177 protein-coding genes, 1 tRNA gene and 1 pseudogene (2 of these 179 only partly in view) are annotated in these 230,686 nt (G+C 35.7%); 74 read left to right on the top strand and 105 right to left on the bottom strand.

Features of this window, described 5'->3' with window-relative positions:
- The 3 genes in view from CLV90_RS08560 to recF are tightly spaced (at most 2 nt apart) and all read right to left on the bottom strand, a layout consistent with a single transcriptional unit that may run on beyond the window.
- On the bottom strand, window positions 1–7 hold the 5' end (the start) of the coding sequence (locus tag CLV90_RS08560; RefSeq protein WP_133687103.1) for a DUF721 domain-containing protein. Its footprint begins 290 nt before the window's first position; the window shows 7 of its 297 coding nt (coding positions 1–7); the start codon lies at window positions 5–7; its stop codon lies off the left edge, out of view.
- Window positions 7–423, bottom strand: a complete 417-nt coding sequence (locus CLV90_RS08565) for a hypothetical protein (RefSeq protein ID WP_243835329.1) — start codon at window positions 421–423, stop codon at window positions 7–9. The genes CLV90_RS08560 and CLV90_RS08565 overlap by 1 nt, the downstream gene beginning before the upstream one ends.
- Window positions 424–425: 2 nt before the next feature.
- Window positions 426–1,505 (bottom strand): DNA replication/repair protein RecF, encoded by a 1,080-nt coding sequence (gene recF / locus CLV90_RS08570; protein WP_133687105.1) that lies wholly within the window; start codon window positions 1,503–1,505, stop codon window positions 426–428.
- Window positions 1,506–1,628: 123 nt separating this feature from the next.
- Here recF and CLV90_RS08575 point away from each other — a divergent pair, with 123 nt between their 5' ends.
- The 7 genes from CLV90_RS08575 (at window position 1,629) to CLV90_RS08605 (ending at window position 7,811) form a co-directional block, all read left to right on the top strand.
- Window positions 1,629–2,396, top strand: a complete 768-nt coding sequence (locus CLV90_RS08575; protein WP_133687106.1) for a tetratricopeptide repeat protein — start codon at window positions 1,629–1,631, stop codon at window positions 2,394–2,396.
- Window positions 2,396–2,878 carry a 6,7-dimethyl-8-ribityllumazine synthase gene (gene ribH / locus CLV90_RS08580; protein WP_133687107.1) on the top strand — a complete coding sequence of 161 codons (483 nt, stop codon included), beginning with the start codon at window positions 2,396–2,398 and terminating at the stop codon, window positions 2,876–2,878. The genes CLV90_RS08575 and ribH overlap by 1 nt, the downstream gene beginning before the upstream one ends.
- A 60-nt stretch (window positions 2,879–2,938) precedes the next feature.
- A complete protein-coding gene (locus tag CLV90_RS08585; protein WP_341777685.1) occupies window positions 2,939–3,301 on the top strand; it encodes a riboflavin synthase subunit beta in 363 nt (120 codons plus the stop codon).
- Complete coding sequence (gene mutL, locus CLV90_RS08590; protein ID WP_133687108.1) at window positions 3,301–5,154, top strand: DNA mismatch repair endonuclease MutL; 1,854 nt, start codon at window positions 3,301–3,303, stop codon at window positions 5,152–5,154. The genes CLV90_RS08585 and mutL overlap by 1 nt, the downstream gene beginning before the upstream one ends.
- The gene (locus CLV90_RS08595) at window positions 5,155–5,898 is read left to right on the top strand and encodes a rhomboid family intramembrane serine protease (RefSeq protein ID WP_133687109.1); all 744 of its coding nucleotides are present in this window, start codon (window positions 5,155–5,157) and stop codon (window positions 5,896–5,898) included.
- 3 nt (window positions 5,899–5,901) lie between these two features.
- On the top strand, window positions 5,902–6,780 hold the full coding sequence (locus CLV90_RS08600) for a rhomboid family intramembrane serine protease (protein ID WP_133687110.1): 879 nt from the start codon (window positions 5,902–5,904) through the stop codon (window positions 6,778–6,780).
- A gap of 275 nt (window positions 6,781–7,055) precedes the next feature.
- Window positions 7,056–7,811: an endonuclease/exonuclease/phosphatase family protein gene (locus CLV90_RS08605; protein WP_166638553.1), complete on the top strand. Its 756-nt coding sequence runs from the start codon at window positions 7,056–7,058 to the stop codon at window positions 7,809–7,811.
- Here the strand turns inward: CLV90_RS08605 and CLV90_RS08610 are convergent.
- The 9 genes from CLV90_RS08610 to udk all read right to left on the bottom strand — a co-directional run bounded on the left by CLV90_RS08610 (window position 7,801) and on the right by udk (window position 14,685).
- A complete protein-coding gene (locus tag CLV90_RS08610) occupies window positions 7,801–8,112 on the bottom strand; it encodes a DUF6122 family protein (protein WP_133687112.1) in 312 nt (103 codons plus the stop codon). The genes CLV90_RS08605 and CLV90_RS08610 overlap by 11 nt on opposite strands.
- The gene (locus CLV90_RS08615; RefSeq protein ID WP_279586547.1) at window positions 8,105–8,734 is read right to left on the bottom strand and encodes a WbqC family protein; all 630 of its coding nucleotides are present in this window, start codon (window positions 8,732–8,734) and stop codon (window positions 8,105–8,107) included. The genes CLV90_RS08610 and CLV90_RS08615 overlap by 8 nt, the downstream gene beginning before the upstream one ends.
- Window positions 8,731–10,431 carry a signal peptidase I gene (lepB, locus tag CLV90_RS08620; protein ID WP_133687113.1) on the bottom strand — a complete coding sequence of 567 codons (1,701 nt, stop codon included), beginning with the start codon at window positions 10,429–10,431 and terminating at the stop codon, window positions 8,731–8,733. The genes CLV90_RS08615 and lepB overlap by 4 nt, the downstream gene beginning before the upstream one ends.
- A 96-nt stretch (window positions 10,432–10,527) precedes the next feature.
- Window positions 10,528–11,229, bottom strand: coding sequence for a 4-hydroxy-tetrahydrodipicolinate reductase (gene dapB, locus CLV90_RS08625; protein ID WP_133687114.1), 702 nt, complete (start codon window positions 11,227–11,229; stop codon window positions 10,528–10,530).
- Window positions 11,230–11,231: 2 nt separating this feature from the next.
- Entirely contained in the window at window positions 11,232–11,873 is a 642-nt protein-coding gene (locus CLV90_RS08630; protein ID WP_243835330.1) for a DUF5683 domain-containing protein, read from the bottom strand.
- Window positions 11,866–12,774, bottom strand: a complete 909-nt coding sequence (locus CLV90_RS08635) for a ParB/RepB/Spo0J family partition protein (protein ID WP_133687115.1) — start codon at window positions 12,772–12,774, stop codon at window positions 11,866–11,868. The genes CLV90_RS08630 and CLV90_RS08635 overlap by 8 nt, the downstream gene beginning before the upstream one ends.
- A gap of 2 nt (window positions 12,775–12,776) precedes the next feature.
- Complete coding sequence (locus CLV90_RS08640; protein ID WP_133687116.1) at window positions 12,777–13,550, bottom strand: ParA family protein; 774 nt, start codon at window positions 13,548–13,550, stop codon at window positions 12,777–12,779.
- 188 nt (window positions 13,551–13,738) lie between these two features.
- A complete protein-coding gene (locus CLV90_RS08645; protein WP_133687117.1) occupies window positions 13,739–14,071 on the bottom strand; it encodes an FtsB family cell division protein in 333 nt (110 codons plus the stop codon).
- Window positions 14,071–14,685: a uridine kinase gene (gene udk / locus CLV90_RS08650; protein ID WP_133687118.1), complete on the bottom strand. Its 615-nt coding sequence runs from the start codon at window positions 14,683–14,685 to the stop codon at window positions 14,071–14,073. The genes CLV90_RS08645 and udk overlap by 1 nt, the downstream gene beginning before the upstream one ends.
- 107 nt (window positions 14,686–14,792) lie before the next feature.
- Between udk and CLV90_RS08655 the strand changes: the two genes are divergently transcribed.
- Both CLV90_RS08655 and CLV90_RS08660 read left to right on the top strand, forming a co-directional pair.
- Entirely contained in the window at window positions 14,793–16,016 is a 1,224-nt protein-coding gene (locus CLV90_RS08655) for a multidrug effflux MFS transporter (protein ID WP_133687950.1), read from the top strand.
- Window positions 16,017–16,176: 160 nt separating this feature from the next.
- Complete coding sequence (locus CLV90_RS08660; RefSeq protein ID WP_133687119.1) at window positions 16,177–17,895, top strand: tetratricopeptide repeat protein; 1,719 nt, start codon at window positions 16,177–16,179, stop codon at window positions 17,893–17,895.
- Window positions 17,896–17,958: 63 nt separating this feature from the next.
- On the opposite strand, the gene acs is transcribed toward CLV90_RS08660, so the two are convergent.
- The 9 genes from acs to nagB form a co-directional block, all read right to left on the bottom strand.
- Window positions 17,959–19,866 (bottom strand): acetate--CoA ligase, encoded by a 1,908-nt coding sequence (gene acs, locus CLV90_RS08665; RefSeq protein ID WP_133687120.1) that lies wholly within the window; start codon window positions 19,864–19,866, stop codon window positions 17,959–17,961.
- Window positions 19,867–19,937: 71 nt separating this feature from the next.
- Entirely contained in the window at window positions 19,938–21,632 is a 1,695-nt protein-coding gene (locus tag CLV90_RS08670) for a sodium:solute symporter family protein (RefSeq protein ID WP_133687121.1), read from the bottom strand.
- Window positions 21,633–21,665: 33 nt separating this feature from the next.
- On the bottom strand, window positions 21,666–21,926 hold the full coding sequence (locus CLV90_RS08675; protein ID WP_133687122.1) for a DUF4212 domain-containing protein: 261 nt from the start codon (window positions 21,924–21,926) through the stop codon (window positions 21,666–21,668).
- Between the two features lie 132 nt (window positions 21,927–22,058).
- Window positions 22,059–23,135 carry an anhydro-N-acetylmuramic acid kinase gene (locus CLV90_RS08680; protein ID WP_133687123.1) on the bottom strand — a complete coding sequence of 359 codons (1,077 nt, stop codon included), beginning with the start codon at window positions 23,133–23,135 and terminating at the stop codon, window positions 22,059–22,061.
- Entirely contained in the window at window positions 23,122–23,976 is an 855-nt protein-coding gene (locus CLV90_RS08685) for a CPBP family intramembrane glutamic endopeptidase (RefSeq protein WP_133687124.1), read from the bottom strand. Before CLV90_RS08685 ends, CLV90_RS08680 begins: the two co-directional genes overlap by 14 nt.
- An 8-nt stretch (window positions 23,977–23,984) precedes the next feature.
- Window positions 23,985–25,538, bottom strand: a complete 1,554-nt coding sequence (locus tag CLV90_RS08690) for a glycoside hydrolase family 3 protein (RefSeq protein WP_133687125.1) — start codon at window positions 25,536–25,538, stop codon at window positions 23,985–23,987.
- Window positions 25,531–26,805: an MFS transporter gene (locus CLV90_RS08695; RefSeq protein WP_133687126.1), complete on the bottom strand. Its 1,275-nt coding sequence runs from the start codon at window positions 26,803–26,805 to the stop codon at window positions 25,531–25,533. The genes CLV90_RS08690 and CLV90_RS08695 overlap by 8 nt, the downstream gene beginning before the upstream one ends.
- Entirely contained in the window at window positions 26,789–28,324 is a 1,536-nt protein-coding gene (locus CLV90_RS08700) for a glycoside hydrolase family 10 protein (RefSeq protein ID WP_133687127.1), read from the bottom strand. Before CLV90_RS08700 ends, CLV90_RS08695 begins: the two co-directional genes overlap by 17 nt.
- A gap of 58 nt (window positions 28,325–28,382) precedes the next feature.
- Window positions 28,383–30,311 (bottom strand): glucosamine-6-phosphate deaminase, encoded by a 1,929-nt coding sequence (gene nagB / locus CLV90_RS08705; RefSeq protein ID WP_133687128.1) that lies wholly within the window; start codon window positions 30,309–30,311, stop codon window positions 28,383–28,385.
- Between the two features lie 204 nt (window positions 30,312–30,515).
- Between nagB and CLV90_RS08710 the strand changes: the two genes are divergently transcribed.
- Window positions 30,516–31,265 carry a DeoR/GlpR family DNA-binding transcription regulator gene (locus CLV90_RS08710; RefSeq protein WP_133687129.1) on the top strand — a complete coding sequence of 250 codons (750 nt, stop codon included), beginning with the start codon at window positions 30,516–30,518 and terminating at the stop codon, window positions 31,263–31,265.
- Between the two features lie 4 nt (window positions 31,266–31,269).
- Complete coding sequence (murQ, locus tag CLV90_RS08715) at window positions 31,270–32,082, top strand: N-acetylmuramic acid 6-phosphate etherase (protein ID WP_133687130.1); 813 nt, start codon at window positions 31,270–31,272, stop codon at window positions 32,080–32,082.
- Between the two features lie 91 nt (window positions 32,083–32,173).
- Here murQ and CLV90_RS08720 read toward each other — a convergent pair whose 3' ends face one another.
- Window positions 32,174–33,295 (bottom strand): PQQ-dependent sugar dehydrogenase, encoded by a 1,122-nt coding sequence (locus CLV90_RS08720; protein ID WP_133687131.1) that lies wholly within the window; start codon window positions 33,293–33,295, stop codon window positions 32,174–32,176.
- Window positions 33,296–33,421: 126 nt separating this feature from the next.
- On the opposite strand from CLV90_RS08720, the gene CLV90_RS08725 reads away from it, so the two are divergent.
- A complete protein-coding gene (locus tag CLV90_RS08725; protein ID WP_133687132.1) occupies window positions 33,422–41,998 on the top strand; it encodes a T9SS type B sorting domain-containing protein in 8,577 nt (2,858 codons plus the stop codon).
- A gap of 189 nt (window positions 41,999–42,187) precedes the next feature.
- The gene (locus CLV90_RS08730; RefSeq protein ID WP_133687133.1) at window positions 42,188–42,901 is read left to right on the top strand and encodes a carboxylesterase family protein; all 714 of its coding nucleotides are present in this window, start codon (window positions 42,188–42,190) and stop codon (window positions 42,899–42,901) included.
- Between the two features lie 13 nt (window positions 42,902–42,914).
- Here the strand turns inward: CLV90_RS08730 and CLV90_RS08735 are convergent, their stop codons facing one another.
- From CLV90_RS08735 to tsaD, 8 genes are all read right to left on the bottom strand, one after another.
- Window positions 42,915–46,250 carry a VCBS repeat-containing protein gene (locus tag CLV90_RS08735; protein WP_133687134.1) on the bottom strand — a complete coding sequence of 1,112 codons (3,336 nt, stop codon included), beginning with the start codon at window positions 46,248–46,250 and terminating at the stop codon, window positions 42,915–42,917.
- A 356-nt stretch (window positions 46,251–46,606) separates the two neighbouring features.
- A complete protein-coding gene (locus CLV90_RS08740) occupies window positions 46,607–48,295 on the bottom strand; it encodes a RagB/SusD family nutrient uptake outer membrane protein (protein ID WP_133687135.1) in 1,689 nt (562 codons plus the stop codon).
- A gap of 5 nt (window positions 48,296–48,300) precedes the next feature.
- Complete coding sequence (locus CLV90_RS08745; protein ID WP_243835331.1) at window positions 48,301–51,468, bottom strand: SusC/RagA family TonB-linked outer membrane protein; 3,168 nt, start codon at window positions 51,466–51,468, stop codon at window positions 48,301–48,303.
- A gap of 397 nt (window positions 51,469–51,865) precedes the next feature.
- A complete protein-coding gene (locus CLV90_RS08750) occupies window positions 51,866–53,056 on the bottom strand; it encodes a THUMP-like domain-containing protein (RefSeq protein ID WP_133687136.1) in 1,191 nt (396 codons plus the stop codon).
- A gap of 6 nt (window positions 53,057–53,062) precedes the next feature.
- Window positions 53,063–54,160, bottom strand: coding sequence for an AI-2E family transporter (locus CLV90_RS08755; RefSeq protein ID WP_133687137.1), 1,098 nt, complete (start codon window positions 54,158–54,160; stop codon window positions 53,063–53,065).
- A 3-nt stretch (window positions 54,161–54,163) separates the two neighbouring features.
- Entirely contained in the window at window positions 54,164–54,814 is a 651-nt protein-coding gene (locus CLV90_RS08760; RefSeq protein WP_133687138.1) for a DUF4159 domain-containing protein, read from the bottom strand.
- A gap of 59 nt (window positions 54,815–54,873) precedes the next feature.
- The gene (locus tag CLV90_RS08765) at window positions 54,874–55,581 is read right to left on the bottom strand and encodes a 16S rRNA (uracil(1498)-N(3))-methyltransferase (RefSeq protein ID WP_133687139.1); all 708 of its coding nucleotides are present in this window, start codon (window positions 55,579–55,581) and stop codon (window positions 54,874–54,876) included.
- A gap of 16 nt (window positions 55,582–55,597) precedes the next feature.
- Window positions 55,598–56,626 carry a tRNA (adenosine(37)-N6)-threonylcarbamoyltransferase complex transferase subunit TsaD gene (gene tsaD / locus CLV90_RS08770; protein ID WP_407943377.1) on the bottom strand — a complete coding sequence of 343 codons (1,029 nt, stop codon included), beginning with the start codon at window positions 56,624–56,626 and terminating at the stop codon, window positions 55,598–55,600.
- 104 nt (window positions 56,627–56,730) lie between these two features.
- On the opposite strand from tsaD, the gene CLV90_RS08775 reads away from it, so the two are divergent.
- The 4 genes from CLV90_RS08775 (at window position 56,731) to CLV90_RS08790 (ending at window position 64,254) form a co-directional block, all read left to right on the top strand.
- Window positions 56,731–61,143, top strand: coding sequence for a translocation/assembly module TamB domain-containing protein (locus tag CLV90_RS08775; protein ID WP_243835332.1), 4,413 nt, complete (start codon window positions 56,731–56,733; stop codon window positions 61,141–61,143).
- Window positions 61,144–61,302: 159 nt separating this feature from the next.
- The gene (gene pfkA, locus CLV90_RS08780) at window positions 61,303–62,289 is read left to right on the top strand and encodes a 6-phosphofructokinase (protein ID WP_133687140.1); all 987 of its coding nucleotides are present in this window, start codon (window positions 61,303–61,305) and stop codon (window positions 62,287–62,289) included.
- A 24-nt stretch (window positions 62,290–62,313) separates the two neighbouring features.
- Window positions 62,314–63,315, top strand: coding sequence for a type I glyceraldehyde-3-phosphate dehydrogenase (gene gap, locus CLV90_RS08785; RefSeq protein WP_133687141.1), 1,002 nt, complete (start codon window positions 62,314–62,316; stop codon window positions 63,313–63,315).
- Window positions 63,316–63,402: 87 nt separating this feature from the next.
- Complete coding sequence (locus CLV90_RS08790; protein ID WP_133687142.1) at window positions 63,403–64,254, top strand: N-acetylglucosamine kinase; 852 nt, start codon at window positions 63,403–63,405, stop codon at window positions 64,252–64,254.
- 4 nt (window positions 64,255–64,258) lie between these two features.
- Here CLV90_RS08790 and CLV90_RS08795 read toward each other — a convergent pair whose 3' ends face one another.
- Window positions 64,259–64,639: a RidA family protein gene (locus CLV90_RS08795; RefSeq protein ID WP_133687143.1), complete on the bottom strand. Its 381-nt coding sequence runs from the start codon at window positions 64,637–64,639 to the stop codon at window positions 64,259–64,261.
- Window positions 64,640–64,658: 19 nt separating this feature from the next.
- Window positions 64,659–67,343, bottom strand: a complete 2,685-nt coding sequence (locus CLV90_RS08800; RefSeq protein ID WP_243835422.1) for a putative LPS assembly protein LptD — start codon at window positions 67,341–67,343, stop codon at window positions 64,659–64,661.
- 179 nt (window positions 67,344–67,522) lie between these two features.
- Between CLV90_RS08800 and CLV90_RS08805 the strand changes: the two genes are divergently transcribed.
- The 9 genes from CLV90_RS08805 to CLV90_RS08845 all read left to right on the top strand — a co-directional run bounded on the left by CLV90_RS08805 (window position 67,523) and on the right by CLV90_RS08845 (window position 78,374).
- Window positions 67,523–68,815, top strand: coding sequence for an N-acetylmuramoyl-L-alanine amidase family protein (locus CLV90_RS08805; protein ID WP_133687144.1), 1,293 nt, complete (start codon window positions 67,523–67,525; stop codon window positions 68,813–68,815).
- A gap of 47 nt (window positions 68,816–68,862) precedes the next feature.
- Window positions 68,863–69,828 (top strand): MlaD family protein, encoded by a 966-nt coding sequence (locus CLV90_RS08810; RefSeq protein ID WP_133687145.1) that lies wholly within the window; start codon window positions 68,863–68,865, stop codon window positions 69,826–69,828.
- Between the two features lie 15 nt (window positions 69,829–69,843).
- Window positions 69,844–71,169: a (Fe-S)-binding protein gene (locus CLV90_RS08815; protein ID WP_133687146.1), complete on the top strand. Its 1,326-nt coding sequence runs from the start codon at window positions 69,844–69,846 to the stop codon at window positions 71,167–71,169.
- Between the two features lie 8 nt (window positions 71,170–71,177).
- Entirely contained in the window at window positions 71,178–71,969 is a 792-nt protein-coding gene (locus CLV90_RS08820) for a (Fe-S)-binding protein (protein ID WP_133687147.1), read from the top strand.
- A gap of 18 nt (window positions 71,970–71,987) precedes the next feature.
- The gene (locus CLV90_RS08825; protein ID WP_133687148.1) at window positions 71,988–72,470 is read left to right on the top strand and encodes an ABC transporter ATPase; all 483 of its coding nucleotides are present in this window, start codon (window positions 71,988–71,990) and stop codon (window positions 72,468–72,470) included.
- A 94-nt stretch (window positions 72,471–72,564) separates the two neighbouring features.
- Window positions 72,565–75,474: a glycoside hydrolase family 3 N-terminal domain-containing protein gene (locus tag CLV90_RS08830; RefSeq protein ID WP_133687149.1), complete on the top strand. Its 2,910-nt coding sequence runs from the start codon at window positions 72,565–72,567 to the stop codon at window positions 75,472–75,474.
- A gap of 19 nt (window positions 75,475–75,493) precedes the next feature.
- Window positions 75,494–76,633 carry an N-acetyl-alpha-D-glucosaminyl L-malate synthase BshA gene (gene bshA, locus CLV90_RS08835; RefSeq protein WP_133687150.1) on the top strand — a complete coding sequence of 380 codons (1,140 nt, stop codon included), beginning with the start codon at window positions 75,494–75,496 and terminating at the stop codon, window positions 76,631–76,633.
- The gene (locus CLV90_RS08840) at window positions 76,626–77,072 is read left to right on the top strand and encodes a hypothetical protein (RefSeq protein ID WP_166638554.1); all 447 of its coding nucleotides are present in this window, start codon (window positions 76,626–76,628) and stop codon (window positions 77,070–77,072) included. The genes bshA and CLV90_RS08840 overlap by 8 nt, the downstream gene beginning before the upstream one ends.
- 120 nt (window positions 77,073–77,192) lie before the next feature.
- A complete protein-coding gene (locus tag CLV90_RS08845) occupies window positions 77,193–78,374 on the top strand; it encodes an OmpA family protein (RefSeq protein WP_133687152.1) in 1,182 nt (393 codons plus the stop codon).
- A gap of 62 nt (window positions 78,375–78,436) precedes the next feature.
- Here CLV90_RS08845 and CLV90_RS08850 read toward each other — a convergent pair whose 3' ends face one another.
- From CLV90_RS08850 to CLV90_RS19215, 4 genes are all read right to left on the bottom strand, one after another.
- Entirely contained in the window at window positions 78,437–79,114 is a 678-nt protein-coding gene (locus tag CLV90_RS08850; RefSeq protein WP_133687153.1) for a hypothetical protein, read from the bottom strand.
- Window positions 79,111–82,488 carry a PQQ-dependent sugar dehydrogenase gene (locus CLV90_RS08855; protein WP_133687154.1) on the bottom strand — a complete coding sequence of 1,126 codons (3,378 nt, stop codon included), beginning with the start codon at window positions 82,486–82,488 and terminating at the stop codon, window positions 79,111–79,113. The genes CLV90_RS08850 and CLV90_RS08855 overlap by 4 nt, the downstream gene beginning before the upstream one ends.
- A 109-nt stretch (window positions 82,489–82,597) precedes the next feature.
- Window positions 82,598–84,139, bottom strand: coding sequence for an FAD/NAD(P)-binding protein (locus CLV90_RS08860; protein ID WP_133687155.1), 1,542 nt, complete (start codon window positions 84,137–84,139; stop codon window positions 82,598–82,600).
- 166 nt (window positions 84,140–84,305) lie between these two features.
- A tRNA-OTHER gene (locus tag CLV90_RS19215) sits at window positions 84,306–84,395 on the bottom strand.
- A 215-nt stretch (window positions 84,396–84,610) separates the two neighbouring features.
- Here CLV90_RS19215 and CLV90_RS08865 point away from each other — a divergent pair.
- The 3 genes from CLV90_RS08865 (at window position 84,611) to CLV90_RS08875 (ending at window position 98,269) form a co-directional block, all read left to right on the top strand.
- Complete coding sequence (locus tag CLV90_RS08865; protein ID WP_166638555.1) at window positions 84,611–91,564, top strand: PKD domain-containing protein; 6,954 nt, start codon at window positions 84,611–84,613, stop codon at window positions 91,562–91,564.
- A gap of 623 nt (window positions 91,565–92,187) precedes the next feature.
- Entirely contained in the window at window positions 92,188–96,990 is a 4,803-nt protein-coding gene (locus tag CLV90_RS08870) for a PQQ-dependent sugar dehydrogenase (protein ID WP_133687157.1), read from the top strand.
- A gap of 175 nt (window positions 96,991–97,165) precedes the next feature.
- Complete coding sequence (locus CLV90_RS08875; protein ID WP_133687158.1) at window positions 97,166–98,269, top strand: GNAT family N-acetyltransferase; 1,104 nt, start codon at window positions 97,166–97,168, stop codon at window positions 98,267–98,269.
- 205 nt (window positions 98,270–98,474) lie between these two features.
- Here the strand turns inward: CLV90_RS08875 and CLV90_RS08880 are convergent, their stop codons facing one another.
- From CLV90_RS08880 to CLV90_RS08980, 21 genes and pseudogenes are all read right to left on the bottom strand, one after another.
- Window positions 98,475–99,125: a sugar transferase gene (locus CLV90_RS08880; protein ID WP_341777686.1), complete on the bottom strand. Its 651-nt coding sequence runs from the start codon at window positions 99,123–99,125 to the stop codon at window positions 98,475–98,477.
- 48 nt (window positions 99,126–99,173) lie between these two features.
- Window positions 99,174–100,247, bottom strand: a complete 1,074-nt coding sequence (locus tag CLV90_RS08885; protein WP_133687159.1) for a hypothetical protein — start codon at window positions 100,245–100,247, stop codon at window positions 99,174–99,176.
- Window positions 100,248–100,381: 134 nt separating this feature from the next.
- A complete protein-coding gene (locus CLV90_RS08890; protein ID WP_133687160.1) occupies window positions 100,382–101,518 on the bottom strand; it encodes a glycosyltransferase family 4 protein in 1,137 nt (378 codons plus the stop codon).
- Window positions 101,519–101,621: 103 nt separating this feature from the next.
- Entirely contained in the window at window positions 101,622–102,824 is a 1,203-nt protein-coding gene (locus CLV90_RS08895) for a glycosyltransferase family 4 protein (RefSeq protein ID WP_166638556.1), read from the bottom strand.
- 11 nt (window positions 102,825–102,835) lie between these two features.
- Window positions 102,836–103,969, bottom strand: coding sequence for a non-hydrolyzing UDP-N-acetylglucosamine 2-epimerase (gene wecB, locus CLV90_RS08900; RefSeq protein WP_133687162.1), 1,134 nt, complete (start codon window positions 103,967–103,969; stop codon window positions 102,836–102,838).
- Between the two features lie 27 nt (window positions 103,970–103,996).
- Window positions 103,997–105,133 carry a polysaccharide biosynthesis C-terminal domain-containing protein gene (locus CLV90_RS08905; RefSeq protein WP_133687163.1) on the bottom strand — a complete coding sequence of 379 codons (1,137 nt, stop codon included), beginning with the start codon at window positions 105,131–105,133 and terminating at the stop codon, window positions 103,997–103,999.
- Between the two features lie 32 nt (window positions 105,134–105,165).
- Window positions 105,166–105,597: a hypothetical protein gene (locus tag CLV90_RS08910; RefSeq protein ID WP_133687164.1), complete on the bottom strand. Its 432-nt coding sequence runs from the start codon at window positions 105,595–105,597 to the stop codon at window positions 105,166–105,168.
- Window positions 105,598–106,603: pseudogene (locus CLV90_RS08915) on the bottom strand (polysaccharide biosynthesis protein).
- Between the two features lie 3 nt (window positions 106,604–106,606).
- A complete protein-coding gene (locus CLV90_RS08920; RefSeq protein WP_133687165.1) occupies window positions 106,607–107,677 on the bottom strand; it encodes a glycosyltransferase family protein in 1,071 nt (356 codons plus the stop codon).
- A 223-nt stretch (window positions 107,678–107,900) separates the two neighbouring features.
- Window positions 107,901–109,019: a non-hydrolyzing UDP-N-acetylglucosamine 2-epimerase gene (gene wecB / locus CLV90_RS08925; RefSeq protein WP_133687956.1), complete on the bottom strand. Its 1,119-nt coding sequence runs from the start codon at window positions 109,017–109,019 to the stop codon at window positions 107,901–107,903.
- A gap of 170 nt (window positions 109,020–109,189) precedes the next feature.
- Window positions 109,190–110,062: a glycosyltransferase family 2 protein gene (locus CLV90_RS08930; RefSeq protein ID WP_133687166.1), complete on the bottom strand. Its 873-nt coding sequence runs from the start codon at window positions 110,060–110,062 to the stop codon at window positions 109,190–109,192.
- Between the two features lie 499 nt (window positions 110,063–110,561).
- On the bottom strand, window positions 110,562–111,677 hold the full coding sequence (gene gmd, locus CLV90_RS08935; RefSeq protein ID WP_133687167.1) for a GDP-mannose 4,6-dehydratase: 1,116 nt from the start codon (window positions 111,675–111,677) through the stop codon (window positions 110,562–110,564).
- Between the two features lie 237 nt (window positions 111,678–111,914).
- The gene (locus tag CLV90_RS08940) at window positions 111,915–113,183 is read right to left on the bottom strand and encodes an O-antigen ligase family protein (RefSeq protein ID WP_133687168.1); all 1,269 of its coding nucleotides are present in this window, start codon (window positions 113,181–113,183) and stop codon (window positions 111,915–111,917) included.
- Window positions 113,180–114,472 (bottom strand): glycosyltransferase family 4 protein, encoded by a 1,293-nt coding sequence (locus CLV90_RS08945; protein WP_133687169.1) that lies wholly within the window; start codon window positions 114,470–114,472, stop codon window positions 113,180–113,182. Before CLV90_RS08945 ends, CLV90_RS08940 begins: the two co-directional genes overlap by 4 nt.
- Window positions 114,473–114,480: 8 nt before the next feature.
- Window positions 114,481–115,593, bottom strand: coding sequence for a glycosyltransferase (locus CLV90_RS08950; protein WP_133687170.1), 1,113 nt, complete (start codon window positions 115,591–115,593; stop codon window positions 114,481–114,483).
- Between the two features lie 28 nt (window positions 115,594–115,621).
- The gene (locus tag CLV90_RS08955; RefSeq protein ID WP_133687171.1) at window positions 115,622–117,064 is read right to left on the bottom strand and encodes a lipopolysaccharide biosynthesis protein; all 1,443 of its coding nucleotides are present in this window, start codon (window positions 117,062–117,064) and stop codon (window positions 115,622–115,624) included.
- A gap of 424 nt (window positions 117,065–117,488) precedes the next feature.
- The gene (locus tag CLV90_RS08960; protein WP_166638557.1) at window positions 117,489–119,465 is read right to left on the bottom strand and encodes a right-handed parallel beta-helix repeat-containing protein; all 1,977 of its coding nucleotides are present in this window, start codon (window positions 119,463–119,465) and stop codon (window positions 117,489–117,491) included.
- A gap of 536 nt (window positions 119,466–120,001) precedes the next feature.
- Window positions 120,002–121,039: an acyltransferase family protein gene (locus CLV90_RS08965; RefSeq protein ID WP_166638558.1), complete on the bottom strand. Its 1,038-nt coding sequence runs from the start codon at window positions 121,037–121,039 to the stop codon at window positions 120,002–120,004.
- A gap of 317 nt (window positions 121,040–121,356) precedes the next feature.
- A complete protein-coding gene (locus CLV90_RS08970) occupies window positions 121,357–122,631 on the bottom strand; it encodes a nucleotide sugar dehydrogenase (RefSeq protein WP_133687174.1) in 1,275 nt (424 codons plus the stop codon).
- A gap of 77 nt (window positions 122,632–122,708) precedes the next feature.
- On the bottom strand, window positions 122,709–123,728 hold the full coding sequence (locus CLV90_RS08975; protein WP_133687175.1) for an NAD-dependent epimerase/dehydratase family protein: 1,020 nt from the start codon (window positions 123,726–123,728) through the stop codon (window positions 122,709–122,711).
- Window positions 123,725–125,122, bottom strand: coding sequence for a nucleotide sugar dehydrogenase (locus tag CLV90_RS08980; protein ID WP_133687176.1), 1,398 nt, complete (start codon window positions 125,120–125,122; stop codon window positions 123,725–123,727). Before CLV90_RS08980 ends, CLV90_RS08975 begins: the two co-directional genes overlap by 4 nt.
- A gap of 289 nt (window positions 125,123–125,411) precedes the next feature.
- On the opposite strand from CLV90_RS08980, the gene CLV90_RS08985 reads away from it, so the two are divergent.
- The 4 genes from CLV90_RS08985 to CLV90_RS09000 are packed head-to-tail and all read left to right on the top strand — an operon-like array spanning window position 125,412 to window position 131,652.
- Window positions 125,412–126,500 (top strand): DegT/DnrJ/EryC1/StrS family aminotransferase, encoded by a 1,089-nt coding sequence (locus CLV90_RS08985; RefSeq protein WP_133687957.1) that lies wholly within the window; start codon window positions 125,412–125,414, stop codon window positions 126,498–126,500.
- Window positions 126,497–128,431, top strand: a complete 1,935-nt coding sequence (locus CLV90_RS08990) for a polysaccharide biosynthesis protein (RefSeq protein ID WP_133687177.1) — start codon at window positions 126,497–126,499, stop codon at window positions 128,429–128,431. The genes CLV90_RS08985 and CLV90_RS08990 overlap by 4 nt, the downstream gene beginning before the upstream one ends.
- A gap of 37 nt (window positions 128,432–128,468) precedes the next feature.
- On the top strand, window positions 128,469–129,251 hold the full coding sequence (locus CLV90_RS08995; protein WP_243835333.1) for a polysaccharide biosynthesis/export family protein: 783 nt from the start codon (window positions 128,469–128,471) through the stop codon (window positions 129,249–129,251).
- Window positions 129,252–129,285: 34 nt separating this feature from the next.
- Window positions 129,286–131,652, top strand: a complete 2,367-nt coding sequence (locus CLV90_RS09000; protein WP_133687178.1) for a GumC family protein — start codon at window positions 129,286–129,288, stop codon at window positions 131,650–131,652.
- Window positions 131,653–131,658: 6 nt separating this feature from the next.
- On the opposite strand, the gene CLV90_RS09005 is transcribed toward CLV90_RS09000, so the two are convergent.
- Together CLV90_RS09005 and CLV90_RS09010 are read right to left on the bottom strand one after the other, a co-directional pair.
- Window positions 131,659–132,399: a tyrosine-protein phosphatase gene (locus tag CLV90_RS09005; protein WP_133687179.1), complete on the bottom strand. Its 741-nt coding sequence runs from the start codon at window positions 132,397–132,399 to the stop codon at window positions 131,659–131,661.
- Window positions 132,400–132,591: 192 nt separating this feature from the next.
- Window positions 132,592–133,344 carry a helical backbone metal receptor gene (locus CLV90_RS09010; protein WP_133687180.1) on the bottom strand — a complete coding sequence of 251 codons (753 nt, stop codon included), beginning with the start codon at window positions 133,342–133,344 and terminating at the stop codon, window positions 132,592–132,594.
- 321 nt (window positions 133,345–133,665) lie between these two features.
- Here CLV90_RS09010 and CLV90_RS09015 point away from each other — a divergent pair, with 321 nt between their 5' ends.
- From CLV90_RS09015 to CLV90_RS09065, 11 genes are all read left to right on the top strand, one after another.
- Window positions 133,666–137,043 carry a methylmalonyl-CoA mutase family protein gene (locus CLV90_RS09015; protein ID WP_133687181.1) on the top strand — a complete coding sequence of 1,126 codons (3,378 nt, stop codon included), beginning with the start codon at window positions 133,666–133,668 and terminating at the stop codon, window positions 137,041–137,043.
- A gap of 90 nt (window positions 137,044–137,133) precedes the next feature.
- On the top strand, window positions 137,134–137,715 hold the full coding sequence (gene miaE / locus CLV90_RS09020; protein WP_133687182.1) for a tRNA-(ms[2]io[6]A)-hydroxylase: 582 nt from the start codon (window positions 137,134–137,136) through the stop codon (window positions 137,713–137,715).
- 883 nt (window positions 137,716–138,598) lie between these two features.
- Window positions 138,599–140,875, top strand: a complete 2,277-nt coding sequence (locus tag CLV90_RS09025) for a thrombospondin type 3 repeat-containing protein (RefSeq protein ID WP_133687183.1) — start codon at window positions 138,599–138,601, stop codon at window positions 140,873–140,875.
- Window positions 140,876–141,793: 918 nt separating this feature from the next.
- Window positions 141,794–143,581, top strand: a complete 1,788-nt coding sequence (locus CLV90_RS09030) for a ParB/RepB/Spo0J family partition protein (protein WP_133687184.1) — start codon at window positions 141,794–141,796, stop codon at window positions 143,579–143,581.
- A 102-nt stretch (window positions 143,582–143,683) separates the two neighbouring features.
- Entirely contained in the window at window positions 143,684–145,423 is a 1,740-nt protein-coding gene (locus tag CLV90_RS09035; protein ID WP_133642548.1) for a hypothetical protein, read from the top strand.
- A 714-nt stretch (window positions 145,424–146,137) separates the two neighbouring features.
- Window positions 146,138–146,482 carry a single-stranded DNA-binding protein gene (locus CLV90_RS09040; RefSeq protein WP_116772141.1) on the top strand — a complete coding sequence of 115 codons (345 nt, stop codon included), beginning with the start codon at window positions 146,138–146,140 and terminating at the stop codon, window positions 146,480–146,482.
- Window positions 146,483–146,560: 78 nt separating this feature from the next.
- Window positions 146,561–146,941: a DUF6876 family protein gene (locus CLV90_RS09045; RefSeq protein ID WP_116772142.1), complete on the top strand. Its 381-nt coding sequence runs from the start codon at window positions 146,561–146,563 to the stop codon at window positions 146,939–146,941.
- Between the two features lie 12 nt (window positions 146,942–146,953).
- The gene (locus CLV90_RS09050) at window positions 146,954–147,151 is read left to right on the top strand and encodes a hypothetical protein (RefSeq protein WP_133687185.1); all 198 of its coding nucleotides are present in this window, start codon (window positions 146,954–146,956) and stop codon (window positions 147,149–147,151) included.
- Window positions 147,152–147,582: 431 nt separating this feature from the next.
- Window positions 147,583–147,963, top strand: coding sequence for a BfmA/BtgA family mobilization protein (locus tag CLV90_RS09055; RefSeq protein WP_116772144.1), 381 nt, complete (start codon window positions 147,583–147,585; stop codon window positions 147,961–147,963).
- A gap of 11 nt (window positions 147,964–147,974) precedes the next feature.
- Complete coding sequence (gene mobB, locus CLV90_RS09060) at window positions 147,975–149,006, top strand: MobB family relaxase (protein ID WP_133687186.1); 1,032 nt, start codon at window positions 147,975–147,977, stop codon at window positions 149,004–149,006.
- Between the two features lie 3 nt (window positions 149,007–149,009).
- A complete protein-coding gene (locus tag CLV90_RS09065; protein ID WP_116772146.1) occupies window positions 149,010–150,590 on the top strand; it encodes a type IV secretory system conjugative DNA transfer family protein in 1,581 nt (526 codons plus the stop codon).
- Here the strand turns inward: CLV90_RS09065 and CLV90_RS09070 are convergent.
- Both CLV90_RS09070 and CLV90_RS09075 read right to left on the bottom strand, forming a co-directional pair.
- Window positions 150,560–151,303: a hypothetical protein gene (locus tag CLV90_RS09070; protein ID WP_116772147.1), complete on the bottom strand. Its 744-nt coding sequence runs from the start codon at window positions 151,301–151,303 to the stop codon at window positions 150,560–150,562. The two genes, CLV90_RS09065 and CLV90_RS09070, sit on opposite strands and share 31 nt — an antisense overlap.
- Window positions 151,290–151,970: an RNA polymerase sigma factor gene (locus tag CLV90_RS09075; RefSeq protein ID WP_133687187.1), complete on the bottom strand. Its 681-nt coding sequence runs from the start codon at window positions 151,968–151,970 to the stop codon at window positions 151,290–151,292. Before CLV90_RS09075 ends, CLV90_RS09070 begins: the two co-directional genes overlap by 14 nt.
- 95 nt (window positions 151,971–152,065) lie before the next feature.
- Here CLV90_RS09075 and CLV90_RS19220 point away from each other — a divergent pair, with 95 nt between their 5' ends.
- From CLV90_RS19220 to CLV90_RS09095, 5 genes are all read left to right on the top strand, one after another.
- Entirely contained in the window at window positions 152,066–152,239 is a 174-nt protein-coding gene (locus CLV90_RS19220; RefSeq protein ID WP_164674257.1) for a hypothetical protein, read from the top strand.
- Between the two features lie 4 nt (window positions 152,240–152,243).
- Window positions 152,244–152,660 (top strand): hypothetical protein, encoded by a 417-nt coding sequence (locus CLV90_RS09080; RefSeq protein WP_133687188.1) that lies wholly within the window; start codon window positions 152,244–152,246, stop codon window positions 152,658–152,660.
- Window positions 152,653–153,480 carry an SMODS-associated NUDIX domain-containing protein gene (locus CLV90_RS09085; RefSeq protein WP_133687189.1) on the top strand — a complete coding sequence of 276 codons (828 nt, stop codon included), beginning with the start codon at window positions 152,653–152,655 and terminating at the stop codon, window positions 153,478–153,480. Before CLV90_RS09080 ends, CLV90_RS09085 begins: the two co-directional genes overlap by 8 nt.
- On the top strand, window positions 153,481–155,115 hold the full coding sequence (locus CLV90_RS19225; RefSeq protein WP_166638559.1) for a nucleotidyltransferase domain-containing protein: 1,635 nt from the start codon (window positions 153,481–153,483) through the stop codon (window positions 155,113–155,115).
- Between the two features lie 148 nt (window positions 155,116–155,263).
- A complete protein-coding gene (locus CLV90_RS09095) occupies window positions 155,264–156,631 on the top strand; it encodes an RNA-binding domain-containing protein (protein WP_133687190.1) in 1,368 nt (455 codons plus the stop codon).
- A gap of 10 nt (window positions 156,632–156,641) precedes the next feature.
- Here the strand turns inward: CLV90_RS09095 and CLV90_RS09100 are convergent, their stop codons facing one another.
- Genes CLV90_RS09100 through CLV90_RS09130 form a run of 7 tightly spaced genes read right to left on the bottom strand, consistent with a single transcriptional unit; the run spans window position 156,642 to window position 163,271 of the window.
- A complete protein-coding gene (locus CLV90_RS09100) occupies window positions 156,642–157,004 on the bottom strand; it encodes a hypothetical protein (protein ID WP_133687191.1) in 363 nt (120 codons plus the stop codon).
- A gap of 7 nt (window positions 157,005–157,011) precedes the next feature.
- Entirely contained in the window at window positions 157,012–157,845 is an 834-nt protein-coding gene (locus CLV90_RS09105) for a DUF4138 domain-containing protein (protein WP_133687192.1), read from the bottom strand.
- Window positions 157,842–158,771, bottom strand: a complete 930-nt coding sequence (gene traM, locus CLV90_RS09110) for a conjugative transposon protein TraM (protein ID WP_133687193.1) — start codon at window positions 158,769–158,771, stop codon at window positions 157,842–157,844. The genes CLV90_RS09105 and traM overlap by 4 nt, the downstream gene beginning before the upstream one ends.
- A 40-nt stretch (window positions 158,772–158,811) precedes the next feature.
- Complete coding sequence (locus CLV90_RS09115; protein WP_133687194.1) at window positions 158,812–159,426, bottom strand: conjugal transfer protein TraK; 615 nt, start codon at window positions 159,424–159,426, stop codon at window positions 158,812–158,814.
- Between the two features lie 11 nt (window positions 159,427–159,437).
- Window positions 159,438–160,280, bottom strand: coding sequence for a hypothetical protein (locus CLV90_RS09120; RefSeq protein ID WP_133687195.1), 843 nt, complete (start codon window positions 160,278–160,280; stop codon window positions 159,438–159,440).
- A 2-nt stretch (window positions 160,281–160,282) separates the two neighbouring features.
- Window positions 160,283–160,864: a conjugal transfer protein gene (locus tag CLV90_RS09125; protein WP_133687196.1), complete on the bottom strand. Its 582-nt coding sequence runs from the start codon at window positions 160,862–160,864 to the stop codon at window positions 160,283–160,285.
- A gap of 4 nt (window positions 160,865–160,868) precedes the next feature.
- Window positions 160,869–163,271 (bottom strand): TraG family conjugative transposon ATPase, encoded by a 2,403-nt coding sequence (locus tag CLV90_RS09130; RefSeq protein ID WP_133687197.1) that lies wholly within the window; start codon window positions 163,269–163,271, stop codon window positions 160,869–160,871.
- Between the two features lie 110 nt (window positions 163,272–163,381).
- Here CLV90_RS09130 and CLV90_RS19230 point away from each other — a divergent pair, with 110 nt between their 5' ends.
- Window positions 163,382–163,525: a hypothetical protein gene (locus CLV90_RS19230; RefSeq protein WP_166638560.1), complete on the top strand. Its 144-nt coding sequence runs from the start codon at window positions 163,382–163,384 to the stop codon at window positions 163,523–163,525.
- 17 nt (window positions 163,526–163,542) lie between these two features.
- Here the strand turns inward: CLV90_RS19230 and CLV90_RS09140 are convergent, their stop codons facing one another.
- Entirely contained in the window at window positions 163,543–163,830 is a 288-nt protein-coding gene (locus tag CLV90_RS09140; RefSeq protein ID WP_116772160.1) for a hypothetical protein, read from the bottom strand.
- 189 nt (window positions 163,831–164,019) lie between these two features.
- Here CLV90_RS09140 and CLV90_RS09145 point away from each other — a divergent pair, with 189 nt between their 5' ends.
- The 4 genes from CLV90_RS09145 to CLV90_RS19430 all read left to right on the top strand — a co-directional run bounded on the left by CLV90_RS09145 (window position 164,020) and on the right by CLV90_RS19430 (window position 166,064).
- Window positions 164,020–164,661 (top strand): N-acetylmuramoyl-L-alanine amidase family protein, encoded by a 642-nt coding sequence (locus CLV90_RS09145; protein WP_116772161.1) that lies wholly within the window; start codon window positions 164,020–164,022, stop codon window positions 164,659–164,661.
- Window positions 164,662–164,871: 210 nt separating this feature from the next.
- Complete coding sequence (locus CLV90_RS09150) at window positions 164,872–165,243, top strand: ArsR/SmtB family transcription factor (RefSeq protein ID WP_116772162.1); 372 nt, start codon at window positions 164,872–164,874, stop codon at window positions 165,241–165,243.
- A gap of 12 nt (window positions 165,244–165,255) precedes the next feature.
- Window positions 165,256–165,858: a mercuric transport protein MerTP gene (gene merTP / locus CLV90_RS09155; protein ID WP_133687198.1), complete on the top strand. Its 603-nt coding sequence runs from the start codon at window positions 165,256–165,258 to the stop codon at window positions 165,856–165,858.
- Window positions 165,858–166,064 (top strand): GDCCVxC domain-containing (seleno)protein, encoded by a 207-nt coding sequence (locus tag CLV90_RS19430; RefSeq protein WP_116772164.1) that lies wholly within the window; start codon window positions 165,858–165,860, stop codon window positions 166,062–166,064. Before merTP ends, CLV90_RS19430 begins: the two co-directional genes overlap by 1 nt.
- A gap of 17 nt (window positions 166,065–166,081) precedes the next feature.
- Here the strand turns inward: CLV90_RS19430 and CLV90_RS09165 are convergent, their stop codons facing one another.
- The 28 genes from CLV90_RS09165 to mnmE form a co-directional block, all read right to left on the bottom strand.
- Window positions 166,082–166,744, bottom strand: coding sequence for a P-loop NTPase family protein (locus tag CLV90_RS09165; RefSeq protein ID WP_116772165.1), 663 nt, complete (start codon window positions 166,742–166,744; stop codon window positions 166,082–166,084).
- Window positions 166,728–167,480: a hypothetical protein gene (locus tag CLV90_RS09170; protein WP_133687199.1), complete on the bottom strand. Its 753-nt coding sequence runs from the start codon at window positions 167,478–167,480 to the stop codon at window positions 166,728–166,730. Before CLV90_RS09170 ends, CLV90_RS09165 begins: the two co-directional genes overlap by 17 nt.
- A gap of 3 nt (window positions 167,481–167,483) precedes the next feature.
- Window positions 167,484–167,768 carry a helix-turn-helix domain-containing protein gene (locus tag CLV90_RS09175; RefSeq protein WP_047550478.1) on the bottom strand — a complete coding sequence of 95 codons (285 nt, stop codon included), beginning with the start codon at window positions 167,766–167,768 and terminating at the stop codon, window positions 167,484–167,486.
- Window positions 167,769–168,069: 301 nt separating this feature from the next.
- Window positions 168,070–168,906: an RteC domain-containing protein gene (locus CLV90_RS09180; RefSeq protein WP_133687200.1), complete on the bottom strand. Its 837-nt coding sequence runs from the start codon at window positions 168,904–168,906 to the stop codon at window positions 168,070–168,072.
- 275 nt (window positions 168,907–169,181) lie between these two features.
- Entirely contained in the window at window positions 169,182–169,586 is a 405-nt protein-coding gene (locus CLV90_RS19435) for a helix-turn-helix domain-containing protein (RefSeq protein WP_243835334.1), read from the bottom strand.
- A gap of 515 nt (window positions 169,587–170,101) precedes the next feature.
- Window positions 170,102–170,590 (bottom strand): asparaginase domain-containing protein, encoded by a 489-nt coding sequence (locus tag CLV90_RS09190; protein ID WP_133687201.1) that lies wholly within the window; start codon window positions 170,588–170,590, stop codon window positions 170,102–170,104.
- Window positions 170,591–170,670: 80 nt separating this feature from the next.
- The gene (locus CLV90_RS09195; RefSeq protein WP_133687202.1) at window positions 170,671–172,641 is read right to left on the bottom strand and encodes a heavy metal translocating P-type ATPase; all 1,971 of its coding nucleotides are present in this window, start codon (window positions 172,639–172,641) and stop codon (window positions 170,671–170,673) included.
- A 33-nt stretch (window positions 172,642–172,674) separates the two neighbouring features.
- Window positions 172,675–173,466: a cation transporter gene (locus CLV90_RS09200; RefSeq protein WP_192462282.1), complete on the bottom strand. Its 792-nt coding sequence runs from the start codon at window positions 173,464–173,466 to the stop codon at window positions 172,675–172,677.
- Window positions 173,467–173,485: 19 nt separating this feature from the next.
- Window positions 173,486–173,908, bottom strand: a complete 423-nt coding sequence (locus CLV90_RS09205) for a Fur family transcriptional regulator (RefSeq protein ID WP_116772171.1) — start codon at window positions 173,906–173,908, stop codon at window positions 173,486–173,488.
- Window positions 173,905–174,543, bottom strand: coding sequence for a cation diffusion facilitator family transporter (locus CLV90_RS09210; protein WP_116772172.1), 639 nt, complete (start codon window positions 174,541–174,543; stop codon window positions 173,905–173,907). Before CLV90_RS09210 ends, CLV90_RS09205 begins: the two co-directional genes overlap by 4 nt.
- 3 nt (window positions 174,544–174,546) lie before the next feature.
- Window positions 174,547–175,743, bottom strand: coding sequence for an efflux RND transporter periplasmic adaptor subunit (locus tag CLV90_RS09215; protein WP_133687203.1), 1,197 nt, complete (start codon window positions 175,741–175,743; stop codon window positions 174,547–174,549).
- A gap of 5 nt (window positions 175,744–175,748) precedes the next feature.
- The gene (locus CLV90_RS09220) at window positions 175,749–180,116 is read right to left on the bottom strand and encodes a CusA/CzcA family heavy metal efflux RND transporter (RefSeq protein WP_116772174.1); all 4,368 of its coding nucleotides are present in this window, start codon (window positions 180,114–180,116) and stop codon (window positions 175,749–175,751) included.
- 125 nt (window positions 180,117–180,241) lie between these two features.
- Window positions 180,242–180,550 (bottom strand): DUF6660 family protein, encoded by a 309-nt coding sequence (locus CLV90_RS19585; RefSeq protein ID WP_116772175.1) that lies wholly within the window; start codon window positions 180,548–180,550, stop codon window positions 180,242–180,244.
- A 53-nt stretch (window positions 180,551–180,603) separates the two neighbouring features.
- The gene (locus tag CLV90_RS09230; RefSeq protein ID WP_133687204.1) at window positions 180,604–182,334 is read right to left on the bottom strand and encodes an efflux RND transporter periplasmic adaptor subunit; all 1,731 of its coding nucleotides are present in this window, start codon (window positions 182,332–182,334) and stop codon (window positions 180,604–180,606) included.
- A gap of 4 nt (window positions 182,335–182,338) precedes the next feature.
- Window positions 182,339–182,830, bottom strand: a complete 492-nt coding sequence (locus tag CLV90_RS09235) for a DUF305 domain-containing protein (protein ID WP_208295117.1) — start codon at window positions 182,828–182,830, stop codon at window positions 182,339–182,341.
- 25 nt (window positions 182,831–182,855) lie between these two features.
- Window positions 182,856–183,563, bottom strand: a complete 708-nt coding sequence (locus CLV90_RS09240; RefSeq protein ID WP_133687205.1) for a PepSY domain-containing protein — start codon at window positions 183,561–183,563, stop codon at window positions 182,856–182,858.
- A 1-nt stretch (window position 183,564) separates the two neighbouring features.
- The gene (locus CLV90_RS09245) at window positions 183,565–184,149 is read right to left on the bottom strand and encodes a DUF2911 domain-containing protein (protein ID WP_133687206.1); all 585 of its coding nucleotides are present in this window, start codon (window positions 184,147–184,149) and stop codon (window positions 183,565–183,567) included.
- Window positions 184,150–184,168: 19 nt separating this feature from the next.
- Window positions 184,169–186,670 carry a heavy metal translocating P-type ATPase gene (locus CLV90_RS09250; protein ID WP_133687207.1) on the bottom strand — a complete coding sequence of 834 codons (2,502 nt, stop codon included), beginning with the start codon at window positions 186,668–186,670 and terminating at the stop codon, window positions 184,169–184,171.
- A gap of 78 nt (window positions 186,671–186,748) precedes the next feature.
- Window positions 186,749–187,204, bottom strand: coding sequence for a heme-binding domain-containing protein (locus CLV90_RS09255; RefSeq protein ID WP_133687208.1), 456 nt, complete (start codon window positions 187,202–187,204; stop codon window positions 186,749–186,751).
- The gene (locus CLV90_RS09260) at window positions 187,205–187,795 is read right to left on the bottom strand and encodes a DUF3347 domain-containing protein (protein ID WP_133687209.1); all 591 of its coding nucleotides are present in this window, start codon (window positions 187,793–187,795) and stop codon (window positions 187,205–187,207) included.
- A gap of 25 nt (window positions 187,796–187,820) precedes the next feature.
- Complete coding sequence (locus CLV90_RS09265; protein WP_133687210.1) at window positions 187,821–190,193, bottom strand: multicopper oxidase domain-containing protein; 2,373 nt, start codon at window positions 190,191–190,193, stop codon at window positions 187,821–187,823.
- A gap of 63 nt (window positions 190,194–190,256) precedes the next feature.
- Complete coding sequence (locus CLV90_RS09270) at window positions 190,257–190,823, bottom strand: helix-turn-helix domain-containing protein (protein WP_133687211.1); 567 nt, start codon at window positions 190,821–190,823, stop codon at window positions 190,257–190,259.
- A gap of 2 nt (window positions 190,824–190,825) precedes the next feature.
- Window positions 190,826–192,124 carry a TolC family protein gene (locus CLV90_RS09275; RefSeq protein ID WP_243835335.1) on the bottom strand — a complete coding sequence of 433 codons (1,299 nt, stop codon included), beginning with the start codon at window positions 192,122–192,124 and terminating at the stop codon, window positions 190,826–190,828.
- Window positions 192,121–195,873 carry an efflux RND transporter permease subunit gene (locus CLV90_RS09280; RefSeq protein ID WP_133687212.1) on the bottom strand — a complete coding sequence of 1,251 codons (3,753 nt, stop codon included), beginning with the start codon at window positions 195,871–195,873 and terminating at the stop codon, window positions 192,121–192,123. Before CLV90_RS09280 ends, CLV90_RS09275 begins: the two co-directional genes overlap by 4 nt.
- 108 nt (window positions 195,874–195,981) lie before the next feature.
- Window positions 195,982–196,401: an HYC_CC_PP family protein gene (locus CLV90_RS09285; protein WP_116772182.1), complete on the bottom strand. Its 420-nt coding sequence runs from the start codon at window positions 196,399–196,401 to the stop codon at window positions 195,982–195,984.
- Window positions 196,402–196,621: 220 nt separating this feature from the next.
- Complete coding sequence (locus tag CLV90_RS09290; protein ID WP_116772183.1) at window positions 196,622–196,903, bottom strand: helix-turn-helix transcriptional regulator; 282 nt, start codon at window positions 196,901–196,903, stop codon at window positions 196,622–196,624.
- Window positions 196,904–197,167: 264 nt separating this feature from the next.
- Window positions 197,168–198,334 carry a tyrosine-type recombinase/integrase gene (locus CLV90_RS09295; protein WP_116772184.1) on the bottom strand — a complete coding sequence of 389 codons (1,167 nt, stop codon included), beginning with the start codon at window positions 198,332–198,334 and terminating at the stop codon, window positions 197,168–197,170.
- Window positions 198,335–198,505: 171 nt separating this feature from the next.
- Window positions 198,506–199,903: a tRNA uridine-5-carboxymethylaminomethyl(34) synthesis GTPase MnmE gene (mnmE, locus tag CLV90_RS09300; protein ID WP_133687213.1), complete on the bottom strand. Its 1,398-nt coding sequence runs from the start codon at window positions 199,901–199,903 to the stop codon at window positions 198,506–198,508.
- Window positions 199,904–200,014: 111 nt separating this feature from the next.
- Between mnmE and CLV90_RS09305 the strand changes: the two genes are divergently transcribed.
- Both CLV90_RS09305 and CLV90_RS09310 read left to right on the top strand, forming a co-directional pair.
- On the top strand, window positions 200,015–200,443 hold the full coding sequence (locus CLV90_RS09305) for a hypothetical protein (RefSeq protein ID WP_133687214.1): 429 nt from the start codon (window positions 200,015–200,017) through the stop codon (window positions 200,441–200,443).
- Window positions 200,444–200,516: 73 nt separating this feature from the next.
- Entirely contained in the window at window positions 200,517–200,885 is a 369-nt protein-coding gene (locus CLV90_RS09310; RefSeq protein ID WP_133687215.1) for a DUF4870 domain-containing protein, read from the top strand.
- Between the two features lie 68 nt (window positions 200,886–200,953).
- Here CLV90_RS09310 and dnaN read toward each other — a convergent pair whose 3' ends face one another.
- Both dnaN and CLV90_RS09320 read right to left on the bottom strand, forming a co-directional pair.
- A complete protein-coding gene (dnaN, locus tag CLV90_RS09315; protein ID WP_133687216.1) occupies window positions 200,954–202,072 on the bottom strand; it encodes a DNA polymerase III subunit beta in 1,119 nt (372 codons plus the stop codon).
- A gap of 278 nt (window positions 202,073–202,350) precedes the next feature.
- Window positions 202,351–203,181 (bottom strand): SAM hydrolase/SAM-dependent halogenase family protein, encoded by an 831-nt coding sequence (locus CLV90_RS09320; protein ID WP_133687217.1) that lies wholly within the window; start codon window positions 203,179–203,181, stop codon window positions 202,351–202,353.
- A gap of 128 nt (window positions 203,182–203,309) precedes the next feature.
- Here CLV90_RS09320 and CLV90_RS09325 point away from each other — a divergent pair, with 128 nt between their 5' ends.
- Both CLV90_RS09325 and CLV90_RS09330 read left to right on the top strand, forming a co-directional pair.
- Entirely contained in the window at window positions 203,310–204,263 is a 954-nt protein-coding gene (locus tag CLV90_RS09325; RefSeq protein WP_133687218.1) for a PhoH family protein, read from the top strand.
- Between the two features lie 8 nt (window positions 204,264–204,271).
- Window positions 204,272–205,228, top strand: a complete 957-nt coding sequence (locus tag CLV90_RS09330; RefSeq protein ID WP_133687219.1) for a phosphoribosylaminoimidazolesuccinocarboxamide synthase — start codon at window positions 204,272–204,274, stop codon at window positions 205,226–205,228.
- Window positions 205,229–205,232: 4 nt separating this feature from the next.
- Here the strand turns inward: CLV90_RS09330 and CLV90_RS09335 are convergent, their stop codons facing one another.
- The 3 genes from CLV90_RS09335 to CLV90_RS09345 form a co-directional block, all read right to left on the bottom strand.
- On the bottom strand, window positions 205,233–205,889 hold the full coding sequence (locus CLV90_RS09335) for a 3'-5' exonuclease (protein WP_133687220.1): 657 nt from the start codon (window positions 205,887–205,889) through the stop codon (window positions 205,233–205,235).
- Window positions 205,889–207,808, bottom strand: a complete 1,920-nt coding sequence (locus CLV90_RS09340; RefSeq protein ID WP_133687221.1) for a DUF294 nucleotidyltransferase-like domain-containing protein — start codon at window positions 207,806–207,808, stop codon at window positions 205,889–205,891. Before CLV90_RS09340 ends, CLV90_RS09335 begins: the two co-directional genes overlap by 1 nt.
- Before the next feature lie 88 nt (window positions 207,809–207,896).
- Window positions 207,897–209,321: an L-serine ammonia-lyase gene (locus CLV90_RS09345; RefSeq protein ID WP_133687960.1), complete on the bottom strand. Its 1,425-nt coding sequence runs from the start codon at window positions 209,319–209,321 to the stop codon at window positions 207,897–207,899.
- Between the two features lie 186 nt (window positions 209,322–209,507).
- On the opposite strand from CLV90_RS09345, the gene dnaK reads away from it, so the two are divergent.
- Together dnaK and CLV90_RS09355 are read left to right on the top strand one after the other, a co-directional pair.
- Window positions 209,508–211,406, top strand: coding sequence for a molecular chaperone DnaK (dnaK, locus tag CLV90_RS09350; protein ID WP_133687222.1), 1,899 nt, complete (start codon window positions 209,508–209,510; stop codon window positions 211,404–211,406).
- Window positions 211,407–211,508: 102 nt separating this feature from the next.
- Window positions 211,509–212,438, top strand: coding sequence for a hypothetical protein (locus tag CLV90_RS09355; RefSeq protein WP_133687223.1), 930 nt, complete (start codon window positions 211,509–211,511; stop codon window positions 212,436–212,438).
- Window positions 212,439–212,440: 2 nt separating this feature from the next.
- Here CLV90_RS09355 and CLV90_RS09360 read toward each other — a convergent pair whose 3' ends face one another.
- Together CLV90_RS09360 and CLV90_RS09365 are read right to left on the bottom strand one after the other, a co-directional pair.
- The gene (locus tag CLV90_RS09360; protein WP_133687224.1) at window positions 212,441–212,998 is read right to left on the bottom strand and encodes a GNAT family N-acetyltransferase; all 558 of its coding nucleotides are present in this window, start codon (window positions 212,996–212,998) and stop codon (window positions 212,441–212,443) included.
- Window positions 212,995–213,639, bottom strand: a complete 645-nt coding sequence (locus tag CLV90_RS09365) for an alpha/beta hydrolase (RefSeq protein WP_133687225.1) — start codon at window positions 213,637–213,639, stop codon at window positions 212,995–212,997. Before CLV90_RS09365 ends, CLV90_RS09360 begins: the two co-directional genes overlap by 4 nt.
- A gap of 64 nt (window positions 213,640–213,703) precedes the next feature.
- On the opposite strand from CLV90_RS09365, the gene CLV90_RS09370 reads away from it, so the two are divergent.
- The 9 genes from CLV90_RS09370 to CLV90_RS09410 all read left to right on the top strand — a co-directional run bounded on the left by CLV90_RS09370 (window position 213,704) and on the right by CLV90_RS09410 (window position 223,204).
- Window positions 213,704–214,126 (top strand): PaaI family thioesterase, encoded by a 423-nt coding sequence (locus CLV90_RS09370; RefSeq protein WP_133687226.1) that lies wholly within the window; start codon window positions 213,704–213,706, stop codon window positions 214,124–214,126.
- 1 nt (window position 214,127) lies between these two features.
- On the top strand, window positions 214,128–215,240 hold the full coding sequence (locus tag CLV90_RS09375) for a chorismate-binding protein (RefSeq protein ID WP_133687227.1): 1,113 nt from the start codon (window positions 214,128–214,130) through the stop codon (window positions 215,238–215,240).
- Window positions 215,241–215,289: 49 nt separating this feature from the next.
- Complete coding sequence (gene menD / locus CLV90_RS09380) at window positions 215,290–217,041, top strand: 2-succinyl-5-enolpyruvyl-6-hydroxy-3-cyclohexene-1-carboxylic-acid synthase (protein WP_133687228.1); 1,752 nt, start codon at window positions 215,290–215,292, stop codon at window positions 217,039–217,041.
- A 34-nt stretch (window positions 217,042–217,075) separates the two neighbouring features.
- Window positions 217,076–217,420 carry a DUF2853 family protein gene (locus CLV90_RS09385; protein WP_133687229.1) on the top strand — a complete coding sequence of 115 codons (345 nt, stop codon included), beginning with the start codon at window positions 217,076–217,078 and terminating at the stop codon, window positions 217,418–217,420.
- Between the two features lie 95 nt (window positions 217,421–217,515).
- Entirely contained in the window at window positions 217,516–218,352 is an 837-nt protein-coding gene (locus CLV90_RS09390) for a CvfB family protein (RefSeq protein WP_133687230.1), read from the top strand.
- Between the two features lie 170 nt (window positions 218,353–218,522).
- Window positions 218,523–219,131 carry an SPOR domain-containing protein gene (locus tag CLV90_RS09395; protein ID WP_133687231.1) on the top strand — a complete coding sequence of 203 codons (609 nt, stop codon included), beginning with the start codon at window positions 218,523–218,525 and terminating at the stop codon, window positions 219,129–219,131.
- Window positions 219,131–220,039 (top strand): 1,4-dihydroxy-2-naphthoate octaprenyltransferase, encoded by a 909-nt coding sequence (menA, locus tag CLV90_RS09400; RefSeq protein ID WP_133687232.1) that lies wholly within the window; start codon window positions 219,131–219,133, stop codon window positions 220,037–220,039. The genes CLV90_RS09395 and menA overlap by 1 nt, the downstream gene beginning before the upstream one ends.
- 32 nt (window positions 220,040–220,071) lie before the next feature.
- Window positions 220,072–220,836, top strand: a complete 765-nt coding sequence (locus CLV90_RS09405; protein WP_133687233.1) for a LytR/AlgR family response regulator transcription factor — start codon at window positions 220,072–220,074, stop codon at window positions 220,834–220,836.
- A gap of 415 nt (window positions 220,837–221,251) precedes the next feature.
- Window positions 221,252–223,204, top strand: a complete 1,953-nt coding sequence (locus CLV90_RS09410; protein ID WP_243835337.1) for a histidine kinase dimerization/phosphoacceptor domain -containing protein — start codon at window positions 221,252–221,254, stop codon at window positions 223,202–223,204.
- A 1-nt stretch (window position 223,205) separates the two neighbouring features.
- On the opposite strand, the gene CLV90_RS09415 is transcribed toward CLV90_RS09410, so the two are convergent.
- Window positions 223,206–224,000 carry an SDR family oxidoreductase gene (locus tag CLV90_RS09415; RefSeq protein WP_133687235.1) on the bottom strand — a complete coding sequence of 265 codons (795 nt, stop codon included), beginning with the start codon at window positions 223,998–224,000 and terminating at the stop codon, window positions 223,206–223,208.
- 45 nt (window positions 224,001–224,045) lie between these two features.
- Between CLV90_RS09415 and CLV90_RS09420 the strand changes: the two genes are divergently transcribed.
- The 5 genes from CLV90_RS09420 to CLV90_RS09440 form a co-directional block, all read left to right on the top strand.
- Complete coding sequence (locus CLV90_RS09420) at window positions 224,046–225,098, top strand: o-succinylbenzoate synthase (RefSeq protein WP_133687236.1); 1,053 nt, start codon at window positions 224,046–224,048, stop codon at window positions 225,096–225,098.
- Entirely contained in the window at window positions 225,089–226,009 is a 921-nt protein-coding gene (locus CLV90_RS09425) for a CPBP family intramembrane glutamic endopeptidase (protein WP_133687237.1), read from the top strand. Before CLV90_RS09420 ends, CLV90_RS09425 begins: the two co-directional genes overlap by 10 nt.
- A gap of 4 nt (window positions 226,010–226,013) precedes the next feature.
- Entirely contained in the window at window positions 226,014–227,084 is a 1,071-nt protein-coding gene (locus tag CLV90_RS09430) for an AMP-binding protein (protein ID WP_133687238.1), read from the top strand.
- 93 nt (window positions 227,085–227,177) lie between these two features.
- On the top strand, window positions 227,178–229,259 hold the full coding sequence (locus tag CLV90_RS09435) for a vWA domain-containing protein (RefSeq protein WP_133687239.1): 2,082 nt from the start codon (window positions 227,178–227,180) through the stop codon (window positions 229,257–229,259).
- 97 nt (window positions 229,260–229,356) lie between these two features.
- On the top strand, window positions 229,357–230,686 hold the 5' portion of the coding sequence (locus CLV90_RS09440) for a M24 family metallopeptidase (RefSeq protein ID WP_133687240.1). The gene runs 17 nt beyond the window's last position; only the first 1,330 of its 1,347 coding nucleotides appear in the window; its start codon is at window positions 229,357–229,359; its stop codon lies off the right edge, out of view.

The following is a 230,686-nucleotide window of genomic DNA, read 5'->3' on the forward strand; positions in this document are numbered from 1 at the left end:
TCGCCATTATGGGGTTATGTTTATAGGTTCAAATCTGTTGTATTCGTAGGTAAGTCCTTCTTTGTTTTTTACAGAGAAACTTTCTTTAGTTAGTTTGGTCAAGACTTCTTCCCAAGTATTCGAATTATTGGTGTAACTCATGAAAATAGAATCATTCGATATTCTAATTTGAAAAGGCTCTGCATCATTAGAAGTTTCGAAAGTACCATTGAATTTTGGGTTTACTTTTTTTCTGAATCCTTTTAAAGAGTCTAATTGTATATAATCAACCGTACTATTAATAGAATATTCTTTTTTTGCTCCGTCATTAAAGGTAACTTCTTTTATTTCCCAGTAACCATTTAATAGAAGTAATTGACTTTTATCAACTTTGGAATTACAAGAAGCAAGAAATATGAAGCAAATGATTAGTAATTTTTTCATCATTACAATTTAAAGATTTTATACGATTGATGAATTTTTTTAACAACACTTTCGGTTCTATCCGCATGGGTGTCACTAATGAAAATCTGTCCGAAATTTTCATCATTTACCAAAGTTATAATATGAGATACACGATGCTCATCTAGCTTATCAAAAATATCATCTAAAATTAATATAGGCGTTGTGCCACTTTGCGATTTCATAAAATGAAACTGTGCGAATTTTAAAGCTATTAAGAAAGATTTCTGCTGCCCCTGACTACCAAACTTCTTTATGGGGTGGTGACTGATTTCAAAGCTAAGATCGTCTTTATGAACGCCAACGCTGGTATATTGTAGTGCGCGATCTTTGTCTAAATTTTTATTTAAAAGCGTAAGCAGATCATCATCTTTCAATTTACTATCGTAAGAAAGCGAAACATCTTCTGTATTGCCCGTGATAGATTTATATTGTTCTTGAAAAATAGGAATAAAAGCTTCTAAGAATGATGTCCTCTTTTTAAAGATTTCTGTGCCATAAGTATTCATCTGTTCATTGTAGACCGCTAAAGTATCTTTATTGAATGTCCTATTGGCTGCGAAATATTTTAATAGCGCATTTCTTTGCGAAACTACCTTATTATAGTTCATGAGGTTTTGTAAATAGCTTTTGTCTGATTGAGAGATAACACCATCAATAAATTTTCTTCGTGTATCGCTCCCTTCTATAATAAGGTCTCTATCTGCGGGTGAAATAATAACTAGCGGTAAAAGCCCAATGTGGTCGGCAAAGCGATCATAAGCTTTTCCGTTTCGTTTTATGATTTTCTTGTTGTTCTTCTTTAGGCTGCAAACTATTTTCTCTTCTCTTCCTTCTTTTTCAAAAGTACCATCAATCATAAAAAAATCTGATCCATGACGTATATTTTGAGAAGAAACGGGGTTGAAATAACTCTTGCCAAATGATAAGTGGTAGATGGAGTCAAGAATGTTTGTTTTACCGATTCCGTTATCACCTACAAAACAATTTATTTTAGCATCGAACGTCAGTTCTTTTGATTCAAAATTTTTGTAATTGATCAATGATAATTGTCTCAGCAGCATTAATAAAATCGGATTTAAAAATTGGAAGAATGTAAACTTGCTTAAAATATCCAAAAATAACGAATAAATACACTTTGCGATTTCAATAAAACCATTATTTTTGCGCGACCAATAAATTTATAGATGGCAACATATAAGAAGAGAGGATATAAACCTGAAACGAAAGCTGAGCAACAGGAATTTGACGAACAGGAAAGCACAACAGCTGAGGTTTTTAGTTCTTTAGATGAAGGAGCTTCTAGATCAGAAGAGTGGGTTTCTAAGAATCAAAATATTATTTTAGGTGTCATTGGTGTTATTGCAATCAGTGTTTTAGGCTATTTGGCGTATAACCAATTTGTAGAGAAACCGAAGGAGTCTAGTGCAGCTAATGAGATGTACTATCCGCAGCAATATTTCGACCAGGCATTGGTAGCGACTACCGCAAAAGACTCATTGTTTACCTTGGCCTTAGAAGGTGCCGAAGGTAAATACGGTTTTTTAGATATTATTGAAGAGTATAATGGTACTAAGGCTGCTAACCTTGCAAATTACGGTGCAGGTATGTCATATTTAAATATGAACAACTACCAAGAGGCTATTACATATTTAGAGGATTTTAGCTCTGATGATGCTGTTTTAGGTGCTTTGGCAAAAGGTGGTTTGGGTGATGCTTTTATGCAATTAGACCAAGCGTCTGATGCTTTAGGTTATTACGAGGCTGCCGTAAAACATAGTGATAACGAGTATACTGCTCCTAAATTTTTATATAAGGCCGGTATTACTGCTTTAGAAATGGGAGATAAGGATAAAGCTTTAGGTTTTTTCCAAAGAATTAAAGATGATTTTCCAAAATCAGAGAATGCCGCTTCTATAGATGCTTTTATAGGTATGGCTAAAAGTGGAGAGTAATGGCAACAATAAATAAAAATTTATCGGGTTACGATAAGGCAACAATCCCAAACGCGAACGGACTTCGGTTTGGGATTGTTGTTTCAGAATGGAATTCAGAAATTACAGAGGGTTTGTTTTCTGGTGCAATTGAAGCATTAATTGAGTGCGGAGCACAAGAATCAGATATTATCCGTTGGAATGTGCCTGGTAGTTTTGAACTTACTTTTGGTTCAAAAAAAATGATTAATACGCAAAAGGTCGATGCCGTAATTGCTATTGGTAGTGTTATACAAGGGGAGACCAAGCATTTCGATTTTGTTTGTGATGCTACTGCTCAGGGGATAAAAGACTTGAATATTACAACCAATGTGCCTGTTATTTTTTGTGTGCTTACAGACAATAACATGCAACAAGCTATAGATCGTAGTGGTGGTAAGCATGGTAATAAAGGTACTGAAGCAGCTATTGCTGCTATTAAAATGGCGGTTTTAGGTAGTTAATAGCCTCTTTAATAGTTCTATTTTCTTATAAGTTTAAGGGTATTAGGTTAGTATCGTAAGATGTTAACAAATTTTGGCATTGGTAACATGCCCTATTTTTCTATTTTAAGTAACTTTGAGGTTATGGGGATGTTGAGCAAAATAACGCGGTTACGAAAAAATAGGTCATTTGAATACAATCCTAGGTATTATGATGGCAAAGGAAAAGGCAATCCGTTTAAAATGGAACCTAAATTCGACCAGTTTCGTAGCACGTTAAATACATCTCGAGGATTAAAAAGAAAGATTAATAGTGCTATTGAAGACTCCAAAAGAAAAGGAGATCGCAACTTAAAAATTAGAATGGTAATTATAATTGCGGTGTTGCTTCTTATTTTTCTTTACATAATTGATTTTGACCTCACAATTTTCTTTACTTCATAATGGCAGATATCATTAGATTATTACCTGACCATGTAGCAAATCAAATTGCTGCTGGTGAAGTGGTGCAGCGCCCATCTTCCGTGGTGAAAGAATTGGTGGAAAATGCCATTGATGCCGGTGCTACTGAAATTCAGTTGATTATTAAAGATGGTGGTAAGACATTAATCCAAGTTGTTGATAATGGCAAGGGTATGAGTGGCACAGATGCTCGTTTAAGTTTTGAACGCCATGCTACTTCAAAAATTCAAAAAGCAGAAGATCTTTTTAATTTACATACCAAAGGTTTTAGAGGCGAGGCTCTTGCTTCGATTGCAGCTATCGCGCATGTAGAAATGCTTACCAGAACTGAAGATGATGATATTGGTACGAAGATTAAAATCGAAGGGAGTAAAATTGTAAGTCAAGAAATTGTGGTAGCCCCTAAGGGAACCTCTATGTTGGTTAAGAATCTTTTTTTTAATATACCTGCACGTCGAAATTTCTTAAAATCCGATCAAGTGGAATTTAGGCATATAACCGATGAGTTTCATCGAATTGCATTGGCGCATCCGCAGGTAGCGTTCAATTTTTACAATAATGGTAGCGATGTTTTTCAATTACCGGCTACCGATTTTAGAAAACGTATCGTACATATTTTTGGTAGAAAGACCGATGAGAAGCTTGTACCTGTTGAAGAAGAAACTCACGTAGTAAAAATTTCAGGGTATATTCAAAAACCTGAATTTGCTAAAAAGAGCAGGGGTGAGCAGTTTTTCTTTGCCAATAATAGGTTTATTAAGAGTCCGTATTTGCATCATGCGATATTAGGCGCTTTTGAGGGATTAATTCGTCCGGGTACTCATCCGGGTTATTTTTTAAATTTAGAGGTTGATCCGGGTACTATTGATATAAATATTCACCCAACAAAAACAGAGGTAAAGTTTGATGACGAGCATACACTTTATGCCATGCTAAAGTCAACGGTAAAGCATAGTTTGGGTCAATTTAATGTGGTGCCTGCTTTAGACTTTGAGCAAGATCAAAACTTAGATACCCCGTATGCATATAAAAATAAACAGGTTGGTGTCCCCCAAGTTGTTGTTGATTCCTCGTTCAACCCTTTTGAAACTGTGCAACCCACGAGAGGAAATTCTTTAGGTGGCGGTAGTTATTCAAAGCCTAAAGTAGATGGTTGGGAAAATTTGTATTCAGGCATTGAAACAAATGTAGAAAGTAGTGCGAGTCATTTAGAGTTCGAGTCAGAAGTTGTAAACAGTAGCATTTTTGATAATGAAAAAGATATTGTAGACCATACGACCACCACATTTCAGTTACGTAAAAAGTATATTATAACCACTATAAAATCCGGTATGGTGGTTATAAATCAAAGTAGGGCGCATCAACGCGTACTTTACGAGAACTTTTTAAAGAATATTACCATTAAAGAAGCCGTAAGTCAGCAGTTACTTTTTCCGTTGTCGTTGTCTTTTTCACCAGGGGAAATTAACATTCTGAAAGATATTAAAGAGAATTTATGTACTGTCGGTTTTGTATTCGGAGAAATTTCTGATGACGGTGTAGAAATTTCAGGTGTGCCGGTTTTAGTTGTTGAAAGTGAGGTGCAGATGATTATGGAGCAACTAATTTCTGATTTTCAACAAGAGATACCTGGCGATAGTTTCTCACAAAGTGATATGCTGGCAAAGACTTTGGCAAAAACACTCTCGGTAAAAACAGGTGAGACATTAGACGAGTTTTCTCAAGTGAAATTAGTGAATGATTTATTCGCTTGTAAAGAATCTACCTTGAGTCCGTTTAACAAAAGAGTATATGTTACTATTACAGAAAATGATATTGAACGAAAATTTATATAAATGGGAAGATTAACGGAAACAATTAAGCACTTACTTATTATAAATGTGCTGTTTTTTATAGCTACGCAAATGTATGGGGAGCAAATGTACGAGTGGTTTTCTTTGTACTTTCCTAAAAACGATCATTTTCAGCTTTGGCAAATATTAACTCATATGTTCATGCATGGTGGGTTTATGCATATTCTATTTAATATGTATGCGCTGTGGGCTTTCGGGACACCTTTAGAGCGTATGTGGGGTAGAAATAAGTTTTTGTTTTTCTATATCTCAGCGGGTTTAGGTGCGGCTTTAATTCATATAGGTGTTAATTATTATTACTACAATGCCGGCATGAGCGCTTTAGTTGATTCGGGAATTTCTGAAAGTAGTATTTTAGAAATTATTAATAGTGGTCAGTATAACACAGAGTGGTATGCCATTGCAGGAAAAGATACTATTGATAATTTTTTAGCGGCTTTTAATACACCTGTAGTTGGGGCATCAGGAGCTATTTATGGTATTTTAGTGGCATTCGGAATGTCTTATCCGAATAGTGAACTATTTCTAATGTTTCTGCCTGTTCCTATAAAAGCCAAATTTTTTATTCCCGTTTTAATTGGGTTAGATTTGTTTTCCGGAGTTACGGGTTATAGTTTATTCGGACAAGGTATAGCGCATTTTGCACACGTAGGTGGCGCTTTATTCGGATTCATTATGATGTGGTACTGGAAAAAAAATCAGTTTAATAAAAATAGGTGGAACTAAATTATGGCTCAACCAGATTTAAAATATCAGTTTAGTAGGTTAAATATAGCAGAGAAACTTATTGCGGTCAATGTCGTAGTTTTTATAGTAAATGCTTTAATCCCGTTTTTACTGGGCATACAAAAAAATAGCATTGCTCAATGGTTTGAGCTAAATAATGATATTGTTGATATCGTTTTTCAGCCATGGTCAATTATTACCTATTCATTTTTTCATGGTGGAATCGGGCACTTGTTCTGGAACATGCTGATGATTTATTTTGTGGGTAGAATATTTTTAAATCTATTTGATGCCAAACGATTTTTAAACGTTTATCTACTTGGTGTTATTTTAGGGGGACTATTCTTTGTGTTAGGATATAATATCTTTCCTGCATTTTTTGATACGAATGCAGCTCTAATTGGTGCTTCAGCTGGTGCAAGCGCTGTATTAATATTCATCTGTACTTATTTACCTAATCAAGAAGTTAGGGTCATATTTTTTAATGTTAAGCTTTGGATGGTTGGTGCTGTACTGGTTTTAAGTGATTTAATTCAATTGCCTATTAGTAACTCTGGTGGACATTTAGCGCATTTAGGTGGTGCATTTCTTGGGTATTTATATGCTAGTCAATTATTGAAAGGAAACGACATAGGATCAGGGTTCTCAAAGTTTATGGATAGTATAGCGAACCTATTTAAAGGTTCAGAGAAGAAGGCACCAATGAAAACGGTTTATAAAAATAAAACTACTGCTGCAAATACATCATCTGCGGCAGATTATGATAAAAAAACACATCAAAAAAAGATTGATGCTATTCTAGATAAAATAAGCAAGTCTGGTTATGAAAGTCTTTCAAAGGCAGAAAAAGACTTTTTGTTTAAGGCTGGTAAAGAGAATTGAGCATGAAGAAAATGTCTTTTTTTAAGAAATTCATGTTGTTTTTAAATTTGATTGTGGCTTTCTGTTTGTTTTTGGCTTGTGTAGTACCTTACACATCTTCTGCAAGTTTAGCCTTTATTAGTTTAACGGTGCCAGCTTTGGTTATAATCAATATGCTATTTTTCTTGTATTGGTTAATTGGTAAAAAGATATATCTACTGCTGTCTCTTTCCATATTAGTTTTCGGTTACTTTACACTCGGATCTTTTATCGCTTTTAATGGGAGGTCAAACAATATGGCTGATTCTGAAAATATTTCGTTGTTAAGTTATAATGTGTTGAGTTTTCATAATAGTGATAATGATTATGAAATTAATACGGCTCCTGAAATTGTGGATTTTATAGAAGATGAAAATCCAGATGTTCTCTTATTTCAAGAATTTCAAAGTTTTTACATAAAGGATGATATGTTAGGGAACTACCCATATGTTTCTAAAAGAGAAAGTTTGGAAGAAGTACAAGGAGGTAAGAATTTAGCTGTTTATTCTAAATATAAAATTATAAATAATGGAACATTAGAATTTCCTGACACTTATAATGGTGGACTTTTTGTTGACCTCCTAGTAAAGAGAGATACATTAAGAGTTTTTAATCTTCATATGGAATCGTTTGGGGTAAGGCCTTATAGTATAAAATATGAGCGGTCTGATCGTTTGTTTGTTCGGTTAAGAGACTCTTTTGCAAAGCAACAAAAGCAAGCTTTAATTGTAAAACAATATATCAATGAAAGTCCATATAAAGTTATAGTTGCAGGCGATTTTAATAATACTCAATTCTCTAAAAGTTATTTTGATATTAAAGGAGATTTAAATGATAGCTTTTTAGAAGGAGGTCACGGTTATGGTGAAACTATAAAATTTTGGAAATTTCCTTTTAGAATTGACATGCTGCTATTGGATTCTTCATTTGAAGTACTTTCTCATAAAAATTATAATATAGATTTATCTGACCATGAGCCTATCATGGCTACATTTAAACTGCCTAGCGAATAAAATAGCAATCGACCGTATCGGCTAAAATGTGTATAAGTAATGCCAAACCTATAATTCGGGTCTTCTTGTAAGCAAATAATATCGTATATATGCCAATAGCCCAATAGGTATGTAATGGGTGAAAATTTATACTACATCGATTTGGATCGAATATAGGTGTTGCTAATACATGGTCGATGTCAATTAGAATACCTATTAAAAGTATGATGGCTACCCATAGCCTATTTTCCTTATAAAAATAAATTGCAATTATAATTGGTACTATAAAATGGATTCCGTAATGCGCTAAAAACCTAATCATTAGCTGGGGCTATAAACTCACTGTTTAAATAGTCTACCGTATTTGGACCAAGATTAAAAAGTGCATCTAATATGCTTAAATTGGGAAGAAAACCATGTCGGTCATTGAAAACCTGAGTATACGTATTAAATTTTAGTTGATGTTTTAACTTTGCACTGATTAAAAATCTATAATCTTCATTGTGTATTGGGGTAATTTCAAATGACTCTGATTTTGCCAGTGGCATTTCCAGTTGTAGACAATCAAAAATGGTCTCTATAGTCTTTAAATTGTATTCAAGCAACTTTTCGTAAGGCTGGTTGTAGAGAGCTTTAATTTCATCTTCATAAAACTCAAAGAAAGGCGATGTCCTGTAGGCTGTTTCTAAGGTACGCCAATGTTGACGTTGCCAGAGATAAGAATTGTCTATTAAAACATCTTTATATTTTTGCCTGCCATTTGCTCTACCAGCATGAATTATTGGAATGCTCAATATATGCTTGCCTCGGTCATTAGAAATATAAGTTCTATTTCTAAACGTCTGTTTCTGGTAATTGTCGTTTACCTCCCAACAAATTGGGTGGTGCATAATATAGCTGAACGTTAATATGTTCGGAAAATAAGATGGATGTATTAATTTCACTTTTTTTCCTTTTTACGTTTCCAGAACCAATTTCCTACGAAATAGGCTACGAGTAAAATTAAGAAATATTTGAAATAAGATTGTGGTTCTCCGTCGCCGTTGACTGTAGTGAATATTCGATCCCATCTTGGTCTCCAGTTGCTAATACCTTCCGTGAAATTATCAAAGCTCATCCAAATGAAAATTGGAGTACCTACAATATGATTTTCTGGCACATAACCCCAGGCTCTACTATCTTCAGAGTGGTCTCTGTTGTCACCCATCATCCAAAAATAATCTTGTTTAAAAGTATAGGTAGTGGCTGGCGACCCATTAATACTTATTTGATTTCCAGATACAGAAATTTCGTTCTTTTCGTACTCCTTAATAATCTTTTTGTAAAGTGGAAGTACTTTTAAGTTAAGGTCTACTGTAGCTCCCTTTTGAGGAATATAAATAGGTCCTAATTGACTATAGTTCCAAGGGTAATCTGGACTCTGAGGAAATAAGTTGATGCCTCTTCTTCCTTTTTCTGCAACTATTTGAACTACAGAATCTATATCAGGATTTTTACCTAGTGAAGAAACCATATCAGCTGTTAGTGGCACGGTACGTTTTCTGTCGGTAATCTCTTTTAATGCTAATCTATATTTAGATATCACATTGGCAGGTATGCCAGATCCTTTTGTGTATAACTCTAGTTGACCATTCTCAGTTTGATTAAAGCCCATTATATAAGACCTTAATCCATTCACTTGGTCTTGGTTAAGCGGACTTGATTGGTATTTTCTAGTGAAATCGGTAATGCCCAAATTATCAAGAGTTCTAGACGATACTCCTTTGGAGCTATAGATATCATAGTCAAATTGCGGTTTAGCGCTTTTTGGTAATTCTAATTGTTTTCCGTTTATAAAAACATAACCATTTCGAACCTCTAAAGAATCGCCTGGCACACCAACACAGCGTTTTACATAGTTAGATTTTTTGTCAATAGGCTTGTCAACACCTTTTTCTTTTTTGAAAAATACACGAACGGTATCTGCAGGCCAACTGAAAACTACAATATCGTTTCTTTCTACTTTGGTAAACCCTGGTAGTCTAAAATAGGGTAGTTGTGGTTTTTTCAAGTATGAAGGAATTCCTAAGCCTGGTAATGTATCATGAACCATAGGCGCAGCAACAGTCGTCATAGGTGTTCTTGCGCCGTAGTGAAATTTGCTTACAAAAAGAAAGTCTCCTACTCTTAAAGTACGTTCTAGAGAACCTGTAGGTATTACATAAGGTTGAATAAAATAAGTGTGTACCAAAGTAGCAGCAACTACTGCGAATAAAATGGAGCTAACCCATTCACCTGCTGCGGTTGTTGGGTGTAGAGATCGGTCTTCAATGTATTTAACGTCTAGGGTATAGTTTACATAGTAAATGTATAAGCCAAGCGTTAATACAACAATCCAAGTTTCTAATTTACTATTTCTACCAAAGCTTCTTATGGTTTCTACCCATATTACCGGGAACATCAATAAGTTAATAATAGGTATGAATAATAATATTACCCACCATTTTGGTCTATTGATAATTTGCATTAAAACTATAGCGTTGTAAACAGGTATAGCTGCTTCCCAGGCTTTTCTTCCAGCTTTTACGTAAAGTTTCCAAGTACCTAAAAAATGTATTACTTGTACAATGAGAATAAAAATAATCCATTGAGTGCCGTTCATATTCTTTAATTTTTATCGAAATAGGATGAATTTATTTTGATGCCATTTAAGTCATCAATAAATCATCAGTCTTTAAGTTTGATTATTGTTACGCTTTTAACCTAGGTTTAACACATCTCGCATAGAGAAAACGCCTGTTTTGCCAATAATCCATTCTGCCGCTGTAACAGCTCCTAATGCAAAACCTTCTCTATTGTGGGCAGTATGCTTTATCTCAATACTGTCAACAATACTATCATAGGCTACGGTATGTGTGCCTGGTACCGAGCCAATTCTTTTAGATGTAATTTTCAAGGTTTCTTGAGATGCACTGTCTAACTTCCATTGCTTATAGTTGGAGTTTGCAATAACACCTTCTGCTAAAGTAATTGCTGTTCCGCTGGGTGCATCTAGCTTTTGCGTGTGATGTATTTCTTCAAGTTCTACGTTGTACTCTGGTAGATTTTGCATCATTTTTGCCAAGTAATTATTCAGCTCGAAAAAAATGTTTACACCTAGACTAAAATTAGAAGCATATATAAATGCTCCTTGTTTTTCACTACACAGTGTTATGGCATCTTCGTATTTGTTCAACCAACCAGTGGTACCCGATATTATTGGTACATTGTTATGTAAACATTTGGTAATATTACCGAAAGCTGCTTCTGGCATACTGAAATCAATAGCAACATCCATAGTGCTAAAATCAATATTTTCAGAATTTTCATCTATTTTGGCGACAATTTCATGACCACGTTTAAGAGCTATTTGCTCTATCATCTGTCCCATTTTTCCGTATCCGAAAAGTGCGATTCTCATTCTTAAAATTTTATAATTAATGCCATTCCGTAATTAGGACTATTGGTTACCTGATTAAAGTCAAAATAAGGCTCAAAGTCCAAACTTAGGTCATCGTCAATATTGAATTGTTTTAAATGCGCATCTACATTGGCATCTACTATATTTAATACATACATACCAATTGCGGCCACTAACCAAAGGTCGCGGTCATTTTGAAAACGTTCCTGTTGATTTTCTAATCTGTCTACATCGAAAAGTGGTAATGTGCCCTCACCATTAAATTCATCATCGGTAAAGCCGGCTTGTCTTCTTATGAATGCTGTTCTGAAACGTTTGTATTGGTCATTATTCCAACTATACATGTAAGCACTACCACCAATAAGTCCCCAAGCAATAGGTGCTTTCCAATAGCGCTTGTTGTAAATTTGACCGGCACCTGGTAAAATAGCAGAGTAAAATGCGGCTTTACTTGGCGCTAACGGATTGAATTCTTTTTTAGCTTTTTTGAAAGAAACAGAATCTTTGATGACAATACCATTTTTGGCAAGGTCGCCCTGTACACTATCTATTTCAATTTTAGCAATAGAATCTTGTTTCTCTTGAGAAAAAGAGAAATTAATGAATAATAATAATGTACTAAATAATGAAAGATAGCTACGCACCTGTTATCAATTTTTTGATACGGTCAAATTCCTCTTGAGACTTAAATGGTATGGTTATTTTCCCTCTTTCGTTATCGGTAGATTTTATATCCACTTTTACCGATAAGGCATCTGTAAGTTCTTTAATGCCCTTGCGTACAAAAACAGAAGCTTCTTTTTGAGCTGGCTTTGCGGTTTCTTTCATGGGCACATCATCAGCATGATACGCTTTTACAGCACTCTCTGTTTCTCTTACAGAAAGGTTGTCAAAGATTATTTTCTCGTAAAGAGAAATTTGATCTTGCTTTTTGTCAATATTAACTAAAGCTCTACCATGCCCCATACTTAAAAAGCCATCTCGCATACCCGTTTGTATGATCGGGTCTAATTTCAATAAACGTAAGTAATTGGCTATTGTTGACCGTTTTTTACCAACACGCTCGCTCAATCTTTCTTGAGTAAGATTAATTTCGTCAATAAGACGTTGGTAAGAAAGTGCAATTTCGATGGGATCTAAATCTTGCCGTTGTATATTTTCGACCAATGCCATCTCTAAAGACTCTTGATCATTGGCAATACGTATGTATGCCGGTATAGTTTCTAAACCTAAAAGTTTAGATGCACGATATCTTCGTTCTCCAGATACTAATTGATATTCGTTGAAGCCTAATTTTCGTACAGTAATAGGTTGAATTACACCGAGCTCTTTTATAGAAGCGGCTAATTCTTTTATAGATTCATCGTTAAAATTAGAACGTGGTTGAAACGGATTCACCTCAATATGTTCTAAATCGAGTTCAATGATATTACCTACAACTTTATCTGCATTCTTATCTGATGCCGTATTTATATCATTTTCCGGATCTTTTAAAAGAGCCGAAAGTCCTCTACCTAAAGCTTGTTTCTTTGTCGCTTTTGCCATACTTAAACCGTCTGCTTATTTTTTTTGACTATCTCGTTAGCCATGTTCAAATAGTTTGTTGCTCCTTTACTTGCAGCATCATATTTGATTATACTTTCTCCATAACTAGGAGCTTCACTTAATCTAACATTACGTTGAATTACAGTTTCAAAAACCATATCGCCGAAATGCTTTCTTACTTCATCAACTACTTGGTTCGATAATCGTAATCTAGAATCGTACATGGTCAACAACATGCCTTCAATATCTAAATCTGCATTATGCAATTTCTGAACACTCTTAATTGTATTCAATAATTTACCTAGTCCTTCCAATGCAAAGTATTCGCATTGAATTGGTATAATTACCGAGTCTGCAGCTGTTAACGCATTCAAGGTCAGTAACCCTAGTGATGGTGCGCAGTCAATTAATATATAATCATAATCTTTTTTAAGGTCTATAATAGCCTTTTTCATCATGTACTCACGCTCCTCTTTATCTACCAATTCTATTTCAATGGCAACAAGATCAATATGTGCAGGAATAAGGTCTACATTTGGGGAGGTTGTAGGTATAATAGTTTCCCTTGCGGTTTTGGTATGTTCCATCAGTTGGTATGAACCTAGTTCAACACCATCTACATCTATACCTAACCCAGAAGTTGCATTTGCCTGGGGGTCGGCATCGATTAATAAAACCTTTTTTTCCATTACACCTAAAGAGGCAGCTAAGTTAACTGTCGTGGTAGTTTTACCTACGCCTCCTTTTTGATTGGCTATAGCAATAATCTTGCCCATGTTCAAAGTAAGTTAGGCGGTAAAAATACAATTATTTATGGGGCTAATGAAAGCTTTTTGTTAACACTAAGTGAATAAGACCCGAGTTTTCATTAATAAAGCGTTAAACTTTTAATTATGAAATGGTTAAGTCTCTGATTATTGTGTAGTATGTAGAATGTTCAAAACTTATTAAAATGATATGAAAACTATTCTTTATCCTTCAGTTTTAAACTATCCTCGTATTCGATAAGATAAATTTCTTCGTTCTTTTTCTTTAGATAGTATTCTTCTCGAGCAAAGCGCTCAAGCTCATCTTCATCAGATAATTTTTCAATAATCTTTTTATCCCTAGCTATTTCATTCTTTAAAAAATCTTGCGTTTTCTCTAGTTTTTTTATTTCCTTTCTTAATTCTAGGTGAATTAAAAGTGAATTGGTGTCGAAAAAAAGCATCCAAACAACAAAAACGGATAGCACCAATACATACATATTGGTCATAATTTTGAACCATTTTTTTTGTTTTAAATCTTTGAATGCCATTATTCTTGCATGATTTTTTCGTTGATGATACTCTTTACAATTTCAACGGCAACCGTGTTGTATTTATTATTCGGAATTATAATATCTGCGTACTCTTTTGTTGGCTCAATAAATTGTTCGTGCATTGGCTTGATTACAGATTGATATTTTTCTATAGTTTCATCCAAGTTCCAGCCTCTTTCGTTTACATCTCTCTTTAATCTTCTGATTAGTCTTTCGTCGGTATCTGCATGTACGAATATTTTAATATCGAACATTTTTCGAATGGCAGAGTTGGTCATAATTAAAATACCTTCTACAATGATAACTTTGGTAGGGTGCGTAAGTATGGTCTTTGCCGTTCTATTGCATTCTAAAAATGAATATACCGGTTGCTCAATAGAACGTCCGTTTTTTAGGGCGACCAAATGTTGTTCAAGAAGTGCAAAATCTATTGAACTTGGGTGATCAAAGTTGGTTTTTCTTCTTTCTTCTAGCGATAAATGAGATAGATCGTTATAATATGAATCTTGTGAAATTACCCCAACTTCTTCATTTGGTAATTCATTTATAATTTGATTTACTACAGTAGTTTTTCCACAACCCGTTCCACCGGCAATACCTATAATCAGCATACAATTCAATTTATTGCAAAAGTACATATTTGAATTTCAAAAAACCCCAAACTCAAAAATCAACTTTTAATAACATTGCATGAAGTGTTAAGCCTTATTTTTGCATGATGCAGAATGAACAGGTTAAACCGAATTTTGAGTTTGTTGCCCTAATGGCTTCTTTAATGTCGATTGTTGCGTTAACTATTGATGCAATTTTACCGGCGATAGCCGATATTGGTATTTCTATTCATAGCCTAGATCCCACGCAGAACCAATTATTGGTAACCATGATTTTTTTAGGTTTGGGAGTAGGGCAGTTGTTCTTTGGTCCACTATCAGATAGTCTTGGTAGAAAACCTATTGTATACTTTGGGTTCACCGTTTTTTTAATTGCAAGTATCATTTGTTTGTTAGCACCAAATCTCGAAATTATGCTGGTTGGTCGTGTATTGCAGGGTATAGGATTATCAGCGCCAAGAACCATAAGTATCTCTATTATACGCGATACATATCGTGGCGATTATATGGCAAAAATCATGTCTTTTGTAACGGCATTTTTTATTTTAGTTCCTGTAGTGGCACCTGCTATTGGAAAAGCCGTAATGGGTGTTACAGGTTGGCAAGGTATCTTTTATTTACAGTTATTTTTTGCATTGGTAGTGGGTATTTGGTTTTATAAAAGGCAGGAGGAAACATTGAAGCCGGAATATAAAGTGCCTTTTTCGTACAAGGTATTTATTAAGGGTACTAAAGAAATTTTTAAATATAAAGAGACTGTTTCCTGTACCATGATTTCAGGGTTTATTACAGGCGCATTTTTGGTGTATTTAAGTTCTGCTCAACATGTTTTTGAAGAGCTTTACGGATTGACTGAAACTTTCCCTTATGTGTTTGCAGGGTTAGCCTTATCTGTCGGATTTTCAACCTTGATGAACGGAACTTTGGTGCTGCGTTTCGGTATGCGAAATTTATCGTTTGCCGCTTTGGTAGCATTCACTTCAATTGCCTTGTTGTATACGTTGTTTTTTTTCGGTTCTAAAGATCCTAGCATTACTGTCTTATTATTATTTCTTTCGCTATTGTTTTTATGCTTAGGATTTATTTGGGGAAATATGAGATCTATTGCCATGGAACCTATAGGGCATATTGCCGGAATTGGTGCAGCGATTACCGGATTCATTTCTACCATTCTTTCCATACCGATTTCTATATTCGTGGGTAGTTTTATTGAAGATTCGGTTTGGGCACTTTTTGCTGGGTTAGGGGTATGCGGACTCATATCGGTAGTGTTATTTATGGCATTTAAAACGCGACCTCTTTTTGCTAGTAATCGTGCGTTTTCGAAATGATTTCTATGAATAAGACTTGTTCTTAATTGTAGTTTAGGTATTCCGGCTTTTTGTTATTTATACGTTATTTATTGCGGTCTACACGTTAAATATTTGATTTTCAGTATAATGAATCTAAATTGTAAATAATGTATTTTGATAAATGTTGATGTTTACACCTATGAAAAAATCATTTCTTTATTCCCTAGTATTACTTTTTGTTTTCGTAGCTTGTAAGAATAGAGGGAATACACCCAACATTTCTAACAGACCTTTTATAGCTTGTGCTCCCATCACAACAGATATGTCATGGTATCAATCTGATAATATTGCTCCTTTGATAGATGGGTTAGATGTGGTGGAGTTCCCTGTAACTACCAATAATAGATTAGCACAACAATATGTAAATCAAGGTATGGTTTTGGCTTACGGTTTTAACCATGCTGAGGCGGCAAGATCTTTTTACTATGCCACTAAGTTGGATCCTAATTGTGCAATGGCATATTGGGGTTTTGCGTATGTGTTAGGTCCTAATTACAATGCAGGGATGGAACCGGATAATTATCAAAGAGCGTACGATGCAGTACAAAAGGCAAAAGAGCTGGCAGAAAATAATGCTTCTCAAAAAGAAAAAAATCTCATTGAAGCCTTGTCAAAAAGGTATGTTCAGTTTCCGGTTGAGGATAGAGGTAGTCTTGATTTGGCATATTCAAACGCATTGCGCGAAGTTTATAATAATTATTTAAACGATGCTGATGTTGCTGCGCTGTATGCCGAGTCAATAATGGATATGTACCCTTTTGATTTATGGGATAAAAAAGGAAATCCTAGAGATAGAACAAATGAGATTATTGAAGTAGTCAACAGCGCTCTGGAAATAGATCCAAAACACCCAGGAGCACATCATTTTAAAATTCATACGCTTGAAGCATCTTTGCATCCTGAAGATGCGCTCGAAAGTGCAGCATTATTTGATGAGGGTTTGGTGCCGGGTGCGGGGCATCTTGTTCACATGCCTTCACATATTTATATTCGAACAGGGGATTACCATAAAGGCACATTGGCAAATATTCAGGCAGTTGCTGTCGATAGTAGTTATATAGTAGCTTGTAATGCTCAAGGAGCCTATCCCATTGCTTATTTTCCTCATAATTATCACTTTATGGCAGCTACCGCTGCATTAGAAGGCAATAGTGAAATGGCACTGGACGCATCTAACAAAGTAGCAAAACATTCAAGTACCACGTTAATGAAAGAGCCAGGTTGGGGAACGCTTCAACATTTTTATACGATACCGTTTTACATTAATGTGAAGTTTGGAAAGTGGGATGAAATATTAAAAATGAAAAATGAAGTTCCTTCTTTAAAATATCCATCAGCTATTTTAAGCTATGCCCGTGGAATGGCTTTTTTAAGATTAGATGAAATTGAAAATGCAAAAAAGGAATTACGAACTTTAGAGGTTTATGCTAAAGATGATAGTTTAAAGGAAATATCAATTTGGGATATTAACTCGGTAGACGTTTTGGTTCAAATTGCTAGAAATGTTTTGAAAGCAGAAATCTTGGCTAAAGAATCTAAGTATCTAGAAAGTATTGCATTATTGAAAGAAGCGGTTGAAATTGAGGATAGTTTAAATTATAATGAACCACCAGATTGGTTTTTCTCTGTAAGGCACCACCTTGGGGCTGTACAAATTGAGGCAGAACTTTATGACGACGCGATTAAATCTTATGAAGAAGATTTGGTTAGGTTACCTAAAAACGGATGGGCTTTACACGGTTTAAAACTAGCATATGAAAAGCTGAATGACCAAAATATGGTTAACGAAATTGAGGTAAAAAGAAAATTAAGTTGGGAAAATGCGGATATAGTATTGACAACTTCTCGAATAAAATAAAATTCGCCAAACCTATTTTTGGTAGGTACGGCGAATTTCTTAAAAATTAAGATAAAAACAAGGTTACAGCGAATTATCCATGATTTCCTGAACAATTTCCGGATTCAATAGCGTACTTGTATCACCTAAGTTACTGGTGTCGTTACTGGCTATTTTACGTAGGATTCTACGCATAATTTTACCACTACGTGTTTTAGGAAGTCCGTTTACAAACTGAATTTTATCTAGTTTGGCAATAGGACCAACATGTTCTGTAATCTGCTGGTTTATTTCTTTTCTTAGGTTATCGCGATCTCTACTTTCTCCAGTTTCCTTTAAAATTACATATCCGTAGAGTGCATTTCCTTTTACATCATGCGGGAAACCTACAATTGCCGATTCTGCTACTGCTGGGTGTTCGTTGATAGCATCTTCAATGGGTGCAGTACCTAGATTATGACCAGATACGATGATAACATCATCTACACGACCTGTAATTCTGTAATATCCAACAGCATCTCTCAATGCACCATCACCTGTAAAATACATGTTTTCATATGCTGAAAAATAAGTGTCTCTGTAACGGTCGTGATTGCCCCAAATAGTTCTGGCTATAGACGGCCATGGGAATTTTACGCACAGTCTACCTTCTACCTGATTGCCTTTTACTTCTTTTGCATTCTCGTCCATTAATGCTGGCTGAATACCTATAAATGGTAGGGTTGCGTATGTCGGAGTAGTAGGGGTTACATAGGGTATAGGGGTGATCATTATGCCGCCAGTTTCAGTTTGCCACCAGGTATCAACAATAGGGCTGTTCTTTTTACCTACATTATTATTATACCAATGCCAAGCTTCTTCATTTATGGGCTCGCCCACTGATCCTAAAACCTTAAGACTCGATAGGTCGTATTTTTCAACGTATTCTAAATTCTCCTTTGCTAGTGCTCTAATTGCTGTTGGTGCGGTGTAAAATTGATTCACTTTGTGTTTTTCTACAACTTCCCAAAAACGACCGAAATCTGGATAGGAAGGTACTCCTTCAAACATCAAAGTCGTTGCTCCGTTTGCTAACGGCCCGTAAACTATGTACGAGTGACCCGTTATCCATCCAATATCGGCAGTACACCAATAGACGTCATTCTCTGTATATTGAAATACATTTTTAAAAGTATAAGCCGTGTAAACCATGTAACCAGCTGTGGTATGCACCATTCCTTTAGGGGTACCAGTGGATCCTGAAGTGTATAGAATAAACAAAGGGTCTTCGGCATCCATAATTTCGGCTACGCAATCTGCATATGCTTCATCAAGTAATGGTTGTAACCATTTATCTCTTGTTGGCTCCATATGAATATCAGAACCTGTACGGTTTACGACCAAAACATTCGCTACACCTGGGCAAGCTTCTAGCGCTTTATCTACAATGCCTTTTAAATCAATTGCTTTATTACCGCGAAAAGAACCGTCTGATGTCAATACAATTTTACAGTCAGAATCATTGATACGCGTTGATAATGCATGCGATGAAAAACCTGCGAAAACTACCGAGTGTATTGCGCCAATACGAGCACATGCTAAAAGTGCTACAGACAATTCAGGAATCATTGGTAAATAAATACATACGCGATCCCCTTTTTTAACGCCATGATCCAATAAAACATTTGCCATACGACAAACACGTTCATGTAATTGCCTGTAGGTAATATGAAGTGCTTCTTCCTCAGGATTGTTGGGCTCGAATATAATTGCCGTTTTTTCACCTCTTGTTGGTAAATGACGATCTAAACAGTTTTCGGTAATGTTCAATTTAGCACCTTCGAACCATTTTATTTCTGGCTTCTTAAAATCCCAACTCAGCACAGTGTCCCAGCGCTTACGCCAAACAAAATGTTCTTCGGCAATTTCTTCCCAAAACGCTTCAGGATTACGGACCGATTTTCGATAGACTTGATAATATTCCTCCAGATGTTTAATGTGGTAATTACTCATGGTATGCGTTAATTTAATATGCAAAGGGTGTTGAAATCCTTTGGTTTTTGTTGAATGTTGATTTGTTTCAATTAATGGCCTGTGGCTTCACCTGCACCACTGGGTATTCTAATATTTTCTACAATTTCTTGAACATCTTCAGGTGGCTCTGGGGTAAATTGTAAAACAATTATTGCTACAATAAAGTTAGCAATCATAGCGATACTACCAAACCCTTCTGGCGAAATACCGAACCACCAATCTGCCGGAGTTCCACCACCAAACCAACCGAATTTAAACTTGGTCATATAGAACAGCATAAGAACAATACCGACTACCATACCGCTAATAGCTCCTTCTTTATTCATTTTCTTATAAAATATACCGAGCACAATTGCAGGGAAAAATGATGCCGCTGCCAAACCAAATGCCAGTGCTACTACCGCAGCTACAAAACCAGGAGGATTTATTCCAAAATAACCTGCAATAACTACGGCAACTGTTGCTGCGCCTCTAGCCACCCATAATTCTGCTTTGTCTGAAATATTCGGTTTAAATACTTTTTTTACCAAATCATGAGAAACCGATGCCGAAATAACTAATAATAACCCAGCTGCTGTGGATAGTGCAGCGGCTAACCCGCCAGCTGCTACCAATGCAATTACCCAAGCTGGTAAATCTGCGATTTCAGGATTCGCCAATACCATAATATCATTATCTATGGTTAATTCGTTTTTGGTCATGTCCGCTACATATTGAATTTTGCCATCTTCATTTTTGTCATCAAAAGATAGCAATCCCGTTTCTTCCCAATTTTTAAACCAAACCGGCATACTAGCATATTCTTCGTTGCTAACGGTATTAATAAGATTGGTCTTCGCAAATACAGAAACGGCTGGTGCCGTAGTGTATAGAATAGCGATCAGTAACAATGCCAATCCGGCAGATTTACGAGCGTCTTTTACTTTTTTTACGGTAAAGAATCGAACGATTACATGCGGTAACCCTGCGGTACCGACCATTAAGGCTAAGGTGATGGCAAAAATATCGGTAACGGATTTAGAGCCGTCAGTGTATTCGTTGAATCCTAGTTCTGTTGATAATCCATCTAACTTATCCAATAGAAAAGTACCGGAGCCATCATTGAGTGTTGAGCCCATACCTAATTGCGGAATAGGGTTTCCGGTCATTTGAATGGATATAAAGATGGCGGGAACCATAAAAGCAAAAATTAGTACACAATACTGTGCTACTTGTGTATAGGTGATGCCTTTCATTCCGCCTAGAACAGCATAAAAGAGAACGATAATCATACCTATAATTACACCTGTGTCAATATCTACTTGAAGAAATCTTGAGAATACCACACCAACACCTCGCATTTGCCCTGCTACATAAGTAAATGATACAATTAGTGCACAAATTACGGCCACAATACGTGCTGTTTTTGAATAGTATCTATCACCTATAAAATCAGGAACGGTGAACTTGCCAAATTTTCTTAAGTACGGAGCTAGTAGTAACGCCAGTAATACATAGCCGCCCGTCCAACCCATTAGGTATACGGAGCCGTCATAACCGGCGAAGGAAATTATCCCAGCCATTGAAATGAAAGATGCTGCAGACATCCAATCAGCTGCCGTTGCCATTCCGTTTGCAAGTGGAGAAACTCCGCCACCGGCAACATAAAAGTCCTTTGTAGATCCTGCTCTTGAATAAATAGCGATTCCTATATAAAGGGCAAATGTGAGTCCTACTAAAATATACGTCCAAGTTTGAACACTCATAATGTGGTTTTTTGGTGGTTTATGGTTGTGCTATTATTCGTTGTAGCCGTATTTTTTATCCAACTTGTTCATGAGTCTTACATAAACAAAAATCAGAATTACAAATACATAAATAGATCCCTGTTGCGCAAACCAAAATCCTAATTTAAAACCTCCGATTTTAATGGTGTCTAAAGCTTCTTTAAATAGAATGCCTGCCCCAAAGGATACAACAAACCAAATAGACAATAAAATGAATAAGTACCTGACGTTTTCTTTCCAGTAAGCCGATGCTTTCTTTTGTTTTTCTGACATGTCTTTTTCGGTTTTTATGAATAGAATACCCTGGAATTTATCACAGGATACTTTAAATAAAAATTAGTATACTTCAGCGATAAAATACTGAGTCTTTAAATCTCGATTATCGAGTAAATTAGGTAAAAAACTTTAATTGGGTATGAACAATACTCCGCTTGAAGAGTCTTTTTTTGCTCCGGTCACAGAAGAAAGCACATTTGTTAATTGCGCTACTCTTAATACTCCCATGAGTGCAAATACTAATGCTTCTTTAAATTCTATAATTATTTTTTCTGGCACAACTACTTTTGTTGTGTCACCCAATTTTTGCTGTAATGTTTCTATTAAAAATGAATTTAATGCGCCACCACCTGTAACCAGCAATTGCTGCTTGTTGTGCTTGAAATTCAGATTGATTTGTTGCGCTACTTTATCACAGATATGGTGAATACCTGTATGAAGTAAATTTTCGATGGTATCATCCGTATCTTCAACTATAGGAACCACTTCTGCTAAAAACCATTCATAACCGATGGATTTTGGATGTGTTAGCAGGTAGTATTTTAGATTGTTTAATTGCGCTAACATTTTGGTGTTAATCTTACCCGAACGCGCAAGTTTACCATCTTCGTCATATTCTAATTCAACTTTTCTGGTGATATAGTTTAGAATCATATTTGCCAAACCTATATCATATGCAATTCTCTTATCCTTTACTTCAAAAGACACATTGCTGATACCACCAAGATTTAAACAATACTCATATTCATTAAAAAACATACGGTCACCTATAGGTACAAGCGGAGCTCCTTGTCCGCCAAGAGCCAGGTCGTTTGTCCTAAAATCTGCAATTACTTTAATGCCTGTAGCATTTGCCAAATGTTGCCCTGAGCCTACTTGAAATGTGAGTCCCATTTCTGGTCGGTGATGGGTGGTATGACCATGACTAGCTATGTAATCTACTTCTAACTTGTTCTCGTTTATAAATATTGAGGTTTGCTCACCTAGGTAAGTACCGTAAGTGTTATGTAATTCAATAAGTTTTTCTGCGGATAAAGTAATAGCATCTTTAAGGGTGTTCAGCATCTTTGATGAGTACTTCACACTTTTAGTTTCTTTTATATCAAACTCCCATACCCCATTTTTCTCCCAAATGTGGCAATAAGCTAAATCAAGACCATCTAATGATGTGCCCGACATAAGACCAATAATTTTATATGTTGTCATTTGCGATTAATTGGGGTTTCTTTTTTATTTGAAAATAATAGATGATTGCTAGAACTAAAATTAATTCGGTGAGTAGGGAAAAAATAGAGCCTTCGAAGCCAAATTGACCTCCATTAATTTTATTGTTTTCAGGAACCTTAAATTCAATAATACTATAAATATCTTGCCCACTAACATTGAAGCCTAGTAATGATTGAAAGAGATTCCAGCTAAAATGGAATGCTATTGGGTACCATAGGTTTTTTGTATACATATAAGAAGCGCCCAAAGCCATACCAGCCAAGAAAAGCCCAAGTAAACTAAACAAACTTATATTAGGATTTGCACCATGCATTAAGGCGAAAAGTGCAGAAGCAACTATTAATGCAACATATTTGTTAAATGAGAGCATTAGGTTTTTTTGAATATATCCTCTAAAAAGCACTTCTTCTAAAATTGCTACTAGTGTGAATAATGATATAGTATAAACCAATTCTAAAAAATCAAATTTAACTGCAGTAAAGATAATTTCTTTAGATACTATTAAACCTAAATAGGCTATACCCATAATGACAATTCCAAGTAGGGTGCCTATTATGATATCTTTTTTTCTGTTTTTTATATGAAGTCCTACTTCGATAAAATTTTGCTTGTCCATATATTTCATGAAAAGCCAAACTAAAAAAAGAGTGCCTAAAAATGAGAAAAATGTCATTGTTAATTGTTGAAGAGAGGTTTCTTGAAAATCTCTATCACCAAATGGAATACCGGCAACGAAGGCACCCGCAACTTGAAATAAACCTACTATTAAAAAGTAGGGTATTATGATTGCTAAAACTCTTAACCACCCATTATGATTCATATGCTTTTTTAAATATTAAATGGTAATTTTCCTTTTGCTTCAATACTACCTAAAAAATGTTCGGTAGCTACATCTTGAAACTCTTTGAAATTCTGATAGGCTATTACCGTTGCCGTTGTTTTTTCGGTTTTGAAAAACTTCAACGCATACGGATTGCCAAAGTGATATAACACAACATTTTTAGAGGCTATCAATTCATTTATAAATTCGATTTCTTCATCAAAGAATCCGAATTTGTTGGTCGGTTTTATTTGTGGCGGAGTTAATAGAAGTAAGATTTCGGTTTCCTGTTCAACTTCTTTTTTCATTTCTAAGATATTATCTAAAATATCTTGCTTCGTTTGGTCGGTGCCAAATCGTTTTATGGTTAGCGTACAGAAATTTGTTGTTTTAAATGATGCGATTTCTGCAGCAGTACCATGATGTAAAGTGAGTGATTGTTCGGCTATTTTTCTGTTTAGAGAAGAAGGGTCGGTTAATTTTATTTCTAAACTCTCTTCGGTAATTGCCTTTTCTTTAAGCTGCCAAATGCGTTCAACGCTTTTATTAATTTGAGCTTCAGTTGCATTTTTTAAGATATGCTGAATGCCTTCTTCTATATGTTCGGCAAAACATAATACATCATTACCAGCGTTAAAAGCTAGCCATTCTAATTCTCCCTTAATAGGATAATGTTTTGACACTGCATGCATATTGAGCGCATCTGAAATGACTACCCCATCAAAGCCCATTTCGTTTCTTAGCACACCAGTTATAATGTCTTTATTAATGCTTGAAGGTAATTCTGGATTAGTAGTTAATGCAGCAACGGATAAATGCCCTACCATAACAGAATCTACACCTTCGTCTATTAATTTTTGAAAAGGATACAATTCATTTTCAATAAGTTCTTCTTTCGATTTGTCAATAACGGGTAACCCTAAATGGGAATCTGTTGCTGTATCGCCGTGACCCGGAAAATGTTTAATGCTCGTAAATACACCTTCACTTTGGGTGCCTTTTACAAAAGCAGTTGCCATCGTAACTACATTACTCTTGTCATCACCAAAAGAACGATACCCAATTACGGGATTATTCGGATTCACATTGACATCTACCACAGGCGAAAGATTCCAATGTATACCAGCAGCTTTACAATCTTTCGCAATCTGCTTGCCAACTTCAAACACTAATGCTTCGTTATCAGTATTTGCGCCAAGAGTTATAGCATATGGATATTGCGGAGTATTTTCAATTCGCATTGCTAATCCCCATTCGGCGTCAATAGAAATTAATAGGGGATAGGTTGCTGTTTTTTGATATCTCGTGATGAGGTTTTTTAAAGTCTCAAAACTATTCTCGTTTACCACTACTTTCTTTTTGCCTTCAAAATTGGTAGCAGCACTTGCTCTTGAATGGAAGAAACAGAGTCCGCCAACGTGGTGCTCAGAAATCAGCTTTTCTAATTGCTGAATTTCTTCTTCTGTATCATTTATAAAAGCTGCGGGCATAAATAGCTGTCCGACTTTCTCGGTTAACGAGAGCTTTTTTATAGCTTCTTTTGTAGGTATCATATTATTCATTGGGAACTGATGTTTTTTTACCGAAATCTGCCGGATAAGAAATGAATTTTAATAAGAATAGTGCTGGCAAGGCTGCGATAACTACCCAAACGAAAAAGCCTTCATAACCCAGCCATTGTTGAATATAACCACTAACCATACCCGGTAACATCATGCCCAGCGCCATAAAGCCTGTGGCGATGGCATAATGCGATGTTTTAGACTTACCGTCGGCAATATAAATGAGGTACATTAAAAAGGCTGCAAAACCGAAGCCGTAGCCGAATTTTTCAAAAATTACTGTTGCCGTTACTGCATAAATATTAGTGGTATTTGTCACTGCTAAAATGGCATATAAAATATTGGGTAGGTTTAATGAAAGCACCATAGGTAGCATCCATTTTTTTAAACCATCCCGAGAAATGAGAATACCTCCTAATATTCCTCCTAAGGAAAGAAAAATAACTCCTGCTGTACCGAAAATTGTTCCTAGCTGTTCTGTTGAATATCCTAATCCGCCTTTACCGGGAGAATCCAGCAAAAACGGAGAAGCCATTTTTACCAATTGAGATTCACCCAAGCGATAGGTAAGTATAAACGCTAGAGCAATGCCAATACCTGGTTTTTTGAAAAAAGAAGTAAATACTTCTAAGAATCCAGCAGGTTTTTCTTTGTCCTCTATATTTTCAGATTCATATTTCGGAGTAACAAAAAAGGTAGCAACAGTCATAATCAACATTAAAAATGCTGCTGCCGACATGGTTACGCTCCAGGCTTTAGTATTGTCACCATATTTGTTTTCTAAAAATCCTGCTAAGACAACAATTAAACCTTCACCGGTTACCATGGCAAGTCTGTAAAAGGTACTTCGCATTCCCACGAAAAAAGATTGTTTCTTTTCGGTCAAGCCCAACATATAATACCCATCTGAGGCAATGTCATTTGTAGCAGATGCAAAAGCTGCCATCCAAAAACAGGCTAATGATGATATAAAAAACATATTGGTTGGTAAGGTTAAACCAACGCCCAATAACGAAATTGCGATTAAAAGTTGCATGGCTAAAAACCATTTACGCTTGGTACTTTTTAGATCTACAAACGGACTCCATAATGGTTTTAAAACCCATGGTAAATACAGTAAACTCGTATATAGCCCAATGTCTTCATTGCTAACGCCTAATTTTTTGTACATAATTACCGAAACGGTAACTACCAAAACATACGGTAACCCTTGTGTGAAATATAAAACCGGAACCCATGCCCAGGCGCCTTTATCTTTTTGAATCATTCTTGGGATTGTTCTTTAGGTTGATGACTGTTGGTTTAGTTTCTGCGCCATAAAAATCAATAAAGCTGATACTGTAAAATGATTTACGGTAATCTGTTTTTGATATGCGAATGGAATTAGAATTCGGTTCTACTAAATTTTTTGAGAGTAATTTTTTAATAGAATATTCCTCTTTTACTTTTCTGCCAGCCTTATATAGAAGAGCATAACGCAAGCCTCTTAAATCGTCGTATTCTAGAATAACCTCATCATCAACAAAAGAAACATCTAAAAGTTTAGGTGTCATCGAAATGTGATTTTTTGCCAATGAAGAAATAGGATTCAAAGCAGGTAACTTATAATATTTCTTGTGAATATATTCAACCACATCATCATTATCTTTCATTAGAGATTTGGCGCTGAACATGATGTTCCCCTGAATTTCTGGTGTCTCTCGGGCGAGTTCTAGTTGGTTGGGGATCTCTTTAATATCGTCCCAGGCTTTATCGCTATTGTTTCTAATTTTATATGGACCGTTACCTACATAAAGGTTAGTTCCATAATTGTTTTTAGACCACCAGTCTAGAATTTTGGTATGAGAGGCTACAGTTAAATCCATACTCCAATATACTTGGGGTGCTAGGTAATCGATCCACCCATTTTCCATCCAAAGTAGCGGGTCTGCGTATAAATCTTCATAGGTAGTTTGCCCTGCTTTCGTATCGGAGCCCTTTGGGTCTGTCGAATTGTTTTTCCAAACTCCGAACGGACTAATACCAAACTGTACCCATGGCTTAATCGATTTTATTGTATTATGAGATTGGCTTACCAGAGAATCTATATTACTACGTCGCCAGTCATCAATAGTTTGATTTTTTTGTGCATAAGTTTCAAATGCTAAAGAGTCATTAAAAACTTCATTGGTGATTTTATATGGATAGAAATAATCATCGAAATGAATGGCATCTACATCATAGTTAGAAACCAGTTCTGCAATGATATTAGAAAAATGCTTGCGTACTTCCGGTAGCCCAGGGTTGTAGTAATTCTTTTTGCCATAATGCACAATCCATTCTGGGTGAGTGCAGTAGTCATGGGTTTCAGAAAGTACTTCGAAATTCTCATCAAAAGTTGCCCTGTATGGGTTTAACCATGCGTGAAACTCCATTCCTCTTACATGAGCTTCGTTAATCATCCAATCAAGAACATCTGTATTCCATTTTGGTGCTGTGCCTTCTTTGCCTGTTAAAAATCGGGAATATGGGGCGTATTCAGATTGGTAAAAAGCATCACCTGCAGCACGAACCTGAACGATTAGAGCATTGTAATTTTCTTTTTCGTAGAAGTCTAGAATTTTAAGGTAGTCCGCTTTTTGTTTCTCAGAAGTATCATTGCCATTTTTTGGCCAGTCGATATTGACCACAGTTGCAATCCATACACCTCTAAATTCTCTCTTTGGGTGTTTTTCATGCGATTGAAAAACTCCACAAGAATTAAGAAGTAAAAGTAGAAGGGTGAGTAGTGTTAGTTGTTTTGTCATAAATGTAAAAAAGGCCCATTTTAAAACTAAAAATAGGCCTTTTAATTTAATTTAGTTGTTAGTTGAATTTATGTCTTACAAAGGCTTCCATAGCCGCGTATGATGATAAGCCCATTGCTTTGTATTTATTAGCGGTATCGCGGTTTCTTTCTTCTGCACGCATCCAAAATTCTCTAGAGTCGTCACCTTGAAACATTACTCCGTCTTTTTGAGACTGGTGGCAGAAAATAGCATATCGCTTTTTCAATACTTGCCCCGGACTCATCGGTACTGCCATTTCAATTTCGTTAATATCCCACTCATGCCAAGCACCTCTGTACAACCAAACCCAGCAATCTTTCATAAAAGGTTCTGATTTCAATTCTTCGCATGCTGCAAATACAGCATCTAAACAAACTTTGTGTGTACCGTGAGGATCGGCTAAATCCCCAGCGGCATAAATTTGATGAGGTTTTATCTGTTTAATAATATCTACAACAATCTTAATATCTTCTTCAGATAAGTTTTTCTTCTTAATAGTACCTGTTTCATAAAACGGAAGATCTAAAAAATGTACGTTTTTATCATCAAGTCCCATATACCTGGTTGCGGCATAAGATTCTCCTCTTCTTATTTTTCCCTTTAAATTTCTAACTTCTGGAGCATCAATTCGAGTTTCGTTTTTATTTGCTATAGATTTAATAATATTTTTTGCCTCATCAGACGGATTAATCTGCATAGCTATTTCAGCATATTTTCTAGCATCGGTATCTGAAACTGCAATGTTACCCGAAGTTTGATATACAATATGTACATCATGACCTTGTTCGACTAACCTGTCAAAAGTGCCGCCCATAGAGATAACATCATCATCTGGGTGCGGACTAAATATGATTACTCTCTTTTTGGCTGGTGTAGCACGTTCTGGTCTGTGGGTGTCATCAGCATTTGGTTTTCCGCCTGGCCAACCGGTAATGGTGTGTTGTAATTTATTGAACATTTCAATATTCAGATCATAAGAATCATCTAAGGCTAAAAGATCAGCCATGCCGTTATCGTTATAATCTTTATCGGTTAAACTTAAAATAGTTTTACCTGTAGTTTCACAAAGCCAAACCATGGCTTTTGCCTTTAACTCCTCGTTCCAATCGCAAGAATCTACTAACCAAGGTGTTTTGTTTCTAGTTAACTGGCTACCTGCACCAGTATCTAAAACAAAAGTACAATTGTCATGTTCTTGTAAGTAGGTTGCTGGTACGTGTGATGAAATATCGCCTTCAATAGTTTTTTTAATGATACCCGCTTTGTTTTCGCCCCAGCCTAATAAAACAATTCTCTTGGCTTTTCTTACTGTAGCAATCCCCATGGTAATTGCTTTTCTAGGTACATTGGCTATACCTAAAAAAGAAGGTGCTGCATCTACGCGAGTTATATGGTCTAAAGTAATTACCCGTGTTCCGGAATTAAAATGAGAACCTGGTTCATTAAAGCCGACATGGCCTGTTCTACCAATACCCAATAATTGAAAGTCTAAACCGCCATGCTCTTTTATTTTGCGATCATAGCTTAAACAATATGCTGTAGTTTCTTCATTACTTACAGTACCGTCAGGAATATGAATATTCTTTTCAGGTATATCTACATGATTAAAAAGATGCTCATGCATGAAATAGAAATAACTCTGAATGTTATTCGGCTCCATCGGTAAGTATTCATCTAAGTTAAAGGTGATAACATTTTTAAAGCTCAAACCTTCTTCTTTGTGCATACGAACTAATTCTTCATAAACCCGAATTGGTGAAGAACCTGTCGCTAAACCTAATACGCAATTTCTCTTTTGCCCTTGTCTCTTTTTTATCAAAGCAGCAATTTCATGGGCTACTATTATCGAAGCTTCATTGGAATCTTCGAAAATAACATTATGAATTTTTTCGAATCGTGTTTCTTCAAACTGACCTATAGGCTTGTGTGAGATGTCGATCTTAGAATTTTTAACGGTTGTTTTCATGAGATAATGGTAGATTTTTGGATTTTTAAATCATGCAAATATATGCGTTATTTTAATTTAATGCAGTTTTTTGCAATAAATATTGCTGTATTTTGCTGTTAATTAATCATTAATTTTTGTTTTAGTAACATTACCGACATAAAACAGCATGTGCTAAAAATCATTATCTTTGGAATTATTATACATATATAAAGCTGCTATTCCATGCTAAAAGAAGAGCGTCAACAAACCATTTTAAGTGAAGTTGACTTACATAATAGAATACTTATTACAGATATTGCCGAGGCTTTAGATGTATCAATTGATACTATAAGGCGTGATGTCAAAGAGCTTGATGCGGAAAATAAATTGCGTAAAGTTCATGGTGGTGCAATCTCTATGGGGTACATGACCAATAGTGCTAGAAATACCAATATATATAAGCTAGAAGATAAAGCGGCAATAGCGGTAAAGGCGGTTAGTTTGTTGCGAGATGGTGCCGTTATTTTTTTAGATGGCGGTACTACTTGTATGGAGCTTGCAAGAATTATACCTGAGAATTTAAACCTTACTTGTTTTACAATCAGCTTACCGGTGGCTATGGAATTGTCTCATAAAGCAAATATTAATGTAATTTCTATTGGCGGACAAATTTCTAAGGAAGCACAGATTGCTATTGGCGCAAATGCTATTCATCATTTATCTGAGATACGATTCGATTATAGTTTTATAGGTACAGGATATGTTGATGCTACATTTGGTTTAACCGAGTTTGATTGGGATATTGTGCAAATTAAAAAGGCGGTGATTAAGGCATCAAAGAAAACGGTCTTATTGTCTATCTCTGAAAAACTGAATTCACAACACCGCTATAAGACTTGTGATATTAATTCTATTAATACCATGATCACAGAATTAAAGCCCGATGATACATTGCTAAAGGCGTTTAGAAATCACGATATAAAAATTTTATAAGTATATGGATTACAAGAAAATTACCGAAACTCCGTCGAACCACGACAATTTAGAGTTGATGGATACCACTACTATTCTTCAAAAAATGAATGAGGAGGATAAGAAGATTGCCGATGCGGTTGAAAAGACGATCCCGCAAGTAACTAAACTTGTAGATGCCTTAACAGAAAGATTCAATAAAGGTGGTAGACTTTTTTATATAGGTGCGGGTACTAGTGGTAGATTGGGGATTCTAGATGCTTCTGAAATTCCGCCAACTTTTGGTATGCCACATGAACGTGTGGTGGGTTTAATAGCTGGTGGAGATACCGCTATTAGAAAAGCGGTTGAAAATGCCGAAGATGCAACTAAGCAGGCTTGGCTAGATTTGAAAGCTCATGTTATTAATACCAACGATGTAGTTGTAGGTATTGCAGCATCAGGTAGTACACCATATGTAATTGGTGGCTTGGAAGATGCCAAGAATAACGGAATTTTAACGGCTGCAATTACCAACAACCCTGGTGCACCGATTGCTAGAATTGCTGATATTCCTATTGAAATAAATGTAGGTCCAGAATTTCTTACCGGTAGTACGCGAATGAAAAGTGGTACGTCTCAAAAACTGGTATTAAATATGATATCTACTGCTTTAATGATCAAAATAGGTAGGGTTAAAGGGAATAAGATGGTAAACATGCAATTGAGTAATGATAAGTTAGTTGATCGAGGAACACGTTATATCATGGAAGGGCTGAATATTGAATACGCCGCAGCTGAAGCTTTGTTAAAAGAACATGGTTCTGTAAAACTAGCGATTGATGCCGGTAGGGAGTAAGTAACTTTTCTAATTTTATACTATCATAAAAAAGGTCTGTAATCTTAATTTGATTACAGACCTTTTTTGATTTTGTAAGCTTGCTATTATGCTACTTTTTCGGAATTAGTTTATAGATACCTTTTCCTTCAACGGCGACATAAATAAAACCATCGGGACCTTGTTTTACGGCACGTACCCTACCTAGTCCGTCCATTAATTTTTCACGGGCGGTTACTTTGTTTCCATCCATTACTAATCTTTCTAAATATTGAAAAGCTAAAGATCCAACCAATAGACTCCCTTTCCAATTTTTGTATTTATCCGTAGTTACAAACTCCATTCCGCTAGGAGCAATAGATGGTACCCAATAGTGAATGGGTTGCTCCATTCCGCTCATTTCTGTTTTATCGGTAATTGGGGTGCCGCCATAATTGATACCGTAGGTAACTAAAGGCCATCCGTAGTTAGCTCCTTTTTTGATAATATTTATTTCATCACCACCTCTTGGTCCGTGTTCGTTATCCCAAATATCGCCTGTTATTGGGTGCTTTATTAATCCTTGCGGATTTCTGTGTCCGTAACTGTAAATTGCAGTCTTTGCGCCTTTTTCGTTTATAAACGGATTGTCTTTCGGTATGCGCCCATCGTCATGTAAACGGTAAATTTTACCACCATCTCTTTTAATATCTTGCGGGTTAATATCTCTATCGCCACGTTCACCGATAGAAAAGTAGATATATCCGTCATTGTCGAAAGCAATTCTAGATCCAAAATGTTGTCCTTTTGTAGTGTTAGGTACTGCCTTGTATAGTATTTGAGTTTCTGTCAAATTACTGTTTTTCAATTTTGCTCTCATCAATGCTGTATGTCCGCCTTTTTCATCACCTTCAATTGATGCATAAGTGAGGTATATCCATCCGTTCTCTTTGTACTTAGGATGAAGGGCAATATCTAATAATCCGCCTTGACCTCGATTATAAACTTCAGGAATATTACCGATTATCGTTTTTTTTCCATTGTTAAAATGAATCAATTTACCTTCTTTTTCCGTGATTAAAATACTATTGTCAGGAAGGAAGGTAAACCCCCATGGAATCTGTAGCTCATCGACGAACAGCTCTGCTGTAAATACCGACTCTTTTGGTGTATTTATCTTATTTTCAATGTTTTGTGCACAAGATAAATTTAGCGATACAACGAATAAAAGATTAAAGATGATACTATTTTTCATATACGAGCGTTAGAATTATGTTATAGAACACATGATTTTTTAAAAGATAAAATATAAGCAAAAAATTACACCAAAGAACTAATTAGATCCCAAATCGACTTTGTTCTTAAAAACGAAACTTAACCTATGCTTCCAAAACAACAGCGGTATGCGCTGTATGTACTTTTTCTGATTGTTATTTCAGTAATAGGTACTACGGCATTAGCCAACTCTAAAGTAACTACCTTGTACGAAGAGGTGGCACATGTAATCGAAAAAGCTGTTTCGGTTTCTACCAAAAACAAATCGACCTTAGAAAAGAAAGCTCAAGTTGCACGAAAGTCTAACTTAACTGCCTCGGCAATGTTTACTACTCTGATTGTGGGTGCAGATGCTACTGAAACTTGTAACGATAACGGTTTTACCATTGCACGTTTTAATTTATGTGGTGATTTTGACGATAGAACAATAAGTTTATCTGGTGGTCCACATAGTTCAGTTTCATGGCAAGTGTTGGGTGGCTCTTGCACAGCGAACGTAAATACAGAATGCCCGAGCACTACAGCCTCTTGTTATTCTACAATTAGTTCTGGACAAACATTTAATTTAGATGCCAGTTCTGTACCTGCAACTTCAGGTGCCGAATATAGAGTTCTGGTAAACGGTCAACCATACTATTTTAAAGTAAAGAAAAGTACCATTACCCAAACATACGTAAAACAAGATTATATATGTGGTGTTGATGGTAGAATACAGATTACCAATTTATCGAGTGCCTACGAATTTAGTATAGATGGTGGTACTGTTTGGCAAGGAGCTATATTTTCTAACCTTACACCTGGTACTTATAATATTTTAGCAAGATTAAGAAATACCGCCAATACATGTGAATACCCCTATGAGCCTATTACAATAGAAGAAAAGGAGATTGAAATAGCCGCAACTTTTACAGATGCATTATGTAGCGGCGATACAGGTAGTATTACTGTTACCGCCTCTAATGTTCCTGGTCCTTATAAATATACGTTGTTGAATTCTAGTGGTGTTGCCCAAGAATTTACTGCTTTTATACCAACCAACCCTTATACATTTTCTGCGGTAGGTTTTGGTACATATACGGTACAGGTAGAAACGCAACAATGTAAAGGAGATCCTTTAAACGGAATTGCTGCTCCAAGACAAAATGTAGATACAAGCGGAAATCCCTTAACTATTGGTGCTGGGGCTTCTGCTTTAGATGCTTCTACCGAGGTAAATAGTAGTTTTGGTTGTTCAAATATTTCTAGCGTAGACATTACCTTAAATACTACAGGAGGTTCTGCTCCATATACATTTACCGTAAATGGCGGACCGGTTCAACCGGCATTTGGTAATGCTGCCACAGATTCTGGTACCACAATATATACAGTAACTACTGCAGGTACCTATGATTTTGTAGTTACCGATACTAATGGTTGCATAATAAACGCTTCTTCTGATGTTGAAGATTTATTGCCGCCAGATATAACGGTTGCAGGTATTGATGGTACGTGTAGTAACGGTGGAGCAAAATTAGAGTTTACAATAAATAATGGTAGAGGGTATAATATTTCTTATCGAGAAAGTGCTGCTGCCCCATGGGTAAGTACACCACAAATTTCGGTAGCTGCGGGTACTTATAATGATATTGAAGTAAGATATCAACAAGGTGCCTTCGAATGTACTTTAGCGTTGCCATCGGTAACGGTAGATACTGTTGGTTCATTAACAGGTAGTGCAACTAAAGTTTCTGATGTTACTTGTACAGGAGCTGCAACAACTGGCGGACAAATTGATTTTGTTGGTCCATTTTCTGGTGGGTCAGGTAGTGGATATGTTTTTAGTATTGATGGAGTTAATTTCTCAGCAACGACTACTTATACCGATTTAGCTGCTGGTACCTATACACCTATTATTAAAGATGCAGGTGGTTGTCGTTTAAACCTTACGGCAATTGATATTTTAGATGTTGATCCACCTACAAATTTAGACTTTGCACAAAGCAACATTAGTTGTGCGGCAGGTACATCTGATGTTCAGTTGACACCAACAAGCAACGCGGCTATCAATAGATATGAAATTATTAGTCCCGCTTATTTTGATAATGGAAACAACGATACGTTTACAGGTTTACTAACCTCTCAAGCATATATTTTTCAAATTACAGATGTAAATGGTTGTTCTTATACTGAAGGTTTTAGACCTATAGTAATTAGTTCTATACGTGTTAGGGTAAAATCTGGCGGAGATTTAAGAGTTTGTAATGGAGAAACCGATGGTACGGGTACTTTCATTATTGACGGTTTTGCGAATAATTACACATATGATATTAACGGAGGATTATTCTCTGGAGGACCTCAAAGTGCTAACGAAGTAGTATTGCCATTATCTGGGGCGGGTACCTATACAATTACAGTAACTGATGCAGATACTGGTTGTACGGATACGACATCTTTCGATATTCAAGATGCTCCGGTCTTAGATTTGTCAACGAGTACAGTTACAGATATGAGCTGTGCAAATGGAAATTTAGGAGCTGTTAGAGCAAATGCCACTGGTGGTTGGGGAACTTTTAGATATACCTTAACACAGCCTGTAGGGCCACAAATAGGACCAAAATCTGGAAGAACCTTTAGTAATCTTTCTGCAGCGGGAACATACATATTAACTGTAGAAGATGCTGAGGGCTGTACAGATACATTCTCATTCGATTTAAACCCAATTGATGCGCCAAGCATAACGTTAGATGGTCCGTCGTCAGATTTTTGTTTCGTTGCAGGTACTGGAGCAACTGTAGTAGTCACTTCTACTGCGGGAACAGCAGCTATTGGTACACATCAATATAGAATAAATGGAGGTACACTTCAACCATCTGCAACTTTTGCGGGACTTTCTCCTGGTAATTATACGATTGAAGTTGTTGATGGTAACGACTGTTCGGCTAGTCTTCCAATTACTATTGCACCTCAATTAAGAGTGAATACAAGTATAGTAGCTGAAATACCTTGTGGTGGAGCTGATGGTAGAATTGAAGTTAGTGTAAATGGAGGTTATACATCAGGTGCTGGTACAAAGCAATATGAAGTTAGTGCTGATGGTGGTGCTACTTTTGGTGCTGCAATTCCATTTTCTACCAATACTTTTGATTATGATACAAACGTACCTGGAGATTATGTTTTCAGAATCACTGATAATAATACAACAAGTAGCGGTTGTGTAGCACAATCTGTTTCAATTACTTTGAATCCGCCTCAAAATATTGCAGCCGCATCTTATGTTGCTAGACCGGTAAGTTGTAGTTCTACTAACAATGGTTCTGTTACTATAATACCAGATGCTACAAGCGGTGTACCACCATACGAAGTTAATTTCAATGGAACCGGTTGGGGTACTCAAACTGTATTTTCAAGCTTAACTGTAGGTACTTATTCTTATTTAGTAAGAGATGCTAGAGGTTGTGAGACCCCAGCTGCTACTTTTGACATTATATTAGATACAACTGACCCACCAGCTACAACAGTTTCTGAAGTACAGGCAGTTTGTGGAGGTAGTGGACCAGTTAGTGGTGGTATCAATATTGATGCTGTAACTGATGGCACGGCTAACTATACTTTTGTAATAGAAGATAATACAGGGGTAGAAATTACAAGAATGGAAGATGTTGATCCTTCTGCCTTACCCGTACAAATTTTGGATCCACTTTTAGTAACTGGAGATTATACGGTTATTACTATTGACGCTAATGGATGTACAGATATCGATACTGTTTCTATTACTTCAAACGAAGTAGTTATAACACCAATACCGCCACCGGCACCAGCAGATTGTGATGATACATCATTTACTTATGCTGTTACCGTAACTGGAGGTTCTGGTTCATATCAAATAAGATTAATAGATCAACCAGGTTTTTATAACTTGAATGATACGCCCGCCGTAAACGATCATACGTTTAGTAATACTGCGGATGGTATTCAATACGGAGTAGCATATACAGTGGTTGTTTTAGACGTGGTAACAAATTGTACTTATGAGCAAGAAATTCCTCCAATAGATGCACCTTCAACTTTAGATGTTACGGCAACATCAACGCCTGGGGCATGTGATGTAAATAGAAATGGAGAAATAGTTTATGACATTATTGGTTATACCATTGGTGATGCTTTAAGAATTACATTAATGGATAATTCAGATGGCTCAAGTTTGATTCTTGAAAATTCTGTAATCACAACAGCATTGCCTTATTCAGATACATATGCAGAATTACCGGGCAACTATCAGATATTGGTTGAAAATTTAACCGATACATGTACAGATGCCGCACCGGTTACGATACTTCAAAATTTACCGGATATTGATATTTTACAGGAAGTTCCTGCAAATTGTAATGCTTTTGGTCAAGTTACCGTACAGGGTAGAGGTGGTTCTGGTGGACCATATGATTTTGCTTTTATGGATAATGGCTTTGCACCAACAGCTACAGATTGGACAACCGATACTACATTCTCTGCACCAGATGGTACTTATGATGTTTATGTAAGAGATGCAAGTGGTTGTACTTCATTTGATATTGCTACCATTATTTCTTTAGATCCAGATTTACCGGTACCAACATTTGCAGTAGTAAATCAATGTGATCCTACTTCAACTGCTTTTGATATTACAGTAAGAGTACCTAGTTCAGTAAACACGCCAAGATTTACTTTGGGTGGTGATGAGCAATTACCAACCGTAGTTGGTGCTTTTTGGGAGTATACATATATCGTAAGTACTCCTGGTGATTATGTTGTAGATGTTGTAGATGCTAATGGTTGTACTAGTGAAGGTACTGCTACGGTTTACGATTTCTTATCGGCTACGGGTAGGTTTTCTACAGATAGTACGTGTAATGATGCAGATGGAGAAATAACAATAGCAACAACTGGTGGTAGTGGAGATTTTGAATTTGAACTAACAGGTGTTGATTATAATTCAAATACCGTAGGACCGATAACACAAAGTAATGATCCAATATTTACAGGTCTAGCTCCTGGTACTTATGAGGTTTTGATAACCGACAACATTGTAAACGATGGTGCTGGTTTCTGTGAAACTACGGTGTCAAACATCATTTTAAATCAGGCAGCACAACCGGTAATTGTTTCAGAAGAAGCAATTGATATTAGCTGTAGAGATGAAAATGATGGGTCTATAGAGGTGGTAGTTGGTCCTGCAAATGCATTGGTGCCATTTACCTCTCAAGACACTCCAATTACCTATATCCTAAATAACTTAACGACAAGTTTAGAGCATGATAGAAATAATACGGGCGCTTTTTCAAATTTACCGGCAGGTGATTATCAAGTTCAGGTAGTAACGGCTCGTAATTGTGAAGTTTTATCTGCAATACACACAATTGATAATCCTGATGCATTTAGTATTACCGCTAGTGCTCCAGATTTCGCTTGTGAGCCAGGCGCTAATAGATATAGTTCAACTATAATTACTGTAAATGTTGTTAATCCTGGAACCATTGGTTCAGGATATCAGTATAGTATCACTGGTCATGAAAATTATCAAACTGGTAATACGTTTGAAATTATTGATGATGGTTCTGCTCAGAATATTACGGTGTACGCTATAGACGGTAATGGTTGTGAAACTTTTTTCGATGTACCAACAATCAATCCGCCAACAGATGTTGTTCCAACAATTGTTGATGTAGATATTTTAAACTGTAGAGATGATGAGCGTGTTCGTATTGAAGTAGCGGGTACAACCGATTTTACTGTTAATACGGTTTCCGTAACTGCTGTAGCTCCTGTATCGAATACTTCTGGTAATAATTATGTAGATGTTTATTTACCTGCTGTTGGAGATTACTTATTCGAGATTATAGATAATACAGTCGGTTGTACGTACCCAATGCCTGTACATACGGTGAATACTCCAGAGATTCCAACGGTTTTAATTAGCGAGGCAAAACCTGTTAGTTGTGCAGTACCAGGCAATGATGGGGCGTTATTCATAACCGTAGGTAATTACACAGGTGAATTTGAAGTCTTTGTTTATGAAGCTACAGACGTAACAAGGTCTACACTTTTAGCTTCTCAAACTTTTAATACAACTAATTACCCCGACGTAAATGGAGATGAAGCAAGAATAGATAATTTACCAGGTGGTAACTTGATCGTTGATGTTGTTTCTGCAGATATACCATTCTGTTCAGGTACAAGTAATGTTACAAATATTAGAACGCCGAATGGAGAACTTCAAGTAACTGCAGAATCTATAGGTAATGTAAGTTGTACGAACGATACAGGTGAGATAATTGCTACAGGTATCGGTGGTTGGGATACTACTCCGTATGAGTATAGATTGTTGATGAGCACAGATGGCGGTGCTACATATACTACTGAAATTGCCGCCTTCTCAAATAATAATGAATTTACAGGTTTGTCTTTCGGATTCTATGAAGTAGAAATTACTGATGTAGAAGGATGTACAAATACGGTAGAAATAGAATTGGAAGAAGTGCCACAAATTATAGCCGGTATTAGAGAGCCTCAAACTTTAGATTGCCCTAATGGTAACAATGCAGTGCTTGAAGCTTATGATATTACAACTGGTGATGTTATAACGGCTACGGCTGGTGCAAGTGGGGGTTTTGCCGGTGCAGGATATAACTATACATTATTGTATTTAAGCGGTAATGATAATACAGCTGTTGTGTCTGAAAGTGGATTACAGAATACGCCTACTTTCATTGGCGATAGTGGCGGTTATATTAGCGCTGGTTGGTATGCAATAGAAGTTTCTTCTAGTTTTGGATGTTCATCTGTAACTGATGCCTACTATGTTGATCCACCACCACCAATTCAACCTGTTTTGGTGCAAATAAGAGTACCTGGTTGTGGAGGAGATGGAGAAATAAGATTGACAGTAGAGAATCCTGACCCTTTATTTACCTATGAGTATTTAAGAGTTGAAAACGGAGTAACTATAGGTACTTATATTCCAATGACAGGTAATTCTTTTAATGCTACAGGTGTACAGGGAATTACATATCAATATGATGTAAGAAAGGTTAATGCATCGGGTGCTTGTCCGGCAATACGTTCTAATGGTATTACCATGACTGATGCTTCTGATCTTGAATTTTTACCAAACTCTCCAGTGGATCCAATTTCTTGTGCATCTGAATTAGATGGTAGAATAGAATCTTTTGCAAGTGGTGGTGTAGGTAATAATATGTTTACCTTATACATAGGGCAACCAACAGATGGTTTTAATATTGGTACAGCAACTATATTCAGAGGTCCCCAATCAGAAGGTACTTTTGAAGGTCTTCCTGAAGGTACTGATTATTGGATTGGTGTTACAAGTGGATTAACTTGTGAGGCTATTGATGGTCCGTTTGAAATAGTTAGGCCTGATCCAATAATATTTGATGCTGTAGCAACTGATGTTACTTGTAATGGTGAAGAAGATGGGTCTATTTCTATTTCTGTTAGCGCAGGTGGCGTTGGCTTAATTCAATTTGCAATTGCACCGAACTTTAATGAATTCTTTAGTGATTCTGATAATCCAGGTACGTATACTTTTGATGAGCTTGCAGCAGGTACTTATGAGATTTTAATAAAAGATGACAATGGTTGTTTTGAAAAAGATTTTATCACTGTTGAAGAGCCAGATGAGTTACAGATTATAAATATCGATACCACACCTGAATTATGTATTGGTGCCAATGATGGTTCTGTTGTTTTTGATATAATAGGTGGTACTCCGTTCGACGATGTTACGGTAAACCCTACTCCGTATTTTGAGTATAAGATTGAAATGGTCGATCCAATAGATGAATCGGGTACAGCAGTATTTGCTCCTTATACAGGTGCTATTATAGAAAATTTACAAGGCGGAGCTTCTTATGTTATTTACATTCAAGATGTTAATCTTTGTTCAATATCAGAGTTGTTTACCATAAATATAGGTGTGGATCTTACTGCAGAGCCATTAGTTCAATACGGCTGTGATGGTATATTCCCAACTAGTACGACTACGATACAATTGGAAAATAATAACTTATTGTCTCAGCTGATGTTTGCTCTTGATCCTATTGATCCGACAGATGCTATAACAGCAAATGCAACCGATGAGTATGTTTGGGGAGATTTACCTGCTGGTGATCATATCGTATACATTTATCATGAAAATGGTTGTACCAATATGGTGGAGTTTAGTATCGATGGGTATGAGCCTTTAAGCCTTGTAGTGGATAAAACCGGACCTAACGAAGTTCTTGCAACAGCAGCTGGTGGATATGGAGAATATGAATTCTTTTTCAACGGACAATCTTACGGTGAGGAAACTACATTTACAACCAATGAAAGCGGAATAGTAAATGTTCGAGTAAGAGATGCAAGAGGTTGTGAGTTAGAGCTTAGCGTACCATTTGAATTTACAGGTATGTTAGAATTCCCTAATTTCTTTACTCCTGATGGAGATAACCTAAATGATATCTGGTCTCCAAATAATAGGGAACTTTTTGATGGTGTGGAGGTTAGAATATATGACCGTTATGGTAGAGTAGTGGCTATATTAGATGAGGTAAGCGGCTGGGATGGTAAATATGAAGGTAAAGAAGTGCCAACAGGCGATTATTGGTATGTAGTTAATGCAAATAGTGATGCAATTAAGTATGTAGGTCACTTTACTTTATACAGATAAATAAAAGAGAGAATATAGATTTAAAAAAGAGGATGCATTGTGTATCCTCTTTTTTTGTTTCGCAAAATTTTAAATAAGTTTTTGAATTCTTGTTCGTCTAACTTTTAGAGTACAATTGGACCTAAAACCACTTTAACTTTAAAAGAGTTTCTTTTTAGGGTACATTTGATAGAAATTTCGAATTTACAGATGAGGTCAATTTTATATATTGTTTTACTGGTTATTTTTCAAAGTTGTGCATCTCAGGCAAAACCTATTCTGATAGATTCAGAAATGGAAACGAATGTGAAAGAAAATCTAGCCTATTACTTGTATTACCCAGAAGATTATGAGGAGGAGCCTGATAAAGATTTCCCAATACTATTATTTTTACATGGCGGTGGCGAATCTGGCGATAGCTTGGTTACGGTGAAAAGAAATGGTCCGCCTAAATTGATAGTTCAGGGAAAAAAATTTCCGTTTTTAATATTGGCACCCCAGAACCCAAACGAGAAAAAGTGGTGGAATACAAGGGCAGTTAAGCAATTGTTGGACTCCGTTGTAAACAAGAATAGAATAGACAAACGTAGAATTTATTTAACCGGATTAAGCCGAGGGGGCGGAGCTGCATGGGAAATGGCAGTACAATACCCTGATACCTTCGCTGCTATGGCAGTAGTTTGTGGTATGACGCCCTTACCTTATGCTTCTTGGATTAATAGGGATATGCCCATCTGGGTTTTTCACGGCGAGAAAGATAAATCTATACCAATAGAAGAATCTGAAACCATGGTAGCTAAATTAAAAGAAATGGGGTACGAAGTAATTTTCACTAAATACCCCAATGTTGGACACAGTGCATGGATCAAAGCTTACGAAACGGAAGCACTTTATGATTGGTTTATGAATCAGGAGTTGAAGTAACTAAACGTTCTAGTTAATTTTTCTGAAATACCATTACAGAATCTCTGTTTTGAGTAACAACAAAGTATGGTCGGTCTACTATATTACTATTTACTTTTATAATACTTTTTGCATCACCCGGTATTAAAAATCCACTTTCTATAGTATTATTAGTTATGTAATTTCCTTTGCCATCATTCTCTAATAATAAGCCGTTGAAGGCATCATTTCTTCCTACGAAAACTTCATTTCCAAAATTATTACCGATTAACAAAATATCTTCATTACCATCCTTATTATAATCTAATGTTGTAATTCCATTAATTGGAGCAACTTGTGCTTCTATGGGTAGTGGGCTATATTTAAATGTGCCATTGCCAATGTTTTCTAGAACTATACTCTTGTCGAAATTACCAATTAGCTTTATTGATTCTTCTAATTCTTCATCGGTAAATAAACTTGAGATGGTTGCTTTGGAGTATTCTTTAAAAGTGCTGAATTTGGCTCTAAATAGGGGGCTTTGACCATTTAAATCTCCCCAAAAGTTTACTGGAAATGATTTGTACGTTGGGTTATCAAAGCTCTCTTTAAAATAAGCGAACATGACAGGGTCAATAGTACCATTGTTATCAAAATCTTTCGCGATTATGGTAACTGGTCTTTCTGAAGATGGTTGATAGAAGTTGTTCGTACCCAGGTTTCCTACTATGAAATCAATATCACCATCATTGTCGATGTCAGTTTTTACAATACTTTCCCACCAACCAGAAAGTTCTTCTACTCCGGTTTTCTCTAATTTATTGAAACTAGTTCTATTATTTTTGAAAATAGTAATAGGCATAAATTCACCAATAATAATCAAGTCGTCATTTCCGTCTAAATCAATATCTGCCCAAATGGCATCGGTAACCATACCTATGTTTCTTAATTCTGGAGCAAGACTATCTGTCACATCTTTTAATATGCCATTTTCGTTTTTTAATAAGAAACTTTTTTCAGCAGTTGGATATTTTGAATAAGGTGTTCTGCCACCAACGAAGAGATCAACGAAGCCGTCTTTATCAAAGTCTGAAATGGTAACAATTGAACCACTTGCATTTACTCGTGGCATCTTATCTGTCGAAACACTAAAATTCCCTTTACCATCATTTAGAAATAATCGGTCTGTATAGTTTATGTTTTCTAAATTAAATTCATTACTGCCAGAAACTAAATACATATCTAGATCGCCATCGTTTTCTAAATCGAATAAGGCAATACTTTCTTCTTCATATAGTTTATGATCTTCATCGTTAAATAATGCCTGTTGATTGAAATTACCAACTTTGTCTTGAAAAAATAATTGTGGGGAAGTACCTGAAGAACTGCCAATAATAAAATCTTCTATGCCATCACCATTAAGGTCCCCAACCGCTGTTACGGGACCATTCTGGGTTAATTTGTGTGGTATAGTGCGTTGTATATTGTAATCTATAATATCATTTTCTTCATGTAAATAGTTTATTCCAATAGCATTAGAAACTTCATTGAAAACTGGTTGTGTTTCTTTTGCAACAAACGGAAATTTTGGATTTTCAGAAGATATAGCAATTGCATCTTCATATTTTATGGTTACCCTTTGGTTGCCTTCGACGTTGGTTAATTTTTGATACTTATTATCTGCCCAAAGTACTTCAACAGATGCTACTTGTTTTTTGTCGCCTAGTCCAAAATGTGCTATGTCTTCAACGGTAGACATATAGCCCCTATACGTATGGTGTTCTTGGTATTGAAAAGTACCGTCATTAAATCTTAATACAATTTTTGCTCCTGTCTTTATCGATTTTGATGAGGAATCTATTAAATCTATACTTAGATAATTATGTTGGTCATCTTTTTGATTCGTATTGTTTTGAAAAATAAGTGCTTCGTCGTTTATGTTGTTTACGATGTAATCTAAATCACCATCGTTATCTAAATCGGCAAATGCTGCGCCATTAGAGAAGGAGGGAATGCCTATTCCCCATTCTTCGCTCGCATCTGTAAACCGGTTATTTTGATTGTTTTTATATGCGTAATTGGGAATCTTGATTTTTGGGATAGAATCCAAAATTTGAGCGGGACTTAAATATCTACTTACGTTGAACTTAAAATCACCAAAATCTAAGTCAGTAATATCTCTTGGAAACCCATTTGTAATTAATAAATCTTGATAACCATCGTTATCCATATCAGCAAATAGGGGAGACCAGCTCCAATCTGTTTTTGATACACCTGCCATTAAACCAATTTCACTAAAAGGTACATTGTTACCATTACCCTTTTGCAACATATTTCTTGTGTGTTGGTATTCGTAACCGAAACGATCATTTAAGATATACTCTGTGTACTTGTTTCCAGATAAAGTTGTTTTTAGCCTTTCGTTGGTTTCGCCAAGCATATCTAAAGTGATGATATCTAGATAACCATCATTATTAAAATCGGATATATCATTACCCATAGAGAACTTACTTTGGTGCTTAATGTTCTCTTTTATCTTATTGGAAAATGTGCCATCCTGATTGTTGATATATAAAATATCATTAGACAAGTAATCATTACTTACATAAATGTCTGGCCAACCATCATAATTTAAATCTGCAATCGAAAGTCCTAAACCATAACCCTCTATGGTAATACCTGCTTCAATAGTAATATCTGTAAATGTTCCATCACCATTATTTTTATATAATTTGTCATTACTTAAGGCAGAGCCATCTGTTATTTTTTTTCTGAAATTAGATGGTAAAATATGTACATCTACATTGTTTAAAACATATAAATCTAAAAGACCATCTTTATTATAGTCTACGAAAGATGCACCCATACTATTGCCAGATTCTTCCAGGCCATATTCTTTTGCCATATTCTTAAAGAAGGGTATACCATTGTTATCTAAACCTTGATGTATAAAGAATATGTTTTTCTTTTCCTCTTCACTGTTTAGCATGGCAGAACAAACGTAAATGTCTAAGAAACCATCATTGTTGATATCGGCGAGAGCTATACCTGTATTCCATTTGTTTAAAGCTTCTATTCCAGATTCTTTAGAGACATCTTTAAATTTAAAATCACCCTGATTTAAATACAATTTATTGGCAACCTGATTTCCACTAAAAAATATATCGGGCATATTGTCATTATTGAAATCACCAATTGCAACACCACCACCATTAAATATGTATTCACTGGTTAATATATTGAAACTGTCGGTTTCTATAATTTTATTGTTAAAATCAACTCCTGATTCAGAAGCAGGAACCACTTTAAAAAGTGAGGTAGATTCTTTATGATTGCATGAAAAAATACTGATTGTTAAAAATGTAATTGTTATGACCGAAAATATTCGCATAATTGAATTTTTAGCGCTAGTTACTTGAGAAGAAGTATTCAAATTGTAGTTAGATTATTAAAAGAAAATAACGTGATTGAGTGTCTCTAGTTCGCAAATGTTGATTTGTATTTTTGCAGTACCAAAATAGTGTTTTTGTACTGAATATCATAAGTAGTAGTGTACTTAGTTAAAGATTTAACGTGATTGTTTCATGTATATTTTTTCAAATTTAAATATGAATAGATGCTGTCATGAATTACTAATTATGATTACGACTCCATCATAAAATACGGTGTCTAATTTTTTATGTTTTGCTTAAAAAAAAGCAGGACATTGAAAAATGTCCTGCTTTTAAACAATAATAATCCTATTGATTAGAATCCATCATTTTGTTGTAAAATTCCACCACTTAAATCGATAGCAGTTAAAGGAATAGGCAATAAGTTATGTTTTGCTTCAACAGTTTTAGCCTTGGTGCCAAAGTTAGGTATTGTACGGCTTTCATTTGCAATGTATTCATTCATTACACTTGGAGCATTACCCCATCTTCTAAGGTCGAATAAACGGTGACCTTCCATACTTAGCTCCAAACGGCGTTCATGACGTACTGCTTTTATAGCAAAGTCTTGACTTGCAAAAGAAGTATAAGGTTCAATGACATAATTGGCTGCGTCTGCATCACCAGCTTCATTTTGAATGTAAGTCATATTTTTAGCTCTGTTACGAACTAAATTTACCCATGTTAACGCAGAAGCTAAATCATTGGTTTCAGCAGCAGCTTCAGCACCCATTAATAATACATCTGCAAAGCGGATGATATGGTAGTTTATACCTGCATGTTGTTGACCCCATGCGCCAGTACCTTGATTATCGGTATCACCAGATTGGTACACGTTCTTAGCTGGTAAATAAGGACCGGAAATATCTGCGAACGTTGCACGAATCCAAGAGTGACCAGGGAAAGTACCATAGCGGTTATAGTCAATACCTCTTCTACCAACAGTGTAATCTAATCTAGGGTCTAAAGGACCTGTATGCGGTGTAAATGCATCAGCATCTTCTAGTCCGTAATCGTTTGCTACATCAGAATCATTGAAGGTGTCCAATAATGGTAGCCCTGTAGCATCTGTTTGAAATGCATTAACTAAATCTTGAGTTGGTTGGTAAAAACCACAGCATGATCCAAATGGACCTGGGTTTGGGAAGTTTAATACACCACCAATATTTCCATTATACGATACTGCATCATCTGCAGTAAATTGAATTGCAAAAATAGCTTCAGAACTATTTTCTCCTGTGCTTTCCCAATTCGCTATGAATTCAGGATTTAAAGAATATGGACCGTCATTGATTACTTCTTCGAATAAATCAAAAGCAGCAGCCCATTCAGATTGTTGTAAATGAACTTTCCCTAAATAAGCTTTAGCAGCCCATGAGGTTGGTCGACCTGATTGCGCTTGAGAAGCTGGCAGGTTATCAATTGCAAACTGAAAATCAGCCTCTATTTGATCCCAAATAGGACCAGGGTTTGGCTGGTTAAATTCTGTGTTTGCATAATTTTCTTCAGAAATGTAAGGTACATTTCCGTAGATTCTTTGCAGTTCAAAATTAAAATGGCCACGTAAAAAACGAGCTTCTGCAAGTTTTCCAGTTAAATCTGCATCTTCTATAGTTGCTATTAAGGCAATAACTGCATTGGCACGGTTTACTCCTGCAAAAGTAGAAGACCACTTTCCAAGAATATAAGGGTTACCGGTTGTCCAATTGTAAGTTTCCATTTCAAAAAGTTCAGCTTGATCACCATCAGTACTTCCTTTATGTGCATCATCTGCTAAAACATCAAACCACCAGTTGTCTCCACTTGCAGCAAATTCATTACCAGCTCTATTGAGACGAATACCATCTAATGTGGAATAGGCACCTACAAGCAATAATTCTACGCCTGCTTCATTTTGAACCGCGGCATCACTAAGTGCACCAATTGCTGGTTGCTCTGTAAAGTCATCGCTACATGCACTTATAGCAATAAATAATGTGAGTAAGTAAATTAAATTCTTTTTCATTTTTTTTACAATTTTAAATTAAATCCAAGTGTAAATATTCTAGATTGAGGAACAACCTGACTGTCTACACCCAATGTTAAATTATTACCAGTTACTGAGGAGATGATTTCTGGATCAAAACCTTCATAACCTGTAATAGTAAGTATGTTAGTACCTTGTATATAAACTCTGAATGAGTCTAATCCAATTTTATCAGCTACTTTATCAGGGAAAGCATAGCCTAATTGAATGTTTTTAAGACGTAAGTAAGAACCATCTTCAACAAAGTATGAATTTGGTTGCGTTTCACTGTTTTGTATAGAGTTACTTAGTGCAGGCAGGGTAGCATTAGTATTTGTTGGTGTCCAAGAATCCAATACTCTTACACTACGATTACCATCAACAAAAGTTGGGAAATCTGTAAATATTTTAGTGTAGTTGTAAATGTCGTTTCCTTGAGATCCTTGTAAGAACAATGATAAGTCGAATGCTTGGTAGCCTAAATTAAAGTTTACACCATAGGTAAAATCTGGGTGAGGAGAACCAATAAAGGTTCTGTCATTATCATCAATTACAGTATCACCATTAACATCTCTATATTCAAATCTACCTGCATCTGTAAACCCGATTACTTCTCTACCATAAAAAGAGGAAATAGGTTGGCCCACTTGTGTTCTTGAAACAGCACCGCCACGGAAGCTTTCATCACCCACTTGAAATTCACTAATTAAGGATGTTACCTCATTTTTGTAGTGAGAGAAGTTAATGTCAAAACCATATTTAAGACCATTGGTAGTTTCATCTTTGTAACGTAGGTTAATATCAAAACCTGTATTTTCAACATTACCTAGGTTTACATAAGGTGCACCAGCATCAATAGCGGTTGTACTAATTAAGCTGTTGTCTTGCGTAATTAAATCTTTGGTTTTGATGTTGAACCATTCAAAATCTAAATTTAATTTATCATTAAAAAAACCTAATTCAATACCAGCGTTAATAGCTTCACTAGTTTCCCATCTTAAATTAGGGTTACCTACAGAAGATAAAATTGCGCCTGTTGCTATAGAACTTCCATCAATAGCATAATTACCAAGACTTTCGCTAAGGCTAGAAATATTTATAGTAGGGTTGCTAGCTGGTAACGATTGGTTACCCAATTGACCCCAAGATCCTTTTAATTTAAACCAGCTTAATGCAGAATCTGAGGAAATAAAATCTTCTTTGCTAACTACCCAACCAGCACTAATTGATGGGAAGGTATCGCTTTTGTTATCTCCAGCAAAACGTGAAGAGGTATCATTACGTAAAGTACCTGTAACGAAATACTTGTCACCATAAGAATATGTAGCTGAACCAAACAACGAATAAAGTGAGGTTGCAGAATCAAAAGCTTCATTTACTAATGGAATTCCACTACCATTATTTAATAAGTAAAAATCTGGAGTTTCAAATAAGAAACCAGTACGACTAACTACTTTTCCTTTTATACCATCTTTAACAGATTCAATACCTGCTAAGGCATCAATCTTACTGTTATTAAATGTTTTTTTGTAGTTTAAAGTATTCGTAAAAGTCCAAGAATAACCATCTTGGTTGCGCTCTGTTAGTGCATTTGTACCTAATGGCTCACTATGCTCTGGATCTAATGCTAGAAAGCCACGTGTATTAAATGAATTTAATGTTCCACCAAAAGTTGTTTTAAAGGTTAGATTATTCAAAATCTCTGCAGACATGTAAACATCTCCTAAAATTCTAATCGTTTTATTGAAATTATCACTTTGTCTACTTAATTGCGCTAATGGACTTCTAGAGTTACCTGTGCCTTGTGCACCGGTGCCCGCAAATCTTCCTTCATCATCATATAAAGGTATTAATGGGCTGCTTCTAACAGCTTCTTCATATTGAGCGCCTCCGCCACCTTTAGAATTTGAATATGCGGTACTAAAGTGTTCACCAATCCTTATTTTATCGCCAATTTTAAATTCAGAGTTTAAACGAATTTGTCCAATTTTATAATCAGTCTCCAATAAGTTACCTGGGTTGTTCAAGAAGTTTGCAGAAAGATTGTATTTACTGTTTTCTTCGCCATTTGCTACAGAAAAAGCTACACTTTGTATAATTGCAGTTCTAGTAATTGCATCAATCCAATCTGTACCATTAGGATTAACAGTTGCAGAAGCTGGACCTCTTGTGATAGGGTCATAAGAAACTACTCTCGTGTAACCATTTAATGAAGAAGGGACTACTGCAGATGATCCATTCCCGTATTGTGGATGATCAAAAGCAGTGCCATCATTAGCAGAACTTTGAAACAATACATCTCCTAACTGTTGTGCATTTAAAAACTCTGGAGTATTTGCTACTGTAGAAACACCTGTATATGTATCAACAGAAACAATTGGTTTATCCATGTTGTAACCACCACCTTTAGTTGTAATAATTACTACCCCGTTAGATGCTCTTGCTCCATAAATAGCAGCAGCACCATCTTTTAAAACGTTCATTTGGTCAATGTCGTTCGGGTTAATACTGTTCAAAACAAATGGGTCATCTGTTTGTAGACCATCTATAATAAACAAAGGATTGGTATTGTTACTTGTACCAAAACCACGAATGTTGATTTTTGGTGGACTACCTGGTGTTGCATTTTGTACTACAGTTACACCACTTACACGACCTTGTAATGCTGAGGCGGCGTTTACAACTGGTGCTTTTGTTGCCTCTGACACATCTACAGATGCTACAGAACCTGTTAAGTCACCTCTTGTTTGAGTAGAGTAACCTAATACAATAACTTCATCTAAAGCTGCAGCATCTTCAGCTAAAGTTGCATTAACAGTAGATTGACCATTTACTGCGATTTGTGTACTTTTAAATCCTATATAGCTAAATACTAATGTAGCACCATCAGATACATTTAAGCTATAGTTACCATCGAAATCTGTTTGTGTACCATTAGTAGTTCCTTTTTCTACGACGTTGGCACCAGGTAATGGTTGGCCAGTGTCATCAAGAACGGTTCCTGTAATTGTAGATTGAAGCGTTTTTACTTCAACTTCGTTTGAAGTACTTGTGTTTTCATTTGCTTGAGCCAATTGGGCACTTAAGCAAACAAGCATTGATAAAACTCCAGTCTTAATAAAGGAAGACCTTTTTCTGGATTTCATCAACGTGTAATCACGTTTTTGATTCATAATCGTTGTTGTTTGTTAGTTTAAATAAATCGTGTAGAATTTGACTTTTTAAAATTGTTTGTTGCAATGTTTAAATGTTAAAAAAATCAAAATCTGGTATAATAATAGCAATTTTACTTCAATTACCGATATTTCACTTCTAAAATTTTATGGGTACCGTAAAATCATTATGGCTTATTGTTATTGTAATAATCTGTATTAATAGGCGTAATTATTGAGTTATCAGCAATTTAGCACTTGTGAAATTTGGAATTTAACACGTTAAAATTTTAACATTTTCATTTTAAAATGTAAGTAAAAATTCACTTTAATATGTAAATTACAACGTTGTAGTTTTGCAATCATAGCTATTTTCATATGGTGTAAAATGCTATGAAATTGAAGTTATTTTTTACTTCTAAGGATCTTGAAAAATCTGTAAACACGAAATTATGATTAAATTTTCTTCTATATCTGTAGTGCAAAAAAGATATATTTCACCGCCATCTTTAATTCCTAATTTTTTTCTGATTTTAATCACCGAATCTGGGAAGTTTCTTGTAGTGATATTTGCCTTAATGATACCTTCTTTTTTCAATATTTTTTTAGAATAATCATAAACACCCTCTACCTTGAATATTCGACCAGGGAAAGTAAATAATTGATCTGAGGAATATAAATGAGAATTGGAATGTAGTTTTCTAAGGTCGAAATGCTCGCTTAATAATTTAAACGCTCCAGATTTTAACAGTGCTGCGTTTGGTTCGTAAATATAATTAAGCGGCTTAGAATAGTACGATGCACTATTCTGTTCTTCGGTCAAGTAGAATTGAAATTCTTGAACCGAATCTGTTTTATGGTTAAGGGTTTTAATCAATGGTTCATTTTTAAAATCTTTCTCAATCAACCATAGAATTTCTTTTACATCGTTATTTACGGCTACAATATGTATTTCTTTTACATGTGTCAATTCTTTCAATCCGCTTTTAAGGTCGAGTAACGGACCAGTTTTAATTAATATATTCGATGATTTCTCTAATAAAAGTTCCATGTTCGTAATAACATTAGGCTCGCAGTCAGATAAATAATAAACTTTTTTATTATCCTTATCTCTTCTAGATGGGTCAATGTAGATCCATTCAATAGGGGTGTTAGCTTCTTTTAAGTATTCTAATCCATCAGTCGCAAGACATTCTATATTGGCAGCGTTTAGTTGTTTAAAGTTATGCTGTGCAATTTTTGATAACTCCTTATTTTTATCCAAATGGACAACATGGTTCATTTTTTTGCTAAAGGCAAAAGAGTCTACACCGAACCCAGCAGTTAGATCAATAATCGTAGTACCATGAACTAATGTGGTTTTATAGTTCGCTGTAATTTCTGAAGATGTTTGCGAAAGATTTAATTTGTTAGGGTAGTAGATGTTAGCTGCGTTAAACCAAGTGGGTAATTTTGTTTTTGCTTTTAATTTCGATTCTATTTGCTCAACTAGTTCTCTCGAAGAAACCTCAGGAAATTTTGATTTAGATAAAAGGATTTTATGAATATCAGTGTTTAAATTATCATTGATAAACTGCTGTACTTCGTAAGCTAGTATTTCAGAATTCACGAATGCTTAAAGATTATGGGTCAAAGATTTTACAATTTGATTGTCAGAAAGAAACTCTTTCAGAATAACCTTAATAGCCGTGTAACCTGGTACCGCAACTATCATACCTACGGTGCCGAATAATAACCCTGCAATAATAATTACCAAGAAAATCTCTAACGGGTGAGATTTTACACTATTAGAAAATATAAATGGCTGAGAGAAAAAGTTGTCTACCAGTTGACCTATTAATAGCCCCAAAAATACATATCCTGTTTTTGGTAATATTACCTCACTAAAATCTGAACCTAAATTACTTGTCATGGTCAATGTCAACATAATTACTCCGCCAATTATGGGGCCTATATATGGTATAATATTAAATAGAGCGCAAAGAAATGCTATTACCACTGCGTTTTCAATGCCAACTATTAACAAGACTATGGTGTAAATAACGAACAGAATGAATATTTGAAGTAATAGACCAACAAAGTATCTTGAAAGTAATCCGTTAATTTTACCTATCGAATTTGTTGTGCCTTTCTTTTTGTCTACGGGGACGAATATCAATAAACCATGCTCAAATAATTTGCTATCCTTTAAAAAGAAAAAGGAAATGAAAAGTACCGAAAACAGTCCAATACTTGCAGTGCTTAATACATTTAAGAAAGAATTTAAAAAGTTGGGAATAAACCCTATATCTAACCCCTGTAGTATGTTCTTCTCTAAACCGGCATCGTCAATGACATCTTCAACTATATGCGAAGAAAGGCCTAGGTAATTGGTGATTTGATGGTAAAGTGTATTTAAGCTTGTCTGTAAGTCATCAATATTAAGTAACGACAAATTTTTGCCTTGCTCTGAAATTAATGGTATAAAAAGGGCAACGATACCTACCAAAACACCGACCATTAATAGCATGGTGATAATTACAGCTAAAATATTCGGTAATTTAATTTTTCTTAAAAAACGAACCAATGGGCTGCCAATTAATGCTGTAACAGCTGCTATTGCCAAATAGGCGATTACAGATTGTATGGTGTAAAGAAAATAAAGTAAAAGTGCGATACCTACTATTACACCTATGGCTCTTAGTATACCTTGCGAAATGGTTTTTGAGGTCATTGATTAATTTTTAAAGACATAAGTTATAATATTAGCTCCCATTTGTAATGCTTTTTCTCTAACCTCTGGGGTATCATTATGTACAGTTGGGTCTTCCCAACCATCACCTAAATCAGATTCTGAGGTAAATAGTAAAATAATTCTATTATCGTTCACAATGGCAAATGCTTGAGGTCGCTGTCCGTCATGTTCGTGTATTTTTGGTAATCCCTTTGGAAAAGTATACGCATTCGAAAAAATAGGATGATCAGCGCCTAGTTCTTCTAATGCGGTATCTGGAAAAAGTCTTTTTATCTCTCGCGTTATATATGGTTTCATGCCATAATTGTCATCAATATGTAAAAAACCACCTGATAATAAATAATTTCTTAAGTTCTCTAGTTCCTCATCTGAAAAAACCACATTACCATGACCTGTCATATGTAAAAAAGGATATTGAAATATAGAGCTGCTGCCAACTTCAACTGTTTCTGGCTTGTTATTTAGGGCTGTATCAATGTTATTGTTGCAGTACTTTATTAAGTTCGGTAGGGCAGTGGGGTTTGCATACCAATCGCCACCACCTTGATATTTTAAGATGGCTATTTCTTGAGCATAGACGGACAAACTAGAAAAGGATATAAAAAAGAGGTAAGCAGAAAGGATTATTTTCATATTCAAATCTACAAAAATCGATTGTGATAAAATGAAGGGATAATTTTTTACGGTTATAATTATCCGTTATTGATAGAGGCTACAATAGTACAGGCTACAATTGCTGCTGTTTCGGTTCTTAATCTTGTTTTACCCATAGCAACCGGTGCATAGCCATTATCCATCGCCTTTCTAATTTCTTCTGGAGAAAAATCACCTTCAGGACCAATTAATATGGTGACATCTTTATCTGCGGCAACTCTTCTTTTTAGCTCGTGACGTTCACTCTCTTCGCAATGTGCAATAAATTGTAGGCCCGATACGGGTTGATCTAGAAATTCCTTTAAAGTTATTGGTTCGTTTAGTTTGGGTAAGAATGTCTGCAAAGATTGCTTAATTGCAGATTCTAAAACTCTGTACATTCGGTCTAACTTTATTACTTTACGTTCAGAGCGATCACAGATTATAGGTGTAATTTCATCTACGCCTATTTCTGTAGCCTTTTCTAAAAACCACTCAAAACGATCATTCATTTTGGTAGGTGCAACCGCCATATGTAACCAATGCGATTTTGGATGTGTTTTTTTAGATGAGATTAGCTCAACAGCACATTTTTTTATATTATCATCAACTATTTTAGCTTCAAATAAAATGCCTTCGCCATTGGTGATCCATAATTCATCACCGGTCTTTTTTCTGAGCACTTTTATGATATGCTTGCTTTCATTGCTATCAAAAGTAAAAGCGGTGTCTTCAGATTTTATATTTGGATTGTAAAAAAGTTGCATTTGTACTTTGTTTGAATTAAGATATTACATACCTAGCTTTTGCCGTTACATTTTGTTGAGAGAATTGCTCGTTCTTGTATTTATAATAGCCAACAATACCTATCATGGCGGCATTATCTGTACAATATTCAAATTTGGGTATATAGGTTTTCCACCCGTATTTGGTTTGTGCTTCGGTCAAAATTTTTCGAATACCTGAATTTGCCGACACTCCGCCACCAATAGCAATTTCTTTTATACCGGTTTGCTTTACTGCTTTTTTTAGCTTTTTCATCAAAATCGTAATAATAGTATACTGTATTGATGCGCAGATATCTTCTAAGTTGTTCTTAATAAAATCTGGATTCTCTTTCGTTTGTCGCTGAATGAAATAGAGTATGTTCGTTTTTAATCCGCTGAAACTAAAATCTAAATCTTTTACGTTCGGTATAGTAAATTCAAATTTATGAGGATCACCGGTTGCAGCATATTTGTCAATTAAAGGTCCGCCAGGGTAGGGCAGACCTAAAATTTTAGCACTCTTATCAAATGCTTCCCCTACGGCATCATCTAAAGTTTGTCCAATGATTTTCATATCAAAGTAATCGTTCACTTGAACAATCTGCGTATGACCGCCACTTATGGTCAGTGCTAAAAACGGAAATGAAGGTGCTTTCATAGTTTCCTCATCAATAAAATGAGCTAAAATATGGGCTTTCATGTGGTTAACTTCGATAAGTGGAATTTGTAAACCTAATGATAAGGATTTTGCAAACGAGGTACCTACAAGTAAAGAACCCATTAGTCCAGGTCCGCGTGTAAATGCTATGGCTGATAATTGTTTTTTATCGATATTTGCTTTGGCTATGGCCTGATGAACAACTGGGACGATATTTTGTTGATGCGCTCTTGATGCAAGTTCGGGTACAACCCCACCATATTCGTTATGAATTGCCTGGGTTGCCACAACATTACTGAGCACTTTATCGTTCATCAAAACTGCCGCAGAAGTGTCATCACAAGAAGATTCTATTGCAAGTATATAAATTGTTTCGTGATCCAACATATTTGGAATAAAATTTGAATAACAAAGGTAAAACATAAAGACCTATCAAAAAACTGAGAAAAATATTGGTTAGAACATTTTTAGTGCTTTTGCTGATATGTGTTTTGGGTACCATCATTTTTTCCCTGCCAGTGGTTCAGACCTTACTGGCACAGTTTGCTACGAAAAAAATTAACAATGAATATGGCACACATATTAATATTGAACGCCTAAAAATTTCATTGATTTCTTGGAATACATCTCTTGAAGGTGTCTTTATCGAAGACTACAAACAAGATACTTTATTTTATATTAATGAGTTAAAAACTTCTATCTTAAGTTTAAATAATTTAGCTCAGGGTAATTTAGAGTTTGGCGACATTTCTGTCGATGAGCTAAACTTTAATCTTAAAACCTATTTCGGCGAAAATAATACCAATCTTGAGGTTTTTGTCGATAAACTTGATGATGGTAAACCAAGGGAGCCGGGCACGCCGCCTTTTAGGCTTTCTTCATCTAATATTGACATTGTAAAAAGTAAGTTTAAATACATTGATCAAAATTTAGAGAATACGACCGTTTTAAATTTTGATAGCCTTAATATTAGTGCTGGTGATTTTTTAATTCTTGGACCCGAGGTTTCTACCGATATTCAAGAAATGTCTTTTTTCAGTAGTAAAGGTTTAAAAGTAGATAGGTTGGCAACCAATTTTAAATATACGAAGCAGCAAATGCGCTTCGATTCTTTGAAGATAAAAACGCCACTTTCTGCTATAGATGGTAATTTGGTATTTAATTATAACCGCGAAGATTTCGCCGACTTCTTGAATAAAGTAAATGTTGTTGCAGAATTTAAAGAGTCTAAAGTTGCTTTTGATGAAATTAACTTGCTGTATAATGAATTTGGCAAGGGTAAGGAAGTGACTTTTAATGCTAATGTCAACGGAGTATTAAATGATCTGAACACCGATAATCTATTTTTATTTTCTGATGATACAGGTATTCGTGGCGATTTCAATTTTAAAAATTTATTCAGTAAGCAAAAACCATTTAGTTTAAACGCTCAAATGAAGAATGTAACGAGCAGTTACTACCAATTAAATGCCTTATTGCCTAATTTAATTGGAAATTCGTTACCGTCTACCTTTAGTAAATTAGGGCAGTTTACTATAAGGGGAAATGCCTTTATTACGAATTCATCTATAGATACCAAGGTCAATTTAAATACTGCCGTGGGTAGTAGCTATGTTGATATTGTCTTAAGTGATTTTAATAACATCGATAATGCAACTTATAAAGGGTTTATCTCTTTGATCGATTTTGATTTAGGCGATTTTGCCGAAAATAAAAATTTAGGAAAAACAACATTAGATTTTAATGTGGAGGGTAAGGGTTTTGTAAAAGAGAAATTGAATACCGAGGTCATTGGGCAGATATATTCTATTGAATTTAACAATTATAATTATCAAGATTTAAGGGTGTCGGGAATAATTAAAGATCAGTTGTTCGATGGTTCTTTAATTAGTAACGACGAGAATTTTAAATTTGATTTTAAGGGTCTTGCGAATGTAGCTGAGACTAGAAATAATTTCAATTTTATCGCATCTGTAGATTATGCCGATCTTAAGAAATTGAATATCATAAATGATAGTGTTTCTGTTTTTAAAGGAAATGTTAGTATGGATATTACGGGTAACACATTAGATAATATCATTGGTGATGTCAATTTCACCCAAACAAGCTATCAAAACGTAAATGACACGTATTATTTTGAAGATTTTGAGGTGACCTCAAGTTTTGATAAAGACCAGAATCGAACCATAAATATAAATTCGCCAGATATTATTACAGGCTTTATGAAAGGTAATTTTAAGGTGCGAGAATTGGGTAAACTTGTGCAAAACTCATTGGGTAGTATTTATACAAACTATAGACCTTTTCAAATTTCTGACGGACAGAATCTTTCTTTCAATTTTAAAATTTATAATAAAATTGTAGATGTGTTTTTTCCAGAGGTGCGTTTCGATCCCAACACTTTCATAAAAGGTAATATTGTTGCAGATGAAGGTGATTTTAAATTGAATTTTGAGTCACCAAGTATAGAGGCTTTCGGTACCGCTGCAGAAAATATAGAAGTTAGAATCGATAATAAGAATCCGCTGTTCAATACATTCGTTTCTGTAGGTGAGCTAGATACCCCTTATTATAATTTTAAAGATTTTAACCTGATCAACACCACATTAAAAGATACGCTGTTTTTTAGGTCTGAGTTTAAAGGTGGTAGTGATTTTAACGATTCTTATAACCTGAATTTTTACCACACTTTTAATAAGGACAATAAGTCGGTTATTGGTCTTAAAACATCCGATGTCAATTTTAAAGGCAATAAATGGGTTTTGAACAAAGATGGCGACTCTAAAAACAAGGTCATCTTAAATAGAGCGCTTGATAGTATTACAATTCAAGAAATTGTAATGAATAATGAAGAAAAAGAACAAATTAGGTTAAAAGGTCAGCTGGCAGATTCTACATACAAGGATCTTCAGCTTCAATTTAAAATAGTATCCTTAGATAAGATTACACCAGTTATTGACAGTCTTAAATTGCAAGGCGAAGTTAACGGCACCTTAAATGTTTTACAGAAAGATGGCATTTATCTGCCATCTTCGAATCTGAATATTGATAATTTCGGAATCAATGATATTCCTCTTGGTGACCTGGTGATCAATATTATTGGTAATAAAGATTTATCTGAGTTTCAAGTCAATTCTCAATTATTAGATAATAAAGTCGAAAAATTTAGTGTCGTAGGTAGCATTGATAATAAAGGTGATATCCCAAAAGCAAATCTCATTGCTAACTTTAATAATTTCGGATTAGAACCGTTTAGTCCGCTTGGTGAAGGTGTAATCGATAATATACGAGGTGATATCGATGGTAGGGTCAAGATTGAAGGTAATGTAGATAACCCCATTTTCAACGGACTATTAACTTTAGATAATGCTGGTATTGCTGTACCTTATTTAAATGTTGATTATAGTTTTGCGCCACGATCAAGAGTGTTGCTTAAAAATCAGACTTTTGATTTTGATAATATAGCATTAGAAGATGTTGCAAAAAGTACCAGAGCAAATTTGGATGGTACCATTACCCATAGTTTCTTTAAAGATTGGGTGTTAGATTTAAATGTCGATACTAAAAACGACAGATTCTTAATTCTAAATACTGAATTTAAAGAAGGTGATTTATATTATGGTACAGGGTATTTAAATGGAACAGGGCGAATTTTTGGACCTACAACTGCTCTTAATGTCACCGTAGACGGGGCTACGGCAAAAGGTACTTCGTTGAAGATTCCTTTAAGCGATGTAGCTAGTGTAGGCGATTATTCGTTCATCAATTTTATAGAGAAAAACGATAAAAAAAGATTAGAAAGTCAGCGTCAATTAAAAGATTATCAGGGGCTAGAGCTAGAATTTAACTTAGATGTTACGCCTGATGCCGAGATTGAAATCGTCACAGATACCAAAACAGGAAGCTCTTTAAAAGGTACGGGTGTTGGTATTATTTTAATACAGATCAATACCAATGGTAAATTTGAAATGTATGGTGATTATGTTGTGGTGACCGGAGAGTTTAATTATAAGTTTGGCGGTATAATCGACAAAAAATTTAATGTGGAACCTGGTGGAACCATCAACTGGGATCAAAAACCATTAGAGGCGATTTTAAACATGGAGGCAGTTTATTCGTTAAATGCAAACCCTGCACCTTTACTTGATGATGCCGGATTTACACGTAGAATACCTACAGACGTTATTATCAGTTTAACGGGGCAGCTTCAAAAACCAGATATAGATTTCGGTATCGATTTTCCGGGTACGAGCTCAATTGTTAAGTCTGAATTGGAATATCGTCTACAAGATCCAACGGTGGAAGAGAAGAATGCCATATTCTTATTGGCACAGGGTACTTTTGTTAATTCTCAAAGTGGTATTAATCAGCAAGCCATAACCGGTAACTTAGTGCAAAGTGCCTCAAGTATTTTAAACTCGATTCTAAGTGGCGGCAATGATAAATTTAATTTAGGGCTATCTTATGAGCAAGGTATATTAGATAGGTCATCAGATATAGAAACCGATGATCGCATTGGTGTAACGGTATCTACTCAGATATCAGATAGAATATTATTTAATGGCAAGGTAGGTGTTCCGGTCGGTGCATCTAGTGAAACTTTGGTAGCAGGCGATTTTGAGATACAGGTATTATTAAATGAACAGGGTACATTAAGTGCCAATTTCTTTAGTAGACAAAGCGAAATTCAGGCTTATTTATCTGATCAGCAAGGTTCAACCCAAGGGGCTGGTTTATCATATGAGGTAGACTTTAATAATTTCAAAGAACTCTTTCAGAAAATTCTGGCAACTAAGCCACTTAAGAAAGAAGAACCTGTAAAAGAAACTGAAACCCCATCTTCTGTCATGGGTAATGATAGTTTAATTCGTTTTTACGATAAACCAAAATCATTAAATCGGTAAGCAATCTAATGCATTATAGTAATTAAATAACAAATTTTAAGAATAAGACTAGTAATATGCTATTGCGAAATCCTTTTCGTTGATTTTTTCTTAAAATGCGACTGATCTCTATTCTCTTTTTGCATAAGATTTCTTACTTTCGTTGGCTTAAATTGTTCAATGTCTTCAGAAATAAAAAAAATAGCGGTACTGACTTCAGGGGGTGATTCTCCGGGTATGAATGCAGCAATAAGATCAGTTGTTCGTACTTGTGCATACTTGAAGGTAGATTGTGTAGGAATCTACAGAGGGTACCAAGGTATGATAGAGGGAGATTTTAAATCTATGGATGCCCGTAGTGTAAATAATATCATCAATAAAGGTGGTACTATACTAAAGTCTGCCCGTTGCGATGATTTTAGAACCCCAGAAGGTAGAAAATTAGCGCACGAGAATTTACTTAAAGCCGGTATAGATGCATTTGTAGTTATTGGAGGTGACGGTAGTTTTACAGGTGCCATGATTTTTAATAGAGAATATAATTTTCCTGTTATTGGTATACCAGGTACTATAGATAACGATATTTTCGGTACAACATTTACATTAGGTTTTGACACTGCCTTAAATACCGTGGTAGAATGTATTGATAAAATTAGGGATACGGCCAGTTCGCATAACAGACTTTTCTTCGTTGAAGTAATGGGTAGAGATGTTGGGCACATTGCGTTGAATGCAGGTGTAGGTGCTGGTGCAGAAGAAATTCTAATTCCTGAAGAGAATTTAGGTTTAGATAGATTGCTGGAGTCTTTGAAAAGAAGTAAAGAATCTGGTAAATCTTCGAGTATTGTAATTGTTGCAGAAGGTGATAAGTCTGGTAAAAACGTATTCGAATTAAAAGAATATGTTGAAGAGCATTTACCAATTTATGATGTTCGTGTATCTGTTTTAGGACATATGCAAAGAGGTGGTTCGCCATCTTGTTATGATCGTGTTCTTGCAAGTAGAATGGGAGTTAAGGCTGTAGAGGCTTTGTTAGAAGGTAAGACAAACCTTATGGTGGGCATACAAGATAACAAACTTACATTAACGCCTATCAACAAGGCGATTAAAGGGCATACAAAAATTGATAAGGAGCTCATAAGAGTTTCAGAAATAATGACCACATAATATTAAATAATAAAAATAGAGAAAATGTCAAATTTGAAAATAGGAATAAACGGATTCGGTAGAATAGGTAGATTGGTCTTCAGAACTACAATTAAGCGTGGTGATGTAGATGTAGTAGCTATCAACGATTTATTAGATGTTGAGCACTTAGCTTATTTGTTGAAGTATGATTCGGTTCACGGAAAATTCGACGGAACTGTTGATGTAAAAGATGGTCACTTAATCGTAAATGGTAAAACTGTACGTATTACTGCAGAGAGAGATCCTAAGAATTGTAAGTGGGATGAAGTAGGTGCTGATACGGTTGCTGAATGTACTGGTATTTTTACAACTTTAGAAACTGCTCAATACCATATTGATGGTGGTACTAAAAAAGTGGTGATTTCTGCTCCTTCTAAAGATGCTCCAATGTTCGTAGTAGGTGTAAACCATAAAGATGTTAAAACAACTGATACTATTGTTTCTAACGCATCTTGTACTACAAACTGTTTAGCTCCTTTAGCTAAAGTTGTTAATGATAACTTCGGTATCGAAGAAGCTTTGATGACTACGGTTCATGCAACCACGGCAACACAAATGACTGTTGATGGTCCTTCTAGAAAAGATTGGAGAGGTGGTAGAAGTGCAATGTTGAATATTATACCTGCTTCTACAGGTGCTGCTGTTGCGGTAACTAAAGTAATACCTGAATTGAAAGGGAAACTTACTGGTATGGCTTTTAGAGTGCCAACTGCTGATGTTTCTGTAGTAGATTTAACTGTGAAAGTTAAAAAAGAAACTTCTTTAGAAGAAATTAAAAAAGCTTTTAAAGCAGCGTCAGAGGGTGAATTAAAAGGTGTGTTAGGTTATACAGAAGAGAGCGTTGTTTCTCAAGATTTTATTGGCGATTCTAGAACTAGTATTTTTGATGCAGGTGCTTGTATCGAATTAAATTCTACTTTCTTCAAGTTAATTTCTTGGTATGATAACGAAGCTGGTTTCTCCAATAAAATGGTAGACTTAATGCAGCACGTTAATACCTTATAACCTTCATTTTAGTATAACAAAGATATATCCTGAAAATGAGGCAGTTTTTCCTTATTTTCAGGTTTATTCTTTAAAGACATTCGGTATATGATTTTAATAGTAGATAGTGGCGCAACCAAGTCAGATTGGATTGCATTAGATGAAAATGGCGAACAACTTTTTTTAACGCAAACTTTGGGGTTGAGTCCAGAGGTGTTGACTAAAGATGTTATCGAAGATCGCTTAGCGAATAATTTTGAACTTTCTAAAAATAGAGAAAAGGTGAAACACCTTTATTTCTATGGTGCCGGTTGTGGTACTGATCGTATGAAGTTATTTTTAAAGGCAATCTTTAAAGATTATTTCCCAAATGCAAAAGCCGATGTAAAAGAAGATACTTATGCTGCTATATTTGCTACAACAAAAGTTGGTCATCAAGGTATCGTTTGTATTTTAGGTACAGGTTCTAACTGTAGTTATTATGATGGTAATCAGTTATTCCAAAAAGTAACTTCATTAGGGTATATACCTATGGATGATGGTAGCGGAAATTTCTTTGGTCGTAAATTAATACGCGACTATTATTTTCATAAAATGCCGTCTGATTTAGCACATAAATTTGCTGCTTCTCATGATTTAGATGCTGATGTAATTAAAGAAAACTTATACAAGCAGCCCAACCCAAATACGTACTTAGCGACCTTTGCTCGTTTTTTAATAGAGAACAAAGATCACCCGTATTCTAAAGGAGTAATTGATAAAGGCTTTCAGCAATTTATAAATAACTACGTAATGCAATTTGAATTGGCTACTAAGGTGCCAATCAATTTTGTCGGTAGTATTGCGCATTATCTAAGAGATGAATTAACTTCTGTACTGCTTAGAAATGATTTAATTGTTGGTGTTATTAGACAAAGACCTATTGAAGGTTTAGTCGATTTTCACCGCTCTAATATGTAAAATCTTATTTTACGGCGATCATAGAGATTTCAACATTTACAAACTTAGGTAAATTTGCAACTTCTACGGTTTCTCTAGCCGGTGCGGTTTCCGCATTAAAATAAGAAGCATATACTTCGTTTACTTCAGTGAACTGTTTCATGTCACTAAGAAAAATAGACGACTTCACAACATGTTCAAAGGTCATTTCAGCTTCGGTTAAAATGGCCTTTAAATTTTCCATAGACTGCTTTGTTTCTAATTTGATGTCTCCAGAAACCAATTCTCCGTTTTTAGGATTCAAAGGTATTTGACCAGAAATATATAAAGTTCCGTTACTTAAAATTGCTTGATTGTATGGTCCTATGGGTGCAGGAGCATTCTCGGTATTGATAATTTTTTTCATGTTAGCTGAAATTTAGGTGTTAGTTTTGGCTTCTATTCTCCCACTTAAGATCTTTAAGTATCGAAGAATCTATACCGATAAAGAAGTACCATCTTTTATAAGTTCCGAAGGGAGTCCAGTTAAAGCGCATGGTAAAACTTTTTAAATCTCTTTGAAAGCGTAATTGAGTTAATGTGAAGCCTTGGTTTTTAAAATCGTAACCAGAAGAGCCTCCTACAGACCAACGTGGTGCAAGTTCTATATCGCCCGAAAACATTAATGAGTGACTACTAAATTCATTTTGGCGTGCTGTATTGCTATAATTAGCAGAATACGCTAGTCTAAAATTCCAGGGTATTTTGGTCCCGAAAATAGGGTTTTCTATATCAGAGTTTTTTTCGTCTTTTCTAACAGGGTTAGAATTGAAATCATCGGCTCTACCAAAAAGATCATCGTCTCTACCGCCACTTTGCGCTACATAATCGAAAGGGTCTTCATCTTCGTCTTCATCTCTATCTTTGTCATCTTTCTTACCGAACATTTCACTGCTTATGGAATATGATACATTCGCATTTGCTCTGGTTAGCCTAAAAAGACTTCCGCCATTATCAACATTCCATGTATCTATTCTTTTTCCATTATTATCTATAGCGTAGGGGTCTAAGCCGGCAGAGAAGTTAATCGACATCTTGTTGTCAAGTATGTTAGTCCCTCCATTTATGCTTAATGGGTTAAGACGTAGAGAGTCAGATTCAAAATTATATCCCGTAGAAATATTGAAGTTGCTTAATAATGATATTTTTTTAGGTTCAATTTTAGTAGAATCCTTATCTCTTACCTTTGCTTCTAATGTATTCGCTAAAGAGAAGCTTAAGCTGTTAGATTTACCTAAAGACGGAGCTCCGTTCAGTGTTCCTTGAAAACGGCTGTACTGAACTTCAACGCCATCTTCATCAAGATATTCATCATAAAACTGTTCAAAAGATGGTGCATAGCCATAGCTTAAAGATGGTCTCAACGTATGTCTTATTGCCTGTATCTTTTTGTCTTCCCCTAAATTAAAAGTTCCGTAAAGGGTGGTACCTACACTCGCACTAAAGTTGTAGGTATTATAGCGATCAAAACCGCTTATGGTATCTCTTACGACTGACCCTGTGTCAGCATCAAAACGCTGATTGTAGGTTTCTAAAGCCCAAACATCTTCATAATTACCGCCAACACTAACACTAAAAAATTTAGCTACTTTAAAGTTCGTTGCAATAGGGATGCTGTGACTAACACCTGCACGAGCATTGTCGAACATTTTAGCAGTTAAAAAATCAGTATCGTTGGTGGTCAATCTATTTTGTGCATTTACATTATACTGAAAGTTGATATTATCAATAATTCCCTTTTTTATGCCATCTCGCTTTACAAAAGGATATATACGCTCTACACTTGCTTGAAATGTTGGTAGGGTCATAGTAATGTTATCTGTATCAGATTCAGTTGCCGTCGGTGACGTTAACTGTGAATGTGTAGCTGTTACACTCATGTTTACAGACGGATATGCTGGAAAAGTTTTTGAGTATGATATTGATGACGACAGGGTATTGTTTTGGGTATTCGGTAAATTTCGTTGTTGCAGAGAATTTCGGTAATATTCGCTACTACCTAAGTTTACAGATGCTGAAAATCGTGAATTCGGACTCGATTTTGTGTCCTGAGAGTGCGAAAATTGAATGTTGTAATTTCTAGAAAGACTGTAATCGCTGAATCCTTTTTGACTTGTAACCTGATTTTCATATCTCAGGTTTACATTTCCTCTGTACTTATATCGTTTAGTATAAATTGATGCGGTTCTAAAAGCATAACTACCATTGGTGTAAAAATCTCCAGAAAGGGTGACATCTGCATAATCACCCAAAGGAACGTAATAACCCATATCTTGTAGAAAATATCCGGTATTTGGATCATTACCGAAAGAGGGCATCAATATACCTGCGGATCTACCTTGCGAAAGCGGAAAATATGCGAAAGGCATTGCAATGGGGGTTGGTACGTCGGCAATATATAAATTACTAAAACCGGCAATTACTTTCTTTTTAGGTACAAACTTTGCCTTTCTTACCCGGATGTAATAATCTGGGTTTATGGTATCTGTTGATGTTGTTAATTTTCCTTCACTTAAAAAATAGACCGAGTCATTCTCTTTTTTGGTTATTTCTGCGTAAACCTTCATAGCATCGCTACCTAATGCTCCTGCAGCTGCTTGCTGTTCTGTTCTCGAATTCCATATAAGTGCTTTTTGAGTATCGAAATTAAAGCGAATAGAATCTGGTATAACAATATTTGTACCTTGTTTGAAGTAGGGTAGTTGCGTATAATTGCCCAAAGAATCTACCATTCTACCGGCATAAACTTCGTTCTTTATATAATCCATTATAATGACACCTGCTTTTAGTTCGGTATCTTGATAATAAATTTCTGCTTCGTTATAGAGATAAATTTTATTTTCTTTTTGACTTAGCTTTACATAATCTTTTGCCTTATATTTTATCTTGTCAAGAAGTAAAGGCGGATTCTTATTCACGGAGTCTGCGGCAATAGAATCATTTGCAATTGAGTCATTTACAGTGGTAGGTGGTAATAACGGCGCGATTATTGTATCTCTATCAACTTTAATAGTTAACGGTATAATTTTACCTTCTTGACCAATAGCAAAAAATGCACCGGCAAAAACCATGAATAGGAAAAGTAAGTAATGTTTGTTTGATTGCAAGGCTATATATCCTATTTTTGTAAAGGTTTGGCGGTCCAATGAGCCGTTATTTAAGATGTCAAACTTACATATATTTTTTAATCCCTATGTAGGGTCTTACAATAAATTTAACCATTATAAGGGCGATATAATCCCCAACACATATGAAAACAAAATTCTTAAGCATTTCATTAGTTTTAACTTCAGCGTTATTACTTCTGTCTTTTACGGCATCTGATGAAGAAATTAAATCAGATGATCCTTTTATTGTTGTTCTAGATGCAGGGCATGGTGGTCATGATCCTGGTAACTTGGGTAATGGTTATTTAGAGAAAAAAATAGCCTTGAACATTGTATTGAAGGTGGGCGAAATTCTCTCGACCAATAAAGACATAAAAGTTATTTATACGCGAAAAGATGACACGTTTATTGATCTTTATGTTAGAGGCGAGGTTGCCAATAAAGCAAATGCTGATTTGTTTGTATCTGTTCATTGCGATTCTCATACATCAGATGCACATGGGGCAGGTACATTTGTATTAGGACTTCATGCTAATAAGCAGAACTTTGAAATTGCGAAGAAAGAAAACTCCGTTATATATTTAGAGGATAATTACGAGAATAGATATGCCGATTACGATATTAATTCTCCCGAATCTGTTATTAGACTTACGATTATGCAAGAAGAATTTTTAGATCAAAGTGTGGCTTTGGCAACAATGATTCAAGAGAATTTTTCTTCTAAATTGAAAAGAACGGATAGAAAGGTAAAGCAAGCAGGTTTTATAGTTCTGCACCAAACCTTTATGCCAAGTGTTTTGGTCGAAACCGGCTTCTTGACGAATAAAGATGAGGGTGCTTATTTAAATTCTACTAAGGGTCAAAATGATATGGGCGATGCTATCGCTAAAGCGATATTGCATTATAAAGAAGGCGTACAGCCAACTGTTCGTTCTGTAGCCACTACTGTAGAGAAACCAAAGGCGCCACCTGTAAAAGAGGTGATTGTAGATAAGGTTGAAGAAAAGAAAGACGTTGTTATAGAGCCTGTCAATGAAGTGGTTTCCGAGGTAGAAAAGCCAAAAGAGATTAATACTTCACCTAAAATTGAAGAGGTAAAAGAAGTAGTAGAGGTACCAGCGGTAAAGATTAAAGAAGCAATTAACGAAAAAGAAGTTGCAGAGTCTATTGTTTTTAAAATTCAATTGATGGCTAGCAGTAAAAACGTAGCACTTAATTCTAGTAATTTTAAAGGGCTTTCAAATCTTTCTCAAGAGCCATTTAAAAACTTGTATCGTTATATGTACGGTGAAACCAGATCGTATAGAGAGGCAAAAATGATGCAGACCCAGGCTCAAGAAAAAGGGTATTCAAGTGCATATATTGTTGCTTATAAGCTAGGTGAAAGAATTCCGATTCAAGATGCGATTGACGAGGTTTCTAATTTAACACCCTAAAGTGTAAATATTATTCATAATTTTGAGAGTACTAAAAATATAATTGCTTGAAACTATCTAGAGAATTAAAAACAGGAATTATTGTTATTGGTGGCATATTACTGTTCATCATGGGATTCAGCTATTTAAAGTCAACCCCAATTTTTGATAACAGTAAAACATTTTACGCCGTCTACCCAAATGTTGGTGGGTTGCAATCTGGTACCAACGTTTCTATTAACGGCTTCAGCGTTGGTAAAGTAAATGATATCAAATTTTTAGATGAGAAAGGTAATTTGCTAGTGACCTTTACAGTAGGAAATGAATTCAAATTTTCTAAAAATAGTATCGTTGAATTATATGATACTGGTATCATTGGAGGAAAGGGACTTCAGATCAGAACCATTTTTGATAATGAGTTTGCAAAATCGGGTGATACGCTACGTACAGAGACTAGACCGGGTATTACAGATTTGGCACAACAAAAACTAACGCCGTTGGTGCGAAAAGTAGAATCTGCCATATCTGGTGCAGACTCTGTTCTGGTTAATGTTAACTCTGTTTTAGACGAAAAGACCAAAAGAGAATTGAGAGAAGTTATCGGAGGGTTAAACGTTTTAATTACTAACCTGAATACCAGTACCACTCAAATTAATTCTGTTTTAGATGGTAATAAAGAAAAGCTGAATAGCTCATTCGAAAACTTTGAGCAGTTAACTGCTAATTTTGCAAAGCTTTCAGATTCATTAAATTCAGCAGGACTAGGTAGAACTTTAGCAAGTTTAGAATCTACTATGGCTAGCTTAGATAAGGTTACAGAGAAAATAGAGAATGGCGATGGGTCATTAGGGTTACTTATGAATGATAAGGAACTGTATGGTAACTTAAATAGTGCATCTCGTGAACTAGATTTGTTATTACAAGATTTTCGTTTAAATCCGAAGAGGTATGTGAATGTATCTGTTTTTGGTAAAAAGCAGAAAGATTACGAAGTGCCAGAAGATGATCCGGCAGCAAATTCTATAGAGAAGTAAAGAAGATTAATTTATATGCAATATCTCCCGAATATTATTTTTGTAGTCCTGCTAATAGTAGGTATTGGTTTTTTTGTAAAAAATGTTTCAAGGTTGAAACGAAATATTTTTTTAGGTAAAGAAGCTTCGTTAACGTACAATAAGCCACAACGTTGGAAAAACATGGCAAAGATCGCTCTAGGGCAATCTAAAATGGTAGTGCGACCTATTGCAGGTGCCTTACATATTATAGTTTATGTTGGTTTTGTTATCATTAACATTGAAGTTCTAGAAATTATTTTAGATGGTATTTTTGGTACACACCGAATGTTTGCGGTATTGGGGCCTATTTATGATTTTCTAATAGGATCATTTGAAGTGTTAGCCCTATTGGTTATAATAGCTGTTGTTGTTTTCTGGATTAGAAGGAATGTAATAAAACTGAAACGGTTCTTTAAGCCAGAAATGGAAGGGTGGCCTAAAAAAGACGGAAATCTTATTCTTTATATTGAGCTCGTATTAATGTTTTTGTTTCTGACCATGAATGGTGCAGATTATCAATTGCAACAAATGGGCGCAGAACATTATGCTGCTGCTGGGTCTTTCCCAATCAGTAGTTTTATTGCTCCTCTATTTGAAGGTATGTCTATCTCTACTTTGGTTTTGATAGAACGTACCGCTTGGTGGTTACATATTGCAGGAATTTTATTTTTCCTAAACTACTTATACTACTCAAAGCACCTTCATATTCTTTTGGCTTTCCCAAATACATATTACGGTAAGTTGACACCAAAAGGACAGTTCAGAAATTTACAGTCTGTTACAGATGAAGTTAAAATGATGATGGACCCAGATGCTGATCCTTACGCAGAACCGGCTGAAGATGCTGCTGTTCCAGATAAGTTCGGGGCATCAGACGTGCAAGATTTAAGTTGGGTACAATTACTAAATGCATACACGTGCACAGAATGCGGTCGTTGTACTAGCGAATGTCCTGCTAATCAAACAGGTAAAAAATTATCTCCTCGTAAGATTATGATGGATACTCGTGACCGTCTTGAAGAAGTTGGTAAGAATATCGATGCTAATAAAGGGGAGTTTAAAGATGATGGTAAGCAATTACTGAATGATTATATTACACCAGAAGAGTTATGGGCATGTACATCTTGTAATGCCTGTGTTGAAGCTTGTCCAATAAGTATTGATCCTCTTTCCATTATTATGGATATGAGACAGTATTTGGTTATGGAAGAATCTGCAGCTCCTTCAGATTTGAATAACATGATGGGTAATATTGAGAATAATGGAGCACCTTGGCCATTTAACCAAATGGACCGTTTAAATTGGAGTAAAGAATCTTAAAGATAGATATGGCAAGTGAATTAAAAGTGCCTACAATGGCAGAATTTTTTGCGTCGGGAACTGTACCTGAAGTTTTGTTTTGGGTAGGTTGTGCTGGTAGTTTTGATGATAGAGCAAAGAAAATAACGAAAGCCTTCGTAAAGATTTTGAACAAGGCTAATGTATCTTTTGCGGTACTTGGTACAGAAGAAAGTTGTACGGGTGATCCTGCAAAACGTGCCGGTAATGAGTTTTTGTTTCAGATGCAAGCAGTGACTAATATAGAGGTGCTGAACGCTTATGAAATTAAGAAGATAGTTACAGCGTGTCCGCATTGTTTTAATACGATAAAAAATGAATACCCTGGCTTGGGCGGTAATTATGAAGTTGTACACCATACACAGTTTCTTAAAGATTTACTGAACGATGGAAGAATTTCTATGGAAGGCGGTAACTTTAAGGGGAAGCGTATTACATTTCACGATCCTTGCTATTTAGGGAGGGCAAACGGAGTTTACGAGGCGCCAAGAGATTTAATTAGAAAACTAGATGCCGAGCTTATTGAAATGAAAAGCTGCAAGCAAAGAGGTCTTTGTTGTGGTGCTGGGGGTGCGCAAATGTTTAAAGAGCCTGAAAAGGGTGATAAGGATGTGAACATTGAACGTACTGAGCAGGCCTTAGAAACAAAACCAGAAATTATTGCGGCAGGTTGTCCTTTCTGTAACACGATGATGACCGATGGTGTTAAAAATAAAGAAAAAGAAGATTCGGTACAAGTTATGGATATTGCTGAAATGATTGCAACGGCCGAGGACTTATAATAGTTAAAAAAATAAGATTTGCTAGTAGAATTTAATACGTTACCAGAGACTGCAAGAGTTTGGATTTATCAATGTAACCGTTCATTTTCTGAAAGTGAGATGGCTGAAATTGGGTTTGATTTAGATGCTTTTTTAACCTCGTGGACTGCACATGGTAATGATTTACAAGCTGGGTACGAAATAAAATACAAGCGATTTATTGTTATCGCCCTGGATCAAACTGATCAAAGCGCTACAGGATGTTCAATAGACGCCTCTGTTCGTTTTATACAAGCTCTAGAAAAGAAGTATGATGTACTTCTACTAGATAAGATGAACGTTTCTTACAAACAAGGTGAATTTGTAGCTTATAAAAGCTTATTGGATTTTAAAGCTATGGCGAAGCAAAAAGCCGTTTCAAAGAATACCATTGTCTTCAATAACCTAGTAACGAATAAAGGCGAATATCTTGAACATTGGGAAGTACCTGCTTCTGAGAGCTGGCATGCTCGTTTCCTTTAACATAATTTCTTCTTAAGTAATAGATTTTATTGGGTTATATCGATGAAATGCAATAATTTCAATCCATAATAGTTATCTCAGTACATATATTTTTATGCGCTATATTTTTTTTCTTATTTGTGGATTGTTTTGTTGTTCAAATTTACTGGCTCAAAACCCCTTGGTAACCAAAGACAGCACTGCTCAACAGAGATGGGTAGATACACAGTATGCTCAAATGAGCTTAGATCAAAAATTGGGTCAGCTATTTATGGTAAGTGTTGCTTCTAACCAAAGTAAGCAAGCTACCGATCAAATTAAGAATTTGATACTTCAAGAGCATTTAGGAGGTGTTATCTTTTCTAAAGGCGGACCTGTTCTACAAGCAAAACTTACAAATGATTATCAAACTGCTTCAAAAGTTCCATTATTAATTGGAATGGATGCCGAGTGGGGACTTTCCATGAGGTTAGATTCTACCTATGCATTCCCTTGGAATATGACCTTGGGGGCTATTCAAGATAATTCAATCGTAGAAAAAGTCGGCCATCAAATTGGGAAGCATGCTAAACGTTTGGGAGTACATATAAATTTTGCTCCTGATTTAGATATTAATACAAATCCGAAAAACCCAATTATCGGCAATCGTTCTTTTGGAGAGGATAGAGATAATGTAGTCGCGAAAGGAACTGCTTTTTCAAGAGGTATGGAGAGTGCTGGGGTATTGGCAAACGGGAAGCATTTTCCCGGTCATGGCGATACAGAAGTAGATTCTCATCACAATTTACCGGTTATACCTTTCTCCAGAAAAAGATTGGATAGTTTGGAACTTTATCCGTTTAAAAAATTAATCAGTTCAGGTTTAAGTAGTATAATGGTTGCCCACTTAGAGGTGCCTGCACTTGAAATGAAAAAAGGAATGCCTTCTTCCTTATCTGAGCAAATTATTACAGGTATTTTAAAAGAAGAGTTGGGGTACGAAGGATTGATTTTTACCGATGCCCTAAATATGAAAGGGGTTTCTACAAAAGGTAATGATGGTAGTGTTGAATTAGATGCATTTATGGCCGGTAACGACATGTTACTAATGCCAGAAAATATTGTTAGCGCAAAAGAGAAATTAACCAAAGCTTACGAAAAGGGTAGGTTATCTGAAGAGCGATTAGCTTATTCGGTCAAAAAAATATTACAGGCAAAATATAAGGCAGGTCTTAATAACTACAAGCCAATTCGTTTAGATAATTTGTATGAAGATTTAAATGGTCTTGAAGATGATATTATTTATGAGCAAGCTATTGAGAATGCTATAACCGTTGTTAAGAATAAGTTAGACTTACTTTCAATTAAAAATCTTGACAATAAAAAAATCGCTTATGTAAAAATGGGCGATTCAGATAATGAGTCATTTGTAAAAGGATTGAAAAACTATGCAGATATAACTGTAGTTGAAGCTAGTGATATTAATACGTTAAAAGCAAAGCTTAAAGATTTCAATTTGATCATTGTAGGACATCACATGAGTAATGATAGTCCGTGGAAATCCTATAAATTTTCAACTAAAGAATTAAACTGGCTGCAAGCAATAGGAAGTGAACGTACTTCTAATCTTATACTATGTGTTTTTGCCAAACCATATGCGTTATCAGATATTAAATCATATGATACAATCGATGCTGTGGTAATGTCTTATCAAAATAGTGATATAGCACAAGAAAAAACAGCTGAAATTTTATTTGGTGCCGTAAGTGCAAGGGGTAAATTACCTGTTAGTGCCCACAAAGAATTTCCCGTTAATATTGGGGTGCAAGTTAAATCTTTAAGTAGGTTGGGCTATAGTATACCAGAACGGGTTGGAATGAGTTCTAAGGGACTAAGAAATATTGACGAGTTAATGAACGACGGGTTAGATAGTTTGATGTTTCCTGGTGGTCAGGTTCTTGTTGCTCGAAAAGGAAAGGTAATCTATCAGAAAAGTTTCGGTAAACCAACATACGATAGCAAAGAAAAAATAACCAACGATTACGTATATGACTTGGCTTCTTTGACTAAAATATTGGCAACTTTGCCAATGGTCATGAAAATGGAGGAAGAAGGTAGAATTGGCTTGAATAATACATTTGAAGAGTTAGTGCCTAATTATTCTAATACCGAAATTAAAAATGTTACGGTATTAAAAGCACTTTCACATTATGGGCGTTTGCCTGCGTGGATTCCTTTTTACATCAATACGCTAGATGAAAATAAAAAGCCTTCAGGTGAATTTTATAGAAACTCGCCATTACCAGGTTTTTCGACAAAAGTGTATGATAATCTGTATTTAGCAGATGCTTATAAAGATTCCATTTATAATAGAATAGGGCGACAAGATTTAAAATCTAATAGATACCGTTACAGCGACGTTCCTTATTATGTAATGAAAAAGGTTGTTGAAGAAAGTTACGATCAAAGGTTAGACGCATTGTCAAACAATTTTCTTTATAGTAGAATAGGGGCAAACCACACTTCGTATAATCCGTTAGAAAAATTTGATAAGAAAATGATTGTTCCGTCAGAGGAAGATGATTATTACAGATACGGTACCGTACAAGGTTATGTTCATGATATGGGTGCGGCTATGCAAGCTGGTGTAGGAGGCCATGCCGGACTTTTCAGTAATTCGAATGACGTCGCTAAGATCATGCAAATGTATCTTCAAGATGGGTATTATGGCGGCACTAAATTTTTTGATTCACGAACAGTAAAAAAATTCAACACCTGTTATTTCTGTGACAATAATGTGCGCAGGGGAGTAGGTTTCGATAAACCACAGTTACAACATAGTGGTCCCACTTGTGGTTGTGTTTCAAGAAAAAGTTTCGGGCACAGTGGTTTTACAGGAACATATACTTGGGCAGATCCAGAAGAAGAAATTGTCTACGTATTTTTATCAAACAGAACATATCCATCTGCATCAAACACACTTTTAGTTAAATCTGGGTTAAGAACTAGAATTCAACAGGCTATTTACGATTCAATTCTGAATTAAAAAAGGTAGTTTTGTTATAATGAAAATAGCAATAGTATGTTACCCTACCTTTGGTGGTAGTGGTGTAGTCGCAACAGAATTGGGAATTGCATTGGCTAATAGAGGTCATGAGATTCATTTTATTACCTATAAGCAACCTGTTCGGTTAGAGTTGTTGAGTAATAAAATATTCTTTCATGAAGTTCATGTGCCAGAATATCCACTATTTCATTATCAGCCGTATGAACTTGCATTATCTAGTAAGTTGGTTGATACCATTAAACTTCATAAAATAGATCTTTTACACGTGCACTATGCAATACCACATGCGTATGCGGGGTATATGGCAAAGAAAATGTTAGAAGAAGAAGGTATCTATGTGCCAATGATTACAACATTACATGGTACCGATATCACTTTGGTGGGTAAACATCCTTTTTATAAACCAGCAGTTACTTTTAGTATTAATCAGTCTGATGTGGTTACTTCAGTTTCTGAAAGTTTAAAACAAGGAACTTTAAATACTTTTGATATTAAAGGCGAGATTGAAGTTATCCCTAATTTTATCGACGCAAAAAAATATAGTACTTCTTTTACCAATTGTCAAAGATCAAATATGGCAAGTGAAGGAGAGCGCATAGTAACGCACATTAGTAACTTTAGAAAAGTAAAACGTATACCTGATGTAATTAAAATATTCAGTAAAATTCAACTTCAAATTCCTTCAAAACTTATTATGGTCGGTGAAGGACCAGAGAAAGAAGGTGCTGAGCGTTTATGCGAAGAATTGAGTATTGCCGATAAGGTTATATTTTTAGGTAATAGTAATGAGATCGATAAGATTTTGTGTTTTTCAGATTTATTTTTACTGCCGTCAGAGTCAGAAAGTTTCGGTCTAGCAGCTCTTGAGGCGATGATAAACAAAGTCCCTGTAATTTCTAGTAACGCTGGTGGTATACCCGAAGTGAATACCGAAGGTGTAAGTGGGTTTTTGAGTGATATTGGTGACATCAACGATATGGCAGCTAAGGCGATTACCATTTTAAAAAATGATAGTGTTTTAGAGAGATTTAAACTTAATGCCTTAAAAGAAGCACAGCGTTTTGATATTCAAAAGGTGGTTCCGCTTTACGAAGAAGTATATGAAAGGGCTTATAAAGGAAGATTCAAAAATGTTTAAATATTTTACTTGTTTTTTTCTGTTAGCTATAATTCAGCTGAATTCTTGTAAGAGCACTGCCCAAAGTAGTTTGCAAGAATCTAATGATACGGGTATGGAACTTATTTTAAATGAGAATTACAGCGGATTTGAGCATGAGGAGTATCTTTTAATAAAGAATCAGAAAGAATTGAATGCTTTTTACGGTAAAATAAACCGGACCAGAAAACCAGGATTGACTCCGCCTTCAATAGATTTTAGTACTGAAATGATTCTTATATGGTGCGGCGAAAGTACAGCTTCTAATTATGCTGATTTAGAATTGAACGAGAAAGCTGATTATTTGGAAGTACATAAGTTGAAATCTACAGATGCTAAAGAAGATAATGCATTTATTGTAAGTCCTTTCAGCATGTATAGGTTGCCTGTAAGTACCAAAACTCTAAAAATTCAAAAGTAATTAGTCGATAATTATTCTACATTCAACTATCAAACGATTTTTATTGCTGTATAAAGTAATTATTTGCTAAGCAGCTCACCTACAACTAATTTTACATTTTATAACCCCAAATTATCAATTATGAAAACTACCACTGTTTTTAGTTTTTTAGTACTGCTTATGTTCTCATCTGTCACTTTTGCCCAAGATGAACTTCAGATAACGGCAAAGGATAGTATTGTACAGAGCTCTTGGATTTTTGGTGTCGGTTTAAACGCTGTAGATGATTCAGGTAACGTTTTTAACGGTATTTTTAATGTTAGTGATGAATGGAATATTGTTCCTTTTCCTTCTAGAGTAAGTATTGGAAGGTATTTTAAAAGTGGTTTAGGTTTGGAAGCTGTTGGTACCTATAATCAATATAAGGAAGGTAAAATTATTGATGCAGAAGTTATTTCTGATAATATCAGTTATTTTGGTATTGATGGTAGAGTAACTTATGACATTAATAAGATTATTGGTCAGACAGCATGGTTTGATCCCTATGTAGGTATTGGTGCCGGGTATACAGATGCAAATAATAAAGGGAGAGGTACTTATAACGCAGTAGTCGGTTTTAGAACATGGTTTTCGGATCGTTGGGGGTTAGACTTTAACTCGACTGGTAAATGGGCTATGAGTCAAGGTGAAGGCGCTACCAACCATATACAACATGCAGCGGGAGTTGTTTATCAATTCGGTATTGAAAAAGGACTTTCTAAACGAGGCGAGGAAAAACTAGAACTTTTAGCAGCTATCGCAAAAGAGAAACAACGTCAAACAGATTCTATCAATGAAGTTAACCGTTTAAAAGACGAAAAATTATTGGCAGAAAGACTCAAAAAACAACAAGAGGAAGATGCATTGGCTGCAGCTGAGAAAGCTAAAGTAGATGCAATTAATAAGCGTAAGACAGAAATTAAGTCGAGAATTGAGAATTTAGGAAATGTATATTTTGGTTTAAACTCTTCGGTTGTTACTTCTTCATCTAAAAAAGTGTTAGACTCTTTAGTTCAGGTTTTAGAAGAGATACCAACATTAACTTTAAAAATAACTTCCCATACCGATTCTCGAGGAACCTCGAAATATAATGACTGGCTATCGCAACGCAGGGTCGATAAAACTAAGGATTATTTACTATCTAAAGGAGTATCTGAAGATAAGTTGACGACAGAAGCTTACGGTGAGACCCAACTATTAAACGAGTGTGATGATAATACATATTGTCCTGAAGAAAAGCATGCGGTTAACAGACGTTCTGAGTTTGTGATACTAGAATTCTAATAAGATTACACCTTATAAAAAAGCCCCTTTAGTAATTACTAAAGGGGCTTTTTTATAAGGTGTTAACCAACAGAGAATGTAAAGACCTCAGAGGTAGATTCATTACCGATGCTATCTTTGGTTATAATTTTCCAATAATAGGTTTTATCTGCTTCAACTGGTATATCATTAAATCTAGTTTCTGTAATATCCGTTCCATAAAGCTGAGGGTCTTTTGCTTCACCAAAAAATAAATCATAAGAAACAATGTCGTCATCAGGATCTTCTGATTTCCATATTAAATTAACCGTTGTGCTAGTTTGCGATATTGAAGCTCCTGAAACAGGGGAGATAGCTGTAGCAGGATAGGGTACTGCAGACTCTAAACCTGGACCTTCATTATAAAAATTCCAAATTTCGCTAGTACTATTGAGTTTTCCGGTTACAAACCATGAATAGGGTACGCCGCGATCTAGGGTAATGGCAACGTCAGAATCATCACTTTCTATTAATTCTGTCTGTTCACTTACAACATTCGTTAAATGCACGATATACGGACTATTATCATTTTCATCTAACCATTCAAAAACGAGCTCGCTTTGCGTATCAGAAACTATGATTCCTTCGGTACATTCAGAGTCATCTTCAGGGAAGATTAGCGTGATGTTTATTTGATCTTTGGCGTATTCCAAAACATCTGAATCTACACCGCATGATTGAAGTATTACTAATAGGAAAACTAAAAATCCGCTTTTTTTCACTGTTTTAAAAGTTTGAAGGATTTATTGAAGTTATCATTCTTCAATCTTAAAAAATAAATACCTGAGCTTAATAAGCTAGTATTAATTTCAATGATTGATTGTTCAACATTATAGTTGCCTGAATGTACTAAAACTCCTGCTTCTGTAAAAATAGCTATTTCAATCTTATCTACTGTAAGAGTTTTTAAATCTATTGATAGACTATTACCTACCGGATTTGGATAAATTATTGGAGTCGTTCCCAAATATATAGTTTCTTCAAATTTTCCTTGACACAGTTGATCGGTAATAACACTTATCGTACTAATTTCATCTAATAACGGAATGCTGATTTGTTCTTTTCTAGTTTGAAAACTTTTACCGTTTACTTTCACGGTATATTCATCGCCACCGCTCAATTTTAAGTTTACACTGTTGGTCAAAGAATCGAAGTCTAAGAGTACACTTAAGGGTAAAGGTTCGTTAATAATTATTTTAGAACAGTTTTGATAATTTGTAGAGGAAGTAGAAGATATGCATAAATTATATTCTCCTTTGGCTAATTCGGCAATAGTTAGTGTTTCAGTGAAGGCAATGGTTCTATTTTCACCTTCACCAGTAATAGTAGCATTAAATTCTTCGTCAGTTAAAGATTCAATGAATAAAGATCCGTTATCTCTACCAACACAAGAAGTACCTGTTGAAGTAATTTTAAACTGATTAGCAGGATATGATGTTACTATGCATCCATTTTCATCTACTAATTCACCATTGGGAGTGTTAGGGCAAATATCATTTATATTTAAAACACCGTCGCCATCATCATCTGATTTATTACTAGCGGCTGCTATTGTCAATATAAAATCAGTAGTGCAGCCTTCTGACGTTGTAAAAATATAGGTTCCAGATTGTGAAGTATTTGCGCTCTCTATTACATAATCATTGTTTACGACGGAACCTCCAGGTAAAGTGATTGTAAAAGCAATGTCATTAGGTAAAATGCTTAAGGTTATGGCATCTCCTTCGGTAATAGTTAAGTTGTTGCTTCCACTATCCCAAGTACCATCAATCAAATATTCGGGTATTACACTTTCGTTAGTGCAAAAAACCGCTCCCCATTTGGCAATATTATTCGCATTGGTATTTCCTGCACTACTAAAATTGCCACCAACCAAAAGTTCGGTGTCATTCTTAATAAACTGTAAAGCATTAACTCTAGTATTTACCCCTACATTTGTAGCTGTACCTAAAGCTTGCCAACCATTTTCGGTACTCCAACGTGCAATATTGTTTACTAACTTATCAACTGTACCATTATCAGTTGCAGTATCAAATGTACCACCAACATATATATAAATTCCACTGCTGGTAATTGCGTTTACATTCCCACTTACTCCAGTCCCTAAAGCTTCCCAAGTGTTATTGTTTTTATGGTATCGAGCTATTCTATTTACAGTTTTATCTCCGGCAATAGCAAAATTACCACCAACATATAAATAATCACCTGCAGAATCCATGGCTTGTACAAATCCACTTGTACCAGAACCAAGAGCAGACCAATTAGAGCCGTTCCATAAGGCAATTCTTGTTGCAGCTATACCACCGGCAGTATCAAAATTTCCGCCAATATATACCCTATTATTATCATCTATATGTATAGAGCGAACCTCATTGTTGGTACCTGAAATATTAGTTGTGGCATCGGTCAGTAAGCTCCAAGATTCATTTTCCCATTTTGCAATATTATTGGCATCCAAGCCACCAGCTGTTGTAAATACACCTCCTACGAACAAAGTTCCATTTTCATTAAAAGCCATGGTTGCGATTGGTCCGTTTGTACCAGAACTCAAGGCTGACCATGTAGTGCCGTTCCACTTCGCGATATTGTTAGCTTCAATGCCGTTTACTATAGTAAAATCACCTGCAATGTAAAGAGTTCCGTCAGGGGCTAAAGCTATTGCTAGAACAGAACCTTCTACGCCACTACCAAGTGATGCCCACACTTCAGTATCACTTAGAGTTGCCAAGTCTGATGCACTAATACCGCCGGCAGAATTAAAGGATCCAGCAATAAAGCTTGTACCATTGGTTGATGATATAATAGATTGCACGATACCATCTGTACCTGAGGATAGTGGTTTCCATTCTCCTATTCCGTTTACGGGAGTTGTTACGGGACCTGTTATGGTTTCTGTTAATTTAAATAATTTAGCATTTGCCCCATAATCAGAAAAATATAATTCACCAGCTTCATCTTCACCAAATGAGGAAATAAATTCTCCATTTGTTTTAAAAAGAAGTTCGTTGGTTGTACTTCCGTTGGCGGCATTGTATGCTAACGCCCATACACGGCCAGAAACATAGTCGCCATAAATGTATTTATTTTTTAAACTATTGCTTGTTAAAGATCCTCTATAGGTGTAGCCACCGGTTATGGAAAGGTCAGATGCATTATGGTCATAGAAGAATATTGGTTTACTATCGGGTGAAGTAGCAAGTGATGTTTCGTTACCATAGCTAGGTTCTGTATTTGCTTCAAACCTATTCCAACCATAGTTGCCGCCTTTGGTAATTATATTTATCTCTTCATAGGAATTTTGACCTACATCTGATCCCCAAAGGTTACCAGTTGGGTCAAAAGAGAATTTCCAGGTATTTCTAATACCCCAGGCATACAACTCATCTAATCCCGATTGACCTACTCTTGGATTATCTGAAGGTATTTCATAATTGCCATTTGGTAGTTCAGCGTTTGTTTCTACCGGATTATTACCATCAAGATCAATATCGATTCTAAGTAAACTACCAAAAACGGTATTTAAATTTTGTCCATTTCGTTGAGGATCTCCGCCACCGCCGCCATCACCAATAGAGATGTACAAATAACCATCTGGACCAAAAGCAATTTTGCCACCGTTATGGTTAGAATCTGATTGGTTTTTAGTGAATTGCGCAATGATGGTTCTTGAATTAGCGTCAATCAAGTTAGGGTTAGTGCTGTTAACAGTATAACGAGCAATATTAATTCTATAATTACTGGGCTGGTCTATATAGTAAACAAAAATGTAGCCATTAGTACTGTAATTAGGGTGAAGGGCAAGACCTAGAAGTCCTATTTCTTGACCCGCACTATAAGAAACTATTGAAGAAATATCTAAGAATGTAGTAAGTTCTCCAACAGTTGCGTTAGATTTATTTGGAAATACTTTTATTCTACCAGGCTGTTCAACTACAAATAGGCGGTTGGATCCATCGTTGCTATTTTGAATTTCAACAGGAAAGTTGAAATCTAAATTCGGGAAAGCATTTTCATATGAGACCTGACCTCTGCTTGGGTGTATTGATAAAATTATTAGGAAAATAATTAACACTATAATATTCTGCTTCGGCGACATACGTGTTTTTTAGAACGGTATCAAATATACTGTTCATTCTACTATTTTCTTAATTTAGAATACTTAAAATTGGACTCTAAAAAAACGCTAAGATTTTAGTTGACAATTGTTAAATGAGATTGGCTTGTATTTTTTCAGCGAGAATATTACTAGACCATATAATTCTTGCGCAATGCTCTAAATGCCAAAAAATTTTATCTTCGATTTGGTTACCAGCTAATAAGGGCCCTGCAACAAATAAGTTTTCTGAAGCTTGCATATTTGCATCTACTTTGAATCCTATTTTAGATAAATTTGGTTCACATAGACCTTTGTTAATAAGATTTTTAAAGAATGGTGATAAATCATTGGAATTTAAGTCTACGCTCCCAAGACAATTAATAACAATATTAAAGGTTTCAGAATCTTCGATAGTCTCTTTAGCATTGCTGTTACTATAAGTCATGGTCAAGCCATCTGAACTTTCGTAAAGACTTTGAAAACGACCTTTAATATGTTCAAATCTTTCACGATTTGATAGTTCTTCGACAACAGATAGATAATGATTGCCAGCGCAACGCTGTCGTCTACCGATTTGATTACCATAAAAACATGCAAAATTCAATAACTCTTCATTGGTCAAACTTGGGAGTAAAATACCAAAACCTTTAGAAATAATACCAACTGTTGTAGCTGCACCTAGCCCTTGCTTTTCAGCTTCATCAATATCTTTGTGAGCTGCTTCCGCAATAGTTTTGGCGGTCAAATTTTTTTTCTCGGCAAGTAATTCTAAATGCTTTGCCTTAAATTGTTTTGCCTTAATTGAATCAAATGTTCCGTCAGGCATTACACCATGGGAAGAGAGGGTTTTAAATGACGTATCATATTCATCAATATTTAGTTTATCACAGATTTTGTAAATCATTTCTAAACCACTTGCATTTGCGCCTAAAACTGCAATTTTTGTTTTTAGTTTTTTTGATTTACGACGATTTATGAAACTTGAAATTTGTTCCATATTTTTCTCCATTCCTAAACCATATGGTTCTTTTATGTAGAGGCTATTATTATGATTCTTTATTTCGCCGTTAAATAATTTTTTATAGGGTAATGAACCTATAGAAAGCACTATTTTTTCTGAGGAAATAAAAGTATTGTCTATAAAATTAATTTGAAAATTATCTGCTTTTTTGGTGATGTTACTTGTTTCTTTTTGAATGTAAGTTATTTTTAGTTTTTTTTCGCCTTCTAACTTATCTATTCGTCCCAACACCTCTTGGTTAATATACTTGCCGAAGAAAAATCTAGGAATATATAAATCATCCCATTCTCCTTTTTTAAATAGGGGGCTGTTTATTTCTGCCCACTTTGTAGCATACATTCCACCATTCTCGATAAATTCCTCTACAAGTTCATCAAGGTTGGCATCTAGCCAATTCTTAAAATGTGTTCTATGTGGTTCTGTAATGAAGTTCTTTAGATCCTGTATTAAAAGAACTGATTTTCCAGAACGATTACCATAAGGCATACCTTTAAAGAAATCATTACTCTTGTCTATAATGAAAATTTCTATTTCATTGATGTGTTCTTCCTTTTCAATGTTATCTAACAAAGGAATTAAGGTATAACTTGTCGCTATCCCGGCTCCAATAAATGCGATTTTTTCTGACATTTTTAAAAAATATATTATATAAAATTGACTAAATATTATTGAATTTCAAAGGCATGTATTTTATATTTGTTCAATTCGACTATATCATCGATTATATGCTCAAATTTAGTAATTAACTTTGCTTTCTTCGTATAAAAAAAAGCCCGTAGTTAACGGGCTTTTATAGCGGAGGAAGAAGGGATTCGAACCCTCGGAGGCGTTAACCTCAATAATAAAATACATCATTATCTACAATAGACCACTCTGCCATTCCTCCAATTCTTTATAGAAAACGTGTACTATTTGATAATATTGTGGGTATGTAATTTTTTTAACCAAATGAAATTTATTTTGTCCCAAGGTTAAGGTAAATTTGCACGCTGTTTATTAAACGTATATATATGAAGTTGAACGATATTAATCTAATACTAAGTTATTATAGGTTTTTTTTGTAAAGTAAAATTGAATTTGTTCAGTTATAAAATGTTAAAGATGAAAAGAAATTACCTATTGAACTTAAATACCATAAAACAATCTGCTTTAGTTATAGGTATAACTGGTTTTGTTTTTATGGCTCTGAGTTTTGGTCCTACTTTTATGGGGCCTGGTCTTAGTATAGTGGACGTAGAATCATTTGATATTGAGGTTAATACTAATTTCCCCGTAAGTGGCGTAGGAGCACCTGCTTTCGCGCCTGCTTTTCCTAACTTACAGTTTGATTCGCCAATCACGTTTAATCCTGTACCCAATGATAACAAAATCGTTGTTGGGCAATTGAACGGTGAAATTTATTGGATAGATGATAATAATAATGCCGCACAGGAAAATCTAATTGTCAATTGGTCTGCTGAAATAGGCGACCGTAACGAAGGAGCCGTTTGGGACGGTGGATTTTTGGGATTGGCGATACATCCGGATTTTGGAGTAGATAATACGAAAAATTTCTTTTTTGTGTACTACACCACCAATGCTGCCAACAATGCTTTGGGCAATTCACAAGGGTTTTCTTGTGGAAAGGAAGATTTCAGTGGTAACTATTTGTTGTTGGAGCGCTTTGAAGTAGACCCAGCTACTATGTTACTTGTTCCAGGTAGTCGAGAAATCATGATACGCAGAGAATTATATAATACTACCCACCGTGGTGGTGGCATGACTTTTGGACCGGACAATTATTTATATCTTACTACTGGTGATCAAGCAAGCTATTCGCCTGCACAGGACATTGCAAATAACTTGGACGGAGGGGTGTTGCGTTTGGATGTTGATATGATTGGTGGTACAGTAAGTCATCCCCCTAAAAGATTTTTACAAGATCCAGGTGTTGGTAATACGAATACGGGTACCCCTGGCTTTCTTGCTAGTGAAGGTTTAGAAACTTCCGGCGAATTTTATTTTATCCCAAATGACAATCCTTTTAATGTTCCATTAACCGATGTTACCAGTCCTGTATTTGAAGAATACTATACTATTGGTCACCGAAGTCCGCATCGTTTAACTATGGACACTGCTACCGGAGATTTATATATTGGTGAAGTTGGGGAATCTACGCATGAAGAAATAAATGTATTGCGTAATGTTCCTGAAACTGCAGGTAATAATTATGGTTGGCCTCTATGGGAGGGAAATGCACCGCATACACGAAATTGTGGTCTTACCCAATTATACAACAATGCACCTCATGAAGGTCCTTTAACTGATTTTGTTCGTGACCAGGCAGGTTCAATCATAGGTGGTTATGTATATAATGGTAGTATTGCGCAATACCAGGGGCGTTATATCGCCGCTGATTATTTAACGAATCAGCTTTTTGCTATTAACACTCAAGGGGGTAGTAAAGAAAGTTTAGGCGTAGGTCCTGGACAAGTTATATCTTTTGGTCAGGATACTAGTGGGGAACTTTACATGCTTACTTTAGGTGCTGGTGGGGATAGCGGAATTTTTCGTTTAACAGAATCAAGCACATTACCTGCTCCTGCATTATTATCAGATACGGGTGTATTTAATACGGGTGCATTAAATGATTTCTCGGATATTCAAGAATTAAGCACAACCTCTGGTTTTGTACCTTACGAAATGATTGAATCCTTTTGGTCTGATGGTGCTTTGAAAAGAAGATGGATTGGAGTACCAAACGATGGTACGCACAACACACCGGCCGAACAAGTAGAATGGACCGAGAATGGTATTTGGAACTTCCCTGATGGCTCTGTAATTATAAAGCATTTTGATTTTCCTATTGATGAGGCTGCAACGCCTACCACACGTAAAATTGAGACACGTTTTTCAATTAAAGCAGATAATGGTGAATTTTATTTTTTGACTTATAAATGGAGGGCAGATGAATCAGATGCCGAATTGGTAGATATGAGAATTGGCGACACGGCTACAATCAACGTAACTCGTGGCGGTGTTCCAGATACTGTAGATTGGTTATACCCTTCTAATGCACAATGCATCCAATGCCATAGCCCTGCATTGGGTGGTACTTTAGGTTTGCGTACTCGAAATTTGAATAGTAATTATGATTATTCTACGCATGACCCCGACGGAGAAGTTGGAAACCAATTAGTTACTCTTAGTGAAATGGGTATTTTAAATGTAAACATTACTGATAGCGATACGCCAGGATATTTGACTCATATAGCTATCGACGATTTAAATGGTTCTACCGACGAAAAGGCGCGTTCTTATTTAGACAATAATTGTGCTTATTGTCATCAGCCGGCTACAGGTAATGGTTCAGAAATAGATTTACGACTAATCAATACCTTAGCTCAAACGGCGATGCTTACGGCTACAGGTAATAATATTCCTGGAGAACCTACGATTAATCGCATTGTGGTTCCTGGAGACGCAGCCAATTCACAATTATACCACCGGGCCAACAGCTTAACGGCAGGTGTGAAAATGCCTCCTGTATCCAAGGGAATTGTAGATGCCGAGGGCGTAGCTTTACTTCAACTTTGGATAAATGGGCTGCAAGAACCTGCTGATGTGCCTGCTTTAGGTACTTATCGCTTGGTGAATTTTGAGACCAAGGGTACCTTGGGAGTAGCCGACGGGGAGAATCAGCTTGGTGCGAATGCTGTAGAGCAAGGGTATCAAGGGTTGGATTATCAACATTGGGTGTTGGAGAATGCAAGTACTACTAATTTTTACAGGTTTACTCCAGTGTTTAGTGCACGTTACCTTGACGTTAATGGAAGACCTGCTGATGCAGACTTTCAAGAAAATGTTTGGATATGGAATAATGATCCTAATACTTTCGCACAGCAATGGGAGATAATTCCAGATGATATCATTGATGGTATTCAGACCTATTTTATAATCAGCCGTGTAAATGGTGATTACCTCACATTAGAATCTAATGGCAACGTTGCTGTTTTAACATATGATCTTAATAATATAAATCGTTTTAGATGGCAATTTGAAACTCCGAGTGCAACGCCTTTGACATTTGGGTTAGAATTGAGCAAAACGGTAGTTGTTACTAACGAAGGTGGTTTAGCAGACAATTTTAATGTCTCGCTTAGTGACGCACCAGCATCCGATGTAGTGATTGACATTACGCAAACAGGTGAAGTTGATGAATTCGTTGTAGCGCCTGCAACATTGATATTTACCGCAACTAACTGGGCAACACCTCAAGTGGTTACAGTTACAGGGCAAGACGATGCAGATGATGATTGCGTTCAATATTTTGGTATTGGTGTAGTTGTAAATTCTGCTCTTAGTGATGCAAATTACGCTGGTTTTTCTAAAAGCCTAGAAGGCTATAATGAAGACGATGAAGGTAGTTTGGCATGTCCACCTACATCAGGTATTTATCGTTTAGTAAATGTTGGCAACAATCAATCTATGGAGGTCGCTGCAGCAGGTTTGGCGTGGCGAGATAATATAGAGACTGGACTATACGAAGGCGCTTCACATGAGCAGTTTGAGCTTATTTTTAGAGGTGACGGTCTTTACGCTCTAGTGGCTCAGAATAGTGGTTTGGCAATAGATGTACAGGGAGGTGTAACTACGCCAAATACGAATGTTTGGCAGTATGATTATGCTGAAAACACCAATAATTTGGCGCAATTATGGCGTATTGTCGGTGATGGTACAGGTCAATTTTCTATTATAAGTGAGCGGGGAGGTCATTATTTAGGTGTCTCGACCGGAACTAATAATGTATATGTAAACATAAATGATGGTAGCGACCGCTATAAATGGCGTTTTGAGGATATCAGCCAGTTGAGCAATGCGGGTGTGAACATTACTCCAGAATTGGTCTATACAGATGAAGATGGTGATACAGATTCTTTTGACGTAGTCTTAAGTAGCGCGCCTACGGGGGATGTGAATATTGGAATCAATGTTTTAATGAATGCCGATGAAATTAATTTGGATATTACGCAACTTGTATTTACGACCACAAATTGGGATACACCTCAAACGGTTACTGTAACTGGATTGGATGATTTGGACGCCGATGGCGTGCAGGAATTTGAAATCGAGGCAGTTGTGGTTGCTCCATTCAACGATGCCACATACATCGCAGGTGTTGGAACTACAATATCAGGTTTTAACTATGATAACGATGGTGGCGATAATGGAGCACCAAGGCCTGGAATCTACCAACTGCGTAATTCAGGGAATGGGGAGAATTTAATGCCCATTGCTGGGGCCAACGTTTGGCAGACTAATATGGTAACAGGGGAATACCTTAACGAAGAGTATCAACATTTTGAGTTGGTAGCTGCTATAAACGGTCTTTACAGATTGAAATTAGTGGTTCCTGATCCAACAAGGGGTGACTTATATTTGGATAAGCAGGGAGGTCCATCAAATCCTAATACCAATATTTGGTCCTATCCATCTTTAAGTCCAGATCCTAATTTTGCCCAACTATGGGATATTGTGGAGGCTGGCGACGGTAGTTATTACATTATCAGTGCTATTGCAAATGCCAACTTTACCAATAACACGTATTTGAGGGCAGAGGATGCTTCGGGTACAGAGGGTAATGTAAGCATTGCGACTGATGATACCACCGATTTCTTTAAATGGCAGTTCTTGGGAACAGGTTTTGCTCCTGTAGCAATTTCATCAGCAGATGTTCTAACAGGTAATGAAGACCTTACGGTACAATTTTCTAGTGCTGGTTCTACCGATGACAAAAATGATATAGTGTCTTATCTATGGGATTTTGGTAATGGTGATACTTCAAATGAAGCTAATCCAGAATATACATTTGAAGATGGTGGTTCATATAATGTTATTTTAACAATTGAAGATGGTGACGGTTATACAGATGTTGCCGATACTATAATCATTGATGTTAATGGAGCACCTGTTGCTGTGGCATCTTCTGATTTGAATGGAGGTGAAGCTACTATTGATATTTCATTTACTGGTGATCTTTCTACAGATGACGTAGGTATTGCGTCTTATTTATGGACATTCGAGCCAGGGGAAACATCTGCAGTTGCAAACCCAGTTTATACATTTACTACGGTAGGAGTTTACAATGTTACTTTAACAGTAACCGATGCTGGTGGTTTAGAAGACACAACAACATTAGAAATAACGATAACCGCGCCTAATCAAGCTCCGGTTGCAGTTGCATCTTCAAATGTTACGGGTGGTATTGTTCCTCTTGAAGTTGAATTTACTGGAGATCAATCTACAGATGATGTAGGGGTTGAAACTTATTTATGGACGTTCGAGCCAGGTGAAACTTCCGCCGATGCAAATCCAACTTATACCTTTAATGATATAGGTGTCTATACAGTAGAATTAACAGTTACCGATATAGAAGGACTAGAGAGCACAACGACAATTGATATTACCGTAACAGCGGACAATCAAGCTCCAGTTGCTGTTGCCTCTTCTAATGTAATTACAGGTGATGCACCTTTAGAAGTTCAATTTACTGGTAATCAGTCAACTGATGATGTAGGTGTAGTATCTTATTTGTGGACATTTGAACTTGGTGAAACATCAATAGAGGCTAACCCAACGTATATATTTGCTACAGAAGGTACATATACAGTTACTATGGTGGTAACCGATGCTGGTGGTTTAGAAGATGCTACGACTGTTGAAATTATAGTGAATGCAGATCAAACTCCTGTTGCCGTTGCCTCAGCTAGCGTGACACAAGGTGATGCGCCTTTAGAGGTTCAGTTTACCGGTGATCAATCTGCAGGTGTAAATGATATTGTTTCATATGCTTGGGATTTTGGTAATGGTGATACATCGACAGAGGCAAACCCAACATATACTTATAATACTCCTGGGATGTTTATTGCAACGTTAATTGTTACGGATAGTGAAGGGTTAACAGGAACATCTACTATTGAGATTACTGTTAATGGTGTTGTTGGAGATAATCCTACAGCTGTGGCTTCAGCTGATGTTACTAGTGGAGATGCGCCTTTAGATGTTCAGTTTACAGGAGATCAATCAACAGGTGTAAATGATATTGTTTCATACGCTTGGAATTTTGGTAATGGTGTAACATCAACAGAGGCGAACCCAACATATACTTATAATACTCCGGGTACGTACAATGCAACTTTAATAGTTACGGATAGTGAAGGGTTAACCGGAACATCTACTATTGAGATTACCGTTGGTGGTGTTGCGGTTGATAATCCTACAGCTGTTGCTTCAGCTGATATTACTAGTGGAGAAGCTCCGTTAGTGGTATCGTTTATTGGAGATCAATCTACAGGAGTTAATGATATTGTTTCATATGCATGGGACTTTGGTGATGGTGAAACATCAACAGATGCAAATCCTACGTACGTTTATAATACGCCAGGTACATTTGTAGCAACATTAATTGTTACCGATAGCGAAGGGTTAACCGGTACATCTACTGTAGAAATCACTGTAACGGGTGGTGTTAATTTAGCGCCAATTGCTGTAATTTCTTCAAGTGTTGAAATAGGGGAGGCTTTAGTTGAAATTATTTTCACAGGTGATCAGTCTAGTGATGATACCGAGATTGTGTCATATGCTTGGAATTTTGGAGATGGTAGTACTTCAGATGAAGTTAACCCAGTTCATACTTTTGCTGAGCCTGGTACATATACAATTACGTTGATAGTTATAGATAATGGAGATTTAGTTGGTGAGACTAGTATAGCACTACAGGTGCTTGATGAAAAAACTGTACTTGAAAATGATGATTTCGAAGTAGTATTATCACCAAATCCATCTGTTGATTTTGTAGAGGTTTCGTTCTCTGGAGATTTTAATATGGATGATGTAATCGGATTAATGATCCATGATATGAGTGGTAGATTAATAAGAAGATACATGCCAGAAGAAATAGCAGATGATAATAAATTTAGAATTTCAACTGCAATTTTTAATAACGAAGTGTATGTGATAACATTGGTAATGAATAGTCAAGAACCAATTTCTAAAAGGTTGGTTATTAATAAATAACGTTATTACAAATAAGAATATAAAGTGGTTCTATGATTTACATAGAACCACTTTTTTTTATACATAAATCTAATGGTGTACTAAGTGAATTAAAAGACTTAGCTATTATAAATTTTAACCAGTTGGTGATACTTATAATTATGATAAAAATTAACTTCTATAATATTTGTATTGATGAAAAAGCATAGCAAGAATATTCTGCATAATGTTATACGTAATAATTTAAATAGACTATAGTTTTACATCTTTCAGCTTTCATTCCCTAATTCTCAAAGCAATTTTTTAAGTTTCTACTAGCTTTAAAAAGTGATTGTATAATTTTTAAAAGAATCATGGGTAAAAAATAAATTACTTGAATTGACTTAATTTTTTATTATTATCTAATGGTTTAGAAATACTTTGCTAATGTTTTTATCCTATTACGAAAACTTTCATAGGTTCATATACTAATTCTTAATTCAATAGTATATTTCATTGATCATAAGCTTATTATGTATTTATTTTGACTAAACGCTTATTTTATCGAATAAATTAGACTTTTATCGAATAAAGGCAATAATATTTAAGTTTTTTAAAACTGCGGACTATTTTTATAGTGTTCCCGAAATAGAAATTTTATATCTATGAAAAATTATCACCGGGTTCAACTTTTAATTATCTTCTTACTTGTATTTTTGACGAGCTTTAGTCCAATGTTGTTTGGACCTGGTATTAGCGATGCCGAACCAATCGGTAAATTCTTAAATGGAAATTTTCAAGGCTTAGCAAGTAATGATCAACCTTATGTGCCTGCATATCCCAACTTAAGATTTGATTCACCCTTAAATTTTACTACCATACCAAATCAGCTGCGTATTGTGGTTGGTCAAAGAGATGGTAAAGTTTATTGGTTTGATGATAATGAAGATGCTACAGTAAAGAACTTAGTAGTAAACCTATCCAATGAAGTTGGGGTTGTTTGGGATGGAGGATTTTTAGGACTTTCAATTCATCCCTCTTTTGGAACCTCAGGAAAGAATTTTTTCTATATTTATTATTCTACTAAATCTCCTGACACTACTTTAAATTCACCATTAGGTTTTTCCTGTGGTATAGAGCGTTTTCATGGAAATTATCTTGTTTTGGAACGTTTTGAGGTTAATCCCATCAACTTATCATACGTCTCTGGTTCCCGGTTCACTATGCTTAAAAGACGCATGTATAATACATCGCATCGGGGAGGAGGTATGGAATTTGGTGATGATCAATTTTTATATCTTTCTACAGGAGATCAAGCTGCTTATATAAATGCGCAAAGTATTTCAGAAAACTTGGATGGAGGTGTTCTCAGGATTGATGTAGACATGGTAGGTGGATCTTTGAGTCACGCTCCAATTAGAACAATGTCATCATCAGACGCAGGTGAAGAAGATGAAGTTTCTGGTAAAGGTTATTTTATACCTAACGACAATCCTTTCAACAATTCGAATGGTAGCGTATTTGAAGAATATTATTCTTTGGGGCATAGAAACCCCCATCGTTTGACAAAAGATAGGGCTACCGGAACTTTTTATATAGGAGAGGTAGGGGAAAATACCCATGAGGAAATAAATGTGCTTGCAGCTGGTAAAAATTATGGTTGGCCACTTTATGAAGGAAAAGACATTTTTTTAAATAGTTGTATTTCCGAGTTATATAATAATATGCCACACCAAGGTCCTTTGACAGAATTCCCTAGATCAGATGCTAATTCAATCATTGGGGGGTATGTTTATCGAGGAACTGAAATTCCCGAGTTAGAGGGGAAATATATTTGTGCGGATTATGGTATTGGAGATGAAATTTGGGCGGTGAATACTACAACCGGTCAATATGAGCTTTTGGGTAATTTTGGGCCTGAGAATATAATTTCCTTTGGTCAGGATTATCAAGGAGAGTTGTATTTACTTAAATATGGCGCTAATGTCAATTTATATAAATTGGCAGCAACAGGGATAAGCAATATTAATGTGCCCCAGTTGTTATCTCAAACAGGCGCTTTTTCGAACTTGCAGAGCCTAACTGTAAATAGTGGTATTATCCCCTACGATATGATTGATTCTTTTTGGTCAGATGGAGCTTACAAAAAGCGATGGATGGCCATTCCAAATGATGGTACCCATAATACGTTAGAAGAACAGATTGTTTTTTCAGAGAATGGGGTTTGGGATTTTCCAACTGGTGCGGTATTGATAAAACATTTTGATTACCCAATAGATGACACTAATCCTAATGCTACTAAAAAAATGGAAACTCGTTTCTCGGTAAAAGGTGATGATGGTAAGTTTTATTTTTTTACATACAATTGGAACAATTCTCAAACAGATGCGGTTTTACAAGAAATTGGTTTAGATGAGACTATTCAGGTCGCTACGGTTGACGGTGGAATTAGACAAGAAACTTGGCACTTTCCATCCAATAGCGAGTGTATAAGTTGTCATAATGTTACTTCTAAAGGAACCTTGGGACCAAGAACTCGTTATTTGAACAGGGATTATGATTATGCTAATCATTCTTCTGGTGGAGTTATGGCAAATCAATTAGTGACATTAAGCCATTTAGGTATATTAAATGAAACAATTACAGATGGAGATACTCCTAGCTTTTTAACTCATACATCCATCGATGATGTCAATGGCAGTATTGAAGATAAAGCAAGATCTTATTTGGATTTGAATTGTGCATACTGTCATCAACCGGCTACAGCAAACAGGGCTAATTTTGATTTACGATTATTTAATTCATTGTCTGAAACGGGTCTTTTAACTGCTGGAATGAATGAAACATTGAATGGTTTACCATCAAATCAAAGAATTGTGTATCCAGGAGATGCCTCAAAATCACAATTATTTCATAGAACTGCAAGTACAAATATGTCTATAATGATGCCTCCTTTGGTCAAAGAAAAATCAGATTTAAATGGTGTAGCACTTATAGAAACATGGATTAATCAAATGGAAGTACCGGTGAATACTCCACAGTTAGATAATTATCAAATTGTTAACAGAAATTCTGGGTTGACATTACAAGTTTCTGATGCAGGACTAATCAACCAAAGTAATATAATGGTAGGGGGATATCAAGATTTGCCAAATCAACAATTCGAGCTCGAATTAGTTGATAATGGTTATTTCCAATTTAAGAATTTAAATAGTGGATTATATTTAGATGTGGCTTGGGCGAGTATAGCTCCAAATACAAATGTATGGCAATACACAGGAAATAGCTCTGATGCTCAATTGTGGGAATTACGAAGTACCGGTGATGGGGCATTTCATATAGTTAGTAAACTCAGTGGACACTATCTAGGAGTTCAGCCAAATAATAATGTAGCTGTATTTCCTGATACCGGAGATAATATAGTCGAATGGGAATTTTTGAGTTTGGATGCACAAACTACCCTTACGGTATCTTCTATTTCAAACCGCATCAGTGTAGAAGGGGAGGAATCTGCTTTCACAGTGAATACGCAGGGGGGTGATCCATTACAGCCGATTTCATTCTCCGCGACAGGTCTTCCCGCCGGCATTTCCATATCTGGCACTACGGGTGTTGTTTCGGGTATACTTTCGACAGGTACCGCCTTGGGCGGGGCCGCCGCTGACGGACATTATCTTGTAGGTATCACCGTAACGCGCGGCACCGAATCCGCTGTGGAAGATTTCGAATGGCAGGTTACGACCGGTATCGTAGTTCCCCCGGTGGATAGCGATGTGGTTTTCCGAATCAAGTCCGCTGGTCCAACGGTGCCGTCAACCGACGGAGGTCCCGATTGGCTCGGGGGAGCTCCCAGTGGAGCTCACAGCGGTACGGGGTATAGTGTGAACACCGGTGTTTCCGCGCCGGCCACGGGTATGCTCTATGTTGACCGTGACCCGTCCATACCTTCCTATATAGATCAAACGACCTACGGTTCTTTGTTCTCGCACGAAAGGTGGGACGGTCCCGGCGCCCCTGAAATGCAATACTCCGTTCCGCTTCCCAATGGCGATTATAGGGTGAACATATATGTTGGCAACTTCTGTACGTGTACGGACGAGGTGGGCGAGCGTGTGTTCGGCATAACGGTCGAGGGCAATGTAGTTCGAAATGGGCTTGACCTTATCACTGAGTTCGGGCACCGCTCTGGCGGTATGCTGAGCTATCCTGTTACTGTGTCCGACGGGTCCTTACAGATAGGTTTCCTTCATGGTACGGAGAACCCTATTGTGAACGCCATCGAGATTATGGGTACTACGGAGCCACAGATTCATGATGCACTTACGGTATCTTCTATTTCAAACCGTATCAGTGTAGAAGGGGAGGAATCTACTTTCACAGTGAATACACAGGGCGGTGATCCATTACAACCGATTTCGTTCTCCGCGACGGGTCTTCCCGCTGGCATTTCCATATCTGGCACTACGGGTGTTGTTTCCGGTATACTTTCGACGGGTGCCGCCTTGGGCGGTCCCGCCGCTGACGGACTTTATCTTGTAGGTATCACCGTAACGCGCGGCTCCGAATCCGCTGTGGAAGATTTCGAATGGCAGGTTACGACCGGTATCGTAGTTCCCCCGGTGGATAGCGATGTGGTTTTCCGAATCAAGTCCGCTGGTCCAACGGTGCCGTCAACCGACGGAGGTCCCGATTGGCTCGGGGGAGCTCCCAGTGGAGCTCACAGCGGTACGGGGTATAGTGTGAACACCGGTGTTTCCGCGCCGGCCACGGGTATGCTCTATGTTGACCGTGACCCGTCCATACCTTCCTATATAGATCAAACGACCTACGGTTCTTTGTTCTCGCACGAAAGGTGGGACGGTCCCGGCGCCCCTGAAATGCAATATTCCGTTCCTCTACCCAATGGAGATTATAGGGTGAACATATATGTTGGCAACTTCTGTACGTGTACGGACGAGGTGGGCGAGCGTGTGTTCGGCATAACGGTCGAGGGCAATGTAGTTCGAAATGGGCTTGACCTTATCACTGAGTTCGGGCACCGCTCTGGCGGTATGCTGAGCTATCCTGTTACTGTGTCCGACGGGTCCTTACAGATAGGTTTCCTTCATGGTACGGAGAACCCTATTGTGAACGCCATCGAGATTATTTCAGTAAAAAATTCTGGCTTGCAATTGAAAACTAAAATTATTGATGATACATCTGAAATAAAAGACATATTAATTTATCCAAATCCGGTTAGTTCGGGAGAAACACTATTTATAAATTTGAAAAGTGCCTTGAATGATAAGCCAATGGTACTTGAATTATACAATATATTTGGAAGCAAGATTAAACAACGAGAATATCAAGTAACTAATACGAATGTTTTAGAATTTGTGATAGATAATAATATAGCTGTAGGTGTTTATATAATTAATGTAAGAGTAGGCGATAGTATTGTTAAAACGCAAAAAATAATTGTTAAATAGTATGTGTAATATAAGTTGGGCTATTAAGAGTTGTATTATATTCTTTTTACTTTGATAATTTATAAAAAGGTAGCTCAACTGAAAATAGGAATACTAAGGCAAAAACATTTATTTTTATAGTTTATTAGGCAATTCTTTTAATTGCTTTGCGTTTTATTCTACAAATATAAAAATTATGATGTCTACCCAGGCTCTAACATTGAATTGTTACTCTTTAATAAATTCAGAAGCTATAAAAATCTACAAAAAAGCACTTATAGATGTGGGTTGTGATAGTGCCTATTATTGTTTTGAATTGTTAATTAGTGGAGAAAATAAACTAGAACAATTACATTTTTTTGATTATAGAACTGAAGATGGTTCTGTTAAGGTTGTTATGCCTTTTGTACTTAGGGATATCATTATTAATGACTCAGATACCGGATTTAAAGATGTAAGTAGTCCTTGGGGGTATAATGGACCGTTCTTTTTGAACGGACTATCAGAAGATGTTGTGAGTGATTTTTGGATGTCGGTAGATTCTTGGTATACTGAAAATAAAGTTGTTTCCGAGTTTTTGAGATTTAATTTCTTTGGTAACCAAGCAAATTATACAGGTACGGCGTTACACACGCTTTTGAATGTAAAGGGTAATATAACTGATTGGGATATTTTTTGGTCCAATTTAAAATCTAATACAAGAAATCAGTTTCGTAAGGCAGAAAAGCTTGGTTTAGATTTTCAAATGTGTTATGGAGATTTTTCTGAAATAAAAATTAAAGATTTTTATAAAGTATATATAAATACAATGAACCGACGTGATGCTATCGACTCATTTTATCATCCGTTAGATTATTTTATTAATTTTTGGCAAGAAAACATTAAAAAATGTGCTGTTGGTTTGGTGTATTATAACGGAATTCCTATTTCCGCTGAACTTTTTCTAATTTCTGATAATACAATTTTTTCATTTTTAGGCGGTACCGATTCTGATTATTTTAAGTTGAGACCTAATGAGTTTTTAAAAATAAACGCCATTCAATGGGGTAATAAAGAGGGAATGGATTATTATATGATTGGGGGTGGTTTATCTAATGGTTTAGATGATAAATTATATCAATATAAGAAAAAGTATTTTCCGTTAGATGATGATATCGATTTTTTCACGGGTAGAAAAATTATACTACCTAAGGTTTACTTAGAACTTTTAAGTAAAGCAGGATATAAGGATGTAAATAATAATGCTCTCGTAGATCTTGAAACTGGATACTTTCCTAAATATCGGGATGTAAAACGTTAAGGGATATTAAAGAAATTAATAGTAGAATTGCTAATATTTAATTAGAACTAGTAGATGCTATTTAATAGTATGATAAAAGGTTTAAAAGTATAATAAAAGGTTCAAAAGAATAATATGTTCTTTTAAACCTTTTATATTTTAAATCCTGATTGCAAATTCTAAATTAGATGTATCTTGTTAAGATATCAAAATTTATCGTTCAATATCAGCCTTTCTTTAAGTGTTTAAATTCATCCCAATCTTGCCTTTGTAAATCCATAGCTAACATAATTGGGTTAGAATTTGGATCTACATCAATTTCACCTGGGTTGAAAATCTTTTCAATCGTTTTGAAGATAATTATAATATCATTTTTAAAGCTCATTTGATTCATGTACTCAATGTCCTTTATAAATTTATCTTCCCAGCTCATGAAATTTCTTCCAGATATTTGTGCTAAGCCAGTAATTCCCGGTCGAATTAAAAAACGCTTCTTTTCTTCTGTTGTATAATATGGTAAATATCTTATAAGTAATGGTCTTGGTCCAATAAGACTCATATCTCCAGTAAGCACATTAATTAATTGAGGTAATTCATCAATTGATGTTTTCCTTATAAAGATTCCCATAGGCGTAAGCCGTTCCGAATCAGGTAGTAAATTACCATTCGCATCCTTTCGGCTGTTCATAGTTTTTAATTTTAGAACAGAGAAGATTTTTTCATTTTTACCTGGTCTTTTTTGTGTGAAAAAAGGACTTTCTTTAAAACTTATGGTCAAAATAACAATTGTTATTAAAATAATGGGAGAGAGGATTAAAAGACCACAAAGGGCCAGAATGAAATCTAAAGGTCTTTTAAAATAGGTTTTATATATCATAATTAAGTAATGGTTAATTGAGGATTAAGTGCTTCTTTATTTTTAATTCTAAGCTTCATGTTTTAAAACACTAGGTTGATACCTATTTATTACATCGGCTATATGATCTAAATCTTGCGTATCATATCTAAAATCAAGATGGACGTTCAATAAAAATTGATATGTATACTTAATATTATTCTGAGGCCATAATTCTGCGGGGTAAATATCATTTGATACTAAAAACTGCTTTAGCTGTATTAAAGATTCTCTATCCTTAAAAATTAATAATAGTCCAAAGGGTACTTTGTTTTTAGCATCAAGTACTTTAAAGTTATTATTTTGGCTAATTTTTGTTTTTACGTAAGCACTATTTTTTGATTTGAAATAATTAAAATCTCTAAATAACGCATTCCTTATAACTTTTTCATGTTCGTTGTGTAACGGAATTATTTCTTTGATGTCACGCAGAATGTTCTCTCCTTGATTATAAGTCGATAGAAATACATTTTTATCTTGCTCACGTTCGCAGCTATCTTTTAGTTGCATTGCCAATGACATAGCGTCCCAAGAGGTCGTCATAGAGTTAACCGTATCTATATTATTGTTTTTTTGTAAAGCAGGAAAAGCAATTGTGCTATTGCTTTTCTTAGGTTTCCATGCAATACCTCCAAGGGGTGCGGGTAATGTTTTTCTCAAAGAGGCGATGCAGAAATCTGCCTCGCTTTCAATGCAACCATCAGTTAACCACCCATGAGAATGGTCTTCTATAATAATAGGTCGATCGCCTTGAGGTATTGTATTTGACTTTAGTCCCCAAAAGTTATTGACTAAAACCAAATCTGTTGTTTCGAATTCCAAAAAATTTACTTTAGACTCTGCATCAAATGGGTCTATATCGTAGTATGCTATTTGCGAAAATGTACTTTCTAACCAGTCTTTTACAAATGGGCAATAGTAGTTTGGTAACCAGATTGTTTTAATTTTTCGTTCTTTTAGTACCGCCTCAAAAATGAAGCGCATTGCATATCGTCCAGCATAAAAAAGATGATGTTCCCCTAAAAAAGAGTGATCTGTTTCAAAAATTTGATCGATATCTGTTTTATGAAAAAAAGAGCCGTATCCAATTATAGTTTTATTCATAATACAAAGAAACCAAAAAATAGTTGATACATAAATGTATATCGAAGAAGTTAATATATTTCAGATAAACTGATGTTCTGATATTTCATAATTAGAACGTTATTAATCCTTCAATTTAGAAGACTTGTTAATGATTATAGTTGTTTAAGTTCTTCATATACGGTTAAAGTCTTTTCTACCATACTGTCTTTGGTAAATTGAATCAATGCCTTCTCTTTTCCTGCTAAGGCTAATTTATATCTTAACTCATCGTCATTGATAACTTGATTGAGTAAATTACCTAATTGTTTGGCGTCTTCCATGTCATAAATAAAACCGCTTTTGCCGTGATCTATTTGATCCGTAGCTCCATAAGAATTGGCTCTTATAGTGCAACAACCACTCATCATTGCTTCTACTGCTACCAATCCAAAGGTGTCTATTCTAGATGGTAGTGTGAAAATATCGAACATTTGATATACCGGTTTTGGATCTTGAAAGGGCAAAATACTGACCTTTTTCTCTAGATTTTCATGTTCCACAAGGTCCATAAGCCATTTTTCACCTGCAGTATCGTCAAAATGACCAACTAAAACCAAATGAATCTTATCAAGCATATCTTTGGGCAGATGGTGGGCTACAGCATTTATCAAAACATCTAACCCTTTTGCTTTGATCAATCTACCTACAAATCCTACAATAATTTTATCGGTAGGAATCTTGTTTTGTTGTTTTAATCGGTTTATTTCCTCTTTTGAAATTTGATCTGCAAATCGTTTTGAAATTCCGTGGTGTACGATACGGACGGTTTTTGGATCAGTACCCATAATCTTTTCAGTAAAATCTTTTGAGCCTGAACTGACAGCTATTAGGAGGTCTGGGTGTTTGTATGAAAAACTTGGTCGTATAGTATCGGTATGAACCGTAGAAATATATTTTTTTCCTAATAGCCACGGAAATAAAGTGGTATTTGGCGATTGAGCATGAATAATATCGGCGTTTATTTTAAGTATGTAAGAAAGTACTTTTAAGGTTTCTGTAATTGAAAGAATCCCTTTTTTTAAAACATTACCCTTTGGTTCCTTGAAATAGTAAACTTTTACACCCCAATCTTTTAAATCTTGTTGTAATTTTTTAAAATACGTATCTTCTCCTTGGTCATCAGATTTTAGAAAGCCACTTGTAATCAAATGTATTTCGTGTCCTCGTTCCACAAGACCCTGTGTTAAATCTAAAACATTTGTAGCAAAGCCATCCCTTCTGAAGCGCATTGCAATAAAAAGTATCTTCATATTATTTTTTTAGACAAATTCAATTTTGTGACCATAAAATTGATGTATTTAATAATTTGTCGTTTTTTACTCTAATAGTATATTCGTAATTAGTAACTGATACTTATGCAGTGAAACTATTTATTATTGTATTATATGCTTGTTCAGGAGATAAATTATTCTTCATATACATATAACCATTTTGACCTAATGTTGTTCTTAAATCTTTACTGTTGTATAGTTTTAGAAGATTACTTTTAAAACTTTCTATATCTCCGGCATTTGAATAAAAACCACTTTGTATTTGTTCTTGTATGATTCCGAAATCTGTGTTTACGTCTACAGAAGCCAATACAGGTTTTTTAAAGCAATAGTAGGCATTTACTTTTGAAGGAAAATTAGGGATACTAAAATCTTGGTTCAATGAAATAAGCCCAATATCTGCAATAGCCAATACGTCATTATAGTCTTGTCTAGGAAGGTTTCCCTTTAAGATTACGTTTTTAAGACCCATTTCTTCGGCCATAATTTTTATTCGTTCGCGTTCAGTACCTCTTCCAACTATAAAAAAGACTAAATCTTCTAGCTCTTGTGATGCTTGTGCAAGTTGAATAATATTTTCTACACGCTGTGGTAATCCTATATTACCTCCGAATATGGCAATCATTTTATCTTTAAGGCCATATTTTTCTCTCATGGCCGTTTCGTTCAAATCTTTTGGTAATTCATGAATCTTTTCCCAATTGGGTAGCAAATGTAATTTTGATGTATCCACTTCAGGATTATGTTTTGTAACAAAATCAATATTTGCAGGAGACATACAACCAATTCTATCGGATTGCTTGTAAAGTTTTATTTCCTTTTTTCTAAAGTAATTGTATATAAACCCGCCATTAGACATCATTTTCAGATCCACAGCATTTTGGGGAAATATATCTCTTAGAATCAAGTATAATTTTGCTTTGGATTTCTTTTTTATCCATGCTGCAAAATCAATTAGTGTAATAGGTGGTGTTGGTATTAATATCAAATCAAAATCTATGGCAATTTTATGTTTTTTGAAAGCTCGTTTATATTGATGTGATAGTAGAATATTAGAAAGACCTTTTACGATTTTGTTACCTCCAAAAAGGGCTAGGGTAGGGACCCTCAAAATTTGTATTCCACTTTCTATAACCAATTCTGATGATTTACGACCTTCCTCGTCTGGTGCTATTACCAATACATCATGTCCTTGATTATGAAATTCATGAATCAAATCTGTATAGAGATGAGTATTTTTTTTTACATCAGGAAAGGTCAAGCCCAAGAAAAGTATTTTCTTCATTTTTACATTTTTTATTTCGACCATACAACACGGTTTACATAATCTACGTAAGACAAAATTATGCGTACTACCTTATCACTTACATTTGGCATAGAATAATCTGCAACCGGTCTGAAATTTCGTTCAGGATTTCGCTTTTGCCCCTGTAAAACATCCAATGCTTGTAATATTCGTTCAGGGTTTAAGCCAACCATCATCACAGAAGCTTCTTCCATGGCTTCTGGTCGTTCATGAGCTTCCCTAATATTTAATGCCCTAAAATTTAAAATACTAGATTCTTCAGAAATAGTACCACTGTCTGATAATACGGCAAAAGAATGGTATTGTAGTGCGTTATAATCAGAAAAACCAAGTGGTTTTAAAAACCTGATATTTTTATGTGCCTTTATCTTTTTGGCATCCAACATATTTCGTGTTCTTGGATGCGTTGATACGATTACGGGATAATCATATTTTTCTGCAATTAAGTTCAAAGAAGTAATAAGACCTTCAAAATTTTTAGGATTACTTATATTTTCTTCCCTGTGCGATGAGACCACAAAAAACTTGCCTTCTTCCAATTTTAGCTTATTAAGCACATCTGAAGCTTCTATCTTAGCCTTAAATTTGTGAAGCACCTCAAACATAGGACTTCCAGTTTTGATGACCCTTTCTGGTGAAAGACCTTCTCTTAAAAGGTATTCACGAGCAATATCGCTATAGGTTAGATTAATGTCAGACACGTGGTCCACAATTTTTCTATTGGTTTCTTCTGGCACACGTTGATCAAAACAACGGTTTCCCGCTTCCATATGAAATACAGGTATTTTCCTCTTTTTTGCAGGAATAGCACATAGGCATGAATTGGTATCTCCTAATACTAAAAAAGCGTCTGGGTTGATTTCTTCTAAAACAGGGTCAATTTTAATAAGAATATTACCTATAGTTTCTGCAGCATTTTTACCAGCTGCATTAAGAAATATGTCAGGTTTTCTTATTTCTAAATCTTCAAAAAAGATTCCGTTGAGTTCATAATCGTAATTTTGCCCGGTGTGTACTAAGGTGTGTTCAATTGATTTATTAGTATCCAAAGCGTTTAATACACAGGCCAATCTAATAATTTCTGGTCGTGTTCCAACGACGGTAAGTACTTTAAGTTTTTTCAAAATATGTGCTTTTAATTCGTAGTTGGTTTATACATTTTCAAAATAGGTGTCGGCGTCTTTCTCATTATAAGGTTCATTGATCCAAAATAATGTAATCAATTCTTCATCTCCTATATTCTTGATATTGTGGGTGTGCCATATAGGCATGTCTACATAGGCAGGTTCGGTGCCATCCAAATAATAATCTATGACGTCATCAGTTCCAATTTTTCTTAGCTGTATTAAGGCTTTTCCACTTATTACTGCAAAACGTTCTGCTTTTCTAGTATGGTAATGGTTGCCTCTTGTAATACCTGGTACGGTTGTAGAAAAAGAAAACTGTCCACTTGTCTCTGTTCTTGCTATTTCAACAAAACTACCTCTTGCATCTGTATGTTTAGTGTATTTAACAGGGTAGTGGTCTTTAGGTACATAGCATCTAAAGGTATTAAAAAGTGCTTTTTCAAAAGAATCCTCTAGACTAGGAAAAATACCTTTTCCCATGTAATCAGATTTATATTGTTTTAGCAGCGATAGAATTTTAGAAACTTTTATATGTGTTTCTGGTGCTATCAGTAGTTCATAGCTATTTTTACCTATATTCTTTGTTTCAATTTTGTCTTCTATAACCTTACTGAATTTAGAAATAAGATCGTTGATATAAATAAGACCTACTTCACTATCATTGTGGATGACTGGTTCTTCATTATGGGCAATTTTATGGCAAAATGTGGCCACTACAGAATTGTAATTTGGCTTTCCAAAAGGACCAAAAACATTTGGTATTGTTAACGATGTTACCTTACCGTTACCTTTGTTCGCCCAATCCATAAAAAGGTGTTTGCCCTCTTTTTTAGACTTTCCATATAAATTATCATTAACCTCCTGAGAAGAAGATGAAAAAATTATATGAGGATTAACTTTTTCTTTATCGCAAGCGCTGATCAATGTATTTACGAGTGCTATGTTCGTTTCATAAATTACATTAGCATCTTCATGTCTATTCATGGCGGCTAAGTGTACAATGACATCACAACTTTTAACAAAAGTACCCAGGGCTTTATCGTTAGAAAAAAATGAACGCTTAAATGGAACAAGTTCAATTTGTTCCTTCAAGGCTAATGTGCTATATAAATGATATCCGACAAAACCTGCCTGCCCGGTAATTCCTACTCTAAATTTCATTGCATCAATTTTTTAAAATGTGTCAATATTTGCTATTCCCATTGCGCCTTCCAATAATTTGCATCGTACCTAAAGTCATCATTTTTAGATTGTTCTACTGTAAAATCAGAAAAAACCAAAAGTTTCGAATTAGCTTCAATAGCTTTAATGCCGGTGGCATAGCCTCCAGTAATTGCTAAAATATCTGGGTTAGCTGCTGAGAGAACAATTTTTTCTGTTTTTAAATCTTGCGACGGTTGTTCAAAACTAGGTACCTTAACCAAGTTTATAATAAAACTACCCTGAGTACAGTAAAACCACTTCTTCTCATTTTCATGACCTTGCCATGCCCTTATCATTGTTTGGTTACTAGGTGCTATTTCATACATTCTAATAATCTCGGTAAGATTAAAAGAATTTAAAAATGATACTGCACCTCTCTCATCGGTATGGATGTTGCCGTTAATAAGGGTGTACGAAGCCATTTATAACAAGTCTTTAATGTATTCTAAGTTTAATAAAGTTTCCTTTAGTTCTTTATTTGTAAGCTGTTCGGTATTATGAGAGTGATAATCTTCTATTTCACTCGTGTTAGTTTCTCCTTCAGAGAAATAACGACTATAGTTTAGATCCCTATTATCTGCCGGAATACGATAAAACTCTCCCATATCTTCTGCCTTTTGCATTTCTTCTCTAGTACAAAGGGTTTCGTATAATTTTTCTCCATGTCGCGTACCTATAACTTTAATCTCGTTATCGGCATTGAAGATATCTTTTACGGCAGCCGCTAAATCACCTATGGTACTGGCAGGGGCTTTATTAACGAATAAATCTCCTTGGTTTCCGTGTTCAAAAGCGAACAGTACCAAATCTACAGCGTCTTCCAATGACATTAAAAAACGGGTCATTTTTGGATCGGTTACCGTTAAAGGTAATTTTTGTTCAATTTGATTTACGAATAGAAGGTATTACCGAACCTCTTGATGCCATTACATTACCATAACGGGTAAGACAAACAATGGTTTTATCTTCATGAATGTTTCTAGAAGCAGCGACTGCTACTTTTTCCATTAAGGCTTTACTAATTCCCATTGCATTAATAGGGTAGGCAGCTTTATCTGTACTTAAGCAAATAACGCGTTTTACACCGTTGGCAACAGCAGCATCTATAGTATTTTGTGTTCCAAAAACATTTGTTTTAGCAGCTTCTATAGGGAAAAATTCACAAGAAGGCACTTGTTTTAAGGCTGCAGCATGAAATACATAATCAACCCCTCTCATAGCTTTGTCAATGCTATTATAATCACGTACATCACCAATGTAGAATTTTACTTTTTCATTTTTTAGGTGGTTACGCATATCATCTTGTTTTTTCTCGTCTCGAGAAAAAATACGGATTTCTTTAATATCGGTTTCCAGAAAGCGATTTAGTACGGCGTTTCCAAAGGATCCTGTACCTCCTGTAATAAGTAGTGTTTTGTTTTTAAACATAATTTAGATTTCGGTTATGAATGTTTGAACCGACGTTTCAAAGTGGTCGTAGTCTCTCTTTACATCCTCTAGAAAAACGGTGCAGTTGTTAATAAATTGTTCTTTGTTAAAGCTCTCTTTAAATTTCAGGAGTTTATTAGGAATTTCTGTATAGTCATCCATTACAATACCTAAACCATATTTTTTAATTACTCTACTATGTTCTGTATTATTTCGTGCAATACATGGAATTTGGAGCAATGCCGATAGGTATAATCTATTTGCAATCGCATAATTACTTATTTTATCATTATTTTGAATAATATTTATAAAATCTGTTCGTTCCAGGAGCTTAATTTCCTGACTTTTTTCGTAAGGACCCAAAAGTTTTACATTTTCAATATTGTTATTTTTAATTTCTTTTTTCAATAATTCAATGGCAGGACCTTTACCTATAAAGGACATTTGGAAATTCTCATTGTTTTGTAACTGCAACATAACCGCAGAATTTGTTTGAAAATCTCGAATCGCGCCAATAGTATCTACATGAATTTTTTTATTTAAGAAAAATTCTTTTTTAGCATATTTACCATCCAAATAATTTTTTATAAGTTCAATGTTAATATTATGACTTATAATGTAATTTTTATTTTTTGGTAGCCAATCGGTAAATCCCAATGATGAAATAAAAATATCTGGTGTATGTTTCAATAATTTAAGAAATCTTTTTTCAAAATAAGTTATAACTGAAGTGTAATCCCTGATATCAAGTATAACTTTGGAACTAAATTTTTTAATAAGAAATGTGCTTAAAAAAATCCCAAGTTGCGGTGTAAATACTATTAATTTGTCAAATTTACCTTTTAGAATTTCTTTCTTTGAAAATTGGCCAAATCTATAATAATTCAAAGCTATTAAAAATGGATTTCTTGAACTAGAATTATTTTCATAGGCTATTGTTTTGTTTTCGGTTTTTCCTGCCCTATTCCATGTTATAAGGGTATATTCTACATCATGCATATCTAATACTTGACGGTAATAGTCAATGTATGGAGCTGTAAAAATATTATTAGGAAAAATAAGGGCTATTTTCATATTTTTATAGTTATTTATTCTAGACTTATTATTTATTTGATTTGCAATACTTTTTTGATTTTACAAAAACAATTATTTTTTTAATTAATTAATTAATTAGCTTAGCGCCAAATCTATTTTTCCGGGCGGTAATTCTTAGTTTTATTTATGCCTTAACTTAAATAAACCTAGAAAGAGTTAAGTATTATATTTCAAATAAATCATTTTTTAATATTTCAACTAACTAATTTAAGCTTTCTATAAACTCGACAATTCGTTTACTTGCTGACCCATCCCCATATGGATTATGTAATCGACTCATTTTTTTATACAAATTTGAATCTTGTAGAAGATTTTGTGCTTCTTTAACTATTTTATTCTTATTGGTTCCCACTAATATTACGGTGCCTGCTTTTACTGCTTCAGGTCTTTCGGTTGTGTCTCTCATTACTAGTACTGGTTTCCCTAAACTTGGAGCCTCTTCTTGAACACCTCCACTATCAGTAATAATCAATTCAGATTTATTCATTAACCAGACAAAAGCCGGATAAGCCAGAGGTGCAATAAGATGTACATTAGGTAAACTTCCTAAAATTTCGTGTACTGGTTTCAGGACTTTTGGATTTAGATGTACCGGATATATGATTTGAACATTTGGATTAGTGGATACAATTTCTTTCAAAGCTTTACAAATATTGATAAACCCTTGACCATGATTTTCACGCCTGTGTCCAGTAACTAAAATAATCCTCTTGTCAAAATTGATCGTTTTTTTTAATTTTTCTATTTCTTTATCGAATATACTTTCAACTTTTGCAGAACTATCTATGAGCGCATCTATAACAGTATTACCAGTAATTATTATATTTTTCTTTGAAATATTTTCTCTGATTAAGTTATCAAAAGAAGTTTGAGTTGGTGCAAAATGGTAATCTGCTAAACGACCGGTAATTGATCTATTAATCTCTTCTGGAAAAGGAGAATATTTATTAAATGTTCTTAACCCAGCTTCTACATGGCAGACTTTTGCACCAGAATAAAATGCTGCAATACTTGATGCCATAGTAGTAGTAGTATCACCATGTACATAAACGTAATCTGGTCGAAATTCTTCAAGAATGGGCTGTAGCTCTGTTATTATATCCGCAGTTAAACCGTAGAGATTTTGTCCCGGCTTCATAAGATTTAAATCATAATCTGGAATAATTTCAAAAAAATCTAACACTTGGTCCAACATTTCCCGATGTTGAGCAGTCACGCATATTTTTGTTTCAAACAAATTATTTTGTTTAAATGCTCTGACCAATGGAGCCATTTTAATTGCCTCCGGTCTTGTTCCAAAAATAATTAGATTTTTTTTTATCATATTTTAAGATTTAATCGTATCGAAATAATTTTAGTAATAAGAGTAATAGTTGAATTTTATTTTATCAAAAATATTTTTTTGATGTTGTATTATCAACCTGTTGATTGTATCAATTTTGTTTTAAAATTTGTAAGCTATTGTAAACAACTTATACATTGAATTTGTGTTCATAAGTTGCTATGCCTTTTAGCGTAAATAGTTGGAAAAATTACTTTAGCCCATCCCATTAAATAAACTATTGGTAGCCGAACAGGAAAATGCTGTCTATTGTATTCTAGATTTGATTTAAAGTCTAAACCAACTGGACTATGCAAAAGAGTAACTCTTTTTTTGAAAGATAGCTTTGCAAAAGTTTTGTAAGGATTCGTATGGTCGTCTGAACAATTTCCTAAATAATTTGGCGTGACTAATACGGGTAATTCTTTTTTTACTGCCATTAATGTGTAATCGTAATCGGCTAGTCCATGAATATATTTTTTAGACAGAATACCTATCTCATCAACCACATTTTTACTTACCCACATAATATTAGCATTACCGAGTTCACAAGATTGTGGACTTTTTCCATTTGGTAGAACTTTTGTAAAATGAGCAAGAAATTTGTTTGTGAAGTTATGACCGCCATATGTGTATTCCTTACTGTCCTTATCCATAGTAGGACCACAATAAATACCACCCTTACCATACTTTTTTTGAGAGTATGCATGAGTTTCAATAAGTTCTGTAAACATGGTGTCGTAAACGTTGGTATCATCGTTTAATAACAGAAATGCATCATATTCTGTTTTAATTGCTTCATTCCAAGAATTACGCATTCCACCTGCCCAATATAGACTTCCTGTTCCTTGTAATACGTTAATATTTGGATAGTTTTCAGCAACAGCTACAGCTGTGCCATCTGTAGAACCATCATCAGTTAAATAGATGTCGATACTAATATCATCCTTTACTTTTTCTAGGGAAAGGTAAAGATGCTTTAAAGAATCTAATGTCTTTTGCTTTCTATTAAAGCATGTTAACAATACTGCTATTTTATACATTACTCAATTTTTTTATTTCTAGGCATTTTATAAATTTATTATAATTCAAAATTGAAGTGTACTAATTGTACACATATCAATCACGTTTTTTTGCTCAACATTCTGCTGCCATATGAGGTTATAGACCCTGCCCACATTTGTTAGTTTTTTCAATGAATTACCAGCTATCGTGCTATCATACAACAATTTATTTTAAAGACCTGTTTTTTACTAAATGTATATGATTACATTTTATATAATCATAATGGTCCATGTTTATAAGCTTATTTTGTATTTCAGATATCCAATGTTCACATTGGTTATCTGAAACGTAATATTAAGATTTTTTCATATTTAACATATAGTCAACGGCTTAAATTGTAATATGTATTAATAATCTGTAACGAGTAGATATATTATTGCATTTTTACCTTGCAATTTTTATTCCTAGGTAGACTATTTATTTAGAATTATTTACCTCTATTAAATATGGTTTTTTGAATATATGGGGCAACATTACTTATTCAAAATAATTCATTGTACGGTAGCCGCCGTCTTTTAAATAACGTTCTTTTTGCATTAATTTCACGTCACTTTGCATCATATCTTTGATAAGACTTTGTAAATCATGTTCAGGCGTCCAACCTAATTTTGTGTTTGCTTTCGTAGGATCACCTATCAATAAATCTACCTCTGTAGGTCTAAAATATTTAGGGTCTACCGCTAAAACTTCTTTTCCAATTTCTACTGCAAACTCAGGTTTACTGCACGATTTTACAAATGCTTTTTCATTAACACCTTCACCTTTAAATTCTAATGTTATTCCTACTTCTGCAAAGGCAAACTTTACAAAATCACGAACAGGGGTTGTTTTTCCAGTGGCAATTACCCAATCTTCTGCTTTGTCGGCTTGTAAGATCATCCACATCATCCGCACATAGTCTTTAGCATGGCCCCAATCTCTTTGTGCATCTAAATTACCAAGATAGAATTTATCTTGCATTCCAAGTGCGATACGTGCTGTTGCCCTTGTAATCTTACGGGTAACAAAAGTTTCACCACGAATTGGAGATTCATGATTAAATAAAATTCCATTACAGGCGTACATGCCATAAGCTTCTCTATAATTTACTGTTATCCAATAGGCATACATTTTAGCTACTGCATATGGGCTTCTTGGATAAAAAGGTGTGGTTTCTGACTGTGGTACTTCCTGTACTTTTCCATAGAGTTCAGAAGTTGAAGCTTGGTAAATACGTGTCTTATTTGATAGTCCTAAGAGACGTACCGCATCGAGTATTCTTAGTGTACCTAGACCGTCTGCATTGCCGGTATATTCTGGTACCTCAAACGATACTTGCACATGACTCATTGCTGCCAAGTTGTAAATTTCATCGGGTTGTATATCTAGAATAAGCCGAATAAGGTTGGTACTGTCTGTCATGTCTCCGTAATGCAATATAAAATTACGTTGCTCTATATGTGGATCTTGGTATAAGTGATCTATACGGTCAGTGTTAAACAAAGAAGAACGTCTTTTTAGGCCGTGTACTATGTAACCTTTTTTTAATAAAAATTCGCTTAGATAAGCCCCGTCTTGCCCTGTAACACCAGTAATTAATGCTATTTTACTCATAATACTATAATCTTAAAAAGATATTTTTTTCATAAATTACCCTTTGTTTTTAAAAAAAATATTTTATTCGAGTTAATTTGTTTGTGTAATAAATTAACATATTCTTAAAACTGTAAAAAAGCATGTTTATTGTTATTGATTGTATGGGTTTTTTGATAATTTAAAAAAAATATTAAAAAATAATTTTGTAAAAACCTAAACTTAACCTTAGAATGTTTTTTAATTTTAATGTTATAATTAAGATGAAACTTTATTGACCCCTTCTAGTCTTTGATCATTTAGAATGTTATCATTATATTTATTTATAATTCCCATAAATAAACAAAATAGAACAAAAGAGGTGAACGCACCCTCCATAATTGGTTCTACCATAAATAAAAGTAAAAATGATAGTGCATAAACTAATACCTGTCCATTAAAATATGTGTTTTTAGGATTTAATGAAGTAACTTGTTTAATCTTATTGAAAGATTTGATTGTAAAGATTATTAAAATAAAAAAAGGGAGCACTCCACCCAATCTTAACACGTCTAGCCAAAGATTATGTGAATAACCAAATTCATTTACTTCCCAGCCTAGGGGATGGGTAAAAAGGTATTCAAATGATTTTACCCAGCGTTCTGTTCGCCCACCTCCACTTGCAATATCACTGCTGCCATTTTCCATCCTTCCTGCGAAGGTAGTTAACCAATCAGCATTTAAATTAAATGAAACCTTAGTTGAGATATAATATATTGTTATACCAATAATATTGAACAAAATAAAACTTTGTTTAAATGATTGTTTTGGAAGCATATAAAATACTGACAATGCGGTCATTATTAAAAATATCCCCAATTGTGTGCGACTACCCAAGCGAATAGTACATATTAAAGTTATAATAAAGATTATAACCCCTGTCATATTAAAAATTTTACTTTTTTTACCTTTACTTAGAATTAATAGAGCTGGGATGCACATATTCATAGTAAAGAAGGCTCCCATTCCAGTGGCTGATACTGGTCTATTATCCCAAAACATGCCAATTGTACGTTCTATTTGTGCAAAACCTCCATCTAGATAATTTAGGAATACCGAAATTAATGCCGAAAGAGAGAATATTACACCGGTGCCAAACAGTAAATAAAATAAAATTTGTGGACTTGGTTTGTCCTTGGTTAAGTATTTTCCTGTCAAATAGAAGAATGGAGGTGTTATTGCATAAATTGCAATAAACTGCTTGCCTTGACTTTCGTAATCAAAAGAATAAAATAATGCATATATAAACGAAAATAATAGCAGTAGGAAAAAATCTCCATCTAAATTTTTGACAATAAAAGATTTATTAATAAAAATTAATCCTGTCAATATATAACCGGGCACATAGCCATAATTGAAGGGGTTCAATAAATATAAAAATAGTAAACCAATAACCATTATAGGCATTGGTTTAAGATATAAGGACAAAAAATTCATTGGTTTACCTTGTTTTACAAAGACTTGTTTCAAGTTATCAGTTTTTTTCAAAAAGCTTTTAAATTAAATTGAGCATTATTATTTTGAATTATGTTTTTATAAATGTTTATGTTTCTATTGCAGTTTACCTTTCTGTCATGTCTTTTTGAAGCAGTAATTATAGAATTTTCAGATAATATATGTGCTAATTTATCGTCTTTAAAAATTAACTTAATGGATTGAGCTAACATCTCAACTTCTTCAAATCTATATAAGAGCCCAGTTTCGCCATGAATAATCATATTCGGTATACCGCCAACATATGAAGCTATACAGGGCACTCCCAATAATTGAGCTTCCCCAAGAGAATTAGGACTGTTCTCAATGCTAGATGGACAAATAAATAAATTACATTTAAGATATTCCTGTGCCATAGCTTCTTCATCTAAAGGGCCGGTAAAAGTTACATTATCTGAAAGACCATATTTTTTAATTTTTCTTTTTATATACTTACCGTAACCGTCCATTTTTAACTTATCATAAAAGGTATCACTTTTTGTGATTTCCATGCCTGCAATACGTAATTGAACAGTGGGAAACGTTGATTTTACAATTTTCAATGCTTCTAGAACTTTATGTAAACCTTTGATTGGATAAAGTGCTTGGCTTAAAAAAATTGTATATTTTGATGCATTTTTTAGATTCCATTTTTCTGATTTGTAAAAATGATCTCTTAAGGATTCGTTACAAAAGTGATAATTTGCTTTGGGATTTATTGTTATAACGTGGTCGTGATCCCATTGTGTCCTACCTATGAAATTGTTACATAGTTTCAAATATGGAACTTCAATTTTTCGACCCCTTTTTTCAAATTTTCGTTCTGCGTGCCATATCGAGTTCATTCTCAATACATCTCGGAGGGTTAAGTTTTTTAATATATTTATAAGAGGTATTTGACCCGCGTAATATTTTGCATATACACTTATCATACCTTGGATGGATATGACATATGGTATATCAGGGCAAGATTTTACCAAAGCTAATCCATGTGCATATTCGGTACCATGAATGTGGATAAGATCGGGCTTTACTTTGGTAATGAGTTCTTTCCATTTATTTTCTAATGATTTATCAAAATAAAGAATAGATTTTTCACCTTTTAATAAGTGGTATGTTATTCCATTTATTTTCCCGTGATAGTCATTAATATTTGGCCGAACTGTGGCAACTGACAGTTGAACACCACTTTCAATTATATCCTTTGCTAAGCCATACATCCATCCACCTCCAATTGGTACTGTTTGTCCAATTGCTTTAGCTAAATCGGGAAATATCATGTTGGATATCCATAAAATTTTCATATTCTATATTATATTAAACTTTTTAATACTTTAATTTGATAGTGAGGGTTATATTTACTTTTTACCATGCTATACGCATGCAATCTCACTCTTTCCCTTAGTTTGGAAGACAGATTAATCCAATTGTTAATCTTTTTGCAAAGATCTAGAATGTCGCCAGCTTTAAAAAAATCTCCAGTGATACCAGGTTCAATAGCTTCAAATTCTGGTCCATGCTGTGAATACAAATCGGAAGTAATAACAGGTAAACCATAGGTAAGTGCATGAATAGCTGTTAGCCCGATTAGACCTGGTGATACGCAGATGTCACTGTTAAAAAGTAGTTCGCCTATTTTTTCTTCATTATAACAAGGTCCAAAAAACCAAACTCGTTCTTGTAGATTATATTCTTTTACCAAAGCAGGTATGTCATTATTATCAATGTCCTCTCCAACAATAACTAAGTTGCAGTTTTTATTGTTATGTTTTAGTTCGAAAAGAGCATGTACTAATAAATCTATTTTTTTAGATTTTTGAACTCTCCCAATATAGATTAGTATTGGATCATTATTTTGGAAATAGTCCTTATAAATTGTTGAAGGCACTAATGTTTTTCGAATTTCTAATTGACAATCATAATCTAATGAGTTATATATTGGTATTAGTTGTTCTGATTTGAAGCCCTCATTTATCATCAGTTTTTTCGAAAAATCTCCGTACAATAAACTTTTTGTACATAAACGAAAAAAGTTTTTTGCTATTAATTTACCGGCAGGTGTCAAATTCCCTTTCATACCATGTGTCCATGCATAAACTTTTTTTCTTAATAAGATAGCTAATAAAGCCAAAAGCCAATTTGAAAGTGAACCTGGTGTGCCTGTAATAATATAGTAAGTATAAGGTTTAAAAATAAGTTGCCAAGCACCTTTTTGCCACTCAAATCCTGTATTAGGAATATAAATATTTTTTAATTCTTTCTTAAATCCAGTAAGATCTGCATAATTCATTTTTTTTATAGGGGTTCCTACATCATCTCCAAAATAAAAATCACATTGGAGCTCTTTATCCATTAATTTATAAATCGGTGCACGGTAATGTGGGGCTAAATTAAAAATACAACAGATTTTTGTATTATTTGCCATGTATTAATTCAGTTTTAGCTTATTTAATTTAGTTTTTATGTTTCGAAAATTCCTTAACCTTTTTTAATAGGCTTTCTAATTCCTTAACTTTAAATAAACGAAGTAAACCGAAATATATTGGCAAGGCTAATATTAGTGCAATACAAAGTTTTAAAAAATCATTATCAATGAAATACATACCTCCAAAGACAACTATTATCATAAGTAACGACGCCAAGCTTATGGTCTGTAGGTCTTTTAATTGCGCAGTTGCACCATAGTTCATTATTTTACCAGGATAATAGGTGTTTATAAAAAAATGGATAATAGTAGAAAGTAATTCAGCTAAGGCTATATAAATTATACCATATTTTAACGCAGCTAATAGTAAAATAACTCGAACGGCAATTTTGCTGTATTGTTGTTTTAAAGTCAAATCTGTTCTACCAATAACGTACAATAAATTTACATTTATCCCTGAAATGATGGTAATCATACGAGCTATACAAAATATTTGCATAATAGGTACGGCGGGCATCCATTTTTCTGTTAATAAAAGTCGAATTAAAGGTTCTGCAATGATAGACAAAAAAAGAAATAAAGGTATTATTAAAAGTGCTGTGGCTTTGATAATATTTCTAGTCTGTTGAATAAGTACATCCCGCTGTTCTTGTATTTTAGATAATCCTGGTAATAATACACTATCCAGAACATTACTGAGCACCCCAAACACTACATCTGAAAATTGTGTACCTCGAGTATAATAGCCCAAATCTTTGGTGCTGATTAATTTGGCAATGAATAGGGCGTAAAAATTATTTACAGTAACATTTAATAAGGAAGATGCCAGTAGTTTTGAACCATACGAAAAGAGTTGCTTTAAAGAGCTTTTAGAAAAGCTACCTGTTGGTCTCCATTTTGTTAGCCACCAAACTAAAATTACGGTAAGCGAAGATCTAATTAATATTTGAGCTACTAGCGACCAAACTCCATAACCGATATAAGCCATATATACTGCAATACTACCTGAAATGATTGCCGTAGCAAAATTTACCTTGGTTAAGGTCTTAAAATCTAAATCAATTGTAATAAGGGTGACCGGTACTGCAAATAAGGCATTGATTATAAGGGAAAGCGATAGTACGCGTAATAATGGTGTTAGTTGGTCTATTTCGTAAAAAGTAGCTATTAAAGGGGCAGTCCACCACAGTAAGAAATAACAAACCAAACTTATAGCAATATTAAAAAAGAAAACTGTAGTGATGTCATCTGCCGAACGGTCTTGTTTTTGTATTAGAGCTTTGGTAAACCCGCTGTCTACAAAAACGTTGGCTATTGTAATAAAAACAAGTAAAATACCCAAAACGCCATACTCTTTCGGGGTAAGGATACGTGCTAAAATGATACCCAAGCCAAATTGCACAGCTTGTACAGAAAGTCGTTCTACGGCACTCCAAGCCATACCATGAAATATTTTTGAACTAAGGCTCATAGCACAATTAAGTAGCGGGTATTGTTATTCATTATCTAAATCTATTTTGGAATTCAAATATCTTGAATAATAACTGAAGTAACTAATGCGATCTATAAAAGTTGATTTTCTATGGATAAGAATTACTTTTTTCATGAAAAATAGATTTTTACGATTAATCTATTTATGCCCTTTTGCAAGGTTTTTTCTAGAATGTTGGAGTTGCATATTGTGAGGATTTAAAATAATAATTTAGAATTTTTATTTTATAAATTTTGAGTATTATTAAAATCTGACTAATACTTTGGCAGAATTTGCCGTTAGAGGTAATTTCTTAAATTAGATACTGAAACGATTGATTTCAATTAACCAAAAAAACCATGCCTTACTTGAAGCTCGGCATGGTTTTTTTGGTTAAACAATTGTAAAAAAAAATACGACTTAATTATTGAGGCGCGTTCTCAAAAGTACAATTGGTGAATTTTACATTATTAAGTATATCAGATCGATATGGGCTTCCGTTATTTATTTTAATTCCTACACTCCCATTTTTAAAGGAAGAATTTTTAAATTCATTACCTTCATTACGCATGTAAAAATTAGCTAATACACCATAATTTGTAAAAGTACAATTATCAAAAATATTATTTCGTACAAAAGCATTTATGTCTCCACCTATTAATGTTCCTGGTAGAGCTCTTAGTAGCATGGACGCATTCTCTACAACCACGTTTTCTATCTTATTGTTATATCCTGCATGTGGTACGTCTGTATCGGGTGAGGGTGTAAATCCATCATTGTCATCTACAAATGCAAATGCATAGCTTACATCTGTTATGTGAATATTCCGCACAGTATTGTTATTGGCGCCATTTCGAAAATCTATATTGGTTTGATAATGATCTCTTCCTTGTCCAATCATTCTAATATCTTCGAATAAATTCCCTGTTACGTCACTGAAAGCCATTTCTACTCCAGTATATTTGGTTTCACAACGTCTGAATGTATTGTTTTTTGAATTCCATTTACAAATAAGACCATGACCAGGATGTGAAAGACCTGGTGCACGCTCTACCCTTGAATCTTCAACAATATTATTTGAAGTATTACTAAGTAATAAATAGTAATCAGTTGGGTTTATAGGGTTATCAGCCCGCACTTCTAAATAACTAATCCTATTATTTCCGCCACCATATACTTTAAAAGATTCCGCAGTACTGTTTTCAATATATGAATTTTGAATAATTGAGTTACTTGTATTCATAAAGTGTATCCCAAAGCCATCGTAACCACTCGTTGATTGATTACCCATATCCAACACTACTACGTTATTTAAAGTTACATTTTGACCTGAAGCCTTAATGCCAATACTGAAATCTTTTACTTGGAAATTATGTAACTCCACATGAGCTCCTGCTATTATGATACCTTCACCTGTATTGTTTGAATCTAGTAAAGGCATTTTTGTAGCGTCTGCATTGTCTCCATAATTGAAGGTTGAGCCTTGGTTCGCTATTATATCGCCAGGTTCATTAGTATAACCAATAAACTTAATAGTATTTCCTGACGCGCCAGATTTATTAATGGTCATTTTAGAAGAACCATAGTTACCTGCTTTAATATAAATAATATCACCTGCTTTAGCCGAGCCGAATGCGTGAGCCAAGCTCCATGAAGCTGATACACTTTTACCATTATTACCTCCATTTCCTGAAGTGGTTACATAATAGACATTAGTGCCTGAAGTAGCGATATTATTTTGTGCAATATTTACCGTTACACTAGCTTCTTGTGTAGTAACATTACCTGCTTCATCTGTTTCTTCGGTGGTATAGGTAAAAGAATCGGTTACAGCTTCTTCTTGAGTTGTTTCTTCTGGTGTTGTTTCCTCGGGAGTCGTTTCCTCGGGAGTCGTTTCCTCGGGAGTCGTTTCTTCGGGAGTCGTTTCCTCGGGAGTCGTTTCCTCGGGAGTCGTTTCCTCGGGAATTGTTTCCTCAGGTGTTGTTTCCTCAGGTGTTGTTTCTTCAGTTGTTGTTTCTTCAGTTGTATTTGTTTCTGAAGAGCTTTCTGTATTAACTTTGTAAGTTAACGTGTTATCGTCATTTATGGTAACTATACCGTTAAGTGGTTCTGATGTTTGTATTATACGTACTTCGGCGTCGGCGTCAAAATTATCATTGTTCAATACATCCATTACTATAGTGGATTGACCAGCTTCTATAAAAAAACTATCATTAATCAATAATGAATTTTCTATTCGAGCGTCATCAGTATTAATTACATACTCAGATAAAAGATCGGCGTCTTTACTGCAGGAAAAAAGTAATAAAGAGGCAAAAATTGATAAGGTCAATTTTGTGAATTGATTTTGGAAATTTTGCATAAGTAGGTGAATTTCTTTTAGAATTAAAAACTTTGTCATTTGGGTTACAATTATACTTTAATTAATTAGTTGTCCGATGAAATAACTTGTTTTTTCGATGAAATACATAAATTTGAAATGGGGAAGTATGTAATTTAACGTCAAATTATTTTTAATATTTTGTGAACAATTATATTTAACTTGTTGATATATTAGTTGTTAAACTAATTTTAATATTAGGTGTACGATGGATGTTAGATATTTGGACGTTATTCATCGACGAAATGCATCATTTTGTTTATAATTTCGATGAAATACGGTTTATGTTTACAGTTTTGAAGTAGTATATAGAATATAGATAAAGTTTTTATTTCAATTTTATATTACATTCATAGCGTTGAGACAAAAAATGAATACTGCTAAATTATGTTAGGGTTGAGCTACATCTAAATTATCGGTTTGGAAGTGGGTGTATAGTTTTATGTAATTGAGACCCAATTAATGCATCCAACATCGTTTTAATAAAAACAAATTATTAGGTTTTCTGTCCTAATTCTTAGTTACGAACACTGTAATTTGATTTTTAAAAAAAAGTGTTAAGCTCCAATTAGTACTCGTGAATATTTTCCAAGAATTATTTTTGCTACTAGAATGATGGCTGCTGTAATAAGAATAACTACAAATCCCCAAATTAGGCCCCAAATTATTTGAGCGTATCCTTCTAAATTAAAATAATCAATTACTTTAATAGATATGAAAAGGAGGCGATAATTGATAAAATCATGTAAGAAATAAAAGGCAAAACTATAACGTGCTAAACTGTCTAATGTATTTATGTTCTTAGCAGCTAAGAAATCACAAAGACGGATTAAGAGCATTGCTGCTAATAAACACTTTAAGTAAACAAGGCCGTCTTTAAGTGAAAAAATGCAATAGGTTAAATCTACGTCATATAATACTATATGAAATATTGTTATACTCAAAAAAACAAAACCAATTACTAAAGGTGTAATATAGTGTCTTACAAATGTAATTACAGTCTCGTAGTTCATAGATGAATATATGCCAAGAAGATAAATCGGGAAAAAATAAAGGTACATCTGTAAAGTGACAGTTACACCTGTTCTAGTTCCTAAAATAGGTAAAAATAAAAGAAGTGGAAGTAATTTATGAAGTTGGGCTTGTGTTATTTTTATAATTAATGGTCCTGCCAAAAAAAATGGTATTATAAAAGGAATATACCAAAATGGTCCTGATGCAGTACCATTTATCAAATGCTCAGGGAGCTGGTATAAAAAGCTATGAAAAGATTCTTTGACTGTACCAAAAAAAGAGGTAGCAATAAGAATGCAAATGGATATAAAAACGTAAGGGCTAATTACATTTTTAATTTTTGACTTATAAAATCTCTTAATCTCAAATTTGTCTTTTAAGTAGTTAAGTAGAAAGCCAGAAATTAGTACAAAATAAATTGTACTTCCATCAAATAAAGCTTCGCGTAACGAATAAAAAATATCGTAATAATAATCTTGTTTAGAATTTGGTAGTAGCCAAACATGGGTAAGCATAATAGCAAGGATTGCAATTCCCCGAAAATAATGAACACTATAAAAGAACTTATTGTTTCTTATCAAATTTAAAGAAATTTTCTAATTAATATTTTTATAAAAAAAGAGGCTTAGTTTTTTTATGAGAATACAGTTTAAAATTTACAGTTTAGTTAGGTTTTATATTTTAAGATAAGTTACGCTTTATAAAAGCATTGGTATTAACATTGTAAACTTGACAAACATATGTAATCAATTATTGTACCTTGACTAAAGTTTTAATAAAATATACAGTATTGATATAATTAAAATAATATTTCAATATAATTACCTATCTATATTATATAAATAGGTAATTTATTATCTAAACTTTCATAAATTCCATTAAATATGGGACATCAGTTTTATAATCTTGCAGTATAGCCATGTTTAAGTTTTCCTTTGACATCGTAAACTAATGTTTTTTCATGCTTAAATTGACTAAGGTCTGCCTCAATAAATTCTTTATGGGCTACAGCCATTATTAAAATATCAAACTGATCATCAGGTTTTGTGTTTGTGGTAACTATACCATATTCATGGAACACTTCTTCTGGATTGGCCCATGGATCATAGATTGTAGTTTCGACTCTATATTCGTTAAGACTCTTAATCATATCTACAACTTTAGTATTGCGTATATCTGGACAATCTTCTTTAAAGGTAATTCCCATAATCAAAACTTTTGCGCCTTTTACTACTAAGTCATGTTTTAACATCAACTTTATAATTTGTAGACTAATATATTCGCCCATACCATCATTTATACGCCTGGCTGCTAGTATTAAATCTGGATTATAGCCATTTTCTTGCGCTTTTTGCGCTAAATAATAAGGGTCAACGCCAATACAATGTCCGCCTACCAAACCGGGATTAAATGGTAAGAAGTTCCATTTAGTACCTGCTGCTTCAAGTACATCTTTAGTGTCTATGCCTAGCAAATGAAATATTTTAGCCAATTCATTCATGAAGGCAATATTAATATCACGCTGCGTATTCTCTATTACTTTTGAAGCTTCAGCAACTTTTATAGTTGGGGCCAAGTGTGTGCCAGCCGTAATAACCGAAGCGTATAAGTTGTCTACAGTTATAGCTGTTTCTGGGGTAGAGCCTGAAGTAACTTTCAATATTTTTTCTACAGTATGCATTTTATCACCTGGGTTAATACGCTCAGGGGAGTATCCTACATAAAAGTCAGTATTAAAAATTAGTCCGCTAGATTTCTCAAGCTCAGGAATACATATTTCCTCTGTAGCACCAGGATATACGGTTGATTCGTAAATAACGATGTCATTTTTTTTCAATACCTTACCAACAGCTTCACTGGCTTTGATAAGAGGTGTGAAAATTGGTCTTTTGGTATCATCGACAGGGGTAGGTACCGTGATAATATAACAGTTGCAATCTTCTAGGTCATTAATATTTGTTGTGCAAACCAGGCCATTCCCCTTAATTTCATTTTTGATAGTAAGGACACTTTCTAGATCCAGGTCGGTCAATTCTAATGTTATATCTTTTCCGGTATTAATTTCATCGACCCTTTTTTGATTAATATCGAAACCAATAACATGATATTTTTTAGCAAATAGCGCTGCTAGAGGTAGCCCTACATATCCTAAACCAATAATTCCTATTTTCATTTATTTTATTATTTAATTTCTTTAACGTTAAATTTGAAACTTTATTGAGCGAAAGCCTTTTGGTACATTTTAAAATATTATTTATATGATTGATACCACGTAATAAAATTTTTTACACCAATTTCTAAATCTATAATGGGGGAGTAGCCGTAATTTTCTTTTAGTTCTATTGTGTCTGCCCATGTTTTAAAAACGTCGCCAGCTTGCATGGGCATCATTATTAATTCGGCATCTTTTTTTAAATTTGTTTCTATAGTTTTTATAAAGTCCATCAGTTTTACTGATTTTCCTCTACCGATATTATATATGGCCGCATTGCTCTTCGAGTTTGAATTGGCTATGAATCCTTTTTCCAAAATCAAAGTAATACCATCAACTATGTCATCTATATATGTAAAGTCTCTTGCCAATTCTCCATTATTGTAAACATTAATAGGCTTGTTCGCTAAAATATTTTTTGTAAATGAAAAATAGGCCATATCTGGTCGACCCCACGGGCCATATACAGTAAAAAAGCGTAAACCAGTACATTGAAATTTATAAAGATGGCTGTAGGTGTGTGCCATTAATTCATTACTTTTTTTAGTAGCGGCATATAGGCTAACAGGATGGTCTACCGGGTCGGTAGTTTTAAAAGGTACCTTGTCATTTAATCCATATACACTAGAGCTACTAGCGTATACCAAGTGTTTTATTTTATAATTACGGCAGCATTCTAAAATATTTAAAAAACCAACTAAATTGCTGTCAACATAGGCTTCTGGATTTTCTAGGCTATACCTAACACCAGCTTGGGCGGCTAAATTACAAACCACATCAAAATTTTGAGCTTTAAATAACTTTGGAAGATTTTCGCGGTCTTCTAGTGCAAGTCTTATAAATGAAAAAGTAGATTTTGTAGTGCTTTCTGATAAAATATTAAATTGTTCAGCATCATTTCGTTGTATGCCTAGTTCTTGTAGTCTGGCATATTTAAGATTAACATCATAGTAGTCGTTGATATTATCTAAACCGACAACCTCATGGCCTTTTTCTATCAAACTTTTTGAAACAAAAAAACCAATAAAACCAGCAGCGCCGGTTATTAAAATTTTCATGATTGCCCTATTTTGTAATAGTTAAAGCCAATACCTTTCATAGTGTCAGTGTCTAATAAACGTCTACCGTCAAATACAAAAGCAGGTTTAAGCATTTGCTGGTGAATTTTTTCCCAATCATACGTTTTAAATTCGTCCCATTCCGTCAAAATAGCAATGGCGTGTGCGTCTTTTGTAACTTCTATAGGTTTGTTGGTAACCTTTAATAACCTTCTATTCTCTTCTGGTGATCTCGTGTTTAGATAATCTAAATCAGCATAAATACGTTCTTCAGAAACTTTTGGATCATATACGATGATTTCGGCACGTTCTTCTAACAAAGCATCTGCAACTGCAATAGCGGCAGATTCTCGCGTGTCATTGGTATCTTTCTTAAAAGCCCAACCATAGATAACAATTTTTTTACCTGAAATGGTATTGTATAGTTTGGAAATAATGTTTTCGGCAAAGCGACTTTTTTGATAATCGTTGGCAATAATCACCTGTTCCCAATAATCGGCAACTTCATTTAAACCATAAGATCTGGCAATATATACCAAGTTTAAAATGTCTTTTTGAAAGCAAGAACCTCCAAAACCAACGGATGCATTTAAGAATTTTGGACCTATTCTACTATCAAAGCCAATGGCTCTAGAAATTTCTTGAATATTAGCATCCGTTTTTTCGCACAGAGCCGATATGGTATTAATTGATGAAACACGTTGCGCCAAAAAGGCATTGGCAACAAGTTTTGATAACTCTGATGACCATACGTTCGTTTGTAATATGCGTTCTTTTGGTAACCAATGCTCATATACTGCACTAAGGGCATCTTTTGCAGCTTGACCACTTGGCGTATCATTACCGCCAATTAATACACGATCTGCATGTACTAAATCTTCAATAGCGGTACCCTCGGCTAAAAACTCTGGATTCGATAAAATTTCAAATTTTACAGAATTACCCGTGTTGTCTAAAATGTTTTGAATTGCTTGAGCGGTTCTTACAGGAAGTGTCGATTTTTCAACAACAATCTTGTCATCTTTAGCTACTTTGGCAATATTACGGGCGCAAAGTTCTATAAATTTTAAATCTGCCGCTTGTCCTTTACCTTTTCCATAGGTTTTGGTAGGGGTGTTTACAGAGATAAATATCATTTGAGCTTCGTCGATAGCTTTATCAACTTCTGTAGAGAAAAAAAGATTTTTCCCACGTCTCTCTCCTACAATTTCTTTTAATCCTGGTTCATAGATAGGTAGTTGATCTAAATCATCTGTATTCCACTGATCAATTCGGTCTTGATTGATATCTACAACGGTTACCTGTATTTCTGGACATTGCTTTGCTATAACCGACATGGTTGGACCGCCAACATAGCCAGCGCCAATACAACATATTTTTGTGATCTTTTTCATTTATGGGTTATTTGGATTAAAAAAAGCAAAGATTAAAAATTAAAGCTCTAATAGAAAATATATTTTAGGTGAAGTCGTTATTTACAGGGTTCAAAAGCTTTTACGTGCGATAAATGGTATAGGCCATTTCCTTTAACCGATAATTTACACGTATTAAACGAATTATACTATTAATTCAGTGTTTTGGTTAAATGTATAGTTAATTTTGAATTTTATATTTGTAACCCTAAATTGACAACTATTGAAAACCGTTTCAACACCTACTAAAATTTGGCTTTCTTCTCCGCACATGGGAGGCACAGAGCAAAACTATGTTAATGAAGCCTTTGATACGAATTGGATCGCTCCTTTGGGACCGAATGTAAATGCTTTTGAACAGGCAATTAAAGATGAACTGGAGAATGCCGTTCATGTTGCCGCTTTAAGTTCAGGTACAGCTGCCATTCATTTAGGACTTGAGTTATTGGGTGTAGGAAAAGGTGATGATGTTATTTGTCAAAGTTTTACATTTTCTGCTTCTGCCAACCCAATTGCTTATTTAGGTGCAGCCCCAATATTTATCGATAGTGAAAGAGATACATGGAATATGTCTCCAGAACTTTTGCGAAAGGCGATTGAAAGTGGAATAAAAGAAGGTAAAAAACCAAAAGCTATTATTGCGGTTCATTTATACGGTATGCCATATAAAGTTGCAGAAATTAGAGCTGTGGCCGATGAATTTGAAATTCCTATTTTGGAAGACAGTGCAGAGGCTTTAGGCAGTTCATATAACAACATCGCCTGTGGTACTTTTGGCGATATTGGAGTTTTGTCTTTTAATGGTAATAAAATTATAACCACTTCAGGTGGTGGTGCTTTAGTTTCTAAAAATAAATCCTATGCCGAAAGAGCGGTGTTTTTAGCAACACAAGCAAGAGATGATGCACCGCATTACCAACATTCTAACATTGGCTACAATTATAGAATGAGTAACGTATTGGCCGGTATAGGGCGTGGTCAAATGGAAGTTTTAAAAGACCGAGTTAGCGCACGTAGAGCCAATCATCAATATTATCTAGAGACATTAAATCAATTTGAAGAAATTGAATTTCTTTCTGAACCTAAAGGGTATTTTTCAAATAGATGGTTAAGTTGTATCTTGACCCCGTCTTTTGAAAAGAGAGAAAAACTCAGGTTAGCCCTTTTAGAAGAAAATGTTGAGTCTAGACCTTTATGGAAACCACTACACTTACAACCAATTTTTAAAACTTCGAAGCAGTTTGTCGATGGTACTTCGGCATCTTTATTCGATAGAGGTCTTTGTTTACCAAGTGGATCTAATTTGACCAATGAAGAATTAGAACGAGTTGTAGCAACTATCAAAAACGTTTTATCATGATTCAGAAATACTTAAATTACAATGCACAGCGATATGCCTCAAAGTGGCTTGTGTTGGGCATTGACCTTTTAACAGTAGTTTTTTCATTTGTTCTATCTTATTTTATTCGCTTCAACTTAACCTTAAATTTTGATGTCAATAATTTTTTGATTCAAATACCTTTGGTAGCCGCCGCCGCATTACTGGCTTTCTTAATTGTGGGTTCTTACAAAGGTGTAGTGCGACATACCGGTGTTAGAGATGTTTATAACATTTTTAATGCGGTGTGCTTTTTTAGTATACTCGTTATTTTTGTTGTTATGGTGAACAGGCAATTAGATGTGTTAAGTCAATTCACTATACCGTTGTCTATTATCATTATTAATAGTCTAATCGCTTTTATAGGTTTAGTTGCCTCTCGTTTTGTTTTTAAATCTTTTTATAACAGAATGAACAGCAATATTAAGGTGACCAAAAATATTATTATTTATGGTGCAGGTGATTCAGGTGTACTTACACACAGTGCCATTGCCAACAATAGTAAAAGTAGGTATAAGGTTATTGGATACATTGATCGCGATGCAAAGAAAATAGGAAAGAATATTAACGGGGTTCCTGTATTTGGAAGAAAAACGTTAACCGAGGCATTCATTGTAAAAAATAATATTTCAGAAATTATTTTTTCTATTCAGAACATAGATTCTCGTAAATTAAGAAAGACGGTAGAAGGTTTGGTCGATTTGCCAATTATAGTAAAAATTGTACCGCCAATTGAAGATTGGATTAATGGAGAGCTAAAGGTATCTCAAATAAAGCAAGTACAGATTGAAGATTTATTGGATCGTGCACCAATTACTATTAAAAATAGTAAAATTGCGATGGAGTTAATGAACAAGACCGTAATGGTAACTGGTGGTGCAGGTTCTATTGGTAGTGAAATTGTTCGTCAAATATGTAACTACGGTTATAAATCTTTAATTGTTATCGATTCTGCAGAATCGGCATTGTATGATCTGCAACAAGAATTAAAGCAAAACGGATTTCATAATTTTATTCCGATCGTAACCGATATTCGAGATAAAAATAGGATGAATGCTCTTTTTGGAGAACACAGCCCAAATGTTGTTTTTCATGCAGCAGCTTATAAGCATGTGCCATTAATGGAGTACAATTCTTATGAAGCCATAAAAATTAATATTGGTGGTACTAAGAATGTAGCAGATCTATCTATAATACATGGTGTTGAAAAATTTGTTTTCGTTTCTACTGACAAAGCAGTGAACCCAACCAATGTTATGGGGGCAACCAAACGTATTGCAGAGCTTTACATTAGCTGTATGCAAAAAGAAAACAAAACTAAATTCATTACCACCAGATTCGGTAATGTACTTGGGTCTAATGGCTCTGTAATACCATTGTTTAGAAAACAGATAGAAAATGGTGGTCCGTTAACTTTAACCCATAAAGATATAACACGATATTTTATGACCATACCAGAAGCTTCTCAGTTGGTTTTAGAAGCCGGTGCAATGGGTGAAGGTGGTGAGATATTTATATTTGATATGGGCGAATCGGTTAAGATATTTGATCTGGCCAAAAATATGATTAAGCTTTCTGGTCTAAGATACCCAGAAGATATCGATATAAAAATTACCGGATTACGCCCAGGTGAAAAATTGTATGAAGAGTTACTGGCCAATGGTGAAAATACCTTACCAACATATCATCAGAAAATCAAGATCAGTAAAGTGCGTGATGTTGAATACAGTAAGGTGAGGTCGAAAATAGATGAGTTATGTATTACCAATATGTTCTTTAGCGGAAATACGGTGAAATTAATGAAAGAGATTGTTCCGGAATATGTGTCTAAAAATTCAGATTTTTGTGAGCTTGATAAAACACCAAATTCTATTGACGGTACCAAAGCTCCTTTAAAAATTGTACAACCTTAATCATTTGAACATTAACCATATTTATAGAATTAAAAAGATGAATACATTGAAAATGAAATTTAATCATTACGGATTACTGGTATTTTTAGGAGTGCTTATTGCTTCTTGTGGCTCAAAAAAGGATGTTGTCTACTTTCAGGACGCTGAAGATTATGAAACTATTGTAAGTGATAATACTCATACGAATACTTTTAAGGTTGATGATGTTGTCGGCATCAATGTTTCTACATTAGATGCTTTGGCAAGTGTGCCTTTTAATTTGTTTTCTTCTGCACAAGGTGAACGAAATATTGGTCAACCGCAACAATTAGATTATATCGTAGATAAGAATGGTGAGATAGATTTCCCGGTAGTGGGAAATATAAAGATTGTTGGTCTTACACCAGAAGAAACAAAGGTATTACTAAAACAAGAATTACTGCCCTACTTAAAAGATCCTATCATTAATATTCGTTTACGGAATTTTACGGTAACGGTTTTAGGGCAAGTAAATAGCCCAGGTACGTATCAAGTTAATGGTGAACAAATTACTGTTTTAGAGGCTATTGGTCTTGCCAATGATTTAAATATAAAAGGTAAGCGAGACAATGTTTTGGTCATCCGCGATTTTAACGGAACTAAAGTGTACACACGTATTGATTTAACCAAAAAAGCAGCACTCAATTCACCTGTGTATTATTTAACACAAAATGATGTGGTGTATGTAGAGCCTAACCAGTCAGCAGTAACACAATCAACTTTAGATAATAGAGCAAATACAGCTATCTCAATTGCTTCTATTTTAATTACTTCAGCATTGATATTACTTACAAGAAATTAGAACTCTGATTTAAATACCCAATTCAATAAATTTTATGAATATTTCGGATAAAAAAGAGGATTTAAAAAATATTATATCAAATTATACAAAGCATTGGAAATGGTTTGTGGTATGTGGTGTACTAGGAATTATGTTCGCCTACATATATATTAGATATACAATACCTGAATATGCCGTTAAATCTCAAATTCAAATAGTTGAAGAGAAAAGTGGAACTAGCCAAATGAGCGCATTTCAAGATTTAGATATTTTAGGTGGTGGGGCTCAAAAAATTGAAGATGAAATAGAAATTTTAGGATCTCGCTCAAACTATATTGATGTTGTTAAAGAGCTGAAGCTTAATTTTAAGATAATAGCACTTGGTAAGGTTATAAGCTCTGAGGTATATTCTAACACTCCAATAAAAATTAATTTTATTGCAGCAGATTCTACAATTAATAATGCTAAGTTAGATTTTTTTATCGAGTTCTCTTCTGCGACTACATTTGGTTATACTGAAACCGAAGGTTCTCCATATAAGATTTTTTCTTTCGGTAATGGTATTTCGACTTCAATAGGTGATATGGTTATAACACCTAATGTTAAAGACACAAAAAGTTTGATTGGTAAAGAATTTAAGATTCAGATACTACCTGTTGAAGATGTTGCTCGCTCATTGAAGGCAGCTGTGAAAATTGACATGGTTGATGACAAGTCAAACATTTTGAATGTTTCTTTAAATAGTGCAATACCTGCAAAGGCAAAAGATATTATTGATAAACTAACAACCATTTATAATAGAAATGCTTCTGAAGAAAAGCGAAGAATAGCAAATGTAACTTCAGAATTTATTAATGATAGAATACAGTTAATATCCGGAAATCTTAGTTCTGTTGATAAGGATGCTCAGGAACTTTTGACACAAAAAGGTATGACAGGTTCTGGGTTGGAGGTAGGTGCAGCTGTACAGGTAAGTGCTGGGAGTCGTCAAAATTTAGAAAGCGCGAAAGTACAATTGCAAATGGTTAGTGGTCTTAAAGATTATGTTAATGGCGAGGCGGGTTATGATGAAATGCCTGTAGTTGATGTTGGCAGTAATTCTTTAAATGAAGCTTCAATGCAGTACAATACTTTAGTTGCAGAAAGAAAGCGACTGCTTAAAAGTGCAGATGAGCAAAACCCTATGATTATAAATTTAAACGAGCAGCTTGATGGACTTAAAAACACCATGCAATCTAGTCTAAATTCATTGGAGCGAAATGTAGGTATGAATGTTAGTACGCTTCAAAGTCAACTAGGTAGAATACAAGGAACAATTTATTCTGCTCCTGAAAATCAGAGGGAACTAAGGAATATTACTCGAAAACAGGAAACAACGGAATCACTTTATTTATATTTATTACAAAAAAGGGAAGAATCTCAAATCGCTTTTGCTTCGGCAGCACCAAAATCTAATATTATAGATACAGCATTTGTGGCGAGTCCAACACCGGTAAAGCCGAAAAAAGCTATGACCTATTTAGCTTCTTTGATATTAGGTCTGTTATTACCTTTTGGCGTTATCTATGGTAAGGATTTATTGGACACTAAGATTCGTAATAAGTATAGTTTAGAGGCATTTACAAAAGATGTACCTGTATTAGGTGAATTACCTAGATTGTCTAAAAAGGATAGTAAAATTATTATAAATGATGACCGTTCAGTATTAGCTGAAGCTTTGCGTATAATACGAGCTAATCTAGACTTTTTAATTAAAACGAAACGCGCTAGTGATAGTAATAATAATAACGTTATTTACGTAACATCATCAACACCTGGTGAGGGAAAAACATTTGTGTCTTCTAATCTGTCAATGATATTGGCAAGTACTGATAAAAAGGTTCTTTTAATTGGAGCAGATATTAGAAATCCGAAATTATATACCTTCTTTTCTGGAGATTCTGTAGATAAGTTGAAAACACCTTCTAGAAATAAAGATGCTGGTTTGACAGAATTTTTATTGGATGATACTATTCAAGTTAAAGATATTATTAGACCAATGTTGGTACATAATAATACGATTGATGTAATTTACTCAGGAAAAATACCGCCAAACCCTGCAGAGCTTTTAATGAGCTCTAAAGTAGAAGCGTTGTTAGCTGAAGTTTCTGAAATGTACGATTATGTTATTGTCGATACTGCCCCAATGATGGTAGTGAGTGATACACTTTTAATTGCACCTTATGCGAATCATATTATTTATGTTACCAGAGCAGGAGTAACTGACGAGAATGCAGTAAAGTTTCCTTTAAACCTTCGTGATGAAGGGAAATTGAAAGGAATTTCATTTGTAGTTAATGATGTAACTTTAAACGAATTAGGATACGGAGGTAAGTATGGCTATGGATATAATAAAACTAGTCAAAAGTGGTGGAAATTTTAAACTAGGTTATTTAAAATTATAAATAGTCTTTTCAATTATAGGCTTAATAAGCATCAATGTTTTTTCATTGATGCTTATTTTTTTGAGATACTTTAGTTGCGATATTTTGTGAATATCAGTGGCAACAAAATCTAATAAATTATTCTTTAAAAGATATAATGCCGTTTGTTTTACTTCTTTGCCATAATACTCACCTAAGGATAAAATGTTCAATTGAAATAATAATCCTTCATTTTTATATCTAGAATATGCATTTAAGTTTTTATGCAAATACGCATACCGCTCAGGATGCGCGAATATTGGAAACAAGCCAGCGCTTTTTATTTTTTCAACCGAACTATCAAAATTAATAGACGCCTGTAAGTATGACATTTCTATTAATAGATAGCTTTTGATAATAGGCATAATTTGCTTATCTACGAGGAGTTTTTCGAAGCCGGAATCGATCATATGTTCTGCTGCAGCCGCTACATTTACATGCTCTAAATTGTTCATTTTTAAAGCATTCTTAAGTAGTGATAATGAGCTACTAATCGTGTTAGGATTATTAGGGTAATAGTTCTCCATAATATGCGGAGTACAGATAAAATCGGTTACCCCGAACTCCTCAAAACCTTTTATAAGTTCAATAGAATCTTCAACAGTTTTTGCGCCATCATCAATACCTGGTAATATGTGATTGTGAATATCTATAAACCCGTCAAGGTGATCTATTAAAAAATGTTTTTTAGAAAAAAAGCTGAACATAAACTGAAATTAGGTTTTAGATATCTGAGGATTGTTAATTGAACAAAGTTACTATATAATACCATTGTACGTTTTTACGAAAGCTATAATGTGCAATGGTTGTACTTTTATTAGGTCTTTAATACGGTACCGTCAACTTTGATAACTAGAAAAGGTCTGCATTATTTTAGTTGTACCAATTAAAAGTATGGTTTAGAAATTTTTAGTTGCAAGGTGTAATTGCCTAGAGCCATACCAAGAAAAGAATTCTCCGTCAGCTAATCTAACTTCTGTATTCTTTAAAACGCTCTTAATGGTTTTTATGTGTTCTTCTCTGAAAGGGTAAGGCTCTGATGATAATAGCACTACATCAGGGTTATAATCATTTATTTCTTGCAACGTAATACAAGGATAGCGATTTTGGTCAGCAAACACATTTATATACCCACACCTATTAAGCATGTCACTAATATAGGTATCGCCACCTACGGTCATATACGGGTCTTTCCAAATTAGATAGACTACTTTTACTGATGGTCTTTTTGGTTTTAATGTAAGATTTAGTTGATTAATGATTTCTGTCGCTCGTTTGGTGCTAGAAGTTATTTGACCAATTTGTTCTATCATTTTAAGACTGTCGTCAAAGGTTTTAACGTCACTCAACCATACTGGAGTGGATTCACTTAAAAATTCAATCTGATTCTTTAAATTTTCCTCTTTATTTGCGAAAATCAAATCTGGCTTAAGGTGTAAAATCTTTTCTAGTTTTAGATCTTTTGTACCACCAATCATACTTTTTGTGAGATATGGCTTATTAGGGTGTACACAGAACTTGGTACAACCCACTACTTTGTCGCCCAATCCTAAATCGAACAACAATTCTGTGATGGAAGGAACAACAGAAACTATTCTAGTTGGCGTGCTGTTAATTTTAACTTGATTTCCTAGTTGGTCTAAATAAATCATGAATTTAGCAATGAATAGTATCGTAAATCTAGCCTTTTTTATCTGAAATAAGTATCAATGTAAAGTAATGCATGATCTCAATAATATCAATTTGTCAAATTTTGGAAGCATATTTATTAATCAATCATATTTAAAGCTCAGAATTAAAGAAAATTGAAATAATGCTAATTAAAATCTTTATTTTCGTGTCAGCCTAAAATTGTTGTTGCAACATCAATATTTGTAAATGCTGTAATGTATTGAACGACGATTAATTGAAACGTAATTGATTCAATACGTTGAAAAAAATCAGGCTGCTAAAAATTAAATTGAGTATTTAAAATGAACGATATCATACAAACTCCTTATAAACCGCTAAATCATATTCGTATAGTGACTGCGGCTTCTCTTTTTGATGGTCACGATGCCGCTATAAATATTATGCGTAGAATCATACAATCCACGGGCTGCGAGGTTATTCATTTAGGTCATAACCGCTCTGTGCAAGAAATTGTTGATTGTGCTATTCAAGAAGATGTGCAGGCTATTGCAATTACTTCTTATCAAGGCGGACATGTAGAATACTTCAAGTATATGTATGATTTGTTGAAGGATAGAGGTGCGTCGCAAATTAAGTTGTTCGGTGGTGGCGGTGGAACAATTCTACCTGAAGAAATAGAAGAATTACATGCCTATGGTATAGAAAGAATTTATTCGCCTGATGACGGTCGTGCCATGGGACTTCAAGGTATGATCAATGACTTGATTCAAAAAAGCGATTTTCCAGTTGGAGAGCACCTTAATGTAGCATTAAGCGAATTAGAAGAACTTAGTTACGCCGATATTGCAAGATTGATTTCTTCTGCAGAGAATTTTCCTGAAAAGCATGATGTTGTTTTAAATAACATCAGAAAGAAGGTTGAAACGAAAAAGGTAGCTCCCGTATTAGGAATTACAGGTACAGGCGGCTCTGGTAAATCATCGTTAGTTGATGAATTGGTGCGTCGTTTTCTTGTTGATTTTGAAGATAAAAAGATTGCAGTAATTTCAGTAGATCCATCTAAACGTAAAACTGGAGGAGCACTATTAGGGGATCGTATTAGAATGAACGCTATTTTTAATGATAGGGTATACATGCGTTCTTTGGCGACACGCCAGTCAAATTTAGCCTTGTCAAAATATGTGAAAGATGCCGTTGATATTACCAAGGCAGCTGGTTTCGATCTAATTATTCTAGAAACATCGGGTATTGGTCAGTCAGACACTGAAATTACCGAGCATTCAGATGTGTCTTTATATGTGATGACTCCGGAATACGGTGCGGCAACACAACTTGAGAAAATTGACATGCTTGATTTTGCAGATTTAATTGCGTTAAACAAGTTTGATAAAAGAGGAGCTTTAGATGCCTTACGAGATGTGAAAAAGCAATACCAGCGTAATCATCTGTTATGGGATACTCCACCAGAAGAGCTTCCTGCTTATGGTACTATTGCATCCCAGTTTAATGATCCAGGTATGAATCAGTTGTACAGGGCGGTAATAGATACGCTTGTAAATAATATTGGAGCAGAGGACTTAACATCGACCTTTGAAAGTTCAAGGGAAATGTCCGAGAAGATTTACATCATTCCGCCAAAAAGAACAAGATATCTTTCTGAAATAACAGATGCTATTCGTGATTATAACGAAAGGGCTGAGCATCAAAAAACTGTAGCTCAAAAACTTTTTAGCTTAAAAGAATCTGCTGAAATATTAAAAGATAAGGAAAAGGCATTAGAAGTTATTGAAGCTGCAAAAGAGGAATTACAATTAGACCTAGATCCACATAATAAGAAGATAATAGACGAGTGGAACGCAAAGAAAGGGAATTACGAGGGTGATTTTTTCACCTATATAGTTAGGGGTAAGGAGGTGAAGGTAGAAACAGCGACCAAATCTTTATCGCAGACACAAATACCAAAAGTAATTTTACCTAAGTACGAAGGCTGGGGAGATATATTGAAATGGTCTTTACAGGAAAACGTACCGGGGGAATTTCCTTTTACGGCAGGGGTTTTTCCATTTAAAAGACAAGGGGAAGACCCGACCAGAATGTTTGCTGGTGAGGGCGGACCTGAAAGAACAAATAAGCGTTTTCATTATGTTTCAAAAGGATTGCCGGCAGCTCGCTTGTCTACAGCATTTGACTCGGTAACGTTATATGGAGAAGATCCAGGTGATCGACCAGATATTTACGGAAAAATTGGAAATTCAGGAGTGAGTATTTGCTGTTTAGATGATGCTAAAAAATTATATTCCGGGTTCGATTTATGTGCGCCGACTACTTCGGTTTCCATGACTATTAATGGTCCTGCAGCGACTATTGCCGCATTTTTTATGAATGCTGCTATTGATCAGCAATGTGAAAAGTATATTAAGGCCAATGGATTAGAAGCTGAAGTCAATAAAAAAATTGATGCCATTTATAAAAAGTTAGGAGCTAAGCGCCCAACGTATGCTGGTGAGTTGCCAGAAGGTAATGATGGTCTTGGTTTGTTTCTGTTAGGGGTAACTGGTGATCAGGTTTTAAAGGCAGATGTATATGCTGAACTAAAGGCAGATGCATTATCGAAAGTACGGGGTACGGTACAAGCAGATATTTTAAAAGAAGATCAAGCACAGAATACCTGTATTTTTTCTACGGAATTTTCATTGCGTTTAATGGGCGATGTACAACAGTATTTTATAGATCAGAAAGTCCGTAATTTTTATTCGGTCTCTATTTCTGGATATCACATTGCAGAAGCAGGGGCGAACCCGATTAGTCAGTTAGCATTTACACTAGCCAATGGCTTTACTTTTGTAGAATATTACCTTTCTAGAGGAATGCATATTGATGAATTTGCACCTAATCTTTCTTTTTTCTTTAGTAACGGACTAGACCCTGAATATGCCGTAATTGGTAGGGTTGCAAGAAGAATTTGGGCAAAAGCGATGAAGTTGAAGTATAACGGGAATGAACGTTCTCAAAAGCTGAAGTATCATATTCAAACTTCTGGGCGCTCTTTACATGCGCAAGAGATTGATTTCAATGATATTAGAACGACATTACAAGCGCTGTATGCTATCTATGATAATTGTAATTCATTGCATACCAATGCGTTTGACGAGGCAATTACCACGCCTACAGAACACTCGGTTAGAAGGGCAATGGCGATACAATTGATAATCAATAAAGAGCTAGGGTTGGCTAAAAATGAGAACCCAATGCAGGGATCTTTTATTACGGAAGAGTTGACCGATTTAGTTGAAGAAGCCGTTATGGTTGAGTTTGATAGAATTACGGATCGTGGCGGAGTGCTTGGAGCAATGGAAAGTATGTATCAACGTAGTAAAATACAAGAAGAGAGTTTGTATTATGAAACGAAGAAGCATACTGGGGAGTTACCAATTATAGGAGTAAATACTTTTTTGTCTTCTAACGGGTCGCCTACTGTAATACCAGATGAAGTAATTCGTGCAACCGAAGATGAAAAGAAAGTACAGATTCATAATCTTAAAGATTTACAGGAAAGAAATGCAGTTATAGCGGAAGAATCTTTGAAATCTTTGCAGGATATTGCCTTGAATAATGAGAATACTTTTGAGCAATTAATGGAAACAACTAAATATTGTTCTTTAGGTCAAATTACGCACGCCATGTTTGAAGTAGGAGGGCAGTATCGAAGAAATATGTAATACTGTTTTATGCCTCATATTTAAAAATTATATGAGGCTTTGTTGGTTGTATTTCGGTATTGACACCTACTTTTACAAAAAACGAATATCATGCTGCATCTAAAATTAGCTACTGACCCACGTTGGGTCAATATTGTGGAGAAGAATATAGAAGAGATTTTAACCGATCATGCATGGTGCGAACAAAAGGCGGCTACGAATGCAATTACCATTATTACGCTAAATTCTGAATACCCAGATTTAGTGACTGATTTACTTTTGTTAGCGCAGGAAGAATTGGTGCATTTTCAAATGGTTCATGATATTATAAAAGAACGAGGTTATACATTAGGTCGAGAACGTAAGGATAGCTATGTAAATGAGCTTTGCAAATTCATGAATAAAGGTGGTAGTAGATTACAGTCTATGGTAGATCGACTATTATTTTCTGCCATGATAGAAGCAAGAAGCTGTGAACGCTTTAAATTACTTTCAGAAGAAATTCAGGATCCAGAATTATCTAAGTTTTATCGAGATTTAATGATAAGCGAAGCGGGTCATTACACGACTTTCATTGGGTTTGCTCGTAAATACGGTCAAGATGTTGATGTAGATAAACGTTGGAAAGAACTAGTTGAATTCGAAGCGAAAGTGATTCAAAATTATGGGAAGGATGAGACTATTCATGGTTGATATTGATGTTTTGTTTATTTTCCGATACAAAACATAACTACTGCTGATTGTCAGCTTATTAAAATTGTAGGGTACAAATAAGGTACAATTCAGGTATAAAAGCATCGATAGTAATAATAATAATATTTAAATTATGTGATGATTTTTTTGAGAATATTATAAATAAAAATTTTTAAAGATTTCAACTTTTAGAAATGTTCGAGATATTTTTTGTTAGGGACTCTATTTAATAGAAAAACCTAAGGAGCATATCAAAAATTATTAGGGATATGATTGTATCTATTTAAAGCTTCATCACCACAAAGGGCATAACACTTAAATTTTATTTGTGATTTAATAATAGGCAGTCTCAATCCAAAACATAGATTACCAATAAGGTGGATACCTATAATATAAATTGACATAAATAGTGTTAAGTTAAAACTCCACAAAGAAATCATCGATTGATAAAGGCTAGTTTTAGTTTATTCCTATTTCCTTTAGAGGTAATTCACATCTTATTATACCTATAATGTTTAAAATCCTTTTTTAGAAGTCAATTACGTTAGGTTTAACCTTTTTACCGTTCCGAAAACAATTCCTTTTTAGGGGTTGAAGATTTGTCCTTTTTAACATTATTTGAGAAAATTATGGTTTCCCGTAAAAGAAAACTTTAAATAAATCCAATCTTTGAGGATTAAATTATAATTCCAAAATTTATAGTCTAATTCAAATTACTAAACCTTTATAAATCTATTTACAAATGATATTTCTAAAAGTTCAATTACGTCGAATAATTAAAGGTTTTATCGACAAATTAAACCTTTGTATTCAAGTTCATTAATTTAATATCATATTGTAATTAAAATATTACCATCAATTAATTTTTTAAAGATTATTCTCTATGAATAAAATTACTCTTCGAACAATATTTATAGTTTTCTTGTTATTTTTTGTAGCATATTCTTGTTCCACCAAAGATGAAGTTATAAGTTATGATCTTGTCACTTCTGTTCAACCTGAAGAAGGTGGGGAGGTAACTCCAATTGAAGGAAATTTCATCTCGGACACTGAAGTAAAAATTACTGCAACTGCAACTGAGGGATATTTTTTTAAAACTTGGGCTGGTGCATCATTAGATTCCACAAACGTTATTAATTTAAGGATGGATTCTGATAAGCAACTTACAGCAATTTTTGAAAAATTGGACATGGATGGTGATGGGATTTCTGATGATTTAGACGAGTGTTCGGATACTCCAAAAGGAGAAACTGTTGATGCGAAAGGTTGTTCAAATAGTCAAAAAGATACAGATGGTGATGGAGTAACAGATGATTTGGATACGTGCCTAAATACACCTTATGGTGAAACTATAGATTCTAAAGGTTGTTCAGACAGTCAAAAAGATACTGACGATGACGGTATAACGGATGATTTGGATCAATGTCAAAATACACCTGATGGTGAAACCGTTGACTCTCGTGGATGTTCGGAGACACAGGTCGATACAGACGGTGATACTGTTACTGATGACTTTGACCAATGCCCAAATACACCTAAAGGTGAAACTGTAGATTCTGAAGGTTGTTCGGACAGTCAAAAAGATACAGACGGTGACGGTATAACGGATGATTTAGATCAATGTGATAACACGCCTAATGGTGAAACCGTTGACTCTCGTGGATGTTCGGAAACACAGGTCGATACGGACGGTGATACTGTATCTGATGACTTTGACCAATGTCCAAATACACTTAATGGTGAAGCTGTAGATTCTCAAGGTTGTTCATACAGTCAAAAAGATACTGACGGTGATGGTATAACGGACGATTTAGATCAATGTGATAACACGCCTAATGGTGAAACCGTTGACCCTCTAGGATGTTCTAATACACAGACGGATACAGATAATGATGGATTGGCAGATGATTTGGACACGTGCCCAAATACACCTGATGGTGAAATTGTAGATTCTGAAGGTTGTTCAGACAGTCAAAAAGATTCGGATGGAGATGGAGTTTTTGATGATGCAGACCAATGTATTGATACGCCTAATGGTGAGACCGTAGATGCAAATGGATGTTCAAATAGTCAAGTCGATAATTCAGCCCCTGAAGTTATCAATATTACTATATCGGGAATTACGTCGACATCATTTAATGTGAACTGGAATCTTAATGAAATTAGCAAGGGCTACATCCAATTCGGGACTTCATCAGGGGTTTACGTTGCTTCAACAGCAATTGAAAACAACTTCTTTGATTCACATGCTCAAACCATTGGTGGGAATAATCCTTTCCCGCTGAATTCGGGAACAACATATTACTGGCAAATTTATGTAGAAGATGAATATGGTAATACTGGCTTCTCCGAAGAACAAACTACAACTATCGCTCAAGAACAATCTTTAACTTATGTCCCTGATGATGCTTTTGAACAGTATTTAATTGATTCTGGGTATGACGATTTTATGGATGATTATGTTTCTACTGCCATTTTAGCCGAGATAACTACACTGTCATTAAATGCTTGGTCTGTTTACGGAGTCTCAAGAAGGCTTATTACTGACTTCACCGGATTACAAGATTTTACTTCACTTCAAGAATTAGTTTTTTCTGGAATGGACGAATTAAATTCTCAAAATTTAGATTTGACTAATAACATCAACTTGAGAAAGTTAACTATTTTGGATTGTTCATTTTTTGATGGTGTCGACCTAAGTCATAATACATTATTGGAAGAATTAATCTTTAGGGGTGATGATGGCACTTGTCTGACGAATGTCAAAAATTTAGATTTGATTAATAATCAAAATTTGAAGACTCTTAAGATGTTTTGGGCTCCAGTTGACAATTTAAATTTGGTTTTATCGCATGCGAAATCTTTAGAAAATTTAATTATCGGTAGATTATCTGATTATAATACCTACAGTTTAGATTTGTCAAATAATATAAATTTACGCAATCTTCAAATTGATGATTACCTTCGACTTCCGGAACAAATAAATTTAAGGAATGGATCTAATGATAAACTGGAATCTATTATAATGTCTGATTGGGGAGTTACTAGTTCGCATAGTGTATGTTTAGAGGTAGATAATCCTATTTATGTTGAAAGTATTCTACAAATTAGTGTTAATTCTGGACGGACTTTTAATATAGTGACTGATTGTAATGATTAGGTGCGCCCAAAACCACTAGGATATAGTTTCTTTATTGCAATTTGAATCTTGATAATATAGGTACTTGGTTTTTATCTTATTAAATGGGGAGTGAGCATATCACGCAAATGATAAAATAATATGCTTATTAAGGCGTTCAATTACTAAAGCTAATATTTAAAGTTGCTATCTCCAGTCTTACGTCAATATTTTTTTTACATAGGATAATTCATTTTTTTTTATTAAGTAAACTACTCATATTTTTGTGATTAAAAAAAATCTAAATCTTAAAATAACCACACAATCAATTGAACAAATTGAGTATTTTTTAAGTTAAACGGGTTAAATTATATTATCGTCAACTTTTCAATTTCTTCTATTTATTTTAATTAAGGTTTAGAAGTTCGGTAGGTATTTTTTAATTATTTAAAAAATTATTGATGTAGATAATTAAATCGAAGTAGCGACGATAAACTAGTTGCACAAAATGTCTTTGTTTAGCTTTCATACATACAATCAATAAAAGTATAACAATTTGAAATAGGAATTAATACTAGTGTATTATGAACTAATCTCGTGTTCGTATTATTTTTTGATTGTTTTCTTTATGATAGCTATTTCCCGATACAATATCTAACTATCCTTTATTCACAGTATTTTCAAGGAACTGAGGTGTAAATGAGGTACAAAAAAAAGGTTGTTGATAAAAATTAACGCAATTATAACCAGAATTAATGATGGGTTGTAAATTTTAGTAAAGGTAGTTTAATATCATACAATATACCCGCAATTTAAACTCGTAAAATACTTCCATCAAAAGACTACGGCATAAAGCCAACGCTTCTTCCCTTACCCATTTATTCCGTTTCCTCTTGAGCCAAGATTTTATCTTCCGTTTGGTTTCTGCTCAAATATTGTTTAATCAAAAATTTGAGTATTATGACAACAAAAGCGAGTACCACAAAGAAGCGCATTAGAGCGAAATCTGCTGCCAAGAAAGAAGTAAACGGAAAAAAAACATCCGTACTTCAAATTCAGAACTTACCATTGGGCAAAATCAAGCCTGACCTTGAACAGCCGAGAAAGACCTTTAACGAGGATGCGTTAAAGCAGCTTTCTGAGAGTATCGAAAAGCACGGTGTGTTACAACCAATTACGGTTAGACAACTAAATGGCCACTACGTCATCGTGATGGGCGAACGACGGTATCGTGCAAGTAAATTGGCAGGAAAGAAGACTGTACCCTGTATCGTGAGAACTTATGAGAATAATGATGTTCTGGAAGTTCAAATCATCGAAAATCTGCAAAGACAGGATGTCGAGCCTACCGAAGAAGCTGAGGCGATTGCTTACCTAAGTGAGAGATATGCACCTACCGAAATTGCAAAGCGATTGGGTAGAACGGATAACTTCATCAGACAGCGACTTAAACTGGCTGGATTGATTGACGGTTTCAAGCAATTTATACGAAATGGAGAAATGACCATATCATTGGGTGTTGGTGTAGCGCTATTTGAACCAGAAGAGCAACAGATGTTGCTGGAAACGATGGGCGAGGATTTTAATGCGCATCAGATAAACAGGATGATTAAAGACCAGACCTATGATTTGGAAAAAGCATCGTTCGATGTTACCGATAAAAAATTGGTGCCGAAAGCTGGGTCTTGTATAGAGTGTCCTTTCAATACAGCTAATCAAGGTAATCTATTCGGCGAAGGAAAGATGGTCTGTACAAAAGCAGCCTGTTTTGAAACGAAGAAAAGTAAATCGTTCTTAAATCTGATTGAAAAGTCCAAGAAAGAGAATATCCTTTTAATCCCTGAAATACGACAGTATTGGGCAGATGACGAGAACAATCAGCTCATTATATCACAATTGGAAAAGCAAGGGTTGAAAGTCTATCTACTGGACGATGTTGAAATTATAGAGAATCCGATTGAGCCAACAATTGAAGCTATTCAGAAAGAATATCAACATTACGATTATTCTGAAGATGAATTAATGGCAGAATTGGATGAAGCAATGCAGAATTATAAAGAAGCATTGGAAGAATACAATTCAGCGAAAGAAAACGGATTCGTAAATGGCATTTTATTCCATCCTGAAACTTACAGGAATAAAGAGGTCTTTGTAAAGATTGTTGAAAAGTCAAAGAACGATTCTACGGATTATTCGGCACCATTGGCCAACAGAAAAATGGCAGATTGTACGCCTGAAGAACAAATCATAAAAATCAACGAAAGGGAAATCCGTAAGAAGCAAATAGAGAACAACAAGCAGTTTGAAGAAGTTGTGCAAATGATTCGTGAGACCAAATACATTGATACGAAGAAGACACTTTCAAAAGATGAAATGGTCGCATTCTCAATATCGCTATTTGAGAACAATGTGGACTATATGAGTCAACAAAAGTATTTCTCAAAATTCTTAGGGGAAACTTCAAAGATGACCAAAGTTGAAATGGTAGAGAATTTCAAGAAGAAGTTCAAAAAGGAAATCTTCCATAAGTTGATACGGTATATGCTCACAAAGCAAGTGCATTTTGGCGAAAGCAATCACGTCAATAATCTGACGAACATTTCATTTTACAACGCAATGCAGGGATATTACAAATCCAAGATTGTTAGCATAGAAAAGGAATATGCCGACAAAAGGAACAAGCTTGAAGCACGTTTGAAAGAGCGCCTTACTGTTCTTGAAAAGCAAATTGAGGAACTCAACGATTAGCTTTTGTTGTTTGAAGAAGGGTCGGCATTCGTGCTGGCTCTTTTTCTCAATATCTGATTCTGTAAATAAATAGTATATTGACTGTTTGATTAAATACGAAATATGAAAATTAAACTTGGTGTTACATTTGAAGCTTGCTTTCCAAAAGAGAATCGAAAATCTATTGATGAATATTTGAGTGGAATAAGTCGTGATACCTTATTGAAAACAGGTTCTCACTTTCTTGGATTTGATACAGAAAAATCAAAATATAGTGATGTAATCGCCTTTATGAATATGTTCTTCTCGCAAGGTAATCAGAATTTTGCCAATGAAGCATACCAGAATCTCTTGAGCTACGTAGCAGAAGCAGACTATGATATATCTGATTACGAAATTCCGTATGTAGGTAGTAGCCTTCTGTTCTTTGAATATATCTTTGACAATATTTCCGAGGATGTTGAAACAGAAAAGACCAACGAGGAAATGGAGCGTGACATATTTAGAGCTTACCTGCACCTTAATCAGGTCTCATTTACCGATAGGGGAATCGAACAAAAAAAAGCCGATGAAGAATCAGGCTTACAGTTTACTGCTGCTCAAGCAATCCTAATGTTGCAATTTCACAATTATGAATTAATAAACTTTAGAACCGATAAAGTATTTACCTGCCAGTTTCTGCGTGCGGTGTCGTATTTTGAATTTCTTTCTGGTATTGAGCAATGCGGGCCGTTGTTAAATGCCTTTTACAAATATTATGGCGTTGAGAATTACAATGAATACCTACGTCGCCTTTTAGGTATCACTTATTCAGTTTTAATGAAGGATAAGGAAACTCATACAGAGATACATCTCGAAGACCCTGTCCACGAAGATTTTATAGACAAGCATATTCTATCCCCAGATGATATAGCTGCAGAGCTGGATTTTGTGACTTTAAGAAGTAGGCCTCTGTACAAGATTGAAGAATTAAAATACCGTATTATATCGCCATTATTTGTAATAGAAATGATATACAATGGACTATATTTTAGGTTGAAGCTAATCAACGATGAGTTGCCAAATGACCAAAAAGTTAAAGGTTTATATGGCCTTAAAACATACGAATATAGTGAGCAATACGCACTCGATACATTATTAAGAGAAATATTCGGAAAACGATATTTTCAAAAATCAGGAAAGGAACTTGATGAATTGATGGATGGAGCGCCAGACTATTATATCAGAAATGGTAAACGAGCAATGCTATTTGAGTCTAAGGATATATTAATATCTAAAGAATCAAAAACAAGTCCTGATTATACAGTACTTGAAGCCGAGCTCAGGCTAAAGTTGTTTGAGAACGAGAAGGGAAAACCTAAAGCAGTTCGACAATTGGCAACAAATATTGAAATTTTACTCAAAGGTAAAGCAGATTATGACTCACAGTTTCCTTCGAAAAAAGGTATTATCAGGCCGATATTGGTTGTACATTATCGAATGTTTAACACAGCAGGAGCAAATGCCATTCTCAACGGTTGGTTTCGGGATGAACTTGTCAAATTGGAAGAAAATGGTTTAGATATTTCCAGAGTCCAAGATTTGGTTATCATAGATATTGATACACTAATGTTCAATAAAGAAGCTCTTCAATCAAAAAAAATGAATTTATGGGATATCCTATTGGAGTATCAGGAAGATTACCTAAGATTTGAGTTGTCAAAGGCAAAACCGCAACCTCGTTCTGAAGAGGAAGGTATTGCAATGTTAAAGTCATCGTATAAGCCTTTTTCCTTCTTTGTGGACAATAAAGTTGAAAAGCTAAATCTCACGAGAACACCAAAAGAATTATTAGAAAAAGCAGCACCACTATTCCCTGAATAAATAAATCTTAGCTAAAATACCCCTCAGCACATTCCCCTACATTCCACGCTTGCCTGCTGAAAAAGCAGGCAACCACTTCACTTCGAGAAAAGAGCTTCACTACACAAGTCTTGGACACAATGCCCGATTTCAGCTTTCCATTCCGCTAACCCTTCCCGCTACGCTGGAAAGGAACACTACATTCCAGAGCCAAAATCGTGAATTAAGTCCGCTTTTTTAATCGGAAAGCCATTGGCTTGATTTTCTTGACAGGATTTTCGGCGAGGACTTCTTGAGCCCTCACTTGAAAATCCTTAAAAACCAAACCGCTGTCTTACACATTTTAAGGGGTTTATAATGGATAAAGCCTTTGTTGTTTTTCGGGTCATCGAAAAACAGGCACGACATAACCAATTCTAATGTAAACACAGCCACTTATTTCGCTTAACTGTCGGTACGCTCAAACGCAACTGCGTTTAAAAGAATTGCTAATGCCCTTATGGAACTTGTCAAGACTGTACGAGTTTTAGTGAAAAATAAGGTTTCTACTTCCTTGAAATCCGCCGAAAAAGGCGGATTTACTACGTCGCAAACACACCTGATTTTACCCTAAAAGTCTTGACAAAACCCACTCTATCCATTGTGCTGTGCACAGAAGAAAAGAACAAACACCCCTTAAAATTTAATTCAGTTTAAAACAAATAGGGGAAATATAAATCACTTAAATATTTTATTATGAGTACTATTAGAAATCACGTACAATTGATTGGAAACGTTGGACAAGAGCCAACCATTACAAAACTTGAAAGCGGTAAGAAAGTAGCTCGTTTTTCATTAGCCACAAACGAGTATTACAAAGACAGTAAAGGCGAAAAGCAAACGGACACTAATTGGCATACCGTAGTGGCTTGGGGTAAAACTGCCGAAATCGTTGAAAAATTTGTCGAAAAAGGCAAAGAAGTTGGAATATCGGGAAAACTTAAAACTCGAAGCTATACAACTGATGATAACGAACAACGCTATGTTACCGAAGTTGTAGCCGATGAAATCCTATTACTTGGAAGCAAAAGCGACAAGTAAACTTCAAAATTAAAGAGGGCGTTCCTCTCGAAAGTTGCGCCCTCTTTTTCATTATTCACACATTTAAATATATGCACAATGAAAGCACAAGTTAACGAAATAAAAGAGCGATTGCAATATTTTACGGGAACGGAAATGTTCTATTCTTTACCGCTCATACGAACAAGATTTACGGACGGATTGAAATACCTGTCTACTGTTGCAGAATGTTTTTGGCTCATTACGGACACGTCCGTAATTGCAAAAAGTTTGATGAACCGATGCGAATTTGTAACCATAGACTTCAAAAGATTATCCGAAAAAAACCAGGATTTTACAGGTTACGAAGCCGAGATAGTTTACAGCGATGGCAACGATAATATTTTAGAAAAACACGGTTACAGAGCAACCGATTTTCCACTCGATGAACTGCGGTTATTTTTTGTAAATGACACGCTGATGTTACCAAGCGAATACTAAAATTTTGAAGTTATGATTTACATTAAATTTCAAGATTTGAGCGAGGAAAAACAAGAGGAACTCTTACAGGTTTCGAGAGAACACGTTACACATATTTTTGGGGAATCTATTCAAAAATATGTTGACGAAACTGGTGCAGATTATGAAAAGTTAATAGTTGAAGAAATGATTAAAAATCTATACACCTACGATTATGTTTTCAATATCTGACACATTAAGATTATATGTGGAACACCTCTAAAAGTTTAGGGGTGTTTTTGTATGTAATTAATACCAAGTCAATAAAAAAACGTATCTTTATTTCGCTGAAATTCAGCATTCAAATTTAAGTAGGGTTATCCACTTTTCGACTTTCGCCGATAACCTTGCACATCGAAAATAACATATCGGAAAATCATTTTCCCCGAAAATGGCAATCGGCTTTTTAGCTGGATTGTATGGATTTTCGTCACGCTTGCGCGTGACGAAAAGGAATAGCAAGAGGGTAACACGCTGCGCGATGTTTCGGATTCCTTTTCGTTTTCAAATCGCTGATTATCAGCGATTTGAATAATTTGTAATTTCCAGACAATCAACGATTTGCGACAAACGGGCTGTAAACGCCCATTTTTAGGGATGATTTTGCGACAAATCGGCGAAATATGGACTCATTTACTGGAATTAGATTTAAAAAGGAAACTGCAAAACGCTTCCAAACTTTCTCACGCACATACTTCAAATCGCACACCGAGGCAATGGCAACGATGCTCGATTTTTTCTTCTACAACGAAATATCGCCAAAGGAAAAATTAGGTCCAACAGGACGTACCATTGAGGCTAAATTACTCAAAAGAATCAATGCGGTTATTGCCATAATGCGAGATGTGGAAAAGACACAAACCAAACCTACGGTGGCTATGATTCAGTCCCTTTTTGAGACCGAAGAGCCAACCAAAAAACCGCTTATTGTAGAAAAGAAATATGCCGAAGAAAAGAAGGAAGTCCGCTTTCGCGAAAAGAAAAATCAAAGCAACCAACTCTAAACTTTCGAGCTATGTACATCACAATCACATCTCAAAAATTAGGTAACAATTATTCACAAAGCTCGGCTGATTTTGTAGGCTATTTGGAAAAGGAAAATCAAGGTTTGGAACAACAGGATATAGAACATTTTTTCAATCAATATGGCGATGAGATTTCCGCTGAAGAAGTGGTCAAAGAAATTGATGGTAATACCGCAAAATTAAAAAAGAAAGAACCCAAGTTTTATTCTATCACGGTTAGTCCTTCAAAATATGAATTGCGAAAACTTCAGAACAATAGTCAAGATTTAAAAACCTATACTCGTGAGCTGATGAAAGATTATGTTGCCAGTTTCAATCGGGAAATAAACGGGCGACCTATAACCATCGATGATATAAAATACTATGCGAAAATTGAACACCAAAGAACATTCAAAGGAACAGATTTTCAGATTAAAGAAAACCAACCCTTTGCCACAAAAATACTTCAGCTGAAAACCGAAATCAGAAACATTCAAGAAGGACGAGCTGAAGGGAATATTAAAAGAATGAAAAAGGAAATTGCCAAATTGGAACGCCAAGCACCACACCAGCAAAATGGCAAACGGATTGTCCAGGGAATGCAAAAAGATGGAAACCAAAGTCATATTCATATCATCGTGAGCAGAAAGGATGCTTCAAATTCGGTAAGTCTTTCCCCAGGAAGTAAGCATAAAGCATCCGAAGTTGAAATGCACGGCAAAAAAGTAAGGCGTGGTTTTGATAGAGATGCCTTTTTCGAGAAAGCGGAAAAAACGTTTGACAAGACTTTTGGCTACAAACGCAACTTTGCAGAGACCTATAAGGCACGAAAAGATTTTATGAAGAATCCCAACCTGTATTTCGCCGCCTTGATGAAATTACCAGCGAACGAAAAAGCATTAGCGTTTAAAATGATTACCAAATCAGGATTACCGATAGTGCCAAGTATTCCAGTTAGTCAAACACAAATCGCACTTCGGATTTTCAAAAGGTTAAGACGTGGTGCTGAAGTGGCCATCAAATCAAGTTCAATAGGAATTTAGGGTATGGAAATAGACAATCTCATAACAATTCTTTCAATTATTGGTGTGGCCAGTATGGTTTTCTATGCGATGTTTCGAGTGAGCAAGTATGCGCTTTTCTTGAATTTCATAATGCTTTCGTGCTTGGTTTTCTATTTAACTGAAGTGAACGAATTAGTATCGATATTGCTATATATGGTATGCCCTCTAATGCTAATTAATATAGGATTGTATGTTTTTCTGCATAAAACTGAAACCGTCCAAAATGGCAATAGAAAGTATCAAGTCAATTTTGCTACGACAAAAGGGAATTTTAAATTGGATAACATCAAAAGGGGCGCATCCATCATCGGATCTGCTGGAAGTGGAAAGACCGAAAGTGTGGTATATGGCTTTTTAAAACACTTCCAAAAAGAAGGATTCTGTGGAATCATTCACGACTACAAGGATTTTGAGTTGACCGAAATGGCGTATCCGCTTTTTAAGGATAGCGATATTCCTTTTAAGGTCATTTCCTTCGACAAAATCATACATAGGGTAAATCCTATTGCACCTCGCTATTTAGAGAACGAAGAAAGCGTAAACGAGGTGTCAAGAGTCTTAATTGAAAACCTTTTAGAGCAAAGAGAAAGTGGAACAACTGGAACAACTAAATTCTTTAACGATGCCGCGGAAGGTTTGATTGGTGGATTGATTTGGAAACTGAAAACCGATTATCCCAACTACTGTACGCTTCCACATTTGATAGCGATTTATCAAATGCTCGATACCGACAGCCTTATCCAGTTTTTGGAAACAAATACCACATCGAGAGCGATGGCAGATGCCTTTATTAGTGGAAAGGATTCGGATAGGCAGACAGCTGGTGTGAAAAGTACCTTGGCAAATGCGCTGAAACGAATTAGTACACAGCGCATTTTTATGGCACTATCTGCAGACGAAGTGCCATTGAACATCAATAGCGAGGAAAATCCCGCAATCATATCGGTAGTGAACAACCCAAAATATGAAACCTCTTATTCGCCAGTAATTGCCACAATCATTCACACCATAACTAAGCAAATGAGTGTACGGAATTCCAAACCCTCATTTTTGTTAATGGAAGAAGCACCAACGATTCGCCTGTTGAATATGCACCGAATTCCGGCAACTTTAAGAAGCTATGATATTGCCACCATTTATGTAATGCAGGATAAAATTCAGAATGATATGATGTATGGCGATAAGGCAAGTAAGGCTATTTTAAGCAATCTATCCTATCAGTTTTTTGGCAAGGTCAACGACCCGGATACTGCCAAATATTACGAGCGCTTTTTTGAAATCATTAAAGACCCAACTAAAAGCATAAGCCGTGGCCATAATCTCGATTTTGATACACGTATAACAACAGGTGAAAAGGAAATTCCAAAGATTAGAGCAGACGTATTTTTCAGGTTGAAGCAGGGCGAGTTTATTACCTACGCTGATGGTAAGGATAAAATGGTTCAATTCAAATTGGCTAATATCCAAAGAGAGTTACCAAAGGAATCGAAACAGTTTTCTCAGGCTGATTTAGCGTCTAATTTTGAGCGGATTTATGATGAGGCGAGGTCGATTTTCGGATAGAAACCTTCATTTTTCATCCACTCAATTATGTCGATTATTTCCTGTTTAGAAAATTTCGATTTATCAGGATGCCAATTATAGAATTTTTTAATCAAAATTTCATTGTTAAAAAGCTGCTTTTCTTCAATGATTTCTTTCCAACAAGCAAATACAGTAGCAATTAATTCGACCCTTTTGGTTTTTGTTATTCTAAATTTCTCTATAATGAAGTCAATTTCAGAAAGCTGATTTGAAAAATATTTTTCATACCACTCTCTATGACCACCTATTTTTGAGAGTGGTTGATATTTTAAATATTCCCCACCTGAAAATTGAAACCATTGATTTACTTTAAATTGTTTGTCGAGTGACCGCATAAGCCTGTTATCATAGGGGCCCATAGCTTGTTTTAGAAAGTTAGTATATAAATCCATCTGAGCGGAATGTTGACAGAGATATATCAATTTCTGAAGTTTCAAATGCCCTAATGTATTTTCCTTATGAAGTTTGTATACAATTTCGGCAGCTAATACAGTTCTACGATGATAGTCTATATTAGTTACTTTTTTTTTAGGTTTTAAGCTTTTTAAAATTTTTTCTGAGTCTATTTTATTAGCATCAGCTTCAAATTGATACTTTTCAAAAGTTTCTTCAAATGCAATATTATCATTCTTACTTTCGGGAAAACCAAAGCCTAAAGAAACCAATATTTCGTCAATTTTAGATTTTTCCATCGGATAATTCTTCAGTTAACTTCATTACTTCAGTAAAGCTTTTAATCTTGTCAAAAGCTTCTTTTTTATAAGTGCGAATAGTTGTTTGCGAGATATCACCAAGTTGCTGGCGAAGTTCCTGTAAAAGTTTTTTTGGAAGGTTGAACCCTAATTTCTCATATTGACTATAAGTTAGATAAACTGTTCGTTGAGAAGGAGTAAGAGATTCTATTGCCTTTAAAATAATTGACTGTTCAATACTTAACTTCATCCCTTCTAAAACTGGGAGTTCTGTGATAATACGTTCAGTTCCATCATAAGGGTAATTCTTTTTTCTTTGCTCTTCTCGATAATAATTAGTGAGTTCATTCTTTGCTATTTTAAACAAATAACTTTTAAAAGCATCATCTACATCCTGTTGGTTAGCTTTTTGAATAAGAAAGCCACCTTTTTTTGCGTATGATGTAAATGTTGCTGTTGTAACCTGTTCCGCAACAGTAATGTCGTGACCAAACCTTTTACAAACTATTTCACTTCTTTTTAAAACATCATCCTTAAATCTGTAACAAATTGCGTGAAAAGCATTTTCCTTTTGAGATTCAGTGATCTTATTGTCCTGAAACATTTCTATTAACCTTAATGTAGGTTCATCTTTAAGTTTATTCCAATTGGACATCAATGCTTTCATTTCTTATACGCAAAAGCGTTGGGAATGGTTTTGCGTACTGAGGGTGGTAGTAACACGCAAAAGCAAAACTAACAAAATTTTTAACAAATACTAATATGGCAACAAATAAACCAACAGGGGATAACGCTCGAAAAGGAGCTATAAGACAAAGGTCACAAGTACTTAATCCAAAGACAAACTTGTTTGTTAAGCGGAATGCTGAAAATGGTCAGTTTATGGACGTGAAAACGACCGGCGGAAAATTTAAAGGAGTCAGAAAAGAAAAATAGAAATATGATGAATACAATACCCAACCTACCCACTCTCTTTGCTGGAGATGTAATTCTTGCAAAAAAGCGAAAGGGTTTAGGACGAATTTTAAACCACTACATCGTTTATGTAGGTAATAACACTTTTGTGGGCAACTTGTCTGATGGCGTTAAAGAATTACATTATAACGAATTAATAAACCTATTGCAGGATTACGAGCCTACTGGAGTACGAAGATTTAGTGGCTCATATTTTCAGCGCAATCAAGCAATTAACAGAGCTTACTCAAAATTGGGAGAAAGTTACAGTCTTATAAATTTTATATGCGAGCATTTTGCGAATTGGGTACAGTTTGGGAAAATTGAAAGTAGTCAAGTAACTACTGGTTTCGTCATTTTGGCAAGCGCTATTTTCTTAAAACTAGTTTCAAAGGATGAGTAAAGAATTGAGACGATTTTTTGGGTATGTGATAGTTTTTTTCTGCGCAGTAGGCTACCTAATTTACAGGTATTTTTATTTAAATCCTGTAACGGATTTTCATAAAGAAATTCTTGTTGCTGTTGCATTTGCAGTTTTGTCAACCTGCGTGATGGGTATCTATGAAACGATTAAATATCAAGGAAAATATTTTTGGATTTCATTGAGATGCTCATTATTTATTCCCAATAAGGAAACTTATGTATCCCTAAGCTATTTAATGAGAATTAAGCTTTCAGGTTCTGAAAGATATTTTCTTGTAAAAGGTTCAAAAGTCGACCAGTATCAGCCTGTTGGTGGAGTTTATAAAACTATTGGGAATAAAGATATTTATAAGGAGTGGGAAGCACACCCGAAATCTGACAAGAAAAACCTTGATGATTTACGTTTTTTTGTAAAGGCAAAATACGTTCCAGAAATAATCCGATGGTTCAAGTCTCGAAAAGACAGAGAGACTGGAGTATGGCGAGAGTTTTATGAAGAACTGTTGGAATCTAAAATTGTAAGTCAAGAAAATTTTCAAACAATACGAGCTGAGTATTTGTGTTCGCACGAGAACATTCTTAGCAAGCAAAATAGGTTCAAAAGCGAACAATATCATACTCTTATATACGACATATTTCAGATAGAACTCAGTCCTGAGCAATTTGAAGAGTTGAACAAACTGCTGGCAAAAAAGACTTTTACTAAGCACTATGCATTTGTCACAAAGGACGAAATTGAAAAGGAATGCTTTAATGTACATAAATTAAAAATAGGACAGCACACCAAATTTACAATATAGATGAACTTTCAAGAATACTTATACAATCAAGGCTTCCAAAGAGAAGACCTACTCGCAAGAATGGCAGAATCACTTGAGTTGGACGATTCCCGATCCAACAGAATGGAATCTGCCTACAATGCCATTTACGATGTTTTAAAAGCAGACCCAGTATTTTTCTCAAAGGTCGATTTTGTGTTATATCCGCAAGGTTCAAAGGCAATAGGTACCACTACAAAGCCTTATGGTAAAGATGAATTTGATTTGGACATAGTTGTCCATATTAGAGATTTGTACTATAACTATACTTCCTCAGAAATTTACAATCATTTAATTCGAGTTTTTAGAGGCAATGATGTTTATCGTCCCAAGTTAATTCCTAAAAACAGATGTGCAAGAATAAATTATTCTGGCGATTTTCATTTGGATATCCTTCCAGGATGTATTGTTATTGAGAACGAGGATAAATTGATGGTGCCAGATCGTGAATTGGCATCTTGGACATCTACATTTCCAAAAGGTTATATAGGTTGGTTTTTGGATATAGCTAAGGATGTTCGCCAACCCATTTTATTAAGAAAGGCATACGAAAATTTTGTCACTTTAGCTGAAGCAAAAGCTGAACAGGAAGATTTGCCAGAGGAAGATTTTTATTCAAAAGAACCTTTGAAGAGAGCGGTTCAGCTAACTAAGCGTTATCGCGACATATTTTTTGATGATAGTGCAAAACACAGAACTTCAAGTATTGTTTTAACTACAATTTTTGGACAATTTTATGAAGGAGAGCCATCAATATATGAAACCATAGATAATGTTCTGAATCGCATTATAAGTAATTACTCAGACTATCAACTACTATTTGAAAATCGCGGAATTTACAAGAGAATTAAAGTATTAAACCCTGTGAATCCAGAGGAAGATTTTACGGATAAGTGGGATAAGGATAAGGAGTTTTATAATCAATTTATTGCTTTTGCTAAAAGTTATAAGGAAAAATGGGAGCGACTTAAAAAAGGGGATTTTGGAGTAGCTGAAGAACTCTTTGGTAGTACAAGAACTAAAACTATTTTAAAAGCCCAGTTAGAAAATTTATCCAAGGGTAAAGTAGATACACTTGAAAAAGCTGGTCTTACAATTATGTCTGGAAAAAATCACGTAGACCCAAAGGGAAATATTTCGAAAAACAATGGATATGAAAGCAAACCACATCGAAACTATGGTGGTATTGAATTGGATATTAAAAAAACCCACAACAATTTATCTTCAAAAAATTATATAGCTGCATATATCCAAAAAGAATTGGTCGATAAAAATTTTCCTTGGTTGCAAACAGTTGTCAAAGATGGTAAACTATTGGGTAAGGGTAAGATAAAACCAAAGGGATGCAAAAAAGAATATGAGATTTTAATTAGTTATGATATCAATGACACTTACAGAAAGGAAAGGGTTTTCATTCTTAATGATAGCCAAATCCAATTTGGAAAAACCCCACACTTATATCCAGGGAACAGTTTGTGCTTGTACTACCCAAAGGATATGCCACGAAATTTAGACTTGAACTTCGTAGATGTGGTTCCTTGGATATCGGAATGGTTAGTAATGTATGAACTATGGAAAAAATATGGTGTGTGGATGGCAGATGAAATAAAGCACTAAAGCAACACTTAGTTATTGTGTCCTGTCGTTAAGCTTCTATTGCTGTTCTTTTTTCCAGTTTCAAGATTCTTGGAGACTTATAGAAGGCTTACAAACCTATTCCCACAATTTAATATCATTATCTTTACTGTCCGATTTTATTTAAACAATGACCGAAACAAACCGCATAGAATACAAACGAGAACTGTCCGATGGACTTGAAAAAGAGGTCATTGCTTTTTTAAACTATCGTGAAGGCGGCATTATTTATATTGGTATTGATAAGGAAGGGAACACTTACGGGCTGGCAGATGCGGATGGCGACCAATTAAAAATTAAGGATAGATTGAAGAACAATATCCGTCCTTCGGCATTGGGATTATTTGATATTGTGAGTGAAGAACGAGATGGTAATAATATCCTTAAAATCATCGTGGCGAGCGGTCCAGAAAAACCATATCATCTCAAAAAATACGGGATGAGCGAAAAGGGTTGTTTTATCCGCTTAGGTTCAGCAGCTGAACCGATGCCACAAAAAATGATTGACGAGCTCTTTGCCAAGCGCACCCGAAATTCCATCAGCAAAATTAAAGCGGGTCGTCAAGATTTAAGCTTTAGCCAGTTGAAAATCTACTACGAGGAATCGGGTCATACCCTTGGTAAAGCCTTTGCAAAGAACTTGGAACTATTAACCGAAGATGGCGCATTCAATTACGCTGGCTATCTTTTGGCAGACAAGAATAATACCTCAATTAAAGTAGCCAAGTATTCTGGCAAAACCCGAACGGACTTGATAGAAAGCAACGAATATGGTCACGAATGCCTGGTCAAAGCCACCAAGCAAGTGATTGATAAAATTGCGGTTGAAAACAGAACCAACACAAAAATAACCGCCAAAGAAAGACAGCAAGCCAATCTTTGGAATCCCATCGCTTTGCGAGAGGCCATTATCAATGCCTTTGTGCATAACGATTATACCAATGAGATTACCCCAAAGTTTGAAATCTTTGCGGATAGAATTGAAATCACATCGGCAGGCGGTCTTCCGGAAGGATTGAGCAAACAGGAATTTTTCGAGGGCTTTTCAGTTCCACGTAACAAAGAACTGATGCGGATTTTTAAGGATTTGGAACTCGTGGAACAATTGGGTTCTGGCATCCCTCGTATTTTGGAACACTATGGCAAAGAGAGTTTTGGCTTTTCGGATAACTTCCTTAGAATGACTTTTAACGCTAAAGAAACTGCTGTTGAAGAAGGTGGTCAAATAGGTGGTGTAATGGGTGGTCTAAAAGGTGGTCAAATAGGTGGTCAAAAGGATGCTGAAATTGATGATATTAAAGAATTAACGCATAGACAAAAGGAAGTTCTAAAACTAATTGCTTCAGATAACCGAATAAGCCGTTCAGGAATTGCAGAGGTTTTACACATCAACGAATCTGCAATCCAAAAGCATCTAAACAATTTAAAGAATGCTGGTTTTATAGAGCGTGTAGGTGGTACGAGAGGTTATTGGGAAATCAATCTCGATAAGAATTAAAAAAAGTCTTTTAAAAAGGCCCTTTTTCCCTTACACCTTTACTGGTCACTTTCCATTGACCATTTTCTTTAGCCAATTTAAAGATTCCTGTTTTCCCATCGTAGGTGGTACTGTATTTTACCCAGGCAATTTCGCCATCAACGGCTTCGTCTAAAATTTCTACTTCGATATCCTCATCAGAATCTGGCATCATATTCTGTACGGTAATCAAACCGGCATAGCCTTCAGAAGTGGTGTGCTTTTTTAAGGCTGATTCATCTTTTGAAAAAAAGCTTGACGCAACAACTTTGGCAGTTTCAGAAGGGGATTTTGTTGTGCTTTCTGAACAAGAAAGGAACAAAAGTACGAGCGAGTAAATGACTAATCTTTTCATAATAGTATTAATTTGGGTTATTGATATATCTATGCGATAATTTCAGTTCTATATTACGTTCGCCATCTTTTTCATTCAATTCCAAAATTGCCCTACGGTCATCGGATAATGAAAATTTGGGCAACACATAAACAAAGCGAGCCATTTCATTTTCCTTAATCTTAGACGGCAGATTATGTTTATATATCGGTTCTTGATACAGTCGTTGCAACGATTTTCTTTTCCCTTTTTGCCGAGTTTCAATCGACAGGTTCAAGAAATTCAAATCGTAATCCAACGAAGAATTATTTTCAATCTCGATAACGAAATAGAGTTCATCCTTATCAAAAACAATGTTCTCTACGGTCAAGATAATACCTTCGCTTCGTTTCTTGATGCGCCCTATGCGCTGTTTTCTATTGAGAAGATATGAGCAGAATTTCTGGTAATAATAAGTGCTGTTATCTACAAGTTCTTCAGAAGATTCAACAAGAACCGAATCCTTTACAATCGGCTTTTCATTACCGATACTATTGGATAGCGGAATGAAATAATTGAGCTTAGAAAGCTGTTTTTTATACCTTACAATATACGAAAAAATTGAACCATTTCTGTTGACTACCAGCAAATTACTTTCCTTCCCAGGGGTTGCTTGAAGAAGCCCAAAATACTGTTCCTTTTCACGGTTATAGGTAAAAACAAAGTTATCTGAACCGGTTATGCCTTGTCGTATGGGTTCTGGGAAGAATAGCGCAACATTTTTGGTGTCGTTTGCATAAATAGTGTCGAGTGGTATGGGTTGCTGCTGTGCTTTCGCGGAAGCGGAAATCAACACCGTCAATATTAAAATAAATGTCTTCATAATTTAGGTTTTAGAATTAATCTGTAATTGTTCAATACCGTAACTTTTACATTTCGGTTGCTACGCCTAAACACCTTTGTAACACCACCCACCTGCGGTACTGTGGGTATGTTGATATCGCCAATAATATCGTCCAAGACTTCGGTGGTGGCTTCAGCCCGAAAATTGTTCTGTACGTAGATACCTTCGCTTCCATCAGATAAATCAAAAGCTTTAAGTTTAGTGGGATGATGCTTTATGTTTTCAATTTCAATTAAAGCCCGATTAGGCTGAAAACTGATAAACCCAAAAACGGGCGTATTTTTTGGCATTACTTTACCATTGATAGTAGCAGTTTTGGTCAGACGCATTCGCAATCTGGTATTTGCTTTTACAACTTGGTCGCCATCTACCACTACGTAAATAGTTTCATCAGTATTACCGATGATTGAAACTTCATTGGGTTTGGGCGAAGCGGCAAAGAACAATTGATGTTCTAAGCCCAATTCTTTCGCTTCAATTTTTTGTTCCCGCTTCACTTCAGCAGAATCGATTGTTGATGCCACTTGGCGAACAGTTCTTCTCTGTCCCAAATTTTGGTATCGCTTTTCTGAATATTGAATCTTACCCGCTTCATAGATGCTATCTACGATACGCTCTTTTTCGCGTTCTGGAAGATCTGGGTCGTAAAATCCCAAGGAATCAATCAGTTTTTCATCGTAAATGCTTGGTGCGTTATTTTCCCGAACTTTTTTCAAGTCGTTAATCGCATCCAGTTTGGAATCGTACTCTTTTTGGTCCTCTTCCAAATCAGGAACTAAGGTCTGTTTAAGGTTTTCGGTTTCACTTTCATCATCGCCCATTACCATCATAGAATAGGATATCAGGAATATGAAAATCACGGCTAATACCGATGCAAATACTATCTTGTTTTTTTCTACTTTCATAATCGTGTTTTTTTAAATGCCAATTACCTGCCGGGTCGGCTCAATTTACATTGTTTAGTTTTTTTAGAGTGTTTTCGAAATAGTTGGTAATCAATAATCCGTGTGGATTGTTTGGGAAGTTTCGGTCAACCATAATCAGGTTTCCGGTGGAAACCAATTCATAGGTGTCGATGATTGAACCTCTATTGATTTCAAAAAGCGTTGTCGTTGTAAAGCTATACGAGCCATTATTTTCAGATATTCTTGAATCGATACTCAGTACTTTTTGAACCAAGGAATACTGAAGCAATCTGTTATACACGCCATCGGCTTTTTTCTGGCGGTAGAGATTATCCACAGAACTATTACCTAACCATAATGCCTTTTCCAAATTGCGTTCGTAATTGCTGGCATCGATGTTATAGAAGTAGTTGTGGAACAGATCCAAATGTGCTAAAGCTTCAACCCGAAAATTTTCCTTTTGGGTCACGAGCTTCAGCGGAATGATACTGCCATCTGTGTTAATGGCAAAGGCACTATTGAGTGCTTTTTGATTGGTGTTGAATACCATCCAAACCGAAAATGTACTGGAAAGCAACGCACACACAACAACTGTCAAAACGATAAATCGATTCAGCTTTAGAACGTTGTAAATATTTTTATATGGTGTTTTCATTCTGAATGGATTTAGTTGGTAAATAGTCTGAGTGTAAAAGATGTGGCGCGTTTATACAACTTGAATTTCAAGAAAACAATAAATCCAACTGAACCTAATTGAACCACAGGCGCAAAAAAGCCCTGGCCTGTGTCGGTTCCAAACAAGTTGACCCAAAAATTGGTGTTGATTTCCGTATAGAGTGCATTCACAAAGACGTTTACTAAAAAGAAAGCAGGTACTAACATATAGACCGCAGCATAAAGCTTGAAGAATGTATAAGCTAACGAACGGAACTTTTCAAAGACTGCAAGGCTAATGACCAAGGGAAAAAAAGTTTGCATTATTCCGAGTAGAAAAAAGCGTTCTGCCAAGAATAAGGGGTAGATGAACAAATCCAATATCCAGAGGAACAGGCTAATGATAAATGCAAATATTTTGAATCCGTAAAGCGGTGTGACCAAGGCTTCATACAAGAGCGTCATAGCAGCTTGGGCAACCTCGATGATACTCACGTCCTCTTCAATGGGAATGTCCTGCATTTGCAATGGCAATAAGGCTGGTGCAGTTCCTCGATATTGTCCTTCAATGGCAACTAAGATGCCATCGAAAAAGCCTAATACTTTCGTTGAGAAAATGACCAAAATGACAATGGCAAAATTCTTGGCGAGTTCGCCTGGACTCAATCCCCAAGTGTAGCCATCCTTATCTGCAATGCCTTCATTGTATTTTTTGAGGATGTTGACCAGAAAGAACAGGACAGCGAGCGTTTTCATTCCCGCAATCGTGTATTGCGAAAAGTCGCTGGCCTGTATGGTCTGGAAGACGGTATCGATGTATTCCAGTCCAATTCCTAAGAGAATGGTCGCAGTCATTTTTAGTATTCGGTTTCTCGATTATTGACTTTATCCTGCATTTTCCTGAAGGAAATGATGTCTCGATAGCGTTTGGTTTTTGTAGTGATGTTGGAAACCATTTGTTTGGATTCCTGCTCTTTTGCTTTTAGAATTTCAGCACGTTCGGCATCGCTCATTTTTAGGTAATCGCTGGATAGGACTTCATCAATAAAATCTACTGTGTCCAATGAGTTTTGTACTATGGCGTCAAACGATTCCACAACCCTTGAAACTTCATCGGGTTTGATATAGGGCGAATTCAAAATATCCTGCAAATCATTTTGCATTACGTTGATAAGACGCTGATTATTCTGTCCAATTTCCTCAACTGCTCTTAGTTGCTCAACAACGCTTGATACTTTCTCTATTGCCTCTTTTGCATCTTTTAGGAATTTTACAGACTTAATCATTTGAGCTGTCTGCTTTCCAGATTCTATAAGCTGTTTTACCAAACTGATAAAATTTGTATTATCGTAAGTAGGCATTCCTTGGGCGGTTGCTTTGCCTGACATAAATAAGGTCAATATTACCGTTGTTACTAAAATTTTGATTTTTGTCTTCATAATATTATGTTTTAGATGTGAATTGAATTATTGCCTTTTGCATATCGTTTGTTTTTTCATAAATCCGCATTATGCGGTCGTTTTCCTGTCCATCGGTCAAGTAAGCTGCATATACTTCCTTCGGAACTTCCAGCCGAAAAATGTTACTTTCCCTGCCAATCTTGATAAACATTTCGGTGTACTTACGTGGTCCTGAAAGATTGTTCTTGATGGATTTTAATTGGTTAAGGTCGTGGCTGGATAGGTTAAGCCTTTTAACCAGTTCATCATAGCCCTTTTCATTATTCAGGCTATAAATGACTTGGGTATTTTCAAGAATACTCGCTGAAGTAGAATTGTTCGGAAGCTGATTGATAGACTGAAGAATAATTCCAATCGCACCATTTTGTTTTCGGATGGCTTGATAATAGAATTCCACGCTTTCCAAAACGTTTTCAAACTTCAGTTGTTTGGCAAACTCATCAAATAGGATGATTCCCTTTTCAGCTCTGTTCTTCCAAATAGTTCTTTGGATGGCTGACTTGATGAGCTTGAGCATCACGGACAGGATTTCCTTATTATCCTTAACTTCATCCAGTTCAAAAACAATCAATCGTTTATCCTCGATTTTATAGGTCTGGTCTTCGCTCACTTCAAAAAGGAAACTGTATAGACCATCGCCGACATATTCTGACATTACGTGCAAAAAGCTCGTGACATTGAAGTAGTCGGAATGGATTTTTAAGGTGCTCAGAAGCTCTTTCTGATTCCTTTCTATAAAACTGTAAAAACCATCCAACGAGTGATTTTCTGAAGTGCTATCGTAATAATGGCGCAGTATCTTTTTAACCGAAACCGATTGTGCTTTCGTTACCTTTAAGTCTGAAGCGAATAACTCGAAAAGGAACACGGATAAATCTTCCAATCGCTCGGGTGTAAGGTCATTTGCACCACTTATATAAAAAGGATTGATGCCCAGATTCTTTCCACTTTCGTAGCGAAGCACCGTGTATTTTTCAGGATAGAGTTTGGCAAACTTGGTATAGGAACCACCCAAGTCGATAATGACCAAGCGAACACCACTTTCAAAATACTGACGTAGAATATTATTGGCTAAAAAGGATTTGCCTTCGCCTGTTGGGGCAAAAATGGCAAAGTTTCGTGCCTTGATGCGTTTCTTCTTTTCATCCCAAACATCTTTCAAAACAGGAATGTTATGCTCACGGTCATTAAAGATGATTCCGGTGTTATCACTTTTATAATTGGTGTTATTGATAAACAGGCAAAGCGCGTGTTTTAAATCGGTTACGTATAAATCATTGTTTGAGAAATTGGTAGAGAAACAGCAGTAACTATTAAGGATGTAATTCTTGCGTTCTTCCCCTTGTGGATAGTATGGTATGATGTCCAATTCCTTAAATTCGGTCTTTATTTTTGAAGTTATCTTGTCAAGCTCTTTAGCTTCCTTCGCCCAATAGACAATATTGAGATGACCACGAATAATCCGAGCATTATCATCGGCATTGATTTGGTCAAGGATGTGTTGGATTTTACCTAAAACCACTTTATTCTGTGAACCGAAGTTGGAACTTTTGTTGAGTTCCTCAACTTTCTTATCGAGCAATTTGCGCCACTTCTGTTTGTCGTCCAAATACAAAATCTGGTTGACAATATGATTTTCGTTAAGCGTAAGCCCTAAACCATCAATAAACCCTTGATGAAAAACAAAATCGTCAGAAGTGAATTTCTCATTGGTTTTGCTACTCTGTACACTTTCGCCAAAGCACAGTTCGCTGTTGATGGCCAGGGCATCAAAATGGTTTTCGCCAATATTGACGCTTTTCTTATCCAGTAAAATATCAGTATCATAGCCTTCATTAAAGCCGTTGAAATAGGAATTAGCCAGTTGTTGTATTTCTTCCGCTTTAAGCGAAACAAAATCCATCTTTCTGCTATTGTTGATAAAGGAAACCGAATCACTAACCGAGTTGGAGAAGCTCTTGATATTATCATCCAATTCCTGTACGATACCTTTTGAAACTTTTCTGAAAGGGTTGACGTATTTCGGATTGTTGAGCGCCTTATTTTTAGTCAAGATGAAAAACAAATAGCAGCTGTGCTCGATATAACCACGACCTTTAAAATGCTCGTGGGTCGCTTTTTCTAAAAATGTAGAATTGGGAAGTTGTTCTGAAGTATAGGATTTCTTGAGGAAGATATCCTGTTTGTGAACCACGGTTCCGACAGGCAAAGATTTTAAAGCCTGAAACCAAGCACCGTGCATATCTTCAAAATCCTTTTCAGACAACGAGTATATTTCCGGCAGATTTCCTTTGTAGCACAAAATAACATTGCCATTATTGGCAAATACGATATTGTCCTGAATATCTACGATGGGTTGATATGCCGAAAGGTTAATCTTGTTCATAATCGAAGCCAGAATTTCTTTTGTTACTAATGATTTTTGGAAAAGCCTTAGCCATTTGGAATAGTTGTGGATTGTGGGCTATTCTCGTCAGCGCCACATAAAGGGAAGCGTTGAAAACCAACACACCTATGATTATCCCAAAGCTGAAAGAGAAGATGATGATGAGCAACGAAGCCAAAATAGAAACCATCATCAAAGCAAACAGGGAAATGGGCAGCCCAAAAATGACCGCCCTTTTCCTGATGTTTTTATAGACCTCGAACCGTTTCATTTATACAACGATTCCTATTAGGTAAGTAAAGATTCCGACTACTGCACCTGCAATCAATACAAATACTAAAACTCGGGTAATCCCCTTTTTTAAATCTGCATTTTCCCCAAAAAAATGTCCTGCGTTAAACAGGAAACCTACAAGGAAGATTACACCGAGAAGTATTGGAAAAATAGTTCGGATAGTGTCGCCTACATCGTTAACTGAATCTTCAATGCCACCAATTTGAGCAAAAAGCGAAGTGGATAAGAGCGAAAGAATGGATGCGAAATAGTGTGATTTTTTCATAACGGAACAGTTTAAATTTTTGGTTCATTTTCGTTATTGGAAATTTACATATATTTGATTTTAAATAACTGAAAATCAAATAATTGTGAATAAAATATTATTTGATATTGTTTGAATTCCGTTGCTATTATTTGGCATCAAATCCAATGGATTTTTGAAGGGAAGTTGTTGATAACCCGAAAATTGAAAATGAAAAATCTGCTCAAAAACGTCAGTTTTGTGATTTTGGTTCTAAAAATGTGCTTCATTTTTGGACAAGAATCGACTGCTCAAAAACGAATAATAATTGACGTTGGACACGGCGGAAAAGATGCTGGTGCAATTGGTATAAATGACATTCAAGAAAAAGATGTGGTTTTATCGATTGCAAATGAGATTTTAAAGTTAAATGACGACTTGGAAAAACCACTCGATATTTATTTGACTAGGTATAAAGACACTTTAATGTCATTATCGGACAGGACTAAACTGGCAAAAGCATTAAAAGCTGACTTGTTTGTGTCCTTGCATTGCAACCATTCTGATAATCCAGATGCGAGAGGGATAGAGGTTTATGCTTCAAGAAAACAAGAAAAGTTCTCAAAAACATCGGCTTTTATGGGCTATCAAATTGAAAGCGCACTTTGTGAAACAATAGGCTACGAAAATCGAGGTGTAAAGTTTGCCAACTTTCAGGTACTTCGGGAAACTGTTGAGTATTGCGCCTCAATACTATTAGAATTGGGTTTTTTGAGCAATAAAGATGAAGGCAGCTACATTTCAGATAAGAACAATATTGAACGCATTGCACTAACCATATTATTATCCATTCAAAAATCAATAGAATTATGAAAGATATTTTTTTAGAGTTAACAAAGAACTTGAAGGACATTATATTGCAATTCGTTTCAGAAGTGATTTTATTGTACAAATCCTTTAGAAGTTAGATTACCTAAGTTTATTATCTACACATTATAAAAAAAATTTATCCGATAGTATATTTAAGTATTTGCTTAAATAATATAATAATGATATATTTGTGACCACTTTAAATCAAAAAAGATGAGCTTGGAAATAACCTGTACACGGAACGAAGCAGACAAGAAGCAAATATCGAGATGTAAGGAAACCATAGAGAATTCTTCAGGTAGCTTAGAAGCGATAAGCAAAATTTTGTCTCTTGCGGGAAGCGAGGTACGACTGAAAATTCTATTTCTATTGAACATAGAGAATGAACTTTGCCCTTGCGATATTGCTGACATTCTTGAAATGAGTGTTCCTGCCGTATCCCAACATATCCGTAAAATGAAGGATGCAGGAATTATTTTATCGAGACGTGAAGGGCAAACATTGTATTATTCGCTGGTAAAGAGTGAGGACAATGTTTTGAATGGAATTTTCAATTCAATTTCAGCAAGAAAGAAAACAGCTTAGAAAGTTTACATTATGGCACCTAATAAAACTTCAAATACCGCGACCTATACCGGCATTTTTACCGCAGTTGCAGCATCAATATGTTGTATAACCCCTGTCTTGGCACTAATTGCCGGAACAAGCGGAATTACATCTACATTCTCTTGGGTCGAGCCATTTAGACCCTATCTTATCGGCTTGACCATTATTGTTTTGGTCTTTGCCTGGTATCAGAAACTACGACCGAAAACACAGGAAGAAATAGATTGCGCCTGTGAAGATGATGCGAAACCATCATTTTGGCAATCCAAACGGTTCTTATTGATAGTAACACTATTCGCAGCATTGATGCTGGCCTTTCCGTACTATTCCAATCTATTTTATGCACAGCCCACCAAGGATATTGTCTATGTCTCTCAATCCAATATCAAAAAGCACACTTTTGAAGTCGCTGGAATGACCTGTGCAGGTTGTGAGGCACACGTAGAAAACGAAGTCAATAAATTGGACGGAATTATTTCGGTCAAAGCCAGCTACGAAAATGCCAATACCATAGTGGAATTTGACAAGACCAAAACCAATTTGCCCACAATCCGAAAAGCTATAGAAAGCACGGGGTACAAAATAATAGAATAATGAAGATTCAATTAAAATCTACGATTACCTGTCCTGAATGCGGCCACAAAAAGGCTGAAGAAATGCCAACCACGGCCTGTCAATTCTTTTATGAATGTGAGAATTGCAAAACGGTCCTGAAACCAAAAGAAGGGGATTGTTGTGTATTCTGTTCTTATGGTACTTTGGCTTGTCCGCCGATTCAAGAAAATAAAAATTGTTGTTAAAAAGCCATACCTTAAATTCACTTCCTCTTATCCCCAGCCTTCGTATCAAAAGCAATCAAATTAAAAAGTTCCCGCATTCGACTACGGACACGATTACCATAACGTTCTTCCAGTTCTTCTGCGTTGAGATTGGTGGTGGCGTGGGTCTTGATTTTGTGTTTGGTTTGTAAGTACAGCTCGTATCGAGATAAAAGCACTTCGCCCATCACATTAAGATCCTTTCCGTAGAATCTGCCAGACGGTTCCACGCCTAAATCATCAAAACAGTAAAATTTGGTGTTACCATATTCTTCAACGGTTTTAAAGCCTAAATGATTAAAACTGAAGGTTACGTTTCGGCAGGGAATCATTTCATAAGGACGTTGTAACGGAACCAAATGGCGCAACAATTTCATCAAACTGGTTTTGCCACAGCCAACTGGTCCGGAAAGTAGAATCCCTTTGTCAATGTCAATGCCATAAGTCTCACAGTTATCCTTGTCCTTGATGAAATAGGAACAGAGCTTCAACAGAATATCCTTGTCCTCATCATAAATCCTGAATCTTTTACCAAACAATAGTTTGCCCTTGGCATTCAGGTAAATCAATATTTTTGGAAAATCGTAGAGAACACTTTTACCATCAAATTTTCCGAGCGAATATACCACGCCGCCTTCGGTTATTTTAGAGGGGTTGTCCATAATCTTTGTTTTTAGTGGTTCGCAAGTTGTCCTTGATTTGGGACGCTTGTTTTTCGTTTGCTTTGTTTTCCTCGTCGAATATTTCGGTCCTGTCCATCCAGTTGATGGCTACGGCTCGCCAATCTCTAATCTCTTTTCCATCGCCTGTTTGCCAATTTCTGGTTTGGTAATGCTCATAGAATTTTTTTGCCTCATTAGCATCAAAACCTTTTTCTTCAAAAAAAATAAAAACGGCCTGCCAGCCCTTTGGCTGTTTTATATAGTTTTCCTGTTTGATATTGTTTGTTTCAGATACCAATGCTTGTCCACCTATGGGACGGTGTAGGTTCACAACCTGTCCATTTTTGGGATGGTGGTTTCCCTCAAGCGGTACACCTCTGGGATGGTACTGTTCCGCAAGTTGTTCTAATATGGGATTGTACTGTCCCACAACAGGTTCATCACTTGTCCCAATAATGACCATCTTTATTTTGCTGCCTTTGTATGGATTGTTGGAAGGGAAATAAGACAAGTATTGCCAAGAATCCAGTTCTACAATAGATCTATGGTATGTGGACTTTGAACCTATCTTGGCACAGCGCATTAAATCTCGTCGGTTCACGTAGAATTCATCCATAAAGCGGCAACTGTTCCATTCTTGGAACAGCGCCATATAAAGACTGATATGGGTAGGATTTAGGCGGTCATCAAAATAGAACTTCTCAAAAGCCGCATTAAGTAGCTTTATATAGTTCATCGCTTAAGAATTTAGACCGTGGTGCACACGGTTGGCATCCATCACTTTTTGAATTTCCTCTGTGTCATAATAAATGATGCCACCCACTTTGGTGTATGGTAATGTGCCATTGATGCGAAGATTCTGTAATGTGCCTGGACTCACTTGAAGCAAGTCCATAACCTCAGAGGATTTGAGATATTTCTTCAGCTTACCGCTGGCTTGTCTGGTCAATAATTGTTTAATGTCATCGAGCAATTCCATTTTGAATTCCCGAAGGTCGTCTGTGGTAATGATACTTGTCGGCATAATAGAACGGTTTAATGAAAAGGGACTATCTGTGTTTATTATTTTAAATGACAGTCCCTGACCTGATTTGACTTTCGTTCTACAAATTTGAATAGGTTTATTGGATTTTATTCCCCAGTACGACCGTACTACGGTCAAATTTTAACATCTTGAAATTAGATGGATTTTGTGGTGTTTTGAGGCTTCTGAAATAGTAACGGTGTGCTAAATCACATCAAATTATATGAAGACGGCTTCCAAAATTAAAAGACCGTAGGTTAACCGTAGTACGGTCTTTTTTTTTAAGAGAAAAATCCGCTTGTTATTCCTCGCTCTTGTCCATTTCTATGAGCAACGATGTAGAAAGTTCATCGAGGAAAAGTGTCCTACTGTTCTTGCGGTTTTTGATGTCCTGATAGGTTTTGTAGATATCTTTCGGTTCAATATCGAATAGCTGTTGCATTTTTTTGGAAACCTGCATTATGGCCTGATTGTCCTGTTTGCCCAATCCCTTTGAGCAGAGGGCATATACCAATTCTACATAATCTGTATTTGAAAATGGCCAATGTATCTTTTCAATTGGTTTAGCACCATTTAATTTGCCGTTTATTCCATTCCGAATTCGATGCTTTTTTTTATCCAAATAAATCACTAACAAATCATACGCCTTGTATTTGCCAAGCAGCATATCTCTTGGTGTGCAAAACTCTGGGTCTTGAAAGTAAAATTTGGAAGTTGTGATATGGAATGTTTCGAGGTAATCTCTGGTGTAATATTCCTTGTCAAAATGGGTAGCACCGGAATTTACATAACGTCCAAAATCGATATTGTACAGGAAGAAGCGATTTATTTTGCTGATTTTCTTTTTAATCGATTTTAGTTGGGCATCCTTATCGCCCTTTGGAAGTTGAATTTCAAAGGAATGTATTTCTGAAAAATAGATGAGTTTGATGAGGGGAACCTGCTTAGTGTTCTTGAAGAAGTTTATTTCATCTTGAATCGTCTTAAATTTCGTGTCGATGATCTCTTTTTTATAATCACTCAGTAATTTACGGCACGCTTTTATGGAACGATAAGCTTGTTCTAAAATGCTTGTATTCTGGGTTTTAATTTCATCCAGATCCTTTAATAGTTTTTTTGATTGTAATTGAGAATTCATAAGCAGGAACTTTAACGTTGTAAACCATAGATATGGGATTTAGTTGATACGATTGGTTGGTTGATGTCATAGTCCTACAAAATGGTGTAAATGAATGCCAAGGTTCATAAAATTTGTGGCTCATTATTGTATTTTAGGGAACTCTTACTAAAGTACCTTTACTTCTAACTTGTACAAGGAAAACATACCGTATATAATTACGGAATAGTCCGTATTTTTCTACGGATTATTTGTTAGGCACTATAAATAGTGGCTTTTAAATAAACTCAATTTACTTACTTTTTCTTCCGAAATCGCTTCAAAAATTCACGCCTATTCTTTACACCTGTCTTTTTGAAGATATTTGATGCGTGTTTTGATACGGTACTTTCTGCAATGAATAAGTCTTTGGCGATGTTTCTGTAGCTTGAATTACTTAAAATTGACAAAGCCACTTCGATTTCTCTACGGGTCAAATCTTCATATATAATTTTACGCTCTACCGATTCGTCACGTTGTTTTTTCTTTAATGCAAAGACTTCATACATTCGGTTATTGTTTTCTATGAAGTACAAATACCTATCTGCTTCAATCGCTGTTATGGCAAAGAAAGCCAGATTCATTACGGTAAATGTAATCCATTGGTAATCGCCGATGACTGTGCAAATAGGTAATAAGGCAATACTTGCTACACTTACCATTGAGAGTTTATTTCGTCTTACTATGAAAGGATTCGGATTGCTGGGATTTGATATACGACGATAGAAAATAAACAGAAAAACAAAAGTGACAGCAGATATAGGAATGGTAAATAGAAAGCGTGCAGAATTAAGGGAATCTGTTAGAAAATAAGGGATTAGAAACAATACCACAAAACTCACGCTTGCGAGTATAGCAAGGTTTCTTATGGATGAATTGAACCTTAAAACAACAATATCGTATTCTTTATAGAGATAATAAACGATATAGACACACAGGGCTATGGCGACACCATACGTGATAATGTACTGTAAAATAGATGGGTCAGGAAAGTTGTCAATTGGTAAGAAACCACCAGTAGCATTATAAGCAATAAACAGGATTCCGAGGTAGAGGAAACGTCTTAGACTACTGCGCGTTTTCTTTCTGGAAAAGTAGAGTGTAAGCAATACTATGAACGTATCTATTAATAGATAGAAAAAAGTCGTCCAATGTATCGATGTACCAAACATTTACTCTACTTCCCATTGCGCTCAAATTTGTTGGTTTCTAAATTCTTGGAAACATTGTTCCAATCAAAAATTTGTCCGTTCATAGCAATATAAACATCCGGTTTTAGAAGCTGTACTGAGCTTATTGCATACCCTAAATTGAAGGGTGCATCTGTATCTGCAGATGAACCCAAAATGAAAGACCCAACCAAAACTATTGTCTTGTTTAAATTGAGTTTTCCTATATATTTTGCGGTATCTTCTATCGTGAAAGTACCGTGGGTAATCAGTATCTTAGTCGCATTAGTTTCTTTTATCTTGCGAACCAATAGTTCTCGGTCATCATTTGTTATAGCACGACTGTCTTTTTTAAAGACACTTTCGATAGTGTATTCAAAATCGATATTTGCTTTATTTAAAAAATCTTCAATCCCTACATTGGATGAAGTAATACCACCATCATCTGTATAATCCAACCCTTCGATTGTACCGCCTGTTGTGAATATGAGAATCATAAATTAGGACTTCCTCTACTTATAAAGATAGTGTTAATTTATTTAAAACTAATTTTATTGGTTCGGTCAAAATAAACACTCTAAGCATCCTGCCACTTCATTTTCTGCAATCGTACAGCATTGAGAATAGCCAATAAAGCAACACCCACATCAGCAAAAACAGCTTCCCACATTGTCGCTAAACCACCTGCACCAAGAATGAGGACTATGACCTTGACACCAAATGCAAGCGCAATATTTTGCCAGACAATTCTTCGCGTTGAACGACCAATTTTTATTGCTCTTGCAATCTTACTCGGTTGATCGGTCTGAATGATAACATCGGCTGTTTCGATGGCGACATCACTTCCTAAACCACCCATCGCAATACCTACATCACTTGCTGCTAAAACGGGTGCATCATTAATACCATCACCGATAAAGGCTACTTTGGTTTCGGGTTGCTTTTTGAGCTCTTCAACCTCATTGAGTTTATCTTCAGGTAACAAACCACCTTTTGCCCAATCGATATTTAACTCTTTTGCAATCTGTTGTGTAATTGAGTCTTTGTCGCCTGATAGCATTATAATCTTTGAAATTCCCGAATCTCGAATTTGTTTAATGGCTTGGTGCGCATCATCCTTCAGTTCATCTGCAATGGTTACATAACCTGCGAATGTTCCATCTATGGACACCATAACGATGGATTCTACAATACCATCTGTTTCCGAAGGGACTTCTATGCCATTTGAGGTCATCAAAGCTTTATTACCTACCAATACCGTTTTCCCATTGACCGTTCCTTTTAAACCTTTTCCTGCAACTTCTGAAACATCGGTCGCCTCGTAATCCGAACCGTCTGCTTTATATTCGAGAATCGCTTTTGCGATAGGATGCGTGGATTGTTCTTCCATCGCCATCAGGTATTTCATAAATTCGGCTTCCTCAAATGTGAAGGAATTGATTTCTTTGATTTTAAAAACCCCTTTGGTAACGGTACCTGTTTTGTCCATTACGACCGTGTTTACTTGGGTCATTGCATCTAAAAAGGATGCACCTTTAAAAAGAATACCGTTGCGAGATGCCGCACCCAAACCGCCGAAATAGCCCAGAGGAATGGAAATGACCAGAGCACAAGGGCACGAAATCACAAGGAATATCAACGCTCGGTACAGCCAATCCCTAAACACATAATCATCCACGAAAAAGTAGGGCAAAAACGTCAGTCCAATTGCCAAGAATACAACGATAGGCGTATAAATCCGAGCAAATTTTCTGATGAACAATTCGGTCTTTGATTTTCTGGCAGTTGCATTTTGCACCATATCCAGAATTCGTGCAATGGAACTGTCTTTAAATTCTTTAGTGGTTTCAATCTCGATTACACCATCAAGATTTATGCTTCCTGCAAAAACAGTATCACCTTTAGCAATCGTATCAGGTTTGCTTTCGCCTGTCAAGGCAGCGGTATTAAAAGAACCCTTTTCAGAAAGCAGAATACCATCAAGCGGAACTTTTTCGCCTACACGTACCTGTATCTTTTCACCGATTTCAACAGTCTCGGGATTTACTGAAACAAAATCACCATCACGATAAACCAAAGCTTCATTTGGTCTTACATCGAGTAAGGCTTTTATATTTCCCTTCGCACGGTTAACGGCCGCATTCTGGAACAGTTCGCCCACAGCATAAAATAACATTACGGCTACGCCTTCTGGATATTCGCCGATAGCGAACGCCCCTAAAGTGGCTATGGACATCAAGAAAAATTCGGTAAAGAAATCACCATTTTTAATACTTTTCCAGCCTTCTCTTATCACCGGAAAACCAACAGGGATATAGGCTACCGTGTACCATACTATGCGAATCCATCCTTTGAAGAAAGGAAACGCATCAAAGTAATCAATAGCAATTCCGGCTATCAACATCACAAAGCTGAAAATTGCTGGCAGATAAGTTCTAAATTTAGAAACTTCTTCTGGACTGCTGTGGTTATGGCCATCATCGTGACTGTGCTCGCCCTTATGTTCTTTTGGGTCAATGTCCCGTAAATTTACTTTTTTCTTTTTCATATGTTCTAATCAAGTTTGATATCATTTTAAAAACTACTTCGATAATTTCAGTATTCTCAATGCACCGCGCATTACAAAAGTGAAAACGATCCCGCCAATCACTAAATCGGGCCATTTACTATTCAGAAAATAAACCAGCACCCCAGCTACTATAACACCACCATTGACAATAATATCATTGGATGTAAAAATGGCACTTGCCTGCATATGAGCCTCTTGGCTCTTTGCCTTGTTGATGAGCCAGAGCGATATCAAATTACCTGCCAATGCGAAAATTGAAACTATAATCATCCATTGAAACAGGGGCGTTTCGGTATTGCTAAAAAACCTTCTCAAGACCTCTGCAAACCCAAGTATTGCCAATGCCATCTGAAAGTATCCGCTGTATTTCGCAACCTTCTTTTTTCTTGAAATGGCACCGCCTACCGCAAATAGGCTTAATGCATATACGATGGAATCTGCCAGCATATCTAATGAGTCTGCCACTAGACCCATCGAAGAAGAAATCCAACCAGTGGTCATTTCGATAACGAAAAAGCCAAAGTTGATGCCCAAGACCCACCATAGGATTCTTTTTTGTTTGGATTGGTCTTCCATTACGGGTGGTTCGGCTTCTGTGGTTCCTTCTAAGGAATCCCCAAGTTTTAAGCTGGCTATAGACGTTTGTATCGCCTTGACGTCGTCCACGTGATATACTTCCAATTTTCTGTTAGGAATATCAAAATCCAAGTGTTTTACTTGAGCATAAGACTCTAACTTCATCCGAATCATCTGCTCTTCTGAAGGGCAGTCCATTTTAGTTATTATAAAAGTGCTTTTTTTCAAAATCAATCTAATTTGTTTGTTAAAGTAAATTACTGCTACATTTTTCACATATTCCCGTAACCACGAGATTAACATCCTCTGCCAAATATCCATCGGGCAAATTGATATGCGGGATTTTTTGTTCCGTTAAACAAACCGTTTCGTCACAGTTAGTGCAATGGAAATGTAAATGCAAATCCTGTTCTATTTCACAATTACAGCCTTCTTCACAAAGTGCGTATTTAGAGATTCCAGTTCCGTCATCTATGTGATGCACCACGTTTTTTTCTTCAAACGTTTTTAGGGTTCGGTACAATGTGGTTCTATCCGCTTTTGCGAAAGCATTCTCAATATCAGTCAGGGCGATGGCGGCATCCCTATCGGCCATATACTTATAAATCAATATGCGCATTGCCGTTGGGCGAACCCCATTGTCAATCAATCTTTTTTCTATTTCTTTCATTTCTTATCGATGCTGTTTTTGATTTTTTGTGCCTTGGAAAATGCTTCCCAACCCTCTTTTGCCGCGTATGGCACTATCAACAATGCCGCAACAGGGTCGGCCCACCACCAGCCCAGCCATTTCACGAGCAATAGACCTATTAGGACTACTACGGTTTGATACAGACAGATAAAAGTATCCTTGGCATCAGCTAATAAAGCAGGGCTATCCAATTTATGTCCGTACTTTCTTTTGTAATAAATCAGAAATGGATTTACCACCAAGGAAACTATCAGAATCACGATACCTATCGTAGACCAAGATGCCGTTTCTTGACTTATTAGTTTTGATATGGAATCATAGGATATGAAAATGCAGATGAGGGCAAAAGATATTGCGATGACGTATAGCGTTGTCATTTTTCTTTTTTCTACGCGCTTTTCGTCCAAACCCTTGATTTCGCCGTGCAATCGCCAACCGAGAGTGCCAGCACTTATGACTTCAATGGTGCTGTCCAAACCCCAGCCTATTAATGCTGAACTGTTTGCCGTGAATCCCGCGATGAGCGATACGACCACTTCGATAATGTCATAAATGACATTCCATATTTGAAGCGTTCTTGCTTCCTTTAAATTTTGCTTTCTTTTTTGGTCCATTTTTTAATGTCCTTCTTCCTCGTTTTCCCCTTTTTTCATTTCCGCCATTAAGTAGTAGGCGTTATTAAAGGCATACTTAGTATTTGGTTCTTGTTCCATTAGAAAATCAATGGCAATCCAATCGCCATGGTGAGTTCCTTTTATGATTTCCACGGGCATAAACTTCCAATCCTCACCTTCCTTTTTTGCTATAAATACAAAGGACTTTTCGCCATCGGCTGAGATGGCACTTTCAGGAATTGCCGTGGTCATTGTGTTGTCGGTTTGGATGCGCCCTTGAATATACATTCCTGGTATCAGGTTGCCTTCCTTGTTTTCGATTTCGGCGTGTACGTGTATCGCTTTTGGGTTCTGCTCAAAAGTTTTTCCTACGGAATAAATTTCCGCTGTCAGTTCCTTTCCCGGAATGGATTGGACATTGAACCGCACGGTTTGTCCTTCCTTTACTTTGTACACGTCTTTTTCAAACACCATCAAATCGGCGTGAACGTGATGGGTGTCCACGATTTCCATTAGGTCTGTTTGAGGTTCTACAAATTGTCCTGTTTTGACGGCTACTTTTTCTACAAAGCCTTCAATGGGACTTCGTAATGCAACTCTTTGATAAATAGTGCCGTTTCTCACGCCAGACGCACTAACGTTCAGTTGTTGTAACTGTGCTTCTAAACCGTTCGCCATACTTCGGGAAGCTTGATATTCAGCTTCTGCTTTTTGGAAATTGGCACCGCTGCCCACACCTGCATCATACAAGGTTTTTTGGCGTTCGTATTCTTTTTTGAGAAACTGACTGTTACTATATGCATTGAGGTAATCCGTCTGTTTCTGTATGATATTGGGATGTGACAGATAGGCCACCGTCTGACCTTTGTTGACCTTATCGCCCTCAATGACTTCAATAGAAACCACATTGGCACCCACAACCGTAGTAATGGTAGCTTCGTTTTGTGGTGGCACTTCCAGTTGACCGTTGGCTTCTACATATCCGCTCATATTGCGCTGGGCAAGCGTATCGACTTCCATTTGTAGGGCATCATACTGTTTTCCAGTAAGTGTTACTATTTCATCTTCTTCAGAGTGATTTTCTTCTTTTTCTGAATGTGCTGCATCATCGTGGTCGCTTTCTGTTTTTGACTCGCCACAGCTGATAACTGCCAATGCAAAAAACATTGCGGTAATCGGTATATATTTTAATTTTTTCATCTTTTTTAGTTTTGAAAGTATTGTAGTTCAAACAAGGCATCTAAATAATTGTCAAGCGCATCGAGCGCATCCATTTCGGTGTTTATGGCATCACGTATAATCTGTGTAAATGCAGCATAATCCACCGCACCTTCCTTGTAGGCAAGTAACGCACCCTTACGCTGTTCTTCTGCAAGTGGCAAAGCTTCATCTTTGTAAAATTGCCAAGATGTTTTCCATTTTTGATAGGCTTGTACTGCCTGCTGAAATTCAGATTGCAATTGACGTTGGGTATAGTCCGCATTTGTCTTTGCGATTTCGCTATTGATTTTAGCGGCTTTGGCTTGACTGCGCTGTGTGCCCGAAAACAACGGGACGGAAATCCCTGCCTGATAGGTATAAAACCCACTATCGCCATTGACCTGTTGCAATCCACCTTGAAGGTTTAATTTAGGAAGTAGCTCGGCACGAGCGGCATTATAGTTTGCTTCGGCTTCATCGATGCGCCTTTGTGAAAGTTCCAACTCTGGATGTCTTTCTAAATTCGCACCCAATCCCAATAGAGCCACCTCATTTTCTTCAAGCAAATCTGGTACAGAATAAAAAATGTCTGTTGCCAGCCAGAGATTTAGCTTTTGCAAGGCAATGGCATAATCGCTTTCGGCCTGTTGCAGTTTGTTACTGATTTGCAACGCTTGGTTTTTCGCCGATGAATATTCCAATCTGGAAATGGCTTCTACTTCAAAGTTGAGTTGGATGGCCGTTTCAAACTGTGAATAAATGGAATCCAGCTCGCGGTACAGTTCAAATTTCTGTCGCTGTTGGTATGCCTGCGACCAAGCCTTTTTCACTTCCTGTTCCACTTGCAGTTCAGACAGGTCGAGAGCGGTTTCGGCCAAAGCAATTCGTTGTTTTTGCAGTCGCTTTTTTGTGCCGATACCTAAAAGGTCAATATTCTGCTGCCCTACACCAACCAAAGTGTAAATACCTTGACCATCCGCAATTTCTTCGCCACCCGTAAAAACTTGGGTGTTTCCTAAATCATAAGCAGCGCCTTTGAGTGCAACCTGTCTCTGAATTTCCAACTGTTTTATTTTCAATAAGGGATAGTTTTCCTTGGAAATATCTACTGCTCTTTCCAATGAAACAATTGGTAAAGAATCTTGAGGTTGGACTTGTTGTGCTTTCCCTTCGACTGCGCTCTGGGCAGGCGCGATAGCGGAAGTAAACAAAAGACAGACCACGGCTGTTGCGGTAACAAATTTTGGATTAAATTTCTTCTTCCGTTCCGAACGTTTCTCGACCCATTGGTAAAAGATGGGAAGGATAAATAGCGTCAAGAGTGTTGAAGTTATCAATCCACCTATAACCACAGTTGCCAAGGGTCGCTGCACTTCAGCACCTGCCGAAGCTGATATTGCCATCGGAAGAAATCCTAAAATATCGGTAAAGGCAGTAAGCATAATAGGACGTATTCTACGCTTCGTGCCTTCAATTATTCGGTCTTTTAAATTGGTCACGCCTTCTTCCTTCAACTCATTCAGGCCGCTAATCATTACCAGTCCGTTCAGGACGGCAACACCAAAGAGGACGATAAAGCCGACCCCTGCGGAAATACTGAAAGGCATATCCCGAAGCCATAGTGCGAATACACCGCCAATGGTCGCCATCGGGATGGCCAAGTAAATCATCAAGGTTTGCGGAAAGGATTTTAATGCGAAATAAATCAAAATGAAAATGAGCAGTAAAGCAATGGGGACCACAGTCTGTAATCGCTCGCTTGCTCTTTCGAGATTTTCAAATGCACCACCATACCGAATAAAATAGCCTGGTGGTAATTCAAGATTTGCGTCCAGTTTATCCTTAATCTCGTTGACCAAGGATTCCACATCACGTCCGCGCACATTTACACCTACGTAGGTTCTTCGGTTGGTATTGTCCCGACTGATTTGCATAGGACCAGGTGTGTATTCAATAGCAGCCAGTTCTTGAAGCGGAATCTGTGAGCCATTGGGTAAATTGATGTACAGATTTCTGATGTCGTTGATGTCAGTACGGTTTTCTTCATCGAGTCTAACGACCAAGTCAAAACGCTTTTCGCCTTCAAAAATGACCCCTGCATATCCGCCCGCAAAAGCGGACTGTACCATTGTATTCAGCTGGTCAACACTCACCCCATACTGAGCCAGCTTGTTACGATTGTATTTAATGGTCATTTGGGGCAGTCCAGAAGTTGCTTCTGCCCTCATATCGCCTATACCTTGAGTACCTGCAATGATTTTTGTAATCTCATCCGCTTTTGCAGCAAGCACATCGATATCCTCACCATAAATTTTGATGGCAACATCTTCTCGAATACCCTCTAACAGTTCATTAAAGCGCATTTCGATAGGTTGGGTAAACTCATAATTGACGCCCGGGATAATACTTACCGCTTCCTTCATTTTATCAATAAGTTCATCCTTATCATCGGCAGACACCCATTCGTCTTGGGGTTTTAGAATAACAAATACATCAGCGAAATCCATTGGCATCGGGTCTGTGGGCACTTCGGCCACACCGATACGGCTTACAATTTTCTCAACTTCCGGAAATTCGGCCTTTATGATGCGCTCTACTTTTGTAGTGGTCTCAATCGTTTCGCTAAGTGAACTTCCAGGCTTAAGAATGGTATGAAATGCAATATCGCCTTCATCCAGTTGGGGAATGAATTCGCCACCCATCCTTGTAAACATAAAAACGGTAAGGGCGAATATGGCGATGGCAATTCCCACAATCCATTTCCCTTTGTTTAAGGTCTTGACCAAAAGTGGTTCATACTTCCGCTGTACCCAATGCACGAAATGGTCGCCCCAAGATTTTTTTTCTTTTTTGGGTGGTTTTAAGAATAAGGCAGACATCATTGGAACGTATGTCAGGCAAAGAAACATAGCACCTATCATTGCAAAAATGAATGTGAGCGCCATTGGTTTAAACATTTTGCCCTCAATACCTTCCAATGCCAGTATGGGCAAGAACACAATTAGAATTATCAATTGCCCGAAAAAGGCAGCGTTCATCATCTTTTTTGATGCATTTGCAGCTATCTCATCACGTTTTTCCTTGTTTAAAGACTTCTTTTTTAGGATGTAGCTTCCCATTAAGAATACGCTGGCTTCCACGATAATCACCGCCCCATCCACGATGATGCCAAAATCGATAGCACCTAAACTCATCAAGTTCGCCCAAACATCAAAAACATTCATAAGAATAAAAGCGAACAATAGCGATAAAGGAATAGTCGAAGCCACTATAAGACCACCACGCCAGTTTCCTAAAAGGAAAACAAGTACAAAAATTACAATGAGCGCACCTTCAAGAAGATTGTTGCGTACCGTGCCAGTTGTTTCACTTATAAGTTTACTTCTATCCAATAAGGGCTGAATAACGACCCCTTCAGGAAGGGATTTCTGTATTTCGGCCATACGGTCTTTCACACGTACAATAACCTCGTTTGAGTTCGCCCCTTTGAGCATCATTACAAGACCACCAACGACTTCCCCTTCGCCGTCCTGCGTCAAAGCCCCATAGCGCACGGCAGAACCAAAACCTACATCGGCAACATCACTTATGGTAATGGGCACACCATTCTCATTTTTGATGACGATTTTTTTAATATCATCAAGGCTTCGCACCAAACCTTCGCCACGTATGAAGTTGGCTTGATGGTTTTTCTCAATGTACGCACCACCTGTATTTTTATTGTTCGCTTCCAATGCTTCGAACACATCGGTAATGGTAAGGCCGATTGCCTTTAATTCGTTAGGGTCAACGGCCACCTCATATTGCTTTATTTTTCCGCCTATGGCGTTTATTTCCACAACACCGGGCACCATTGCCATTTGCCGTTGCACAATCCAATCTTGCATTGTACGCAAATCGGACAATGAATATTTGTCCTGAAAATCAGGTTCTACCTTTAGGGTGTACTGATAAACTTCCCCCAAGCCTGTTGAAATTGGTCCCATACTTGGCTGTCCAAAACCTTCTGGGATTTGTTCACGTACTTCTGTTAGTTTTTCAGAAACAAGTTGACGCGGTAGATAGGTGCCCATATCATCGTCAAAAACGACGGTCACTACGGAAAGCCCGAAGCGGGAAACCGAACGGATTTCCTTGACATTGGGCAGGTTGCTCATTGCAACTTCCACGGGATAGGTTACAAATTGCTCAATATCTTCCGTTCCCAGATTGGGCGATTGCGTGATGACCTGTACCTGATTATTGGTAATATCGGGTACGGCATCAATGGGTACTTGGGTCATACTGTATATGCCAGCACCAATCAATGCCAGCGTGAGCAGACCGATTATAAATTTGTTATTGATTGAAAAATCAATGATTTTGTTAATCATAGATAAGGATGTTAATTCAGTTGAAATTCTTGTTAAGCACATTGAATAAAATGCAATGCACAATGTTGACGAATCCAATAGATGGACACGTCAAAACAGGATATAGTTATCCTATTAAAACTGAATTATACCTGTGGTGGCTGAAAAAGGGAATGTGGAATATCTTTACCAAGGTTATCGAAATGGGCAAAGAATTCGTGTGGAATAGCAGGCTGTAGCGGTTGAAACGCAGCAAGCCCGAAATTTATCGTGTGAACGTGGCAACAATGGCATTGACAGAAAGGCGAGCATAACTCACAGTCTTGGTCGTGGTCGCCATCAATATCTATTACTGTAACAACTTGGGAATCATTTTCACTATCATTCATATCGCTACAAGGCACCACATTGAGTGCTAAGAAATAAAACGATAGTATGATTGTTATAACTTTCACGATGCAAAGATAAAAATTTTTCGGTGCAACTGTGTTGCAAATGATTTTTACAACTAATCAATCACACTTCCGCAAGTCAACATTGCATCGCCATAGTATGGATTTCTTATTTCTTCTTCCATACTTAACCATACCGCACCTTTATTGTTATTTGCCATAGGGCATTTCTGAATGTAATAATTTGTCGAGTTTTCTATGCTCATTGCAATAGGCACGATATTCTCGTTTAGAATGACGAAGTGAGCGCGCTGGTTTTCCAGATTATCATTGTTTGCAATGGCATCCAGCATCTCAATACTTTTGGTTAAATGTTGTTTTTCCATCGTACCTAAATCATCAGTCGATATTGTTTTTAATTTTTCTGACGTCGTTTTCGCGAAAGCGGAAACCTGACCAGCATCGCTTGCCACAAAGGCATCTTTCATTTTGAGATACGACGGTAATGCTTCACTAAAGTCAGAACTAAACGCATTACTGAAACTCATTTCCATATCACCCATCATAGCCGATTCATCCTGCATCATTTGCTGATTCATCATTGATTTTTTACCCTGTAACTGTGCCGCTGCATCTACTGTAAATGTTCCATTGGTAACAATTTCATCGCCATTATTTAATCCGGCCGATACTTGGTAAGTTTCGCCAGAGCGATTGCCCAAGGTTACTTCGCGCATTTCAAATACAGGCTCGTTAGGATTGGTTTTCACATATACCAATGAGCGCTCGCCCGTCCATAACACAGCACTTGCAGGCACGGTAAGGGTGTTTTCCATAGTTTGTGTTGCGCCTTTGACTTTACCCGTCACAAACATTCCTGGCTTAAACAGGTCATTCTTATTTTGCAGAGTTGCACGTACCGTTATCGTTCGTGTAGCATTATTTAGAATAGGGTCGATGAATGAGATAGTGCCTTCAAATTCCTTATTGGGATAAGCATTGGTCGTGATATTGATTTTTTGCCCAATGTTGAATTGCGCTATTTGATTTTCATAGGCATCAAATTCTGCCCAAACCGAATTGAGGTTGCTCAACTTCACAATAGGCTGTCCTTGATTTACATAATCGCCTTGTGCTGCCATTACTTCTGAAACCGTTCCGGAAACCGTTGCATAAATCGGGAAGTTCTCACGTACCGTTCCACTTTCCTCAATAGCATTGATTTGTGTATCTGAAAGTTTCCAGTTTTTGAGCTTGTTGCGAACGGCTTTGTATAAAGCGGGTTGCGATTCTTTCAGCGATGCTGCGGTAATCAATTCCTGTTGTGCCGCTACAAGGTCTGGTGCATAAATGGTTGCCAATAGTTGACCACGGTTTAATTGCTGTCCTTCATAGTTAATATTGAGTTGCTCTATCCTTCCTTTAAAATAGCTGGATTGTACGGTATTATTTTCTTCGTTTGCAGCTATTTTTCCCGAAAGCGATATCATCCCATCATCAGCACTGGCTTGTGCATTCCCGACGACTGTGGTTTGGATATTTGCCAACGCCATTGCGTTTTCAGTCATTTTTATCTCGTTTGCAGCGAGACCTTCAGCACCAGCTTCAGCAGGAATTAAGTCCATTCCACATATAGGACAATCGCCAGCTTCTGGTTGCATAATCTGTGGATGCATTGAGCACGTCCACATCTGGTCTGCACTCTCGCCAGAGTGGTCGTGTTGATCGGACATATCGGATATATCCTTATTTGCCATAGTATCACTTGACCCGTTTCCAAAAATGAGCCAGCCTGCGCCCAAACCTATTATTACGGCTATTGCTATATATAAAATGTTCTTGTTCATAATTTTATTTTTCGTTCTCTAAACGTTCAATCATTTCTTTCATTTCGGCGATTTCCCTACGTTGCGCTTTAATGATTTCTTCAGCTAATTTTTTGACTTCAGGGTCTTCAATATCTGCCCGTTCACTTGTTAAAATGGCGATGGAATGGTGTGGTATCATTGCTTTCATCCAAAGTACATCGCCCACGGTTGACTTTTGATCACGTACCAGTCCTAATGCTCCCAAAAACAATATAACACTACCTGCGAGAATTGCAATATTCTTTTTCTTGTCTTGATACATATTCAACATAAATAACAACATAATAACAGCCATAGTAGCTATTCCTAAACACACCATATAAAATCGTGTAAGACTGAACCAAACGTGGTCAAACTCGTAGGTATTTAAATACATTGTGATGTACATTGCTATAAATGATGACCCTAGCATAAGGAAGAATTTAGTGTATTGGCTCATTCCTTTGTTCTTGTTTTCGTGTTCGTTTGAATTCATAATTTTTGGTTTTATTTGTTACTAATTATTTGATTTTCTTTTTTAGTTTTCTGATTGATGGGGAACTGATATACCACAAAACGAAACCGCTTAAGACAGTTATCAATCCCAAAAGTGAAAATGCCCTTAACAACAACGTATTGAAATTATCCCTTCCCTGATAATCCATTGTATGGGTCATCCATAGAAAATCAAACCAGCGCCAATCCCTGTGTCTCACCGTTTGAAAAGCGCCATTCTCAACCGCCACATAGGCTTTTAAATTTTGTGGTGTCTCATACGAGATTTCATAAGCTGGAAGTGGGCGACCACGATATTCGTGATGAGACCCTACAGAATCGACTAATTGAATTTTTGCTATTTCTAAATCGTTCAACATATACCTATTTGCAACTTGTTGTGCCTCTTCTTTAGAAATTCCATTTTTCATTTGTCCCGTTCTTGCATTGTAAAGCTGTGCTTCATTAATCCAATAGTAAGGTTCATTTGCTATTTCCAGTAGTTCCAAAGATTGTACGGGTTCATTTGTTGCAAGTTGAGATGTGCCGAGCAAATCATTAAAAGAGGTCTGCATAGGCGCTACTTTCTTAAAATGGTCACCGTGTATCTCGTCGATATCAGTCCAGCTGAAATACATCCCGCTAATCGTCCACATCAGAAACTGAATCCCTAAAAAGATACCCAAATAGCGGTGTGCTTTTCTAATCCATTTCGCTGTTTTTCTGTTGACCATATTATTTTATTTCGAAAGGGAATTCAATAGTGACTTTTTCCCAACTCATTGAGATTGTTCCGGAAGTCTCAGTTGTTTTATCTACTTTATACTCTAAATGTTCCTTGATTTCTTCAGAAGTTTTAGGTGTCACTTTAAACCGTAATACATCATCTTTTTCAGTATAGTCATCCTTACCGTGTTGGTTCCAATTCCTATTAAAAATGACAGTCCATTCTTTTTGATTCGGGATAACAAAAAATCCATATTTCCCAGCTTTCAATTCTTTACCGTCAATTTCTAAATCCTTATTTGTTTCAAGCCAAGTAGCCATATGGGCACCAGCCTGCCAGACTTGGTCATAAGCCAACAGTCCACCGAAAATAATTCTATCCCTTACACCTGGCGACGAATAATCTATATGGATATGTGCATCGCCTATCATCGCCATTGCCGATGTATGTGGACTTAGAGTTTTTTTATTATCAGACTTAGGTTCACTTTGGGTATGATTGTGTTCTGTCTCTATTTCTGAATTGTTCTTTCCTTCGTTTTTACATCCGCTGACAGCAACTACCAATAGGATTATCAAAATTTTATATTTCATAAGTATTCAATTAGTTAGTTTATATGTTTTTACTTTTTAGACGTAATGAGTTAGCAATTACCGAAACCGAACTGAAGCTCATTGCCAAAGCCGCAATCATTGGCGATAAGAGTATTCCGAAAAACGGGTACAGTAGTCCTGCTGCAATCGGGATACCCAGCGTGTTATAAATCATTGCAAAAAAGAGGTTTTGTTTGATATTGCGCATTACTGCATCACTTAGGTTTCTTGCCTTTACGATACCGTGTAAATCGCCTTTCACCAAGGTAATGGCTGCACTTTCAATGGCAACATCCGTACCTGTTCCCATTGCAATGCCTACATCACTTTTAGCGAGTGCAGGTGCATCGTTTATTCCGTCGCCTGCCATTGCAACCACCTTGCCTTGCTCTTGTAATTTCTCGACTTCCTGTAATTTGTTTTCCGGTAGCATACTTGCTTGAAAATCGGCAAGGTTAAGTTCATCTGCGACAGCTTGGGCTGTATCGTGATTATCACCAGTAAGCATAATGACTGCAATTCCCTTATCCTGCAAATCCTTAATAGCTTTTGCACTCGTTTCCTTGATTTTGTCGCCGATAACGACGTAGCCGGTAACTTGACCTTCAACAGCGAGATAGGAAACCGTTTTCCCTTGTTTTTGGTAGGATTGTGCCTCTTCTTCCATAGCATCGAAAACTGTAGCATTGGCCATTTCCATCATTTTAGCATTACCCAAGGCGACTTCTTTTCCGTTCACTTTACCTTCAACGCCTTTTCCAGTAACTGCGTTGAATCCATCTGCTTTTAAAAACTCTGCGTTTTGTTCTTTGCCATATTTTACGGTGGCTTCTGCGAGCGGATGTTCACTTTGGCTGTTAAGGGAAACAATAAATTGTAGCACTTCGTTATCAGTTATTCCACTATCAAAAGAACCTACCTTCTCTACCGTTGGTTTGCCTTCGGTAATCGTTCCGGTCTTATCGACTATTAAGCTATCTACCTTATCCATTTTTTCAAGGGCTTCGGCATTTTTGATAAGTACGCCATTTTGTGCGCCTTTACCAACACCGACCATAACAGACATTGGTGTCGCAAGCCCCAAAGCACACGGACAGGCAATAATCAATACGGCAATGGCATTTACCAAAGCATAGACATAAGCGGGTTCTGGACCCCAAATTGCCCAAACGCCAAATGTAACAGCAGCGATTATAACAACGATTGGCACAAAATATCCCGAAACGGTATCTGCCAACTTTTGGATGGGCGCACGGCTACGACTGGCATCGTTGACCATCTGTATAATCTGTGATAACAATGTGTCAGACCCAACCTTTTCAGCTTTCATCAAGAAGGACTGATTGCCATTGATTGTGCCACTACTTACCTTATCATCGGTAGATTTGTTAACGGGAATGGGTTCGCCAGTAATCATCGATTCATCGATGGAAGTTTCGCCTTCGGTAATTACACCATCTACGGGAATCTTATCACCCGGCTTCACACGTAGGATATCGCCCAATTCGATTTCATCGATGGCAACTTCCTGTTCTTCGCCGTTCAAGACCTTGATGGCCTTATTCGGCGCAAGCTTTAAAAGTTCTTTGACTGCTGAATTGGTCTTGCTATGTGCACGGGCTTCGAGGACTTGACCAAGCAATACCAGGGTTAGAATCACCGTTGCCGCTTCAAAATAAACGTGAACTGTACCTGCTTCGGTCTTGAATTGGTCAGGGAAAAAATCGGGCACCAGCATCCCGAACACACTAAAAAGCCAAGCAACGCCTGCACCAATACCGATAAGCGTGAACATATTGAGGTTCCACGTTTTGATACTTCGGTAAGCACGCTCGAAAAACATCCAAGTGGCGTAGAAAACTACGGGAATGGAAAGCGCAAATTGAATCCAGTTCCAATATTTCAGTTCCAAAATGTCGTAAAGTGGATTATTGGTCAGCATTTCGGACATTGCAATGATGAAAATGGGCAATGTGAAGGCGACTGCTATCCAGAACTTTTTAAGCAGTTTTTTATAGGTTTTTTCTTCTGCGGATAAATCGGGTTCCATCGGAACCAAATCCATTCCGCAAATGGGACAGCTTCCCGGTTCGTCTCTTACGATTTCGGGATGCATCGGGCAGGTATATTGCGTTTCAGAAGTAGCCGTTAGGTTAACTTCTTCAACCAAATCCATTCCACAAACAGGACAGTCGCCTGGTTTGTCGTAAGTCTTGTCGCCCTCGCAATGCATCGGACAATAAAATGTTCCCGTTCCTTTGCCTTTGGGTTTCTCAACTTTCTTCTTATCGTGGGTATGATGATGTTCGCCATTCTGATGGATACTGTATCGCCCACCGTCCGCTTTTAGAGTATCTTGAAATTTCTCGATGGGAATATGGGATTCCATTTCTATTGTCGCTTCAGCTTTTTCTAAATTGACAGCCACATTGATAACACCTTCAACTTTAGAGAGCGTTTCTTCTACGTGCGTTCTACAACCATTGCAGGTCATTCCGTGTATGTGATAGGTGTGTTTCATTTAATTTTTAAATTATGCCTGACAAGGGAAGAGCTACTAACTAACCAACCATCAACTTGCACTTCCCGTATCAGGACTTTATTCCAAACTGTCTTTTAACGCTGTTATATAATCTATTATCATCCTCTTATCTTCATCTGAAAGAATTGCATCCCTGTGAATGAGTGTGTAACTATCCATCGGCATTTCGCCGCTTTCTATTTGTTTTATAATGGAACGCAACTTGCTGTTTTTCCGTCGACTGGAATAGGTGTCCCATTCATTAAAATTAAGTTCGTCCTTACCTGCTTGTATGTGGTCTTCCAGATACCAAGCCGCAGGCTGTATCTTACTATACCACGGATAATCTGTATTATTACTGTGGCAATCATAGCAAGAAACCTGCAACTGATTTTTTATCGTTGCAGGCACTTGATTTTCGACCATAAAATCACTTTGTGGTACAGCATCACTTTCGTTCAGGGTTATTGGAAAGAACTGAATCACTATCAATGCCACAAGGGCAAGCCACGCTATGATTTTTAAAAACTTCAATTAGTTGATTTCTCGTTGGACCTTTCCGCATCGTAACATTGAACTACCATAATAAGGATTCAACACATTTTCTTCTTTGCTCAACCACGCAGTTCCACCATCATACATAGGGCAATATTGCTCATAAAGTTTCACTTGTGTTCCAGTGATTGCCACCATATCGGTTACATCCTTACTTAATATCTTAAAATGTTCACGCTGATGCTTGATGTCACTTTCTGAAATGTGTTCTGCGTGTTCTGTGGCATCTTCGATAATGTCATTTAATTCTGATTTTTCATTATCGGAATAGTTTGAGGCATCAAAAGATTTAAGAGATTGAGCCAATGTATTTCCCAATTCTTTCGCCTTGCCATTATCATCGCCTACAAGCGCATCTTTTAAATTGAAATAATCCTTCAGGATTGCTTCTGCTTTTGCATCTTGGTTGTCATTCATCGCCATATCCTTTTTGTCATCCATAGACTCTTGGTGCATCTCGCTGCTCATAGGTGCAGTAGATTCATTTTTGTTTCCATCTTTACAGGAAACCGTTAGTACCATTGTGGCAGCAAGTGCCATTATACCTATTGTTCTTTTTACTGTTTTCATCTTGTTTATTTTAAATTGTTAATTATTAAAATCGGGCTAAAAGGCCGCCACCCCAGCCATATCGGTTATTGTAATTTGCCTGTAACGAAAAGTTTCGGGATAGGATATATGAGGCTCCCACAAGCCATTGCGTTTCCCCCTGATAGGATGTGTCTCCAATATCGTTCACCCAACCAAAGTCAGCTCGGTATTCGTATTCGCCTTCCAGAAAAATTCTCGGAAAAATCAAGAATTCCCTGTCCAGACGAATTCTTGGCTTTAGTTGGTGGTCCATACTGACATCCACATTAAAACGGTACGGGGTAAAGTATTTTACACCCACCAAACCTACTGTATTGAAGGTATCATAAGAATCGGGTGTTGAAGTTTCTGTATTTACCCCAACATAAAGGCGCACCCAATCATTCAGGTATCTGTTATAATTTACTTCGGCTTCAAGATTTTTGTCATAATCAAACTCTGCCCTTAAACCAAAGCCATTTCGGATATTGCTTGACATCAAAAAGAGTTCATTAAAATTTGAGCCCAAGCGTGCCATTCCCCACGAATAATAATGGTCTGTTTCATTGATAAGTTTCTGCATTGGATAATCTCTCATTCTTTCGTCCCTTGGCGTACCGTAACTAAACACACGGGCCATACCACCCATCATATGATATAATACGTGGCAATGAAAGAACCAATCGCCATATTCTTCGTTATAGAATTCTATGACCACCTTCTGCATTGGTGGTACATTGACGGTATGTTTTAATGGGGAACGTTCGCCATTTTCATTGATGACCCTAAAGTAATGTCCGTGCAAGTGCATTGGATGGTGCATCATCGTGAGGTTATTAAGTGTAATTCTGGTTACTTCACCTCCTTTTATATTAATTTTGTCGGTTTCTGATAATGGCACGCCGTTCATACTCCAAACATAGCGTTGCATATTGCCGGTTAGGTTCAACAGGATGTCGTTTACTGGCAAATCATCTTTATAAGTAGTATTCTCTTTTGCTTTTAAAAAATCATAATTAAAATAGGTTTTACGAGTTTCGTAATCAAATGAGGAAGAATCCTTCTGCATCTTTGACATATCTTGCTGCATATGGTCTTTCATTTTATCTGAATCTCCTTTGTGATTCATTGCCATTGTATCCATTTTCATTCCCATTGCATCATCCATCTTCATATCCATCTGGTCATTCATTTTGCCATCATTCATCGACATCTTATTGTTCATCCCCATTTTCATCTCATCGTCCTTCATATTCATCTTCATTCCATACTTCTGCATTAAAACTTCAGGTGTATTCTTTTTTTTGTTTCCTACCATTGCAGGTGCACCCATTTTCATACCCATTTTGGCCATTTGCTTCATCATCGCTACCTTATTAGGCCTATCAATTCTTTTGGCTGGATAGAGAGTGCCATTACCTAATTGTATAGAAGTATGACCAGAGCCATCTTGAGCCGTAGCGGTAACCTCTAAAATACCTTCGGGAATAGTAACGATAACATCATAAGTCTCAGCTATACCAAAGAGAAATCTGCTTTTAGAAACGGGCTGCACATCAACACCGTCACTTGCAACTAACAATGGATTACCACCACCGAAATCTACCCAGTAGTAAGTAGAAGCCGAGGCATTAATAAAGCGAAGACGTACTTTTTCTCCTGGTTTAAATTCTGGATATTCTGCAACTTTTTTACCATTGGATAAAAACGCTGGATAATAGACGTCTGCAATATCCGCACCTTCCATTCTATCGCGCCAAAATTTGAACTGTGCTCCCAAGGCACCTTCTTTTATGACTCTACTTAATGGTACTGCTGTACCTTTTTTAACCTGGTACCACTCATTACCTCTTTTAAGGTTGCGCAAAACGTTCATTGGTTTTTCGTTTGTCCAATCAGATAACACTACAACCAAATCTTTGTCATAATCCAATGTTTTTTCTTTTGGCTGAATGACTATAGAACCATAAACTCCCTTTTGCTCCTGTAGCATTGTATGGGAATGGTACCAATAGGTTCCTGATTGATTAATAGGAATTCTATATTGAAATGTTGTACCGGGCTTTATTGGCGGTGTTGTTAAATACGGTACGCCATCATAAAAGTTGGGAAGTATCAACCCGTGCCAGTGTACTGAGGTTTCTTCATCCATTTTATTGGTTACATTAATGATGGCAAGGTCGCCTTCGTTAAATTCCAAAACCGGTCCAGGAATACTACCATTGATAATCATTCCTTTAGCAGTTACACCAGCGAGAGTCATTTCGTTTTCTTCAATAGTAAGGTTATACTCCTTAACAGCTCTTCCTTCTTCTTCTCTATCTTGTCCATTAGTTCCCACTTGAGCAAATACAGTAGAAGAAAACAGCAGTAATGTGATAATTCTTAGTTTTCTCATAGTTTTTGTTTAACAAAGATATTATTGGCATTCAGTTTGTCGTGTTATAATTCTGGTTCATATCTATATAATCTTGTCTAAAGGATTTCTAAAATTTTTATGCCCATCCTTATAATCGCTAAGGCTCATTCCTGTCTCACTTTTAAACTGTTTGCTTAGATGATTGACATTGCTGTAATCGAGCAATTGGCTTATTTTTGTGAAATTATAATCGGGTGTTTGGATAAGTTCCTTGACCTTTTCTATCTTCAGTTTGATGAAATATTTTTCAATAGTGATGCCCTCGGTAATGGAAAACACCTTGCTGATTTTTGAATAGTCCTTTTGCAATTTATCCGCAAGAAAATCTGATAGCTTCCCATCAATATCAAGCGGCATTACATTCAACAACTTTATCAATTCAATTTTTACTTGCTCGGTCAATTTATCCTCGGTAGAAGCGATGAGTGCAAATCCATTTCTTTTTAAAATTTCGGTAAGTATGCTCAATTGTTCTTTTTCATTCATATCTAATCGAAGCCTACCCAACTCAATATCCAACAGACTAATGTTAGCCTTAAACAGTTCATCTTTTAAGACCTTGATACATCTATCACAAACCATATTTTTTATGTAAAAATCCTTGACCATAACTAGTTGATTAAATAGTTGATTATGGCCGATTGCACATAGTACCCTTTTACCGACTCGATTTGATTCATTTGAAACTTCAATTGCAATTCTTGAATGTCCAGGACATCATTAAAATCGATAGTGCCTGTCTCGTAATTTTTGACCAGAATTTCTTCGGCATCTTGAGCTTGTTTTAGATTGCGTTCTTGTGTGTTGTAAGCAATGCGAGCTTGGTTGCGTTGTGATTGCGCTTTCGCGAAAGCGGATTCCAGCACATTCAATCGCTGTTCCCTTTGAGTCTCTATTTCCTGTTGTCGCAGTTCATTTTGCCTTGAAATGGATTTGTAACGGTTGTTGAAAATGGGTATGGACACCGATACCATAGGCATCAATACATCTTTCCCATTATCGCTGAAGTTGACATCGCTGCGTTCCGTTACGGGCAGGTAGTCCACACCAAAACCAATCATAGGCAAATTCTCTCGCTGGTTGAGCAGTTCAGATTGTGCCACCGATTCATAGAGTTTGTCATATTTGAGCAGTTCGGGATTGAGTGATAGCGCTTGATTGTCGTAAAAAGGGGCTTCCTGCGGGATTTCCATTTCGGGAACAACGATAACCGTCATCATTGATTCGCGGTTGAGCAAATTGTTAAAAGCCGTTTGTTCTGCTGTAAATTCTTCTTCCAGCACTTCCTTTTGTTGTTGTAATTCATTTTGTCTAATCTGAAGTCGCAATACATCTACAGCACTCGCTTTGCCCACTTCTACAGATGTGAGTGCAAGTCGTTCATAGGTTTCCAGTAATTGTATGTTCTCATCCAGCACAGCTTGCTTGGCTCTTATAGCATAAAGTCGATAATACGATTGTGCGACCGAAAGTGCGAGCTTGCGCTTTGCAATCGTGATGTCCACATATTCGGCATCTGCCATTGCGATGGCATAATTTTCACGAGCGGTAATGGTGCCAAACCACGGCAACATCTGTTTTACGCCTATTCGTGCACGCTGTGCGCCCACTCTGGTTTCTGGCTCGCTCACAAAATAGCCAGCACTTACTTCGGTATTGGGAATCCAGTTGGCTTCGTTTACCTTTTCTTCGGCGATGCTGTATCGCAATTCAAAGGCTTGAATTTCTGGATTGTTGGCTTCGGCTTCCTGAATGTAGGTTTGTAATTGTTGCGCCTGCCCGCCGATTCCGACAAGAAGTAACGCTAAAAACACGAAGACGTTCAGGTGGGCTTTCGCACTTCGTCTTCGCTCAGTATGAACTTCAGCAGAAACAAACAAAAACACCAGTATATATTTTAATTTCTTCATCTGTTTGCTTTTTTAAGTTGGTATTCCTTTTTCCAGCTGTATAAAACTGGTAATAGGAAATAAGACGTAACGTCGATTATCATTCCGCCAAAAATGGGAATTGCCATCGGTATCATTATATCGCTTCCCTTGCCTGTAGATGTGAGTACGGGAAGTAAAGCAAGCACCGTCGTTACGGTAGTCATCAAACACGGACGGATACGTTTACCTGCGGCTTCCAAAGTGGCGAGACGAATGCCCTTTTTATTGTCTGGTTCGTTGCTTTTGAAAGATTGGTCTAAATAGGTGGCCATAACGACACCATCATCCGTTGCAATACCGAACAGGGCAATAAATCCTACCCAAACGGCCACACTTAAATTGATGGTTTTCATATTGAACAAATCCCGTAGATTTTCGCCGAAAAAACTGAAGTTGAAAAACCAATCTTGCCCGTACAGCCATATCATTATAAAGCCACCTGCAAAAGCTACGGCAATGGCAGTAAACACCATAAGCGATGTAGAAACCGACCTGAACTGGAAATACAAAATCAAGAAAATCACGAGCAAACAAAGCGGTACGACAACCGACAGCGTTTTTTCTGCCCGTAACTGATTTTCATACGTTCCCGTAAAGCGATAGCTCACGCCCTGTGGTACGACCAACGAACCGTTATCAATATTTTCTTGTATTAAGGCTTGGGCATTTTCCACCACATCCACTTCGGCAAAGCCGTCGAGCTTGTCAAACAGCACGTAGCCAATTAGAAAAGTGTCTTCGCTCTTAATAACTTGTGGACCTTGTTCGTATCGAATTTCAACCAATTCGCCCAGCGGTACGGGACTTCCTTTTTCAACTGGAACATAGATATTACGCAAGTCATCTGGATTTGCCCGTAATTCTCGTGGATACCGAACCCGAACGGCATAGCGTTCACGACCTTCCACGGTTTGTGTGAGTGGCATACCGCCTACAGCCACTTGAAGAATTTCCTGCACGTCCATTATAGACACGCCATATCGAGCCAATTGGTCTCGCTTAATATCTATGAGCAAGTACGGTTTACCCACGATACGGTCTGCAAAAACAGCTTGTTCCTTAACGCCTTCGGCTTGTTTGAGAATGTCTTCCAATTCCAGTCCAAAATTTTCTATCGATTTTAAATCGGGACCTTTTACCTTGATGCCCATAGGTGCCCGCATTCCCGTTTGTAGCATTACCAGTCGAGTTTCGATGGGTTGCAACTTGGGTGCCGATGTCACGCCTGGCAATTTGGTCACTCGAACTATCTCGTTCCAAATATCATCTGGACTTTCAATGTCCGGTCGCCAGTTTCGGTAGTACTCGCCATCTTCATCTTCAATCAAATCATTGCGCGTGGCAGTAGTCTTGAGCGATGCTTCGTCATAGTTTGCATCTTCATCTATCTCATTATTCGGGTTGATGATAAATTTGTCGTTCTTCAGTACAAATAATCCATCCTCATTGAATTTGTAGCGTTGTCGCTCGCCAGAACTATTCCGCATATATTCAGATTTATACTGAATGACATTCTCATACATCGATAACGGGGCAGGGTCGAGTGCGCTTTCGGTTCTTCCCGCTTTTCCCACCACGGTTTCGATTTCTGGAATGCTTGCCACCGCCATATCGAGCTGTTGCAATACACGCTTGTTTTCTTCTACACCTGCGTGTGGTAGGGATGTAGGCATCAAAAGAAATGAACCTTCATTCAGCGCTGGCATAAACTCTTTGCCCGTATTGCGCATTATGATAATACCCAACGTGAGCACCGTAACCGGAACGATTAAGAATAGATATCGATTCTGAAGTGCCCATCGCAAAATACGTTCATAGTATATCCTGAAAATCGAGAACACACCGAGCAGTCCAAAACAGATAATGAAAACAAATATTAGGTTCATCACAATGCTTCGGTCAAAGCCCAATGGTCGCCAGTATTCTGCTAATAAAACGACGATGGCAACAGATGAAATGATAATGTCAAGCAGGTTTTTGCGCTTTTTGGAAAGCGTGCCACGCATCTTCAAGAACGATGTGATGGCAAAGGCGATAAGAATTAGTCCTAACCAATAACCGTAAACGATAGCGAGAATTCCCAATAAAACAAGCAAGCCATTAATGGCATACTGTGTACGTTCTCGCACACTCGTCTTACGGAAAAGAAATGCCGCAATGGGCGGAATGAGAAACAACGCAATGATGAGCGAAGCTGTAAGTGCCATTGTTTTGGTAAAGGCAAGCGGACGAAACAGTTTTCCTTCGGCACCTATCATTGTAAATACGGGTAGGAAACTGATAATGGTCGTCAGGACAGCTGTTAGGATAGCACCAGAAACTTCGGCAGTTGCGTTGTAGATGATTTCGTTTGTGGTGTATTCCTTACCATTTTCATTAAGGCGAAGCTTTTCATCTTCCAAGTGCCGTATCATATTTTCAGCAAGTATCACGCCCACGTCCACCATTGTACCGATGGCAATGGCAATACCGGAAAGTGCGACGATGTTTGCATCTACATTAAAGAGCTTCATCGTGATAAAAACCATCAAAACAGCTACGGGCAATAATCCTGAAATAAGGATGGATGCACGTAGATTGAACACCATAATGATAATAACTAAAATGGTAATCAAGATTTCCAAAGTCAAAGCTTCGTTGAGCGTGCCCAGCGTTTCTTGTATGAGTTCGGTACGGTCGTAAAATGGCACGATGGTTACTTGTGAGGTGCGACCATCTGATAAAATTTTTGTGGGAAGTCCAGAACTAATTTCAGCGATTTGAGCCTTGACATTATTAATAACTTCCAACGGATTTGCGCCATAGCGAGCGACTACAACACCACCTACAACTTCGGCACCTTCCTTATCGAGAATGCCACGTCTGGCAGCAGGTCCCAAATGAACGTTTGCTACGTCTTTAATGCGGATGGAAGTAAAGTTTTCTGAATTTACTACAGCATCTTCGATATCTGCTATGGACTTGACGTAGCCCAATCCGCGCACGAGATATTCCGCTTGATTGATTTCGAGGGTTTGTGCGCCTATGTCTTGATTGCTCTGCTTTACAGCTTTGACCACATCGCCCATACTCACATTGTATTGGCGCATTTTTTCTGGGTCGATATCCACTTGATATTCCTGAACATAGCCACCTATGGAAGCTACTTCAGAAACACCGCTTGCAGATGATAAACCGTACTTTACATAATAATCCTGAATGCTACGCAATTCCTGTAAATCCCAACCGCCTGTTACCTTGCCGTCTTTATCGCGACCTTCCAGCGTGTACCAAAATATCTGCCCGAGTCCTGTGGCATCTGGCCCAAGAGATGGATTGACACCATCGGGCAAAAGGTTTGCAGGAAGTGAGTTCAGTTTTTCGAGTATGCGACTGCGCGACCAGTAGAACTCGATATCTTCTTCAAAAATGATGTAGATGCTGGAAAACCCAAACATAGAAGAACTACGAATGGTTTTTACGCCTGGAATACCCAAAAGGGAAGTGGTAAGCGGATATGTGATTTGGTCTTCAATATCCTGCGGCGAGCGACCTTGCCACTTTGTAAAAACAATTTGTTGGTTCTCGCCAATGTCAGGTATGGCATCTACTGCAACTGGGTCTGTGGGCAGAAAGCCAGTTTCCCAATTAAAAGGCGCATTGACCACGCCCCAACCCACAAATAGGGCAAGTAGTAGAACGGCAACAAGTTTGTTTTCTATGAGAAATTTAATGCTCTTATTTAGCATAGCATTTTGATTATTAGATAATTGGAATTACGTGCTGCAAAAAATGACAAACACGAGTTTTAGCCCACTACAGCGTAGCTGTTGGGCTTCATTCAAAAAATCTAATAATCAAATTAAAAAAGTCTGGTGCAGCACTTGCACATCCCGTTTGACAAAGGGTCGCGGGTAATCTTCAAAAGGAACTTCTTCAGATTTGGTTCCTTCAAATAAATTTATATAAGAGTATGTAAATGCAGCGATGAACGTTTGCTGCTCGAATGAAAGTGTGTCAAAAGATATTTTAAGGTCGTCTTTGCCTTCCTTTACAATTTGCTGGTCAGTACAACAATCTTTTTCGGAAAGCATCAGTTTTTCGCATCCCTTATTTGCCTGTGATTTTTCCATTCCGCAGGTATCAGCTTTTGAGAACAAACTGAAATCGACCAAAGAGTCCCCACAATAATGCATATCCACAGTAAATGACATTGTAGAGAACATCACTACAAAAGCCATTGAGATGGATAATATTTTATGGAAAACTTGTTTCATTGTTGCAAAATTACAAAAATTTAACAGTTTTTATTGGGATTAACAAAAATTTAATTTTGCTGCAAACTAAATTTAATGGACTGATATGAATAAAAATTAGACTTTTAAACTAAAAACTAACCACGCTATCCAATGCATCGTCAGCCTATTTGTGAATGAAAATTTTTTAAATATGAGAGTAGTCTATGTATTTAGTCGACATCTGACTTTCTGGGAAGAACTATCTTTTCTTTAGTACGTAATCCAATGCCTCGCCTTTAATTTCAGCCTTTGATTTACGATTATTTTGAAGTAACCATTCGTTCAGACGGTTGATATCAAAAAATATCAATTTACCATTTGGTTTACTGTGGGGAACAATTCCTGCGGAAGTTAGCTTGTACAAATAACTTCGAGAAATGCCAGTATAATCACAGGCTTCTTCCAAGGTAAGTACCTGTTTTGTACCTAACAATAAACTCTCTATTCTATTGAGTTTTTCTTGAATTTCAATGTTGTCCATCCTAACTTATTTAAAGTCCAAAATTCTATAAAGTGTATCGTTTCTTTTAGTAGAATTCTGAAACTAAAGGTATAAAGAAGGAAAAATAATGTAGACTAAAACTGGTATTAGTTATGCACAAAATGCATAAAATAAGTCACTTATATAGTTTCAGATACAAATGAAATTAAATTTTATTGACCTAATAAATTTGATTATCAAATGATTGATTTTGATATTATATTAGTTTGAGGAAAACAGGATAAATCTTTAGTTATTAACAAATTATACGGTTGTTTCCATAATATCGAGTTCTAAAGTCGGAACTAAATTAGCAGCTTCCTTCATTTTCTTGTCAATTATTTTTGCATAAATTTCGGTCGTCCTTATTTCTTTATGCCCTAATCGTTTTGAAACTGTATAGATGTCAGCGCCATTTTCAAGTAATAATACAGCGTTAGTGTGGCGAGCAGAATGAAAAGTAATGTGCTTAGTGATTCCCGCAAACATACACCATCGCAATAGTTGAAGATTCATATGCGCACTATAACGTAGGTTTGTAAAAACCCTGTCTTTCGGTTCAGAACGTTCGCCCAATAGTTCTCTGGCTTGTTTAGAGATATATAAATATTCCATACCCTCGGTCTTTTTCTGTTTAAAGACGATACGGAAAATTTTATTACCAGAATTGTCAATTCCTTCGTCCCTAACTTCAGACCACGTTAGCTTATGAATATCCGACCATCTTATGCCTGTTAATGCAGAAAATAAAAAAGCCTGTTTAAAGACTTTAATCTTGCAAGGTGTTTTCGCAAGGCTTTTCAATTCGTCTGAAGTCAAATATTCTCTTTTGGATTCGCCCATCGCAAATCCTTTCACTTTTGTAATCAGATTTTCTTTTAGATATCCTTCATCAAATGCAGCTCGCATAGCGGCCTTGAATTTGTTGAAATAGGTATGTTTCGTGTTTTGAGATAAGTTTTTTTCGCTTTTGGTAACCGCAACAGTATCGAGGTATTTTTTAAATCCCTTGATGAAATCAATATCTATATCATTGAATGTAATATGATTGGGACAGTACCTTTCTAAATGCTTTTGAGCAGCATCCCAATTATCATAGTTGCCTTTAGTTTGATAGCGTTCTTCTTTTTTGAGGTCATAAAAATCTATAAAGCTCGTCCGTCCTCTGGAATTATTTTGGATTTTATATTTCCCTTGATAAATTTCTGCCTTACGAATAGCCAGAATTTGTTGAGCCAATTCAAGCTGTTCCTTATTTTTCTTTTTTTCGAAAGCTGAGTTGGGATTAGTAATGAGATAAAGCTCTAAATATTCAAATTCTCGAATATGCTTTATCTTTCCTTCGGAAGTGGTTTTATGTCCTTTATAAAATTCAATATAAAGACTTGTCTTGCCACTTTTCAATTTTTTCTTTCTGAGATGGATTTTCATACGAGGTGTAATTTTTACACCTCGGGTGTAAAAAATAATTTCGAGGTGTAAATTAGATGTAATAAAAGTATGAAAATCGGATAACCAAGAGAAAGTAAAACTTCGAGAGTTATCAACAGTCATTTGATTTACAGGCAATTAAACCCAATTGAAATCAAATAATATTAGCAACTATTTCCCGATACAAAAATTAGCAAAAATATTTCCCAACAATTCATCATTGGTTACTTGACCTGTGATTTCGCCTAAGTGGTATAATGCTTCTTTAACATCGATTGCCATAAGGTCGCTTGAAAGATTTGCTTTCATTCCGAACTGTACTTTTTCTATTTCTTCCAATGCTTTTAACAAAGAGTCGTAGTGGCGCGTATTGGTTACTATAGTTTCATTATTGCGAAGTGCACCTGTATTTACAAATTCTAAAAGGCTGTTTTGCAATTCCTCAACACCTTCGCCAGTTTTTGCAGATAGATACCTAACGTCGTCTAAATATGCACCAATTTTATTTTTATCGTCTTTAGAAAGGGTGTCTGCTTTATTAACCAATAACACTAATGGTTTTTGCGGATTCTGATTTTTTATCTTTTCAAAATCGATAACAATATTCTTTAATTTTTTGTCGTCATCTAATATTTTTGAGCCATCAACCAATAGCAAAACTACTTGTGCTTGCTCTATCTTTTCAAACGTTCGCTTAATACCCATGCCTTCCACAACATCTTGTGTCTCGCGAATACCTGCGGTGTCTATAAATCGAAATCCTATTCCCCCAATTGATATTTCATCTTCGATGGTATCACGTGTGGTACCTGCAATATCTGATACTAACGCGCGCTCCTCATTTAAAAATGCATTTAAAAGTGTTGATTTACCTACATTGGGTTCGCCTACGATAGCAACGGGAATTCCATTTTTAATTACGTTTCCTACTGCAAAAGAATCTATTAAGCTTTGTAATACTTTTTGAATTCGGGTAAGTAGTTCTTTAAACTGAGTACGATCCGCGAATTCAACATCTTCTTCAGAAAAATCGAGTTCTAGTTCAATTAAGGAGGCGAAATTTAATAGCTCGGTTCGTAACTGCTTTATTTCATTACTGAATCCGCCACGCATTTGTTGCACGGCAATTTGATGGCTAGCGGCATTATCACTAGAAATTAAATCGGCAACTGCTTCTGCCTGACTCAAATCCATCTTACCATTCAAGAATGCTCTTAATGTAAACTCACCCGCATCTGCTGTTCTACATCCGTTTCTAAGAAACAACTGAATAATTTGTTGTTGTATATATGGTGAACCGTGGCAAGATATTTCTATGACGTTTTCTCCTGTATAAGAGTGCGGATCTTTAAAAATTGATATTAGTGCTTGGTCCAGTACATTTTTTCCATCCTTTATATATCCTAAATGTATGGTGTGACTTTTTTGATTTTCAAGAATTTTACCTGAAACGGATTCAAAATGTTTGGAGACAATTGTAATTGCATCTGTGCCTGAAAGTCTAATAATTGCAATGGCTCCCGCGCCTGCAGGAGTTGCTAATGCTATTATGGTATCGTTTTGAATCATCTTGCAAAAATAATCAATTATTAACTGTTGTAGTTTTCTTAATTTAATTGCATTTTGTTTTCAGTATATAATTATATAGTAATTTCGCATGCTATAAAATGTAATTTAAAAATGAAAAAAGTATTTGTATTGTTAGTGTTCTTATTTATTTCTTCTTTCGGCATCGCTCAAACGGAGGTTCCTGAAACTACTGAAGAAATAACTGTTGCTCAGGAAAAAGAAATGCAACAAGTAAAGGAGAATGTAGAGAAAGCAAAAGCTGAAGCTAAGAAAGAAAAGAAAGCTGCTGCAGCTAAAAAGAAAGAAGAGGCAGCAAAAAAGAAAGAAGAAAAGCTTCAAAAGCAAATTGATTCTAAAGCAAAATCTATTTCTAAAGAAGAAAAAAAGGTGGAAAAATTAAAGGGTCAGCTTGAAAAAGGAAAACTTAAAGGAACACTTTCTCCTGTTGATATTCAGAAAATAGAAGATAAGGTTGCTAAGAGTCAAATGAAAATTATGAAGGAGCAAGAGAAGCTTAAAAAATTGAATAGAAAACTATAATTTCTTCAAAACTTGTAACAATTTACGACTTTATGCGTCTTATTTGTAGTATTCATCATTAAATCAATCAAAAATGGAACTAGTAAATAAAAACGCAGTAGTTGTTCGAGAAGACCGTAATTTGTTGGTCATTACTCATTTATCTCAATATTTAGATTTTGTAACAGGATTTGGCGGACTCGTAGTACCGCTGGTAATTTGGTTAACTACCAAAGATTCTGTTATAGGTATGGATGAGCATGGTAAATCTGTAATCAACTTTCAATTAACGTTACTCTTATATCTTGTAATCGGAATTCCTGGTATTTTATTATTCGGACTCGGTATCTTATTATTAATATTCGCAGGAATTTTATCAATTGCAATGCCTGCAGTAAATGCAATAAAAGCAAGTAACGGAGAATCGCCTAGTTACTTTGGTACCATACGGTTTATATCGTAATCACGTTATAAAACAAAAAAAAGGGTCAGTTTAATAACTGACCCTTTTTAGTTTATAAATTTTAAGTACTAGCTGTTAAGCATAACAGGCATTACTAACATCGTTACAAATTCACCTTCATCTAAACCATCGGTTGGGGTAAGTATACCTGCACGATTTGGTAGACTCATTTCTAACGAAACTTCATCAGAACCTAAATTATTCAGCATTTCAGTCAAGAATCTTGAGTTAAAGCCAATTTGCATATCATCACCTTGGTAAGAACATGTCAATCTTTCTTCAGCCTTGTTTGAGTAATCAATATCTTCTGCAGAAATATTTAATTCGGCACCCGCTATTTTTAAGCGTATTTGGTGTGTAGTTTTATTGGAGAAAATAGAGACCCTTCTTACTGAGCTCAAAAATTGATTTCTAGCGATAGTAAGTTTATTCGGATTCTCCTTTGGTATTACAGCTTCGTAATTTGGGTATTTACCATCAATTAGTCTACAAATCAATTCTGTTTCTTCAAAGCTGAATTTCGCATTGCTCTCGTTGTACTCGATTAGTACATCAGATTCGCTACCTGCCAATATACCTTTTAATAATGTTAAAGGTTTTTTAGGCATAATGAATTCTGCTACTTGAGAAGCTCTTACATCTGTACGTTGGTATTTTACCAATTTATGAGCATCTGTAGCAACAAAAGTTAAGTTCTCTGTGGAAAACTGAAAAAAGACACCGCTCATTACAGGTCTTAAATCATCATTACCGGCTGCAAAAATTGTTTTATTGATAGCTGTTGCTAAAATATCACCAAGTAATGTCGTAGAACTTGGGCTGGATAATTCAACTGCTTTTGGAAATTCTGCTCCGTCTGCATAAGCCAAAGCATATTTACCATGGTTAGAACTAATTTCTACCGTATTGTTATCTTCAACAACAAACGTTAGTGGTTGCTCAGGAAATGTTTTCAAGGTTTCTAAAAGCAATCTTGCCGGTACTGCAATAGTACCTTCGCTATCTGAATCTACTTTTATAACCGAACTCATGGTTGTTTCTAAGTCAGAGGCTGACACCGTTAGTTTATCCTTTTGCAAATCGAACAGAAAATTATCTAAGATCGGTAACGTGTTACTGTTGTTAATAACACCTCCTAATATTTGAAGTTGTTTTAGCAAATAGGTACTTGAAACTATAAATTTCATTCTTTATTTTTTATTGATATTTCAATTGAAGTTTTCAAAAGAAATAGGTTTAAACTCCTGATCGTTGGCAGTTTTAGTTACCAACAAAGATATTTTAATTGCCCTTTTTAAGGAAACAAACTTATTAACAGTTTATACTTGATACGCGCGTTGTATAGCACTAGGTATTACTACATTAAGCCTGTTATATCCACTTTTGTCAATTAGTTATTAACTTTTGCCATTTAGATTATTGTTGAAATTACGATTAAATTTTCTTGAAGTCATCGCATCTGCAATTATTCGAAATCTACCATAATAGTATCTCTGTAATCTAATCCTAATAGGGTAGAGGCACCACCAACTGTTGTAAGGTTGCTCTTGTAGATTGCCAGCTCAATGAAATCTGATGAATTAAATATAGCCAATAAATCGCCAGCACTTTTACGCTGCGATTTTTCTAGACTGTAATCTATAAAGTCATTATATGTTTTGTGAATCTTGGTAATCTTATGATTTCGCACAAATAAGGTAAAACCTTTGTCTTTGCGGTAAGCATCAAACAGATTTTTGCGAATATTGGTCACAACATTGCCATAGTTATCAATGTAAATAACACTACCAATAATTTTTTTGCCGTCTTCTGTAATTCTTGGAGCAAACTCACGTAAATCATTTAGCTCTGTAAATGGCTTGCCAACAATTTCTAACGTACCCCCACGGGCAATATGACAGGCTACCTGAATAAACACGTTTAAAACAGGAAAGGAATTTGCAATAGAGTCGGGCAGGTTAATTTCAACTACCTTGTCCGGAGTCATTTCTGAGGTGATAAGCCCAATGACACCGGTGTTTGCGCTAATAAAATAATGTCCGTTTACTAATGCTACAATATGCTTGTTATCTGGCGTTTCTTCTGAGTCTACACCTACAATATGTATGGTGCCCTTCGGAAAACTTTTGTATGAATTAGATAATATATAAGCACATTCTTGAATATTGAACGGCATGATGTCATGCGAAATATCAACAATTTTAGCATCGGGTAATTCTGTATATATGGAGCCTTTTAATACGGCTACAAAGTGATCTTTTAATCCGAAATCTGTTGTTAGGGTAATGATTGCCATACAGCAATGTTGATATGTTTTTGGTTAGTCGAACTTAAAATTTGCTTAAATTTGATATACAAAATTAAACAAAAAACAGCGATTAAAAATATTCTTCGCTAACTATAAATCATAATAAAACTGACTGTTTGAACGAGATAATTCTAGAACTTACCGAAATAAGCCCGAGAGAGTTTTTTGGGCAACAAAATGAGCATATTGATTTATTGAAAAAATATTTTCCAAAACTGAAAATAGTCGCCCGCGGCAATAAGATTAAGGTTTTCGGAGATCAAGATCTTTTAGAAGAATTCGAAAAACGTTTCGATATGCTTACGCAGCATTTTGTAAAATATAATAAATTAGATAAAAATAGTATTGAAAGACTGTTGACCAGTTCTGAAGATGATGAGATTAAATCTTCAAAGAATAGCGGCGAAACCCTTGTTCATGGTGTAAGTGGTAGATTGATAAAAGCGCAAACTGCCAATCAACGTCGATTAGTTGATGCCTCTAAAAAGAACGATATGGTTTTTGCTATTGGTCCCGCCGGTACAGGTAAAACGTATACTGGTGTTGCACTCGCTGTAAAAGCTTTGAAGGAGAAACAGGTTAAGAAGATTATTCTAACCAGACCCGCTGTTGAAGCTGGTGAGAACCTAGGTTTTTTACCGGGAGATCTAAAAGAAAAGCTTGATCCTTATATGCAACCTTTGTATGATGCGCTAAGAGATATGATCCCTGCCGAAAAATTGGTACATTATATTGAAAACGGTACCATACAAATTGCCCCTATGGCATTTATGCGTGGTAGAACTTTAGATAATGCATTTGTTATTTTAGATGAAGCTCAGAATACTACGCATGCACAAATGAAAATGTTCTTGACCAGAATGGGTAGAAATGCAAGGTTTTTAATTACAGGTGACCCAGGACAAATTGATTTGCCTAGAAGAACTATATCCGGATTGAAAGAAGCTTTATTAATTTTGCAAAACGTTCCTGGTATAGAAGTTATTTACTTGGATGATAAAGACGTTATTCGTCATAAACTTGTGAAAGAAGTTATTGAGGCTTATAAAACTATTGAACATCACAATTAAAATTTTACATGTCAAAGAATACTATTTACGAAACTGAATTTAATTTCCCGGGTCAGAAAAATGTCTATAAAGGCAAAGTAAGATCTGTATATACCTTAGAGAACGATATGTTGGTCATGGTAGCAACAGATAGGTTGTCTGCGTTTGATGTGGTGATGCCAAAGGGTATACCATATAAAGGTCAAATTCTAAACCAGATCGCTACTCAAATGATGTCTTCTACAGAAGATATTGTACCAAATTGGTTAATAGCTACTCCTGATCCAAATGTGGCCGTTGGTGTTGCTTGCGAGCCTTTTAAAATTGAAATGGTTATTCGTGGTTATTTATCTGGTCACGCGGCTAGAGAATACAAACTAGGTAAAAGAATGCTTTGTGGTGTTGCAATGCCCGAGGGGATGAAAGAGAATGATAAATTCCCTAGTCCAATTATTACTCCTGCAACCAAGGCAGAAATGGGAGACCACGATGAAGATATCTCTAAAGAGGATATTTTAAGCAAAGGAATAGTTTCTGCGGATGATTATGCGGTATTAGAAAAGTATACCTACGCACTTTTTCAAAGAGGAACAGAGATAGCTTCCGAAAGAGGATTGATTCTGGTAGATACCAAATATGAATTCGGAAAAACTAAAGAAGGTAAAATTGTTTTAATTGATGAGATACACACTCCCGATTCTTCAAGATACTTTTATTCTGATGGATATCAACAACGACAAGATGCCAATGAACCTCAAAAGCAACTTTCTAAAGAGTTTGTAAGGCAGTGGTTAATTGCAAATAATTTTCAAGGTTTAGAAGGACAAAAAGTACCGCACATGAGCGATGAGTATATTGACTCAGTTTCTGAAAGGTATATCGAACTTTACGAGCATATTACTGGTGAGCATTTTGTAAAGGCAGATACTACACACATTAATGATCGTATCAATAGAAACGTACTGAATTATTTGGATAGTCTTTAATAGACTATCTAAGTAAATATTTAAGTGAGAAATTTTTCTTTTCCTTTAAACGAGAAATGATTTTTAAGAAGGCGACTGCCGTTATGTAGGCGTCGCCTAATGCGGTATGTCTATCCTTCTTAGATATTGAAAATTTATCTGCAAGCTCATCTAGTGTATAATTAGTTTTTGGCTGAACTAAATATGATTTAATAAGGGTTTTTTTATAAATAACTCCTGTATCCAATACCGTATTTTTTAATTTAGGTAATCCATTTCTTTCTAATGCTGTATTAAGCATACCCATGTCAAAACCGGCATGGTGTGCTATTATGATTGCATTACCTACATAGTCAAGAAATTTCTCTAGCGCTAAAGTTTCACTAATACAGTCTCGTTGCCCGTTTTTTAGTAGTCCGTGTACATGAACTGTATCCTTGTTGAATTTTTCTTGTTCAAGATAAATATCAAATACTTCTTGTACAGAAATAGTCTCTTTTTTAATTTTTACAGCACCAATAGAAAGTATTCGGTCTTCTTCAAAACTAAACCCGGTTGTTTCGGTATCTAAAACAACAAATACAAGATCTTCAAAATTTTTATTTTGAGTCTCCTTAAATAAATTGGCATAGTTTATCCAAAACTCCGGTAGATTTTTAGGTGTTTTTCTAAATAATCCCATTAGCCTAAAATATTAGTAACCTTAAAACGTAGGGTTATCAATTCTTGAATTTCTTTAATTGCTTTAAAGGTACGCTTCAATTTCATTTTTTCTTGCTTACTCAATTGACCTAGCTGAATAAAGCGCCCTGAATCATGATTAGCCAATCCTTGTCGTGTTCTAAACTTCAATAATGCTTTAGTGGCATAAGAGCAAGCCATGTACAACTCTTGATTATTGGGTTCTAATTCTGCCAACTTCTCATACCTTTCCCAAGTGTTGCTAATTGCTTTTACTGAATGTGATAATATCAAAACCCTGGCAGCATCGATTAAAGGTCTTAATGCCCTACTTTTTAGGTCGAAAGAATCTTTGTGCTGCCCATCTTGCTCTACAACAAATTGCCTAAAAAACCCTGTTGGTGACGGACTCTGTAATGCCCCATTTGCCAAGTGCACTAAGAAAATGGGGTAATTGCCAACAGTTCTGAATATGTGTTCAGACATATTATCCAATAAACTACGCTCACCATATGCCAAACTGTAATCGAAAAATATGGAGGACATTAGTACTTCGTTCGGTCCGGGGTTACCTATCCAGTAGGATAATTTATTTTTCCATTCTTGTAAGCTTAAACACCATTTAGGGTTAGATGCCATCATATCTGCAGGGCAGTATTCGTAACCTATAGTATTTAATCCTTTGGTTACATGCTTTGAAAGTTCTAAAAAGTATGTTGTAGTTTTTGGTAAATCTTCTTCAGGAACATCTTCAAAAACCAAGGCATTATCTTGATCTGTATGTAAAAGTTGCTCGCTTCTACCTTGACTACCTAATGCCAACCAAGCAAATTTTACAGGCGGTGGAGCGTCCATTCTTGCAAGAGAAATTTCAACAACCTGTTTTATGCAGGTATCATTTAGTTCTGAGATAATTTTAGCAATTAAGCCCAACGGAATATTTTGCTCTAAATACCCGCTCAAAAGCACCATAACACTTTTTCTGATTTGCTTTATCTTTTTAATTTTCGAGGTACGTTTAATGGCTTTTACCAACACGGCTGGGTTATCACCTAAAGAAACCATAACGTCATGCTTAGATAAAATACCTAATGCAGTAGAATTTGGGGTGCCGTCTTGGGTAATGACCAAATGACTGATGTTACTTTTCATCATGGCCATTTGTGCTTGGGTAATCGTAAGATTCTTTTGGTAAGTGATTACTGGTGCGGTCATAATTGTTTTTACCGAAGCTGTAATAGGCTGCTCACCAGAAATTACTTTATTTCTAAAATCTTTATCTGTTATTATGCCCACAGGTAAATCGTTGCTAGTAACTAGAATAGAGCCGATTTTCTTTTTTGACATGATATCGGCAGCTTTTTTAATGGTTGTTCTTGTAGAACAGGTTACCAATTTTTTTGAATAGCTGGCTAATTGTAAATCGGGTAATACGACCTCTTTGGTGACTTCTTCTTCATCTTCATTTTCAAAGAGTTGTCCTTTTTGGTCTTTTGCATAAGGATTTCGGGTGTTGGAGGCAAAACTCTCCATCAAAAAAATACTTACCTGCTCGTTCTTTTTTGCAATAGGTTTAAAAATATCAATGGGTATCCCGTAGAGAATACTCTCTTCGTGTGCTCTAGCTTCTAATTTATAATTTTCATTGGCAAAGAGAGGGCGTAATCCAAAAATATCACCTTCGTCGCAATAGTCTAGAACATTCGAAGAGGCAGCGTTATTTAAGGTAACGGCACCTTTATGAACTAAGTAAAAATGAGCATGCTGAGGTTCATCTACGGTAAAAATAATACTGTTCTTTTCTTTGTAGACAATTAATACTTGTTCAGCAAGCTGAAATATCGATGTGCTGTCAAGAAGATTAAATGGCGGGTAGTTTTTTATAAAGTCGGCTACCCTTTCAGAAATCAGGTTTTTCATTTATTAAAGTTAGCGTAATATAGGTTTATAAAAAAGGACATCCATTTATACAACTACAAATTAAAAGGAGCTTATTTTTAAAACAGATTTAGCAATCAGTCAAGAAAACACCAACTGCTAATCCGCCTTCAGAGGTTTCTTTATATTTAGAGCTCATATCTTTTGCGGTTTCCCACATTGTCTGTACTACCTTGTCTAACGGTACTTTTGCTGCTGATGGATCTGAACCCAAAGCAAGCTCGGCTGCATTAATAGCTTTTATGGCACCCATAGAGTTTCGTTCTATACAAGGTATTTGAACCAAACCGCCAATAGGATCACAGGTAAGTCCCAAATGATGTTCCATCGCAATTTCTGCTGCCATAAGTACCTGTTCTGGAGTACCGCCTAATAATTCGGTAAGTGCACCTGCAGCCATTGCCGACGATACGCCAATTTCTGCTTGGCAACCACCCATAGCTGCCGATATGGTAGCTCCTTTTTTAAAGATGCTTCCTATTTCGCCTGCAACCAATAAGAATTGTTTTACATGTTCAAAATTACCTGCATGATTTTCAATAACCATATAATACATTAATACAGCAGGTATTACGCCCGCGCTACCATTTGTAGGTGCAGTAACAACGCGACCTAAAGATGCATTTACCTCATTTACACTAAGTGCAAAACAACTTACCCATTGTAATATTTGACGAAATTTTACTTCTGTCTGTCGTATGCTCTGTAACCATTCTTCAGGAGTGGAGTAGGGTAATTCACTTTTGAGTTTGCTATGCATTTCAAAGGCTCTGCGCTTTACATTTAATCCCCCAGGTAAAACACCTTCTGTATGGCATCCGGTATACATGCATTCTAACATGGTAGACCAAATTCGGTTTAATTCAAAATCGATATTCTCATCATCTCTTAAAGATCTTTCATTCTGTAAAACAATCTCAGAGATGGGCAGATTTTTACTTTTACAAAATTCAAGAAGTTCGGTTCCTTTCTGAATAGGGAAAGGAAATTTATTGAACATATCAACTTTGCGTTTGGCATTCTTTCGTTCTTCACTTATAACGAAACCGCCACCAATAGAGTAGTATGTTTTTGATATTAATTTGCCAGATTTTAGTTTTGCCTTAAAGGTTAATCCGTTGGCATGAAAAGGCAGAAACGCTCTATTAAATATAATATGTTGTTTTGGATCGAAGGTAATTTGGTATTTACCATCTAAATGTAAAATATGTTCGTTCTTGATCGTCTGTATTAAAGAGTCTATTTTATCTATAGGCACTAATTCAGGATCAGCACCTAATAACCCTAACATAACGGCATAGTCAGTGGCATGGCCCTTACCTGTTAGTGACAGCGAACCATATAAGTGAACCTCGACTTCCTCTACTTTTTCGAGATTGTCTTTCGAGTTTAAACGAGCCAACCACCTTTCGGCAGCGCGCCATGGACCAAGCGTGTGGGAACTTGAAGGACCTACGCCAATTTTAAGCATATCGAAAACACTGATACTCTCTATTTCCAAATCAATCTTATTTTAAGGCTAAGGTACAATGTTTCATACACCTATTAACTATACTAAAATGGCATATTTTTCAATAAAAAATAACGATTAATGACATCATGTCAGTTTTTCTTGCTTGGCATATTGTTTGTCATTTACAAATCGATTGTAAAATAAAGCACTTAATTTAAAACATATAAAATGAGTAAGATTATAGGAATAGATTTGGGTACTACAAACTCCTGTGTTTCCGTAATGGAAGGTAATGAGGCAGTGGTAATACCTAATGCAGAAGGAAAAAGAACAACACCATCTGTTATCGCTTTTGTTGAAGGTGGTGAAATTAAAGTTGGTGATCCAGCTAAAAGACAGGCAGTAACCAACCCTACAAAAACCATTTATTCTATTAAAAGGTTTATGGGTAACAAATATTCAGAATCTAGTAAAGAAGCTGGAAGAGTACCTTATAAAGTAGTAAAAGGAGATAATGATACACCTAGAGTTGATATAGACGGTCGTTTATATTCTCCACAAGAATTATCTGCAATGATTCTTCAGAAAATGAAGAAAACGGCAGAAGATTATTTAGGTCAAGAAGTAACTCGTGCGGTAATTACTGTACCTGCATACTTTAATGATGCGCAAAGACAAGCTACGAAAGAAGCTGGTGAAATTGCAGGTTTAACTGTAGAGCGTATTATCAACGAGCCAACTGCTGCGTCTTTAGCGTACGGTATGGACAAAAAAGATACGGAACAAAAAATAGTTGTTTTTGATTTTGGTGGTGGTACGCATGATGTATCTATCTTAGAATTAGGAGATGGTGTTTTTGAAGTATTGGCTACAGATGGTGATACTCACTTGGGTGGTGATGATGTTGATCAAAAAATTATTGATTGGTTGGCTGATGAGTTCAAGTCTGAAGAAGATATGGACCTTAGAAAAGATTCAATGGCTTTACAACGTTTACGTGAAGCTGCAGAGAAAGCTAAGATTGAATTGTCATCTTCTGCACAAACAGAAATCAATTTACCATACGTTACAGCTACCGCTTCAGGTCCAAAGCACTTAGTTAGAACTTTGACAAGATCAAAATTCGAGCAATTAATTGCTGATTTGGTCAAAAGAACTATTGAACCATGTGCTAGTGCAATGAAGTCTGCTGGTTTAAAAAATAGTGATATTGATGAGATTATCTTAGTTGGTGGTTCTACAAGAATACCTGCAGTACAAGAGGCTGTTGAGAAATTCTTCGGTAAGAAACCTAATAAAGGCGTTAACCCAGATGAGGTTGTAGCTGTAGGTGCTGCAATACAAGGTGGTGTATTGACAGGTGATGTAAAAGATGTATTGTTATTAGATGTTACCCCGCTTTCTTTAGGTATAGAAACTATGGGTGGTGTAATGACCAAATTAATAGAGTCTAATACAACGATTCCTACAAAGAAATCGCAAGTATTCTCTACTGCATCTGACAATCAGCCGTCAGTTGAAATTCACGTATTACAAGGTGAAAGACCAATGGCACCTGATAACAAAACTATTGGACGTTTTCATTTAGATGGTCTTCCGCCAGCACAAAGAGGAACACCTCAAATTGAAGTTACTTTTGATATTGATGCTAACGGTATCATTAAAGTTTCTGCAACTGATAAAGCAACGAACAAAACTCAGGATATTCGTATTGAAGCTTCTTCTGGTCTAACTGAAGAAGAAATCAAGAAGATGAAAGCTGAAGCTGAAGCAAATGCTGAATCTGATAAAAAAGCGAAAGAGACTGCAGATAAGTTGAATGAGGCAGACGGAATGATTTTCCAGACTGAATCTCAACTTAAAGAATTTGGAGATAAATTATCCGATGATAAGAAAAAACCAATTGAAGATGCTTTGGGAGAATTAAAAACGGCTTATGAAACTAAGGATTTGGCTGTTATTACACCTGCTTTAGATAAAATCAACGAAGCTTGGAAAGTTGCATCTGAAGAAATGTACAAAGCGCAAGCTGACGCACAAGGTGGTGCTGCTCAAGGAGAGCCAACTGCTGATAGTGGTGCTGAAGGTGATAACGTTGAAGACGTGGATTTCGAAGAGGTTAAATAATATAACTATTATTTATTATAGAAAAGGGACGGTATTTACCGTCCCTTTTTACTTTTACATCATATTTTTTTATCCCTAATTATATTAAAGTAATTTTGCAGTATGATTAAAAAATACTTTCGGACTCTTTTTATCATTGTTATAGCAATAGTTCAGAATTTACAAGGTCAAGAAATTCAGATTTTCACTCTTGAAGATTTTGATTTGAAGGGGAATGTAAAATCATGCTTGGTAAGTACCGATTATGGAAAAGAGGAATACGATTTTAATAAAAAGGGATTTTTAACGAAATCAGTTACGAGATACAATGATAAAGATTATGACGCTGTATATTATAAATACAGTAATGATGAGCTTTTAGAAAAACGTTCAGAGTCATACAGAAATAATACGTTCGATGCCAGTACTTCTATTGCTCATTTTTATTCTATCGATTCTACCGATACAATGAAAATTCAAGAACGCATTTTTTCATATGATAAACAGTTCTTGGATGAATACATTTATGTGTATGATGAATTTGGTGATTTAATTAGTATAAGAAGAACCAACAATGATGGTACCGATGTAACAGAGATTGAACATAAGAAGTTTCAAGGGGAAAACACCGTTACTTATTTACTAAACGACGTACCTTTAAAATCAATTCGTACGTCTACTCAAAAGCCTAAAAATAGAGCTGAGCAAAGAATTGTATTGACCAAAGAATATGTAAAAGGGGAAGAAAACTTTGCCTTTGAAGAAGTATTTACTTTGGATGGAAGGTTAATGGCTCAGCAAGATTTCAAATATAATGTAGAAGCACAGAAATTTGAGCCAACTACGAGAACTAGTTATATCTATGATGATAAGGGCATGTTGGTTTCTGAAATAGCAAAAAGAGGTGCTGGTATTATAAAGAAAGAATACATCTATCAATATGATAAAAAAATAGAAGGCAACTGGATTAAACAGATTGTCACTCCTGATAACACATACACTACTAGAAAAATCACTTATTACCCAGCTGAAGCTAAAATTATAGAAGAATAAAACTAATTGTTATTAGTTTGCCATTCTTCTCTTAAAAGACCATAGCAACACGTATTTCTTTTAAAACCATTAAGTAAGTAAACATCTTTACGTAAAATACCTTCTAAAGTGCAACCTAATTTTTCAACTGCCTTTCTAGAGGCTAAATTTCGTTCATCTACACGGAATTCCACTTTTTCAAAATTCATCGTAGTAAAAGCATGTTCAAACATTAATTTTTTCATTTGAGTATTTAATCCCGAGCTTTGAAATTCACGTCCGATCCAAGTAGAACCAATATGCAAAACTTTGTTTTTTAAATTGATGTTCATAAAACGGGTACAACCTGCAAAAGCATTATACTCTCTGTCATAAACAATGAATGGTATGCTAGTGCCTGCTTTTTGTTGTTCTAATGCGGTTACTACATAGTTTTTTAAACTTTCAGCTGATGCAATATCTGAAGGTGAATATTGTACTAAATTCTCTTGAGATGCAACGGAAATAAGCTTTTCAAAATTGTCTATGGTTAGCGGACTCAATATAACCCTTTCATTTTCTAAAGTTGGTGCACTGTTCATTCTGTCAATTGATTTATAATTTCCTTTTTAACCTCGTGTCCGCCATCAAAAGTGATGTATTGTACGTTGTCACCAAAAAGGATTTTTAGTTTACTGTTTTCTTCTTTTAATTTTTCTGGGTTAAGGTATTGATCTTTTTTTCCTATTACCGAAATAATCTCAGTATCACTTGTTAAATGGGTAAAATCTGATTTTTTTAATTCCGTAGGTATTCCTCCGGCATAAATAATCAGTTTAGAGCACGTCAGTTTAGAATACGACAAATACCGTAACGCTATTGAAATGCCTTGCGAAAATCCGAAGAAAATAATTTTACAATTAGCGGGTAATTTTTCATTTGCTATAACAGCATCTAAATAATTGTACAGGTTAGCTGTTTCAAGTGCAGTGTTTTCTTTTGTCAACCAACTAGCGCCTACATGTTTATATTCATTTTTTAAATAGTATTTAGAAGGAGCCTGTGGGGCAATAATGTAATTTTCATTCTTAGGTAACTCGTTGAAATATTTAAGAAAGAATCGACTTAAGAAACCTATGCCATGAAAAACAATCCAAACTTTGGTTGTTTGGCTAGTTAATTCATTTAAAGTTTCATAGGTATTGGTAGTTTTATACGTAACATTTTTTATTTGGTTTTCCATAAAGAATACAATTCATTCAACCTTTTCTGTTGGTAATGTAATGCTTAATTTTACAAAAAAAAGAATGAACGACTACAAAGAAAAAATTCTGAAGATTTGTAACGAAACTTCTAAGAATACCTTAATGGAGACCTTAGATATTGAATACATTGATGTAGGTGAAAATTTTTTATTAGCTAAAATGCCGGTGACACCTAAAGTACATCAGCCAGACGGAGTTTTGCATGGTGGTGCAACAGCTGCATTGGCAGAAAGTGTTGGCAGTGCTGCATCTTATGTTTTTTTAGATGGTAATAAGTTTTTCGTTCGAGGTATAGAAATCTCTGCAAATCATGTGAAAAGTATAAAAGAAGGTTTTGTTTATGCTAAAGCGACCATCTTACACAAAGGTAGAACTACTCAGTTATGGGAAATTAGGGTTACTAACGTAGATGATCAGCTAATATCTCTTTGTAAACTAACCACAATAACATTACCTAAAGGATAATATGGTGCAAGAACTTTTTGAGCGAGCTGAAAATTGCTTAAAGGAGCAGTTACCGTTTGTCCTATATAGCAAACCTAATGATATTGAATTGATCGGAGTTTTTCAAAACAATGATGCCGTTCATAAGGTTAAAGATTTCACTGAAACCGGATTCGTTTTTGCTCCGTTTGATTTGAGTTCAAATGCTATAGTATTGAAAATGGATGCTGTAGAAAAAGTTCAATTAAATAGGTCTCATGAGTCTGTACCTATTGAGAATAATTCACTAAAAAACAATTCAGAAGAGAAATCGAGATATACTAAATTGATATCGAATGCTATTGATAAAATCCATAAAGGTGAATTTAATAAAGTAGTTTTATCGAGAAAAATTGAAGTTGATTGCAAAGATGATTACTTTGATATTTATCTACGAATTCTTAACGAATATAAAAATGCATTCTGTTATTTTTGGCACCACCCCAAAATAGGAACTTGGATGGGGGCTACGCCAGAAATTTTGGTAAAAAGTAACGGTTCGCAATTTACGACAATGTCTTTGGCTGGTACTCAGAATTCTATTGGTGACGCTATGCCACAATGGTCTGATAAAGAATTAAATGAGCAGCAACTAGTAACCGATTATATTTATCATACTTTAAAAGATAAGGTAATATCTCTCAATAGTTCTGAGCGAGAATCGGTAAAGGCAGGTCAGCTTTGGCATCTTCGAACAGAAATGAGAGGTACTTTTGCCCCGAATAAATTTGGTGCTGTTTTAAAAGCGCTTCATCCAACGCCTGCAGTATGTGGGAGTCCGTTAAAAAAAGCTAAAAAGTTTATTTTAGAAAACGAATTGTATAAGCGGACTTTTTATACGGGATTTCTTGGTGAGCTGAATATGAAATCAGAGCTATCTAGAAATAAGAATCGTAAAAATCAAGAGAATAGTGCGTACCGAAGTGTACTGAAAACTTCTGAACTTTTTGTAAATCTGCGCTGTATGCAATTATTTAAAGATAAAGCCGAAATATATGTTGGTGGCGGAATTACCGCTGACTCTATTCCTGAAAAGGAATGGGAAGAAACTGCTTTAAAAAGCAAGACTATGTTTCGCATTCTGAACAGTAAATAGACGCTTAACTTTTGGGTAATAACCCGCTTTGGTCGTATTTTTGAACTACATGAAATACTCCGCTATACCTACCGCACAATCTATTGTTCAACATTGCCAAGCAAAGAATATTTCCAATATTATAATTTCGCCTGGTTCTAGAAATGCGCCTCTTACTATAGCTTTTGCAGAGAATCCGTTTTTTAAATGCTACAGTATAGTCGACGAGCGTTGTGCCGCATTTTTTGCATTGGGCTTAGCGCAACAGTTGCAAGAGCCTGTGGTTGTTTTATGTACCTCTGGTAGTGCACTTTTAAACTATTATCCGGCGGTAGCAGAAGCTTATTTCAGTAATATTCCGATAATAGTTATTTCTGCTGACAGACCTGTTTATAAATTAGGAATAGGAGATGGGCAAACCATTAATCAGCAGAATGTCTTTGAAAATCATATTAGATATTCTGCCAACCTGAGACAAGATGTTAGCCACGCTACAGATAAGGTAATGCATTATAAACCAGAATGGATCGATGGTAAAGCAGTCAATGATGTTCAGCATGAAGTGCAAAATTATAATGATGAAGAATTAAACCGTGCTTTTGAAATTGCCTTTACTACTAACTGTCCGGTTCATATAAATGCACCTTTTGAAGAGCCTTTATATAATACACTCGAAGAACCTTCGGTATGGTCAGAAATTAGTGCTATACCTAATGAGGTAGTTAATGTTGTTGACTTAGAGAAGCACAGAAATATTTGGAATTCATCTATTCGTAAAATGATATTGGTAGGGGTGAATACATCTAATGCTATTAAAGATATTGTTTTAGAAAAGTTAGCTAATGATCCTAGCGTTATGGTGTTAACAGAAACTACATCTAACATTCACCATCCTAATTTTTTCAATAGTATAGATTCTCTAGTTGCACCCATTGAAATGCATGCGGATACTAAATTGGAATTTGAAAAACTGAAGCCAGAGGTATTGATCACTTTTGGCGGGCTCATAGTTTCTAAAAAAGTAAAAGCATTTCTAAGAAATTACACACCCAAACATCATTGGCATATTGGAGGTCAATTTGCAAACGATACTTTTTTCTGTTTAGAGGAACATATTAAAATTTCGGTCAATGATTTTTTTAGTGAAATGTATGCAGAAAACCTTCATTTAAAAAGTGATTATTTTTCTGAATGGAATTTAGTTAAAGAGCAATATGAGCTAAAAAGAGAAGACTATTTAAAAGAGATTCCGTTTTCAGATTTTTTAGCATTCAATCATATTTTAGAAACTGTACCTAATTATTATATGTTACAGCTAGCAAACAGTTCTACAATTAGATATACACAGTTATTTAATGTTAACCCTACGCTAAAAGTATTCTGTAATAGAGGTACTAGTGGCATTGATGGTAGCACGTCTACAGCTATTGGGGCATCTTTGGCAAGCAGTTCTCCCACATTATTTATTACGGGTGACCTAAGTTTTTTCTATGATAGCAATGCCTTGTGGAATAATTATATAAAAAGTGATTTTAGAATTATAGTCATCAATAATAATGGAGGTGGTATTTTTAGAATATTACCGGGCAAAGAGAATTCAGAGGTGTTTGAAACGTATTTTGAGACACGACATTCATTGTCAGCAGAGCATCTTTGTGCTATGTATGGTTTCAATTATAGAACGGCAAAATCATCCGAAGAACTGGAAGAGGAATTAAGTACGTTTTTCAATAAAACTGGTCGTCCCCAATTACTGGAAATTAGTACCCCTACATTAAAAAACGATAAAATTTTGATTGATTATTTTCGTTTCATATCTTAGTGGGGTAATAACCATTAATTATAACACATTTAACATGAGTAAAAGAGACGATTTAATTGAAAAGTATGCTGCAGACATCAAAGATAAATTTGGTGAAGATGCAGATATGGACTTGCTTAAGAAAGTGACTGTTGGTCTAGGACCATCTATTTACAACATAGATGCTTCTAAAGTATCTGGTAGTGATCAAAAAGAATTGGATACTGTAAAGAACAATTATTTGATCAAAAAGTTAGGTCTTCCTGATAATGCTAAATTAGATGAAGCACTTGCAACTGTTATGGACAAATACGGTTCTTCTAACAGAAATAAGCATAGAGCAGTAATTTATTACAAGCTTTGTCAGCATTTTAATAAAGCATCTGTTTACGATAAATAGTCAGATGTCAAATAAGTTAAAGACCGTTACCATTTTTGGTTACGGTCTTTTTTTTTACGTTAAGATTTTAAATATTTAAAATGTAATTTTGCAACATGATAGAATTAGGACGTAAAAACAATCTAGAAATTTTAAGAGACACTAGTGTGGGTCTTTTTTTAGGTGATGAAGAAGGAAATGATGTTTTGTTACCAAATAAATATGTGCCCACCAATTATGAAATTGGTGAGAAAATAACAGTTTTCTGTTATTTAGATTACGATGAGAGACCTGTGGCAACTACGCTAGAGCCAGATATAATGCTTGGGGAATTCAGGTTGTTGCAAGTTGCTGAAGTCAACGAATTTGGTGCTTTTATGCAATGGGGTCTTGAAAAACACCTATTAGTACCATTTCGTGAGCAACGTGTAAAAATGAAAGAAGGGCAGTGGTACGTAGTACACTGTTATTTAGACGAACGTTCTGGTAGATTGGTTGCTTCTAATAAATTAGATAAGTTCTTGAGCAACGATACCGTTAATCTTAAAGAATGGGAACAAGTTGATCTTGTAGTTACCAGGCAAACCGATTTAGGTTGGGAGGTAATTGTAAACGAAATGCATAAAGGGCTAGTGTATTTTAATGAAGTTTTTAAACCAATTAATATTGGCGATGTTATACCAGGTTGCATTAAGACCATAAGAAAAGATAATAAATTAGATATTTCATTACAGCCATTAGGTGCGAAGGTTTTAGAACCTGCTGCTAAGAAAATTTATGAAGTATTAGTTGAAAGTGGTGGTTTTTTAGGTTTGCATGATAAATCTGCACCAGAAGAAATTAGAGATGTTTTTCAAATGAGCAAGAAAACATTTAAAAAAGGTTTAGGTACTTTATATAAAGAAAGGAAAATCAATATTGAATCTGACGGTATTAGTTTATTAGATGACTAATAATGAAGTGTAAGAAAAATCTTTAATATTTGATTTGCAGTAGAATATATTAAATAAGTGATGAGTTTATTGTAATAAGTTACATTTAATTTTATTTTTGTATCAATTAAAAAGTTATTAACAATTTTTAACTTACTTTTAGGTTTTAAGCGTAAAAATTACCCCTGTATATGCCCTTTATAGAAGAAAGCGATTTATTAGAATTACATAAGGACGTCGATAAAGCACAAATTATCAATGAGCGTTTATTGGATCAAATAAAGTTTAAGAATAAAGAACTTAAAAAGAGTAAAATTCAGCGAAATATATTCGCGGGAATCACAGGTCTATTTTTAATTGGCGGTTTAGCATTTACTTCATTTACAGCGGGAATATCTAGCTCAGGAGGTTTTAATAGAAATCCAACTAACGAATTGCTTTTGTCTTCTATGGATAGTACAGATGCTATTCGATCTCGATTAGAAAGTTTGAAAGAGCAAAACGAAGAACTTAGCCTTGTAAAAGAATTCTATTTAGCTAAAGAGTTTTTGCAGAAAGAAAAAATATATTCTGTGCAGGTAAAATCGTTTGTGGATAATAATGTCACTTTGGCATCTGAAGCTTTAACAAATACACTTTTCGTTAAAACCAATCCGTTTTACTCATATTCATTGGGTAATTTTGAGACTTTAGAAGAAGCGCAATCTTTTAGAAAACAATTAGTAGATATCGGTTTTGGCGATGCTTTTGTAGCTTCATATCAAGACGGTAAAAGAATTCAAATAGAAGACCCTTATTAGTGATAAAAGTTAAAGCTTGGCTCAACGCAGCAAGACTTAGAACGCTTCCCTTATCAATTTCTGGTATTCTCGTTGGTACGGCTATTGCTGCATACTATGGCGAAACAAATACCTATATTTTTGTATTAGCCTTACTTACAACTATAGGTTTACAAGTTACCTCAAACTTTGCCAACGACTATGGGGACGGAGTAAAAGGTACCGATAACGATACTAGGGTTGGACCAAAACGAGCTTTACAAAGCGGTCTGTTGACTGCCCCGCAATTGAAGGTGGGTATCTATGTTAGTATTATTATTAATGCTATACTTATTGTTTTATTAATTATAGCATCCTTTGGATTAAAAGATATTTTTTACCCAACTTTCTTTTTGATTTTAGGTGCTTTTGCCATATGGGCTGCCATAAAGTACACCGTTGGTAAATCAGCTTATGGCTACAACGGACTTGGAGATATTTATGTTTTTATTTTTTTCGGATTAGTCAGTGTTTTGGGGTCCATGTTCTTGTACCTTAAAGCTATCTCTTTAATGGCTATTTTACCGGCTATATCAATAGGTCTTTTAAGTGTAGGTGTCTTAAACCTTAATAATATGAGAGATATAAAATCTGATGCCGCAGTTGGTAAGAATACCATGGTTGTAAAGATGGGCATGTCAAAGGCGAAAAAATACCACTACAGCTTGGTGATTATATCAATTTTATGCTTGTTTTTCTTTTTACTTACAACAAATGCATCGCCGTTACGTTATGTATGTCTTATTGGCTACGTGCCGATAGTAATACACATGAAAAAAGTAGCTGCAACGAGTAATGAAGCAGAACTAGATCCAGAGCTTAAAAAATTAGCTTTAAGTACTTTTTTTATCGCACTGTTGTTTTTTATTAGTTATTATTATTTTTTGTAATTTTGAGTATAACCCACAAACCATTTTAAGCCTTGGAACAACCCATTAAAATTCTTATTGTTGAGGATAATGTCATCATTGCAGATGATATGCAATCTATGCTAGAGGAAATAGGATATGAAATAGTTGATAACGTAATTGTTTACGAGCAGGCTGTTGAAGTGTTAAAAACCCAACAAGTCGATTTAGTTCTTATCGACATCATTTTAGCTTCAGATAAAACAGGTATAGACTTGGGTAAACACATTAGAGAAAATTACGATATTCCTTTTATTTTCGTGACCTCTAACTCTGATCGTGCAACGGTAGAAAATGCCAAAACTGTAAAACCAAATGGTTATTTAGTTAAGCCTTTCGAGCAACAGGATCTTTACACATCAATTGAAATTGCATTGTCTAATTTTATTTATGGTAAGCAGACTGCTGCCAATAATAGTGCAGTAAATGATACTAGCACAGAAGATGTTGCAATGTCAAATTCAATATTGAAAGACTCTATTTTTGTTAAAAAACAGCATCTTTATTATAGAATTCAATTTGGAGATATCCAATTTATAAAAGCTGACAACGTTTATCTAGAAGTAAATACGGTCGATAAAAAGTTTTTGGTACGTTCGCCTTTAAAAGATTATTTAGAGAAGTTACCACAAAATAAATTCTATAGAGCACATAAGTCTTATATTGTAAATGTGGATCATATTGATGCTATTAATTCAAAGGATATTATGATCAATAATACATTGATACCTATCTCTAAAGATTTTAAAGAGTTTATTATCTCGGCTATGAATTCATAGGCTTGATCAACTAAATATTAAAACACCTTTAAAGGTGTTTTTTTTGATATTATTTCAGATAAAAGGTATTTTTTCATCGTTAAAAGGTATATTTTTGTCGATGAAATGCATTTTTCTTTCTTTGTTTCTCGTTTCACAACAACTATTGCAGGTTACACAACAAATAATACTCAAGCCTATTGCTTATGTATAATTTTGAGGTAGTAGAAATTGTATGTTTTTTAACTAGAATTTGTTTTAATAAAAAAAAGCTGCAATTTTTTATTTTTATTGAAAAAGTACGTAGAACACGCTTTTTGGGTTTATGGTTATTTGACAATCATGTAATGGTAGCTCACAACAAAAATTTAGTAGAATCAGCTATTAGTTTTAAGTTTGATTCAGCTTTTATTGAGATATGAAAAAACAAGTTATTTTGAGATTAGTATACACTTTACTGTTTAGTGCAATTACGTGCCTAGTTTTTGCGCAAGATAGTGTGGCAACTCAGAATGAAGATTACTACAAGCAATTTCAAGATTTAGAGAACGGCGAGTTACGTTCGTTCTTCTTTTTTAATACCCCCAACCGTTACAATCAGAATTCGCCATACGATTGGTTAGATACCGTAAAGGTGTACTTAAATAGTTCTGAGAAGACTAAAGATTCAACTTCTATTCGCAATTATCAACTCATAGAATCTCAAATTTATTATGATTTGGGTAACTATGAGAAAAGCTTGGCTATTGCAAGACCTTTGTATGAGAATATAACAAGTTTAGATGTAGAATCTAAACAAAATATTCTAAACATACTAGATACTAATTACGCAATGCTTGAATTATATGATAAGCAAATAGAGATTAGAAGGGTCAAGCGAGAATTAGGATTTACCGACAATGTTGCTTTTTATGATATATATGCCAGCCTAGGTCAGTATAGAAAGGCAATGCGCGATTACATGACCGAAGAGAAAAGAGACCTTAAAGATGATGATTATTATGGTCAAGCTATATATAATAACACTATTGGTAATTATTTAAGGTTAGACAAATCGACACCAACAGCACTTAGTTATTTTAAGAAAGCAGAAGGACTTATAAAAGTGTTTTTAAGTGATGTAACCAATCAACATTCTGATAAGGAAATTGCCGATGGCAGAATTTTAAACGGATTGATTATTGGTAATATTGGTAAATGTCATGTGCAATTAGGAGAGTACGAAAAGGCGATTCCGTTCTTAGAAGAGAGTAGAGAGATTATTAAGAAATATAATAAAAGTAAGTTTTCTTCTGATATTATTGAAAATACACTTGCGTTAGCCGAGTGTTATTTAAAATTAGAAAATTACTCTAAAGCAACAGATTATTTAAGTGATGATCTAAATCCTATTAAATCTGATAATATTTTAAAACGCAATAGAATTTATGCAGATTACTATTTTAAAACCGGCGATTTTGAAAATTCTACTGTCTATTTAAAGAAGAATATAAAAATAAGAGACTCCATAGATGCTTTGGCATCTAATATTAAAAATCAACAATTAACTTCTGTTGTTGCTCAAGATTTAGAGAATTCTAGAAAAATACAGGAGCAACAAAAAAATCAGTTAGAAGAATCTAGAAAAGATATTAAGGCAAGAGATGATAAAATTAGTTTGGTATTTGTATCCTTAATATTCACACTTATTGGTTTTGCTGGTTTGGTCTATGCTTATTTAAAAAGTATTAAAAATCAACGCTTAATCGCAGAACAAAAATTTATAATTGAGAATGCCTTGGTAGAAAAAGATTCTCTACTTAAAGAAATTCACCATAGGGTTAAGAATAATCTTCAAATGGTTTCTAGTTTGTTAAGTCTACAAACTAAGAATACGAGAAGTAAAGCTGCTATTGAAGCATTAGAAGAAGGTAAGAGTAGGGTTAAAGCGATGGCGTTAATACATCAGAAATTGTATCAAAACGACGATTTATCTGTTATTGAAATGCAGGGTTATATTGAAAGTTTAATTAATAGTATTCAGTCTGTTTATAAAAAAGGAGGTCATAATATTAATATAACCATCGATGCAGAAGGCGTTGAACTTGATATTGATCGAGCAATTCCATTCGGACTTATATTAAACGAGTTGGTTTCCAATTCATTTAAATATGCGTTTCCAAATGATGACAGCGACGGTAAAATATATATTCACTTAAGAAAATTGTTAGGTCAAGAGGGCTTTTTTGAATATACCGATAATGGTATCGGTTTGCCAGAAGATTCTGAAGAACGAGCGAATTCTTCAATGGGTATTCGTTTAATGAACAGATTGGCAAATCAGCTTCAAACTTCTTTAAATACAGATAAGACTACTGAAGGTGTGCGTTTTTGGTTTAATTTTAAATAAATTATCTCACCTTGCTTTTTAAAACAACTTTATGCAACAGTTTTGGGAAGAATCTTTTTAGATAAATTCCGAATTTCTCTTTTCCGCCGACATAGGTTTCGAATTTTTTCTTTTTGATTGCAGAGATAATCTCTTTTGCACAATCGCTAACAGGCATTCCGTTTTCTGTAGCATTATCTTCTTTTTGTAAAGCAGACCCATCACCGGTTAATGCATTTTTGGCAACGTTGGTTTGTATGAATCCTGGGCAAATAATCGATACGTTGACATTGTCTTTCTCATGTTCCATACGTAAAGCGTCAAAAAAGCCATGTAGCGCATGTTTTGCGCCACAGTAACCGGAACGATACGGAGAAGAAAATTTACCCATTAAACTGGTGACAGTAACGAAATGACCACCTTTTTGAGCTATGAAATAGGGTAATAGATGTTTTGTTAGTTTAATAGTACCCAGATAATTAACATCTATCATTTGTTGATACACTTCAAATTTAGTGTCAATGATAAGTGAACGTTGACTTAGTCCGCCATTATTAATCAAAATATCAATTTTACCGTAGATTGAAATAGCCGTTTCGGTGATGTTTTCTAATGAATCGAATGCGATTAAATCTAAAGGAAGTATTGCTGCATTTTCAGGAAATTTACATTTACCTTTTACTTCTAAAAGAACATCCGCTCTTCTTGCAGACAGTATAATTTTAGCCCCAAGTTCGTTTAACTGATATGCCAACGCTTCTCCAATTCCAGATGATGCACCTGTTACCCAAATCACCTTATTTTCTATACTAGTCATTCCGTCGTATTTAAACTCAAAATATAGTTAAATTTGTGCGATATTATGAAGGCAACATTTAAAAAGTATCTCCTAAATTTTAAAAACCCTAGCGGAACTTCTAGAGGAATTCTTCGAACCAAAGAAACTTGGTTTCTCTTTTTAGAAGAAAAAGGAAAATGGGGTGTTGGTGAATGCGGACTTTTTAGAGGTCTTAGTTTTGATGATGCTCCTGAATATGAAGATAAATGTGCTTGGGTTGCACAAAACATTAAACTGGGAGAAGCGGAATTACTGAAGCAATTACAGAATTTTCCCAGTATTCAATTCGGGGTAGAGCAGGCATATATGTCGTTACGTTCTAAAAATCCTTTTCATCTTTTTGAATCTAGTTTTTTAAATGACCAAAAACCAATATCTATTAACGGATTGGTTTGGATGGGTGATAAGGAGTTTATGTATCGGCAAATAGAAGAGAAGCTAAAGGATGGTTTTTCTTGCATAAAAATGAAAATTGGAGCAATTGATTTTGATACTGAAATAGCATTGCTAAAATCTATTAGAGAGCGTTATTCAAAAGAAGATATCGAATTACGTGTAGATGCTAACGGAGCATTTTCTCCACAAGAAGCTTTGTCTAAATTAGAAACATTATCGAAACTCGATTTACACTCTATAGAACAGCCAATTAAACAAGGGCAAGCTGAAGAAATGCAAAGGCTTTGTAGAACTACACCGCTGCCTATTGCTTTAGATGAAGAATTAATTGGCATCACAGATGTAACAAAAAAGGCAGCATTACTACTAACCATACAACCACAATATATAATTCTAAAACCTAGTTTGGTTGGCGGTTTTGCAGGAAGTAGTGAGTGGATTTCTATTGCAGAAAAAAATAATATAGGGTGGTGGGTAACGAGTGCATTAGAAAGTAATATTGGTCTAAATGCCATTGCACAGTGGACGGCAACCCTTAATAATAAAATGCCACAAGGCTTAGGTACCGGATCTCTTTTTACGAATAATATTGAGAGTCCGTTAGAGGTTGATAATGGAGGTTTGTTTTATAGCAGCTCTGAAAAATGGAATACAAATTTAATTGAAAGTATATGTATATAGAACAGGGGTATAAAGGTGATATTGGATTATGGAAATACTTAATTATACCGGGGTCCTTTATCGGGTTGATGATTGTAAATTATATAGCAATTTTATATTCTCCCGTTAGTGTAGAGGATAGTATGGCTCAAATGGTAGACACCTTAGGCTCAAATTTAGTTTTAATATTATTGTTGGCTCCACTTGCAGTAGGACTCTTTATGGTACTTGGATGGACAAAATTAGTGCATTCTCAAAGCATTACTAGTTTAACAACATCCAGAAAAAAAATAGATTGGAAAAGAGTTTTTTTTGCTTTTGGTATTTGGGGACTGATAACAATAGTTTTAACTTTCGTAGGTATTTATTTATCTCCAGAAGATTACCAATTTAATTTCAAGTTGATGCCATTTTTAAGTTTGGCTTTAATTGGAATAATCCTAATTCCTTTACAAACTAGCTTTGAGGAGTATTTGTTTAGAGGTTATATGATGCAAGGGTTGGGTATTGCTGCAAAAAATAGATGGATACCCCTAGTTGTTACTTCTGTGTTATTTGGATTGATGCATTTAGGGAATCCTGAAGTAGAAAAACTTGGTTTTGGTATAATGATATACTATATAGGCACTGGTTTTTTTCTTGGTATTATAACCTTAATGGATGAAGGTTTAGAGCTTGCTTTGGGTTTTCATGCTGCTAATAATTTAATAGGTGCGTTATTGTTAACTGCTGATTGGACTGCTTTTCAAACTGATTCGTTGTATAGGGATGTTTCTGATCCAATTTTGGGTTGGGATGTTTTGGTGCCAGTATTTATAGTTTTTCCAATTCTATTAATAATTTTCTCAAAAAAGTATGGCTGGACCAACTGGAAAGAAAAACTAACAGGAAAAGTGTTGTCTGAAGAAGAATTTTTGAAACTAGATAATTAGTACAATGTATAAAGCTTCTGTACACCAAAATTTTTCAATTCATGGTAGAGCTATTTCTTTTGATGATTTATCAGAGGTAAGCTATAGCTTAATTAAGGAAGGGGAAGAATTCGAAAAGCACATTGGTGAATTTCTTTTAGATTGGATAGATGCTTCACCCACAATTTCGGTACAGACCTCTGGTTCTACGGGTGCTCCAAAAACCATTGTTTTAAAGAAAGCACAGATGGAAAATAGCGCTTTGGCAACAGGTAGCTATTTTAATTTATTACCAAAATCTTCTGCTTTATTATGTTTGCCTGCTACTTATATTGCAGGTAAAATGATGTTGGTTAGGGCTATGGTTTTGGGGTTAGATATTCATTTTGTGGAACCTACTTCAAATCCGTTAGAAAATAGTAAAAGGTCTTTTGATTTTGGCGCAATGGTCCCCTTACAAGTTGCTAATTCATTGCCTAAGCTTTCATTGCTACATAAGTTGATTATTGGTGGTGCTCCTATTTCTACCTCATTACGAAAAGAAATAAAAAGTATTGCAAATGCTAGTTATGAAACCTATGGTATGACCGAGACCATAACGCATATTGCAGTTAAACCTTTGAATAATAGTGTAGCAGAAGATGCACCTTTTTCTATTTTACCAGACGTTGAGATATCTAAAGATGACAGAGGCTGTTTGGTAATTAATGCACCAAAGATTTCAGATGAAACTGTGGTTACTAATGATGTTATTGAATTGGTTTCGGAAACTGAGTTTAAGTGGTTAGGCAGATTTGATAATGTAATTAATTCTGGCGGAATTAAACTTAGTCCAGAGCAGATAGAGGCTAAACTATCGAATATTTTAGATCAAGCTTTTTTTATAACTTCTTTACCAGATGCAAAACTGGGCGAGCAATTAGTGCTGGTTATAGAAGGTACAGTGAATGAAAACGATGTGTTGAAGAAAGTTACTTCAAGTCCTCTTTTGTCTAAGTACGAAGTACCACGTCAAATTAAAACCATTCCGGTATTCTTACGTACGGATAGTGGAAAGATTAAGCGGAAAGAAACCATGAGCTTATTGAAGTCGTAACTTCCCTCATTCTAAAGCACCCTTCACTCATTTTTCGTTTTTAAAAAGCTTCTTTCTTAATAGGTTTATTGCTCAAACTTTAAACTAATTATTATGAAAAATGCGACTTTCCTATTCTTTCTGTTCAGTAGTATGCTATTGTCTTCTCAGCAAGTTAAAATTAGTGGTACTGTTTCTGATCATGTAGGTGACCCTATGCCTGGTGTAAATGTTATGGAAAAAGGAACGACCAATGGTACACAAACAGATTTTGACGGACACTATGCTATAATAGTATCAGAAGGTGCTGAATTATCATTTTCATATATAGGTTGTAAGAATCTAACTGTAAAGATCAGGGAATCAGTAGTTGTTAATGTTTCACTTGAAGAAGATCTTCAAATATTAGAAGAGGTTGTGGTTTCTGGTTATAGTATTCAAAAGCGTCGTCATGTTACGGGCTCAGTTGCAATGGTTAATATGCAATCTCCTAAATCTAATATTAGTAGAGCCTTACAAGGTAAAGTAAGTGGTGTTCAAATTCGCGGAGTAGGTACCGTGGAAAATAAAAATGTTGGCACTAAAGTGAATAGTCCGCTATATATTGTAGATGGTGTTCCTATTGAAAAGCAATACAATTCAATTGTTCAAAGCCTTAAAAGTGAAGATATTGATAGTAGAAAAGAAATGAACACTACTGAAGCACAGAATTTATATGGTCAAAATGCTAAACACGGTTGTATTGTTATACATACGGTAAAAGGAAATTATGCAATTGAAGAAGATGAGAATTATGCGCAAATCACTGAAAATCAATTTCAGAATGTTGCCGTAAATCCGCTATCTACTTTCTCCATAGATGTCGACAAAGCGGCATATAGCAATATTAGAAGATTCATAAATAATGGGCGGAACATTCCTGTAGATGCTGTTAAAATTGAAGAAATGATTAATTACTTTGATTATGACTATCAACAACCAACAGACAAACATCCTTTTTCTGTAAACACCGAGGTAGCACAAACTCCTTGGAATCTAGATACCAAACTAGTGCGTATTGGTCTGCAGGGTAAAGAATACTTGAATGAAGAGTTACCGGTATCTAATCTTATTTTTCTTATAGATGTTTCAGGTTCTATGTCGGCAGGTAATAAATTACCGCTATTGAAATCCGCATTTAAACTTTTGGTAAATCAATTAAGAGAAAAAGATAGGGTTTCTATTGTAGTTTATGCAGGTGCAGCTGGTGTTGTGTTAGAACCTACATCTGGTAATAACAAAGAGAATATCATGAGTGCTCTAAATAACTTAGAGGCTTGCGGTTCTACAGCTGGTGGAGAAGGTATTCAATTGGCTTACAAATTAGCAGAGAAACATTTTAAAAAGAATGGTAACAATAGAGTGATATTGGCAACAGATGGTGATTTTAATGTTGGACTGTCTAGCGACAAAGACATGGAAGATTTGATTATTGAAAAACGCCAATCGGGCGTGTTTCTTTCGGTATTAGGTTTCGGAATGGGTAACTACATGGATTCTAAGTTGGAAACTTTGGCAGATAAAGGAAACGGAAATCATGGCTATATAGATACCATGCAAGAAGCTCAGAAGTTATTTGGTAAGGAGTTCGGTGGTACTTTATTTACCATTGCAAAAGATGTAAAGCTACAGGTAGAGTTTAATCCTGCAAAAGTAAAATCGTATCGACTAATTGGTTACGAAAATAGATTATTGGCAGATGAAGATTTTATTTATGATACCAAAGATGCAGGTGAGCTGGGCAGCGGACATAAGGTAACCGCTTTGTATGAGATAATAGGGACAGGAGTAACATCAGCATATGATAAAGAAATACCAGCATTAAAGTATACTAATACTTCTAGTAATACTGGGTTTTCTGATGAGTTGTTTACCGTGAAATTCAGATACAAAAAACCTGATGGTAATAAGAGTATAGAATTAGTACACGTTCACAATGCGAATACTCAAGAAATGTCAAAAGACTTTCAATTCACCGCAGCCGTTGCTTTATTCGGTCAGCAATTACGAAAGTCCGCATTTATAAATAAAACAACTTTTAATGATGTCATTGAATTGGCAGAGAACGGTAGGGGTCAAGATAAAAATGGATACAGAGCAGAATTTATTAGGTTAGTTAAAAACATGAATGAGAAATTGGTAACAGACAACTATTGATATTATTCAGATTGTAAAAGTCAATTGATTTTCGGGGAATAGTTTATTTCAAATGTGTGTTATTTTGTATTTTCAAGGCTTAAACCAAACAACACTCATGAAAAAACTATTCCTTTTTGTATGCTTAATTTTTATAGGTGAAATTAATGCTCAGCAAATTCTAAATGAAAAAGAAAGAGCACGGGTTATTGATGAAATTTTAGACGACCGTTTTAATAATCTGCTTCCTGAACTTATGGATGCCGCAGATTTAGATATGTGGGTGGTTATTTCACGAGAATACAATGAAGATCCTGTAATTAAGACGATGCTTCCGGCTACCTGGTTGAATGCTCGTAGAAGAACTATTCTATTGTTTTATAGAGATAAGGCGAAGAATACTATAGAGAAGTTGGCTGTCGCCCGTTATAATGTTGGTAAGAATATTGTTTCTGCTTGGGATAAGGAGAAAGAACCAAACCAATGGACCCGATTAATGCAGTTGATATCCGAAAGAAATCCGAAGAAAATCGGACTCAATTATTCTACAGATCACAATATTGCCGATGGTTTGGTAAAGACCGATTATGAAGAGTTTATGGCGAATTTACCTAAACAATATACTTCAAAAGTAACTTCTGCAGAGCAACTTGCTGTTCGTTGGATCGAAACTAGAACGGAACGCGAAATGGTTATCTATGACCAACTAGTAGACATTACGCACGATATTATAGCGGAAGCTTTTTCTGAGAAAGTAATTACGCCTGGTGTTACAACAACCTCAGATGTGGTATGGTGGATGCGTCAAAAAGTAACGGATTTAGGATTGGAAACTTGGTTTCACCCAACTGTAGATGTACAACGAAGTGAAAAAGATAATGCTAGTAAATTTTACTCGTTTGCAGATAAGCCAGATGATATGGTCATTTTACCTGGAGACCTAGTGCATTGCGATTTCGGAATTACATACCTGCGATTAAACACAGATTGTCAAGAACTGGCATATGTGCTTAAACCAGAAGAAACTGTAGCTCCAAATTATTTGGTAAACGGACTTAAAGATGGTAACAGGTTACAAGATTTTTTGACAAGTAATATGATTAAAGGGAGGTCTGGTAACGACATTCTAGCAAAATCATTAAAGGAGGCGAAAGCCGCAGGATTAAAACCATCTATATATACGCATCCATTAGGGTTATATGGGCATTCTGCAGGTACAACAATTGGTATGTGGGATTCTCAAGGTGGTGTTATGCGAGATGATGGTGAAAATTATACATTGAACCCAAATACCGTATATGCTATTGAATTAAATACAACTGTCAATATATCAGAATGGGATAGAGATATACGTATTATGCTCGAAGAAGCTGGTTTTTACGGTGAAGAAGGTTTTAGATATGTTAATGGTAGACAAACAGAACTTTTATTGATACCAAGGGTGAAAG

Source organism: Maribacter spongiicola, from assembly GCF_004364165.1.
Taxonomy (GTDB): Bacteria; Bacteroidota; Bacteroidia; order Flavobacteriales; family Flavobacteriaceae; genus Maribacter; species Maribacter spongiicola.

Excerpts from the sequence above, each read along its gene's own strand:
- CLV90_RS08845 (WP_133687152.1), top strand. The coding sequence starts at position 77,193 with ATGAAAACTACCACTGTTTTTAGTTTTTTAGTACTGCTTATGTTCTCA.
- acs (WP_133687120.1), bottom strand. The coding sequence starts at position 19,866 with ATGAGTAATTACCACATTAAACATCTGGAGGAATATTATCAAGTCTAT.
- CLV90_RS08870 (WP_133687157.1), top strand. The coding sequence starts at position 92,188 with ATGAAAAATTATCACCGGGTTCAACTTTTAATTATCTTCTTACTTGTA.
- CLV90_RS08865 (WP_166638555.1), top strand. The coding sequence starts at position 84,611 with ATGAAAAGAAATTACCTATTGAACTTAAATACCATAAAACAATCTGCT.
- CLV90_RS08885 (WP_133687159.1), bottom strand. The coding sequence starts at position 100,247 with ATGAATAAAACTATAATTGGATACGGCTCTTTTTTTCATAAAACAGAT.
- CLV90_RS09150 (WP_116772162.1), top strand. The coding sequence starts at position 164,872 with ATGAGCTTGGAAATAACCTGTACACGGAACGAAGCAGACAAGAAGCAA.
- mobB (WP_133687186.1), top strand. The coding sequence starts at position 147,975 with ATGTACATCACAATCACATCTCAAAAATTAGGTAACAATTATTCACAA.
- CLV90_RS19435 (WP_243835334.1), bottom strand. The coding sequence starts at position 169,586 with ATGGTAAGTGTAGCAAGTATTGCCTTATTACCTATTTGCACAGTCATC.
- CLV90_RS19225 (WP_166638559.1), top strand. The coding sequence starts at position 153,481 with ATGAACTTTCAAGAATACTTATACAATCAAGGCTTCCAAAGAGAAGAC.
- gmd (WP_133687167.1), bottom strand. The coding sequence starts at position 111,677 with ATGAGTAAAATAGCATTAATTACTGGTGTTACAGGGCAAGACGGGGCT.
- dapB (WP_133687114.1), bottom strand. The coding sequence starts at position 11,229 with ATGAGAATCGCACTTTTCGGATACGGAAAAATGGGACAGATGATAGAG.
- miaE (WP_133687182.1), top strand. The coding sequence starts at position 137,134 with ATGCTGCATCTAAAATTAGCTACTGACCCACGTTGGGTCAATATTGTG.
- CLV90_RS09355 (WP_133687223.1), top strand. The coding sequence starts at position 211,509 with ATGATTAAAAAATACTTTCGGACTCTTTTTATCATTGTTATAGCAATA.
- CLV90_RS08800 (WP_243835422.1), bottom strand. The coding sequence starts at position 67,343 with ATGGTTTTTGCCGGTGCATTTTTTGCTATTGGTCAAGAAGGTAAAATT.
- CLV90_RS09275 (WP_243835335.1), bottom strand. The coding sequence starts at position 192,124 with ATGAAGAAATTAAAATATATACTGGTGTTTTTGTTTGTTTCTGCTGAA.
- CLV90_RS08975 (WP_133687175.1), bottom strand. The coding sequence starts at position 123,728 with ATGAAAATTTTAATAACCGGCGCTGCTGGTTTTATTGGTTTTTTTGTT.
- CLV90_RS09100 (WP_133687191.1), bottom strand. The coding sequence starts at position 157,004 with ATGAAAAGATTAGTCATTTACTCGCTCGTACTTTTGTTCCTTTCTTGT.
- CLV90_RS08980 (WP_133687176.1), bottom strand. The coding sequence starts at position 125,122 with ATGAAAAAGATCACAAAAATATGTTGTATTGGCGCTGGCTATGTTGGC.
- CLV90_RS09395 (WP_133687231.1), top strand. The coding sequence starts at position 218,523 with ATGCCCTTTATAGAAGAAAGCGATTTATTAGAATTACATAAGGACGTC.
- CLV90_RS09120 (WP_133687195.1), bottom strand. The coding sequence starts at position 160,280 with ATGACTGCGACCATTCTCTTAGGAATTGGACTGGAATACATCGATACC.
- CLV90_RS09250 (WP_133687207.1), bottom strand. The coding sequence starts at position 186,670 with ATGAAACACACCTATCACATACACGGAATGACCTGCAATGGTTGTAGA.
- mnmE (WP_133687213.1), bottom strand. The coding sequence starts at position 199,903 with ATGATTCAAAACGATACCATAATAGCATTAGCAACTCCTGCAGGCGCG.
- CLV90_RS09330 (WP_133687219.1), top strand. The coding sequence starts at position 204,272 with ATGTCAAAGAATACTATTTACGAAACTGAATTTAATTTCCCGGGTCAG.
- CLV90_RS09145 (WP_116772161.1), top strand. The coding sequence starts at position 164,020 with ATGAAAAATCTGCTCAAAAACGTCAGTTTTGTGATTTTGGTTCTAAAA.
- CLV90_RS08655 (WP_133687950.1), top strand. The coding sequence starts at position 14,793 with ATGCAGAATGAACAGGTTAAACCGAATTTTGAGTTTGTTGCCCTAATG.
- CLV90_RS09435 (WP_133687239.1), top strand. The coding sequence starts at position 227,178 with ATGAAAAATGCGACTTTCCTATTCTTTCTGTTCAGTAGTATGCTATTG.
- CLV90_RS09005 (WP_133687179.1), bottom strand. The coding sequence starts at position 132,399 with ATGTTCAGCTTTTTTTCTAAAAAACATTTTTTAATAGATCACCTTGAC.
- CLV90_RS08880 (WP_341777686.1), bottom strand. The coding sequence starts at position 99,125 with ATGATATATAAAACCTATTTTAAAAGACCTTTAGATTTCATTCTGGCC.
- CLV90_RS09245 (WP_133687206.1), bottom strand. The coding sequence starts at position 184,149 with ATGAAATATAAAATTTTGATAATCCTATTGGTAGTTGCTGTCAGCGGA.
- CLV90_RS08895 (WP_166638556.1), bottom strand. The coding sequence starts at position 102,824 with ATGAAGAAAATACTTTTCTTGGGCTTGACCTTTCCTGATGTAAAAAAA.
- CLV90_RS09375 (WP_133687227.1), top strand. The coding sequence starts at position 214,128 with ATGGTGCAAGAACTTTTTGAGCGAGCTGAAAATTGCTTAAAGGAGCAG.
- CLV90_RS08720 (WP_133687131.1), bottom strand. The coding sequence starts at position 33,295 with ATGAAAAATAGTATCATCTTTAATCTTTTATTCGTTGTATCGCTAAAT.
- lepB (WP_133687113.1), bottom strand. The coding sequence starts at position 10,431 with ATGAACGGCACTCAATGGATTATTTTTATTCTCATTGTACAAGTAATA.
- CLV90_RS19220 (WP_164674257.1), top strand. The coding sequence starts at position 152,066 with ATGGCAACAAATAAACCAACAGGGGATAACGCTCGAAAAGGAGCTATA.
- merTP (WP_133687198.1), top strand. The coding sequence starts at position 165,256 with ATGGCACCTAATAAAACTTCAAATACCGCGACCTATACCGGCATTTTT.
- CLV90_RS08575 (WP_133687106.1), top strand. The coding sequence starts at position 1,629 with ATGGCAACATATAAGAAGAGAGGATATAAACCTGAAACGAAAGCTGAG.
- CLV90_RS09085 (WP_133687189.1), top strand. The coding sequence starts at position 152,653 with ATGAGTAAAGAATTGAGACGATTTTTTGGGTATGTGATAGTTTTTTTC.
- CLV90_RS09075 (WP_133687187.1), bottom strand. The coding sequence starts at position 151,970 with ATGAAAGCATTGATGTCCAATTGGAATAAACTTAAAGATGAACCTACA.
- CLV90_RS09430 (WP_133687238.1), top strand. The coding sequence starts at position 226,014 with ATGTATAAAGCTTCTGTACACCAAAATTTTTCAATTCATGGTAGAGCT.
- CLV90_RS08790 (WP_133687142.1), top strand. The coding sequence starts at position 63,403 with ATGATTTTAATAGTAGATAGTGGCGCAACCAAGTCAGATTGGATTGCA.
- CLV90_RS09190 (WP_133687201.1), bottom strand. The coding sequence starts at position 170,590 with ATGATTCTCATATTCACAACAGGCGGTACAATCGAAGGGTTGGATTAT.
- CLV90_RS09065 (WP_116772146.1), top strand. The coding sequence starts at position 149,010 with ATGGAAATAGACAATCTCATAACAATTCTTTCAATTATTGGTGTGGCC.
- CLV90_RS09175 (WP_047550478.1), bottom strand. The coding sequence starts at position 167,768 with ATGCCGACAAGTATCATTACCACAGACGACCTTCGGGAATTCAAAATG.
- CLV90_RS09000 (WP_133687178.1), top strand. The coding sequence starts at position 129,286 with ATGAATATTTCGGATAAAAAAGAGGATTTAAAAAATATTATATCAAAT.
- CLV90_RS09360 (WP_133687224.1), bottom strand. The coding sequence starts at position 212,998 with ATGAACAGTGCACCAACTTTAGAAAATGAAAGGGTTATATTGAGTCCG.
- CLV90_RS09080 (WP_133687188.1), top strand. The coding sequence starts at position 152,244 with ATGATGAATACAATACCCAACCTACCCACTCTCTTTGCTGGAGATGTA.
- CLV90_RS08600 (WP_133687110.1), top strand. The coding sequence starts at position 5,902 with ATGGCTCAACCAGATTTAAAATATCAGTTTAGTAGGTTAAATATAGCA.
- CLV90_RS08930 (WP_133687166.1), bottom strand. The coding sequence starts at position 110,062 with ATGTATAAAATAGCAGTATTGTTAACATGCTTTAATAGAAAGCAAAAG.
- CLV90_RS08675 (WP_133687122.1), bottom strand. The coding sequence starts at position 21,926 with ATGTCAGAAAAACAAAAGAAAGCATCGGCTTACTGGAAAGAAAACGTC.
- CLV90_RS08670 (WP_133687121.1), bottom strand. The coding sequence starts at position 21,632 with ATGAGTGTTCAAACTTGGACGTATATTTTAGTAGGACTCACATTTGCC.
- CLV90_RS09295 (WP_116772184.1), bottom strand. The coding sequence starts at position 198,334 with ATGAAAATCCATCTCAGAAAGAAAAAATTGAAAAGTGGCAAGACAAGT.
- CLV90_RS09310 (WP_133687215.1), top strand. The coding sequence starts at position 200,517 with ATGGAACTAGTAAATAAAAACGCAGTAGTTGTTCGAGAAGACCGTAAT.
- bshA (WP_133687150.1), top strand. The coding sequence starts at position 75,494 with ATGAAAATAGCAATAGTATGTTACCCTACCTTTGGTGGTAGTGGTGTA.
- CLV90_RS08760 (WP_133687138.1), bottom strand. The coding sequence starts at position 54,814 with ATGAAAATAATCCTTTCTGCTTACCTCTTTTTTATATCCTTTTCTAGT.
- CLV90_RS09365 (WP_133687225.1), bottom strand. The coding sequence starts at position 213,639 with ATGGAAAACCAAATAAAAAATGTTACGTATAAAACTACCAATACCTAT.
- CLV90_RS09125 (WP_133687196.1), bottom strand. The coding sequence starts at position 160,864 with ATGAAGACAAAAATCAAAATTTTAGTAACAACGGTAATATTGACCTTA.
- nagB (WP_133687128.1), bottom strand. The coding sequence starts at position 30,311 with ATGAAAACAACCGTTAAAAATTCTAAGATCGACATCTCACACAAGCCT.
- menD (WP_133687228.1), top strand. The coding sequence starts at position 215,290 with ATGAAATACTCCGCTATACCTACCGCACAATCTATTGTTCAACATTGC.
- CLV90_RS08725 (WP_133687132.1), top strand. The coding sequence starts at position 33,422 with ATGCTTCCAAAACAACAGCGGTATGCGCTGTATGTACTTTTTCTGATT.
- CLV90_RS08795 (WP_133687143.1), bottom strand. The coding sequence starts at position 64,639 with ATGAAAAAAATTATCAATACCGAGAATGCTCCTGCACCCATAGGACCA.
- CLV90_RS08910 (WP_133687164.1), bottom strand. The coding sequence starts at position 105,597 with ATGGCTTCGTACACCCTTATTAACGGCAACATCCATACCGATGAGAGA.
- recF (WP_133687105.1), bottom strand. The coding sequence starts at position 1,505 with ATGCTGCTGAGACAATTATCATTGATCAATTACAAAAATTTTGAATCA.
- CLV90_RS08685 (WP_133687124.1), bottom strand. The coding sequence starts at position 23,976 with ATGAATCATAATGGGTGGTTAAGAGTTTTAGCAATCATAATACCCTAC.
- CLV90_RS09390 (WP_133687230.1), top strand. The coding sequence starts at position 217,516 with ATGATAGAATTAGGACGTAAAAACAATCTAGAAATTTTAAGAGACACT.
- dnaN (WP_133687216.1), bottom strand. The coding sequence starts at position 202,072 with ATGAAATTTATAGTTTCAAGTACCTATTTGCTAAAACAACTTCAAATA.
- CLV90_RS08585 (WP_341777685.1), top strand. The coding sequence starts at position 2,939 with ATGTTAACAAATTTTGGCATTGGTAACATGCCCTATTTTTCTATTTTA.
- CLV90_RS09265 (WP_133687210.1), bottom strand. The coding sequence starts at position 190,193 with ATGAGAAAACTAAGAATTATCACATTACTGCTGTTTTCTTCTACTGTA.
- CLV90_RS08680 (WP_133687123.1), bottom strand. The coding sequence starts at position 23,135 with ATGACAACATATAAAATTATTGGTCTTATGTCGGGCACATCATTAGAT.
- CLV90_RS08690 (WP_133687125.1), bottom strand. The coding sequence starts at position 25,538 with ATGAATAATATGATACCTACAAAAGAAGCTATAAAAAAGCTCTCGTTA.
- dnaK (WP_133687222.1), top strand. The coding sequence starts at position 209,508 with ATGAGTAAGATTATAGGAATAGATTTGGGTACTACAAACTCCTGTGTT.
- CLV90_RS09205 (WP_116772171.1), bottom strand. The coding sequence starts at position 173,908 with ATGAAAGAAATAGAAAAAAGATTGATTGACAATGGGGTTCGCCCAACG.
- CLV90_RS09335 (WP_133687220.1), bottom strand. The coding sequence starts at position 205,889 with ATGGGATTATTTAGAAAAACACCTAAAAATCTACCGGAGTTTTGGATA.
- CLV90_RS08740 (WP_133687135.1), bottom strand. The coding sequence starts at position 48,295 with ATGAAAAAGAATTTAATTTACTTACTCACATTATTTATTGCTATAAGT.
- CLV90_RS09230 (WP_133687204.1), bottom strand. The coding sequence starts at position 182,334 with ATGAACAAGAACATTTTATATATAGCAATAGCCGTAATAATAGGTTTG.
- CLV90_RS09195 (WP_133687202.1), bottom strand. The coding sequence starts at position 172,641 with ATGAAAAAGAAAAAAGTAAATTTACGGGACATTGACCCAAAAGAACAT.
- CLV90_RS09040 (WP_116772141.1), top strand. The coding sequence starts at position 146,138 with ATGAGTACTATTAGAAATCACGTACAATTGATTGGAAACGTTGGACAA.
- CLV90_RS08840 (WP_166638554.1), top strand. The coding sequence starts at position 76,626 with ATGTTTAAATATTTTACTTGTTTTTTTCTGTTAGCTATAATTCAGCTG.
- CLV90_RS09140 (WP_116772160.1), bottom strand. The coding sequence starts at position 163,830 with ATGAAAAAATCACACTATTTCGCATCCATTCTTTCGCTCTTATCCACT.
- CLV90_RS19430 (WP_116772164.1), top strand. The coding sequence starts at position 165,858 with ATGAAGATTCAATTAAAATCTACGATTACCTGTCCTGAATGCGGCCAC.
- CLV90_RS08635 (WP_133687115.1), bottom strand. The coding sequence starts at position 12,774 with ATGGCAAAAGCGACAAAGAAACAAGCTTTAGGTAGAGGACTTTCGGCT.
- CLV90_RS09290 (WP_116772183.1), bottom strand. The coding sequence starts at position 196,903 with ATGGACAACATTGAAATTCAAGAAAAACTCAATAGAATAGAGAGTTTA.
- CLV90_RS09215 (WP_133687203.1), bottom strand. The coding sequence starts at position 175,743 with ATGAAAAAATTAAAATATATACCGATTACCGCAATGTTTTTTGCATTG.
- CLV90_RS08660 (WP_133687119.1), top strand. The coding sequence starts at position 16,177 with ATGAAAAAATCATTTCTTTATTCCCTAGTATTACTTTTTGTTTTCGTA.
- CLV90_RS09115 (WP_133687194.1), bottom strand. The coding sequence starts at position 159,426 with ATGAAAACACCATATAAAAATATTTACAACGTTCTAAAGCTGAATCGA.
- traM (WP_133687193.1), bottom strand. The coding sequence starts at position 158,771 with ATGAAAGTAGAAAAAAACAAGATAGTATTTGCATCGGTATTAGCCGTG.
- CLV90_RS08990 (WP_133687177.1), top strand. The coding sequence starts at position 126,497 with ATGATTCAGAAATACTTAAATTACAATGCACAGCGATATGCCTCAAAG.
- CLV90_RS08855 (WP_133687154.1), bottom strand. The coding sequence starts at position 82,488 with ATGTCGCCGAAGCAGAATATTATAGTGTTAATTATTTTCCTAATAATT.
- CLV90_RS08700 (WP_133687127.1), bottom strand. The coding sequence starts at position 28,324 with ATGACAAAACAACTAACACTACTCACCCTTCTACTTTTACTTCTTAAT.
- CLV90_RS08830 (WP_133687149.1), top strand. The coding sequence starts at position 72,565 with ATGCGCTATATTTTTTTTCTTATTTGTGGATTGTTTTGTTGTTCAAAT.
- CLV90_RS09035 (WP_133642548.1), top strand. The coding sequence starts at position 143,684 with ATGAAAATTAAACTTGGTGTTACATTTGAAGCTTGCTTTCCAAAAGAG.
- CLV90_RS08695 (WP_133687126.1), bottom strand. The coding sequence starts at position 26,805 with ATGATTCAAAAAGATAAAGGCGCCTGGGCATGGGTTCCGGTTTTATAT.
- CLV90_RS09285 (WP_116772182.1), bottom strand. The coding sequence starts at position 196,401 with ATGAAACAAGTTTTCCATAAAATATTATCCATCTCAATGGCTTTTGTA.
- CLV90_RS08995 (WP_243835333.1), top strand. The coding sequence starts at position 128,469 with ATGAATACATTGAAAATGAAATTTAATCATTACGGATTACTGGTATTT.
- CLV90_RS09425 (WP_133687237.1), top strand. The coding sequence starts at position 225,089 with ATGTATATAGAACAGGGGTATAAAGGTGATATTGGATTATGGAAATAC.
- CLV90_RS08730 (WP_133687133.1), top strand. The coding sequence starts at position 42,188 with ATGAGGTCAATTTTATATATTGTTTTACTGGTTATTTTTCAAAGTTGT.
- CLV90_RS09320 (WP_133687217.1), bottom strand. The coding sequence starts at position 203,181 with ATGGCAATCATTACCCTAACAACAGATTTCGGATTAAAAGATCACTTT.
- CLV90_RS09305 (WP_133687214.1), top strand. The coding sequence starts at position 200,015 with ATGAAAAAAGTATTTGTATTGTTAGTGTTCTTATTTATTTCTTCTTTC.
- CLV90_RS09420 (WP_133687236.1), top strand. The coding sequence starts at position 224,046 with ATGAAGGCAACATTTAAAAAGTATCTCCTAAATTTTAAAAACCCTAGC.
- murQ (WP_133687130.1), top strand. The coding sequence starts at position 31,270 with ATGGATTACAAGAAAATTACCGAAACTCCGTCGAACCACGACAATTTA.
- CLV90_RS09385 (WP_133687229.1), top strand. The coding sequence starts at position 217,076 with ATGAGTAAAAGAGACGATTTAATTGAAAAGTATGCTGCAGACATCAAA.
- CLV90_RS08605 (WP_166638553.1), top strand. The coding sequence starts at position 7,056 with ATGGCTGATTCTGAAAATATTTCGTTGTTAAGTTATAATGTGTTGAGT.
- CLV90_RS09340 (WP_133687221.1), bottom strand. The coding sequence starts at position 207,808 with ATGAAAAACCTGATTTCTGAAAGGGTAGCCGACTTTATAAAAAACTAC.
- CLV90_RS08860 (WP_133687155.1), bottom strand. The coding sequence starts at position 84,139 with ATGTCAGAAAAAATCGCATTTATTGGAGCCGGGATAGCGACAAGTTAT.
- CLV90_RS08905 (WP_133687163.1), bottom strand. The coding sequence starts at position 105,133 with ATGAAATTTAGAGTAGGAATTACCGGGCAGGCAGGTTTTGTCGGATAT.
- CLV90_RS08710 (WP_133687129.1), top strand. The coding sequence starts at position 30,516 with ATGCTAAAAGAAGAGCGTCAACAAACCATTTTAAGTGAAGTTGACTTA.
- CLV90_RS09165 (WP_116772165.1), bottom strand. The coding sequence starts at position 166,744 with ATGGACAACCCCTCTAAAATAACCGAAGGCGGCGTGGTATATTCGCTC.
- pfkA (WP_133687140.1), top strand. The coding sequence starts at position 61,303 with ATGTCTTCAGAAATAAAAAAAATAGCGGTACTGACTTCAGGGGGTGAT.
- CLV90_RS09015 (WP_133687181.1), top strand. The coding sequence starts at position 133,666 with ATGAACGATATCATACAAACTCCTTATAAACCGCTAAATCATATTCGT.
- CLV90_RS08875 (WP_133687158.1), top strand. The coding sequence starts at position 97,166 with ATGATGTCTACCCAGGCTCTAACATTGAATTGTTACTCTTTAATAAAT.
- CLV90_RS09260 (WP_133687209.1), bottom strand. The coding sequence starts at position 187,795 with ATGAAAACAGTAAAAAGAACAATAGGTATAATGGCACTTGCTGCCACA.
- CLV90_RS08920 (WP_133687165.1), bottom strand. The coding sequence starts at position 107,677 with ATGAAAATAGCCCTTATTTTTCCTAATAATATTTTTACAGCTCCATAC.
- CLV90_RS08610 (WP_133687112.1), bottom strand. The coding sequence starts at position 8,112 with ATGATTAGGTTTTTAGCGCATTACGGAATCCATTTTATAGTACCAATT.
- CLV90_RS08765 (WP_133687139.1), bottom strand. The coding sequence starts at position 55,581 with ATGCAACTTTTTTACAATCCAAATATAAAATCTGAAGACACCGCTTTT.
- CLV90_RS08950 (WP_133687170.1), bottom strand. The coding sequence starts at position 115,593 with ATGGCAAATAATACAAAAATCTGTTGTATTTTTAATTTAGCCCCACAT.
- tsaD (WP_407943377.1), bottom strand. The coding sequence starts at position 56,626 with ATGTTGGATCACGAAACAATTTATATACTTGCAATAGAATCTTCTTGT.
- CLV90_RS09210 (WP_116772172.1), bottom strand. The coding sequence starts at position 174,543 with ATGGACCAAAAAAGAAAGCAAAATTTAAAGGAAGCAAGAACGCTTCAA.
- CLV90_RS08890 (WP_133687160.1), bottom strand. The coding sequence starts at position 101,518 with ATGAAGATACTTTTTATTGCAATGCGCTTCAGAAGGGATGGCTTTGCT.
- CLV90_RS09220 (WP_116772174.1), bottom strand. The coding sequence starts at position 180,116 with ATGATTAACAAAATCATTGATTTTTCAATCAATAACAAATTTATAATC.
- CLV90_RS08595 (WP_133687109.1), top strand. The coding sequence starts at position 5,155 with ATGGGAAGATTAACGGAAACAATTAAGCACTTACTTATTATAAATGTG.
- CLV90_RS09070 (WP_116772147.1), bottom strand. The coding sequence starts at position 151,303 with ATGGAAAAATCTAAAATTGACGAAATATTGGTTTCTTTAGGCTTTGGT.
- udk (WP_133687118.1), bottom strand. The coding sequence starts at position 14,685 with ATGCTGATTATAGGTATTGCCGGTGGAACGGGTTGTGGAAAAACTACT.
- CLV90_RS08645 (WP_133687117.1), bottom strand. The coding sequence starts at position 14,071 with ATGGCATTCAAAGATTTAAAACAAAAAAAATGGTTCAAAATTATGACC.
- CLV90_RS09180 (WP_133687200.1), bottom strand. The coding sequence starts at position 168,906 with ATGAATTCTCAATTACAATCAAAAAAACTATTAAAGGATCTGGATGAA.
- CLV90_RS08955 (WP_133687171.1), bottom strand. The coding sequence starts at position 117,064 with ATGAGCCTTAGTTCAAAAATATTTCATGGTATGGCTTGGAGTGCCGTA.
- ribH (WP_133687107.1), top strand. The coding sequence starts at position 2,396 with ATGGCAACAATAAATAAAAATTTATCGGGTTACGATAAGGCAACAATC.
- CLV90_RS08805 (WP_133687144.1), top strand. The coding sequence starts at position 67,523 with ATGAAAACAAAATTCTTAAGCATTTCATTAGTTTTAACTTCAGCGTTA.
- gap (WP_133687141.1), top strand. The coding sequence starts at position 62,314 with ATGTCAAATTTGAAAATAGGAATAAACGGATTCGGTAGAATAGGTAGA.
- CLV90_RS08945 (WP_133687169.1), bottom strand. The coding sequence starts at position 114,472 with ATGAAAATTTTATGGATATCCAACATGATATTTCCCGATTTAGCTAAA.
- CLV90_RS09105 (WP_133687192.1), bottom strand. The coding sequence starts at position 157,845 with ATGAAGACATTTATTTTAATATTGACGGTGTTGATTTCCGCTTCCGCG.
- CLV90_RS09010 (WP_133687180.1), bottom strand. The coding sequence starts at position 133,344 with ATGATTTATTTAGACCAACTAGGAAATCAAGTTAAAATTAACAGCACG.
- CLV90_RS09130 (WP_133687197.1), bottom strand. The coding sequence starts at position 163,271 with ATGAACAAGATTAACCTTTCGGCATATCAACCCATCGTAGATATTCAG.
- CLV90_RS08735 (WP_133687134.1), bottom strand. The coding sequence starts at position 46,250 with ATGCGAATATTTTCGGTCATAACAATTACATTTTTAACAATCAGTATT.
- CLV90_RS08815 (WP_133687146.1), top strand. The coding sequence starts at position 69,844 with ATGCAATATCTCCCGAATATTATTTTTGTAGTCCTGCTAATAGTAGGT.
- CLV90_RS08960 (WP_166638557.1), bottom strand. The coding sequence starts at position 119,465 with ATGACAAAGTTTTTAATTCTAAAAGAAATTCACCTACTTATGCAAAAT.
- CLV90_RS08970 (WP_133687174.1), bottom strand. The coding sequence starts at position 122,631 with ATGAAAATAGGAATTATTGGTTTAGGATATGTAGGGCTACCTCTAGCA.
- CLV90_RS09240 (WP_133687205.1), bottom strand. The coding sequence starts at position 183,563 with ATGGTCAACAGAAAAACAGCGAAATGGATTAGAAAAGCACACCGCTAT.
- CLV90_RS09170 (WP_133687199.1), bottom strand. The coding sequence starts at position 167,480 with ATGAACTATATAAAGCTACTTAATGCGGCTTTTGAGAAGTTCTATTTT.
- CLV90_RS09025 (WP_133687183.1), top strand. The coding sequence starts at position 138,599 with ATGAATAAAATTACTCTTCGAACAATATTTATAGTTTTCTTGTTATTT.
- CLV90_RS09050 (WP_133687185.1), top strand. The coding sequence starts at position 146,954 with ATGATTTACATTAAATTTCAAGATTTGAGCGAGGAAAAACAAGAGGAA.
- CLV90_RS08640 (WP_133687116.1), bottom strand. The coding sequence starts at position 13,550 with ATGGGCAAGATTATTGCTATAGCCAATCAAAAAGGAGGCGTAGGTAAA.
- CLV90_RS09280 (WP_133687212.1), bottom strand. The coding sequence starts at position 195,873 with ATGCTAAATAAGAGCATTAAATTTCTCATAGAAAACAAACTTGTTGCC.
- CLV90_RS08745 (WP_243835331.1), bottom strand. The coding sequence starts at position 51,468 with ATGAATCAAAAACGTGATTACACGTTGATGAAATCCAGAAAAAGGTCT.
- CLV90_RS09370 (WP_133687226.1), top strand. The coding sequence starts at position 213,704 with ATGAACGACTACAAAGAAAAAATTCTGAAGATTTGTAACGAAACTTCT.
- CLV90_RS09415 (WP_133687235.1), bottom strand. The coding sequence starts at position 224,000 with ATGACTAGTATAGAAAATAAGGTGATTTGGGTAACAGGTGCATCATCT.
- CLV90_RS09030 (WP_133687184.1), top strand. The coding sequence starts at position 141,794 with ATGACAACAAAAGCGAGTACCACAAAGAAGCGCATTAGAGCGAAATCT.
- CLV90_RS08985 (WP_133687957.1), top strand. The coding sequence starts at position 125,412 with ATGGGAGGCACAGAGCAAAACTATGTTAATGAAGCCTTTGATACGAAT.
- CLV90_RS09045 (WP_116772142.1), top strand. The coding sequence starts at position 146,561 with ATGAAAGCACAAGTTAACGAAATAAAAGAGCGATTGCAATATTTTACG.
- CLV90_RS09095 (WP_133687190.1), top strand. The coding sequence starts at position 155,264 with ATGACCGAAACAAACCGCATAGAATACAAACGAGAACTGTCCGATGGA.
- CLV90_RS08755 (WP_133687137.1), bottom strand. The coding sequence starts at position 54,160 with ATGACCTCAAAAACCATTTCGCAAGGTATACTAAGAGCCATAGGTGTA.
- CLV90_RS09055 (WP_116772144.1), top strand. The coding sequence starts at position 147,583 with ATGGACTCATTTACTGGAATTAGATTTAAAAAGGAAACTGCAAAACGC.
- CLV90_RS09235 (WP_208295117.1), bottom strand. The coding sequence starts at position 182,830 with ATGAATTCAAACGAACACGAAAACAAGAACAAAGGAATGAGCCAATAC.
- mutL (WP_133687108.1), top strand. The coding sequence starts at position 3,301 with ATGGCAGATATCATTAGATTATTACCTGACCATGTAGCAAATCAAATT.
- CLV90_RS09270 (WP_133687211.1), bottom strand. The coding sequence starts at position 190,823 with ATGGTCAAGGATTTTTACATAAAAAATATGGTTTGTGATAGATGTATC.
- CLV90_RS08820 (WP_133687147.1), top strand. The coding sequence starts at position 71,178 with ATGGCAAGTGAATTAAAAGTGCCTACAATGGCAGAATTTTTTGCGTCG.
- CLV90_RS08565 (WP_243835329.1), bottom strand. The coding sequence starts at position 423 with ATGAAAAAATTACTAATCATTTGCTTCATATTTCTTGCTTCTTGTAAT.